This is a genomic window from Bacteroides togonis, assembly GCF_900130135.1.
Classification (GTDB): Bacteria; Bacteroidota; Bacteroidia; order Bacteroidales; family Bacteroidaceae; genus Bacteroides; species Bacteroides pullorum.
On the sequence record NZ_LT670820.1, the window covers coordinates 753,787 to 984,472 of the forward strand.

General features: G+C 48.1%; 181 protein-coding genes, 11 tRNA genes and 5 pseudogenes (1 of these 197 cut by a window edge). 116 read left to right on the forward strand and 81 right to left on the reverse strand.

Annotation, left to right across the window (positions count from 1 at the left end):
* The 6 genes from dapF to BQ8005_RS03345 all read left to right on the forward strand — a co-directional run.
* Positions 1-307, forward strand: a 307-nt coding sequence (gene dapF / locus BQ8005_RS03320; protein WP_075317041.1) for a diaminopimelate epimerase, incomplete at its 5' end; no start/stop codon positions are given.
* Positions 308-352: 45 nt separating this feature from the next.
* Complete coding sequence (locus tag BQ8005_RS03325) at positions 353-1,585, forward strand: LL-diaminopimelate aminotransferase (RefSeq protein ID WP_075317042.1); 1,233 nt, start codon at positions 353-355, stop codon at positions 1,583-1,585.
* Between the two features lie 129 nt (positions 1,586-1,714).
* Complete coding sequence (locus BQ8005_RS03330) at positions 1,715-2,428, forward strand: TorF family putative porin (RefSeq protein ID WP_075317043.1); 714 nt, start codon at positions 1,715-1,717, stop codon at positions 2,426-2,428.
* Positions 2,429-2,463: 35 nt separating this feature from the next.
* Positions 2,464-2,820 (forward strand): P-II family nitrogen regulator, encoded by a 357-nt coding sequence (locus tag BQ8005_RS03335; protein WP_021848271.1) that lies wholly within the window; start codon positions 2,464-2,466, stop codon positions 2,818-2,820.
* Between the two features lie 13 nt (positions 2,821-2,833).
* The gene (locus BQ8005_RS03340) at positions 2,834-4,201 is read left to right on the forward strand and encodes an ammonium transporter (RefSeq protein ID WP_075317044.1); all 1,368 of its coding nucleotides are present in this window, start codon (positions 2,834-2,836) and stop codon (positions 4,199-4,201) included.
* 107 nt (positions 4,202-4,308) lie between these two features.
* Positions 4,309-6,498, forward strand: a complete 2,190-nt coding sequence (locus BQ8005_RS03345) for a glutamine synthetase III family protein (RefSeq protein WP_021848273.1) — start codon at positions 4,309-4,311, stop codon at positions 6,496-6,498.
* A gap of 203 nt (positions 6,499-6,701) precedes the next feature.
* Here the strand turns inward: BQ8005_RS03345 and BQ8005_RS03350 are convergent.
* The 8 genes from BQ8005_RS03350 to BQ8005_RS03385 form a co-directional block, all read right to left on the reverse strand.
* A tRNA-Gly gene (locus BQ8005_RS03350) sits at positions 6,702-6,774 on the reverse strand.
* Positions 6,775-6,797: 23 nt separating this feature from the next.
* A tRNA-Leu gene (locus BQ8005_RS03355) sits at positions 6,798-6,879 on the reverse strand.
* Between the two features lie 26 nt (positions 6,880-6,905).
* Positions 6,906-6,978 (reverse strand) — tRNA-Gly (locus tag BQ8005_RS03360).
* A 15-nt stretch (positions 6,979-6,993) separates the two neighbouring features.
* Positions 6,994-7,077, reverse strand: a tRNA-Leu gene (locus tag BQ8005_RS03365).
* Positions 7,078-7,114: 37 nt separating this feature from the next.
* Positions 7,115-7,199: transfer RNA gene (locus BQ8005_RS03370), tRNA-Leu, on the reverse strand.
* Positions 7,200-7,223: 24 nt separating this feature from the next.
* Positions 7,224-7,299: transfer RNA gene (locus BQ8005_RS03375), tRNA-Gly, on the reverse strand.
* Positions 7,300-7,398: 99 nt separating this feature from the next.
* Positions 7,399-8,538: a carboxynorspermidine decarboxylase gene (gene nspC, locus BQ8005_RS03380; protein ID WP_075317045.1), complete on the reverse strand. Its 1,140-nt coding sequence runs from the start codon at positions 8,536-8,538 to the stop codon at positions 7,399-7,401.
* A 186-nt stretch (positions 8,539-8,724) separates the two neighbouring features.
* On the reverse strand, positions 8,725-11,076 hold the full coding sequence (locus tag BQ8005_RS03385; RefSeq protein WP_075318891.1) for an ATP-dependent helicase: 2,352 nt from the start codon (positions 11,074-11,076) through the stop codon (positions 8,725-8,727).
* A 159-nt stretch (positions 11,077-11,235) separates the two neighbouring features.
* Between BQ8005_RS03385 and BQ8005_RS03390 the strand changes: the two genes are divergently transcribed.
* On the forward strand, positions 11,236-11,850 hold the full coding sequence (locus BQ8005_RS03390) for a superoxide dismutase (protein ID WP_075317046.1): 615 nt from the start codon (positions 11,236-11,238) through the stop codon (positions 11,848-11,850).
* Between the two features lie 156 nt (positions 11,851-12,006).
* On the opposite strand, the gene BQ8005_RS03395 is transcribed toward BQ8005_RS03390, so the two are convergent.
* The 4 genes from BQ8005_RS03395 to BQ8005_RS03410 form a co-directional block, all read right to left on the reverse strand.
* Positions 12,007-12,080 (reverse strand) — tRNA-Arg (locus BQ8005_RS03395).
* 82 nt (positions 12,081-12,162) lie between these two features.
* Entirely contained in the window at positions 12,163-12,957 is a 795-nt protein-coding gene (locus BQ8005_RS03400; protein WP_075317047.1) for an AbgT family transporter, read from the reverse strand.
* On the reverse strand, positions 12,947-13,666 hold the full coding sequence (locus tag BQ8005_RS03405) for a DUF5932 domain-containing protein (RefSeq protein WP_021846145.1): 720 nt from the start codon (positions 13,664-13,666) through the stop codon (positions 12,947-12,949). The genes BQ8005_RS03400 and BQ8005_RS03405 overlap by 11 nt, the downstream gene beginning before the upstream one ends.
* Positions 13,667-13,703: 37 nt before the next feature.
* Positions 13,704-18,083, reverse strand: a complete 4,380-nt coding sequence (locus BQ8005_RS03410) for a DUF5113 domain-containing protein (RefSeq protein WP_407918934.1) — start codon at positions 18,081-18,083, stop codon at positions 13,704-13,706.
* A 225-nt stretch (positions 18,084-18,308) separates the two neighbouring features.
* On the opposite strand from BQ8005_RS03410, the gene BQ8005_RS03415 reads away from it, so the two are divergent.
* Entirely contained in the window at positions 18,309-19,247 is a 939-nt protein-coding gene (locus BQ8005_RS03415) for a ribose-phosphate pyrophosphokinase (protein WP_075317049.1), read from the forward strand.
* A 93-nt stretch (positions 19,248-19,340) separates the two neighbouring features.
* Here the strand turns inward: BQ8005_RS03415 and BQ8005_RS03420 are convergent, their stop codons facing one another.
* The 4 genes from BQ8005_RS03420 to BQ8005_RS03435 all read right to left on the reverse strand — a co-directional run bounded on the left by BQ8005_RS03420 (position 19,341) and on the right by BQ8005_RS03435 (position 24,651).
* Positions 19,341-20,501: an MORN repeat-containing protein gene (locus BQ8005_RS03420; protein ID WP_111936091.1), complete on the reverse strand. Its 1,161-nt coding sequence runs from the start codon at positions 20,499-20,501 to the stop codon at positions 19,341-19,343.
* Between the two features lie 88 nt (positions 20,502-20,589).
* Positions 20,590-21,879, reverse strand: coding sequence for a M16 family metallopeptidase (locus BQ8005_RS03425; RefSeq protein ID WP_075317050.1), 1,290 nt, complete (start codon positions 21,877-21,879; stop codon positions 20,590-20,592).
* 57 nt (positions 21,880-21,936) lie between these two features.
* Positions 21,937-22,311 (reverse strand): 2-amino-4-hydroxy-6-hydroxymethyldihydropteridine diphosphokinase, encoded by a 375-nt coding sequence (locus BQ8005_RS03430; RefSeq protein WP_075317051.1) that lies wholly within the window; start codon positions 22,309-22,311, stop codon positions 21,937-21,939.
* A 9-nt stretch (positions 22,312-22,320) separates the two neighbouring features.
* Positions 22,321-24,651: a transglycosylase domain-containing protein gene (locus BQ8005_RS03435; protein WP_075317052.1), complete on the reverse strand. Its 2,331-nt coding sequence runs from the start codon at positions 24,649-24,651 to the stop codon at positions 22,321-22,323.
* A gap of 817 nt (positions 24,652-25,468) precedes the next feature.
* Here BQ8005_RS03435 and pyrB point away from each other — a divergent pair.
* The 6 genes from pyrB to glyA all read left to right on the forward strand — a co-directional run bounded on the left by pyrB (position 25,469) and on the right by glyA (position 30,180).
* Positions 25,469-26,407, forward strand: coding sequence for an aspartate carbamoyltransferase (gene pyrB, locus BQ8005_RS03440; protein WP_075318895.1), 939 nt, complete (start codon positions 25,469-25,471; stop codon positions 26,405-26,407).
* A gap of 80 nt (positions 26,408-26,487) precedes the next feature.
* Positions 26,488-26,946 carry an aspartate carbamoyltransferase regulatory subunit gene (gene pyrI / locus BQ8005_RS03445; RefSeq protein ID WP_075317053.1) on the forward strand — a complete coding sequence of 153 codons (459 nt, stop codon included), beginning with the start codon at positions 26,488-26,490 and terminating at the stop codon, positions 26,944-26,946.
* Between the two features lie 27 nt (positions 26,947-26,973).
* Complete coding sequence (locus BQ8005_RS03450; RefSeq protein ID WP_021848139.1) at positions 26,974-27,354, forward strand: four helix bundle protein; 381 nt, start codon at positions 26,974-26,976, stop codon at positions 27,352-27,354.
* Positions 27,355-27,443: 89 nt separating this feature from the next.
* Complete coding sequence (locus BQ8005_RS03455; protein WP_075317054.1) at positions 27,444-28,013, forward strand: flavin reductase family protein; 570 nt, start codon at positions 27,444-27,446, stop codon at positions 28,011-28,013.
* A 24-nt stretch (positions 28,014-28,037) separates the two neighbouring features.
* On the forward strand, positions 28,038-28,817 hold the full coding sequence (locus BQ8005_RS03460) for a porin family protein (protein WP_021848141.1): 780 nt from the start codon (positions 28,038-28,040) through the stop codon (positions 28,815-28,817).
* An 82-nt stretch (positions 28,818-28,899) separates the two neighbouring features.
* Complete coding sequence (glyA, locus tag BQ8005_RS03465; protein WP_021848142.1) at positions 28,900-30,180, forward strand: serine hydroxymethyltransferase; 1,281 nt, start codon at positions 28,900-28,902, stop codon at positions 30,178-30,180.
* A 115-nt stretch (positions 30,181-30,295) separates the two neighbouring features.
* Here glyA and BQ8005_RS03470 read toward each other — a convergent pair whose 3' ends face one another.
* The 5 genes from BQ8005_RS03470 to BQ8005_RS03490 all read right to left on the reverse strand — a co-directional run bounded on the left by BQ8005_RS03470 (position 30,296) and on the right by BQ8005_RS03490 (position 34,922).
* Positions 30,296-31,966: a formate--tetrahydrofolate ligase gene (locus BQ8005_RS03470; RefSeq protein ID WP_075317055.1), complete on the reverse strand. Its 1,671-nt coding sequence runs from the start codon at positions 31,964-31,966 to the stop codon at positions 30,296-30,298.
* A 71-nt stretch (positions 31,967-32,037) separates the two neighbouring features.
* The gene (locus tag BQ8005_RS03475) at positions 32,038-32,811 is read right to left on the reverse strand and encodes a lipocalin family protein (RefSeq protein ID WP_083610486.1); all 774 of its coding nucleotides are present in this window, start codon (positions 32,809-32,811) and stop codon (positions 32,038-32,040) included.
* 36 nt (positions 32,812-32,847) lie between these two features.
* A complete protein-coding gene (locus BQ8005_RS03480) occupies positions 32,848-33,507 on the reverse strand; it encodes an MliC family protein (protein WP_111936051.1) in 660 nt (219 codons plus the stop codon).
* Between the two features lie 189 nt (positions 33,508-33,696).
* Positions 33,697-34,557: a phosphodiester glycosidase family protein gene (locus BQ8005_RS03485; protein WP_075317058.1), complete on the reverse strand. Its 861-nt coding sequence runs from the start codon at positions 34,555-34,557 to the stop codon at positions 33,697-33,699.
* Positions 34,554-34,922, reverse strand: coding sequence for a LytTR family transcriptional regulator DNA-binding domain-containing protein (locus tag BQ8005_RS03490; protein ID WP_075317059.1), 369 nt, complete (start codon positions 34,920-34,922; stop codon positions 34,554-34,556). The genes BQ8005_RS03485 and BQ8005_RS03490 overlap by 4 nt, the downstream gene beginning before the upstream one ends.
* 95 nt (positions 34,923-35,017) lie before the next feature.
* Here BQ8005_RS03490 and BQ8005_RS03495 point away from each other — a divergent pair, with 95 nt between their 5' ends.
* The 3 genes from BQ8005_RS03495 to BQ8005_RS03505 all read left to right on the forward strand — a co-directional run bounded on the left by BQ8005_RS03495 (position 35,018) and on the right by BQ8005_RS03505 (position 37,699).
* Positions 35,018-35,608, forward strand: a complete 591-nt coding sequence (locus BQ8005_RS03495; RefSeq protein WP_075317060.1) for a sugar O-acetyltransferase — start codon at positions 35,018-35,020, stop codon at positions 35,606-35,608.
* Positions 35,609-35,718: 110 nt separating this feature from the next.
* Positions 35,719-37,080, forward strand: coding sequence for an MATE family efflux transporter (locus BQ8005_RS03500; RefSeq protein WP_075318897.1), 1,362 nt, complete (start codon positions 35,719-35,721; stop codon positions 37,078-37,080).
* Positions 37,081-37,096: 16 nt separating this feature from the next.
* A complete protein-coding gene (locus BQ8005_RS03505; protein WP_021848150.1) occupies positions 37,097-37,699 on the forward strand; it encodes a Crp/Fnr family transcriptional regulator in 603 nt (200 codons plus the stop codon).
* On the opposite strand, the gene BQ8005_RS03510 is transcribed toward BQ8005_RS03505, so the two are convergent.
* Positions 37,680-38,063 carry a hypothetical protein gene (locus BQ8005_RS03510; RefSeq protein WP_159436198.1) on the reverse strand — a complete coding sequence of 128 codons (384 nt, stop codon included), beginning with the start codon at positions 38,061-38,063 and terminating at the stop codon, positions 37,680-37,682. The genes BQ8005_RS03505 and BQ8005_RS03510 overlap by 20 nt on opposite strands.
* A gap of 149 nt (positions 38,064-38,212) precedes the next feature.
* Here BQ8005_RS03510 and BQ8005_RS03515 point away from each other — a divergent pair, with 149 nt between their 5' ends.
* A complete protein-coding gene (locus BQ8005_RS03515; protein WP_075318899.1) occupies positions 38,213-38,899 on the forward strand; it encodes a hypothetical protein in 687 nt (228 codons plus the stop codon).
* 274 nt (positions 38,900-39,173) lie between these two features.
* Here BQ8005_RS03515 and BQ8005_RS03520 read toward each other — a convergent pair whose 3' ends face one another.
* The 3 genes from BQ8005_RS03520 to BQ8005_RS03530 form a co-directional block, all read right to left on the reverse strand.
* Entirely contained in the window at positions 39,174-39,881 is a 708-nt protein-coding gene (locus BQ8005_RS03520; RefSeq protein WP_075317062.1) for an ABC transporter ATP-binding protein, read from the reverse strand.
* 78 nt (positions 39,882-39,959) lie between these two features.
* Positions 39,960-42,368 carry an ABC transporter permease gene (locus BQ8005_RS03525; RefSeq protein WP_075317063.1) on the reverse strand — a complete coding sequence of 803 codons (2,409 nt, stop codon included), beginning with the start codon at positions 42,366-42,368 and terminating at the stop codon, positions 39,960-39,962.
* 71 nt (positions 42,369-42,439) lie between these two features.
* Positions 42,440-43,834 carry a DUF4933 domain-containing protein gene (locus tag BQ8005_RS03530; RefSeq protein ID WP_075317064.1) on the reverse strand — a complete coding sequence of 465 codons (1,395 nt, stop codon included), beginning with the start codon at positions 43,832-43,834 and terminating at the stop codon, positions 42,440-42,442.
* A gap of 177 nt (positions 43,835-44,011) precedes the next feature.
* On the opposite strand from BQ8005_RS03530, the gene BQ8005_RS03535 reads away from it, so the two are divergent.
* Entirely contained in the window at positions 44,012-45,397 is a 1,386-nt protein-coding gene (locus BQ8005_RS03535) for a sigma-54-dependent transcriptional regulator (RefSeq protein WP_075317065.1), read from the forward strand.
* Positions 45,398-45,435: 38 nt separating this feature from the next.
* On the forward strand, positions 45,436-46,803 hold the full coding sequence (locus BQ8005_RS03540) for a sensor histidine kinase (protein ID WP_075318901.1): 1,368 nt from the start codon (positions 45,436-45,438) through the stop codon (positions 46,801-46,803).
* Positions 46,804-46,809: 6 nt separating this feature from the next.
* Here BQ8005_RS03540 and BQ8005_RS03545 read toward each other — a convergent pair whose 3' ends face one another.
* Positions 46,810-47,781, reverse strand: coding sequence for a flavin reductase (locus tag BQ8005_RS03545; protein WP_075317066.1), 972 nt, complete (start codon positions 47,779-47,781; stop codon positions 46,810-46,812).
* A 225-nt stretch (positions 47,782-48,006) separates the two neighbouring features.
* Between BQ8005_RS03545 and BQ8005_RS03550 the strand changes: the two genes are divergently transcribed.
* The 20 genes and pseudogenes from BQ8005_RS03550 (at position 48,007) to BQ8005_RS03645 (ending at position 71,496) form a co-directional block, all read left to right on the forward strand.
* The gene (locus BQ8005_RS03550; protein WP_075317067.1) at positions 48,007-49,323 is read left to right on the forward strand and encodes a site-specific integrase; all 1,317 of its coding nucleotides are present in this window, start codon (positions 48,007-48,009) and stop codon (positions 49,321-49,323) included.
* Between the two features lie 14 nt (positions 49,324-49,337).
* Entirely contained in the window at positions 49,338-50,669 is a 1,332-nt protein-coding gene (locus BQ8005_RS03555; protein WP_075317068.1) for a site-specific integrase, read from the forward strand.
* Between the two features lie 3 nt (positions 50,670-50,672).
* Entirely contained in the window at positions 50,673-51,764 is a 1,092-nt protein-coding gene (locus BQ8005_RS03560) for a DUF6043 family protein (protein ID WP_083610487.1), read from the forward strand.
* A gap of 134 nt (positions 51,765-51,898) precedes the next feature.
* Entirely contained in the window at positions 51,899-52,471 is a 573-nt protein-coding gene (locus BQ8005_RS03565; RefSeq protein ID WP_075317069.1) for a type IV toxin-antitoxin system AbiEi family antitoxin domain-containing protein, read from the forward strand.
* Positions 52,468-53,337, forward strand: a complete 870-nt coding sequence (locus BQ8005_RS03570; RefSeq protein WP_075317070.1) for a nucleotidyl transferase AbiEii/AbiGii toxin family protein — start codon at positions 52,468-52,470, stop codon at positions 53,335-53,337. The genes BQ8005_RS03565 and BQ8005_RS03570 overlap by 4 nt, the downstream gene beginning before the upstream one ends.
* A 498-nt stretch (positions 53,338-53,835) precedes the next feature.
* Positions 53,836-54,186, forward strand: a complete 351-nt coding sequence (locus BQ8005_RS03575; protein WP_234983990.1) for a helix-turn-helix domain-containing protein — start codon at positions 53,836-53,838, stop codon at positions 54,184-54,186.
* On the forward strand, positions 54,183-55,613 hold the full coding sequence (locus BQ8005_RS03580; protein WP_317044827.1) for a DUF3987 domain-containing protein: 1,431 nt from the start codon (positions 54,183-54,185) through the stop codon (positions 55,611-55,613). Before BQ8005_RS03575 ends, BQ8005_RS03580 begins: the two co-directional genes overlap by 4 nt.
* 136 nt (positions 55,614-55,749) lie before the next feature.
* A complete protein-coding gene (locus BQ8005_RS03585) occupies positions 55,750-56,775 on the forward strand; it encodes a DUF6371 domain-containing protein (protein ID WP_075317071.1) in 1,026 nt (341 codons plus the stop codon).
* Positions 56,776-56,973: 198 nt separating this feature from the next.
* A complete protein-coding gene (gene mobV, locus BQ8005_RS03590; protein WP_075317072.1) occupies positions 56,974-58,368 on the forward strand; it encodes a MobV family relaxase in 1,395 nt (464 codons plus the stop codon).
* A gap of 360 nt (positions 58,369-58,728) precedes the next feature.
* Positions 58,729-59,472: a potassium transporter TrkG gene (locus BQ8005_RS03595; RefSeq protein WP_394334111.1), complete on the forward strand. Its 744-nt coding sequence runs from the start codon at positions 58,729-58,731 to the stop codon at positions 59,470-59,472.
* A gap of 54 nt (positions 59,473-59,526) precedes the next feature.
* Positions 59,527-60,648: a universal stress protein gene (locus tag BQ8005_RS03600; RefSeq protein WP_075317074.1), complete on the forward strand. Its 1,122-nt coding sequence runs from the start codon at positions 59,527-59,529 to the stop codon at positions 60,646-60,648.
* 16 nt (positions 60,649-60,664) lie between these two features.
* Positions 60,665-62,098: an ATP-binding protein gene (locus BQ8005_RS03605; protein ID WP_075317075.1), complete on the forward strand. Its 1,434-nt coding sequence runs from the start codon at positions 60,665-60,667 to the stop codon at positions 62,096-62,098.
* Positions 62,099-62,121: 23 nt separating this feature from the next.
* Positions 62,122-63,459 (forward strand): sigma-54-dependent transcriptional regulator, encoded by a 1,338-nt coding sequence (locus tag BQ8005_RS03610; protein ID WP_075317076.1) that lies wholly within the window; start codon positions 62,122-62,124, stop codon positions 63,457-63,459.
* Positions 63,460-63,781: 322 nt separating this feature from the next.
* Positions 63,782-63,862 (forward strand): potassium-transporting ATPase subunit F, encoded by an 81-nt coding sequence (locus BQ8005_RS17890; protein WP_075317077.1) that lies wholly within the window; start codon positions 63,782-63,784, stop codon positions 63,860-63,862.
* Positions 63,863-63,868: 6 nt separating this feature from the next.
* On the forward strand, positions 63,869-65,575 hold the full coding sequence (gene kdpA, locus BQ8005_RS03620) for a potassium-transporting ATPase subunit KdpA (RefSeq protein WP_075317078.1): 1,707 nt from the start codon (positions 63,869-63,871) through the stop codon (positions 65,573-65,575).
* A gap of 4 nt (positions 65,576-65,579) precedes the next feature.
* A complete protein-coding gene (gene kdpB, locus BQ8005_RS03625) occupies positions 65,580-67,598 on the forward strand; it encodes a potassium-transporting ATPase subunit KdpB (RefSeq protein ID WP_075317079.1) in 2,019 nt (672 codons plus the stop codon).
* A gap of 12 nt (positions 67,599-67,610) precedes the next feature.
* The gene (locus tag BQ8005_RS03630) at positions 67,611-68,201 is read left to right on the forward strand and encodes a K(+)-transporting ATPase subunit C (RefSeq protein ID WP_075317080.1); all 591 of its coding nucleotides are present in this window, start codon (positions 67,611-67,613) and stop codon (positions 68,199-68,201) included.
* Positions 68,198-68,941, forward strand: a pseudogene (locus BQ8005_RS03635) (hypothetical protein). The gene BQ8005_RS03630 and the pseudogene BQ8005_RS03635 overlap by 4 nt, the downstream one beginning before the upstream one ends.
* Positions 68,942-69,416: 475 nt before the next feature.
* Positions 69,417-70,322 (forward strand): helix-turn-helix domain-containing protein, encoded by a 906-nt coding sequence (locus BQ8005_RS03640; RefSeq protein ID WP_075317081.1) that lies wholly within the window; start codon positions 69,417-69,419, stop codon positions 70,320-70,322.
* Between the two features lie 4 nt (positions 70,323-70,326).
* A complete protein-coding gene (locus tag BQ8005_RS03645) occupies positions 70,327-71,496 on the forward strand; it encodes a serine hydrolase domain-containing protein (RefSeq protein ID WP_075317082.1) in 1,170 nt (389 codons plus the stop codon).
* Here the strand turns inward: BQ8005_RS03645 and BQ8005_RS03650 are convergent.
* The 7 genes from BQ8005_RS03650 to BQ8005_RS03680 form a co-directional block, all read right to left on the reverse strand.
* Complete coding sequence (locus tag BQ8005_RS03650; protein ID WP_075318908.1) at positions 71,481-72,272, reverse strand: UDP-2,3-diacylglucosamine diphosphatase; 792 nt, start codon at positions 72,270-72,272, stop codon at positions 71,481-71,483. The genes BQ8005_RS03645 and BQ8005_RS03650 overlap by 16 nt on opposite strands.
* Before the next feature lie 159 nt (positions 72,273-72,431).
* Positions 72,432-72,890: a DUF4293 domain-containing protein gene (locus tag BQ8005_RS03655; protein ID WP_075317083.1), complete on the reverse strand. Its 459-nt coding sequence runs from the start codon at positions 72,888-72,890 to the stop codon at positions 72,432-72,434.
* Positions 72,890-73,225, reverse strand: a complete 336-nt coding sequence (locus tag BQ8005_RS03660; protein ID WP_021847261.1) for a DNA-directed RNA polymerase subunit omega — start codon at positions 73,223-73,225, stop codon at positions 72,890-72,892. The genes BQ8005_RS03655 and BQ8005_RS03660 overlap by 1 nt, the downstream gene beginning before the upstream one ends.
* 35 nt (positions 73,226-73,260) lie before the next feature.
* Positions 73,261-74,097, reverse strand: coding sequence for an outer membrane protein assembly factor BamD (locus tag BQ8005_RS03665; RefSeq protein WP_021847260.1), 837 nt, complete (start codon positions 74,095-74,097; stop codon positions 73,261-73,263).
* A gap of 161 nt (positions 74,098-74,258) precedes the next feature.
* Positions 74,259-74,684, reverse strand: coding sequence for an amino acid-binding protein (locus BQ8005_RS03670; RefSeq protein WP_075317084.1), 426 nt, complete (start codon positions 74,682-74,684; stop codon positions 74,259-74,261).
* An 11-nt stretch (positions 74,685-74,695) separates the two neighbouring features.
* On the reverse strand, positions 74,696-76,012 hold the full coding sequence (locus BQ8005_RS03675; RefSeq protein WP_075317085.1) for a phenylacetate--CoA ligase family protein: 1,317 nt from the start codon (positions 76,010-76,012) through the stop codon (positions 74,696-74,698).
* A 271-nt stretch (positions 76,013-76,283) separates the two neighbouring features.
* Positions 76,284-76,356, reverse strand: a tRNA-Gly gene (locus tag BQ8005_RS03680).
* 134 nt (positions 76,357-76,490) lie between these two features.
* Between BQ8005_RS03680 and cobU the strand changes: the two genes are divergently transcribed.
* Genes cobU through cobC form a run of 4 tightly spaced genes read left to right on the forward strand, consistent with a single transcriptional unit; the run spans position 76,491 to position 79,333 of the window.
* A complete protein-coding gene (gene cobU, locus BQ8005_RS03685) occupies positions 76,491-77,000 on the forward strand; it encodes a bifunctional adenosylcobinamide kinase/adenosylcobinamide-phosphate guanylyltransferase (protein ID WP_075317086.1) in 510 nt (169 codons plus the stop codon).
* An 18-nt stretch (positions 77,001-77,018) separates the two neighbouring features.
* On the forward strand, positions 77,019-78,056 hold the full coding sequence (cobT, locus tag BQ8005_RS03690; protein ID WP_075317087.1) for a nicotinate-nucleotide--dimethylbenzimidazole phosphoribosyltransferase: 1,038 nt from the start codon (positions 77,019-77,021) through the stop codon (positions 78,054-78,056).
* Between the two features lie 3 nt (positions 78,057-78,059).
* Entirely contained in the window at positions 78,060-78,806 is a 747-nt protein-coding gene (gene cobS / locus BQ8005_RS03695; protein ID WP_075317088.1) for an adenosylcobinamide-GDP ribazoletransferase, read from the forward strand.
* On the forward strand, positions 78,791-79,333 hold the full coding sequence (cobC, locus tag BQ8005_RS03700; protein ID WP_021847255.1) for an alpha-ribazole phosphatase: 543 nt from the start codon (positions 78,791-78,793) through the stop codon (positions 79,331-79,333). Before cobS ends, cobC begins: the two co-directional genes overlap by 16 nt.
* A gap of 10 nt (positions 79,334-79,343) precedes the next feature.
* Here the strand turns inward: cobC and cbiB are convergent, their stop codons facing one another.
* From cbiB to BQ8005_RS03715, 3 genes are all read right to left on the reverse strand, one after another.
* Positions 79,344-80,270, reverse strand: coding sequence for an adenosylcobinamide-phosphate synthase CbiB (gene cbiB, locus BQ8005_RS03705; RefSeq protein WP_083610596.1), 927 nt, complete (start codon positions 80,268-80,270; stop codon positions 79,344-79,346).
* Positions 80,271-80,339: 69 nt separating this feature from the next.
* A complete protein-coding gene (locus tag BQ8005_RS03710; RefSeq protein ID WP_075317090.1) occupies positions 80,340-81,392 on the reverse strand; it encodes a threonine-phosphate decarboxylase in 1,053 nt (350 codons plus the stop codon).
* On the reverse strand, positions 81,385-82,884 hold the full coding sequence (locus tag BQ8005_RS03715) for a cobyric acid synthase (protein WP_075317091.1): 1,500 nt from the start codon (positions 82,882-82,884) through the stop codon (positions 81,385-81,387). Before BQ8005_RS03715 ends, BQ8005_RS03710 begins: the two co-directional genes overlap by 8 nt.
* A gap of 346 nt (positions 82,885-83,230) precedes the next feature.
* Between BQ8005_RS03715 and pncB the strand changes: the two genes are divergently transcribed.
* Entirely contained in the window at positions 83,231-84,394 is a 1,164-nt protein-coding gene (pncB, locus tag BQ8005_RS03720) for a nicotinate phosphoribosyltransferase (protein WP_075318910.1), read from the forward strand.
* On the opposite strand, the gene BQ8005_RS03725 is transcribed toward pncB, so the two are convergent.
* Both BQ8005_RS03725 and BQ8005_RS03730 read right to left on the reverse strand, forming a co-directional pair.
* Positions 84,391-84,978, reverse strand: a complete 588-nt coding sequence (locus BQ8005_RS03725) for a cob(I)yrinic acid a,c-diamide adenosyltransferase (RefSeq protein ID WP_075317092.1) — start codon at positions 84,976-84,978, stop codon at positions 84,391-84,393. The two genes, pncB and BQ8005_RS03725, sit on opposite strands and share 4 nt — an antisense overlap.
* The gene (locus tag BQ8005_RS03730; RefSeq protein WP_075317093.1) at positions 84,975-86,303 is read right to left on the reverse strand and encodes a cobyrinic acid a,c-diamide synthase CobB; all 1,329 of its coding nucleotides are present in this window, start codon (positions 86,301-86,303) and stop codon (positions 84,975-84,977) included. The genes BQ8005_RS03725 and BQ8005_RS03730 overlap by 4 nt, the downstream gene beginning before the upstream one ends.
* A 78-nt stretch (positions 86,304-86,381) precedes the next feature.
* Here BQ8005_RS03730 and BQ8005_RS03735 point away from each other — a divergent pair, with 78 nt between their 5' ends.
* The 6 genes from BQ8005_RS03735 (at position 86,382) to BQ8005_RS03760 (ending at position 95,068) form a co-directional block, all read left to right on the forward strand.
* Positions 86,382-87,812: a RapZ C-terminal domain-containing protein gene (locus tag BQ8005_RS03735; RefSeq protein ID WP_075317094.1), complete on the forward strand. Its 1,431-nt coding sequence runs from the start codon at positions 86,382-86,384 to the stop codon at positions 87,810-87,812.
* 1 nt (position 87,813) lies between these two features.
* A complete protein-coding gene (locus BQ8005_RS03740) occupies positions 87,814-88,557 on the forward strand; it encodes a nucleotidyltransferase family protein (protein ID WP_075317095.1) in 744 nt (247 codons plus the stop codon).
* 43 nt (positions 88,558-88,600) lie between these two features.
* The gene (gene uvrB / locus BQ8005_RS03745) at positions 88,601-90,646 is read left to right on the forward strand and encodes an excinuclease ABC subunit UvrB (protein WP_075317096.1); all 2,046 of its coding nucleotides are present in this window, start codon (positions 88,601-88,603) and stop codon (positions 90,644-90,646) included.
* Positions 90,647-90,783: 137 nt separating this feature from the next.
* Entirely contained in the window at positions 90,784-91,311 is a 528-nt protein-coding gene (locus BQ8005_RS03750; protein WP_075318912.1) for a UpxY family transcription antiterminator, read from the forward strand.
* A gap of 182 nt (positions 91,312-91,493) precedes the next feature.
* Positions 91,494-93,908 carry a polysaccharide biosynthesis/export family protein gene (locus tag BQ8005_RS03755; protein ID WP_407918935.1) on the forward strand — a complete coding sequence of 805 codons (2,415 nt, stop codon included), beginning with the start codon at positions 91,494-91,496 and terminating at the stop codon, positions 93,906-93,908.
* A 50-nt stretch (positions 93,909-93,958) separates the two neighbouring features.
* Positions 93,959-95,068, forward strand: coding sequence for a Wzz/FepE/Etk N-terminal domain-containing protein (locus BQ8005_RS03760; RefSeq protein ID WP_075317098.1), 1,110 nt, complete (start codon positions 93,959-93,961; stop codon positions 95,066-95,068).
* Positions 95,069-95,156: 88 nt separating this feature from the next.
* Here BQ8005_RS03760 and BQ8005_RS03765 read toward each other — a convergent pair whose 3' ends face one another.
* Genes BQ8005_RS03765 through BQ8005_RS03780 form a run of 4 tightly spaced genes read right to left on the reverse strand, consistent with a single transcriptional unit; the run spans position 95,157 to position 103,730 of the window.
* Entirely contained in the window at positions 95,157-97,454 is a 2,298-nt protein-coding gene (locus tag BQ8005_RS03765) for a CHAT domain-containing protein (RefSeq protein WP_075317099.1), read from the reverse strand.
* An 11-nt stretch (positions 97,455-97,465) separates the two neighbouring features.
* Complete coding sequence (locus BQ8005_RS03770; RefSeq protein WP_159436200.1) at positions 97,466-98,104, reverse strand: hypothetical protein; 639 nt, start codon at positions 98,102-98,104, stop codon at positions 97,466-97,468.
* A 28-nt stretch (positions 98,105-98,132) separates the two neighbouring features.
* Positions 98,133-102,581 (reverse strand): CHAT domain-containing protein, encoded by a 4,449-nt coding sequence (locus tag BQ8005_RS03775; RefSeq protein WP_083610488.1) that lies wholly within the window; start codon positions 102,579-102,581, stop codon positions 98,133-98,135.
* Between the two features lie 21 nt (positions 102,582-102,602).
* Entirely contained in the window at positions 102,603-103,730 is a 1,128-nt protein-coding gene (locus BQ8005_RS03780; RefSeq protein WP_159436201.1) for a hypothetical protein, read from the reverse strand.
* Between the two features lie 369 nt (positions 103,731-104,099).
* Between BQ8005_RS03780 and BQ8005_RS03785 the strand changes: the two genes are divergently transcribed.
* Complete coding sequence (locus BQ8005_RS03785; RefSeq protein WP_075317103.1) at positions 104,100-105,020, forward strand: zinc ribbon domain-containing protein; 921 nt, start codon at positions 104,100-104,102, stop codon at positions 105,018-105,020.
* A 111-nt stretch (positions 105,021-105,131) separates the two neighbouring features.
* Here BQ8005_RS03785 and BQ8005_RS03790 read toward each other — a convergent pair whose 3' ends face one another.
* The 4 genes from BQ8005_RS03790 to BQ8005_RS03800 form a co-directional block, all read right to left on the reverse strand.
* Positions 105,132-105,788: a hypothetical protein gene (locus tag BQ8005_RS03790; protein WP_075317104.1), complete on the reverse strand. Its 657-nt coding sequence runs from the start codon at positions 105,786-105,788 to the stop codon at positions 105,132-105,134.
* A 6-nt stretch (positions 105,789-105,794) separates the two neighbouring features.
* Positions 105,795-106,259 carry an N-acetylmuramoyl-L-alanine amidase gene (locus BQ8005_RS03795; RefSeq protein ID WP_083610489.1) on the reverse strand — a complete coding sequence of 155 codons (465 nt, stop codon included), beginning with the start codon at positions 106,257-106,259 and terminating at the stop codon, positions 105,795-105,797.
* Positions 106,259-106,372 carry a smalltalk protein gene (locus BQ8005_RS17330; protein ID WP_159436202.1) on the reverse strand — a complete coding sequence of 38 codons (114 nt, stop codon included), beginning with the start codon at positions 106,370-106,372 and terminating at the stop codon, positions 106,259-106,261. Before BQ8005_RS17330 ends, BQ8005_RS03795 begins: the two co-directional genes overlap by 1 nt.
* A gap of 121 nt (positions 106,373-106,493) precedes the next feature.
* On the reverse strand, positions 106,494-106,976 hold the full coding sequence (locus BQ8005_RS03800; protein ID WP_021847230.1) for an HU family DNA-binding protein: 483 nt from the start codon (positions 106,974-106,976) through the stop codon (positions 106,494-106,496).
* A gap of 163 nt (positions 106,977-107,139) precedes the next feature.
* Here BQ8005_RS03800 and BQ8005_RS03805 point away from each other — a divergent pair, with 163 nt between their 5' ends.
* Together BQ8005_RS03805 and BQ8005_RS17895 are read left to right on the forward strand one after the other, a co-directional pair.
* Positions 107,140-107,358, forward strand: a complete 219-nt coding sequence (locus BQ8005_RS03805; RefSeq protein WP_021847229.1) for a DUF4248 domain-containing protein — start codon at positions 107,140-107,142, stop codon at positions 107,356-107,358.
* 2,863 nt (positions 107,359-110,221) lie between these two features.
* A complete protein-coding gene (locus BQ8005_RS17895; protein ID WP_083610490.1) occupies positions 110,222-110,482 on the forward strand; it encodes a CHAT domain-containing protein in 261 nt (86 codons plus the stop codon).
* 117 nt (positions 110,483-110,599) lie between these two features.
* Here the strand turns inward: BQ8005_RS17895 and BQ8005_RS03820 are convergent, their stop codons facing one another.
* Positions 110,600-112,948 carry a DUF3987 domain-containing protein gene (locus tag BQ8005_RS03820; protein ID WP_083610491.1) on the reverse strand — a complete coding sequence of 783 codons (2,349 nt, stop codon included), beginning with the start codon at positions 112,946-112,948 and terminating at the stop codon, positions 110,600-110,602.
* Positions 112,949-113,207: 259 nt separating this feature from the next.
* On the opposite strand from BQ8005_RS03820, the gene BQ8005_RS03825 reads away from it, so the two are divergent.
* Complete coding sequence (locus BQ8005_RS03825; RefSeq protein WP_021847225.1) at positions 113,208-113,444, forward strand: hypothetical protein; 237 nt, start codon at positions 113,208-113,210, stop codon at positions 113,442-113,444.
* Positions 113,445-113,534: 90 nt separating this feature from the next.
* On the opposite strand, the gene BQ8005_RS03830 is transcribed toward BQ8005_RS03825, so the two are convergent.
* Positions 113,535-114,095 (reverse strand): hypothetical protein, encoded by a 561-nt coding sequence (locus BQ8005_RS03830; RefSeq protein WP_075318914.1) that lies wholly within the window; start codon positions 114,093-114,095, stop codon positions 113,535-113,537.
* A 1-nt stretch (position 114,096) separates the two neighbouring features.
* A complete protein-coding gene (locus tag BQ8005_RS17335) occupies positions 114,097-114,297 on the reverse strand; it encodes a hypothetical protein (protein WP_159436203.1) in 201 nt (66 codons plus the stop codon).
* 742 nt (positions 114,298-115,039) lie between these two features.
* Between BQ8005_RS17335 and rfbA the strand changes: the two genes are divergently transcribed.
* The 30 genes and pseudogenes from rfbA to BQ8005_RS03975 all read left to right on the forward strand — a co-directional run bounded on the left by rfbA (position 115,040) and on the right by BQ8005_RS03975 (position 150,965).
* Positions 115,040-115,942 (forward strand): glucose-1-phosphate thymidylyltransferase RfbA, encoded by a 903-nt coding sequence (rfbA, locus tag BQ8005_RS03835; protein WP_075317108.1) that lies wholly within the window; start codon positions 115,040-115,042, stop codon positions 115,940-115,942.
* A 71-nt stretch (positions 115,943-116,013) separates the two neighbouring features.
* A complete protein-coding gene (gene rfbC / locus BQ8005_RS03840) occupies positions 116,014-116,571 on the forward strand; it encodes a dTDP-4-dehydrorhamnose 3,5-epimerase (protein WP_075317109.1) in 558 nt (185 codons plus the stop codon).
* Positions 116,572-116,713: 142 nt separating this feature from the next.
* Positions 116,714-117,628, forward strand: a complete 915-nt coding sequence (rfbD, locus tag BQ8005_RS03845; RefSeq protein ID WP_075317110.1) for a dTDP-4-dehydrorhamnose reductase — start codon at positions 116,714-116,716, stop codon at positions 117,626-117,628.
* Between the two features lie 32 nt (positions 117,629-117,660).
* On the forward strand, positions 117,661-118,803 hold the full coding sequence (locus tag BQ8005_RS03850; RefSeq protein WP_075317111.1) for a dTDP-glucose 4,6-dehydratase: 1,143 nt from the start codon (positions 117,661-117,663) through the stop codon (positions 118,801-118,803).
* Between the two features lie 15 nt (positions 118,804-118,818).
* Positions 118,819-120,087, forward strand: a complete 1,269-nt coding sequence (locus BQ8005_RS03855) for an oligosaccharide flippase family protein (RefSeq protein ID WP_075317112.1) — start codon at positions 118,819-118,821, stop codon at positions 120,085-120,087.
* 62 nt (positions 120,088-120,149) lie between these two features.
* The gene (locus BQ8005_RS17900) at positions 120,150-121,226 is read left to right on the forward strand and encodes an EpsG family protein (RefSeq protein ID WP_075317113.1); all 1,077 of its coding nucleotides are present in this window, start codon (positions 120,150-120,152) and stop codon (positions 121,224-121,226) included.
* A gap of 75 nt (positions 121,227-121,301) precedes the next feature.
* A pseudogene (locus BQ8005_RS17500) lies at positions 121,302-121,648 on the forward strand (hypothetical protein); the annotation flags it as partial.
* Positions 121,634-123,373: an IS66 family transposase gene (tnpC, locus tag BQ8005_RS03870; protein ID WP_075317114.1), complete on the forward strand. Its 1,740-nt coding sequence runs from the start codon at positions 121,634-121,636 to the stop codon at positions 123,371-123,373. The pseudogene BQ8005_RS17500 and the gene tnpC (BQ8005_RS03870), both read left to right, overlap by 15 nt.
* A gap of 109 nt (positions 123,374-123,482) precedes the next feature.
* On the forward strand, positions 123,483-124,400 hold the full coding sequence (locus BQ8005_RS03875; protein WP_159436204.1) for a glycosyltransferase: 918 nt from the start codon (positions 123,483-123,485) through the stop codon (positions 124,398-124,400).
* A gap of 153 nt (positions 124,401-124,553) precedes the next feature.
* Positions 124,554-124,691, forward strand: a complete 138-nt coding sequence (locus BQ8005_RS17340; RefSeq protein WP_159436205.1) for a hypothetical protein — start codon at positions 124,554-124,556, stop codon at positions 124,689-124,691.
* Positions 124,692-125,297: 606 nt separating this feature from the next.
* Positions 125,298-126,980, forward strand: coding sequence for an IS66 family transposase (tnpC, locus tag BQ8005_RS17595; protein WP_075317116.1), 1,683 nt, complete (start codon positions 125,298-125,300; stop codon positions 126,978-126,980).
* 215 nt (positions 126,981-127,195) lie between these two features.
* On the forward strand, positions 127,196-128,266 hold the full coding sequence (locus tag BQ8005_RS03885; RefSeq protein ID WP_075317117.1) for a glycosyltransferase family 4 protein: 1,071 nt from the start codon (positions 127,196-127,198) through the stop codon (positions 128,264-128,266).
* A 99-nt stretch (positions 128,267-128,365) separates the two neighbouring features.
* Positions 128,366-129,481: a glycosyltransferase family 4 protein gene (locus tag BQ8005_RS03890; protein ID WP_075317118.1), complete on the forward strand. Its 1,116-nt coding sequence runs from the start codon at positions 128,366-128,368 to the stop codon at positions 129,479-129,481.
* Positions 129,482-129,483: 2 nt separating this feature from the next.
* Positions 129,484-130,557 carry a polysaccharide biosynthesis protein gene (locus BQ8005_RS03895; RefSeq protein WP_075317119.1) on the forward strand — a complete coding sequence of 358 codons (1,074 nt, stop codon included), beginning with the start codon at positions 129,484-129,486 and terminating at the stop codon, positions 130,555-130,557.
* 107 nt (positions 130,558-130,664) lie between these two features.
* A complete protein-coding gene (locus BQ8005_RS03900; RefSeq protein WP_075317120.1) occupies positions 130,665-131,870 on the forward strand; it encodes a capsular polysaccharide biosynthesis protein CapF in 1,206 nt (401 codons plus the stop codon).
* A 7-nt stretch (positions 131,871-131,877) separates the two neighbouring features.
* Positions 131,878-133,038, forward strand: coding sequence for a non-hydrolyzing UDP-N-acetylglucosamine 2-epimerase (gene wecB / locus BQ8005_RS03905; RefSeq protein ID WP_075317121.1), 1,161 nt, complete (start codon positions 131,878-131,880; stop codon positions 133,036-133,038).
* 12 nt (positions 133,039-133,050) lie between these two features.
* A complete protein-coding gene (locus BQ8005_RS03910; protein ID WP_075317122.1) occupies positions 133,051-133,452 on the forward strand; it encodes a WbuC family cupin fold metalloprotein in 402 nt (133 codons plus the stop codon).
* Complete coding sequence (locus BQ8005_RS03915; protein WP_075317123.1) at positions 133,449-134,654, forward strand: glycosyltransferase family 4 protein; 1,206 nt, start codon at positions 133,449-133,451, stop codon at positions 134,652-134,654. The genes BQ8005_RS03910 and BQ8005_RS03915 overlap by 4 nt, the downstream gene beginning before the upstream one ends.
* A complete protein-coding gene (locus tag BQ8005_RS03920; RefSeq protein WP_394334092.1) occupies positions 134,651-135,265 on the forward strand; it encodes a sugar transferase in 615 nt (204 codons plus the stop codon). The genes BQ8005_RS03915 and BQ8005_RS03920 overlap by 4 nt, the downstream gene beginning before the upstream one ends.
* A 23-nt stretch (positions 135,266-135,288) precedes the next feature.
* Entirely contained in the window at positions 135,289-136,053 is a 765-nt protein-coding gene (locus BQ8005_RS03925) for an MBL fold metallo-hydrolase (RefSeq protein WP_075317124.1), read from the forward strand.
* A 31-nt stretch (positions 136,054-136,084) separates the two neighbouring features.
* On the forward strand, positions 136,085-137,377 hold the full coding sequence (locus BQ8005_RS03930) for an ATP-binding protein (RefSeq protein ID WP_075317125.1): 1,293 nt from the start codon (positions 136,085-136,087) through the stop codon (positions 137,375-137,377).
* Between the two features lie 5 nt (positions 137,378-137,382).
* Positions 137,383-138,156 carry an SDR family NAD(P)-dependent oxidoreductase gene (locus BQ8005_RS03935; RefSeq protein ID WP_075317126.1) on the forward strand — a complete coding sequence of 258 codons (774 nt, stop codon included), beginning with the start codon at positions 137,383-137,385 and terminating at the stop codon, positions 138,154-138,156.
* 121 nt (positions 138,157-138,277) lie between these two features.
* Positions 138,278-139,522, forward strand: a complete 1,245-nt coding sequence (locus BQ8005_RS03940) for a DegT/DnrJ/EryC1/StrS family aminotransferase (protein WP_075317127.1) — start codon at positions 138,278-138,280, stop codon at positions 139,520-139,522.
* Between the two features lie 34 nt (positions 139,523-139,556).
* Positions 139,557-141,461 carry a polysaccharide biosynthesis protein gene (locus BQ8005_RS03945; protein WP_075317128.1) on the forward strand — a complete coding sequence of 635 codons (1,905 nt, stop codon included), beginning with the start codon at positions 139,557-139,559 and terminating at the stop codon, positions 141,459-141,461.
* A 179-nt stretch (positions 141,462-141,640) separates the two neighbouring features.
* The gene (locus tag BQ8005_RS03950; protein ID WP_021846768.1) at positions 141,641-142,117 is read left to right on the forward strand and encodes a Panacea domain-containing protein; all 477 of its coding nucleotides are present in this window, start codon (positions 141,641-141,643) and stop codon (positions 142,115-142,117) included.
* Between the two features lie 5 nt (positions 142,118-142,122).
* Positions 142,123-142,977, forward strand: a complete 855-nt coding sequence (locus BQ8005_RS03955; protein WP_021846767.1) for a hypothetical protein — start codon at positions 142,123-142,125, stop codon at positions 142,975-142,977.
* 169 nt (positions 142,978-143,146) lie between these two features.
* Positions 143,147-143,338 (forward strand): annotated as a pseudogene (locus BQ8005_RS17600) (DUF2264 domain-containing protein); the annotation flags it as partial.
* 165 nt (positions 143,339-143,503) lie between these two features.
* On the forward strand, positions 143,504-144,832 hold the full coding sequence (locus BQ8005_RS03965; protein WP_021846765.1) for a UDP binding domain-containing protein: 1,329 nt from the start codon (positions 143,504-143,506) through the stop codon (positions 144,830-144,832).
* A 4-nt stretch (positions 144,833-144,836) separates the two neighbouring features.
* Positions 144,837-148,025: a UvrD-helicase domain-containing protein gene (locus BQ8005_RS03970; RefSeq protein ID WP_075317131.1), complete on the forward strand. Its 3,189-nt coding sequence runs from the start codon at positions 144,837-144,839 to the stop codon at positions 148,023-148,025.
* 45 nt (positions 148,026-148,070) lie between these two features.
* The gene (locus tag BQ8005_RS03975; protein ID WP_075317132.1) at positions 148,071-150,965 is read left to right on the forward strand and encodes a PD-(D/E)XK nuclease family protein; all 2,895 of its coding nucleotides are present in this window, start codon (positions 148,071-148,073) and stop codon (positions 150,963-150,965) included.
* A 6-nt stretch (positions 150,966-150,971) separates the two neighbouring features.
* Here the strand turns inward: BQ8005_RS03975 and BQ8005_RS03980 are convergent, their stop codons facing one another.
* From BQ8005_RS03980 to BQ8005_RS03990, 3 genes are read right to left on the reverse strand one after another with little or no spacing between them, the layout of a single operon-like run.
* Positions 150,972-151,535 carry an IbrB-like domain-containing protein gene (locus tag BQ8005_RS03980; protein WP_021846762.1) on the reverse strand — a complete coding sequence of 188 codons (564 nt, stop codon included), beginning with the start codon at positions 151,533-151,535 and terminating at the stop codon, positions 150,972-150,974.
* Positions 151,532-152,833: a DUF3440 domain-containing protein gene (locus BQ8005_RS03985; RefSeq protein ID WP_021846761.1), complete on the reverse strand. Its 1,302-nt coding sequence runs from the start codon at positions 152,831-152,833 to the stop codon at positions 151,532-151,534. The genes BQ8005_RS03980 and BQ8005_RS03985 overlap by 4 nt, the downstream gene beginning before the upstream one ends.
* Before the next feature lie 12 nt (positions 152,834-152,845).
* Positions 152,846-153,244: a GNAT family N-acetyltransferase gene (locus tag BQ8005_RS03990; RefSeq protein WP_075317133.1), complete on the reverse strand. Its 399-nt coding sequence runs from the start codon at positions 153,242-153,244 to the stop codon at positions 152,846-152,848.
* A gap of 287 nt (positions 153,245-153,531) precedes the next feature.
* Here BQ8005_RS03990 and BQ8005_RS04000 point away from each other — a divergent pair, with 287 nt between their 5' ends.
* A complete protein-coding gene (locus tag BQ8005_RS04000; protein WP_075317135.1) occupies positions 153,532-155,676 on the forward strand; it encodes a Tex family protein in 2,145 nt (714 codons plus the stop codon).
* Here the strand turns inward: BQ8005_RS04000 and BQ8005_RS04005 are convergent.
* Positions 155,673-156,542: a CPBP family intramembrane glutamic endopeptidase gene (locus BQ8005_RS04005; protein WP_075317136.1), complete on the reverse strand. Its 870-nt coding sequence runs from the start codon at positions 156,540-156,542 to the stop codon at positions 155,673-155,675. The two genes, BQ8005_RS04000 and BQ8005_RS04005, sit on opposite strands and share 4 nt — an antisense overlap.
* Before the next feature lie 437 nt (positions 156,543-156,979).
* On the opposite strand from BQ8005_RS04005, the gene BQ8005_RS04010 reads away from it, so the two are divergent.
* From BQ8005_RS04010 to BQ8005_RS04030, 5 genes are all read left to right on the forward strand, one after another.
* Complete coding sequence (locus tag BQ8005_RS04010; protein WP_159436206.1) at positions 156,980-158,497, forward strand: O-antigen ligase family protein; 1,518 nt, start codon at positions 156,980-156,982, stop codon at positions 158,495-158,497.
* A 197-nt stretch (positions 158,498-158,694) separates the two neighbouring features.
* The gene (locus tag BQ8005_RS04015) at positions 158,695-159,639 is read left to right on the forward strand and encodes a hypothetical protein (protein ID WP_075317138.1); all 945 of its coding nucleotides are present in this window, start codon (positions 158,695-158,697) and stop codon (positions 159,637-159,639) included.
* Positions 159,640-159,680: 41 nt separating this feature from the next.
* Positions 159,681-160,313 (forward strand): hypothetical protein, encoded by a 633-nt coding sequence (locus BQ8005_RS04020; RefSeq protein ID WP_075317139.1) that lies wholly within the window; start codon positions 159,681-159,683, stop codon positions 160,311-160,313.
* 18 nt (positions 160,314-160,331) lie between these two features.
* The gene (locus BQ8005_RS04025) at positions 160,332-162,398 is read left to right on the forward strand and encodes a hypothetical protein (protein WP_159436207.1); all 2,067 of its coding nucleotides are present in this window, start codon (positions 160,332-160,334) and stop codon (positions 162,396-162,398) included.
* 118 nt (positions 162,399-162,516) lie between these two features.
* Positions 162,517-163,572 (forward strand): leucine-rich repeat protein, encoded by a 1,056-nt coding sequence (locus BQ8005_RS04030; RefSeq protein ID WP_075317141.1) that lies wholly within the window; start codon positions 162,517-162,519, stop codon positions 163,570-163,572.
* A 127-nt stretch (positions 163,573-163,699) separates the two neighbouring features.
* Here the strand turns inward: BQ8005_RS04030 and BQ8005_RS04035 are convergent, their stop codons facing one another.
* On the reverse strand, positions 163,700-165,316 hold the full coding sequence (locus BQ8005_RS04035; protein WP_075317142.1) for an ABC-F family ATP-binding cassette domain-containing protein: 1,617 nt from the start codon (positions 165,314-165,316) through the stop codon (positions 163,700-163,702).
* 224 nt (positions 165,317-165,540) lie between these two features.
* Here BQ8005_RS04035 and BQ8005_RS04040 point away from each other — a divergent pair, with 224 nt between their 5' ends.
* The gene (locus BQ8005_RS04040; protein ID WP_075317143.1) at positions 165,541-166,131 is read left to right on the forward strand and encodes a nucleotide exchange factor GrpE; all 591 of its coding nucleotides are present in this window, start codon (positions 165,541-165,543) and stop codon (positions 166,129-166,131) included.
* 13 nt (positions 166,132-166,144) lie between these two features.
* Positions 166,145-167,317, forward strand: a complete 1,173-nt coding sequence (gene dnaJ, locus BQ8005_RS04045; RefSeq protein ID WP_200806339.1) for a molecular chaperone DnaJ — start codon at positions 166,145-166,147, stop codon at positions 167,315-167,317.
* Positions 167,318-167,466: 149 nt separating this feature from the next.
* Here dnaJ and BQ8005_RS04050 read toward each other — a convergent pair whose 3' ends face one another.
* The 14 genes and pseudogenes from BQ8005_RS04050 to BQ8005_RS04120 all read right to left on the reverse strand — a co-directional run bounded on the left by BQ8005_RS04050 (position 167,467) and on the right by BQ8005_RS04120 (position 189,674).
* Positions 167,467-168,987: a DUF4434 domain-containing protein gene (locus BQ8005_RS04050; RefSeq protein WP_075317145.1), complete on the reverse strand. Its 1,521-nt coding sequence runs from the start codon at positions 168,985-168,987 to the stop codon at positions 167,467-167,469.
* A gap of 48 nt (positions 168,988-169,035) precedes the next feature.
* A complete protein-coding gene (locus tag BQ8005_RS04055; RefSeq protein WP_075317146.1) occupies positions 169,036-170,436 on the reverse strand; it encodes a DUF5009 domain-containing protein in 1,401 nt (466 codons plus the stop codon).
* Entirely contained in the window at positions 170,433-171,731 is a 1,299-nt protein-coding gene (locus tag BQ8005_RS04060) for an alpha amylase family protein (protein WP_111936052.1), read from the reverse strand. Before BQ8005_RS04060 ends, BQ8005_RS04055 begins: the two co-directional genes overlap by 4 nt.
* 83 nt (positions 171,732-171,814) lie before the next feature.
* Positions 171,815-173,230, reverse strand: coding sequence for a sialate O-acetylesterase (locus BQ8005_RS04065; RefSeq protein WP_075317147.1), 1,416 nt, complete (start codon positions 173,228-173,230; stop codon positions 171,815-171,817).
* Between the two features lie 230 nt (positions 173,231-173,460).
* A complete protein-coding gene (locus tag BQ8005_RS17605) occupies positions 173,461-174,858 on the reverse strand; it encodes a calcineurin-like phosphoesterase C-terminal domain-containing protein (RefSeq protein WP_075318920.1) in 1,398 nt (465 codons plus the stop codon).
* Between the two features lie 318 nt (positions 174,859-175,176).
* Positions 175,177-176,094: pseudogene (locus BQ8005_RS17610) on the reverse strand (DUF4434 domain-containing protein); the annotation flags it as partial.
* Between the two features lie 100 nt (positions 176,095-176,194).
* On the reverse strand, positions 176,195-177,601 hold the full coding sequence (locus tag BQ8005_RS04085; RefSeq protein WP_075317148.1) for an alpha amylase family protein: 1,407 nt from the start codon (positions 177,599-177,601) through the stop codon (positions 176,195-176,197).
* A gap of 92 nt (positions 177,602-177,693) precedes the next feature.
* Positions 177,694-179,445, reverse strand: a complete 1,752-nt coding sequence (locus tag BQ8005_RS04090) for a DUF5018 domain-containing protein (protein ID WP_394334093.1) — start codon at positions 179,443-179,445, stop codon at positions 177,694-177,696.
* An 8-nt stretch (positions 179,446-179,453) separates the two neighbouring features.
* On the reverse strand, positions 179,454-181,121 hold the full coding sequence (locus BQ8005_RS04095) for a RagB/SusD family nutrient uptake outer membrane protein (protein ID WP_075317149.1): 1,668 nt from the start codon (positions 181,119-181,121) through the stop codon (positions 179,454-179,456).
* A gap of 14 nt (positions 181,122-181,135) precedes the next feature.
* Entirely contained in the window at positions 181,136-184,261 is a 3,126-nt protein-coding gene (locus tag BQ8005_RS04100) for a SusC/RagA family TonB-linked outer membrane protein (protein ID WP_394334112.1), read from the reverse strand.
* A 259-nt stretch (positions 184,262-184,520) separates the two neighbouring features.
* On the reverse strand, positions 184,521-185,807 hold the full coding sequence (locus tag BQ8005_RS04105; RefSeq protein WP_055235773.1) for an IS1380-like element IS942 family transposase: 1,287 nt from the start codon (positions 185,805-185,807) through the stop codon (positions 184,521-184,523).
* Between the two features lie 155 nt (positions 185,808-185,962).
* On the reverse strand, positions 185,963-187,138 hold the full coding sequence (locus BQ8005_RS04110; protein WP_075317151.1) for a n-acyl-d-glucosamine 2-epimerase: 1,176 nt from the start codon (positions 187,136-187,138) through the stop codon (positions 185,963-185,965).
* 23 nt (positions 187,139-187,161) lie between these two features.
* A complete protein-coding gene (locus tag BQ8005_RS04115; protein ID WP_075317152.1) occupies positions 187,162-188,562 on the reverse strand; it encodes a sugar porter family MFS transporter in 1,401 nt (466 codons plus the stop codon).
* A 17-nt stretch (positions 188,563-188,579) separates the two neighbouring features.
* Complete coding sequence (locus BQ8005_RS04120; RefSeq protein WP_075318924.1) at positions 188,580-189,674, reverse strand: DUF4434 domain-containing protein; 1,095 nt, start codon at positions 189,672-189,674, stop codon at positions 188,580-188,582.
* A 187-nt stretch (positions 189,675-189,861) separates the two neighbouring features.
* Between BQ8005_RS04120 and BQ8005_RS04125 the strand changes: the two genes are divergently transcribed.
* Together BQ8005_RS04125 and BQ8005_RS04130 are read left to right on the forward strand one after the other, a co-directional pair.
* Positions 189,862-191,070, forward strand: a complete 1,209-nt coding sequence (locus BQ8005_RS04125; protein ID WP_075317153.1) for an ROK family transcriptional regulator — start codon at positions 189,862-189,864, stop codon at positions 191,068-191,070.
* A 35-nt stretch (positions 191,071-191,105) separates the two neighbouring features.
* Positions 191,106-192,854 carry a bifunctional metallophosphatase/5'-nucleotidase gene (locus BQ8005_RS04130; protein WP_075317154.1) on the forward strand — a complete coding sequence of 583 codons (1,749 nt, stop codon included), beginning with the start codon at positions 191,106-191,108 and terminating at the stop codon, positions 192,852-192,854.
* Between the two features lie 197 nt (positions 192,855-193,051).
* On the opposite strand, the gene BQ8005_RS04135 is transcribed toward BQ8005_RS04130, so the two are convergent.
* Positions 193,052-193,636 (reverse strand): Crp/Fnr family transcriptional regulator, encoded by a 585-nt coding sequence (locus BQ8005_RS04135; RefSeq protein WP_021847715.1) that lies wholly within the window; start codon positions 193,634-193,636, stop codon positions 193,052-193,054.
* A gap of 366 nt (positions 193,637-194,002) precedes the next feature.
* Between BQ8005_RS04135 and BQ8005_RS04140 the strand changes: the two genes are divergently transcribed.
* From BQ8005_RS04140 to BQ8005_RS04175, 8 genes are all read left to right on the forward strand, one after another.
* Positions 194,003-194,089 (forward strand) — tRNA-Ser (locus BQ8005_RS04140).
* Between the two features lie 17 nt (positions 194,090-194,106).
* A tRNA-Glu gene (locus tag BQ8005_RS04145) sits at positions 194,107-194,178 on the forward strand.
* A 6-nt stretch (positions 194,179-194,184) separates the two neighbouring features.
* Positions 194,185-194,257, forward strand: a tRNA-Lys gene (locus BQ8005_RS04150).
* Between the two features lie 276 nt (positions 194,258-194,533).
* Positions 194,534-194,950 carry a methylmalonyl-CoA epimerase gene (gene mce / locus BQ8005_RS04155; RefSeq protein WP_021847717.1) on the forward strand — a complete coding sequence of 139 codons (417 nt, stop codon included), beginning with the start codon at positions 194,534-194,536 and terminating at the stop codon, positions 194,948-194,950.
* A gap of 113 nt (positions 194,951-195,063) precedes the next feature.
* Complete coding sequence (locus BQ8005_RS04160) at positions 195,064-196,617, forward strand: acyl-CoA carboxylase subunit beta (RefSeq protein WP_075317155.1); 1,554 nt, start codon at positions 195,064-195,066, stop codon at positions 196,615-196,617.
* A 42-nt stretch (positions 196,618-196,659) separates the two neighbouring features.
* On the forward strand, positions 196,660-197,592 hold the full coding sequence (locus BQ8005_RS04165) for an OadG family transporter subunit (protein ID WP_075317156.1): 933 nt from the start codon (positions 196,660-196,662) through the stop codon (positions 197,590-197,592).
* Between the two features lie 24 nt (positions 197,593-197,616).
* The gene (locus tag BQ8005_RS04170; protein WP_075317157.1) at positions 197,617-198,057 is read left to right on the forward strand and encodes an acetyl-CoA carboxylase biotin carboxyl carrier protein; all 441 of its coding nucleotides are present in this window, start codon (positions 197,617-197,619) and stop codon (positions 198,055-198,057) included.
* 1 nt (position 198,058) lies between these two features.
* Positions 198,059-199,219, forward strand: a complete 1,161-nt coding sequence (locus tag BQ8005_RS04175; RefSeq protein ID WP_075317158.1) for a sodium ion-translocating decarboxylase subunit beta — start codon at positions 198,059-198,061, stop codon at positions 199,217-199,219.
* Between the two features lie 406 nt (positions 199,220-199,625).
* On the opposite strand, the gene nqrF is transcribed toward BQ8005_RS04175, so the two are convergent.
* The 9 genes and pseudogenes from nqrF to BQ8005_RS04220 all read right to left on the reverse strand — a co-directional run bounded on the left by nqrF (position 199,626) and on the right by BQ8005_RS04220 (position 208,445).
* Positions 199,626-200,894, reverse strand: a complete 1,269-nt coding sequence (gene nqrF, locus BQ8005_RS04180; RefSeq protein WP_075317159.1) for an NADH:ubiquinone reductase (Na(+)-transporting) subunit F — start codon at positions 200,892-200,894, stop codon at positions 199,626-199,628.
* A 19-nt stretch (positions 200,895-200,913) separates the two neighbouring features.
* Positions 200,914-201,540, reverse strand: coding sequence for an NADH:ubiquinone reductase (Na(+)-transporting) subunit E (gene nqrE, locus BQ8005_RS04185; protein WP_075317160.1), 627 nt, complete (start codon positions 201,538-201,540; stop codon positions 200,914-200,916).
* Between the two features lie 80 nt (positions 201,541-201,620).
* Positions 201,621-202,256 (reverse strand): NADH:ubiquinone reductase (Na(+)-transporting) subunit D, encoded by a 636-nt coding sequence (locus tag BQ8005_RS04190; RefSeq protein ID WP_075317161.1) that lies wholly within the window; start codon positions 202,254-202,256, stop codon positions 201,621-201,623.
* Positions 202,257-202,262: 6 nt separating this feature from the next.
* Positions 202,263-202,949, reverse strand: a complete 687-nt coding sequence (locus BQ8005_RS04195) for a Na(+)-translocating NADH-quinone reductase subunit C (protein ID WP_075317162.1) — start codon at positions 202,947-202,949, stop codon at positions 202,263-202,265.
* A gap of 14 nt (positions 202,950-202,963) precedes the next feature.
* Positions 202,964-204,148: an NADH:ubiquinone reductase (Na(+)-transporting) subunit B gene (locus BQ8005_RS04200; RefSeq protein WP_075317163.1), complete on the reverse strand. Its 1,185-nt coding sequence runs from the start codon at positions 204,146-204,148 to the stop codon at positions 202,964-202,966.
* Positions 204,149-204,186: 38 nt separating this feature from the next.
* Positions 204,187-205,658: pseudogene (locus tag BQ8005_RS04205) on the reverse strand (Na(+)-translocating NADH-quinone reductase subunit A).
* 83 nt (positions 205,659-205,741) lie between these two features.
* Positions 205,742-207,139: a C1 family peptidase gene (locus BQ8005_RS04210; protein WP_075317165.1), complete on the reverse strand. Its 1,398-nt coding sequence runs from the start codon at positions 207,137-207,139 to the stop codon at positions 205,742-205,744.
* Positions 207,140-207,788: 649 nt separating this feature from the next.
* A complete protein-coding gene (locus BQ8005_RS04215; RefSeq protein WP_075317166.1) occupies positions 207,789-208,100 on the reverse strand; it encodes a helix-turn-helix domain-containing protein in 312 nt (103 codons plus the stop codon).
* A gap of 30 nt (positions 208,101-208,130) precedes the next feature.
* Positions 208,131-208,445 carry a helix-turn-helix domain-containing protein gene (locus tag BQ8005_RS04220; protein WP_075317167.1) on the reverse strand — a complete coding sequence of 105 codons (315 nt, stop codon included), beginning with the start codon at positions 208,443-208,445 and terminating at the stop codon, positions 208,131-208,133.
* Positions 208,446-209,191: 746 nt separating this feature from the next.
* On the opposite strand from BQ8005_RS04220, the gene BQ8005_RS04225 reads away from it, so the two are divergent.
* The 10 genes from BQ8005_RS04225 to BQ8005_RS04270 all read left to right on the forward strand — a co-directional run bounded on the left by BQ8005_RS04225 (position 209,192) and on the right by BQ8005_RS04270 (position 221,392).
* Positions 209,192-209,719: a DUF3408 domain-containing protein gene (locus tag BQ8005_RS04225; protein WP_075318926.1), complete on the forward strand. Its 528-nt coding sequence runs from the start codon at positions 209,192-209,194 to the stop codon at positions 209,717-209,719.
* A gap of 209 nt (positions 209,720-209,928) precedes the next feature.
* On the forward strand, positions 209,929-210,294 hold the full coding sequence (locus BQ8005_RS04230; protein ID WP_075318928.1) for a plasmid mobilization protein: 366 nt from the start codon (positions 209,929-209,931) through the stop codon (positions 210,292-210,294).
* Positions 210,291-211,223: a relaxase/mobilization nuclease domain-containing protein gene (locus BQ8005_RS04235; protein ID WP_075317168.1), complete on the forward strand. Its 933-nt coding sequence runs from the start codon at positions 210,291-210,293 to the stop codon at positions 211,221-211,223. The genes BQ8005_RS04230 and BQ8005_RS04235 overlap by 4 nt, the downstream gene beginning before the upstream one ends.
* A 27-nt stretch (positions 211,224-211,250) precedes the next feature.
* Positions 211,251-211,985: a hypothetical protein gene (locus BQ8005_RS17615; protein WP_075317169.1), complete on the forward strand. Its 735-nt coding sequence runs from the start codon at positions 211,251-211,253 to the stop codon at positions 211,983-211,985.
* Between the two features lie 7 nt (positions 211,986-211,992).
* The gene (locus tag BQ8005_RS04245; RefSeq protein ID WP_075317170.1) at positions 211,993-213,201 is read left to right on the forward strand and encodes a site-specific integrase; all 1,209 of its coding nucleotides are present in this window, start codon (positions 211,993-211,995) and stop codon (positions 213,199-213,201) included.
* A gap of 327 nt (positions 213,202-213,528) precedes the next feature.
* Complete coding sequence (locus tag BQ8005_RS04250) at positions 213,529-215,082, forward strand: hypothetical protein (protein WP_075317171.1); 1,554 nt, start codon at positions 213,529-213,531, stop codon at positions 215,080-215,082.
* A gap of 411 nt (positions 215,083-215,493) precedes the next feature.
* Positions 215,494-216,660, forward strand: coding sequence for a DUF3575 domain-containing protein (locus BQ8005_RS04255; protein WP_234983994.1), 1,167 nt, complete (start codon positions 215,494-215,496; stop codon positions 216,658-216,660).
* Positions 216,657-217,718: a DUF6562 domain-containing protein gene (locus BQ8005_RS04260; RefSeq protein WP_075317173.1), complete on the forward strand. Its 1,062-nt coding sequence runs from the start codon at positions 216,657-216,659 to the stop codon at positions 217,716-217,718. The genes BQ8005_RS04255 and BQ8005_RS04260 overlap by 4 nt, the downstream gene beginning before the upstream one ends.
* Positions 217,719-217,730: 12 nt before the next feature.
* Complete coding sequence (locus BQ8005_RS04265; protein ID WP_159436208.1) at positions 217,731-218,591, forward strand: DUF6562 domain-containing protein; 861 nt, start codon at positions 217,731-217,733, stop codon at positions 218,589-218,591.
* Between the two features lie 263 nt (positions 218,592-218,854).
* On the forward strand, positions 218,855-221,392 hold the full coding sequence (locus tag BQ8005_RS04270; protein ID WP_075317175.1) for a DUF6562 domain-containing protein: 2,538 nt from the start codon (positions 218,855-218,857) through the stop codon (positions 221,390-221,392).
* A 528-nt stretch (positions 221,393-221,920) separates the two neighbouring features.
* Here BQ8005_RS04270 and BQ8005_RS04280 read toward each other — a convergent pair.
* A complete protein-coding gene (locus BQ8005_RS04280) occupies positions 221,921-223,147 on the reverse strand; it encodes a site-specific integrase (protein ID WP_075317177.1) in 1,227 nt (408 codons plus the stop codon).
* A 310-nt stretch (positions 223,148-223,457) separates the two neighbouring features.
* On the opposite strand from BQ8005_RS04280, the gene BQ8005_RS04285 reads away from it, so the two are divergent.
* Positions 223,458-224,666, forward strand: coding sequence for a BamA/TamA family outer membrane protein (locus BQ8005_RS04285; RefSeq protein ID WP_075317178.1), 1,209 nt, complete (start codon positions 223,458-223,460; stop codon positions 224,664-224,666).
* 124 nt (positions 224,667-224,790) lie between these two features.
* On the opposite strand, the gene BQ8005_RS04290 is transcribed toward BQ8005_RS04285, so the two are convergent.
* A complete protein-coding gene (locus BQ8005_RS04290) occupies positions 224,791-226,566 on the reverse strand; it encodes an hMGL-like protein (protein WP_021847730.1) in 1,776 nt (591 codons plus the stop codon).
* Between the two features lie 284 nt (positions 226,567-226,850).
* Here BQ8005_RS04290 and BQ8005_RS04295 point away from each other — a divergent pair, with 284 nt between their 5' ends.
* Positions 226,851-229,745, forward strand: coding sequence for a M16 family metallopeptidase (locus BQ8005_RS04295; RefSeq protein ID WP_394334113.1), 2,895 nt, complete (start codon positions 226,851-226,853; stop codon positions 229,743-229,745).
* Between the two features lie 233 nt (positions 229,746-229,978).
* Here the strand turns inward: BQ8005_RS04295 and BQ8005_RS04300 are convergent, their stop codons facing one another.
* Positions 229,979-230,590: a trimeric intracellular cation channel family protein gene (locus BQ8005_RS04300; RefSeq protein WP_021847732.1), complete on the reverse strand. Its 612-nt coding sequence runs from the start codon at positions 230,588-230,590 to the stop codon at positions 229,979-229,981.
* Positions 230,591-230,671: 81 nt separating this feature from the next.
* Between BQ8005_RS04300 and BQ8005_RS04305 the strand changes: the two genes are divergently transcribed.
* Positions 230,672-230,686: the 5' end (the start) of a UDP-N-acetyl glucosamine 2-epimerase gene (locus BQ8005_RS04305; RefSeq protein WP_021847733.1), read on the forward strand. The gene runs 1,071 nt beyond the window's last position; only the first 15 of its 1,086 coding nucleotides appear in the window; its start codon is at positions 230,672-230,674; its stop codon lies beyond the right edge, outside the window.

Consider the following 230,686-nt stretch of genomic DNA (forward strand, 5'->3'; position numbering starts at 1 on the left):
CCCCCGCCTCGAACGGCATCCCCAGTTTCCCGGCGGCATCAACGTGGAGTTTGCCCAAATCCTCTCCGGCGGACGCATACGGATGCGCGTCTGGGAGCGCGGTTCGGGCATCACGCAGGCCTGCGGCACGGGAGCCTGCGCCACCGCCGTAGCCGCCTCACTCGTCCGCCTGACGGAACGCACCGCGACCGTCGTCATGGACGGCGGCGAGGTGACCATCGAATGGCGCGAGTCCGACGGCCACGTCTACATGACCGGTGGCGCCGTAAAAGTCTTCGATGGCGAAATAGAATTGACCACCGAATAAGAAACAACAGACAACCCAAGAACAACCCAATAAAAGAACAACAATATGGCATTAGTAAACGAACATTTCCTGAAGCTGCCCGGCAGCTACCTCTTCTCCGACATCGCCAAGAAGGTGAACTCGTTCAAGATCACCCATCCCAAACAGGACGTCATCCGCCTGGGCATCGGCGACGTCACCCGCCCCTTGCCACCCGCCTGCATCGAAGCCATGCACAAGGCCGTGGACGAGATGGCAGACGCGAAGACCTTCCGCGGCTACGGCCCCGAACAGGGCTACGACTTCCTCATCGAGGCCATCTTGAAGAACGACTTCGCCCCACGCGGCGTCCACCTCTCGCCCGCCGAAATCTTCATCAACGACGGCGCCAAGAGCGACACGGGAAGCATCGGCGAACTGCTGCGCTGGGACAACAGCATGGCCATCACCGACCCCGTCTATCCGGTCTACGTGGACAGCAACATCATGTGCGGACGAGCTGGCGTGCTGGAGGAAGGCGGCACGTGGAGCAATGTCACCTACCTGCCCTGTACGGAAGAGAACGGCTTTGTGCCTGAACTGCCCAAGCACCGCGTAGACCTCATCTACCTGTGCTACCCTAACAACCCCACCGGCACCACCCTGACGCACGAACAGTTGAAGAAATGGGTGGACTACGCCCTGGCCAACGATACGCTCATCGTCTTCGACGCCGCCTACGAGGCCTATATCCACGAAGACAATGTGCCCCACTCCATCTACGAGATACGTGGCGCCAAAAAAGTGGCCATCGAAATCCGCAGCTTCTCGAAGACGGCAGGCTTCACCGGTGTCCGCTGCGGCTACACCGTGGTGCCCAAGGAACTGACCGCCGCCACGCTGGAAGGCGAACGCATCCCGCTGAACCAGCTGTGGAACCGCCGCCAGTGTACCAAATTCAACGGTACAAGCTACATCACCCAACGTGCCGCCGAAGCCATCTACACGCCCGAAGGCAAGCAGCAGGTGAAAGCCAACATCGACTATTATATGCAGAACGCCGCCACCATGCGGAAGAGCCTGGAGGCCGCCGGCCTGAAAGTGTACGGAGGTGTCAACGCCCCTTACCTCTGGCTAAAGACGCCGAATGGTATCGGTTCCTGGCGCTTCTTCGAACAAATGCTCTACGAAGCCAACGTGGTGGGCACGCCCGGCGTAGGCTTCGGCCCCAGTGGCGAAGGATTTCTCCGTCTGACCGCCTTTGGCACCCACGAAGACTGTGAAGAAGCCATGCGGCGTATCCGCAAATGGCTGGCATGAAAAAGAAGACAAGAAAATAAAAAGGGAAATAAGGTAAAAAAGGAAACAGGAAAGTGCACTGACTTGAGACAATAGCCGCCGGCCTGATCACCCGGCCCATCAGTTATCATCTTTAATAGGTATAAGCAAATGAAAACAAGGATCAATGCAAAAAGAGTGCTCATCATGGCACTTGTCACGACAAGTACGTCCACGGCCCTCACGGCACAGGATAAGATGGAAGCCTCGGCAGGCGCCGACATTGTCAGCAGCTACATCTGGCGAGGTACCGATTGTGGAGGAGTCAGCATCCAGCCCAACCTTTCGGTAGGCTATAAAGGATTATCACTGGCCGCCTGGGGATCCGTCGGCATCGACCGCAAAGACACCAAGGAACTGGACTTCACTCTGGGCTACTCGCACAAGGGATTCAGCGCTGCCGTCACTGACTATTGGTTCTTCCCCTCGGACGCAGACCTTCAGAAAGGCTACTTCAAGTACGGTGCCCACAACACACAGCATGTGTTCGAAGGGACCCTTGCCTATGACTTCGGCGTGATGGGAATAGCCTGGAACACCAACTTTGCCGGCAACGATTATTGCAACGCCGACGGCAAGCGTTCCTACTCCACTTACATCGCTCTGACAGCCCCCTTCAAATTGGGAGGTCTGGACTGGACAGCCGAAGTGGGACTCACTCCATGGGAAGGACTCTATGCCGACAAGTTCAACGTGACGAACCTCACACTGGCCGCAGCCAAGGAAATTCCGATTACATCGAAGTTTTCACTTCCGCTGTTTGCCCAGGTGACGTTCAACCCCTACACACAAGGTGCCTACTTCGTATTCGGACTGAGCTTATAAACACAAACAGGTAAAAAGATAAAGATAAGAAAGGTATGAAAAAGATTGAAGCAATTATCCGCAAAACCAAGTTCAAGGATGTGAAGGAAGCCCTCCTCGAAGCGGACATCGAATGGTTCTCCTACTACGACGTAAGAGGAATCGGCAAATCCAGACAGGCCCGCATCTATCGCGGCGTGATGTACGACACCAGTTCCATCGAACGTATCCTCGTCTCCATCGTGGTACGCGACAAGAACGTAGAAAAGACCGTAAAGGCCATCCAGAATGCCGCATGGACAGGCGAAATAGGCGACGGACGTATCTTCATCGTTCCCATCGAGGACGCCATACGCATCCGCACCGCCGAACGTGGCGACATCGCATTATTTAACGCAGAACAAGAAAAATAAAACTCACAGACGTATGAAAACTCTCATTATCCGCAGCCTTCCGAGACTGCGTACAGCCCTCCTTATATCCTTACTGTTGACGGGTACAACAGCTTTTGCCGAGGAAGCGAACGCAACCGCTACGGCAGACACGCTGGCCGAAATGGCCACTGGTATAGACACTGTCTGGATGCTGCTGGCCGCCATGCTTGTATTCTTCATGCAGCCGGGTTTCGCCCTGGTCGAAGCCGGCTTCACCCGCACCAAAAACACAGGTAACATCTTGATGAAAAACTTCGTCGATTTCATGTTAGGCTCCCTACTCTTCTGGTTCATCGGCTTTGGTCTGATGTTTGGAGCCGGAGGTTTCGTGGGTGTGCCTCACTTCTTCGATATCTCGTTCCTCGACACCCAGTTGCCACGCGAAGGTTTCCTGATCTTTCAGACTGTGTTCTGTGCCACATCGGCCACCATTGTGTCGGGTGCCATGGCCGAACGCACTAAATTCTCTATGTACGTGGTCTATACCATCGCCATCAGCGTACTGATCTATCCCATCTCAGGCCACTGGACCTGGGGAGGAGGCTGGCTGACAAACGGTGAAATCGATTCTTTCATGATGGACGTTTTCGGTACCACATTCCATGACTTTGCAGGTTCTACAGTGGTTCACTCTGTAGGAGGTTGGATAGCTCTCGTAGGCGCCGCTATCCTCGGACCACGCATCGGAAAGTATGGCAAGGACGGCAATTCCAAAGCTATCCCCGGCCACAACCTCACCATAGCTGCCCTAGGTGTTTTTATCCTGTGGTTCGGATGGTTCGGCTTTAACCCCGGTTCCCAACTGGCCGCCTCTACAACCGCTGATCAGATCGCGATCTCACACGTCTTCCTGACAACCAACCTGGCTGCCTGTGCCGGAGGTTTTGCCGCCCTCGTCACCAGCTGGATCAAATATCGCAAACCATCACTCTCACTCACACTGAACGGTATCTTGGCAGGTCTTGTAGGAGTTACAGCCGGTTGTGACTGTGTATCAGCAGGAGGTGCAGCTATCATCGGACTTATTTGTGGCGTACTGATGATTTATGCTGTAGAGTTTATCGACAAAGTCCTGAAGATTGACGACCCCGTCGGTGCCAGTTCCGTACACGGCGTCTGCGGATTTACGGGCACCGTACTGACCGGTCTGTTCTCCACCAGCGAAGGAGTCTTTTATGGAGCAGGCTGGGGTTTCTTCGGAGCCCAGCTGTTCGGAGCTTTGGTCGTAGGAGCATGGGCAGCCTTGATGGGATACATCATCTTCACCGTACTCAACAAGATACACGGCCTACGCGTTCCGGCACGTGTCGAAGAAGAAGGACTCGACATCTACGAACACGGAGAATCGGCCTACAACTAAAGTCAACAAACCCCACTGACCAACAAACACTGATAATCAATGAAAGTTGTCAGCGGAACTAACAAAAGATAACTATACTCATATTCAAACCAATAAAGAAAAAGATTATGTCAAAACTGAGATTCAGAGTAGTGGAAACGGCCTTCAAGAAGAAGCCCGTTCCTGTAGAAATCCCTAAGGAACGTCCGTCGGAATACTTCGGCAAATATGTGTTCAACAAGGAAAAAATGTTCCGTTATTTACCCAGTAAAGTATATGCCAAACTGGTGGACGTCATCGACAATGGTGCGCCACTGGACCGTAGCATTGCTGACGAAGTGGCCGCAGGAATGAAGAAATGGGCCATCGAAATGGGAGCCACTCACTACACCCACTGGTTCCACCCGCTGACCGAAGGTACGGCCGAGAAGCACGATGCCTTCGTAGAACACGACGGTAAGGGCGGCATGATGGAGGAATTCACCGGTAAGCTGCTCGTACAGCAGGAGCCTGACGCCTCCAGTTTCCCCAACGGCGGTATCCGCAATACCTTCGAGGCACGCGGCTACTCGGCTTGGGACCCCTCTTCACCCGCTTTCATCGTGGACGATACCCTGTGTATCCCTACCATCTTCATTGCTTACACAGGCGAATCTCTCGACTACAAGGCACCGCTTTTGAAAGCCCTGCGTGCCGTCAATAAAGCAGCTACCGACGTCTGCCATTACTTCGACCCCGAAGTAAAGAAAGTAAATGCCTATCTAGGTTGGGAACAAGAATACTTCCTCGTAGATGAAGGTCTCTACGCCGCCCGTCCCGACCTGCTGATGACCGGACGTACGCTGACTGGCCACGACTCAGCAAAGAACCAACAGTTGGAAGATCATTACTTCGGTGCCATTCCCCCGCGTGTGGCTGCCTTCATGAAGGAACTCGAAATTGAAGCCTTAAAGCTGGGTATTCCCGTCAAGACACGTCACAACGAAGTGGCTCCCAACCAATTTGAGTTGGCCCCCATTTACGAGGAATGTAATCTGGCCGTAGACCACAATATGCTCATCATGGCTTTGATGCGTAAGATTGCGCGCAACCATGGTTTCCGCGTCCTGCTCCACGAGAAACCCTTCAAGGGCGTTAACGGTAGTGGAAAGCACAACAACTGGTCATTGGGTACCGATACGGGTGTATTGCTCATGGCTCCAGGCAAGACAGCCGAAGAGAACCTGCGCTTCATTACCTTCATCGTGAACACACTGATGGCTGTCTACCGCCACAACGGCCTGCTGAAGGCCAGCATCTCCAGTGCCACTAATGCACACCGTCTGGGCGCCAACGAGGCACCGCCCGCAATCATTTCTTCTTTCCTCGGCAAACAACTTTCACAAGTACTGGCCCACATTGAAGAAAGCGACAAGGACGAACTCATCAGCCTAAGCGGCAAACAGGGGATGAAACTGGATATTCCACAAATTCCCGAACTGCTCATTGATAACACTGACCGTAACCGTACCAGTCCTTTCGCCTTTACTGGCAACCGCTTCGAGTTCCGTGCTGTCGGTTCGGAAGCCAACTGTGCCAGTGCCATGATAGCTCTCAACGCTGCCCTGGCCGAACAGCTGACTGACTTCAAGCGCGACGTAGACGCCCTCATCGAGCAGGGTGAAGACAAAGTGTCGGCCATTCTCGACGTCATCCGCCGAGATCTCAAGATCTGCAAGCCCATCCATTTTGATGGCAATGGATACAGTGATGAATGGAAAGCCGAAGCCGCCCGCCGCGGACTGGACTGCGAAACGAGTGTGCCCGTCATTTTCGACAATTATCTGAAGGAAGACAGCATCGCCATGTTCGAAAAGACAGGCGTCATGACACGCAAGGAACTGGAAGCTCGCAACGAAGTAAAGTGGGAAATGTATACCAAGAAGATACAGATTGAAGCACGCGTCCTGGGCGACCTGGCCATGAACCACATCATTCCCGTTGCCACCCAGTACCAAACAGAACTGGTAGACAACGTCTACAAGATGAACGGACTCTTCCCTAAGGAGAAGGCAACCAAATTATCGGCCAAAAACCTGGAACTCATCGAAGAGATTGCCGATCGCACCGCCTTTATCAAGGAACACGTTGACGCCATGATTGAAGCACGCAAAGTAGCTAATAAACTAGATAATGAGCGTGCCAAAGCAGTGGCCTACCACGACTACATCGTACCAATGATGGAAGAGATACGCTACCACATCGACAAGCTCGAATTGATTGTCGACAACCAGATGTGGACATTACCCAAATACAGAGAGCTGCTGTTTATCCGATAAGAAAGAAAATAAATTTCTTTTATTGGTTGTTTTAAATAAGCAAGGGGAAGACGGCCGTGAGGCTACCTTCCCCTTTTCAGTTATTAAAATGTATTGCCAAAATAAGGTCAGTTCCAGTACTACAAACGTCAACTTCAGCATTACAAACGTCAACTTTAAGAAAACAAAAAAGAGGTCCGATAAAAATCAGACCTCTTTCTATGAGCGGAAAACGAGACTCGAACTCGCGACCCCAACCTTGGCAAGGTTGTGCTCTACCAACTGAGCTATTTCCGCAATTGCCTAACTTAAAATCTGTGTGCCCAGAACAGGACTCGAACCTGCATGCCTTTCGACACACGCACCTGAAACGTGCGCGTCTACCAATTCCGCCACCTGGGCATTTGTCTCGGCAATCTTTACTTTAGAGCGGAAAACGAGACTCGAACTCGCGACCCCAACCTTGGCAAGGTTGTGCTCTACCAACTGAGCTATTTCCGCAATTTTCAAGATGCGTGAAGAGAAGGAGACTCGAACTCCCACGACATAATTGTCACTACCCCCTCAAAGTAGCGCGTCTACCAATTCCGCCATCTCTCCAAACATTTCAAACTTTCAAAGAACCGATTACAAAACCTGGTGCCCAGAACAGGACTCGAACCTGCATGCCTCTCGACACACGCACCTGAAACGTGCGCGTCTACCAATTCCGCCACCTGGGCATTGGTTTGTTGCAATCATTTCAATGGAGCGGAAAACGAGACTCGAACTCGCGACCCCAACCTTGGCAAGGTTGTGCTCTACCAACTGAGCTATTTCCGCGTTTGCGGTTGCAAAGGTAGGTATTTTCTGCAAACCTGCAAACATTCCAGCTACTTTTTTTGCCAAATAATTTCAAGCTGAAAGGCAGCTTTTTGATTATCAGCTCATTCTGTCACGATAATCTTCGTAAGAAAATTGTTTGAAAACCTTGGCCTCCCCCTTTTGGGTCCACATTCCGATGGCCGGATGGTGGATTCCGTTGAACATATTGGTCTTGACGGTGGTGTAATGGATCATGTCCTCAAATACAATCCGCTCGCCAATCTGCAGTTCGTGGTCGAAACTCCAATCGCCCATATAGTCACCACTCAGGCAGGAATTGCCGCCCAGACGATAAACATAGAGGCCTTCCTTACCCATCTGTGCACCACGTACGGCAGGCTGGTAAGGCATCTCCAGGCAGTCGGGCATGTGGCAGGTGAAGCTCACGTTCAGAATAGCGGTGCGGATGCCACGGTTCTCCACGATGTCCACCACCTCGGACGTCAATACGCCCGTCTGCCACGTGAAGGCCGAGCCAGGTTCAAGAATGATGCGCAGGTTGGGATAACGCTTCCTAAGGCCCTGTAGCAAGCCGATGAGGTGCTCCACGTCGTAGTCCTTGCGGGTCATCAAGTGACCGCCGCCCAGATTGAGCCACTTCAGCTGGGGGAACCAGCGGGCAAACTTCTCTTCCAGGTGCACCAGCGTGCGCTCCAGCTCGTAGGACGACGATTCGCAATGGCAATGGCAGTGGAACCCCTCAATGCCCTGCGGCAGGCGGTCGGGCAGCTGCTCGGCCATCACGCCGAAGCGGGTGCCGGGAGCGCAGGGATTGTAGAGTTCGGTCTCCACCTCCGAATACTCGGGGTTCACGCGGATGCCGCACGAGATGCCGCTCCCTTCTGCCTCCACCATCGGATAGAAACGATGGAACTGCGACAGAGAGTTGAACGTGATATGGCTGCTGCAACGCATGATTTCAGGAAAGTCGGCTTCGGTATAGGCTGGCGAATAGGTATGCGCCTTGCTTCCGAACTCCTCGAGCGCCAGACGCGCCTCGTAGACGGAGCTGGCCGTGGAGTGTTCGATGTACTCGCGGAAGATAGGGAACGAACGCCACATGGCAAACGACTTGAAGGCGAGGATGATTTCCACACCCGCACGGTCGGCCACGCTCTTGATGAGCGTCAGGTTCTTGCGCAACAACTCTTCTTCCATAATGTAGCAGGGAGAAGGGAAAAGGGTAAAGTCTATCATGTATCTGTCTTTAATTAATATTCTTGTAAAACATTTCTATTATTGCTATTCAAACCATTCATTTATTCCGCCCGAAAGCGGCCCTCTGCCGTCAGAAACCAGGCAATGTTTTGCCTCAAAGAAAGCAATGTTTTCGGGTAAAGAAAACAATGTTTTCCTCCCAAAGAAGCAATGCTTTTCCACGGCTCATCCGATGACCTTGAAGCGAGCAAAGCGCAAGAGTAACTGTTTCTCGCCCGCATGTTCGAAGCGGATGGTGGCTTTGGCATTGTCGCCCGCGCCTTCCACCCGCAGCACCTCGCCGCGGCCGAAGCGTTCGTGCTCGATCAGTTGCCCTGCCTGCAGGCCTTCTCCACCCGACGGAGCCGGAGCGGCACCCGTCACGGCTTCCACCCGCTTCAGCTTGCGGGGCACGGTGGGCGCAATGAGCGGTTCGCGCGAGAACTTCCGTTCGCCTGCAGGCGATGAAGCCGATGTGCCATACTGGGAACGCGTGGCAGAATGGAACAAGTCGTCCGACGAACGGCGGAAGCGTTCGGCTCCCTCGTCCACCCGCCGGCCCAACAGGGAGTTCTGCGGCAGGCTCAGGTAGCGGGCGTCGATGTCGTGCAGGAAGCGGCTGGGACTGCCGAACTCGGTCTTGCCGTAGCGCATGCGCGTCTTGGCATACGACAGGAAGCAGTGTTCCTCGGCTCGGGTGATGGCCACATAGAACAGGCGGCGCTCCTCCTCGAGGGCACGGGGCGAGTCACCTGCCATCGCGCTGGGAAAAAGGTTCTCCTCCAGCCCCACCACGAAGACGTTGCGGAATTCCAACCCCTTGGCCGAATGGACGGTCATCAGCGTTATCTTCTCGCCGTCGTCGTCCTTGTCCGAGTCCTGGTCGGTGAGCAGCGACACTTCGGAGAGGAAGTCGCCCAGGGCGATGCGTTCGTTGCCCTCCTCCAGCCGCTCAGCGCAGAAGTCCTTCAGGCCGTTCATCAGTTCCTCGATGTTCTCCTTTCGGCTGAGGTTTTCGGGCGAATTGTCCTGACAGACGTCGTTGATAATGCCTGCCTGCCGCACGATGTCCTCGCCCAGCTCGCTGGCATTCTTCCGCCCCAAGTCTTCCATAAAGGAAGCTATCAGGTCGCGGAAGCCCTGAAGCTTGCCCGCCGTGCCCTTGTTGAAGTTCAGGCCGTAGGTCAGCGGCTCGCAGAGAACGGTCCACAGGCTGACGTTGTTCTCCGTGGCCGCGGCCACAATCTTGCCCACCGTCGTGTCGCCGATGCCGCGGGCCGGATAGTTGATGACACGCTTGAAGGCTTCCTCGTCGTTGGGATTGGCCACGAGGCGGAAGTAGGCTATCACGTCCTTGATTTCCTTGCGCTGGTAGAAGGACAGGCCGCCGTAGATGCGGTAGGGCATGTTGCGCTTGCGCAGGGCCTCCTCGAAGATGCGGCTCTGGGCATTGGTGCGGTAGAGCACGGCAAAGTCGGCATATCCATAGCCCGACTGGCGGCGCAGGGCGGCTATCTTGTTCACCACCATCTCGCCCTCCTCCACGTCGCTGTAAGCCTGGAGGACACCGATGGGCTCGCCGAGGTCTTTCTCGGAAAACACATCCTTGTGTATCTGCCGCTGGTTCTTGCTGATCAGGCTGTTGGCGGCGGACACGATGGTCTGTGTGGAGCGGTAGTTCTGCTCTAGCTTGAAGACGCGTGTACCTGGATAGGTCTTGGTGAAGTAGAGGATATTGTCGATGTCGGCTCCGCGGAAGGAATAGATGCTTTGCGCATCGTCGCCCACCACGCAGACGTGCTGGTGGTTCTTGGCCAGCTGGAGCACGATGCTATGCTGGGCCACATTCGTGTCCTGATACTCGTCCACAAGAATGTAGCGGAACTGCTCTTGGTAGCGGGCCAGCACGTCGGGATGGTCACGAAAGAGCAGAAAAGTATAGAACAGCAGGTCGTCGAAGTCCATCGCGTCGGCCTGGCGGCAACGCTCCCAGTAGCGGCGATAGACGTCGCGCAGAGCAGGTACCTTGGCCGCGCAGTCGTACTCATACGCTTCCTTGTTGCGGGCATAGTCGGCAGGCGACACGAGGTGGTTCTTCGCGTTGGAGATGCGCGACTGGATCAGCCCCGGCTTGTACACCTTTTCGTCGAGTTGCATCTCTTTGACAATGGAGCGTATCAGGCTCTTGCTGTCGGCCGTGTCGTAGATGGTGAACTGACGTGTGAAGCCCAGCACGTCGGCCTCGGCATGCAGGATGCGCAGGAAGAGGCTGTGGAACGTTCCCATCCACAACCAGCGTGCCCGTTCGGGGCCCACCTGCCGTCCGATGCGCGTTTTCATCTCGCGCGCCGCCTTGTTCGTAAAGGTCAGGGCCAGGATGTTCCACGGCTGGTAACCGTTCTCCAGCAGCCAGGCTATCTTATAGGTCAGCACGCGGGTCTTCCCCGAGCCCGCCCCCGCTATCACCAGCGAGGGGCCGTCGTTGTAGAGCACAGCGGCCCGCTGGCTCTCGTTCAGTTCGTTGATATAGTCGGACATCATCAGTCTGTTTTTTCCTTATTATATAATGCGATGCAAAGATAATGCAAAGATATGGAAAAGCCACGAACATTTTTCCTGCCGAAGTGTTGTTATTACAAAGCATTCTCCGTATCTTTGTTATCAAGGACAAAAAATCAACCTTTTAAAATACTACGTATGACACTAATCACATTAATCACAGCACTTATGATGTTCAACATGCCCACACTTCCTTATGCCCACAACGCATTGGAACCTGTAATCAGTCAGGCCACTATCGACTTCCACTACGGGAAGCATCTGCAAACCTATGTGAACAACCTGAACAACCTCGTGCCGGGTACGGCTTTCGAAGGCAAAACGCTCGAAGAAATCGTGGCTACTGCCCCCGACGGCCCCGTGTTCAACAATGCCGGACAGGTACTGAACCACACGTTCTACTTCCTCCAGTTCGCCCCCTCTCCTGCCCGTCACGAACCTGAAGGTCCCCTGGCCGACGCCATCCGCCGCGACTTCGGCAGTTTCGACAACTTCAAGAAAGAATTTACAGCAGCCGCCACCAGCCTCTTCGGCTCTGGATGGGCCTGGCTCTCGGCCGACAAGGATGGCAAACTGCACATCACGAAGGAAGCCAACGGCAGCAATCCACTCCGTGCGGGCCTCACGCCCCTGCTCACCTTCGACGTATGGGAGCATGCCTACTATCTGGATTACCAGAATCGTCGTGCCGACCATCTACAAGCACTGTGGAGTATCATCGACTGGCCAACAGTAGAAGAACGATTTAAATAATAGCTGAAAGCTGTTACACTAAACAAAAAACATTGGCTGCCTCAATCTGTTTTGAGACAGCCAATACTTTTTTTATCATCTTCCAAAGAATGTCTAGAAACAAAAAAGGAAGTCTAAAACCTGTAATTATCAGTGTTTTAATGACTTCCTTCTTTGTGATTCCGTTGCGATTCGAACGCAAGACCCACGCCTTAGAAGGGCGTTGCTCTATCCAGCTGAGCTACGGAACCAGCCTTAATTGCGGTGCAAAGGTAGTTCTTTTTGTCGAAACTGCAAAAAAATAGGAGTAAAACTTCAGAGAAAACATAAAATTCATTGTTTGTCCCTGCTGAAATAGTACCAGCAGACAACCAATAAGGGGATATATTGTATCAAAAAGGACACAATCTGCTGTCCTTGCCACCCCCAGTTGGCCAGTATCCATCCGCTGATACAAGTATCCAAACGAGAATAATCCAAGCAAGCGAACATCTGAGAGGCGAAAAAGCAGACGACCAGATAGAGAACCATGAATCGAGACAGGTACAACATCCCATTCACGACATCATAGTCACGCCGATAACGGCCGCTGATAAAGCCATAACACGTCCCCATCAATACTGCTCCCATTGCAAACAAGAACGAAAAGCCATCTACAAAGGGGGAACGAACCAATCCCCCATCAATGCCACGCAATACCGCCCACGGAGAGAAGGTTGCAAACAATACAATGATCCAATAGACAATCCCTACCAAGATGGAATTCTGTAGAGCCCTCCGCTCTTTGCGTGACAATTGGCGGCATTCGCTTGTCCGATGGCAATAAGACCATCCCCATTTCCGCATACACGCATCTGCCCAACCTGAATGCAAGCATACACTTACACCAGCCACAACCAGCAGGACAGGCCCCAATGCTCTGAACTCCACATAATTCTCTACGACATGGCGCAAAAGCCAGCGCAAACCTTCGGGACTCAGCAGACTTCGGACACGAATGACCTCTCCCGTTTCTGAGCGCACAATGTTCATGCCATAGACTTCTGAAATCCATGACAAAAACACGACCAGACATGCCAACAGAAAGAATACGGTAGCTGGGTGCCAGATGTATCGCTTACTCTTCATCCGCTTCCAAATTGTCTATATCAAGTATCCTCAACTCCAAAGCACGTACAACCAGACGGGTAGCATTCACACTCCCTCCTTCGTTGTGTGGGAAAAGGCGACCTACCAAATCGTTCTGACGCTTTTCCAACGACTTCACGCCAAACGGCATTCCCTTCAGATTGGCAATCATCTCTTTGGTGTAGCCTAGTGCCAGATGGCGCAAGAAACGTTCGTCATACTCGTCAATGTCGTAGCTGATGATGGCTTCCTGACGCTTGGCCTCGTTCAGCACCGAACGGCGGAATCGCTCTACAATCTTCTCCAGAATAGGATAATTGAAAACCAGTTTCTTACCGTCCATTACCGCCTGCACGTCTGTTTTTGTCAGCAGTTCGCCTGTCTTCAGGATGATTCCATCGGCTCCTGCATCCAGCACATCCACCCACAACTTTTCATTCAAGATTTCGCCTGTGAATATCAATACATGCACGCCCGGATACTTGCGAAAGATGTTTCGACAGATATCAACCCCGATTGTTGTGGAACCTCCCAGCCCCAAATCGAGCAATACCAGATCGGGCAGTTCCTTCTCCATCAGCGGCCAAAATTCCTGTTCTGTCATGGCGGTACCGATCACCTCCGCATCAGGAATCTCATGGCGGAAAATTTCTTCCGTTCCCTTCAACTCCAACTTTACATCTTCTACTATGATTACTTTATATTTCATCGTATCTATCGTTTTATAAATTCCTTATTTCTTTTTCCTATTTGCAAGGTACTGTAAAATAGAGCGTAAATCCCCGACCATCTCGGGCAGGCTCCGCATTGATGCGACAGCCACGCCGCCCTGCATATTCGTCATGGTCGCGGACAATCTGCTTGCACATCAGGTATTCTGTCCCTTGCAAGCGCCCGTCCCTGCCAGAAGTCATCCGCTCCAGGTTCGGATAGAACAAATGGTTCAATTCGTCCTGCGTCTTCCCACGTCGGGTATCTGTAAAGCAGAAGCGGACAAACCTTCCATCCGCACTTGCCTGAAGACGCAATTCTCCACTCGCAGGCACTGACAAGGCTTCGTCTATCAGGTTTTCGAACAAAAAATGCAACTGATGGACATCGCCCACTACCTGCCCTTCTGCCTCGCCCTCTATGGTCAGCGTGACTGACGCCCGACTATCTTTCACTGCCCTACGGAAGTATTTTTCAGCCGACTTTAGAAGTTCTGCCACAGGGATGACCATCCGTCGGAAAGTCACCTCTTCCAACTGGCGCGAAGCGCAGGAACTGAGCAACGTAAATATGCCTCGATAGTATTCGACCAATTCCTTGATATCTTTGACGGTTTCTTCTTCGCCAGCTGCATCCAAGGTCTGCGAACGGAGTCTTCCGACCAACTGTTTTATCCTATTCGGATAGTAAAGCGTCTCGTGCTTGATGGTAGACAGGCAGTTGTCCAGCACCATATTTTGCACATGCAGCTGGCTGTCTTCATAGGAAGCTCTCCGCGCCTCGTCCTCCGCCAGCTCGATATCGCGGTATTTGGTAGCCAATTTCACCACTGCATTGAAAAGCACGATGGACAGATAGCGCGCCATCAGTTCCAGCAGCAACTGGTCGCTTTCCTGTTCCATGCCCTGCCTGCGCTCCAAATGCAGAACGCCGATACAGCGCTTGGCCCCTCCTGCCTCCACCATCAGCGGCAGCATTTGTGTGTTTGAGGAAAACAGTGTTTTCTGCTCCTCAAAGCACTGTTTTATCAGTCGTATCTCTATGCTTTCGTCACCTCTTGCCCCACGAGGGCTACATGCATAATCCCAATGACGCGCATCTTCATTGTAGATCGCAATGCCCAAACGGTCGATGCCGACAAGTTCGTTGACGGCATGAAAAGTTTCATCCACAATCCGCTGGGGGATCAACTCCAAGCCCTCTTCCTCGCTTCCTGCCTCACGAGGAGTCATGCGCGAGGCTTTGAACACCAGACTGTCTATCTCGAGCACCTGCTCCAGGTTCCAACGATCGACCAACCGCTTGCGGAAGTAAAGGAAATAATATCCCAACGCCAAAACGAAGAAAAGAAAGACCGTCAGCCAAATGCCTACCATGCGGTTGCTGGCCGATCGCTCCAACTGGCGGCAATAGTCTTCCAGCGACTGGTCCTCGCCCAGCAATTTGTAGAGGGCCGTATAGGCATCGTTGTTGTACCGATAGGCATCCCAGCGCTTCAACGCCATAAAGGCCACCGCCGCCTCGTTGCGAATGTCCAATATCACATGGTAGTCCGTATCGAACCAGGCATTCCACCATTGCAACTCTGCCGCACTGCCCTCGCCCTCCAATGTCATCGGCACGTCGACACGCCCATCGCCATATCTGTCGGCATGCTCGTTCAGGCACCACATGGCGGAATCGACATACGCCAACGTCTGCTCGTATTGGCGGTCGATGTTGCTATAGTAGGCCGCATTGGCATAGTCTGACGCCCACAGTAACAGCTCGTCGTAGGCCCCATCCTCGATTTGCGACAGAGAGTCCTGCCCAACGACCGACAATGAATCAACCGCCTGCTTCGTCCCTGCCTGCGTATTTCCTCCCTCGCACGACACCAGCCCTGCTGACAACACTATCACAAGCAACGCCAGTGCTTTTCTCGCCCCTACAGGCAGGCGGAAGTAGAAACGGCTCCCCTTGCCCAGCTCGCTCTCGACACCCAACTTACACACGCTGAAAAGCGCATTCGTCTTCCGATATTTTTCGATGATTCCCTTGCAGTTCATCAATCCGAAACCACTGCCCTTGCTCTCCTTCAGCTCGTCGCGGTCGTCGGCATCGTTCATGCCAATGGCTTTCGGATCGTATATCTTTTCTTCGGTCAGACAGAGGACATCTTCCTTCGACAATCCACGCCCTGTATCCTCCACCGAGATTTCCACATAATCCCCACAACTTCCAGCATATACTTTCACGTGTCCTCCCTGCGGCGTATACTTGCGTGCGTTCTCTACCATTGTATTCAGCATAAACAAGGTCAGTGCCCGATCGGCTTTCACACAAGCGTCGGTAGGCACTACCTCGAACGTCTGCCTACGCATTTCGAACACACGTCTGCCTTTACCCAACAACGTAAAAAGGTCGTTGAGTTCGAAGTTCTCCACATGGAGGCTCAGCGCTCCCTGCTTCATCTTGATCCACAGGGCCAGGATGTCATTGTATTCATTGATGGTCGTCACCAGTTCGTCCATATACTGGTACTTCTCCGCTCGGACTTCTGCCTGACTGACAAGCCCCTTGCGCGTCAGCTTGTCCGCCTCGTTGGCCAAACGATCTATATAAGGATAAATGCCATTGACAATAGCCAGGCAGGCTTTCTTCTCCAGATTGCGCCGCTTGTTGTCGGCTATGTGCCGCTCGTAGACGTAGCGTTGTTTCTCCAGCCTACGCCGTTCGTCACCCAAGGTGATGGTAGCCATGCCGTTCTCCAATGCCCATTGCACATAGGGGTTCAGTATCTTCCATGCAGCCATCTGATCGCGCCCCATTTGCAGATGCGGAAACGCCAGCCTGCGATCTTCGATACAGAAATCTTTTGTACCAAAAAGTTTCTCTACATCGTCGGCTATGGCACGACAGATGGCATCGGCCACTTCCTCCTCTGCCTGGGCATCGGTAGGGATAGAAGCGGTTATCTTCTGGCCCACATCCAGCAAGAGCTGCAACCGTCGCAGATGCTCCTTGTTGCGTGCCTTCGAACGCCGATTGAAGAACCAGAAGAAGACAAGCACGGCTATGATACCTGCTACTACCACCAGCGACCACAAGTTCAGCTGGCGCACGCCTTTCTCCAAAGCCTCGTAGCGGCTTTCCAGCTCTTTGTCCTGACGGGTATCGTCCAAGATATCCAGATAAATATTGCGGTTATAATCCGAACATTCCTTCCTGCCCAGCCCGGCATAGGACACACTGAGCTGCTCGCGGATGCGCGAGATCCATTCGGGTACAGTCTTCAGCTTATGCTTCATCCAGCCCTGCTCTACAGGGATGGCATCACGACGGTCGAACATTTTCAGAAAATCAAGACTATCCTCCGCATGACAATAGCGCTGGTGATGCCTGTTCACATAGTCAAGCGCTACCTGCAACGTATCCAACGCCTCCTCGTAGCGTCCATGTTCGTTCAGATAGCACCCTATCGACACGTAAGTGCCTGCAAGCTGGTAAATATCACCATACTGAGCAAACTTCTGTAGAGCAAGCTGTCCCAATCGCATGGGAAGAAGCGTGTCTACAGGCAGCCCAAACCTCTCCAAGGCATGCCCACGATGGGTGCGGAAGAGTTCATAGGACTCAGGCGAAGCCATCAGCCCTGCCAGCCCCTGAATGCCTGTCGCTTCAAAATAAAGATAATCTGTATGCGACGCACCCAGCCAGGTGGCATACAATTCATCAAACTCACGCAAACTTCGCTCCTCCATCGTCTGGCTGTCCACAAGTCCTGCCATGCCACGGAGGTAATGATATTGGAGCCATTGGCTGGTATCTGCTGCCAAAGTGGTCACTTCGGGCACACGACTGATGCATTCCAACGCTTCGGAACGTTGCTGTAGATAATAGTAATAGACAGCCGACACCAGGTAAAACTCCGCACGGGCATATTCCAGCCGCTTGCGCCCACGCCCTTCGGCAAAGAGCGCATCGTCCTCGGCAATGCGGTTCAGGCGGCGCAGGGCACTGATGCGATAGTCATAAAACTCCTTGTTCATGGCCGTACGCTGATAGACCCTCATCAAGCCGATATCGGCCACCAGCAGTTCCAACTCGTTCTGCGTCTGGTCGCGGACGGACAAATACAACTCTTCTGCCTTCTCGTAATCCATCTGCATGAAGGCATGAAAAGCCAGATTGTTGCAAGCTTCGGCTTTGCCCGACCGATAGAAGCGAACACTTTGCGACGCCTGCTCTGCCGCCTCGTACAGCGAATCGAGGTTCTTGTAACGAAAGCTGTATGCAGCCCGGTTCAGCGAGTCTACCCGATGCACTTCTGCACGCGGAGCCATGCCTGTACACGAAGCCATTACCCCACACATCACTAGCAAACAGCTCCACACCGATAGTTTCCTATGTCGTCCGAACATTCTTTTCTGCATAGAAACAAAGCTACGAATAAAATCCATAATAACCTTGCAGGAAAGCAAAGAAAAAACGTTTATTATCATTACACAAAGCCTGGCAAAGGAATAGCCATCCTTCCAGACATCGGAAGGAAAAAAGGGCACATTACATTTTTGTAACAGAAGTCTTGGGGGAAATCGGCAAGAAATACCTACCTTTGCAGAAGTTTAACAAAATAGGTAACTTCTATTAATAATACAATGAGCGAAAAAGCACCTTTTTTGGTATTCTCAGGAACAAACTCGAGATACCTTGCAGAGAAAATCTGCGCAAGCCTGAATTGCCCGCTGGGACAAATGAACATCACCCACTTTGCCGATGGTGAGTTCGCCGTTTCTTACGAGGAATCCATCCGCGGAGCAAATGTTTTTCTGGTTCAGTCCACTTTCCCCAACTCGGACAACCTGATGGAACTGTTGCTGATGATTGACGCTGCCAAGCGCGCATCTGCCAAGACCATCAATGCCGTTGTGCCTTACTTCGGCTGGGCCCGTCAGGACAGAAAAGACAAGCCACGTGTTTCCATCGGCGCCAAGCTGGTAGCCGACCTGCTCTCTGTAGCCGGTATCGACCGTCTGATCACGATGGACCTGCATGCTGACCAGATCCAAGGTTTCTTCGACATTCCTGTAGACCACCTGTATGCATCGGCCGTATTCTTGCCCTACATCCAGTCGCTCAAGCTGGAAGACTTGGTTATTGCTACGCCCGACGTAGGAGGTTCGAAGCGTGCCAGCACGTTCTCCAAATACCTGGGTGTACCCCTGGTACTTTGCAACAAGTCGCGCGAGAAAGCCAACGAGGTTGCTTCCATGCAGATCATCGGTGACGTAAAAGACAAGAACGTTGTCCTGGTAGACGACATCGTGGACACGGCAGGCACCATCACCAAAGCAGCCGACATCATGCTGGCCGCAGGCGCCAAGTCCGTACGTGCTATTGCCAGCCATTGCGTAATGTCCGATCCTGCTTCGTTCCGCGTACAAGAGTCAGGTCTGACAGAGATGGTATTTACCGACAGTATCCCCTACTCCAAGAAATGTGCGAAAGTAAAACAGCTCAGCATCGCCGACATGTTTGCCGAAACCATCAGACGAGTAGTGAACAACGAATCTATCAGCTCACAATATCTGATCTAAACTGATACGAACAGTCAACAAAAATAATAAAGGGCTGCATCCTTCTTCTATCGTATGGATGCAGCCCTTTCTATTTTGTCTTATCGTTAAGAATCAGTTGTTGGGAGCAATACGTCCCATCTTGTAGGTTATCTGGCGGATCAACTTACCATTCTTGTCTTTCTCTACAAAGAGGCCGTTTTTCTTGCCTTGCTTGAAGACGCCTTCAGCCGTATTTCCATCTTTGTCCGTCTGAATGCCTTTTCCTTCCTCCAATCCGTTGACAAATCCGCCTTCGTAGCGTGTTCCGTCCGCCATCTTCAGCTTCCCTTGTCCGTCGAACTGATTGTGTTTCCATTCGCCCTCGTAAGAGTCGCCGTTGTTCCACTTGTAGACACCATAGCCGTTTCGTTCGTTGTCAGCCCAATCGCCGTCGTAGACAGCACCATTGGCCCACGTGAATGTTCCCTTGCCATGCTGACGGCCGTTCATGAAACCACCCACGTACTTGTCGCCGTTGGCATGGATGTAGATGCCTTCGCCTGTACGCTCACCCTGCACGTAGGAACCTTCGTAGCGGTCGCCCGTGTGGAAGGTATAGATACCCTTTCCGTGCTGCATGTCTTCCTTCCATTCGCCCGTATATTTATCGCCGTTGGCATATTCGAAGGTACCTTCACCACTACGGAAATCGTCCTTCCAATGGCCTTCGTAACGGCTACCGTCGTTCCATACGAGGGTTCCAGTTCCGTTCTTCTTGTCGTTCTTCCACGAACCTGTGTACTTCGAACCGTTTTTCCACGTGTAGGAACCTTGTCCTTCGCGCTTGTCGTTCTGCCAGTTTCCTTCGTAGACGTCGCCGTTGTAGTAGTACATGGTGCCCTCGCCGCTTTGGAAGTCCTGATACCACATGCCTTCATAGCGGTTGTTGTTCAGGAAATAGTAGATACCCTTTCCATGCTGCTGGTCCTGATACCATTGTCCTTCGTAGCGTTCGCCGTCAGAGAAGGTATAGACGCCATATCCCTGACGCTTGCCTTTCTCGTACTCGCCCTCGTAGGTATCGCCCGACTTGAATACGGTTTTTCCTTTTCCACTCGGCTTGCGGCCTTTCATCTCGCCGTTGTAGACAGAGCCGTCCTTGAAGGTATAGGTACCGATCTTTACTTCCGAAGAAAGCGATCCTTTCAACTTGCTGAAGAAGCCTCCTTCGCTCTGCGCCACAGCCCCTTGGGAGAGACAGGCGCATACAAGTGCTATATATAGACAGTTTATTTTCATGCTGACAATCTCTTTACTTTTATACAACTCAACTCACAAAGGTACAATTTATCCCCGACAGCGGAAAATGCCCTCTTGCTTTTTAGGACATTTTTTTACCCGATACCACTTCTTTTAAATTCTCTTTGCAAAAATATTTTTGTGCCAGATGAAGCAGTTCCTCAGCCGTCACCTGACTGATGGCTTCCTGCACTTCTCCAAAATAAGTAGCCGGCAGACGGGAGGTCTGAAGATAAATCCAGGCATCGGACAGGGAGAAGGCCGACTCGTAGTTGCGGCACAGCTCGCCCAGCATGTAGTTCTTCACCATGGAGAGTTCTTCGTCACCCACAGGCTCATGGCAGAGGCAGTCCATCTCGCGATATACTTCGTCGATGAGGGGCTCCACATACTCGTTGGCCGTCTCGGAAGAGATGAACAGCACGCTGCTGCCCGGACAGGAGACAAGTCCTGCGGAAATGCCGTAGGTGTAGCCTTTCTCCTCGCGGATGTTCGACATCAGGCGGCTGCCGAAGTATCCTCCAAAGACAGTGACCAACACACGCAGTTTCTGATAGTCGGGATGGTGGCAGGGAATGGTCAGCATGCCCATCCTGACGGCACTCTGCATGGCATCGGGGCGTTCGACGAACACACGGCGGACGTCTGCGGGAGTAGGTTCAAAATGCACGCGCTCGGTCTGACGGGCAGAAGCGCCAAAATGTCCCGTCCCAAAGCAGGTTTCCAACCGCCGCAAGCAGTCGTCCGTCACCTTGCCGGCCACGTATATCGAGCAGTTGGCCGCATGGTAGTGGCGGTTGTAGAAATCACGCAACACGTCGGACGTGATGCGGCGATAGTCGGCTTCGCCCACCATCCGACCGCTGGGATGTCCTGCGCCATAGAGGTTTTCCATCAACCCGCGATGCGCCAGGAAGTCCACCTTCTGCATATTCACCTTGAACTGCTGGACGTTGTTCTCCACCACCGTGGCCAGCTCGTCGTCGGGGAAAAGCGGCTCCTTGACCAGGCTCTCCAGCACGTCGAGCGTCTGGGGCAGGTATTTGTTGAGCGAATAGAGGGTGACAAAGGCATGCTCCGATGCGCTCGAGAGGTCGAGCCACGCACCATAGTAATCCAGCCGTTCGGCTATCTGGGCGGCAGTATAGCGGCGTGTGCCTTCGCGCAGCATGCGGTTGGTGAACAGTGCCTGCAAGGGTTGGCTCTGATGCCAACGGCCGCCTGCCATCAGGATGTCGATGCGCACCACCTCGTTATCGCCTGCATTGAGCACATTGAGGGCGACTCCGTTGGGCAGTGTCATGCGTTCGGGCGCCTGCACCTTCAGGTGTTCAGGCTTTTTTATTTCGGGTTGGAGAGTTCTGTCTATCATTTCTTGAATTGAAAATTGAGAATTGAAAATGGAAAATCATCCATAACCAATTATCCACTATCCATTATTCATTAGTTCTTTCAGCCCCTGGCAAACGTAGCCGCGCTCCATATCGGCAGGCTTCAGCACACGGCCGTCGCACGACAGGAGGTCGATGTCCAGCCGCACAATCTCGCGCGACTTGTCCTCGGGCACACGGCCTGCCTCGCGCTCGATGGCTTTCAGACAGGCACGCACCTCGTCGGCGCAGAGGTCGGAATGGAAGCAAGCCACCTGGTTGGAGAACCGGCAGGGACGATGCAGGTACAAGGGAGCGGTCTCTTCTTCGCAGGAGAAGCGGATGTCGGCAAAGAGTTCCGACAAGCGCCTGCGCGCCAGAAGCATGTTCTGACGGCGGCCTTCGTTGCTACCGATGCTCACCAGGTACTCCATCGCGGCACGTCAGTTGAACAGGTCGTCCAGCCCCATGTCGGGCGTCGGTTCGTCCACCTCCTCGTACACCTCGCCGTTGTCCTTGCAGGGATCGTAGTTCTCGGGCAGTTGGAAGGTCTCCGTCTCGTCGTAACCCAACGTCTTGTCGGCATAGACCTTGTTCATGTATTTCGTCCAGATGGGCAGGGCCATGGAGGCTCCCTGTCCGTGGAGCATGGTGTCGAAGTGGATGTCGCGGTCTTCGCCTCCCACCCAGCAGCCCGATACGAGCGAGGGGGTGAAGCCCATGAACCAGCCGTCGGCGTTGTAGTTGGTAGTACCTGTCTTGCCGCCCATGTCGGCCTTGACGCCCAGACGGCGCACACGTCCGCCTGTACCTTCGTTGATGACGGCACGCAGCATGACGAGCATCTTGTAGGCGCTGGAGGTGCTGATGACTTCGTTCATCTCGGGCGAGAAGGTGGCCAGCACGTTGCCCTCGTTGTCCTCGATGCGGGTGACGAGCAGCGGAGCCACGCGGATGCCGCGGTTGGGGAAGGCGGTGTAGGCGCTCACCATCTCGGCGACGGATATCTCACAGGGGCCGAGGCAGAGCGACACGCTGGGCACGATTTCGCGGTTGCGCACGCCGAAGGTCTGCACCAGGCGCTTCAGTTCGTAGGGGTTGAGCTTGCTCATGAGGTAGGCCGTAATCCAGTTGTCGGAGTTGGCCAGGCCCCACTTCAGGGTCACCATCTCGCCGATGCGCTTGTTGTTGGCGTTGCGGGGCGTCCAGGGGATGCCGTTCTCGTCGAGCAGGGTGTAGGACACGTGGCGTGCCTCGTCGCAGGGCGAGAAGCCGTTCTCCATGGCCAGGGCGTAGACGTAGGGCTTCATGGTCGAACCGATCTGACGGCGGCCCACCATGGCCATGTCGTACTGGAAGTAGTGGTAGTTGGGACCGCCCACATAGGCCAGCACATGTCCGTTGCGGGGATTCATCGACATGAAGCCGGCACGCAGGAAGTGCTTGTAATAGCGGATGGAGTCGAGCGGCGTCAGCACAGTGTCCACCTCGCCTGCCCAGCTGAAGACGGACATCTCCTGCGGGGTGTTGAAGGCCTTCATGATTTCCTTCTCCGAAGCTCCGCTCTTCTTCATCAGGCGGTAGCGGTCGGTCTGGCGAATGTTGCGCAGCAGGATTTCGTCGACCTGCTCCTGCGTCAGGCGGAAGCTGTAGGGAGCCTTCTTGCGGCCCTTCTTCTCCTTGAAGAAGTAGCCTTGCAGCTCTTTCAGATGCTCGGTCACGGCCTCTTCGGCATACTTCTGCATGCGCGAGTCGATGGTAGTGTATATCTTCAGTCCGTCGGTATAGAGGTTGTACTTCTTGCCGTCCTTCTTGGTATTCTTCTCGCACCAGCCGTAGAGGGGGTTGTTCTCCCAGTCGAGCGAGTCTTCGTAGTACTTCTGCATCTGCCAGCCGCGATATTCGGACTTGACGGGCTTCTTGGCCGTCAGCACCGTACGCAGGTATTCGCGGAAGTAGGGCGCAGGTCCTTCCTTGTGGTCCACGCGGTTGTACTTCAGCTTCAGGGGCAGTGCCTGCAGGGAGTCGCGCTGAGCCTCGGTCAGGTAGCCCGCCTTGCGCATCTGGTCGAGCACCACGTTGCGGCGTCCGCGGGTACGCTCAGCGCGGCGCACGGGGTTGAAGAGCGAGGGGTTCTTGCACATGCCCACCAGCGTGGCGGCTTCTTCAATCTTGAGGTCCTTGGGGTCGCATCCGAAGTAGGTGTAGGCAGCAGTCTTCACGCCCACGGCATTGTTCAGGAAGTCGAACTTGTTGAGGTACATCGTCAGGATCTCTTCCTTCGTGTAGTAGCGCTCCAGCTTGACGGCGATGACCCACTCGATGGGTTTCTGGAAGAGACGCTCCAGCGTGTTCTCCGCGCTGGGCGAATAGAGCTGCTTGGACAGCTGCTGGGTGATGGTACTACCACCGCCGGCATTCTTCTGCATCAGGATGCCGCGCTTCACAACAGCACGGAACAGGGCCTTGGCGTCGATGCCCGAATGCTCGGCAAAGCGCACGTCTTCCGTGGCGATGAGGGCGTTGATGATGTGGGGAGACAGGTCTTGATAACCCACGTAGACGCGGTTTTCCTTGCTGTACGAATAGGTGCCCAGCGTCTTTCCGTCGGCCGAAAAGACCTGTGTGGCAAACTTGTAGTTAGGGTTCTCCAGGTCTTCGACGGGCGGCATGTAGCCTATCCAGCCTTTCGAGATGGAGGTGAACACCAGCACGCATGACAGCAGCATGACGGCCAGCAGTATCCAGAGGGTTATGATGACTTTCTTGATCATGTTCCGAGTTTCGTTTTTACTTTGATTTAATAACGTGCAAAGATACAACTTCCGGCGCAATTACACAAGAGGAAGCTTCACTTTTCGGCGGCTTTTCAAGGCCGGAAACGCACGTCTGTCCGGCAGTCCTTCCGATAAACACTTTTTAACTTACACAATTACAAATTACAATTACAGTTAGACGAAAGTGAGTTTCCGCATCCATCAGATTAAATAGTATATTATAAATTTATTATATTATATATTATATATATATTATAATTATATATATAATATATAATATAATAAACATATATATAAGGGGCATGGGAGAAGCGAGCAAAAAACGATATTGACCTAACTGTAATTGTAATTTGTAATTGTGTAAGTTAACAAATGTGAATAAAATCCATTCCTTCCCTGCATTCGGCAGACACAAAAACAGCTTGTTTCCTGAGCAGCCGGACACCCCGTTTTCCCACCCATCACAACGCACCGCCCTGCCCGCCCGAAAGCATCGTTTTCCCGACTGAAAAACAATGCATTAGTTTTATTAACACAACAGGACGGTCTCGTTAACACCTTTTCAGACGCCGGCGGGACTCTATTTTTGGCGCTTCGGCGGGAGATGCCTACCTTTGTAGGGACGGGAGGAAAAATGGCGGCGGACGGAAAAAAATCGGGGCACAAGCTTCCAACTACCGCAGTTTTTGCCTACCTTTACACTCTCGAAAGGCAGTGAAAGGTGAGAGGAGAACAAATATCGAAACTTGTTTCAGATATTTTTATCCCGAACCGCCTCCTGTCTTATTCAAGAATTAACAAGAACAACAACGATATGGAAAACAGAAGTTTAGTGACCATCGCCGAACACAGCAAGGAGAAAATCCTCTATATGCTGGAAATGGCAAAGCAGTTTGAAGAACGTCCCAACCGCCACCTGTTGTACGGAAAGGTCGTGGCAACCTTATTTTTCGAACCCTCGACGCGCACACGCCTCAGCTTCGAGACGGCGGCCAACCGCCTGGGCGCACGCGTCATCGGCTTCAGCGACCCCAAGGCTACCAGCTCGTCGAAGGGCGAGACGCTGAAGGATACCATCAAGATGGTGAGCAACTATGCCGACATCATCGTGATGCGCCACTACCTGGAGGGAGCCGCCCGCTATGCCAGCGAGGTGACCGACGTGCCCATCGTGAACGCCGGCGACGGAGCCAACCAGCACCCCTCGCAGACCATGCTCGACCTCTACTCCATCTACAAGACGCAGGGCACGCTGGAGAACCTGAACATCTTCCTCGTAGGCGACCTGAAATACGGACGTACCGTACACTCGCTCCTGATGGCCATGCGCCACTTCAACCCCACCTTCCACTTCATCGCCCCCGACGAACTGAAGATGCCCGAAGAGTATAAGATATACTGCCGCGAGCACGGCATCCGCTACGTGGAGCACACGGACTTCACCGAGGAGACCATCGCCGAGGCGGACATCCTGTACATGACGCGCGTGCAGCGCGAACGCTTCACCGACCTGATGGAGTACGAGCGCGTGAAGAACGTCTACATCCTGCGGGGGAAGATGCTGGAGCACACCCGCCCCAACCTGCGCATCCTGCACCCCCTGCCCCGCGTGAACGAGATTGCCTACGACGTAGACGAAAGCCCCAAGGCCTACTACTTCCAGCAGGCTCAAAACGGCCTCTACGCCCGCGAAGCCATCCTCTGCGACGTGCTGGGCATCACTTTGGATGAATTGAAAATGGAGAATGGATAATGGAAAATTAGTGAATCATTTCCATTGTCAGTCCCCCCAAAAAATTATCAATTATCAATTTTCAATTTTCAATTAAAGAAATGAACGAAAAGAAAGAATTGCAGGTAGCCGCGCTGGAGAACGGCACCGTCATCGACCATATCCCCTCCGAAAAACTGTTTACCGTGGTGTCGCTGCTGGGCCTGGAGCACATGAGCAACAACATCACCATCGGCTTCAACCTCAACAGCAAGAAGCTGGGCAAGAAGGGCATCATCAAGATTGCCGACAAGTTCTTCTGCGACGACGAAATCAACCGCATCGCCGTCGTGGCGCCCAACGTGAAGCTGAACATCATCCGCAACTACGAGGTGGTGGAGAAGCGCGAAGTGAAGCTGCCCGACGAGCTGCATGGCATCGTGAAGTGTGCCAACCCCAAGTGCATCACCAACAACGAGCCCATGCCCACCCGCTTCCACGTCATCGACAAGGAACGCTGCATCATCAAGTGCCACTATTGCGAGAAGGAGCAGACGAGGGAGGAAATCGAAATCATTTAATTGAAAATGGAGAATTGAAAATTGAAAATGGAGAGCGAAAACCATATCTTGAAGTTCAACACCATTGAGGTAAAGAGCTATGATTTCGCCATCCGCATTGTCAATCTTCACAAATATCTGAACCGACAGAAAGAGATTCATTCCTTGTCCAATCAGATGCTTCGAAGCGGCACCGCTATCGGAGCGCTGATTCAAGAAGCCGTTCATGCACAGAGCAAGGCCGATTTTCTGAACAAGATGAATGTCTCGCTGAAAGAGGCAAACGAAACCATGTATTGGATACGCTTGTTGCACAGCACCCATTACTTGAAAGACAACGAATTCGCCTCCATTCATAAAGATTGCGAAGAAATCGTTAAACTATTGGCAAGCATCGTAAAAACGACCAAGGCCAGTCTGAACAGATAATTTTTCAATTTTCAATTCTCAATTTCCAATAAAACAATGTTCAAAACAGATAATTTTCAATTCTCAATTTTCAATTTTCAATTAAATAAATGAAAGAAGACTGGAAACCCGGCACCCTCATCTACCCCCTGCCCGCCGTCCTGGTGAGCTGCGGAAGCACGCCCGAGGAATACAACATACTCACCGTGGCGTGGACAGGCACCCTCTGCACCAACCCACCCATGTGCTACATCTCCGTCCGCCCCGAACGCCACTCCTACGACATCATCCGCCGCAACATGGAGTTCGTCATCAACCTCACCACGAAGGACATGGCACGCGCCACCGACTGGTGCGGCGTACGCTCGGGCCGCGACTACAACAAGTTCAAGGAGATGGGCCTCACGCCCGGACGTTGCACCGTGGTGCAGGCACCGCTCATCGAAGAGTCGCCCCTCTGCATCGAGTGCCGCGTCAAGGAAATCGTGTCGCTGGGCTCGCACGACATGTTCATCGCCGACGTGGTGAACGTACGCGCCGAAACCAGCCACCTGAACCCCGACACGGGCAAGCTGGAACTGGCCGAGACGAATCCGCTGGTCTACGTCCACGGCGGCTACTACGAACTGGGCCCCAAGATCGGCAAGTTCGGCTGGAGCGTCGAAAAGAAGAAAAGTTAAACAACAGACAAACGAAGGAACGACATGAAAAGAAACAGAGCTTCCCTCTTGCTTGCCCTGCTGACGGCTTCCACACTGGCGTACGGACAACCGTCGGCCAACCCCGATGCCGATGCACAGGCTGACAAGAAAAAGCGAAAGACGGAAACGTCCATCAACTTTGGTGCCAAGGGCGGATTTACCGCCTCTCTGTTCCTCGTGTCCGACCTCAGCATCAACGGAACCCATGTAGAACAGGTGCAGAACAACTACAAGATAGGCTACTTCGCCTCCCTGTTCATGCGCATCAATTTCGACCGCCACTTCCTGCAGCCCGAATTGTCCTACACCATCAACCGTTGCAACATCACCTTCGACAAGCCGCTGCCCGTAGACAATGCTCCCGAAGGCACCCTGCCCGAACAGGGAAGCATCACCTCGTCTATCCACAGTGTCGAAATCCCTGTCATCTACGGCTACAACATCATCAAGGACGGCCCCTACAGCCTGGCCGTCTTCGGAGGACCGAAGCTGCGCTACATCTGGGACAAAAAGAGTAAAGTCACCTTCGAAAACTTCAACATGGACAACATCCGCGAAGAACTTTACCCCTTCAATGCCAGCCTGACCGTGGGCGTGGCAGTCACCATTTCGCGCATCTTCTTCGACTTCCGCTACGACATCGGCCTGCACAACATCTCTAAGAAAATCACCTACGACATGCCCGACCTCCAGCCTTCGCCCGGCGAAAACATCCCTGACAAAGAGATACGCTTCACCCGCAAAGACAATGTACTCAGTTTCTCGTTTGGCGTGTTTTTTTAAACAAAATGACGCATATATTCATTTATTTGCTTACATTTGTAAACTTCTTAAAGAAAGAACTATTAATCTATTATAGAAACACATGAAAAGAGACGATTTAATTTTCGACATCATCGAAAAAGAACACCAACGTCAGCTCAAAGGCATTGAACTGATCGCATCAGAAAACTTCGTAAGTGACCAAGTCATGCAGGCCATGGGCTCCTGCCTCACCAACAAGTATGCCGAAGGCTACCCAGGCAAGCGCTACTACGGCGGTTGCGAAGTGGTGGACCAGAGCGAACAGATCGCCATCGACCGCATCAAACAGATATTCGGAGCCGAATGGGCCAACGTACAGCCCCACTCGGGCGCACAAGCCAACGCAGCTGTCTTCCTGGCCGTGCTCAACCCTGGCGACAAGTTCATGGGCCTGAACCTGGCTCATGGCGGACACCTGTCGCATGGTTCACTGGTGAACACGTCGGGCATCATCTACCACCCCTGTGAATACAACCTGAACAAGGAAACAGGCCGTGTAGACTACGACCAGATGGAAGAAGTGGCCCTGCGCGAACACCCGAAGATGATCATTGGCGGCGGTTCGGCCTACTCACGCGAATGGGACTACAAGCGCATGCGCGAAATAGCCGACAAGGTGGGCGCCATCCTGATGATCGACATGGCACACCCCGCCGGCCTTATCGCTGCAGGCCTGCTGGACAACCCTGTGAAGTATGCCCACATCGTCACCTCGACCACTCATAAGACCCTCCGCGGCCCTCGTGGCGGTATCATCCTCATGGGCAAGGACTTCCCCAACCCCTGGGGCAAGAAGACACCAAAGGGCGAAATCAAGATGATGTCACAACTGCTCGACTCGGCCGTATTCCCTGGTATTCAAGGCGGCCCGCTGGAGCACGTCATCGCTGCCAAGGCTGTTGCCTTCGGCGAAATCCTCCAACCCGAATGGAAGGAATATGCCGCACAGGTACAGAAAAACGCCGCCGTGCTGGCACAGGCGCTCATCGACCGTGGCTTCTCTATCGTGAGCGGCGGTACGGACAACCACTCCATGCTCGTCGACCTTCGCACGAAGTACCCCGACCTGACTGGTAAAGTAGCCGAGAAAGCCCTTGTATCGGCCGACATCACCGTCAACAAGAACATGGTGCCTTTCGACAGCCGTTCAGCTTTCCAGACTTCAGGTATCCGCTTGGGTACGCCTGCCATCACGACTCGTGGCGCCAAGGAAGACCTGATGCTCGAAATTGCCGAAATGATCGAAACTGTGCTCTCCAACGTAGACAACGAAGCCGTTATCGCACAAGTTCGTGCACGCGTCAATGAAACAATGAAGAACTACCCGATCTTCGCTTATTGAGTAAATTGAGAATAGAAAATTAGGACAAAAAAAGAGTGCATCCCTTAGGACGCACTCTTTTTTTCTATATAGGAATTGCTAATTGAATTCTCAATTCTCCATTTTCAATTTTCCATTAACTCAGCCCTTCTATCAACCCGTTTACGATATCGATATGTTCTGCCTGAGGCACCTTGGGAAGGCCAGGCATACGCAAGATTTCGCCCGCAATCGCCACAATCATTTCGGCACCATGGTTGATGACAATATCCTTGATGTGGAACTCAAAATTATCTACCGCCCCATAAATCTTCGGATCGGCCGAGAAGGAATATTGTGTCTTGGCAATGCAAATCGGATAATGCGTAATGCCCATCTGCTCAATGAGTTTGAGCATTTTACGTGAATGAATACTATAAGTCACCACGCTCGCTCCATAGAGGTTGCAGGCCACTTTCTCGATCTTACGCTCTACGCTGTCCGTCTCTTCGTACGTGAAGGCAAGCGGCTGGGAAGGCCGTTGTTCGATGGTATCCACCACCAGACGGGCCAGGTCGACGGCTCCTTCGCCTCCTTCTGCAAAGGCGTTGTTGATGGCAAAACCCACACCCAGCTTCTCTTCGCAATGACGGCGGATGGCTTCCACCTCCTCGTCCGTATCGCTGGCAAAGCGATTGAAGGCCACCACAACGGTCTGTCCGAAGGAACGCAGGTTGCGCACGTGTTTGTCCAAGTTGCCAAAGCCCTGCTTCAACCCTTCCATGCTCGGCTCCTTGATGCGGTCGAGGCTCACGCCACCATGCATCTTCAATCCTTGGGCCGTAGCTACAATGATGGTCAGCTTGGGTTGCAAGCCACTCTTGCGGCACTTGATATTATAGAATTTTTCCGCACCCAGATCGGCGCCGAAGCCAGCTTCCGTCACCACATAGTCGCCGAAGGTCATCGCCATCTTCGTAGCGAGGATGGAATTGCATCCGTGGGCGATGTTGGCGAAAGGACCGCCATGTACGAATGCCGCCGTGCCTTCCGTGGTTTGCACCAGGTTGGGGTTGATGGCATCCTTCAGCAGGACGGTGATGGCGCCGGCCACACCCAATTCCTTCACTGTAAAGGGGGTGCCGTCGAAGCGGAAACCGAGGATGATGTTCTCGATGCGACGGCGCAAGTCATCCTGATCCTTGGCCAGGCAGAGAATGGCCATGATTTCCGAAGCAGGCGTGATGTCGAAGCCCGACTCCTGTGTCACGCCGTTGGTGCTCGGTCCCAAGCCGGTCACGATGCTGCGCAGGGAGCGGTCGTTCACGTCGAGTACACGCCGCCAGATGATTTCCTTCAGCCCGAAGCCGTCGGCCTGATGCTGGTAAAGGTAGTTGTCGAGCAAGGCCGAAATCATGTTATGGGCAGAGGTGATGGCGTGGAAGTCGCCTGTAAAGTGCAGGTTGATTTTCTCCATGGGCAGTACCTGCGCATAGCCGCCGCCTGCTGCTCCACCCTTCATGCCGAAGCAGGGACCTAAAGAAGGTTCGCGCAAGGCCACAATGGCTTTCTTACCTATCTTATTCAATCCCAGCGCCAGGCCGATGGAAACGGTGGTCTTACCGATACCCGCCTTAGTGGCCGTGATGGCCGTCACCAGAATCAGATTGCTTTGCTTTACTTTTTCTTCATCGATGAGATGAATGGGAATTTTGGCGATGTAGCGGCCGTAGTTTTCCACTTCTTCGCGAGGTATGCCGACGCTCTCAGCCACCTGCTTGATTTTCTTGAGCTCGATGCTGCGAGCTATTTCGATGTCCGACTTCATAGAGGTATTCAAATGATTTAAAAAATGAAAGTGCAAAAGTACGAAAAAGCCCGCAGCCAGCCAACGAAAGTCTATTGCAATTGCAGAGTGTAGTTCAAATTCGAGTCAATCGGTCGCAACTCGCGGTCGAGCATGGTCAGTTTGTCACCTCCGAACAAGAAGTTCATCGTGTCCTCAGCCTTGTCGAAAGGCACAAACTGAAGGACAGTAGCGTTCTTGTCTACGGCATTGCCACGCAAGGTGTACTGGCGTCCGCAGAACTCGTAGGTCTGGTCCTTCCCGTCCTCAGCCTCCAGGTAGGTGAGGCTCGCTCTGAACACGCCGTCGCCGCTATGCTCGTAGTTGTAGAGGGTGATATCGTAGACGATGCCCGGGCATGAAGCGGCTGGCAACGTGCCACGATAGACGCGCGTCTGCAACTGACCCGTACCTTCCGCCTTCTGAAGGGAGTCGAGCAACGCCTTGTCCTTACCCAAGACAGGCACTTCCTTCACCCGATAGTAATCGATGCGATAAGCACCGTTCTTGCCCAGCTTCAGGGAGTCTGCCGTGAGGGACACCACGTCCAGCGTGTCCGAAAAGTCCAGCGTCTGCCCATTGCCGATGCTCTTGCCGTTGAGCACCAGCTTGCCATCGGCCAGGCTCCACGATTCATACTTCAACGTAGCCATGCCAATGGAAGTAGCGGTGCCGTCGGCGTTCAGCGTCACTCCCTGCGTAAATTGGGAGTTGACGGGCATCACCTCCAACCAGTTTCCTACAAATTCTCTCTCTTCTTTTTGTGTGGCCGTGTGGCACGAGGCCAACAAACCGGCAGCCACGGCCAGCATCATTGTTTTTTTCATGATTTATATCTTCTTATATAGATTGATTGTTTCGAGTTATTTTTCCTGCTCCACGAAGTTGATGGATGTACCATCCCCCGTGAGTGTGAGGGTTACCTGCTTACCTTTGCCCCTAATGTCGGCCAGCGGATTCCGATAGCCGTAGCCCGAGGCGGTGACATACTGGCGGAGCAGATAGTCGATGCCGTTGTAGCGGATTTGTGCCACCCCTGCCTGGGTGAAGAAGACGGCGGAGAGTTTTTCTCCTTTCGCACCCACGAACTCGGCCTTGAGCTGGTTTTCACAACCGGTCGAAGCATACAACACCTTTCCACCCCGGCTCACCAACCATTCGTTACCACACTTTTCCAGCATGTAGGTATCGTCGTCCTCCACATTCCATACGGCCGTACCATCAGGGCGGACACGCTTGTCCAATACGACGGTTTCCTGCGGCAGGAACACTTCTGCCTTGGACGAGTCGGACGGAAATACGACATAGCCTGCCATCGTGGCTTGCGGGTCGGTGGCCGACAGGACGCGTGCACCTTCCTCGAAGATGCGGATTTTCTTATCGAGTACTTTGGAGTAGGTGTAACCTTGGGCGGCATCGCTCGCTCCAATAGGGGCTTCTGCCTTGTCGGGGCTTTTGGCCTGCTTGCTACCACACGACATCAGTAACAACAGAGCGGCCAGACAAATAAAGTTTCTTTTCATCTCAAATAAAGTTTTAATAGTTTATACATTCAGTCCAGTTTTCCTTTTTATGAAACAGGCGTCGGACTTGCATCATCGACCTGCACGACAAAAATAGGCAAAAACACCCATGTCCGCAAGCCGACAGACGTCGCCTGTTATGAAGTATAACAAATAATGTATGAAATAGTGCGTTGAACGCACGAAATATTATTTCCCGAAGACCAGATAGTTCGTGTTAGGATAGACATGCTCCTGCGAAACTCCCAAAAAGAGGGTATCACCATCCACCTTGCAGAAGGCATAGGCATCGCCACCAGGCAGGTAGAGGGCGTCGTGCATGCCATAGTCGGCCAGGGCTTCCGAGAAGTCGTAGAGCGACTCGCGCTGGCGGCTCACCACCACATAGACGCGGGCGTCGTCGGCCTTCCGCGCCACCGCCCGCCGCAGGGATTTTCCCTTCAGGCGGTTGGGCCATATCTTTCCGTCGGCCACCAGCGCATATTGCCTGAAGAAGGAGCCTTGCCGCGAGGCGCAATAGTTCATCACCGTGTCCGAAGCCGAAACGCCCAGAAAGAGCTGCCCTTCGAGCAGGGCGCCATACCCCTCCTTCCGCTTGCCGTTGCCATAGCGGCGTCCGTCCAAGACGAAGTCGCCCACAATGCCCAAGTTGTCCTTGCGCACATCGGCGGCAGGCAGGGCCATGAGCACCGTCGTGTCTTGCGCGGCAGGGCGCCCAATGCACAGGCGCGCTTTGGCTCCCTCGATGACAAACACCTGCATCGGGACGTCGTTCACCGTATCGTCCACGACGCTGATGCGTACCTCCTTCGTCACGCCCGCCGCGGGTTGCTGCCCGTCTTCCAGAAGTGCCAGGTCGCTTTCCAAGGGGAAAGCATCGTTTTCCTGTGGAGAAACGGCCGTTTTCCTGAGGAGAAACCAGCCAGTTATCAGAAGGGCTACAACCAAGGCGGGCAACAGATACCCAAGGAAGCGCTTGCCGCCTCCCCGCTTCCGTCCGCCGCCTGCCTGACCCAATACCTGTATTTCGTCTTCTTCGTGTCTCTTCATAATCCTACCTCCTTTTCCAACAATTCCTTCAGCTGCCGCAGGGCCTCGCGCGAAGCCGAGAGCCTGAAAGCTCCGTCCAGCCTGCTGTCCGACAAAACCAGTTCCTGCTTCGTCAGATTGATTTTATAGATGTAGTTGCGATTAATGATCAGGCTCTTCCCGATGCGGATGAAGCAGGCCGCCTCTTCGGCCAGCTGGGTCTCGACCAGCTTCTGCATGCGCAGGAGGTTGAAGGCAAAGACGTGCTCCGTGCGGTCGTGAAGCACCACCGTCACATAGTTGCCGTCCGAGGAGATATAGGCTATCCGCTCCGGCTTCATCCTGACCAGCTCGTTCGAGTTCGATACTACCAAGACCCTTTCCATACGGGTGACTGAAAGATTTATCGCGGGCAAAATTATCGTTTTTCCGCATATATGCGTTAACTTTACCCCAAAATATTCCAAACAAACCTACGCAGATGAAAACAGAAAAACAGAAAGCAGCCGAAGGCCTGCTCTACGATGCCAACAACGACCCCGAACTGCAACAGGAAATGCTACAGACGCGCTGCCTGCTGCATGAGTACAACCTACTGCCGCCCGACCGCACGGACGAGCGCGACCGCCTGATACGCCGCATCGTGCACATGGGCGAAGGCGGATGCATCATCTCACCCTTCTATTGCGACTACGGCTACCACATCCGCATCGGCCGCAACTTCTTTGCCAACACCAACCTCGTCATCCTCGACGGAGCCGACGTCACCATCGGCGACAACGTCTTCATCGCCCCCAACGTGGGCATCTATACCGCCGGCCATCCGCTCGACATCGGCCGCCGCAACGCAGGCCTGGAGTATGCCTACCCCATCCGCATCGGCAACAACGTGTGGATAGGCGGCAACGTGGTCATCCTGCCGGGTGTGACCATCGGCGACGGGGCCGTCATCGGCGCAGGCAGCGTGGTGACGCGCGACATCCCCGCCCATACGCTGGCCGTGGGCAATCCCTGCCGTCCCCTGCGCAAGATTGAAGAGGAGGGATCAGAAAACTCCTGCCGCCCCCGATAGGCTCCCTGCATTAATTATCATTTGTTAATCTTCCGCGCCGAACTTTAGCTTACCTTTGCACCCGCAAAAACGAAAAAGCTATGACAACGAAAAAAGACAATCACACTCCGCTGAAAGACAGCATCGACTTCGGCAGCATGCACATCCCCACCCTGTTCAGGAAGCTGCTGATACCCACCGTGCTGGGCATGGTGTTTTCGGCCATCTTCATCATTACGGACGGCATCTTTGTGGGCAAAGGCATCGGTAGCGACGCGCTGGCGGCGGTCAACATCACCGCTCCGCTGTTCCTCATCAATACGGGCGTGGCGCTGATGTTCGGCATCGGGGCGTCGGTCGTGGCGTCCATCCACCTGTCGCACGGCAAGCCGAAGGTGGCTCGCATCAACGTGACGCAGGCCGTCATCGTCTCGTCCCTGCTGCTCATTGCCTATGCCGCGGCCATCCTGGGCAACGTGGAGCAGGTGGCCCGCCTGCTGGGCAGCAGCGATCGGCTGCTCCCGCTGGCCGTGGAGTACATGTACTGGTTCGTGCCCTTCCTGGTGTTCAGCGCGCTGCTTAGCTCAGGCATGTTCTTCGTGCGGCTCGACGGCTCGCCCAACTATGCCATGACCTGTAACATCGTGGCCGCGCTCATCAACATCTTCCTCGACTGGCTGTTCATCTACGTTCTCCAATGGGGTATGTTCGGCGCCGCACTGGCCACGAGCCTGGGCTACATCTTCGGGGCGCTGATGATCCTCTTCTACCTCCTGCAACGCCGGCACGTCATCCGACTGGAGCGCATCAAGCTGAGCCTGAAGAGCCTGCGACTGACGGTGCGCAACGTGGGCTACATGATGCGCCTGGGCCTCTCCACCTTCCTGTGCGAAGCGGCCATCGCTACCATGATGTTCGTGGGCAATTACGTCTTCATCCGCTACCTGGGCGAGGACGGCGTGGCGGCCTTCAGCATTGCCTGCTACTTCTTCCCCATCATCTTTATGGTATATAATGCCATCGCCCAGTCGGCACAGCCCATCCTGAGCTACAACTACGGAGCGGCACAACCCGAACGGGTGCGGTCGGCCTTCCGCCTGGCCCTGTGGACGGCGGTGGTGTGCGGCGTGGTGGTGTTCCTCATCACGGAGTTCTTCACCGAAGGGATTGTAGGCATGTTTGTCGACACCCATTATCCGGCCTACCGCATCGCCGTGGAGGGACTTCCGCTTTTTGCCGCCGGCTTCGTGTGCTTCGGCGTGAACATCGTGTCCATCGGCTACTTTCAGAGTGTGGAGCGCGACCGTCCCGCCATGGCCGTCACCCTGCTGCGCGGCTTCATTCTGGTGCTGCTGTGCTTCTGGCTGATGCCCGCCGTGATGGGTGTACCCGGCATCTGGCTGGCCGTACCTGCCGCCGAGACGCTGACGCTGCTCTTCGTGCTGACCATCTATTGCCGCGGCAGAAAGAGGAAAGAGAAACTCGGAGAATGAATCAAAAGGAAGAGATATGGAAAAATTCGTCGATATATTCAGCAAGAAATACAACCTGAACAGCAAGGACGCCGCTTCCCTGCTGGCACTGATGGAACCCGTGACCTACCGCCGCGGCGAGATGCTGGTGCGCGAAGGCGAGCTCAACACCTCGTTCCATCTGATAGGCCAGGGCATCTGGCGCGGCTATTACCTGCGCAACGGAGTGGACGTGAGCATCTGGTTTGCCACCACGGGCGAATCGCTTTTCTCCACCCGCGGCTATATGGGCGGAAGGCCGTCGGGTACGTCCATCGAGGCCATGAGCGACAGCCTGCTCTACCGCATCGGCAGGCAGGAGCTGGAGGCCTTCTTCCACTCGTCGGCAGCAGCTGCCAACCTGGGACGGCGGATGTTCGAACGGGAATTTCTGGTATTCGAGGAACGGCTCATCAACGAAGGGGCCACGCAGGCCAAGGAGCGCTACCTGTCACTGCTCGAACGCATGCCCGAGCTGCTGCAACACGTACCGCTGAAGCACATCGCCTCCTATCTCTACATCACCCCCCAGTCGCTGAGCCGCATCCGTGCCGAACTGGCCCGAAAGGCAGGCGGCGAACCTACTCGCCCACGCGAATAATCGCCTGTACCTCTACCACGCCATCATATTCGGCGGCAAATCCTTCGGACGAAGGCCCCATCATCTTCACCTTCAATTCGGCGGAAACAGGGGTGTAGGGTTTGGCATCAGCCGGAAGAGCTTCCTCGTAACGCTTCTTCAGCTCGCCCGAACGGTCGACTACCCAATAGGACAAGGTATCGCCGTCGGGAGTGAACGAGTAGGCTTCGTGCCCCATCACCAGACGGCCGCTACACGTAATTACAGAATCAGGGACGGCAGACGCCGCCTGCGGTACAGCGCCCTCCTGCTTCTGTGAGGCAGGACGGCAGGCAGCCATACACAGGCCCGCCGACACGACAAAAAGAACAGCTAATTTTTTCATGATTATATCGGTTTAGTTATAAAACAGAGCCTAAAATAGGCATTTATCTTTTACAACAACATTTTTAGCGAACAAAGATTTGCCGAATTCATAAAAATTAGTACATTGTGCCGCCATAAACCAAAATGTACAAATACAACCTAATAACCATGAAACGCACCGATTTCTATTTCTGCCTGATTGTAGTGGCGCTGTTCGCACCTTTCGTCCTTTCCCCCAACCTGTATGCGGGCTATCAGTCGTTCAATGCCGAACACGGCATGGTGATGAGCTTCCTGAAGTTTGCCGTCCTCTCCACGCTGGGCGAGCTGCTGGGACTGCGCATCAGCACGGGCCAGTACCTGCGCAAGGGGTTTGGCGTCCTGCCTCGTGCCGTCGTGTGGGGCGTGCTGGGCATGGGCATCAACCTGGCGTTCATCGTCTTCTCCACAGGTGTGCCTGCCGCGGCGGGCTACCTGGGCGTCGATGACCCTGCCGCCATCATGGCAGGCCCCGTCACCCTGAGCAAAGTACTGCTGGCTTTCGCCATCTCCGTCTGCCTGAACAGCATCTTCGCACCCGTCTTCATGACGTTCCACAAAATTACGGACACGCACATCCTGGCAACGGGCGGCACTCTGCGCGGCCTCTTTACCCCCATCCCGATGGGCGACATCATGCAGAACCTGAACTGGCGGGTGCAGTGGGGCTTCGTGTTCAAGAAAACTATTCCGCTCTTCTGGTTCCCTGCCCACACCATCACCTTCCTGCTGCCGGGCGAGATGCGCGTGCTGTTCGCCGCCCTGCTGGGCGTGGCGCTGGGCGTGATACTGGCCGTGGCTGCACGGAAGAAGTAAGGAGGAAGCCCGCCGAAGGCCCTCGAAAGCCTGCGGACAGCTTTCCGCGCACCTCCGTACCCCTACGGAACCCTGCCGACAGCTTTCCGCGCACTTCCGTACCCCTACGGAACCCTGCCGACAGCTTTCCGCACACTTCCGTACCCCTACGGAATCCTGCCGACAGCTTTCCGCGCACTTCCGTACCCCTACGGAACCCTGCCGACAGCTTTCCGCGCACTTCCGTACCCCTACGGAACCTTCCCGACGATCGTCCGCAGCTCCGCGAAGGGCTTCAGAAGCTTCCCGACGATCGTCGGCTGCTTTCCGTCAGGATAACGCCGTCCATCATGCGGATGATGCGGCGTGCCTCGCGGGCGTTCTCTTCGGAGTGGGTCACCATGACTACCGTGGCACCGTCGGCATTGAGTTCCTTCAGCAGGGACATCACTTCGTTGCCGTTGGCCGAGTCAAGGTTACCCGTCGGCTCGTCGGCCAGAATGATTTTCGGATTGGTGACGATGGCGCGGGCAATGGCCACACGCTGCTGCTGACCGCCGCTGAGCTGCTGCGGGTAGTGTTCCGAGCGATGGGTAATCTGCATGCGGTCGAGGGCTCGGTTCACGCGCTCCACCCGTTCGCGGACGGGCACACCGGCATAGAGCAGCGGCAGTTCGACGTTCTCGAACACCGTCAGTTCGTCTATCAGGTTAAAACTCTGGAAAACGAAACCCAGGTTGCCATTGCGCAGGTCGGTGCGGTCGTTTTCCTTCCATCGGGACACTTCCTGCCCCATGAACCACAGTTCGCCCGAGGTAGGATTGTCCAGCAGGCCCATGATGTTGAGCAGCGTGGACTTGCCACAGCCCGACGGGCCCATGATGGCTACAAACTCACCCGGATAGATTTCCAGGTTCACTTCGTTCAATGCGGTTGTCTGCACGCTTTCGGTGCGAAATATTTTGGTCAGGCCCACGGCCTTGATTACGTTGTCTGTTTTCATATTGTTATTTTAATAATTAAGGAATGAAGAATTAAACCGATACTTTAAATTCTTCATTCTTCATTTTTCATTCTTCATTTACTCGTATCTCAGCGACTCCACCGGATTCTGCGACGCCTTACGCCACGTCTGTCCTACGACCGTCAGCAGGGTGATGAGCACCGTCAGCAGACCGGCCAGCAGGAAGAACCACCAGCTGATGGGCGTCTGATAAGCAAACTCGCTGAGCCAGTTGCTCATCAGCCAGTAACCCACGGGGCAGGCCACGACGAAGGCAATACCCACCCAGACGAGATACTCGCGGCAGAACATGCGCACGATGCGGTCGGAATGTGCGCCGTTCACCTTGCGGATGCCTATCTCCTTGGTGCGCTGCTCGGTGGAGAGCGCCACCAGGCCGAACACACCCATCATGGCAATGAGGATGGCCAGCACGGTGAAGAACAGCAACATGCGGCTCTGCTGATGCTCGCGGGCGTAGTTCTGGTTCAGCTTGTCGGAGAAGAACTGGTAGCTGAATTCCTTGATGAAGGCATCGTCGCGCTTGGCAAACTCCTCGAACTTCTCCTTGATGAAGGCCAAGGTCTGCTGCCGCCGTTCGGGAGCTATCTTGATGTACAGATAGCTCAGAGCCTCGGGGTTGTACCAGATGTAGGCAGGCTTGATCTGCTCGCGCATGGACTGGAAGTTGAAGTCCTTCACCACACCCACGATGCGCAGCGGCATTCCCCACTCCGAACGGATTTCCATCCCGATGGGGTCGGCCACCTTCATGGCGCGCCAGGCCGTTTCGTTGATGACGGCGGTCTTGGTCTCACCCTGATCCCAGTAGTTGTTGAAGTCGTCATCCATCAGCTTGCCCTTCACCAACTGCATGCCGAAGGTCTTCACGAAGTCGCCGTCGGCCCACAGCTGCACCATGCGCACAGAGTCGGTGCGTCCGTCCACATCGGTCCACTCCACCTTGCTGCCGTCCTTGTAATTAGTGCCTTCGCCAAAGTTCTCGATGGGCGACGACATGGAGACGCCTTTGATATCGGGATTGCGCAGGAGTTCCTGCTTGAAGTCGCCTACGTTGTACCACAGGCTGGTATAAATGCAAACAATGTTTTCCTTGTCCAGCCCCATGTCCTTGTTCTGCATGTAGTGTAGCTGCTTGAAGACGATGCCCGTCAGCAGCATCAGCACCAGGGCAATAACAAACTGCACGCACACTAATCCGCGTATCAGTCCGCCCTTGCGCCCCGTCTTGCGCCCGCCCTTGAAGGCCAGCAACGGATTGACGGACGAGAGATAGAAAGCCGGATAGCTGCCAGCCAGGCAACCCACACCCACGATGCCGAAAAGCATGTAGAGCACCACGCTCCAACTGGCCTCCAGCCGAAGGTCGGTCTCCATCACCCGGTTGAACAAGGGCAGTGTCAGCTCGGTCAGTGCCATGGCCAACACCAAGGCGATGCATGCCTGCACCATTCCTTCGGACAGGAACTGCCCGATGAGCACACGGCGTTTGGCTCCCGTCACCTTGCGCACGCCCACCTCCTTGTAGCGCAGCGAGGCGCGGGCGGTGGACAGGGTAGTGAAGTTGAACGCCCCCATGAAGATGACAAGCACCGCTAAGGCGATGAACAGATAGACGGTGGAGAGGTTGCCGTGCTTCTCCACGTCGGGGTCGGCAAAACGGGTATGCAGGTAGATGTCGTGCAAGGGCTGGAAGCCGAGACGTACGTTCTTCTCGCCACGGTCGGCCAGCAGGCGGCTCATGGCCTGCGCCTCGCTGCGGAGCATGGTCGATCCTTGCTTCATCTTGACATAGACGTGCATGCTTTCCGTGAAGGTATCCCAATCGATGCTTACGCCTCCCCTGCCATATGCATCCATGGACATGGCCATTTCAAAGCGGATGTGACTTTTGCGGGGAATGTCCACCACGGCTACCACCGTATAGACGTCGTTGGTGAAGCTACCGAACGAATAGGTCAGCTTCTGCCCTACGGCCGAAGACGAACCGAAGAACTTGCGGGCCAGTTCGGAGGAGATAACCACGTTGTTCGGGTTGTCGTTGATGCGTTGGGGAGTACCTTCCACCACGGGAAAGGTGAAGAAACGGAAGAAGGTGCTGTCCACGTAAACTTCGGTCACCGTCATCTTCTTCCCGTCCTCAGCCTCGTAGGAGTGCCGGTCGCCGTACTTGATGGCCGTCGCGTCCTCCACCTGCGGGAATTTCTGCCGGAAGTCCATGGCCAGCGTGCGTGGCAGGCGGGGCGACTCCTTCACCTCCCCGCCCGCTTCGCGGCGAAGCTCCGTCACACGATAGATGCGGCTGCCGTCGCGGAAGCAGTCGTCGTGCGTCAGTTCGTCCACCACCCACAGGTAGATGAGGAAGGCCGCCGTCAGGCCCAGCACAAACCCCATCAGGTTGATGGAGGAGAACAGCAGGCTCCGGCGGATGAGCCGAAGCGCCACTTTGATGTAATGTCTTAGCATAATTCTGTTTTTATTCGGGTTTTACAAATATACTGTTTTCTGTCACTCCCGTCAAAGGGGAGACTTTAGCGTCATTCCATCTGTACAACGACGATTTCCTCATCTTTCCATTGCTTCGACAAGGGCAAGTCGGGCAGCATCTCCTTCAGCCGCTTTCCTTTGAAGCAGGCGGCGGCCCGGTCTCCTATCGTCAACGAAGGCAGGAAAGAGAGTTCCTTCCCTTCTACCTGGAAAGACAGGTTGGCGTAGGTGTATCGGCCATCCTTGTCGGTCCGTCCAGGCAGGCTGAAGAAGTCGCCCGTCTGTTTGTCGTACACCAGTGTATGAAGCGTCACTGTTCCCTGGGTGCGGGCATTGGGCGAATCGTAGCTGCGCGACAGTTGAACCAACAGGTATCTGTTTGTTTCTATCCAGTTATTAATCAGATAATATCCGTCGAGACTGTTATTCAGGCTACCCACCACATACTTGCCCGTGGGGCGTTTCAGGGGGCCGAAGTCCAACCGCCAGACGGCCTTGAGCGTGGAGGCATCCGTCAGCTCGTAGACGGTGTTGTCGTAGGCCATGCGCAGGCGGAGCTTCCCGTCATAATGATAGACGTCAGTATCCTCACCGCTTCGGTAGGTGGAGGTAGGCACGTAGTCCTCGGCATCGTTCACCGTAAATCGGCACAGTGTGTCGCCCTTCTGCCCGAATGTGCAGAGTCGCGAGCTGAAAGCCTCGGTCATCAGCCAGCCGCCAGCCGTAACGGCAAAGGCATTGCCCTGCGTCCTGCCGATGGGCAGCTTGCTGGGCAGGTGGTCGGGTGTCCACGGTTCGGCGGCTTCTGCAAGCACATCCCAGGGCAGGGTGGCGACTGCATATTCATAGCGGAGACGGTCGTCCGCTTCAGTCTCCTGACCGGCATAGAGTCCGCGAAGCTGGCGGGTGGAAGAGTCGTAGCCCACCTGGCTAAGACGCCGTTTGCTGCGTATGCCATATCCGATGCCGTCGCCCATCTTCATTTCGCTGATTTCCACATCATTCTTGAAGAGCACCTTACGCAGTTTCATATCCTTGTCCAGCAGGCAGATACCTTCGTAGTCCGTCAGCAGCCAGCCGTCGTCCACAGGGTTCAACTCCGCACCGAGGCCGTATCCTTCGTAACCCGTGGGATGGAAGGTAAGGGTGCCAAGCTCATTGGGCTTCAACGCCCGTACATTCTTCAGGGCAGCAGGTACGTCGAGCACCCTGCCACCCGTACGGATCATGGTCGGCTGATACTTGATACCCGCGGGTGGGCGGTAATCGGCGGCAAAGGTGTCGAGCGTAGCAGCAACCTGTTGGCGACGGGTTTCCTGTTCGGTAGCCTGTGTCTCCAGTTCCGCCACCGCCTCCTCCCGGCTCATACCCGGACGGCGTTGCCTGCACGAGATTCCTATAGCCAGCAGAAGTAAGGCCAGTAAAGGTAAAGAAAGTCTGTTCATCACGATATACAATGGATTTACAAAGAAAACAGGGCAATATCTGTGCCAAACCTTCAAACTGCTATTCACCAGCCGCTTATCATCGGATAGAGAGATAAAAAACGTCCGAATCCGTACACCAATCGCACGCTACCGTACGGCGTTTATTGAAAAAGAATACGTATCTTTGTACTCACCATGAAAAAAGGAAAGATACTCATCGTAGACGACAACGAAGATATTCTCTTCACACTGAAAATGCTGCTGCGCCCGCTGGCCGAACAGGTGACTACCCTCGACGACCCGCGCGAGATGCTGCCCCTGCTGTCACGCGTCAGGCACGACGTCATCCTGCTGGACATGAATTTCCGCCGCGACGCCGTCAGCGGGCGCGAAGGGTTTGCCTGGCTGGAGGAGATATTGAAACTCGACCCGCAGGCGGTGGTCATCTTCATCACCGCCTACAGCGACACAGAGAAGGCGGTACAGGCCATCAAGCAGGGAGCCACGGACTTCATCCCCAAGCCCTGGCAGAACGACAAACTGCTGGCTACTGTGTCCGCCGCCCTGCAACTGAGTTTCAGCCGACACGAAGTAAAGGTGCTGAAAGAACAAAAGAAGACCCTTGAACAACGTGCCGAAGCGTTGGCCACGCCAGCCGAACCGACACACATCATCGGCGAGTCGGCCGCCATGCAGGCCCTGCTGCAAACCGTGCGCAAGTGTTCGGACACCGATGCCAATCTTCTGCTCTTGGGCGAAAACGGCACGGGCAAGGACCTGCTGGCCCGCTACATCTACGAGCAGTCGCCCCGCCGCACGAGACCCTACGTAGCCATCGACTTGGGCAGCATCCCCGAACCGCTGTTCGAGAGCGAGCTGTTCGGTTACGAGAAGGGTGCCTTCACCGATGCCCGCCGCTCCAAACCGGGACGTATGGAGGCAGCCACGGGCGGCACACTCTTCCTGAACGAAATAGGCAACCTCAGCCTGCCCATGCAGGCCAAGCTGCTCTCCGTCATCGAGCAGCGGCGTGCCTCGCGCCTGGGTTCCACAACCACTTATCCTGTAGACGTGCGGCTGATCTGCGCCACCAATACCGACCTGTATGCCGCCATCGACCGACGCGAGTTCCGCCAAGACCTGCTCTATCGTATCAATACCATCGAACTGCGTCTGCCTCCCCTGCGCGAACGGGGCGACGACCTCTTCCTCCTGGCCGACTTTTTCGTGCAACGCTATGCCCGCAAATATCACAAGGAGATAAAGGGTATCGGCCGCGAAGCACGCCGTCAGCTACAGCAGTACCGCTGGCCGGGCAATGTGCGCGAGCTGGAACATGCCGTGGAACGGGCGGTCATCCTCACCTCGGGCCCGATGCTTGCCGCCCGCGACTTCCACCTGCAAAGCCGCCTGACGCACGAACCGCTAGACGAGAAGGAACGCTACAACCTGGAGCGTATCGAGCGCGAAAGCATCGACGAAGTGCTCCGCCTGTGCAACGGCAACATCACCTTGGCCGCCGAGATGCTGGGCATCACGCGGACGTCGCTGTATCGGAGAATTGAGAAGTATAAATTATAATGAATATGTCCTCTGTGGTGAACAAAAAATTCTGTCAGATGAAAACAACCTCTACCCTCTGGACCCGTATCCCCCTGCTGCTTACCGCCGCCCTACTGGCCTCGTGCCTCCTCACGGCCTGGATGGCGGTACACGGCTTCTATATCAACACGTGCCTGTCCGCCCTGCTGACGCTGGGCATTGCCTGGTCCGTCTGCCGGTATATAAAGCGTACATCACGCCTCATGGAGCAATTTATTCAGTCGGTGCGCTACTCTGAGTTTCCCGAAGCCTTCGGCAGCAACCATACAGGTGGCCATCGCGGCCTGCCGCCCGAATTGCTGGACAGCATGCAGGAGGCTCTGGAGCACTACCGTGCCAACCTGCAACGCAAGGAAGGACGCCTGCTCTACTTCCAGGCCCTGGCCAACCACATCGACACCGCTGTACTAGTCTATACGCCACAAGGTAACATCGAATGGAAGAACGAGGCCGCTACACGTCTGCTGGCCACTGCTGTAAACGAACTACAAGAAGAAACCTGGATACTGAAAGCCCCCAAGACTGTAGATGATTTACGCCTTTTCCATCCCGACCTGCCACAGCTACTACGTGACTTGCGTCCCGGCTCACTCCACGTGATACAGGTACACCAACAGGAAGAAGGAACTCAACTGGCCTTGTCGGGCATGGAATTCATCCTACAAGGACGAAAGCTGGTCATCGCCAGCCTGAAGAACATCCATTCGGCACTGGACACCCAAGAGACATTGGCTTGGCAGAAACTGATACGGGTACTGACCCATGAAATCATGAATTCCGTCACCCCTATTGTCTCCTTAGCCGAATTGTTGGGCAAGCAAGTAGACGGACTGGAAGGTAATGAACAGGAGAAGGAAGACATGCGGCAGATGCTTGCCACCATTGCCCGACGAGGGAATGCGTTGACCCGCTTCGTAGGCAGTTACCGGGAGGTGTCACACCTGCCCCCACCCCTGCTGCAATCTCTCGACGCTACAGCCCTGCTGGAAGATGTCGTCCGCTTCATGCAGACCGAAGACAACGACCTGCACCTCACACCGCCCCCTGCCCCGCTCCGACTATTGGCCGACAAAGGACAGGTGGAGCAGGTACTCATCAACCTGATCAAGAACGCCCGCGAGAACGAAGCCCGTTGTATTACCCTCTCGGCAGGTATCACCTCCACGGGCCGCATCTTCCTCCGCGTGACAGACGACGGCACCGGCATCGAGCCTGAGGTACAGGAACGCATCTTCGTCCCCTTCTTCACCACCAAACCCGGCGGTTCGGGCATCGGCCTCACACTGGCCCGCCAGATTATGCACCAGCACGGCGGCACCATCGACGTGCGTTCCTGTCCCGGCGAGGGAAGTGTATTTACGTTGCTGTTTCCGTACAATTATTAGTCGTTTCTACTGAATGAAGTTGTTGATCCGATTAGCCGGATTGAGTGGGGTCTGGTCAGACAGGACCAGTGACTTGACCATGTGTAATGTTCCCTGCTTGTATCGTTGGAAATGCTCGGATGCGATATGCTTTTCATAAGCCCCTCTGCTCGCATAAGTTTCAAGAATCGTTACCCTACAGGGATTCTCCTTTTCGCTGACCGCATACATCGTCAATACTCCGGGTTCGGTACGCAGAGAGACTTCGCCAACTTCCGCCGCATACTTCATGTACGCATCAAGGTACTGCGGATAGATTTCAATCTTCGACAACCGTACTATACCGTCGGCAGCCATCGGTTCTTTATCACACATGGCAGGTGCTTTGTCCAACTGGAGGCATTTGCCTATCACTTCTCCAGTAGCCAGATAGGAATAGGTCGGGAAATCAAACAACACGGGTTTCATCCGGGTATAGTCGGGCTTTCCATTATCACCAAGGACATCCGGCGAAACATACGTATTGACGACCGAACAGATGAAATTATCGAATCCCTCTGTTTCGTAAATGTCCACTACATTACACTCCATTGTCAGCGGTGAGATATCGATGACAGGTGTACCGTTTTCACCGATATGATACTCGAAAACCTCCGATTTATCAACGGACGCTCCACTTACACTCCCCACATAATCGGCCTTCGGAAGCATTTCGCGGCTTACGAGACTGACGGAGAGTTTTTTGGATTTTCTGATTCCCTGATTGGTATAATGGCTTTTGCTCATACTCAATAGGATTCTGTCATGACCGATGATACCTGTATGCCCTACTACAAGCCAGTTCACTTTGCCTTCTACTTCTGCCCCAACAACTGTCATCGGCTTCGGATAGAGTGCCAGCAAGTTTCCAATGTTCTGTTTCTCTGTTTCCATGATGTTTGAATGATTCGTTTCTCTTTTCTCTGTTGTGTTGCATGACAGCAACCCACAAAAAAGCATGGAACCTAAATCTATGAAATTTTAAGCCTGGTTTTGCCATAAAATGAAAACAAAAGCATAACAAGATAAAATAAAACCGCTGTAACACAGTATTTTTTGAAGTCTATTCGTTGGGAACAATATCTTAAATCATTTTAATCGCTTGCAAGTTTCTTCGGGATTATTGGGAACATTTACGGGAAATACATTATCTTTGCACCCAGAAAGCATAAAACCGACAAGAACATGAAAGCAAGCGTATATCTCAAGGAGGTTAAAGAGAGCGGAAAGACAGGCATGTCCTGCATCTGTTTCCGAGTGCGCGACAAGGAAATCGACATCAAGGTCGCTTCCGGATTGCAGGTGGTCGATAAGTATTGGGACGGCGATGCGCTAAGGTATCGCAGGAACAGCATTGTGGACAAGAATGAGCAGAAGCGCATTCCCGAACAGATTGCCGCCATCATTGAACAGATAGAGACATCCTTTGACCGGAACAAGGCAGACGGAGACTGGCTGAGACAGGTCATTGAGGATGTGCTCCTTCCGAACCTTGCGTATGAGCGTAAGCATCCCAACCTGCTGACAAGACTTTCAGAGTATATCAGTCGGCATGAGGGGACAAAACAGACCAAGGGGCAGATAGAGAACCTGTACCGTAAGCTGACAAGGTATGTGGCCTACAACCGTGAGATTATGGGAGACAAGGAGTTTAATCTTTTTGTCGAGACTATCTCGTTGGAAGACATGAATGACTTCCGTGACTATGTAGCCAATGAGCACCTGATGTATATTGAACATCCGGACTTCTACAAGGATTATATCCCTGCCCAATACAAACCGAAGGAGAAGTCAAACACTACCATCATCAACACGATGAATCTTTTCTGCGTTTTTCTGCATTGGTGCAAGAAGATGGGATATACAAGCAATGAGGCATTCCTGCAGTATGGGTGCAAAGTCCCCGTGTATGGAGATCCCTTCTACCTCTCCATTGAGGAACGCAATATCCTCTATGAGGCAGACCTATCTTCTGCCCCACAGCTGGAGGTCATCCGTGACATCTTTGTCTTCCACTGCTATATCGGTTGCCGGGTGGGCGACCTGTACCGCCTGACAAGGGAGAACGTGAAGGACGGCTTCGTGGAGTACATGCCACAGAAGACAAAGAAATGCGAGGCAAAGACGGTCAGGGTACCGTTGCACGAGAAAGCCCTCCGAATACTCTCCAAATACGAAGGTTCCGATTCAGACAGGCTGCTGCCATTCAAACCTATCTCTATATATAATAATGGTATAAGGGAACTGCTGAGGCATTGTGGGATTGACAGGATGGTGACGGTGCTTGACACCCACGGCTACAAGACCGTTCAAAAGCCCTTGTATGAGGTGGCATCCAGTCATACTGCACGAAAGACCTTTGTCGGCAACCTCTACAAGCAGGTTCCCGACCCCAATCTTATTGCATCCATGTCCGGGCATGTGGAGGGGAGCCGTGCCTTTGCCCGTTACCGCAACATTGACGATGACATGAAACGCAAACTCGTTGAAATGATTAACTAAGAAGCATACAGACTATGAAAGTGACCGCATTTATAAGGAAGACCGCATCTAAGAACAATGTCACCGACCTTGCACGGGTGTATTTCCGCCTGCGCGACAAGGGAGGCGTAGATATCAAGGCGGCAAGCGAGCTCTCCATCAGCCCCAACCACTGGAGTGCGGAGAAGCAGGGCTACAAATCCCGCGTTGCACTCGTCTCTGACGAGAAACGCATGAAGTTTGACGAAGACATACAGAACATCACACGCCTCATTGCCAAAGAGTACCACCGGGGAGTGGACGGCAAGTGGCTGCAAGCCTTGATTGAAGAATACCACCACCCCGGCATCAACTCCCATGCTGGGAGCAAGAGTGACGAGTATCGCTTGGTGACACAGATACAGCACTATGTAGACGAAACCATACTGGCATCGGACAGCCGCAAGCACCACCTTGCCAATATAGACAAGATTGGCAGGTATGAGCGATTTCAGAGGGAAGTGATGCACCGCCGCGGATTCCAGCTCAACGTTGACACGATAACCGCAGATGACCTGCGCGACCTGAAGCGATGGATGCAGGAGGAACATACCTATGGCGAGCAGTTCCCTCTTTTCTATAAAGATATCCCCGAGAGCAAGTACAAGTGGGAGCGTTCCGAGAACAGCATCACAGGCTGCTTCTACAGAATCCGCACCGTCATCAAATGGTGCATCAAGAAAGGCATGACCAAGAACAATCCCTTTGACCAGTACCAGATAGTCCAGCCCATGTACGGCGACCCTTTCTTCCTGAACCTGGAGGAGCGTGACAAGGTTTATTATGCCGACCTTAGCGTACTTGACCCGTGCTATGCCGTATATCGTGACGTGTTCATGTTCCAGTGTCTGATAGGATGCCGTGTGAGTGACCTTAACTCGCTGACCAAGGCAAACCTCGTGGATGGGTGTATAGAGTATATCCCCCAGAAGACCAAGCACGAGCACGCCAGTACGGTGCGTGTACCTCTCAACCAAAAAGCCAAGGACATACTTGCGCGTTACACCGACCTCGATGATGCCCTGCTGCCACGGTTCACGCAGACCATGTACAACAAGATGATCAAGCGCATCCTCAAACACGTTGGCATAGACCGTATGGTTCGGACTTTGAATCCAAAGACCAGGCAGGACGAGGCACGTCCGCTTTGGGAGGTCGCTACAAGCCATACCGCACGCAAGACCTTCATCGGCAACCTCTACAAGCAGGTGAAAGACCCCAACCTGATAGCATCTATGTCGGGACACTCCGAGGGAAGCCGCGCCTTTGCTCGCTACCGAAAGATAGATGATGAAATGAAGAAAGAACTTGTAGACCTACTCGACTGACATATGATGAAGGACAAAGAGAACAAGGAAAAGTTTGAGGTGTTTAAAGCCGGAATCCTCAAATGGAAGAACGAACACAGGGAAGAGTATAACGAATTTGCCCGCATCATGACAAACTGTGACGAGACCTTCTATTATCAGATATTCAAGGCTGTCAGCGGTCAGATGCGGCATATCGCAAGGGAATGGGAACTGACGTGGGGCGATGATGGGGATGAGACATTTGACTCCTTTTTCATACTGGTCTCCAAAGAGAACCTTCCACAGAAGATTGACGAAATGTTTTCCATGCCTGTTCCTGACACAGAGAGGAAAAACAGATGGAATGACATAGTCAGACGCATCATTGGCATGAAGCCGAAGATGAAAGTCCGGCTGTCCGCTCCTCTTTTGCTGAGTTGGCTATTTTACGGAAAGAGTTTCGAAAGCATGGTGGCGATGTTGGATAAACAGATGTCAAATCCCCATATAGAGCGTATCGACAGGATGAAATGCTCGCTTGCATCCAAAAGCATCATTGCCGTCAGCGTCAAGGGCGGTTATAGGACAAAGGAAGATTGGGAGCGCTATTTCTCTATGGAAAAAGCCAATAAAGACGATACAACCTGCGAATGGGCTTTACAGGATGCCATGAAAGACATTGATGCCAAAACGGGAACTGCACCTCTAACGGAAGCAGCAAAAGAGAATGTACAGCACCTGACTCCAGGAAGGAAGAAGTCCAAGGCATGTCCTCTTATAGACTATCTGCCAGCAGACAGCGGTGAGGCTATCATTTCCTACATCCGTAAATACATCACGACCCACCAATCTGGCATACAGCAGGCTCTACCATATTTTGTACTGAAGGAAATGCCACTCAGACTTCCTCTTCTCAATGGAGTGGAATATGCCACTGCCATGACAAGACAGTTCCCCGATGTCAGTGAACTCCTTAGCGAACATTCCCTCAGACAGGCTGTCGGTAAACTGGCTGGAACAGAAACACAGCTGTTGGAGAAGGACAGCAAGAAGCTAATGTGTCGGTACATCGAAAGCGATGCTAACCAGAAGTTACTCGAAGAGCTCCGGAATGACATAGGTAAGATTATCTGATACAAAGCCATTTGGAGGTGTCAAACTGTCGAATATATGTTAATTTCTCATGGCTGATGAGTACTTTTCTAAACAATCAGACTACAATTAGAAATAAATGTAGTAACTTTGTACACGAAATAAAGTATAAAGTCATGGAAGGCAAGAGATACAGCAACAGTTTCACCTCATCTGGGATGGTAAAGGAGGAAGGAAGGGCAGCATACTATAAACTGCTGGACAGCGTGCGTGATGGTGATACCATACGTATCAAGCGCGGGGTGTATGCCACAGCTGAACAGTTGGCCGACACTATGATAGATGTTCAAGCCATTGTTCCAGGTGGAGTATTGTGTCTTTTCTCCGCATGGAACGTGCATGGGCTTACTACCTCGTTGCCACAAGCTTACCACATTGCCGTGAAGAGAGGCAGGAAGGTCACGCTCCCTGTCTTCCCCAAAGTTGAACTGCATCACATCACCGATACGATGTTTGACATAGGTGTCGAAGAACAGATTGTCAGCGGCTATCGCATACTGACATATAATAAGGAGCGGTGCGTATGTGATGCCGTGAAGTACCGCAACAAAGTCGGTATGGATGTTTGTGCCGAAGTGGTAAACAACTACCTGTCACTACCCGGCAGAAACCTCTCCCTGCTTTTTGACTATGCCGACAAACTGAGAGTTAGAAGAATCCTTGAACAGTATATTGCACTAAAGCTATGAGCGAGACAAAGAACTTTGGAAAATCCATCAGAGCAAGGCTGCTTAACGTGGCCAAGCAGGAGGAAGTGTTCTATCAGACCATCCTGACCAGATACTTTCAGGAGCGTCTGCTGTACCGTATCTCCCAAACCCGTTATCGTGAGAACTTCTACTTGAAAGGCGGTGCGCTGATGTATGCCTATGAGAGGTTTGCCGCCCGTCCCACATTGGACATAGACTTTCTTGGCACTCGCATCAGCAATGATGGCAAGCGCATAGCCGAGGCGTTCCGCGAGATATGTTCGGTTGATTGCAAGGAGGATGGTGTACAGTATGATTGCGACAAGATTGTCACCCAAAACATCACCGAGTTCAAGGATTATCATGGTGTCCGTCTGAGTATTCCGGTGGCCATGGACACCATCGCACAAGTGCTTACGATGGATGTTGGTTTTGGCGATGTAGTTACACCACATCCTGTTTCATTGGACTATCCTCTGTTGTTGGAGGGACTGCCCGAAGCAAGCATCCTTGCCTACTCCACAGAAACCGTGATTGCAGAGAAGATGCATGCTATCATAGACCTGGCTGACCAAAGCAGCCGTATGAAAGACTATTACGACATCTACCACCTGCTTACATCATTCCAATACGACACTGTCATTTTGCAGGATGCCATCAACCGCACCTTTGAGAATCGTTACACACCCTATAATGCTGGCACGATGTTTTTCAGGGAAGACTTCCCCAATCATCCTCAGATGCAGGTTAGATGGTCAGCTTTCCTGAGAAAGGCTGCTATCAATAGTGCCTTGTCATTTACTGAGGTGGTGCGTTGGCTCCAAGACACATTAAGACCATATTGGACAGCATATGGTCGTATGTAACACTAACTGAATTTGGTTACTTAGACTCTTTTTCGATACAGACTTGGTTACTTTTTATCAATTCAAAGTAACTAAGTCGGTGAGCAAAGTAACCAAGTTGAAGAAGAGCGTAACCAAGTCGGAGGAAAAGTAACCAAGTCCAAGCCGACTTAGTTACCGACTATCATCTCCGGCTTGCTAACAAACACGTGGACACCCGTAGAATCCCACCGCAAGCAACCAAAGATACAGAAAGAAGCGATAAATAAATGAACATCCTTCGGCATGTCCACAATCAAAATAGGTGGATTTTGAACATTTTGCATTGTCATAAATTGTCATTTTTGTCGTGACAAATAAGACAAAACACTTTCTTTCAATCACTTACAGAATCAGCGTAATTTTGCACCGTCAAATCTTCCCCGAGGTTTGGCGGTGCCTCTTTTTTATGCGCCATCGGAAGGGAGGCATCAGGGATTTCAGGTAATGGCCATTGTAGAACTCATAAAGATTATGATTATGTCAGTAAATATAGAATCCTTGGTCGAGCAGGGCGTGAACGTCAAAATAGAAGTCACTGCTGCAGACCTCAAGATGTTCGGTGAGGGAATAGCCGAACGGGCAATCATGGCATACAGGCAAGAGATAGAGAGCAAGAAACCCCAGGAGGAGACCTACTGCAATACACGTGAGGTGAGAGAACTCCTGAATGTGTGCGACGGCACGCTCAATCTGTGGGCAAAGCGTGGCTATCTCGTACCCGTCAAGGTAGGGAACAAGAACATGTATGCCATGAGTGACGTACGCCGCATCCAGACAGGTGGCAGGAACGACACTGTAACCAACTACTGCAAAAGGAAGGAGGCATGAGCATGGGTATCGCACAGGAAATATGCAACAATATCATGTCGGAGGTACAGGGCATCAAGGATACAGACTTTCCTCTGGACGCTTTCCCTGAGAAGGTGCAGACCATCATCCTTGATATGGTAAGATACGAGAACTTCAAGGTGGAGTATCTCGCACCTGCCATGCTCTCGGCAGTCTCTTCTGCTTTGGGAGGAACCTACTATGTAAGGGTGAAAGGTCAATGGATAACCAATGCCGCACTCTACATCATCATGGTGGGCAGACCAGGGCTGGGCAAGACACCGCCTCTTGAAGCGGCATTCCGTCCCATACGAAGAAACGACAATGTGAAGATGGAGAAGTTCAAGGCCGACATGGCCACCTATCAGAATGCTGCGAAGGAGAGCAAGGGAGACTGCGGAATGGAGAAGCCGGTACTTGCACGCACTCTTGTTTCAGACTTCACCCCTGAAGCCCTGCTCCTCGCCCATTACAACTCCCCTCGCGGTATCACTATTTTGGTGGATGAGATTATGGGCATGTTCAATTCCGCCAACCGCTACAACAACGGACAGCTGATAGAACAGTTGCTGACGGCGTGGAGCGGAGGCGCACTGGATGTGGTACGTGTCAACAACCCCATACCAATCCATATCGAACGACCCTGCATTAATATGATAGGAACCACTCAAACGAAGCGTATGGGAGAACTGATGAAGAAGGGATATGAGGAGAACGGACTGCTTGACCGTATTCTGTTCACGCTTCCCAAGGTGCAGCAGCTGACACTTTGGACGAAGGAAGAGGACAACTCTACACATCATCGTTCCGCTTCAGCCATGGAGGCATGGCAGAACATCATCAGCAAGGTTCTCGCCCTTGACTATGAGACAGGTGAGGACGGAAAAGAGCCTAACTTCCATATTATAGACATGGAGAAAGAAGCGAGGGATGAGTTCATTGCAAGTCACAATGCCACCATACAGCGTACAAATGCCATTGAGGATGACAATATGATAGAGTCCCGTCCGATGAAAGCCCCTGTCCATATGGCACGCATCGCACTTAACCTACAAGCGTTGCGCTATGCCTGTGGCGAGAGCCACCTCCAGTTCGTGACTAAACAAGCTATGCATGGGGCTATAAGATTGATGGAATACTTCGAGGATTCCTATTGCAGGATAAGGGAGTATGTCGCCAACGATGCCTGTGACGAGCCTTCAAGGGAACTGCTCTCGACGCTGAACGATTCGTTCACCACCGCGGAGGCGCTTGCAGCAGGGAAGCAGCTAAGGGTGACCGACCGCACGGTGATGAACTACCTGAAAGAGCTTGCCAAGAACAGACTTATAAAGAAGATTCGGCAAGGGGAATACCAGAAGACGGTCTTTGAGACACAACAAATGACTACTTCTGAGGAATCCCGAAATGTAAACTGCAACGAATAAACCACCGTTTCACATTTCAGTTCCTTCAGTTTTTCAGTTTGCAGTAGTAAGAGGAGTGAATCAACAGGGTTCAGGTTTCTGCAAAACTGAAAGAACTGAAAACTGAAATCAGAGCAATTTCATTTCAGAAACTACTATGGAGAAATATAAGTATCATCTTGAAAAGTACCATCCGGGCAGCAAGAAGCCTTGCCCGCAATGTGGCAGGAAAGTCTGTTTCACACGCTATGTCGATGCCAGTGGGAATCATGTCTTCCCTAAGCATGTAGGGCGTTGTGACCACGAGCATAGTTGTGGCTACCATTTCTCGCCAAGTGACTACTTCCGTGAGAATCCCGAAGAGTCAATATCTCTATCAAGGAAACATGTGATTACGCCAAAGAACTTATCTGTCACTATAAAGGAGCAACTTCCATCATTCATAGACAGAAGCATCATGGAGCAGACTCTCTCACACTATGCCATCAATCCTTTGTACACATTCCTTGCCAGATGTATGGGAAAGGCAGAAGCAGACAGGCTATGTAGCCTTTACCGGATAGGCACGTCAAGAAAATGGGGAGGTTCTGCCGTATTCTGGCAGGTGGATTGCAATGGTCGTGTCCACACAGGAAAGATCATGCTTTATGATGCCATAACAGGCAAAAGGGTGAAGCATCCCCAGCCGCACGTCTGCTGGGTGCATACGGAAATGAGGCTGAAGGACTATCATCTCCGCCAGTGCTTCTTCGGCGAGCATCTCCTTTCCTTATATCCCGACTGGAAGGTCTTCGTGGTGGAGAGTGAGAAGACAGCTGTCATTGCCTCGCACTTCATGCCTGATGTGCTGTGGGTAGCCACAGGCGGAAAGAACGGTTGCTTCAACGAACGTGCCATCTCTTCCTTGGCTGGCAGGGATGTGGTGTTGATGCCCGACCTCGGAGCCACACAGGAGTGGCAGGCAAGGCTCCCCATGCTCGACAAGGTCTGCCGTTCTGTATCAGTCAATGACATTTTGGAGACGATGGCAACGGATGAGCAGCGAAGCCAAGGTCTGGACATAGCCGACTTTCTCCTGATGGAAGACACACCGCAGATGATACTCAAGAAGATGATAGACCGCAACCCTGCTTTACAGACGCTCATTGATGAGCTTAGATTAGAACTCGTTCAAGAACCGTAATGTGGACAGCTTGCTGTCATGAGTAAAGGTATTTATAAAATGCCGTAGCTTATTAGGGCATTTTCGTCTCTTCCCCTCTGCGAGTGGCAGCGCAAAAAAGCCCCATAAGCGGATGGACGGCGGCATCCGTGGTTGATAGATCGGCATTTTATTAACAAGAAGATTATCAATGTATCATAAACAAAACAATTAAGAAAGATGAAAGAACAATACGCAGTATGCCACCTTCAGCGCGGTAGTGGCAACGACAGCGGAATGTCGTGCCACATCGAGAGAAAGGATGCCCAGGACAAGACTTATGTGCCGGACAATGCCGACCGTAGCCGCACGCATCTGAACAGGGAACTGGTATCATTTCCCGAAGAGGTCAGGAACAGGACTGAAGCCATACAGTACCGCATAGACAATGCAGGACTGTCACGCAAGGTCGCTGGCAACCAGTGCAAGGCTATTCGCATCATTCTTACGGGGACACACGAGCAGATGATGAAGATACAGGAAGAAGGCAGGTTGGGGAGGTGGATAGAAGCCAACATGAGATGGCTGAATGAGACCTTCGGCAAGGAAAATGTTGTATCGTGTGTGCTGCACATGGACGAGAAGACTCCCCACCTGCATGCCACCATCGTTCCCATCGTCACTGTCGAAAGGCAACGCCGTGAACGAGAGGGAGAGAGGAAGTACAATACTAAGTCTGGTCCACGACTGTCAGCAGATGACGTGCTCAAACGTGCTAAACTACACGAGTATCAGAATACCTATGCCGCTGCCATGAGTGAGTTCGGTTTGAAGCGTGGCATTGTCGGTTCCACTGCCAGACATATTGCCACATCTACCCACTACAAGCAGCAGATGCAACAGCTTGAGGCGAACATCGCCAAGTTGCAGGAGGAAGTGGAGAAGACCAAGGAGGGCAAGAGCACATTACTCGCCATATTTGGTAAAGGTGACCTTGCCAAGGCAAGGAAAGAGTTGGCATCAAAAGACGAAGAACAGGCAAAGCTCCAGGCTCAGATTGCAAAACTGGAGGCTGAGAAAGCCACTCTAAAGCAGAAGCATGAATCTGACATAGCAAAACTGCGGAATGGCTATCAGAAGGAAATCGATGTTGCCATCAGGCGTGCGGAGATTGCAGAGCGGAAAGCTGCCGAGAAGGAGACTATCATTGAAAGGCAGAAGAACAGAATTGACGAACTTGACCGCAAAGCCAATCCTCAGCGATACCGACTTTCATCGGGAGCGGAACTCATCGGTTATCGCTTCCTTGGTAAGAACCCTTATACCGTCACCCTGAAAATCTGGACAAAGGTTAAGGAGATTGAACATACCGCTGTCACCTACCTCAGCGATAGCGACAAGCGATTGCACGCCTTCAGCAATGGGGTATTGACAGAACACGAGTTTGTCAACGCCTGTTTTAGCGCTGCCGAGCAAGTCAACGAGATACAAGCCAATTTACTCAGTGCTGCCATTGAACTGGCAACAGGCGGTACAGCCCAACCTCATGTAGGCACTGGTGGCGGAGGCTCAACATCAGAACTGCCGTGGAGGAACAAAGATAAGGATAAGTACAAAACCACGAAAAAGAGATGATAGTTTTCACCTAAAGGAAATCGAATAGTAATATTGTCATAATGGAAGACAAGCTTTTCAAAATGAAAGGGTACCTAAGGCAGCCTATTTTGTTTGAAAAAATCTTATATCTTTGATTATAAGTTGTTTGTCATATTGTTTGGATCTTTGGTACTTCATTTGCATATTGAGATGTAGGTATTATTATAGTCATATATGGTTTTAAAGCAATACGATGTAACTCCTAATATGGGAAAGGTGCATATACATGAAATAAGCTATCGGTTCATTGCCCACCTGATTGGACAGCTGTTGGCATTTGAATCTATGCTGTTGTGTGTATGCTGCTGTATGTCTATGATATATGGCGAAAGCGATTTGATGTCCTTCATCGTTTCTTTTGTTATATGTCTGACGGCAAGCGTTATTCTGTTGGTATATGGTCGGAAGAAAGAATCCGCTCCATCACGCTATGAAGCGTATATAGTGGTGGCTCTTTCTTGGATATTTTTTACGGTTTTCGGAATGTTTCCCTACCTGTTGGGTGACTTCATCCCTAATATCACGGATGCTTTTCGCAAGACCCTGTTTCAGGTGGCTACCTGCCATACTTCATGCGGTTTTACCACCGATGATTACAACCTATGGCCGTCATTCACATGGATGCTGCTGATATTTGCCATGGTGTCGGGTGGATGTACGGGTTCTACCAGTGGAGGTGTCAAGAATCTCCGACTAATCATCATTGCCCAGTGCATACGCAACCAGTTCCGTCAGATATTGCATCCACGCGCTGTGCTGCCAGTAAGAGCCGGCAGTATGTTTGACAATAATATAGTGACAATGGTTCTTGTATTCTTCGCTGCCTATATCGCAGTAGTTTTTATAGGCTGGACACTGCTGATGGCATTCGGAGTGGGTTTTACGGAAGCTATGAGCACCGTGATTTCGGCCATGGGCAATGTAGGGCCTGGATTAGGTTGTTTTGGACCAGCTTTCTCTTGGGCGGCACTGCCCGATGCAGCCAAATGGACGCTCTCCTCCCTGATGCTCATCGGCAGACTGGAGATTTTCGGTTTCCTTCTCATATTCCACCGCTCTACATGGAGGGGCAGTTGGTCATAGGCAAATATAGTTTCCATAGCACAATAAATGTATCACATTAAACGTTTTATATAGATGGAAGAAAATGCAAAGCACTTTCTCGACCTGATACGGCGGTCGCACCGTGGACGGTTCAAGATATATATCGGGATGATTGCAGGAGTGGGCAAGACCTTCCGCATGCTTCAGGACGCACGCGAGATGCTAAGGTGCGGCACTGATGTACAGATAGGCTATGTGGAAACACACGGCAGACCGGATACGGTACGAATGCTAAAAGGTCTGCCTGTGATTCCCCGAAAACGGGTATTCTACAAGGGCAAGGAGATTGAAGAGATGGACCTTGATGCTATCCTTCAGATTCATCCCGAAATCGTGATTGTGGATGAGTTGGCACACTCCAATGTGGAGGGACAGCGCAATGCCAAGCGATGGCAAGACGTGATGGAGCTGTTAGATGCTGGCATCAACGTTCTCTCTGCTGTCAACATCCAGCATATCGAGAGTCTGAACGATGAGATAAAGGCGATGGTTGGCATTGACGTTAAGGAGCGTATTCCCGACCGTGTACTTCAGGAGGCTGACGAAGTGGTGAACATCGACCTTTCGGCAGAAGAACTCGTGGAGCGTCTGAAATCCGGGAAGATATATGCCAAGGACAAGATACAGACTGCACTTGAACATTTTTTCCAGACAAAGAATATCCTGCAACTACGAGAGCTGGCACTCCGCGAGGTGGCTTTCCGGGTGGGGAAGAAAGTGGAGGAACAAGTGCCGACAAAAGATGCTAAAGCCAAGGGGATGTCGAAAATCGTGGTGTGCGTGAGCAGCAACAACGAGACACAGCAGCACATCATCCGTAAGGCTGCCCGCCTGGCTGACGGTCTTGATGCTGAGTGGATGGCACTGTATGTGCAGACAGCCCACGAAGATTCCGACCGCATTCCCTTGGACACTCAACGTCATCTGATGAGTCACCTGGAGTTAGCCATGCAACTTGGCGGACAGATACACAAGGTGGTTTCCGAAAACATCCCCCAGAGCATTGCCGACTTCTGCCGCCAGCAGCATGCCACCCTGCTCTGTATGGGACAACCCTCATTCTCCCTCCCACGCCTGCTTATGCGTGCTGGGAGTTATCGAAAATTATTGGCTGAACTGAAAGAAATGGGCGTGGATTTAGTTATCTTCGCATAAAAAAATTGATAAGCTTATGACTACAAAAGAAAAACTTACACTCTCTGTGGGCATCTTAGTGTCGCTGATTATCGGACTGGTAGTACTCTCCGTCATCAGTCTGCAGATACTGACCGCCACAGAACCCACATCACCTGTAGCAGACTACGGCCTTACGAGGGCATTGACATTGCTGTTGTTGTTTGGCGGACTGAGTATCTCCGTAGGCGTATGGATGCTGCTGAGGTTGCCGGGGTATATCACCCGACCCTTTCAGGAACTGACCAAAGGCATCAACGAGATTGCCAACCACAACTACGACACACGCCTGAACATTCGTGGAGGGGAAGCCATGGAGCAACTATCCTCCAATTTCAACCGTATGGCAAGGCGACTCGGTGATTACCACAACTCGTCGCTCTCGAAGCTTAGGGTATCAAAAAGATACATAGAGACCATCATCGACTCTATCGATGAGCCTATCATCTGTTTGGACAACGAGCGGACACTCTTCTTTATCAACAACGAGGCACTCGACATACTCAACCTCCGGCGAGAAGATACTGTGGGAAAGTCGGCACAAGATACAGCCATGCGCAACGACCTGCTGCGCCGACTGCTCATCGGACTTGGCGACAAACAGCCTGAACCGCTGAAGATATATGCCGACAACAAGGAGAGTTACTTCCAAGTGAAATATTTGCCCGTAAAGATGACTGGCAGCGATGGTGGAGTAAAAGACAGCGGCACTGTGATTATGCTGAAAAACATCACCGAGTTCCATCAGCGGGATGTGGCTAAGACCACTTTCATATCCACCATCTCCCACGAACTGAAGACCCCAATTTCAGCCATACTGATGAGCCAACAGCTGCTGGCCGACAACCGCGTGGGTTGGCTGAATCCCGAACAGAAGGAACTTTCCGACAGCATACGCGAGAATGGCGAGAGGCTGCTCAGCATCACTGGTGAACTGCTCAACATGACACAGGTAGAGAGTGGCGTGCTCCAGCTCAAACCCCATATAACAAAGCCTATCGAACTGATTGACTATGCCATCAAGGCCAATCAGGTGCAGGCAGACAAGTTTCACATCAACATTGAGGTGGATTATCCGAAGGAGAAAATCAGCAAGCTCTATGTGGATAGTGAGAAAATTGCATGGGTGCTGACCAATCTGTTGAGCAATGCCATCCGCTATTCATCGGAGAACGGACGCGTGATTATCGGAGCCTTTCAAGAGGATGAGCATCACATCGTGATGTACGTGCAAGACTTCGGACGAGGCATCGACCCACGCTACCATGAGAGCATCTTCGAACGCTACTTCCGTGTGCCTGGAACCAAGGTACAGGGCAGCGGACTGGGACTATCCATCTCGCGCGACTTTGTAGAGGCACATAACGGTACATTGACAGTTGAAAGCGAATTGGGCAAAGGCAGCAAGTTTATAGTCACACTACCTGTGTGAGAATTAAGAATTAAGAATTAGCAATGAACAAGATACTTATCATAGATGACGAGCCTACCATCCGAATGTTGCTTTCGCGCATATTGGAACTGGAAGGTTATGAAGTGTTGAAAGCAAAAGACCGTGCCACGGCACTCTATACACTCAGGAAGCAAGAGGTGCAGGTGGTGCTGTGCGACGTCTTCCTGCCCGATGGCAATGGCGTTGATATGGTGCAGGAACTGCAGCAGTTGGCTCCTGCGGCAAAAATCATTCTCCTAACCGCCCACGGCAATATCCCCGACGGGGTGCAAGCCATCAAGAACGGAGCTTTTGACTATATCGTCAAGGGTGACGACAACCGAAAAATAATACCTATTGTCAGCCGTGCTATGGATGCCATAGCTTCAGAGCAGAAGAAAAAGACCGCAAGTCAGAAAACCTCCAAAATGCATACGTTTGACACCATCGTAGGCCGTTCGGCAGCAATCGTTGATGTTATTATGCAAGCCCGCAAGGTGGCGGCAACCGATGTCAGCGTGCTCATCAACGGCGAGACAGGCACAGGCAAGGAAGTCTTCGCTCAGGCCATTCATAGTGCAAGCCGGCGTGGCGGGAGTGCCTTTCTTGCCCTCAACTGCTCGGCATTCAGCCGGGAGTTGCTCGAAAGCGAACTCTTCGGCTACAAGGCTGGGGCTTTCACGGGAGCGGTGAAGGACAAACGAGGACTATTGGAGGAAGCCAACCATGGCACTGTGTTTCTCGACGAAATAGGTGAGATGGCACTGGAGCTGCAGTCGAAACTGCTGCGTGTGCTCGAGACTGGCGAGTTTGTGAAAGTGGGCGACACCAAGACCACCCGTGTGGATGTGCGCATCCTATCTGCCACCAACCGCAATCTGAAGGAAGAGATAGCTGCTGGCCGATTCCGCGAAGACCTCTACTTCCGCTTGTCGGTGTTCCGAATAGAACTGCCTCCCCTTCGGCAGCGCAAGGAAGACATACTTCCGCTTGCCAAGCATTTTATCGATAGGTATTCTGGTCAAATAGGTCGTCTCACCCCGACACTGTCTTCCGAAGCAAGGGATTTGTTCCTGTCTTATCCATGGCCTGGCAATGTGCGCGAAATGATGAATGCCGTCGAGCATGCCCTTATCGTATGCGACGGTGAAATCACTCGTAATGATTTGCCCATCGACATGCTTTCGGGTGAGATTTCCCCAGCCAGCGATGATTCGTTTGACTTGAAGAGCGTGGAGCGTAACCACATCATCAAAGTGCTTCATCATACGCACGGCAACAAGACCGAAACCGCAAGACTGCTCAAGATAGGTCTGACCACGCTCTATCGCAAGATAGAGGAATATGGAATAACTATTTGAGTGCTTCAACCTGTCATATCTGCCCTTCCAAAGTGAATGTGATTTTTTCATTTTGGAAGGGTTTTTATTGCCTTTAATTTCAACTCTAACTTCTATAGAATACTCATACACAGTGATTTACAAATTTACGAACCTGTTTGGCACGCCCATTGCGATACATAAAGGTGACATCATTTATGTATAACTTATAAAAAAGAAAGAAAATGGATTTGTTTACAATTGGATTTGCAATTTGCCTGCTGAGCGGCTTGGGCTGCTTCTGGCTGTTTTTCAAATGTATCGATTGGTTTGAGGAAATCTAAAGAAAGAGGAGGTAGAGATTATGTACACAACATTGTTTATTATCAGCTTGGTGGCTTTTGCGTATCTGATGTACGTGCTCATCAAGCCCGAAAAATTTTAGTTACGTATGAATACGGAAATTTTGGGAGTTATCCTACAGATTGTCCTTATGGTAGGACTTGCCTTTCCGCTTGGTAAATACATTGCCAAGGTGTATAAAGGCGAAAGGACGTGTCTCGACTTTTTGAAGCCGGTGGAACGTTGGATGTACAAGTTGAGCGGTGTGAATCCCGAAGAGGAGATGGACTGGAAAAAGTTCCTACGTGCATTGCTCGTGGTTAACTTGTTTTGGTTTGTATGGGGTATGGTGCTCTTGGTCGCACAAGGTGTATTGCCGCTCAACCCTGACGGCAACATCGGACAGACATGCCATCAGGCATTCAACACCTGTATCTCGTTTATGGTGAACTGCAACCTGCAGCACTATAGCGGCGAGAGCGGTCTGACCTATTTCACGCAGCTCTTCGTCATCATGCTCTTCCAGTTTATCACTGCCGCTACAGGTATGGCTGCCATGGCAGGTATCATGAAGGCATTAGCTGCAAAGACGACACAGACTATAGGCAACTTCTGGCGCTATCTCGTGTTGAGCACCACCAGAATATTGTTGCCATTGTCGCTCGTTGTAGGCATGATACTGATTGTGGAAGGTACACCGATGGGCTTTGACGGAAAGATGGAACTGACAACCCTTGAGGGACAGACACAACAGGTGTCGCAAGGTCCTACGGCAGCCATAGTGCCCATCAAGCAACTGGGCACCAACGGTGGAGGATACTTCGGTGTCAACTCATCTCATCCATTGGAGAATCCCACCTACCTGACAAATATCGTGGAGTGCTGGAGCATTCTAATCATCCCTATGGCATTGGCATTCGCCTTCGGCTTCTATCTCAAGAGGCGCAAGTTGGGGTATAGCATCTTCGGCGTAATGCTGTTTGCCTATCTTGTGGGTGTGGGCATTAACGTATGGCATGAAACCAATGGCAATCCGCGAATAGACGCCATGGGCATAGCCCAGGACGGAGGTGCCATGGAAGGCAAGGAGGTGCGCATTGGTTCAGCGGCTGGAGCGCTGTGGAGTGTTGCCACCACAGTCACATCCAATGGTTCGGTCAACTCGATGCACGATTCCACCATGCCATTGTCGGGAATGATAGAGATGCTCAATATGCAGATAAACACATGGTTTGGCGGTGTTGGTGTAGGATGGATGAACTACTTCACCTTTATCATCATCGCAGTGTTCATCAGCGGACTGATGGTGGGACGAACGCCCGAGTTTCTTGGACATAAGGTGGAAGCACGCGAGATGAAGATAGCCTCGATAGTGGCTTTGCTCCATCCGTTCATCATCCTTGTAGGCACGGCATTGGCAGCCTGGTTGTTTGTCCATGCGCCTGAGTTTGTGGCAAGCGAGGGTGGTTGGCTCAACAATCCCGGTTATCACGGACTGAGCGAAATGCTCTACGAATATACCTCATCTGCAGCCAACAACGGTTCGGGATTCGAGGGACTGGGCGACAACACATGGTTTTGGAATTACTCCTGCGGCATCGTGCTTATCCTCGGACGTTTTGTGCCGATAGTTGGTCAGGTGGCTATCGCAGGTATCATGGCGAAGAAGAAATACATACCAGAGAGTGTGGGAACACTCAAGACCGACACCGTCACATTCGGTGTGATGACCTTTGCCGTCATCTTTATCGTGGCAGCCCTGTCGTTCTTCCCAGTGCATGCGCTTAGTACAATTGCAGAACATTTAACTTTGTAATGATATGAATAGTCTATTTGAAAAAGAACAAGTTATAGATAGTGTCAAGCAGTCGTTTGTGAAGCTTGACCCGCGGCAGATGATCAAGAACCCCATTATGTTCACGGTGGAGACATGTACTGCCATTATGCTGCCCGTGACCGTTTATTCGTTGTTCAGCAGTGAGCAAGGCTCGTTTGCTTACAACGTGTGGGTATTGTTTATCCTCTTCATCACACTGCTGTTTGCCAACTTTGCCGAGGCTATTGCCGAAGCACGTGGTAAGGCTCAGGCAGACAGTCTGCGCAAGACACGCGAGGAGACACCTGCAAAGCTCTATGTGAACGGTAATATCAAGACCGTGAGCAGTTCTTTGCTGAAGAAGGGTGACGAGTTTGTATGCGATGCCGGCGATGTGATTCCAGCCGATGGTGAGATTGTGGAAGGACTGGCGTCCATCGACGAGAGTGCCATCACGGGCGAGTCGGCTCCCGTCATCCGCGAGGCAGGTGGCGACAAGAGCAGTGTGACGGGCGGTACAAAGGTGCTGAGCGACCATATTCGTGTGGTGGTGACGACACAGCCTGGCGAGAGTTTTCTCGACAAGATGATTGCCCTCGTGGAGGGTGCATCACGTCAGAAGACACCCAACGAGATTGCGCTCACCATATTGCTGGCGGTGTTCACCCTCGTGTTCCTCATCGTGTGTATCACGTTGAAACCCTTTGCCGACTATACGGGTACGGTTATCACCATAGCCTCGTTCCTCTCGCTCTTTGTATGTCTTATCCCTACCACCATCGGCGGACTTCTCTCTGCCATTGGTATTGCCGGTATGGATCGTGCCTTGCGTGCCAACGTCATCACTAAGAGCGGTAAGGCGGTGGAGACTGCCGGCGACGTGGATACACTGTTGCTCGACAAGACCGGAACCATCACCATAGGCAACCGTAAGGCTACGGCGTTCTTTCCTGCCGAAGGTGTGGACAAGGCCGAATTCGAACAGGATTGCCTTCTTTCATCTATATCCGACGACACTCCCGAGGGAAAGTCGATTGTAGAGTTGGGACGCAACGACGGATTTAAGATGAGGGCATTGCACACCGAGGGTGCACGTATGATAAAGTTTACAGCCGAGACAAAGTCGTCGGGCATCATTCTGAAGGACGGCACTGAGATTCGTAAGGGAGCCTTCGACACCATGCGCCATATAACAGAGGAAGCCGGCTACACCTTTCCCGAGCATATCTCTTGTCTCGTGACAGCCATAACGGGCAATGGCGGTACGCCACTTGTAGTGACTGTCAACAAGAAGGTTGTGGGAGTGATTGAACTGCAGGACATCATCAAACCGGGTATTCACGAGCGTTTTGAGCGGCTGCGCAAGATGGGTGTGAAGACGGTGATGGTGACGGGCGACAACCCGCTCACTGCCAAGTATATCGCCGAGAAGGCAGGTGTGGATGACTTCATTGCCGAGGCAAAGCCAGAGGACAAGATGAACTATATCAAGGCTGAGCAGAAGAATGGTAAACTCGTAGCCATGATGGGTGACGGAACCAATGATGCACCGGCTTTGGCACAGGCAGATGTAGGTGTGGCAATGAATAGTGGTACGCAGGCTGCCAAGGAGGCAGGTAATATGGTGGATCTCGACAACGACCCGACAAAGCTCATCGAGATTGTGGAGATAGGCAAGCAGCTGCTCATGACACGTGGCACACTCACCACCTTCTCCATCGCCAACGATGTGGCGAAGTATTTTGCCATTGTGCCGGCTCTCTTTATGGTATCCATTCCACAGTTGGCTGCGCTTAACATCATGGGACTTCATTCTCCCGATAGTGCCATCCTGTCGGCGGTCATCTTCAATGCCATCATCATTCCGCTGCTTATACCCTTGGCTTTGCGCGGCGTGAAGTACAAGCCGATTGGTGCAAGTGCACTGTTGCGCCGCAATCTGCTGATATATGGCGTGGGAGGCATCATTGCTCCTTTTGTGGGTATAAAATTAATTGATTTACTTGTCGGTTTTTTCTTTTAAAATAATACGGATATGAAAAATTTCATAAAAGCCTTTAGGCTGACAATAGTAATGTGTGTGTTTCTTGGCATCGGATATGTGCTTGTGTTGTGGCTTTTTGCCAAGGTGGCAGGTCCGGGCAATGGCAATGCCGAGACAGTAGTGGTGGATGGCAAGGTGGTGGGTGCTGCCAATGTGGGGCAGCAGTTCACCAAGGACATCTATTTTTGGGGACGTCCTTCCTGTGCCGGCAATGGCTATGATGCCGCCAACTCATGCGGAAGCAACAAGGGACCTACGAATCCTGAATATCTCGCTGAAGTGAAGGCTCGTATCGACACGTTCCTCGTCCATCATCCTTACCTCAAGCGCAAGGATGTGCCGGCGGAGATGGTTACTGCCAGTGGTTCGGGTCTTGATCCCGACATTACCCCTCAGTCAGCCCGTGTGCAGGTGAAGCGGGTAGCTGGTGCCCGCCATATCGACGAACATCTCGTGGCGTCGATTGTAGAGCAATCCATCCAACGCCCGCTGCTCGGACTTTTCGGCCCCGAGAAAGTAAATGTATTGAAACTGAATGTGGCTCTTGATAAACTTAAACCAAGATTAATTTCACAAAAATGATGAAGACAAAGGTTATTATCGCATCTATTTTGGGAGCGGCTATGACGATATCGTCATCCGCTTCCGCACAAGACAAAATCACAGTGAATGGAAACATTGACCTGGTAAACAACTACGTCTGGCGAGGTATGGATCAGAACTCCGGGTTCTCGGTACAGCCTTCTCTAAGCCTTTCCTACAAGGGATTATCATTGTATGCCTGAGGCAGTCAGAGCATTACCAACAATGCCGACCGCGACGTTCAAGAATTTTACATCAACCTCAGTTACTCCAGCAGCGGATTCTCTGCTACCCTGACAGATTATTGGTGGGGCGGATCACACAATCCTTACGGTTACTACAAGCATGGACCTGCCGACAATCCCATAGATGGAGGCCATCACTTGGAGGCAACAGTGGCTTACAACTTCGGCGACAAACTGCCTCTCACTCTCGCTTGGTCAACCTGGTTCGCCGGAGCCGACGTTCGGACAAATGACTTCAAGCGTTGCTATTCGTCCTATATCAATGCGTCGTACGATATTGCATGTCCTGCGCAAGTGACACTGACCCCCTCTATCGGTTTCACGCCATGGAAAGGCTACTATCAAGACAAAGCGGCTGTCACTGACATATCGCTGAAAGCATCAAAGAGTATCAGCGTATCTGAAACACTTTCGATGCCACTCTTTGTACAAGCTATCGTCTCACCGATAAACGATCATGTGTATCTCGTGGCAGGTACAGGATTAGGATTTTGACAATACAGATTATTAGTTGACCGTGCTGTAATCATCATCGACTGCGGCACGGTTTCATTTAATATGCCTACATAACAACAAAGGTAAATATGAATGAAAGTTAATTGGGACTATTTAGAAAGCATGCCTACATTTACTCTTTCATCTTATTCTTGCAAAACCAACTATATTTATCAAATAGAATAACAGGAAATGGGACATATTAGGTATCAAAACGTCCATTATACATGTATTTACTCTTGACTAACAGTAGGTTAGACGCATGATTTAGGTTCAAGCATGGTACATAATATAAATCTTATCATATTCTCTGGTAGTTTATCTTAGATGATGCAAAAATAGAAAGCACTTACAAGACCAAAGTGACGATAAGTGGGATGTTTGTATCCATTTTACTGATATCAATAGGTTCTTGTTCCTCTTCTAATGGGAAATTTTTATCTTTGCGATTGGACATCTATTTTGGAGAAGTTTTATGAGTAAGATATTGAAAGTAAAAAATGTAAGTGATTACAGCCGCTATGTCGGAGCTACAGACTTTCATCCATGGGTCAACGTTATCGATTTTGCGGAAGTATCGCCTGTACGCCATTGTCTGAACAACTATGGAGTTTATGGCATATTCTTGCACGACGAATCAGAAATAGACTTGGCATACGGCCGCGGAAAATACGATTATCATAAAGGGACACTCATTTGTGTGGCCCCCGGTCAAATAGGAGGCAAAGAAGACAACGGAGAAGAGGTTTATCTGACAGGATGGGCATTACTATTTCATCCTGATCTGTTACACGGAACTCATTTGGAAAAGGAAATCAAAGAATATTCGTTTTTCGACTATCGCATCAACGAGGCTCTGCACATGACTGGCGAAGAGCGAAATTTATTCATTTCGCTGATGCGGCAAACCCGTAAGGAAATCGAGCGCAAGCATGATGCCGTTCAAAATGCGATTATTGTGGAATACATAGGCCTGATGCTAAATTTCTGCCAACGGTTCTATAACCGTCAGTTTATGACCCGTGAACCGGAAAACTCTGATGTACTCATGAAATTTAATAACTTATTGCGGAATTATTTCGATGAGAACCAACAACTATCACTCGGTTTGCCCACTGTCCAGTATTTCGCAGACAAGCTTTGCATGTCGTCCAACTATTTCGGTGATCTCATAAAAAAGACAACCGGAGATACAGCAAGCAATTATATCCGTCAGTACATTGTTCAAGAAGCCAAGAACCAACTCGCCAGTGGAACAGGTGTTGCCCAAGTAGCATACAGCTTGGGATTTGAATATTCCCAGCACTTGAGCCGCATGTTCAAGAAGCAAACAGGAATGACACCGTCGGAATATTGCTTGAGTATCCAAAACAAAAAGTAAGCCTATGAAAACGAAGAAAAAAAACATCTTTCGCGTGCTCATCGCTTTGGCAGTAGTGATAGTTGTTGTTTATGCCTCCCTGCCCTACTACGCCCGTCAGGCGCTCATCCACTGGATGCCTGTCATTGATGATCTGGAAACCTTCCACCGTCACACGGTACACCACAATCCCGATGATGTATGGCACTGGCCCCTCGCTGCCGACTATAACCGCTATCAACTGACAGAGAATGATGCACACTATCTGGACAGCCTGCACACCGTGTCCTTCCTCGTCATCCATCATGACAGCATCGTCTTCGAAAGTTATCGCGACGGGTGGAACGACACGCTGACCTCGAACATCTACTCTGCCACGAAAACTATCGTAGGACTACTGGCAGGCATTGCACTTGATGAAGGAAAGATACACAGCTTGGACAATCCCGTATCACGCTACATACCGTCCTATACCCAAGGAATGCAGGCCGATGTCACCTTGCGCCACCTGCTCACCATGAGCGGCGGCATGGCGTGGGATGAGGCGTATGCTTCGCTCTTCTCCGTCACCACACACGGTTATTACGGTAACGACCTTTACGATCTGGTAACCGGTTTGGATGTAGTTGACCAGCCCGGCATACAATATTCCTACCGCAGCGGCGAAACGCAACTGCTGGCTTTCGTCATCGAAGCCGCCACCGAACAGACACTAAGCGAATATGCCGAAGAGAAATTATGGAAACCCATGCAGGCCGAACGCGATGCCTACTGGCTGCTGGACAAAAAAGATGGTGATGAAAAGGCTTTCTGCTGCTTCCACACCACGGCACGCGACGTGGCCCGTTTTGCCCGCCTCCTATTGCATCACGGCAACTGGCACGGACGCCAACTGATATCCGAAGCCTATATGGACGAACTGATGCGCCCTGCCTCGTACTTGAAAGACCAATGGGGTAAAGATACGCTCAGCTATTATGGTTTCCAGACGTGGATCATGGATTATCACGGTATGCGCTGCCCTTACCTGCGCGGCATGTTGGGACAGTACATCATCGCCATCCCCGAGATGAATGCCATCGTCGTACGTCTGGGACGCAAACGCTGTGATGTTTATAACCGCGAAATAACGACCGACATCACACGGTATATGAATATCGCAATGAAGATACTTAAAAATCAAGAGGCAATCTGACGAACCGGATTCTCGGTTTGCTCTATCTGCAACTCTCCGTAGCGGATAACTGTCCAGTTACCGTCTTCATCTTCAGCCAAAGCAGACATTGTCTCCACCCAGTCACCCGAGTTGAGGTAATGGATGTCATTGTACCACGTATCGGCCGGATGATGGATATGACCACATATCACGCCGTCGCACTTGCGGGCACGGGCAAACTTCACCAATTCCTGTTCAAAGTCGGAAATATAGGAAACTGCTGTTTTTACCTTCTGCTTGATAGCCTGCGAGAGTGAATAGTAAGGCAAGCCGTGGCGCATACGGTAGTTGTTGTAGATTTTGTTGAGCCAGAGCAGGAAGGTGTAACCCCAATCGCCTAGCTGCGCCAACCACTTCATGTTCGTGGTCACTGTATCGAAGATGTCACCGTGAGTCACGTAGTAGCGCTTGCCGTGGCTCTCGTGAATAAAGTCCTTCACAATGCGGATATTGTAAAAGGTAAAGGGCACCAGACTGTCCAAAAAATCATCGTGATTGCCCCGCACGTAAATGACCTCCGTACCCTGTTTCTCCATCATCTTCATGAGAACCTTGAAGAAGTCTGTGTGACGGGCCTGCCACTTGCGGGTACCTCCCTTACGCAAAGCCCATCCATCGATAATGTCTCCGTCCAATATCAGGCGGCGGCAGTTCACCGATTTCAGGAAATTGGTCACTTCGGTTGTCTTGGAATGTGATGTCCCCAGATGGATGTCGGACAGCACAATGGTAGAATAGAATGTACGTAGACGCATCATTGTTCAGTGTGTTGTTTTTCTGTCACAAAGATGCACACTGTGTATGTCAAACGTATGTAGTTGAGGTTACAATCGTGTAAATAAACGGAAAACAAAAAAAGAGGGTAATCCATGCTGGAACACCCTCTTCTCTCTATACTAGTTTACCGGATTACTTTATCGCAATCTGTCGGCTGCTTTCACTTTCACTTCATCACTAAAGATAGCACGGAAAGCCAGATAATTCAAAATAATACAGACTGCAGGCAGACACAATGCCCATCCCAGCTGAAAGCTGTCAGCACCCAATTTGCCCTTCAGCATGTACCAGAACACAGCTGCGACAATGTAATAACCGATCAGCAGCAAACTGTTGAATATGGTCATACGTACCTGCAACATGCGATTACGGAACAGGAAAATAGTTCCCAATGCTACAATGGCACACAGCAACAAAATACCGAACATGCCCCATGTGGACTGAAAACTTCCGTCAGCCAAAGTCACTCCCAGCGGCTTGAATACCGATGCGTTCACCCCATCTGCTGCAATGAACGAACCTACCGGCTGACACATGGTAACAACCAGCAAGATGGTGACTACCAACAGATAAACAGATTGAATACGCTGTATCATTACTGCAGTTTTTCTTTTTCTTTTGCCGGATTGCGGTAGTATACCTTGCCTTCGATATATTCCTGAGTAGCAATCAACGTCGGTTTCGGCAGTTTCTCATAATAGCGTGAAATCTCTATCTGCTCACGATTTTCAAATACTTCTTCCAAGTTGTCATTATAGGATGCGAACTCGGCCAGTTTCTTGGACAAATCATTTTTGATTTCCACACTGATTTGATTGGAACGCTTTCCGATAATGGCCACTGTTTCATAAATGTTGCCGGTATCTTCACACAGTTCCATCAAGTCGCGTGTCACGGTAGTTACCGGAGCATTGGTTTTTCTGTAATCCATAATTTTTACCTTATATTATAAATTAAGTTTTTCGGTTATTCAGTTACTTCTTCTTCAGTGCTTCCTTCACCCAATTCTGCCTGAGACTTGCTAAAAATCCGTTCGGCTTCCTTCAGGTACTTGCTTTCAGGAAATTCATTCTTGAAGGCATAATATTCGTCCACAGCCTCACGATAGCGCTCTTGCTTTCTTTCTTCCACACTGTATACAGCCAGTTCGTATTTGGCTCTCAGAATCAGGATCGACAAGTCTTCACGCAAATTGGTATAAGGATAATCTTTCAGGGCATTCTGTGCGGTGATGACACATGACTGGTAGTTATTGCCCATATAATTGCCCAAGTTGTAATACAATTTGGCCGACAAGTATTCTTTCATAACCAGCTTGTCCTGCAACTCGAAAATCATTTGCTGGGCTTCCTGATGCTTGGCGCTTTGCGGATAGTATTCCATAAACATCTGAAGCTCGTCAATTGCTTTGTAAGTGCTCGACTGATCCAGACGGGGTTCCGGAGTATCCAGGAACAGGGCCTTACCTGCATGGAAACGGGAGAGTTCGGTATATGTACCTCGCGGATAAACCTGATAATACTGAATAAAGGTTTGTGCGGCAGTCTGATAATCCTGCTCATTATAATAGCACATACCCAGCATATAAAGCGATTCTTCCGCCTTATCCGTTCCCTTCAGAATGGCAATCAACTCATTCAGCAAAGTGGCGGCACGGTTATATTGTCCTTTGGCAAAATAGGACTTGGCAGCTTCATACTTGTACTCATAATCCGTACTTTTCAGCAGTTTATTATACTCACCACACGATGTCAATCCCAGCGCTGCTGCCAGCAAAGCTACAATAAAGATATTCTTTTTCATTCGGTTATTCGCAAATATTGCGCAAAGATAGAGCTTCGCACTGAATAAAACAACGATACGAAACTTAATTTTTCAAAAACATAAAGGCAGAAACGGCCAGCGGTAGGCAATCATCCCCAAGAGATGCTATCCCCCACCGCCAACCGTCAATCGCCAATGGATCAAAGTTTATACAAATCGTTTGCTGCCAGCAGCTCTACACGACGCTCTTTCAGCACACGCAGGCAGTTCTCCATGTCGCTGGGACGTATTACCACATTGGCATGATCTCCGTTGGCAAACGAATACATATATTCGATGAACACTCCTTCGTCCGACAGATACTGGAGCACTTTGGCCAATGCTCCCGGAATGTTAGGACAAGAAATACCTACCACGTCATTCACATTTACGGCAAAATGGTTTTCCTTCAACAGCTGATAAGCTTTCTCCGGCTCAGAAACCACTCCTCTCAGAATACCGAAATCGGCCGTTTCTGCGATACACAGGGCGGAGAGGTTGATACCACCTTCAGCCAATACCCGGGTTACCTCCGTAAGGCGTCCCGACTTATTCTCCAAAAAAATTGATAATTGTTTTGCAATCATAGCGATATAGTTTATCTTTCAAATTTTCTCTTGTCTACTACACGTTTTGCCTTACCCGTACTACGCTCGATACTGCGCGGTTCCACCAGCTTCACATCTACACTCAAGCCCAATACACTTTGCAGACGGGCTGTCAGACGCTTCTTCATATCCATCATCTTCTTGATTTCGTCCGAATAGAATTCAGGCCTTACCTCCACTTGCAGCTCCATCGTATCCGTATTATTTACACGGTCTACAATCAGCTGATAATGCGGTTCGAATTCCGGCATCTCCAGCATGACAGACTCGATCTGCGTCGGGAATACGTTTACACCACGGATAATCAGCATGTCGTCGCTGCGTCCCAGGATGCGGTCCATGCGCACCAGTGTACGTCCGCAAGCACATTTTTCATAATGCAGAGCTGTCAGGTCTTTCGTCCGGTAACGCAACAGAGGCATTCCTTCCTTTGTCAGGTGCGTAAACACCAGTTCGCCCGTTTCACCGGGTGCCACAGGTTCCAGTGTTTTCGGATCTACGATTTCCGGAAAATAATGGTCTTCGTTCAGGTGCGTACCATGCTGGCATTCACATTCATAGCCTACGCCCGGGCCAGCCACTTCGCTCAGCCCATAGATGTCATAAGCCTTGATACCCAGCTTGGCTTCGATATCATGACGCATCTGTTCCGTCCATGGCTCCGCACCGAAAGCGCCTGCTTTCAGTTTGAATTCCTCACGAGGTAACCCCGAATCACGGATGGCATCCGCCAGATACAGTGCATACGACGGTGTACAACACAGCATCGTAGCGCCAAAATCATGCATCAGCGTAATCTGTTTCTCCGTATTTCCACTGGACATCGGTATCACAGATGCCCCGATATTCTCGGCACCGGCATGAGCGCCCAATCCGCCCGTAAAAAGTCCATATCCGTAAGATATCTGGAAGACGTCCGAACGATCTGCGCCATAAGCCGTAAAAGCTCGCGACAGACATTCGGCCCACACCGACAAATCTTTGCGCGTGTAGCCCACCACCGTCGGTTTACCTGTAGTGCCCGACGAGGCGTGGATGCGTACAATCTGACTCATAGGCACGGCACAAAGTCCGAAAGGATAATTATCCCTCAGATCATATTTCGTGGTGAAGGGCAGCTTCACAATGTCGTCTATACTGTTGATGTCGTCGGGAGTGATGTCCAGTTCCTGCATTTTCTTGCGGTAGAAAGGCGTGTCGTGGTACACCCGCTCTACCGTTTTCTTCAACCGGATCCCCTGCAATCTCCGCATGCTCTCCCGATCCATGCATTCGATGCTTTCATTCCAAATTTTGTTGTTTTTCATAATGTCTTTCACGTTGTTTAGTGCATTTCCCGCAAAATAAATAAAATGTTTCCTATTCCACAAGTTTTCTGTCAAAAAGAAAAAGGCCCCCCTCTGTTTTCATGGATCATCCGAACTGCATAGCCCCAAACGGGAAGTCTGTGTTCATCAAGCTGACAGTTAGACTCATCAAATTAAGGTCTGGACACGTAATTGTCCATGTTAGAAAAGCAATAGTAGAAAACAAAAAAATCAGAGACTTACATCACGTAAACCTCTGATTATCAGTATGAGCGGCAAGCGGGACTCGAACCCGTGACCCTCAGCTTGGGAAGCTGATGCTCTACCAACTGAGCTACTGCCGCCTGTCGAAGTATTTTTGTCTTTACAAACAGAACTTTTCGCAAAGCGGGGACAAAGATAAATACTTTTTTGAGAAATACAACTATGAAATCAGCAAAATCTTGTATTTTTGTTTCCCGTTAGAAAAATAAAACCTATGAAACGGATTATATTAATCACAGGAGGAGCACGTTCCGGCAAAAGCAGCTATGCGGAAAAAAGAGCCTTAACCCTCTCTCCCAACCCGGTTTACATGGCGACAGCACGCATCTGGGACGAAGAGTTCAGACAACGTGTCCTGCGCCATCAGGAACGAAGAGGCCCTGAATGGACCAACATCGAAGAGGAAAAGGCACTGAGCCAACACCAACTGGACGGACGGGTAGTCCTGATAGACTGTGTGACCTTATGGTGTACCAACTTCTTTTTCGACCTGAATGCAGACGTAGACCAAACGCAGAAAGCCGTCCGTGAGGAATTCGACCGCTTTACACACCAGGATGCCACCTTTCTGTTTGTCACCAACGAAATAGGCTGTGGAGCAACCTCCGAAAACGAAATACAACGCAAGTTCACTGATCTTCAGGGGTGGGTGAACCAGTATATCGCCTCACAGGCCGACGAAGTCATCCTTATGGTGGCGGGAATACCAATGAAAGTAAAATAACAAAAAAAAGATAAAAGCATGAAAACATTTCATATCGAAAAACCGGACGAAAACCTGCGTCCGTCCATTATAGACAAGATTAACAACCTGACCAAACCGAAAGGCTCGCTGGGAAGGCTGGAAGAAATAGCCCTGCAAATTGCCCTGATTCAACAAACCTTGACTCCGGCACTGCACAAGCCGCAGAACATCATCTTTGCCGCCGACCACGGAATTGTAGACGAAGGTGTAAGTCTGTCACCGAAAGAAGTGACCTGGCAACAACTGAGCAATTTCCTTCATGGAGGGGCCGGCGTCAACTTCCTCTGCCGCCAACATGGTTTCGAACTGAAAATCGTAGACGCCGGCGTGGACTATGACCTGCCCTACGAGAAAGGCATCATCGACATGAAAGTACGCCGCGGTACCCGCAACTATCTGTACGAAGCTGCCATGACGCAGGAAGAGATGGAACTCTGCATCGAACGCGGTGCCGAAGTGGTACGCCGATGCCACGAAGAAGGAAGCAACGTGCTGAGTTTCGGAGAAATGGGAATAGGAAACACTTCGTCCTCGTCGCTGTGGATGACCTATTTCACGGGAATTCCTCTGGAACAGTGTGTAGGTGCTGGTAGCGGACTGAACCAGCAAGGCATCCGCCATAAATACGAAGTACTGAAAAGAAGCATGGAAAACTACAACGGAGACGGATCGGCCACCGACATCATCCGCTACTTCGGTGGACTGGAAATGGTGATGGCTGTAGGAGCCATGCTCCAGGCTGCCGAACTGAAAATGCTGATACTGGTAGACGGATTTATCATGACCAACTGCATGCTGGCTGCCATGCAGCTCTGTCCTGCCGTGAAAGATTATGCCATCTTCGGCCATTGCGGCGACGAAAGCGGACATAAACTGATACTGGAGTATATGCAAGCCAAACCGCTGATAAACCTAGGATTGAGGCTTGGAGAGGGAACTGGTGCCATTTGTGCCTATCCGTTGGTCGACTCAGCCGTACGAATGATTAACGAGATGGATAACTTTGCGCATGCTTCCATTACCAAATACTTTTAAGCGATGAATTTTCTGGCTGCTCTTATATTCTTTACGAGGCTTCCCTTCTGGAAAATCAGGGAAGTACCTGCCGAATGCTTCAAGCATGTGGTACCTTACTGGCCGCTTGTGGGCTGGCTGACGGGGGGCATCATGGCCGGAGTACTTTGGCTCGCCGCCCAAGTACTTCCCTTGCCTGTGGCCTGGCTGCTGGCCATCCTGTCGCGCTTGCTCGTGACGGGATGCCTGCACGAGGACGGACTGGCCGACTTCTTCGACGGCTTCGGTGGAGGAACGACCCGCGAACGCATCCTGGCCATCATGAAGGATTCGCACATCGGGACGTATGGTGTCGTGGGTCTGATCTTCTACTTCCTGCTGTTCTGGCAGCTTCCAAGCCGGTTGCCGCTTTCCGTACTGTGCGCGCTGGCACTTTGCTGCGACTGCTGGAGCAAGTTCTGTGCCTCGCAAATCATCAACTACCTGCCCTATGCCCGTCCCGAAGCTGAAAGCAAGGCCAAAGTCGTGTATAGCGGCATGAACCGGGGCGAGCTGATTACAGCCTTCGTCAGCGGCATCCTGCCTCTGCTGTTCCTGCTGCCGCTACGCTTGTGGCCGGCTACCGTCGTCCCCATGTTCGTCTGCCTGCTGCTCTGCCGCTTCTTAAAGAAAAAGCTTCAAGGCTACACGGGCGACTGCTGCGGAGCAATGTTTCTGTTATGTGAAATCTCATTTTATCTTTGCGCTGTCATCTTATGGAAATTACTTTAATACGACATACCTCGGTAGACGTACCGCCGGGAGTCTGCTACGGACAGACAGACGTCCCCCTGAAAGACAGTTTCGAACAGGAAGCTGCCATCACCCTGTCTCGCCTGAAGGCTTCCTTACCCGAAGAAGAAAACTTCGATCACGCGTTCACCAGTCCGTTGACCCGTTGCGTACGACTGGCCGACTATTGCGGTTACCCCAACGCCGAACGAGACAAACGGCTCATGGAAATCAACTTCGGAGCCTGGGAAATGAAGCCATTCGACCGGAACGACGATCCCCGCCTTCAGGAATGGTATGCCGACTACCTGAACGTAGCGGCTACAGGAGGCGAATCTTTCGCCATGCAATACGAACGTGTCAGCCGCTTCCTGGATGAGCTGAAGCAGAAACCCTACCGGCGTGTAGCCATCTTTGCCCACGGAGGTGTACTGATCTGTGCACAGATTTACGCAGGCCTCATCACCGCAGAAGAAGCTTTCAGCTCTCTGACGCCCTACGGCGGACTCATCCAAATCACGCTGTAAACCGGAAGTTTTATTGGAGCAATAACTGGATACAGAAAGAAGCAAGTACGAGCAGAATCATCAACCCTTCCGCACGACGGTTGATGCGGATAGCCGTATGCATGTCTTCCGTTGTCAGCGGACGCTCGTTATCGCCGATATAAGGTTTCCACACCTCCTCGCCAAAGTAGTTATGAGGACCTCCGAAACGACAGTTTAGGATACCGGCCAAGGCAGACTCCGGATAACCGGAATTGGGACTGGCATGCTGGCTACCGTAACGAGCCACAAACCCCAGCAACGAAAGACGACCGGACACCACAACCATCAAGAAGGCAGTCAGACGGGCAGGAATGAAATTGGCCACATCGTCCAGACGGGCAGCAAAACAGCCGAAACGGCGATAACGTTCGTTGCGATAACCTATCATCGAGTCCAGCGTGTTCACCATTTTATAGGCAAGCATGCCCGGCACGCCCAGTAGCAAATACCAGAATAAGGGGGCCACCACCCCGTCGCTCAAGTTCTCGGCAAGAGTCTCCAAAGCTGCCGTACGCACTTCCTGCGCAGACAGTTCGGACGTGTCGCGTCCCACAATACGTGCCACCTGACGCCGGCCTTCCTCCAGCGAACGGTCTACGGCAAGAAACACCATACGCACTTCGCGCACCAACGTAGTACCTGCCAGGCAATAAAAAATCAGCAGGACTTGTAGTATCATCAGCAACCCTGCCGAAAACAGGGCCGCCTGCTGCAACAGCCATGCTGTCAACCCATAGACACCCGCTACCAACAGGCAGCTGACCAGCATCCCTTTCAGGAAACGACCATTCCCGTGGTTCAACCGATGTTCGAAAAACGCAATCGCTTTCCCAAATGCCACCACCGGATGGGGCATCCACTGAGGATCGCCCAGCCAGCGATCCAGCAACCATGCCGCCAGCAGCGGCAATGCCATGTAAAAAGCCAGACTAAAGGCTATCAATGTCTGTTCCAATTGAAAATACTGTTTATCCGTTTATCCATCTTATTCCTGAAACCATTCTGCAATGGCATCTACCAGCCGGTCATTTTCTTCGGGTGTCTGGGTGGCAATACGGAAGAAACGCTCGTCCAAGCCTTCGAAATTCGAAGCGTCGCGTATCAGGATGCCATGCTTCTCTGCCAAATACTCCTTCAAGGCCGACGCCTTGCCAAAACGCAGGCACACCAACATGAAATGCGTCTGCGTCTCCCATACATCCATCCCTCCCAACGCTTCCAATCGGGTACGCAACCGTTGTGTCTCGTCCAGATAGACCGCCATGTCCAATGAATGGGGCACTCCCTTTTCGGTCAGGAAAAGTCCGGCTTCAATAGCCACGGCATTAACCGACCACGGCATCCGGTTGTTGCGGATACGGCTCAACAGCCCTGCGTTTCCGGTGATATACCCCAACCGCAAACCAGGTACAGCATAGCGTTTAGTCATGGAATGCAACAACAACACATTGGGGAAAGCTACTGCCTCAGCCGCCGAGAACAATGGCTGCAACGTAAAGTATTCATAAGACTGGTCGATAACAAAACACACCTGTGGATTACAGCGTATCAACTCCTCCATCCACGCCTTGTCCGTCACACTACCCGTCGGGTTATTAGGATTACACAACCAAAGCATACGGATGTCCTCGGGCAACCGATAACGTTCGCGTTCCGCAGGCAGGCTATAAAGCGAAACCGTGGGATGACCATGTATTAGGCAAGCATCGGCATATTCCCGAAAAGTAGGCTGCAAAATGGCTGAACAGGTACCTCGAAAAGTCTGAGCCATCAGATAGATGGCTTCGGTAGCCCCATTAGTCACGCATACCTCGTCAGGCTCCAGCTTCAGCTTACGCGCCAGAGCGGCTTCCAGCGTATAGGGCTGAGGTTCGGGATAGGAAGAAAGAGGGCTCAATTCACCATCTTTCCCCTGTATGAACCTACATAAATGGTTCTTCAGTTCTGTCAAGTCCGTCCGGCTATATACATTCGAACTGAAATTGGCCGTTATCGGCCGGGTATATTTATAAGAATCGTCTCCGTGTCCGTCAATCATGTTGTTTTAGTATTTGATAGACAAGCGGCAGATTGACATGTGCACGCACATGGTCGGCCAGCTTGTCGTATTGTTGTTCCTTGAATGCCTGATAATCGAAAGTGCTGCGTTCTCTCACCTTGCCGGCAAAAGGTTCGAGCAAGTAGTCGATGAAAGCCGCATTGTCCAGTATGCCATGGATATAAGTCCCCATACAGGTCCGATCCACCAAGCATCCCTCCTCTTGCCCGTCTTCCAGACGGTTCAGTGGCGTATATGCAGCTCCGTCTACGGGAACAGTAGTTCCCATGTGTATCTCGTAGCCACTCAAGTTGCAGTCTCCCACCGTATCTTCATTGTTCAGGGCAAATCGCACTTGTCGGGTCACTTTCTCACCTGTCATGCGGGTTGTTGTCGGAAGAAGTCCCAAACCTGGCAAACGGTCGATGTCTCCTTCCACATGGTCGGGATCGAGCACCTCCTGCCCCATCATCTGATAACCTCCACAAATACCCATCACCGTCACTCCGTCACGATGGGCACGGATAATAGCCTGTGCCACTCCATTGCGACGCAACTCATACAGATCGTCCAGCGTGCTTTTGGAACCGGGCAACAGAATGATATCCGCCTTGGCTATTTCTTCCGTATTATTGGTGTAAAAGAGGTGGACACGAGGATCGCGCTCCAGCACGTTGAAGTCCGTAAAATTACTGAGATGACGCAACATCACCACGGCAATATTCACCTTACCCTTCGTAGCCTGCATGGATTTGGTAGCAAGGGCCACGCTATCCTCTTCTTCTATATAGATATCTTTATAATAAGGTACCACTCCCAGCACCGGAATACCGCAAAGTTCTTCAAGCATTTTCACGCCCGACTCGAACAAACGCAGATCGCCTCGGAATTTATTGATAAGGATTCCCTTAATGCAAGCTCGTTCATGCGGCCTGAGCAACATAAGCGAACCGTAAACACTGGCAAACACTCCGCCACGGTCAATGTCGCCCACCAGCACAACTTTTGCTCCGGCATGCAAAGCCATGGGCAAATTCACCAGGTCGCTGTCGCGCAGATTGATTTCAGAAATACTTCCGGCTCCTTCCAGTACAATAGGATTGTAACGTGCTGCCAGACGATCGTAGGCTGAACACACTTCCTTGCGCAACTCCTCACGCCCCTCCTTACGGAAATAATCGTAAGCCGAGCGGTTGCCTACCGGACGTCCGTTCAGTACCACCTGCGACGTATGGTCGCTCTGCGGCTTCAGCAGCAGGGGATTCATATCCGTGTGACAGGGAATGCCGGCAGCCTCTGCCTGTACCGCCTGTGCACGGCCTATCTCAAGACCTTCGGGAGTGGCATACGAATTGAGCGCCATGTTCTGCGCCTTGAAGGGAGCGGGCTGATAGCCGTCTTGCCTGAAGATACGGCAGAAAGCAGCAGCCAGAATACTCTTGCCCACATCGCTCCCGGTACCTACCAGCATAAGGGGTTCCAATAATTCCATAGATTTCATTTTTTGCGAACGCAAAGATAGTACAAAGTGGTCAAAAAAAAAAGGCTATCTTCCCAGACAGCCAATCTTTTGTTAACCTTAAATCTAATACTATGAAAAACACATTGCAAAGGTAGCGCATCTTACCAAACTTCCAAAATATACAGAGAAAAAATGCCTTTTTATAACATGCTTTAAAAGCCTTATTCTCTTATTAACAAAAAAGACTATTACAAAGAAAAAAATCCTCCTTTTCTCTCTTTTCACTATCCTATGATACGACTTGGACGGCAGGAATTTGCGAAACTTAAATAAAGTATGTATCTTCACCCCCGAAAATCCTAAAAACACACATGTCATGATTTACTCTATACTCGACACCGACCTTTACAAGTTTACTACGTCATACGCTTACATCAAACTGTTTCCGTATGCATCGGGCACATTCTCTTTCACCGACCGCGACCAGACTGTCTGTTCCGACCATTTCCTGGCCGAACTGAAAGAAGCCATCGACCAAATGCGACGGATTGCCCTGACCGGTGACGAACTGGAGTACATGACACACACCTGCCGATTCCTGCCCCGTGTCTACTGGGAATGGCTCTCTTCTTTCCGCTTCCAACCCGAAAAGGTAAATGTCTGGCTGGACGAGGAACGCCATCTCCACATGGAAGTGACGGACTATATGTATAAGGTGACACTCTACGAAGTTCCACTTCTGGCGCTGGTGTCCGAAGTGAGAAACCGGGTCATGGAACATGTTCCCGATCTGGACAAGGTAGTTGCCCGACTGATGGACAAGGTATCTCTGTCCAACCGCAACCATCTTTCCTTCTCCGAGTTTGGTACACGCCGCCGCTTCTCGTTCGAAGTACACGATACGGTCATCGGCTACCTCAAACAGCACGCCCTGTATTGCACGGGAACATCCAACTGTTATTTCGCCATGAAATATAACATGAAACCGATGGGAACCCATCCGCACGAATGGTTCATGTTCCACGGTGCTCAGTTTGGCTACAAGCATGCCAACTATATGGCATTGGAAAACTGGGTAAACGTCTACGACGGCGACCTGGGTACCGCCCTCTCGGACACCTATACGTCCGATGCTTTCCTGAGCAACCTCAGCCGCAAGCAGGCCAAGTTGTTCGACGGCGTCCGCTGTGATTCGGGCGACGAATTCGAATTTACCGAAAAGCTCATTGCCCGCTACAAGGAATTCGGCATAGACCCGACAACCAAAACCATCATCTTCAGCAATGCGCTCAACTTTCCCAAGGCGCTCGACATCCAACAGTTCTGCCAGGGACGCATCCGCTGCGCGTTCGGCATCGGTACCAACCTGACCAACGACACCGGCTTCACCCCGTCCAACATTGTGATGAAACTGACCCGCTGCCGGATGAACAACAACCAGGAATGGCACGAATGCGTCAAACTGTCCGACGACGAGGGCAAACACTTGGGAAGCAGCATGGAAGTGAAAGCCTGCCTTTACGAGCTGCAGTTAGGCTAATCGGTCTGTTTTCCTGAAGTCTTTTTCCGTTTATAGGCAAATTCCTGCCACTTTTCCTCCGACCAGTTCTGGCGTTGCATCTCCATGCGTGCCATGACAAAAAACAGGTCGGACAACCGGTTGATGAAACACAGGATAGCCTCATCCAACGGGCTCTGCCGGTTCAATGTCCACAAACGCCGCTCTGCCCTGCGTGCCACCGTACGTGCAAAGTGCAGCTGGGCCGAAACGGGTGTACCTCCCGGAAGCAGGAAATAACCGTGGTCGGCCAGCTGTTCCGTCAGGCGGTCCATCTCCTGTTCGCAACGAAGGGTCAGTTCGGCCGCATGCAGCTCGTTCGGGTTTACCTTGTCCGATGGCGTGGCTACATGGCTCATCACGACCATCAGTTCTCGCTGTATCGCGTGCAACAACTGCTGCCACTCATCCTCGGCAGACAGCATGGAACGCACGATGCCTATTACGGCATTCAGTTCGTCCAGACAACCGTTGGCCTCGATGCGGATGTCGTCTTTCGGCACCCGCTCTCCTCCATGAATACCGGTCATTCCCTTGTCACCGGTCTTTGTATAAATCCGTTTCATTCTTCGTTCTCAAATAACTTGTTCAAATCAATTTCTCCCCAATACAAATGGGTATAACTGGCCAACAGGTTCTTGTAGCGGAACACCGGCGTGTTCACCTTCTCCCCGCGGGCATTGTACACCTGCGCCACCGTCGGAAGCAACCGTTCACACGATCGTTGCACATATTGGGTATAGTGGAATTCGTGCCCGTACAACGTTTGTCCATTATAATCGAAACGCCGGTAACCCAGGCTCAGCCTGCGGTCTTCCTTCCGGTTCGAAATGGAAAATGGCAGCACACCCGCCATCGGCAGGAAATCGGGCTGTCCGTCCTGACAGATTCCCTGCGACAGGTAAATCATACCCCCACACTCGGCCAACGCTTTTCCTCCACCTTCAATATAACGACGTATGGAATCCAGTGTAACGTCTGCCGTTCTCAAAGCTTCTGCATGTTTTTCGGGATAACCACCCGGCAGGTAAAGCAAATCGGTACCGTCAGGTAGCGGAGCTGACTCTTCCGGATTGAAAAAGAAAACTTCTCCGTAGCGATTCAGCAAGTCCAGATGTTCCGTATACAGGAAAGAAAAAGACTCGCTGTTGCGTGCCACCGCAATACGTCTGTTTCCCAACCTTTCATTTTCCGTCCGGTTCTCAGGCAAAGGTTGGGAGGTGATTTCCAGCAAACGATCGATACGTATATGGGCTTCCAACAATTCCAGCAAGCGACGACAGGCTTCTTCCGTTTCCTGTTCGCTGAAGTCCAGACCCAAGTAACGTGAACCCTGCTCCAACAAACCGTCTTTCGGCAGATACCCCAGACACTCCACCTGAAGGTCTTCACAAACCTCCTGCAACATTCCGAAATGGCGCGCCGACCCTACCCGATTGAAAATGACACCTGCAAAACGGATATCGGGACGGAAATGCAAAAAGCCCTGCAACAGAGGTGCCAGGGAATAGGCTGCCGACCGCGCGTCGACCACCAATACCACCGGCAAACGCAACAGCCGGGCCACTTCTGCCGACGAGCCACGATCGCGTTCATAACCGTCGAACATCCCCATCATACCTTCCACCACACAGGCATCCGCGCCGACAGCATAGCGGGCATAAAGCCTCCGCACATGCTCCTCCGAAGCCATGAACAAATCTAGATTGACCGACGGACGTCCGCAGGCACGTTCATGAAACTTTGTATCGATGTAGTCCGGCCCGCATTTGTATGGCTGCACGTTCAGCCCTCTTGCCTTCAGCAGAGCCATCAGCCCACGGCTCACCGTTGTCTTTCCACTGCCCGATGTGGGTGCGGCAATCAGAAATTGAGGAATGTTTTTTGTCATTTTTCCTGTATTTATTTGGGCAAAGATAACCATATCTGAACAGAAAACCTTATCTTAGCTGCCAAAATGACTAAATCTATGATTACAGAAGAACTGAAAAAGCTATATACAGCCTATACCGGCCACGAACCGGATAGTATCGAAGAAATGCCCGCATCGGGATCCAACCGTCGTTATTTCCGCCTGAAAGGCACTCCCAACCTCATCGGAGTAAGCGGTGAAAGTGTGGAAGAAAACCGCGCCTTCCTCTATATGGCCGAACATTTCCGCCGTCAGGGATTGCCTGTTCCGCAAGTGTTCATCAAGTCGGACGACGACATCTATTACCTTCAGGAAGACCTGGGCGATACGCTGCTCTTCAACGCCATTGAAAAAGGACGCAAGACCAGCGTCTTTGGTGAGGACGAGAAGCAACTGCTACGCAAGACGCTCCGCCTCCTGCCCGCCGTCCAGTTTGCCGGTGCCGAAGGCATGGATTTCTCCTACTGCTATCCGCAGGCTGAGTTCAACCGCCGTAGCATCCTGTGGGACCTGAACTACTTCAAATATTGTTTCCTGAAAGCCACCGGTCTTGACTTCCAGGAAGACCGCCTTGAGGACGATTTCCAGAAAATGGCCGACGTCCTGCTCCGCAGCAGTTCCGCCACTTTCATGTACCGCGACTTCCAGAGCCGCAACGTCATGATCAAGGACGGTGAGCCGTGGCTCATCGACTTCCAGGGCGGACGCAAGGGTCCTGTCTACTACGACGTGGCTTCCTTCTTGTGGCAGGCAAAAGCCAACTATCCCGACAGCCTCCGCCAGGAACTGCTCCGCGAGTACATCGACGCCCTGCGCAAATACCAGCCTGTGGACGAAGCCTACTTCATGGCCCAGCTTCGCCACTTCGTGCTGTTCCGCACCATGCAGGTACTGGGTGCCTACGGTTTCCGCGGCTACTTCGAGAAGAAACCCCACTTCATTCAGAGTGTACCCTTTGCCATCGAGAACCTTCGCCAGCTGCTCCGTGAGCCCTATCCCGAGTATCCTTATCTCTGCCAGGTGCTGACCGAACTGACCGAACTGAAGCAATTCACCGACGACCTGCAGAAGCGCCGTCTTGTGGTCAAAGTCACCAGCTTTGCCTACAAGAAAGGCATCCCCGAAGATCCGTCGGGCAACGGTGGAGGTTTTGTCTTCGACTGCCGCGCCGTAAACAACCCCGGCAAGTACGAACGCTACAAACCCTTCACGGGACTGGACGAACCTGTCATCCGCTTCCTCGAAGACGATGGTGAAATCACGACCTTCCTGGAACACGTCTACGGTCTGGTCGACGCTTCTGTCAAACGCTACATGGAACGCGGTTTCACCAACCTTTCTGTCTGCTTCGGCTGCACGGGCGGCCAGCACCGTTCCGTCTACTCGGCCCAACATCTGGCCGAGCACCTGAACCAGAAGTTTGGCGTTCAGGTCAACCTGATGCACCGCGAACAGAACATCGAACAAACCTTCAAAGCCCGCAACTGACATGAAAGCCATGATATTTGCCGCCGGACTGGGTACCCGCCTCCGTCCGCTTACCGATCACATGCCTAAAGCCCTGGTGCCTGTAGCCGGTGTGCCTATGCTCCAGCGTGTAATACTGCGCCTGAAAGAGGCCGGCTTCCACGACATCGTCATCAATATCCACCACTTCGGCGAACAGATTCTCGATTTTCTGAAAGCAAACGACAACTTTGGTGTCCGCATCCTCATCAGCGACGAACGAGGCGAACTGCTCGATACGGGTGGAGGCATCCTGAAAGCCCGTCCCCTACTGGACGACGGCGAACCATTCCTCATCCACAACGCCGATATCCTGACTCACATCGACCTGGCCGCCTTCTACCGGCACCACGTGGAAAGCGGAGCCGATGCCACCTTGCTGACCAACCACCGACAGACCGCCCGCTACCTCCTGGCTGACACAGACAATCGCCTGTGCGGATGGGTCAACAAGTCGACAAGAGAAACCCTGCCTGCGGGTACCGTCTACACCGAAGGCCGTTACAACGAACTCGCCTTCGGCTGTGTGCATGTCCTTTCGCCCTCCATTTTCAATTACATGGGCAGCGACAGGTGGAATGGAAAATTTTCCATTATTCCTTTCTACATCAACATCTGCCGCCAGGCCCGTATCCAGTGCTACCCCATCGATACCGAAGGCTGGTTCGACGTAGGCAAGCCCGAAACGCTAGCGCAGGCCGATGCCTATTACCGGAAGGTGAAATAAAAATTTTCACTACCTTTGCATCCATAACCAAAACCTGACACCATTGAACAAATTTCAGCTTACATCTGACTACCAGCCTACGGGCGACCAGCCCGAAGCCATCCGCCAGCTCACCGACGGCATCCTACAGGGACTGCCCGCCCAAACTTTGCTTGGCGTTACGGGCTCCGGAAAGACATTTACCATCGCCAACGTCATTGCCAACATCAACAAGCCTACACTCATCCTGAGCCACAACAAAACCCTGGCGGCTCAGCTCTACAGTGAGTTCAAGGGATTCTTTCCTCACAATGCCGTCGAGTATTATGTCTCTTACTACGATTACTACCAGCCCGAAGCCTATCTCCCCTCTTCGGATACCTATATCGAAAAAGACCTGGCCATCAACGACGAAATCGACAAGCTCCGTCTGGCCGCCACTTCTGCCCTGCTCAGCGGACGAAAGGACGTGATTGTCGTCTCCTCCGTGTCCTGCATCTACGGCATGGGCAATCCGGCCGATTTCTACAACAACAGTATCGACGTTGTCCGGGGCAAGATGTTCAGCCGCAACGTCTTCCTGCGCCGCCTGGTAGACAGCCTCTATCAACGTAACGACCTCGATCTCAACCGTGGCAATTTCCGTGTCAAAGGCGATACGGTAGACATCTTCCTGGCCTACAGCGACAACCTCCTGCGTGTCGTCTTCTGGGGCGACGAAGTAGACAGTATCGAGGAAGTAGATCCCGTCAGTGGCGTCACCCTCGGCACCTTCGACAGTTATAAGATCTATCCGGCCAACCTCTTCATGACCACCAAGGAGAACACGCTTCGTGCCATCCACGAAATCGAAGACGACCTCCATAAGCAGGTCGAGTTCTTCGAAAAAGAGGGCCGTATGCTGGAGGCTAAACGCATCTACGAACGGGTCACCTACGACATGGAAATGCTGCGCGAACTGGGCCATTGTTCCGGCATCGAAAACTATTCACGCTACTTCGATGGCCGTGCCGAAGGTACCCGTCCTTACTGCCTGCTCGACTTTTTCCCCGAGGACTATCTCATCGTCATCGACGAAAGCCACGTCAGTGTACCCCAGATACGGGCCATGTATGGAGGAGACCGTGCCCGTAAGGAGAACCTGGTCGAATATGGTTTCCGTCTGCCTGCCGCCCGTGACAACCGCCCCCTCACCTTCGACGAGTTCGAAACCCTCGCCCGTCAGGTCATCTATGTCAGTGCCACCCCCGCCGACTACGAGTTGGTACGCTCCGAAGGTATCGTGGTCGAACAAGTCATCCGCCCCACCGGACTGCTCGATCCCGTCATCGAAGTACGTCCCACCCACAACCAGATCGACGACCTCATGGAAGAAATCCAGCTCCGCATCGAACAGGGCGAGCGTACCCTTGTCACTACCCTCACCAAGCGCATGGCCGAAGAACTGACCGAATACCTCCTCAACCACGACATCCGCTGCAACTACATCCACAGTGATGTCGACACCCTCGAACGTGTCAAGATCATGTCCGACCTTCGCGAAGGCGTCTACGATGTCCTCATCGGCGTCAACCTCCTTCGTGAGGGACTCGACCTACCCGAAGTGTCACTGGTAGCCATCCTCGATGCCGACAAGGAAGGTTTCCTCCGCTCCCACCGTTCGCTTACGCAGACTGCCGGCCGTGCAGCCCGCAACGTCAACGGGCGTGTCATCATGTATGCCGACCACATCACCGACAGCATGCGGCAGACCATCGAAGAAACTGAACGCCGCCGCGAAAAGCAGCTTCGTTACAACCGGGAACATGGTATCACGCCCCAGCAGATTCGGAAGGCCCACAACCTCAACCCGCTGGCAGCCTCTGTTTCTCCTGCCCCCGAACCGGCTGAACGTTCCGCCGCTCCCCGTCCCTACGTCGAGCCCGAACCGTCCCACCTCGTTGCGGCCGATCCGGTCACCCTCCACATGTCGCCCGAGCAGCTCCAGAAGAGCATCGAACGCACACGTCGCCTCATGCAGGAAGCCGCCAAGAATCTCGATTTCCTTCAGGCCGCACAGTATCGCGACGAATTGCTCAAGATGGAAGACATCCTGAAAAAAGAAGTATGACAAGCGTAAAAGAAAATTCTAAACTATTTTCATTTAAATGAGCCTTATAACATATATTTTCTTTACATTTGTACGCAAATAAAATGAATCATTCCATCAGACAAGAAATGAACGCTTATCCGGATACAGAAAACACCATGATAACCCCGCCTCCCGCTCCCCAAAAACAGTGGCTGGTAGCTTATGTCAAGTCCTGCATGGAAAAGAAGACCGCCGAACGCCTGACCGCCATGGGCATCGAACACTACCTTCCTATGCAGACAGTAGAACGCCGCTGGAGCGACCGCGTCAAGCGAATGGAAAAACTGGTTCTTCCACTAATGATTTTTGTACACGTCACGCCCAAGGAACGTCCGCTTCCCCTTACCCTGTCAGCGGTCAGCCGCTACATGGTCCTGCGTGGCCAGCATACACCGGCCGTCATCCCCGACCAGCAAATGGAACGCTTCCGCTTCATGCTCGATTATAGTCCAGAAGCAGTCAGTTTTAGTGCTACCTCATTAGCTCCGGGCGACCCGATCCGAGTTATCAAAGGACCTTTAACTGGCTTGGAAGGGGAATTGATTACTTTACATGGCAAACACCAGGTCGTCATTCGTATCGACCTTTTGGGGTGTGCCCACGTAGAAATTCCGGTAGGCTATGTGGAAAAAATAGCAGATTGACCATAAACTATCTGCAGCTTTCCATCGTTTATTCCGACAATTCTTCGTATCTTTGCAGTCGCAAATATCCGTCCGACAAAAAAGGAATGAAGTGTCATACAAGCGGAAAGGTATTTTACGTAACAAAAGTCAATACCAAAAACGAACAATAACGATTGATAATTTTACTAAACTAAAAATTGATGAAACATTTCAGGAAATCCATTTTATTTGCTATTGCATGTATGCTGATTTCTCTGTCCGTTCATGCTCAAATGAGTGACGAACAGGTCATACAGTACGTCAAAGAAGCTCATGCCGCTGGAAAAAATCAGGAAGAAATGGGACGCGAACTTCTGTCTCGTGGAGTCACCCGTGCCCAAATGGAACGTATCAAACAGCGTTACGAAGCAAGCCAAAACAGTAATCAGGTTGTTACGGGCAATTCCAATACCGAACGTCGAGCACGTGCATCTTCCTCCAGTTCTTTTGAAGCACCAATTCCAGAGTTAGTAAGTGATTCTTCATCTATTTTCGGCACCAAGGCTATTCCTAAATCGGCTATCTTTGGACATAACGTTTTCACCAACCCTGCTCTGACCTTTGAGCCCAATGAAAACATGGCAACTCCAGCCAACTATCGCCTTGGTCCTGGTGACGAAGTTATCATTGATGTATGGGGAACTAATGAAACTACCATCCGTCAGGAAATTACGCCTGAAGGCAACATCATGGTCAGCCAAATCGGTCCCATCTATTTAAGTGGAATGACGATTGAAGAAGCAAGCCGGAAAATCAGCCAAACATTATCTAGCAAATATGCCGGAATTTCGGGCGACGAATCACAGATTAGTGTTACACTAGGAAAAATCCGCAGCATTCAGGTCAATGTCATGGGTGAAGTTAGTGTGCCAGGTACCTATCGGCTTTCTTCTTTCTCAAGCGTATTTCACGCCCTCTATCGAGCTGGAGGTATTACCGAAATAGGTTCGTTACGTAATATTAACGTCATCCGCAACGGAAAAAAAATAAAAGACATAGATATATATGATTATCTTCTTCATGGAAACACTTCCGACGATATCCGTTTACAAGAAGGAGATGTGATTATCGTTCCTCCTTACAGCATCTTGGTCAACATTGAAGGCAATGTCAAAAGACCTATGTATTATGAAATGAAGAAAGATGAACATCTGGATAACTTAATTAAATATGCAGGTGATTTTTCTGGTGATGCTTACAGCGATGAAGTACGTCTCATTCGTCGTACCGGAACAGAAAAGCAAATTTTCAGCATTACTAACGATCAATTCTCAACATGGAAACTGGAAGACGGCGATTTCATCAGTGTAGGTGCAATCCTTGACCGTTATGCCAACCGCGTCGAGATCCGTGGTGCTGTCTACCGCCCCGGCATGTACGAACTGGGTGGTGGTCTTACTACAGTCAAAGATCTCATCAAACGCGCCGAAGGACTTACCGGCGATGCTTTTACTGGTCGTGTTATACTGACACGTGAACTTGAAGATCTCACCCATGAAATGATAGCAATAGACTTGGCCGGTATTCTAAAAGGAAGCGTTCCTGATATTCCACTGCGCCGTGAAGACGTGTTGGTTATTCCCAGTATCCACGAATTGCAAGCTCAGGGAGCGTTTACCATCAATGGCGAGGTAACCCGCCCAGGTGTTTATCCGTATGCCGAAAATACGACACTCGAGGATCTCATCGTACAGGCAGGCGGCCTACTAGACGGTGCTTCTACAGTCCGTGTTGACATATCCCGTCGCCTCAAAGACCCTAAAAGTCTTGAAGCAACGACTCGATTAAGTGAAACTTTCACCTTTTCGCTGAAAGACGGTTTCGTAGTTGACGGTACCCCCGGCTTTGTCCTTTACCCTTATGATATGGTAGAAGTTCGCCGTAGTCCCGGCTATCAGGAACAACGACGTGTTAACATTGGTGGTGAAGTAGTCTTCGCCGGCGGTTACACTCTTCAGCAGAAGAACGAACGCCTCTCCGACCTTGTTAAGCGCGCCGGTGGTCTTACCCCCTCTGCCTATGTACGCGGTGGCCGTCTCATCCGTCAGATGAACGAAGAAGAAATAGCCCAGCGCGACGCCGCCATTGCCATGGCCCGCATGAGCGCAGGCAGCGACTCTGTTTCGCTCGCCAAACTCAATGTTTCCGACACCTATGTAGTAGGTATCGAACTCGACAAAGCATTGGCCAATCCCAGCAGCTACCACGACATCGTACTGCGCGAAGGCGACCGTCTCTACATTCCTGGTCAAATCAGCACTGTTAAGATCAGCGGTGAAGTACAGTTCCCCAATACCGTGGCTTACATCGCCGGCAAAGGAGTATCTCATTACATTGACCAGGCAGGTGGCTACAGCCGCCTTGCTAAAAAGAGCCGCGCCTACATTGTCTATATGAACGGTACTGTCAGCCGTGTCAAACGCCTGCGCAATGCCAAGATCGAACCTGGATGCCAGATCATCGTTCCCAGCAAGAAAGAACGCCGTCCGATAAGCCTTGCCGAAGTGCTCTCTATCGGTACATCTGCCGCTTCTCTGGGTACAATGGCTGCTACGCTCTACAACATATTTAAATAATGGAAAATGGAGAATTAAAATATCCATTCTCAATTCTCAATTAAAGAAATATGGAACAAGATAATAAACAACTCCCTGTTGAGGAGCAGGAAATCGACCTCCTCGAACTGGCCCGTAAAGTGTGGGCAGACCGCAAGCTTGTCCTGAAGTGGTGCGGTATAGCCGCTGTAGTCGGACTGGTCGTAGCTTTTAGCATTCCCAAGGAGTACACCACCAACGTTACCATCGCCCCCGAAAGTACCAATGGCAGCCGCTCAATGGGTGGACTGTCCGCTTTGGCAGGCATGGCAGGCATCAACTTGAATGCAGGAAGCAGCGCCGATGCACTTTCACCCGACCTTTATCCTGACATCGTCTCTTCTGTCGCCTTTACAACCGAACTGTTCGACGTACCCGTACGCGATGCCGACGGCGAACTCCAGACCACTGTCTACGATTATCTTCAGGAACATCAACGTTCTCCCTGGTGGAGCGCTGTGATATCCCTGCCGTTCAAGTGCATCGGTTGGACCGTCTCCCTCTTCTCCGGTGACGAAGAACCGGCTGACAGCACGGCGACCGTCAATCCCTTCCAGCTCACCAAAAAGGAAAACGAGATTGTCAAAGTTCTCAACGACCGCATTGCCGTAAGTGTAGACAAGAAATCGCTCACTGTATCCATTGCTGTCACCATGCAGGATCCGCTCATTTCTGCCACGCTCACCGATACAGTCATGCAGAAGCTGCAGGATTACATCACTGACTACCGTACCAACAAGGCCCGTCACGACCTCGACTTCACACAGAAGCTCTACGACGAAGCCCAGCAGAAATATTACGAAGCCCAGCAGCGCTATGCCGACTATGTAGACAAGAACCAGAACATCCTGCTCCGCAGCGTCCAGACCCGTCAGGAACGTCTGCAGAACGAGATGAACCTAGCCTACAACCTCTACAACCAGACTGCCCAGCAGCTCCAGCTCGCCAAAGCCAAGGTACAGGAGAACACGCCGGTCTACACCGTAGTCCAGGCCGCTACCGTTCCCCTCCGTGCCTCCAAGCCTTCCAAAGCCATGATCCTCATCGGCTTCGTATTCCTGGCCGGTGTCGGTTCCGTAGGCTGGATTCTTTTCGGCAGAGACCTGCTCCGACAGTTCAAAGGTTCCAAGGAACAAGCCTGATATCCAATATCTTCTATAAACATTACGCGGATTTGTACAGGAAAAAAGATACTGTACAGATCCGCGTAATGCATATAGGGGTACAGTTCTAATCGATCAGAACAAACGGCGCCCAGTAATAGGGAGAACGGTACGGATAGATCGGATCCTTACTGCAATCCACTACTACCCGCCTGAGTGTTTTCCGCTGCAACACCACCTTTTTGGTAATCTTATAATTGCGCAATGCCTCCCGCGCCTGACGGAATGCGACATACAGATCCTGTTTTTTCACTTTCCAGTTTTCATAAAGTGCCTTCATGAACAGTGCCGTTGCCTTATCGTCTACCGACCACAACGTCGCAATGACCGTCTTCACTCCGGCCCGTTTCAATCCGCGCACCAGTCCTGCCGGACCTTCATCCGACACCACTCCTTGTGCCGTCTGACAAGCCGACAATACCACCAGTTCCGTACCGGTAAGATCTATATCACACAATTCTCTCGCCGACAACAAACCATCCTCTGCCCGCTCCATTTTTCCTGCCACGTTAGCCCCTGTCAACGCGATCCCACTTGCCAGCAACGACTGATCTTCCTGTATGCTGTCGCGCATAAAATAAAGCGGCTCGTCCAAAGACACCTTCAGACTATACCCATGCGTGGCCAGATGCGCAATACGGCTTTCTCCTAATCGATGCTTCAACCATGCTTCGTCCGCTGTTACGATGCTTTCCGTCTTCAGTATAGCAGAAATGCTGTCAGCCTCCATTCCAGCTCCTTTCAGATAAGCGAAGTTCATAGGCCGACCGTAGTTTCGTATCACGTAGTCATACGCAATCCTGTTAGATACGGATACCGTATCCGGCTCCGGCAGACATTCATTATAAGCCAGTCCTCCCACAACCAGAACACCTTCCGCACCGTTTTTCTTTCCCGGCCCTACTTGCCGGGGCACAATCTGCGCCGTCGAAGACAGTCTGCGCATCTCCAATCCCTTCAAGTCCTCAGATGACAGGTATTCGATGCCCAACATCTGAAACAACCCGTCGGGAGCAAAATAAAGGGTTTGAGTCCCTGCAGGCATAAGCTTCACAATCGGCTGCCAGATTTTTTTGGCCAACACCGTATCTTCATAAATCTGATCCACATAACGGGCTCCGGCACAAACCGCCTCGTCCAGTGTCACTTTCCCTACCCGATAGCCGTGCAAATCCTTGCGGGTTCCAAGCGCCACATGCCGCACCCGATCCCGGCTGGCCACCAATGCAATATACATCGTGTCTGCCGACAACAGATCTTTATAGCAGGCAAATTCCACCGCCACTTCTTTCGGCCGCAAAGCCTTTCGTACCTGGCGGGAGTCTATCCTGCAAAACTCATCCAACGACTTTCTGTCCGCAACCGCTTTCCTGTCCAGCAAAGCAATGTGCCTTCGCAACAGCGCCACGTCATACAAGAATTCCGGACAAGCCTCTCCCAAGGAAAAAATTTCCGATAGCAGCGGTTTCTCCTTTTTCCAGAAGTCCAGCCGGTTCTGCTCGGTCATCCCGACAAAATTCCGCTTCACATAGTCCAGTTCCGCTTTATAGAACGAGCGAAACAAACGTAACGCTTCCTCCCGTTCTCCCTTCTTTAGCAAAATCTCCGCTTTCTTCCGCAGCGAGATGATATAGTCCGGATGTCCGGTACCGATAGACGGTTGTTCGCCCTGCCACGCCAGTACCGAATCAATATGGCACAAAGCCTCTTCATAAAGCCTTAGCTCCGCTTCAACAACTGCCAGATTGGCCAATGTCAGGTAATAACGTTCTCCCTGCAGCGCAAGCGACGCCTTTTTCAAGTCCTCGTAAGCCCCTCGGTAGTCATGCATTTCCCACTTGATAAACCCTTTGTTCTGCAGCAGCGTAGCCCGTGTTTCCTTCTCGCACCTGCCCTCCGGCACCTGGTCCAACAGTCGGATGCCCTGTTCCCAGTCGCCCATATAAGCATAGGCCACAGCCAAGTTGGCAAGCCGCTTCCCCTCCTGCTGTTCCTCCGCAAATTCCATACCGGCCAGCAGATCCACCACTTCTTCATAACGTCCGGTCTGCAAAAGCACCCCAGTCTTATTAAACAGGATTCTATTTTTCAGCTCCGGTGTATCCGCCAGTGCTTCCGCCTGTCCATAGTCAGCCAAAGCCTGCCTGTAATCAGCCAGTTGCTTATAACAGCCCGCACGGCTGTTCAGACAGTCCATCCGTGCCGTCGGATCGGGTGTAGCAGCTATCACACGCGAATAGAGTGCCACAGCTTCCTTGTACAAGCCATTAGCCCGTGCCTCGTCCGCCTGCCTGAAATCCGCAATCCAACTTTGTGCCTGAAGCTGCACCGAACACAACAATCCTATCCACCACCATTTACACATAGAAACCCTTCTCAATTTACTGCAACTACAAAGGAAGCTTTCCGATCTGCCCTGTTTTCAATCCGGAACAGAAAGATACCTTCTTCTTCTCCCATATTCCATTCTACCCAGGCTACCCTACCGTCCGGTTCCGCTTTTCCTGCATATTCTTTTCCGGTAGCCGTTTCCACCACCGTCAGTGTCAGTCCGGCTCCCTGAGCCGAAAGCAACATCAGCTGGCACTGCCCGCTCCCCATTGCCTTGAACTCCAGCGTTCCGTGAGCCGGCACCGCCTTGTTCATCACCAGCAAATCAGCATCCCCCACACCATCCACTTCTCTCATCAGGCTGATTTCGTCCAACGGCACAAAATCAAAGTTATGGCGCAGCAGCGAGTCGGCAAATTCTGCATCAAAGTACACTTCCGGCACCTTGTCCGCCTCTTTCACCCCTGTATCTGCAGCCACCACATCCTGCCAGGTACTCACCTTGACCCGTCCGAACCATTCCTTGGCTTCATACAGGTCATATTTATCCTTTTCCTCCATGGCCTCCAGCATTTTCAGGCAACCGTTCCGATAGTCCGCCATCGGTCCGGACATTCCGGCCTGCTGCGCCCCTGCCGAGATGGATAATCCAACCAGCAGACATACGATCCATCTTTTTTTCATGTTTATCATTGTTAGCTATCTTTATACATCAATTCGCGTCCAGCAGGACGAACGGCGCCCAGTAGAAAGGCTGTGGATATACCTTCCGCACTTCGTCTGTCGCCTTCCGCAAAGCCTCCCGTTTCGAAAGGCCTTCCAACCAGTAGCGGTAGAAAGCCGACATCAGCAACGAGGTAGAATGATCGTTGACACTCCACAGACTCACTAGCAGCGACCGAACGCCAGCTTGCTTGAACCCACGCGGCAAACCGAACACACCCTCATACGAATAGTTCCCCAGTGCCGTCTCACAGGCCGAAAGCACCACCAGCTGCGTATGTTGCAGATTCAGTCTGGAAACCTCGTCAGCAGTCAGAATCCCGTCATTTTCTCCGGTATCCGTTCCCTTTCCACACCAGGCTGTTTCCGCATTGGCCAGCGCCACTCCGGCCCGATACATCGCATAATCCGGTTCCCGGTTCTGGAAGAAAGGAATATCCAGTGCCTGCTTGCGGTTTGCCACAAAAAATCCGTGTGTAGCCAGGTGGATTACCGCCGGGCCGGTTGCTGCAAGTTCCTTCAATGCCTGTTCGCTAGCCTCCATTCCTTTCTTTACGGTGATGTCTTCCATGTTCCAGTTGTTCCGTCCCAATTCGGCCGTTATGTCTTCCACCTCCCGGTTCGTAAAGGGCAGATACTTGAAGTGATCCTTGCTCACTCCCCGCTCCTCAAAATCATCGATACCGAAATCGTCTACTGTTCCCCTCACCTGTTCTGCATTCGTCGTCCCTGCCAGCAACCGTTGTTTCTCCGAATAGAAGATATTTCCCATCAACAGTGCACTCTGCGGCCGTTCATCGCTTTGGGGTCTCAGCAGCATGGCAGTCGTCGTCAGCGGACACAAATCATACTTGTCGATCAAGTATCCCCCGTCCGGTGTGGCAAAAGCAGCAAACGACAGGTTGTTCAGGATTCCCGGCGTAGCATAGTACACCGTTCTGACTTCCTTCAGATACGGCTCCAACGGCGCCCACAGCAAGGCATACAAGTCCAATGCCCGTTCGTTATACAACTTGACAGCCATCCGTGCCGACGTCTTGGCATCCAACGCCTGCAACCCCTTCATCAGCTCTTCGTTTTTCCCCAACCGTACAGGAATCGGTTTCCGGCTGTTCTTCTTCAGGACAAGTGCCATGATGTATTCCCGCGAAAAGACAAATTCAATGGCCGCCTCGTCGTTCTTCAGTTTCTCCCTGATCTGGTGCCAGCTGGCCTCCGTTGCATATCGCCTGCGATAAGGCTCAGACCGTTCGATGAGTTGACGCTCCAATGCGTCTATCTCATAATTCAGCTGTCCCATACTCCGCATCTGTTCATTGAATGCAAGTCCCAAGACTCCGTAGTCCACCTTGAAATTCTTCCGTTCCAGCTGCAACCGGTTCATCTGCTCTACCAGCCGGATCAGTGCCGTGTCCTTCGAAGCCAGGATGGCCATACGCGTTTGCCGTTGCGAACGCAACTGCATTCCCGTCCTGTACAGCACGGCGTCATATACTTCCGCTGCCAACTCTTCCGGCATCTGCTCCAACAGACAGGTCAACCACATGGCCGGATCCCGATAAGTATCCATAAAATTGTTCTGTTCGCTCTCTGTCATCAGCTGGAAATTCCCGTCCATCATCTCCTTCACGTTGGCATAAAAAGCCCGAGCCGGTGCCACCATTTCTTTCCATTTCCGCTCTTCCACATACGTGTTACAGAGTCTCACAATTCCTTTCAATTTATCATTCACAGTTACTCTGGGCGAAGAAGTCAACTGTTCATACGCCTTTTTATAGAAAAGAGCTGCCTCCTGTTTCTTGTCCATTCCCCAATACAAATCCCCTAAGTCAAACCAGGCATCCCAATCATCCGTTTCCTGTTGCTCCACCAATTCCCGGTATGCCAACAAACAACGGTCTCTCTCCGCTTCATTGTATTCCATATGCTGATAATACAAAATCTGAGATCTCACCAGATTTCTGTAAGTAACGTTCTTACTGAAATTCTTATCCTGTTCCCTAAAAATCTGTTCCAATTGCCCGAATATCTCCTTCACATTGGGAAACATCCCTTTCAGGTACTTCATTTGTTTTTCATACACAGCTCTATCATTTTCATGCAAAGCATCCACGTCCATATTCTTTGTCCATACCATGGACTGCGTTGCTATATCAAGAAATTCAATCAACAATGGAGTGACATAATTCATCATGAACAAAGGATCCTGTCCATTCTGTGCATATAGCATCTGAGATACCTGCAAAAGAGGCATCAGGAACTCGTTTCTCTGTACCATGTCGTAAGCATTTTCTCCCTTTACCAAATAATAGCACCCCCACAAATAATCCAACAGAGGAAGCGATCCTGGCACATCTTTATTCCGAAACATTTTTTCCATCTGCTCCACCATCAACTGCTTGGCCTCGACCATTTCGTTCAAACCACTATACATCAGTTGAATTTTCAAGGTGAACATTCCCAGATACTGCATGTCATATATATTATCCCCATTCCGTTCCAAACACAAGTCGATGCCTTCATCCAGTATAGTGACCGCTTCCTGATACCGTCCCCTTTCGATCAGGTACTGCGCAGCCGTCTGATAATTCTCCATCCAGACATCCGGTTCTTCTTTTCCCCGGACCAGTAATTTCTTTCCCTCCTCAAAGAGGCGGTCACAGTCCCTGCTATCTTTGTTCATCAACTCTCGGATATAGGCCAGTCTCAACAGGAAATTGGCCCGTTGGGCACAAGGATCCTCCTCCGTAGCGTTCTCCACCAGCAGCGCATACTGTTCTTCTGCTAGCCTGTAATCCCGGATGCCAAACAGAAATTCCGCATAATTTGCCATAGCCACTTGATAATCCGCCCCCTGTTTTCTCATCCGTTCGATCAACTGCGGATAGGCAGCCCGCACCTGTTCTTCTTTCTCTACGTCATTCTGACATACGATCAACTGGAACAGTTCTTCATTCAAGCTGACAGGCGACTCCTTCCCATAATATCCCTGAGCGTCCGAACAGACATACGCCTGCATTTCTATAGCCTGTTTCATGTTACCTACTACCGAATAACAGTCCCAGACAATCAGTCTTCCCAATGCCAATGACAATCCACTGGGGTTGTGGTATTCCCTATATAGGGCGTAAGCTTGTTCCAGCTTGCCTGCCGCTTTTTCCGGCTGCCGATCTCTAACCGAAGAATACAGCCAATACAACATATAGGCTTTTTTCAAAGGCTGGCCGGAATAAATCCGTTCCATCGTCTGGTCCCATTCATCCAGCAGTCGGTCCGCTCCGAACGGATAATCATACACCGCAATCAGAACAACATTCGTCAGCATATTGAAGTAATACGAATTATCCTCTCCCAGATACCGCTTGAATCCCTCAACCATCTGCGAACAGAAAATGGCATCGTGGTTCTTCATGCCACTCTTCCACCGGGCCATCCACCAATCTAACCGCGCCAACAGGCTCTCAGACGATTCCGAAGAGTAATAAGTATCCGCATACAGTTTAGTTGTCCGACACGCCTCCTCCAGCTCCTCATTCAACAACTGACTGTTTATCTCAAAATTCAATTGACACCTGCGTATCATGACGAGCTCCGGATGCCCCTCCGAATAAAGCTGCCTGTACAGCAAGACAGCCTTTTCAAAATAGAAGCCCACATTACTTATCGTTCCGTTCGCCAGAGACTTGTAGGGAGTATTCTCTATACCTCCCACACGTTCTTGTGCCAGCTTCAGTTCGTCCACCTGCGACATGGACGATTTCACCTGAGCCAACGTAAAATAAAGAAATGCCCGCGTATGGTCCACTGTCTTGTCATCAGCCGGATACAGGGCCAGCGCTTCCTGTTCTGTACGCAGCACGTCCTCGTAATCACGCGGATCGTCCACCAGATTATTACGCATCCTATTGGTAAACTGGGACAATTTCACGATGCAGAGCAAAGCCTTCGTCTCACGGTCCGGCTTCCGCTTCACGGCCTGTTGCAACATCCCGATCAATTCGTCCGTCGGTTTCACTACGTCTTCCATATTCACCAGCTGGCTGAGATACAAATACCTGCACCAGCCGGTCACGACGTGTTCCCGCCCCAGCTGCTCTTCCGCCGCATCAGCCACCCCCTTCAACGTACCCAGTAAGATAGCATACTTTTCGTCTACCTGTCCGCTCTCCAGCCAGTCCAGGTAAGCTCCCAGTTGTGGTACCCACTTCTCTGCCACCCGCAACAAAGCCTTGGCTTCCGGTTCTCGCAGGCCGTCCAGCACGGCAAAAGCCGCTTCTTTCAGCAGCGCTTCCTTACTCAGTTCTTCCCCTTTCGGATAGTGCTCGCTCATCCACTTCCGATGGGTTTCTATCCAGTCGTAGGCCGATTGTGCCTGCACCGCCTGCCCCAGTACAAGCAGGACGGCTACCATTATCCATTGCAAGGCGGTTATTTTCATAGCTTATTTTTTTCCGATCCGTTATTCCGGTGCCAGTCCCAGCTTGTCAATCACGTCCTTGGTGATAATTCCGGCCGGTGCCTGCAGGGTAGTGATTACCCACGACTGTGCCAGTTCGTCCCAGCGTTGGTTGGAAATCGTCTGCCAGCCGTTTTCCCAGATACTTTCCTTCTCCATCAGTTTCTTGCGGCGTTTCCGGTCCTTCTTCCAGTTTTCCCGATACTGTTCGGTCACGTCGCATGTCTCCTTCAGTTCGATTTCCAGTTTGTATTCACCGGTTCCCCAGATATTCTTATAATTGTCGTCTTTGTCGCGATACCCCATGTACGAACGTGGCACAATAAAACTCTCTCCCACAATCTTGTAGGTCGGTTCCTCATTCCGATTCCGCACATACCTCAGGAAGCCCTTCTCATCCAGCTCCTCCGGATCTACCGGCACATTCAGCACAAATGCGCCCAGTTCCTGGTTCTTCTGCAGTTGTACGATTTCATTCATCCACGATGATATCAGCTTGATATTCATCGACAACGTAAAGTTATCGCGTTCGGCAAAGGAATATGGCAGATCCAGATACGTGTTGGGCAGGTTCGAATGAGTCGGACTCACGATCAGCGTATCCAGCACCAGTTCAAATTTCGAATGCTTCACAATCCGGTCAATCTTACTCCGGTCGATATGGCACGACAGGTAGAAGACCGTATCGTTATCCTCCAGCCTCAGGCAACCGATACCGTCAAAGCGCATGCCTTTCGGGTCCATCGCCCCTTCGAACGAAGCTTCTTTATAGAAATCATTGATTTCAGACACCGTGCTGATCTTTGTTTTGTATATATTTTCGGCTTTCACCGTTTCTTCCCACTCTTCCTTCAGCCGTGCGTTCCGGGTCAGCAGACTACCAATGGCATTTACGCCCAGGTCGATAAAAGATGTCACATATCCCGAAGCGATTCCTTTCAACGATTCTTTACTTGCATTGAACAAATCTCCCAGATACCCTCTGTCCTTTCTGTTCACCAATTCACTATGCCTGGCTATTTCTTCCCCCAGGTCATTGCTTGTATAAATAAATGTCTTGAACTCTACCTGCTGTGCACTTCCCTGTAAGCACGCGCATAAACTGAATAAAAGAAACAATGCGTATTTCATAATGACTGAATTATAAGATTATCCCAATTTTGCATGCAAGGTTATCCTCTTGTTCTGACTTTCACAGATTAAGCTCTGTAAAAGAGTTCCAAGAGTTTTCATACCCTACGTGTTGCAAATATAATCCGATTTTTACAGAAATTCAACGCATATCTTGATTTTTTCATCCGTAAATTACCAGATTACCATATAAAAGAGTTCCATTCATCTGTTAATCAAATACACCTCAAAATCCAATATATATTCTGAATTATTCGAAGCGAAACGAACCATTCCAAAATAAAAACAGAATATATAACTATTCCTATTTTGATATTTCATTTTTTTGACTATTTTTGCAGCATTACATCTAATACTATTATCAATATTATGAAAACAAAAACATCTTCCATCTCCATCGTTCAGGGAGTTCTCACTACTCTCATCCTGATTTCCTATCTGTTACCGTGGATCACAGTTTCTTTCTTTGACACCACCCAGTCTATATCCTATCTGGAAGCAATTGTCCAATCCGGTAAACTACTGAACAGAATCTCTGAGATGTCTTCAGACTTTACAATGCACATGAGTGCCCAAGACACAAAGATAACCGTCTTAATTATAGCAATCTATCTTACACCCATTCTAACCTTCTTCAACACCATTTTCCAGTGGGGACCTAAAGCGCCACGCGTTGCTTTCTATCTCAATCTGCCACCTCTCCTGCTTTGCATAGCTCTCCTTTCTTTTATTATCAAGCACAATATAGATGTCAACGATGTACTGGGTTTTGGATTCTATCTGTCGATGCTGGTTTCCATCCTATCAGCTTTTGCTGCATGGACCAGTATTGGCTTAAACTACTATAAGACTTATAAGAGATATCTGAAGATATTAACCTGGATTCTTTTTATACTCATAGTCTGGATGATCGTTTTCAAAATGCTTCTATTTTATATCCCAATGGGAAGTAAAGTCGCACCTTATATCATGTTATTATCCACCATTATTGAAATCCCCTTGTTTATGATTTCACTCCTCCATTTTCCTTTCATACCCTACGCATGGATCATCGTAGTCCTGACGCGTAAGCGACAGCTTGCCCAAATAGCAGCAGAAGAAGCGACTCCGCCAACCGAATCCCAAGAAATATCTTCTCCCAATCCGACACGAACCTGTCCCCAGTGTGGCAAGCCGTTAGATTCTTCCTGGAAAGTTTGTCCCTATTGTGGTCATGATCCCGAAAAAGAAAAAGAGGAGCAAACCGAAGCAGATAATCTCCGATTCGCTCCTCCTCAATACAGAGAGTAGAATTAAAATTTATATACTTTACAAATCATTTTTTCAGGTACGGATGACATTTATTTTCTCATGCAGCCGCTCCGCAATGATTCATCCGTACCTGTTTTTTACATTCTAGCATCAATAATAACTGATTACCCTCTTTTCCGTCAAATGTTCCGTTTCCACCACTGTCTTGTTCTCACCTTCCCCTCCCTCGTTGTATAATGTGTTTGTAGTCTTACGCTCTACGTCTCTTTGGATCCAATTACCTTGCTCATCCCATTCACGGTACGTATAAACATTTTCCTGTTTCTCCATTCCCGTTTCATATCCATACTCCTTGGACATAGTTACCGGTCCATTTTCTTTTCCTTCGTACGTATATACTTCTGTCACTCTCGACATATATTCCTGATAGGCATATCGTATGACCCTTCCCTGATTATCAAATTCATATTCAAAAGGAAGTTCAATACCCTGTTCGTCTTCCTCCCTGCGGAGATTGTCCTCACAGCTGATCTGAAAAGGACCGATGCCGTTTATCTTATAGCGGGTCGGACTCTCATACTCATACATGTTACTTCCACCATCCTTCCAAACCACGCTTGTCAGATTCCCGAGGGTGTCAAAATTAATGGTATAATCCTCATATTCGACGCTTCTCACGTCACCGACCAGGCCATACCCTTGAACAGCCGTAAACTTCAGTTCCTCCGGGCGCTGGAACTTACCCGATTTTGCCGTACAGCCCAGCAATAATGCAGCCACTGCACACAGACATAACACATGTTTCATAACGATTTAAGTTTTACAGGTTTTTACTTTCTGCAAAGATAAATCATTCTTATAAAAATCCAAACATTTCCTCAATTTATTCACCTCAAAACAAGGGCACTCATTCCCCGGATCCAGCTCCCGATGTCCTACGACCAGCGCCTGCGGAAACCGCTCCTTCAGCTCCCCGACCAGGGCCGACAGGCTGATCTTCTGCGCCTCCGTCCGCGTGTCCTTTGCACGGCCCTCCGCATCCAGCCCGCCTTCGTAGCAGATGCCGATGCTGTGACGGTTGTGGTTGCGGCAGTGCGCCCCTACCTGCTCCAGCGGACGCCCCCGGTGGACGGTCCCGTCGCGCGTGATGTAGTAGTGATACCCGATGTCCCGGAATCCCCGGTGACGGATGTGGTCCCTGCGACAGTCTTCAAAGCCAAAGCTCTGCCCCTCGCGGGTGGCAGAGCAATGGAGAATAATCAGCGTAATCGTCCTCATCACGACATACACGACGCTACACCAAACACACCGGCCAGGGCTGTCGCCACGGTCACAATAATCTTGAGCACAAGGCTCCACACGTTTTTCTTTTTCGTTGTTGTTTCGCTCACTTTGGTAATGGATAATTAAGAATGGATAATTGAAAATTGAGAATGGATAATTGAGAATTGAAAACTGACAATGACCTGCGGACAGGCTAATTATCCATTTTCAATTCTCCATTCTCCATGATTACAGCGGACTTCCTCCTTCCTCGTCCTCGTTGTCACTGCCTCCCGGCGTCGTACCGCCTGTTCCGGCCGTCTCGCCGTCTACCACATACTCGGACAGCTCGCGAAGCGTACCCTCCAGGTTGAGCTTCGCGTTGCTCAGCTCGCCCGTGGCACGTGCCCGCAGCTTCAGTCCCTTCACGTTTTCGCTCACTTTGAACTCGGCGGCACTCGGAGCCCCGTGGTCGCTGACGATGCCCACCGAGAAGATGGCCAGGTCGTCCAGCTTCACGTTCTTGCTGTCCAGGATCAGCTCCTTGATACAGCTCACCATATCTGCCAATACTCCCTTGATCACACCAGGCGAAAACGGCGTGTTGTGTTTCGACATGTGCTTGGACAAGGCGTCGATGTCCAGCGTTTCCTCGATCACGGGGCGTGCATACCACAACCCCTTCAGCGGACTGTTTTCTCCAGTCACTTGATACTTTTTGTAACGAATCATTTTGTTAATTGTTAATTGATAATTGATAATTGGAAATTTGTTACCACAAAGATACACCCTCTCCTTCCACCCGTTTCCCCTTCTCTCCACCTCCCTACGCTTTTGTACCGTTATTTTCGTTTAAACCTTTGGAAATCTGACAGAAAAGGTGTAATTTTGACGTATGGAAACCTTCAAGATAAAGACATACGGGCGCACCGAACTGGCCCTACTCTACTCCCCCGAACTCTCCGCCCAGGGAGCCTGGCGGAAACTGTTGCGATGGATCAATCATCATCCCACCCTGGGCGCACGCCTGGCCGCCACTGGTCTCACGTCCCATTCCCGCGTCTTCACCCCCGCCCAGGTCCGCCTCATTGTAGAAGCGCTGGGAGAGCCTTGAGACAATTGAAAATGGAGAATTGATAATGGAGAATGGGAAATAGGGAAATGGGGAAAAAGTACACTTCAATTTTCATTTTTAAAACAAAAATCTCTACATTTGTCCCAAGAGAAAAAAGGAGGGACCATGTTGAGAATCAAAACACAGTGGATCTGTTGGGCACTGTTGCTCTTCCTGTTGCTGGTAAACAATACGGAAGCGAAAGCCCAGTCGGCCGATGAACTCATCAACGAATATCGGGCCTGGATGGCGAACACTATCCCCGTCCGGAAGGTATGGACACGGAAACACTGTTCAGAACAGCCCTCTGGGCCATCTACGACGGACAGCGCGAACCGGAAGTCAAAGCCCTGCTGCGGACAGCCGCCCAAAAGGTCCCCGAGCTACAGGCTTATGCCGACTGGCTGGACAGCGGAAAAAGCGATCCGTGTTCCGAAGCAGTCACCCGGGCTCTCCAGGCACTCACCCGGGCATCCGGCGAACAGTTGGGCACCCGCCACCCGGCCACCGCATGGTGCCGCCTCCTCCTTTCCATCCAGCTGAGCACGACGCAGGACGTCACCGCCCAGGTAGACCAGCTGATCAAAGACCTGCAACAACCCACCACCGGGACCGACCGCGAAAGGCTGTCCCTCCTCTGTGCGGCCAGGCTGACCCAGTTCACCAACCGTCTGTGGGACCGGTTCGTCGAAGATCCCGAAACCTATCCCGAGCTGCTCGAGACGGAGCAGGAAGTCCTCACCCTCTACCCCGTCCAATCGAAAACCGCCGACCACACCCGGGCCTTCCTCTACTACCTGCTGGCAGAAGCCAAGTCCACCATGAGCCATCAGGTGGAAGCCAACTGGGCACAAAATCAGTTTGGCTGGCAGGACAGTACCGGATATTTCAAACTGAATAATGGAATCGTAAGCAATGCCGACTTCTATTACTACCAGGCCTACCAACTGTATCGCGTCCTGTACCCCGAAGGACATCCCGAGGTCATCCATCTGCTGCGCTCCTACAACATTTTCATATTCAACAGTTCAACCGTGGATCAATCGATATTGCAAGGTGTCCAGCTTCTGGACGACTACATGCAAGTCTATTATCCCGAAGGCTCCGTAGAACGCAGCCTGATCCGCACAGACCTATGGGCCTGCAGGCTGCTGATGGGGGAACCCAATCCCGATGCCACCGACTGTCCCGCACTACTGAAAAAACTGGAGCAATGCTGGGGCACAGACAATTACCACTACGTCAACCTCCTGGGATTTCTGGCAGCCTTTGCTGGAGCCAGCGGCCTTGCCGAAACCGAAAATATACTGGACAGCCTCGATGCCCTGCTGGACCGTCGCTACGCAGCCCAACCACTGAAGAAAGCCTACCTGCTGAACTCAGTCTATTCATCCCTGAAAGACCGTTTCCCAGAACGGGCCACCGAACGGATGACACAAGCCTATACGCTCTACCGCACCCATCACGACAGCAGCATGCTATCCATCGCGCTGGGAAGACAGCTCGTTGAGAATAGCAAAACCGGATCTTCAAACAACCAGCTGGCTGTAGAAATGCAAGGTTACGTATGCGCCGACACCAAAGCCCGTTTCGGAGTCTCCTCTCCCATCACCTTTGGCTCGGAGCAAGACCTGGCCATACTCACGGCAAATATTGACATAGAAAAAGCGGATGCACTGTTTTCCGATCTCATTGCCCGGATGCAAGCAGCAGGAGTAGACTGTACAGCGACCCGTAACGCCTACCTCGACTGCCTCTTCTCCGTAGGAAAATATCCGCAGGCTATCGAAGTATGTCGTCTGTTGATAGAAGATACAACTCATGGCACACAGAACCAAAAATGCAATCAGTTGCTGATGTACACCTACCTGTTGGGAAAAACCGGAGGCAGCGAGACGGAAAGAGCCGACAGCTATGCAAAGGCCACCCAAATGTTCACAGCCATCGAAGACTCCTTGAATTTCAGCACCTATAGCTTTGAACTGGCAGCCGATTACCTGATGGAGAAGGGACGCTACCAGGAAGCCGTGGACATGCTCGACCGTGGCATCGCCCTGAACCAATGGCAAACCTGGGGCAACGTAGCAGACCCACATTACCTGTCCATGGCAGCTCTGAAAAACGAAATCCTCTACAACAATCTGAATCAGATGGTCGAAGCCAAACGCCTCATCAGCCAACAACTACAGAACTACAATCCCGACCGCATCACCTACTATACGACAGACATTCTGGATTTCCTGTGGCGATCCTACTACCTGATAGCCAATGAAAACGGTCAGGACTTCGAACAAATATTACCCCTCATGATGCCTATCCTGCAGATTACGGTCAAGCTGTATGCCCAAAGCGGCAACGACCCGCAATTCCTGATGCGCTACGGAACAGAAATGGTCAACATGGTCGTGGACTACCTGCTGAATATGAAAATGCTGGAGAAACAGATAGACATGAGCCGACTGACAGCCGAACAGAAAAAGTCCTGGCAACAGAACCGGGAAATGCAGGACAACTATCGGCAACAGACAGAAACCATCATCAAGCAACTCGAAAAAGACTTTCCCGTCTACGACCCTACCTATCGGTCAAACCAAGGATATATCGGCCTCATCTACCGGATAGGACAATATTATCAGACCCTGGTACCCGCCCCCGAACAGGCACTCCACTACCTGAAACAATATGTAGAACTGCAAAAGAATCAGCCTCAGAAGGCTTTTTACGCCTGGATTGCCCTGGGCGACTTCTATAACGGACAGCAGCAGCCCACTCAGGCGTTGGAAGCCTATCTCGAAGCCGAGAAGCAGCTGGACCTGCTGGAACAGATTGCTCCCGCCGACCACACCACCCTGGAAAGCCGCCTGTGCGGCCTCTATTGCCAGCAGGGGCAGTTCGCAAAGGCGTCTACGGTTTGCCGCGCGGCTTCAAGCAGGCCGGTGTCGAGTCGCTGCTCGTCAGCCTGTGGAGCGTCAACGACCGCTCCACCTCCCTGCTCATGTCCGGATTCTACCGCTACTGGCTGGAAGGAAAACCCGTGCGCGAGGCGCTGGAGCAGGCCGTCCGGGAAGTGAGAAAACAGTATCCACAGCCCTATTACTGGGCGCCGTTCGTGTTGCTGGACTAGCGTCCCAGTCCTCCACTCTATCCCTCCAGACCTCCGCTTCAGCCGTCCAAACCTCAACATTTTTTAAGCTCAACGCTCACGTTTACCCCTTGGACGCCTTGTCGAGCGAAATGGCCTCTAGAGCCGTTTATAGACTTTTCCTTCGTGTTTCAGCACGCCTCGTTCCGTCATTCTTTTCAAAATCCTTCGCACGCTCGATTCCGGCAGTTCCTGCCGCTGCGCCTCCTCCATCAGCTCCCTGTAGGTGAACGTCCCGGGCAGCTTCTCCAGCACCGGCAGCAGGCGGGCGAAGGGCTGCAACGGACGCACCCGCCTCTCATAGGCAGGGATGGACGAGCTCAGCAGCAAGGCATGTTCCAGCAACACCGCCGCGATGGCCAGCGATGCGTCCAGGTCCTCGTCCGAACAGTAGCGCGTCGACATCGCCCACAGCTCGTCCTCCCCCTTGCGCAGGGCCGTCAGCACCGCCGCGATGCGTGCCGCTATCAGCCCCATGCGCATCACCGACGACGCCATGCGTTCGCCCCCTTCGGCCACCACCTCCTGCAACTTGCGGCTGAAGAAAGTCGAGTGGCGGCGCCACTGCTCCCGCGTCAGCTCCACGTCCGTGCGCCGCCCCTTCATCATCTCGTGCATCTTCAGCACCCGCTTGCCCAGTTCGCGGAAATGCGTCCGCAGGTTCTGCACCTGCCCCTCCGCACTGGCGTCGCGCCACACGTATTGCGGCTGCACCTGGTAGGCCGCCAGTCGGCTGAAGAGTCCGTCCTCCGTGTTGTGCACCAGCGACAGGAATTGCATCGGCGTACCCGTCATGCACAGCGCCAGCATCGGATAGGGCACGAACACCGGCTTGCCGTCTACCTTGAACGACGAGCTGATGGGTTCGTGGTGGAAGCAGGCGCGCAGCACGTCGTCCTGCTTGCCATAGTCCTGCCCGATGGCAGCCGACAGCGCGTCTATTTCCGACGTATGCAGCACGCCGGACACCTCGCGGTTGGCCCACAGCTGGCGGTAGAGCATGGACTTCGACGTGTTGGGCGATATCTGGAAATAGATGCGTTCCGGCTCCTTGGGCTTCGGTTCCGTCTTCTCGCCCTTGCGTCCCTTGCGCATGCGCTCGCTGAAGTCCTCGTTCCACTGTTGCAGCCGGGCCTCGTAGGCCGCCTGTTCCTCCTCGCCGCGGGCCAGGTAGTAGTCGTGCAGCGGATGCGACAGGTAGGACACCTGCGTCACGATGCCTTTTCCTGTAGCTGCCGGTGCCACGACGGCAAAATACAGGTGCGGACGCATGTCGTGGCGGTCGTAGTGGAAGTGTACGTCCGGCAGACAGGCGCTCAGGTGGGTCAGCATCGCCATCAGCACCATGTCCCTCTCCCGCCGGTCCATGGCCACCGTCAGCCCCTCCTTCAGCAGCTGCGGCAGGCCGTCGAAAATGGCGTCGTCGAAGTAAGGCAACGCCCCTCTCAGCCTTTCATTATTTTCTGACAAATCCAGTTCCGCGTCCCGATCGTCCGCTTCGACAGGGTGTCCATAGTGGCGGTCGTGAGCGTTGAGCTTATTTTTTTCGGACACGTTTCCCTCCGATTTCCTGCTCAGATAGCTGTATCCGTCCGATAAGCATTTCCGAATTTCTGACTCCGAAAGTGTCGTACTTCCCAATTTCCCCGTAACCAGCTTTTTCAGCTCTTCCAGCTCCTGTGGCGAAAGGTTTTTACATCTTGCCGTCCGTCCCAGCTTCAGCAGCAGCTCGTGTCGGTGTCCCTTCTCGAAGCCGTTCTGTTGCAGGAAGTAGTCCAGCATCCCCTGCAGCATGCCGCTTCCCTCGCCCTGCGGTTCGCCCCCTTCGGTGTCCGCCTCCTGCTGCATCCGGCGCTTCGCTTCCAGCCGGTCCTCGTCCGTCTCCAGTCCGCGCCAGGCCATCATCCGTGCCCCGTAGTTCACGTACAGCTCCTCGTCGTGCGCCGCGCTGCACAGGCGTCCCACGTTGCGGCACGCCTCGTCCACCTGGCATCCCGTCCGCTGTTCCATCCATCGCCCCACGACGCGATACGCCCTGAGGTACTCCTCCGTGCTCGTCACGTCCACGCGGATCACCGCCTTCACCCCCTCGCCGGACACCGACGTCCAGGCCAGCATCACGCAGTCCGTCATCCGCAGCCTTTCGAGCAGTTGCGTGCGTGCCGCCCCCACGTGGTCCCAGTCGAACATCATCAGCCCCGTCAGCCGCTTCAGGTCCTTCTCCTGCCTGCCCCCTTCGAACACAGCGGCCAGTGTGGCGGCAGGCAGCGCCCGTTTCACCCGTGCCGCCTCCCCTTCGCTTCCTTGGGCCGTCAGCCGGCGGTATTCCTCTGTCAGTCGTTTCACCTCCCCGTTCGTGCGTATCCAGTCCACGAAGCGGGCCACCGTCATCTCCATCGGTTCCTTGTCATACAAATTGCGGAACCCCGAAATCATTGTTGTCTCCATAGTTTAATTGATAATTGAAAATTGATAATTAATAATTCTTCATTCCTCATTCTTCATTCTTCATTTTATTCTTCATTGTTCATTAATCATTAACAAATTTCCTTCTTCTTTCTCAATCTTGCAAATCAGAAAATACGGGCATAAAATCCATTCAGACGCACTACACAGGCACTATTCCGCACATTTATCCCAACATCCCCGTTTAAAATAAATTTTCATTTTCACATATTAGCCGGACAAACTTTTAAATCCTGTACTTATGAAAAAGATTTTTCGTGTCGAAGTATGGATCGACGATAAGCACTTCCATACCCTGCAAGGCGAAGTAAGTCATGTCCGCAACCGTCGTCTGGCCCTGACGCAGATTTTCCGCAACATCCTGCGCCAGCTCTACACCCACGGCCATCTTCCAGCCACACACGAAGAGTTCCGTACCCTACGCACCTTGCGTACCCTCGTCAATCGTCTGGAGAGCCATTTCCAGGCAGAAGACTGACAACGGACAGCAATAGCGGTTAGTAACCATCCCAGTATGGAATACTAACCGCTATTTAACACCGCCAAAAATGATGAAGAATAAAAGAAACTACATACAATAAATGTCCAGAAGGTAGTCTTTCAATCGTTGGGCCTCTAAATTAATATCATCTGCTGATCCACGATTCACCAACATAAAAGAACTCGCCTCCTCAAAATAAAAATGCTCAAAAACACGATTGCCAATTTTTCTCAAAGTCAACTCCTTGTATATCCTGAATCGCTGATTATTGGAAAAATTTTCTTCGGTATGCGTACGTAAATCCCGACTGTTTGCCCCATTGACTACAAAAGAGGCCGTAGGATATTTAGACAGGATATCAGGAATTACCTCAAAACAAGTCAAAAGCAATCTCACCAGATTTTTATAGTCATGAGCATTAATAATTCTATGATATTTATTTATATTTTTCCGATCACGAGCCGCATAAAATTTAAGCGCAAAAGCATTATTATGTTTTTCAACTCTTATGATATACTTCAAACGCTGAGTTTTCTCGTTTCTTTCTGTGAAAAATTTATAGACAAATGCCATATCAAAAGCGTCACCTTGAACCGGTGACGCTTTCTGTATAAAAATCAAGTTATATGGTTTAAGACTATCTAACACATCAGAACATCTTACTACATGAAACATAAGGTTCTGACAACCCTGATACATCAAAGCTCTTCACTTCTTTCACCAGACTACGATAATCTACTTTTTTTATTTCAGACATAGATTGCCAGCCCAAACGTTCAGCCTTCGTTTTCTTCCCTAAAGAAGTCTTCCCATTTACGACTATTTCAGATGTATGTAAAAATGAACCCATATCTTTCGTTGTTATCTATCGGCAAAGGTACAAATTAAAATCAGATCATTTTTCTATCAGGCCAATAATTTATAATCCATACTACAATTTTAACATTTTCATATCACCTCAAGCCAAGCCGAAGGATCTTCCTGGAAGTAAACACAAAAAATTCTCAATTCTCAATTCTCAATTCTCAATTAATGAAGCTCCTTGGAAGTAAAAATAAAAAAAACCTTTTTTATTTTGTACTTCGCTCGGTTTGCACTATCTTTGTCCCCGCAGAAACTGAACTTGACGTCCGTCTCTCCGATCATCTACCTGTGAGAGGCGACCGCGTAGCGTACCCGGACGTTCCGTCCTCCCCTTCCGCAAACAAGCATCAGCTTCTACTCTACTCCACCCGCAACACACTGACAAACAACCTGTATCTGAGCTTTTCGCGAGTCCGGACTGTTTGTGTTGCGTCAGGAGTCTTCAGCCGCAGGCGGGCCGTCTGTGTTCCGACACAGACCGCTTTTCATCCTTCATCCCCGCCGGCGCGCTGTCATTACTACTTGTTAAAAAATATAATCTTGCAAACAAACACAGACGAATAGTGAGGCTAAAAATGCTATATCTACAGAGCATATCCACAAAGCCTAGCTATAATTTAGCATTGATCATTCATATTATCCACCTCTCTCCTTCTATCCTTTTGTCAGTAGAAAGTACACCTCAATGGAAGGAGAAACAACAAATATTCATCTAACATACAATCCCCATGAAAGGAATCGTATTAGCCGGTGGTAGCGGGACACGTTTGTACCCCATCACCAAAGGCGTGAGCAAACAGCTGCTCCCCATCTTCGACAAACCGATGATTTATTACCCCATCTCGGTGCTGATGCTGGCAGGTATCCGCGAGATATTGATTATCTCCACGCCCTACGACCTACCGGGCTTCAAACGCTTGCTGGGCGACGGTTCGGACTACGGCGTACACTTTGAGTATGCGGAACAACCCAGTCCCGACGGACTGGCACAGGCGTTCATCATCGGAGCGGATTTCATTGGCGATGATTCTGCGTGCCTGGTGCTGGGCGACAACATCTTCCACGGCAACGGACTGAGCGCGATGCTGAAAGAAGCGGTGCGCACGGCGGAAGAGGAAAAGAAAGCGACGGTGTTTGGCTACTGGGTGAGCGACCCGGAACGCTACGGCGTGGCGGAGTTTGACAACGAAGGAAATTGTCTCTCCATCGAGGAGAAGCCACAGCATCCGAAATCGAACTATGCGGTGGTAGGTCTGTACTTCTACCCGAACAAGGTGGTGGACATAGCGAAGCGCATCAAGCCGTCGGCCCGCGGGGAGCTGGAGATTACGACTGTGAATCAGGAGTTCCTGCAAGACGGAGAACTGAAGGTGCAGACGTTGGGCCGCGGTTTTGCCTGGCTGGACACGGGTACGCATGACTCGCTGAGCGAGGCGTCGACGTTTATCGAGGTGATCGAGAAGCGGCAGGGCTTGAAGGTTGCCTGCCTGGAAGGTATTGCGTTCCGTCAGGGCTGGATCACAGCCGACAAGATGCGCGAGCTGGCGAAGCCGATGCTGAAGAACCAGTACGGACAGTACCTGCTACAGGTAGTGGACGAGGTGGAACGGACGGGAAAAGCAAACCTATAAAAATGAAGAATGAAGAATGAAAAATGAAGAATTAATTTTCAATTTTCAATTCTCAATTATCAATTAATAAAGTGGACGTAATAAAGACAAGTATAGACGGCGTGGTGATTATCGAACCACGCATTTTCAGGGACGCGAGAGGATATTTCTTCGAATCGTTCTCGCAACGGGAGTTTGACGAGAAGGTAAAGCCTGTGACTTTTGTACAGGACAACGAAAGCATGTCGAGCTATGGCGTGATGCGCGGCCTGCACTTCCAGCGTCCGCCGTATGCGCAGAGCAAGCTGGTGCGTTGCGTGAAGGGTGCGGTATTGGATGTGGCGGTGGATATCCGAAAAGGAAGCCCCACGTACGGGCAGCACGTGGCCGTAGAGCTGACGGAGGACAACCACCGGCAGTTCTTCATCCCGCAGGGCTTCGCGCACGGATTTGCCGTATTGAGTGAGACGGCGGTGTTCCAGTACAAGTGTGACAACTTCTACCATCCGGAAGCGGATGGTGGCATCAGCATCCTGGACGAAAGTCTGGGCATCGACTGGCGGATACCGACGGAGAAGGTAATACTGAGCGAGAAGGACACGAAGCATCCGTTACTGAAGGATTTTGAAACGCCGTTTGTCAAATATTAAATATCAAATATTAAATATTTCTGTAATGGGGTAGGCTTGTCATGTTGAGCGGAACGGAGTGGAGTCGAAACATCTCGGGGATTCTTCGCGTTGCTCAGAATGACACTAATAAATTCTTCATTCATCATTCTTCATTTAATTTATGAATATCTTAGTAACCGGTGCCAACGGCCAGCTGGGCAATGAAATGAGGTTGGTCAGTAAGGCATCCTCACATACATTTGTGTTTACGGATGTGGTGGAGGCGGAAGGCGTGGAAACGACGCTGCTCGACATCACTGATCTGGAAGCAGTACGCAGTATCGTACGGGAACGGGGCGTGCAGTGCATCGTGAACTGCGCGGCCTATACCAACGTGGACAAGGCGGAGAGTGACGAGGCTTTCTGCCGTGTGCTGAACGCTGACGCTCCCCGTAACCTGGCGCAGGCCATGAAGGAAGCGGGCGGACTGCTGGTGCATGTCTCTACGGACTACGTGTTCGGCGGAGATCCGTACAACACGCCTTGCAAGGAAGACCAGAAGGGTACGCCGACCGGTGTGTACGGACGCACCAAGCTGGAGGGGGAACAGCACATACTGGCTACGGGCTGCGACTACGTGATCCTCCGCACGGCCTGGCTGTACAGTGAGTTCGGCAGGAACTTCGTGAAAACCATGCTGAACCTGACCGCTACCAAGCCCCAGTTGAAGGTGGTGTTCGACCAGGCAGGAACGCCGACTTATGCCTACGACCTGGCACAGGCCATCCATACTGTGCTTGAAGACTATGTACAGGAACAGCCCCAGCAGGGCTACAGCAAGAACGGTATCTACCACTTCAGCAACGAAGGGGTATGCTCGTGGTATGACTTCACGAAGGTGATTGCTGCCTTGTCGGGGCATACGGAGTGTGACATCCAGCCCTGCCACAGCCATGAATTTCCCAGTCCAGTCATTCGTCCGGCTTATTCCGTATTGGACAAGACCAAGATCAAGGAGACTTTCGGTATCCGGATTCCGTACTGGATGGATTCGCTGAAGGTGTGTCTGCAAAACATGCAGGCACTCTGCCATTAACCATTTATCATTCACCATTAACCATTATTGAAATGAATTTCAAACGTAATATCGTAATCACCGGCGGTGCCGGTTTCATCGGTTCACATGTCGTAAGACTGTTTGTGAACAAGTATCCGGAGTATCGCATCATCAACCTGGACAAGCTGACGTATGCGGGTAATCTGGCCAATCTGAAAGATATAGAAAACAAACCGAACTACAAGTTTGTGAAGATGGACATCTGTGACTTCGAGGCTTTCTACCGCCTGATGCAAGAAGAACACGTGGACGGCATCATCCACCTGGCAGCGGAGAGCCACGTGGACCGCTCGATCAAGGACCCGTTTACCTTCGCACGGACGAATGTGATGGGTACGCTGAGCCTGCTACAGGCTGCGAAGCTGTATTGGGAAAGCCTGCCGGAGAAATATGAAGGCAAACGGTTCTACCATATCTCGACGGACGAGGTGTATGGAGCGCTGGAGATGACGCATCCCGAAGGTATCGAGCCGCCGTTTACGACGAAGGCATCGTCGGGTAAGCATCATCTGGCCTACGGTAAGGACTTCTTCTATGAGACGACGAAGTATAATCCGCACAGCCCGTACAGTGCCAGCAAGGCATCGAGCGATCACTTTGTACGTGCGTATCACGACACGTACGGGATGCCGACCATCGTGACGAACTGTTCGAACAACTACGGTCCGTACCAATTTCCGGAGAAGCTGATACCGCTGTTCATCAACAACATCCGTCACCGCAAACCGTTGCCGGTATATGGTAAGGGCGAGAATGTACGCGACTGGCTGTATGTGGAGGACCACGCACGGGCCATCGACGTCATCTTCCACAACGGAAAGATTGCCGAAACGTACAACATCGGCGGATTCAACGAGTGGAAGAATATCGACATCATCAAGGTGGTGATCAACACGGTGGACCGTCTGCTGGGCCGCAAGGAGGGTGAGGATATGGACCTGATCACGTACGTGACGGACCGTCTGGGCCACGACATGCGCTACGCCATCGACTCGACGAAGCTTCAGCAGGAGCTGGGCTGGGAGCCTAGTCTTCAGTTTGAGGAGGGTATCGAGAAGACGGTGCGCTGGTATCTGGACAACCAGGAGTGGATGGACAACGTGACGAGTGGAGACTACCAGAAGTACTATGAGATGATGTATCGTGAACGATAAGATAGTTTTTTATAGATGAATATAATATCAATATTAAAAAGTAAATCAAATGAAGTTAGAAATGTAAAATATCTTTTTATTTTACAACTTGTTGATAGGATAACCCCATTAATTGTTATTCCTTACCTAATGGTTACTTTAGGTGCTGAAAAGTATGGATATATTGGATTCTCGAGTGCAGTAATTCAATATTTGGTATTATTAACAAGTTTTGGATTTGCTCTTAGTGCTACTCAGAGAATTGCTGTGGCTAATCATAATGGGAAGGAAGAGATAAGTCGAATTTTTTTTTCAACGGTAATTGCTCAGGTATCACTTCTGATAGTAGGAACTATATTGGGTATTATAGTAATATTAAGTTTTAATAAGATAAAAATATACGCAGATACAATTCTTTGCACATATCCAATGGCTGTCGGTACTGCTCTTTCAACCACATGGTTCTTTCAGGGTATTGGAAAAATTCGGATTCCTGCATTGGTATTTTGTTTTAGTCGGATGCTAATACTGCCCTTAACGTTTATATTTGTAAAAAATAGTAAAGATTACAATTATGCGGCTATAATTCAATCCTTTGTATATATTATATCATCCGTAGTTAATATTATATTGATTATTAAACTAAATATTATTACTAAGGTTAGAATTGCTATCAGTGATATTTTACATGAGCTTAAAGAAAGCTATCCTCTTTTTTTATCGACATTCGCAACTTCTGCATATACTCAATTATTTACCATTATATTAGGATTTTTCTCTAGTTCTACTGTTGTTGGGCGTTATTCCGCTGCTGAAAAAATTATGCGATCGTTATGTTTTGCAATATATTCGCCTATTAGTACTGCATATTATCCTAAGATTTCATCATTAGCATTCGAAGATAAAGATTGTGCTAAAGTTCTGTTGTTGAAGTTGAAGCATATCATTTTAATAGTGATGATATGTTTATCTTTATGTCTCCTATTTTTTGCATCGCCATTGACTTCCATTTTAGGTAATGGTTACGATGGACTGACAACACTTGTGCGAATAATTTCCCCAACTCCTATTGCTATTGCTCTTGGTGCTATATATGGTCAAATGGGATTAATAGCTATGGGAAATTATGACTCTAAAAAATATTTTAAACAAGCTTATGTTATTGCGGCGTTTTTTTCGATTGCGTTAGTTTTTATTTTGACTTATTTTTACAAAGAAATAGGTACGGCTATCTCATTAGTTCTAACGGAATATTTTGTCTTTATAATGATGTATTATTATTGTAGAATTAAAATTTTCAGTTAATAGAATATCGGATGTTGAATAATGAACTGATTGGTAATTATAGTCATTGTTATCATTAGATTATGAATACTGCTCTAATTATATCTCTTGCAATATTATGTTTATTGATATTAGGAACTAAGGGAAATAATATAACGGCAAAATTGGTATTTCTATTTCTGATAAATGAGATTATTATTATTAGTGTAGAAACGCCTGATACCGAAGCGTACCGGAATTTTTATAATGCATTAGATAATCATGGATATTCCATTTATGATTTTGAATATGGATTTACGTTATTATCGATAATGTGTAAATCAATTTTTGGTGGAAATATTGCATGGCTATATTTGTTCTCTTCTTCAATTTGTTTTGTTATTACTTTGTATGCATGCAGAAATATTGTGTCTGTATTAACGAACATCAATCGAGGTCGTTTTCTTCTGTCTAGTATTATTGTTTATATTTCTTATTATGGACTGTATTATAATGCAATAGCTATTAGAGCCTCATTTTCACTTAGTCTGTCTATGCTCATTTTTTCTATTTTGCTGAAAAAAGGTATCTCATTTAAAAATTTCATTGCTGTTTTGGCACTTATTACGGTTTCATTTGCGTTTCACAATTCATCATTTGTTATATTTATGGTGCTTTCGTGTCTGTTTTTGCCGCAATTAACTCAAAAACAATATTTGATAATATCTATATTAATAATATCTTCATTCTATTTAAAACTGTCTAATCTGTTATTTAACATATTACCATTAGATTTATTATCTCTATCTATTTCTAGTAATGATGTTGCATATGGTTATAAAGTTGCGGGATATATTAATGATGCTCTACAAACGAATGCCAAAAGTAATTTTTTTATTTTACATTCGGTACTATTAATTTATTTGTTGTTGAATTATAGAAAAGATATTCCGTATCAATTACTTAATATATATATAGTAGGATTATTAATTCACTCTTTGTTCTCTTTTCTGCCATCCATAAATAGGGTCTCAGATTATTTTATTGTTTACTCATTCGTGTTGGTAGCATGGCTAATATCAAAATGTAAATTCAATATTGTACAATATTTTGTAATTTCGGTATTGATTTCTGCAAATTTTTTAGCAGTCTGTAGAATTATGAATGTAGTATATAGATAGAATTCTAGTAAGCAGTCAAAAAATGGCTATTAATTGAAATAGATAACTTCGCTGCCAAGCAAAATTTATAGAATTATGTATAGCAGTGAAGATCTTGAAAGGTTTTACTTTCAGTACCAGACCGAGGCTTTGCCTCATGGAGAATCTCTCCAATCGTTTTGTTTAAAGAACAAAGTCCCTTATAACATTTTCCAGAAATGGTTTAAGGATACCCGCAAAAAAGTAGTTGAGGTTCAGGTTGACGGTGCTCCTGAGATTACCCATGAAGAAAAGACTAAAATTGGTGACCGGCCTAAACCTGTATCAAGAAGCGGTAATGACAATCCCGTCCGCATATGGATAGACATCCGTATCAGAACGGATTACACTTGTCCCAAAAGAATTTAAGCTACCAGAATTTGGTTCGGATGGTAGAGAAGATGAATATAAATTATAGTGAAGGTATGGCAGACGATCAAAAAGACCGGTACATACAATACCTTGCTGAGCAGAATCAGGACCTCAGGTTGACAAATGACGCCATGAAGCTTGTCTTGGAGGATTTCATGGTTCAGATGAAGGAGCTGAAGGACCAGATGTCCTCCATGCAATCGAAACAGTCTGATTTGGAAAATCAGTTATCGGAAGAGCGCAAGCTTCGCAAATCGGCAGAACGTAAGGCAAAGTCTCTTCAGGAAAAACTTGATTTTGCCAATCAGGAACGTTTTGGCGACAGACGTCAACGGATAAACTCTAAAGCTAAAAAGAGTGCTTCTGACCGACAAAAGGAGAAAGATGATTATGACGGCACGGACGATACACTCCGTACGGATTCTGTAGACAATAACGAATCCCGGAATGAGCCGGCCCTTCCCAGAAAGGAACGTGACCTGGGCAATCGTCCCGACGAGTATAAAACGATGGGAGTGTCCGGAGAAGTGGTAGAGCATCCGTCAGATCTGACAAAGGTTCCCGGACGTATCATTGAAAGAAGGATGGTACGTGTATTCAGTTTCCGTACCTTCCTTACGGAAGAATGTTTTGAGATGGTTCATTATGCAGAGCCTGGTAAAAAGCCGAAGTGGGGTTATTTCCCCTCTGAAGGCCATCCGGAGGTAATAACCAGATTCGAGGGTACTAAAGCCACTCCTGAATTCCTGCAGGCCATCGCCTATGAAGTTTATGTAAAGAATGTGACCTTCGGCCTTCTGCACCAATGGCTGACGGATATGGGAATGACCATTTCTAAAAACACCTTACGCAACTGGCTTAAGAAAGGCAAGAAATACCTTGATGAACTGGTTCGTGTATTGAAGTCCGTTACCTTGGAAAAGGACTCGGTTGTGAACTGCGATGAGACCTGGTGCAAGGTGCGCAAATATGACCGTTATAAGAAGTGTTATATCTGGGTATTGGTCAACAAGGCTCAGAAAACAGCCATTTTCTTCTATGAGGATGGCTCCCGCGGCCGTGAGGTGCTTACGGATTTTCTGGGTGATGCGGAATTGAAGAGTATCATGTCCGACGGCTACAATGCTTATGTTTTTATCGGTGATGAGTTGAAATCGGCTCAGTTTAAGGATACTATCCATCAGGTTTGTATGTCCCATGCGAATAATAAGTTCGTTAAAGCCGGTAATCAAGGAGGCGAACCGGTAGCCGAACGTTTTTCAAAGCTTTTAAAGTGGTTCTTTTCTAAAGAACATATTTATGATGAAGCCGGTCTTACTCCGGAAGAGAGGCTACGGGAAAGGCAAAGTTTGGAAACGAAAGAACACCTGATAGAATTGCGCAGCCTGTTAGAGAGTGAACTGTCGAAGAATTCAGAATTTAGAAGTCAGTATTATACAGAAGCTCTTAATTACTTGAAGAAGTTTTGGAAGGAACTATTTGCTTTTCTGGACGATGGGGATCTTCCGATAGACAACAATCTGGCAGAGCGGACCATCCGGAAGCTGACTACTCAACGCAACAATTCACTTCATTATGGCAGTGATGCGGGTGCTGAGATGGCTGCCACTTATCATAGTGTAATAGGAACGGTAAAGCTTCATGGCAGTTCTGTCTGGAACTTCATCGGAACCTTTTTCAAAAATATCTTTAACGGTTGCAGAGACTATGTTAACATGGTTCCTGGCAAAATCACTTTGGCTACCAGCCAATGTTAAATTCAAAACTAATTAATTAACAAAACTCGATTTAGGGCACTGAAAAGTACCCTCTCAAAGAGGTATGCCCTAAATTGAGTGCTTACAGAATTCTATGAATGTTTTAGTTATGATGTCTACCTATAATGGGGAGAAATATTTAGAAGAGCAAATTAATAGTATTTTAGCTCAAAAGGGAGTTTTTGTTTATTTGTTGGTTCGGGATGACGGTTCAACAGATTCAACAACGAATATTTTGAAGAGATATGTTTCTGAATATCCTAATAATATTACAGTAATATGTGGGGAAAATATAGGTTTTGGAGCAAGTTTTCATAATCTGACAATCAATGCACTAAAGTTAAAACAAACAATGCAGTTTCAGTATTATGCTTTCTCAGATCAAGATGATATTTGGAAAAATGAAAAATTGATTGTTGCGTGTAATGCATTAAATGAGTTAAATGACGAGACTACTCCTATATTGTATTGTTCTAGTAGAATATTAGTTAACAATGAATTGTTAAATATAGGTAAAACTATTTCTCCCCCAGAAATTTTACAGCAAGATGTTTTTTGGGTAAATGCAGCAGCAGGATGTACTTGTGTGTTTAATGATAATTTGCTGAATGAATTTTCGCGGACATTTGATAAAAGCATGGTATATCATGATTATTGGTTATTTATTATAGCAAAGTATATTGGTAGGGTATATTATGATGAAAATTCATATATTTTATATAGACAGCATGGCTCTAATTTTACCGGAAATCAAATACAAACATTGTTAGATAAGTTTAAAAAAATACATAAATCATTGTATAAGTCTCCATTAAATGTAGAATCTACTCTTGCTAAAAAATTTATTGAATTTTACGCTTCTTGTGTAGATGATAGAACAAGGGAAATAATAACAACTATTGCAAATTACCAAATTTCTTTTTATTGCAAGGCTAAATTATTGTTAGATTTATCAGGTTGTTTTAAGTTGAATAATTTGTTAGATTTTCTTATTCTAAAATTACGAATCGTATTTAATAGACTATGATTAAATTTATTAGTGTCTCTTTAAAATCGGAAGAAATTAGGATGATAGAGAAGTTGGAGGAGGTATGTTGAACATTAATTACAGGAATGAATAGGTGTTATTACCTAAGAAACTTCCATGATATACGTTGCAAGTATGACAGGGTGAGATAATATGAACTCTATTGAAAAATCAATGTTGCTTGACGAACTTTTTGCCTTGCGTAAGGTAGACAAGGCAAAAACGGAACAACTTCTGTCTCTGGATGAGAGTTTACAAGTACAAACTAAGATAATTGATGAATTGAAGTAGGTGTTGTTGGAGCGTAATATGTTGATAGAAAAAACAGAAAGTAAGCTACTTTGAAAAATTCACTGAAATTTTTTTTCTTGATTAACCGGTAAGCGTCCAATTTTGACGTCTTGCCCCCAAGCATAGAAAAGTCGATCTTCGCTGCTGTAATCAAAAACTTAGTAAACATGTATAGCAGCAGTGATTTTGAGCATCTGTTCATCCGTTACAAAGCGGAGGCTATGCCGGAAGGTGAGTCCATCCAGGACTTCTGTTTGAAAAACAAAGTACCCTACAATCTGTTTCACAAATAGTACAAGGATACCCGACATCGCATTGTCCCGGTACAGGTAGAAGGACAACAGGCGGCACAAGAAGCGGAAAAGGATCTTTCAGCTTCCGTCCCATTGATGGGAGGTGCCTTGTCATCCGCTCCGGTAAGATTCATGATAGACATCCGTATAACGGGTGGAATGCGCATCCAGCAACGGAACTTAAGCTACGAGGGTTTGAAGAACCTGGTAGAGAAGCTGGAGGTGCTATGTTAAACATTACAGGAATGAACAGGTTTTATTACCTGCGAAACTTCCATGATATGCGCTGCAAATATGGCAAAGGGGAGATGATATGAATTCCATGGAAAAATCAATGTTGCTTGACGAACTTTTTGCCTTACGCAAGGCTGACAAGGAACGTGAAGCAAAGCTTCTGGAAAAGCTTGACCGTATGACCGAGCAGCTGCTGGCTCTGAATGAAAATTCCCAGCGATTACTGAGACAAAATGATGAGCTGAAACGTATGCTGTCGGATCGTGATGCCTTGATAGAAAAGCTCCGGAAGGAGAATGCCGCCTTGAAGGAACAGAAGAAGCTTTCAGACAAGAACCGCTTCGACGGCAAGACCCAGAAACTTTCGTCCAAGAACCGTGGTTCCGATTCCCGCGAAGCTGACAAGGAAGATTTTGACGGCAGTTCCACTCCCAACCTTCCTTCGGAGGAGAGGGGAACGGACATTCCGTCATCTGCCGGTAGTAAACAGGAACGGCCATACCGCCAGGGAATGTCTTACAAACGTATGAAGGCAGATAAGTCCGTGTGCCATGATTTCGATTTCTGCCGTTTGCCGAAAGAAGCTGTTATTATCAAGACATTCCACAAGTATTCCTACGAGCAAGTGAGCTATATTCTGGAGCACAGGTATCAGGTTGTCCGTTACAAGCTGCCGGACGGTAGAATCTGCGAAGGCTACCTTTCCAAAGATGGAGGCCACGATTACATGGATGTAGTTCCGGGGACCCACGCATCCGCTGATTTCCTGGCCCATCTGGCTTTCAACCATTTTGTGCTGAATGTACCTTATTACCGTGAGATGTACCGTCTGAATGACCATGGCATGTTCCTGAGCCGCATGACCCTGACCAACTGGCTTGAGAAAGGTGCAGGGTTTACCAAGAGACTGGTTGAAACGCTCAAGAATATGGCCATGGAGAAAGATGCCGTCGTGAACTGCGACGAGACCTGGTGCAAGGTGAAGGTACAGGACCGTTATCGCAAAAGATATATCTGGTGTCTGGTCAACCGTGAAGAGAAGATTGTCATCTATTGTTATGAGGAAGGTTCCCGCAGCCGTGATGCCCTGAAGAACATTTTGGGCGACCGGCAGATCAGGGCGCTGCAGTCGGACGGTTACAATGTGTACATGTATCTGGAAGACAGGCTGTACGACACGGAACACCTCTGCTGCCTGGCCCATGCGCGTGCCAAGTTCGTGTATGCCTACGAGCAGGGCGGTGACCTGAATGCGAAACAGATGCTGGAATACATCGGCTGGTTGTACGGTCAGGAAGACAGTTATCGTCAGTCCGGTCTGACAGCTGAAGAGATAACCCGACAACGGAACTCCCTGCGGACAAAGGAAGTCATCGGCCGCATGCGCAGTTTTCTGAATGTGCTGACTTCGGAGGGTCATCCTCCCCGTGGAGATCTGATGGAAAAGGCGGTCAATTACCTGAAGAACTTCTGGAATCAGCTGTTCGCCTACTTGAAAGACGGCCGCTACAGTATCGACAATACCATTGCGGAGCGTTTCATCCGTCCCTTGGCGGGTGAGCGGAAGAACTCGTTGTTCTTTGGCAGTAACCGCATGGCGAATGTGTCGGCCGCCTATCATACGTTGATATCTACTTGCCGGGCCAACGGTATCTCCGCCCTGGCTTATTTGAAGAATCTTTTCCGTGAGGTGGTCAAAGGGCGCAGGGATTATGAGAACTTGCTACCGATAACCATTGGAATCAACACTAACAAACTTTAAAAATCAAGTCCGGTTTTTGAAAACTTTAAGAGGAAAGCTTCCCAAAGAGGCTTTCCCTATGGGGTACGTCAAAATTGGACGCTTACGATTAACCGTTTATCATTAATTATTAACCATTGTTTCGTCCCATTTTTTGAAACCTTTAAGAGGAAAGTTTCCCCAAGTTTCCATATAGGTTACGTTAAAATTGGACGCGTACATAATAATCACTTTATATGAAGAAGATTGCTTTTGGAGTCCATAGCCCAGCACCTTATTGGAATTCTATTTTTGATAAAATTAAGGAGTCTCAGAATTTAACAGTTTACTACGAATATTACTATGATCCAGAAAAGGGGTGGAAGGATTTTAATCTCATCCCTGGGAAATATTATAAAGATCTAGGTCTTTGGAAGTTAATGAGGGATTTGATTGCCTATGATTATGTTATATTGGGAGGATGGAGTAATAAATGGAATATTGTAATTGCATTTTATCTATATTTTAAAGGCCGAAAATTTGCTTTCTTTTCTGACTATCCAGAAAAAAAGAAACGTTCGTTCTTAAATCAAATGCTTAAGAAATGTCTTCTTACCATTTGTAGTAATTTATTTGTCGCTTGTGAAGCAGTTCGACCATACTATGTTAATAATTATAATATAAATCCTTCTAAAGTAAAATTGCTCCATTATAGTTATTCTGATATAAAGGATAAAGAGAATCTCAGGCTTTATAATTTGCAAAGAAATTCTGATTTGCAACATGGTAGCAAAATTAACCTCTATATTGCTTCACGATTTATTGAACGTAAGGGTTACCAAATCGTTTATAAGGCTTTTAGAATGTTGAAGGAAAGGGAACTTTTAGATAATTTTCGCATAGTTATTACAGGATCTGGTCCTTTGTATAATGAGTATAATGTTTTATTTAGTGATTTACGTGCTGATATTAAAATGCTTGGCTGGGTCGAAAATAGTATATATGAAGAGGAAATGAATAAGTGTGATGTTTATTTGCATCCTTCCTTGCATGAACCATTTGGTATCCCTCCTTTGGATGCAATGGCTCGTGGAAAGTTGTTAGTGGCCTCTAATGGAGTTCAATCTACAATTTCCATATTACAGGATAAAGTGAATGGACTTGTGTATAAGGCGGATTCTGCAGAACAATTGTTTAATGCATTATCTTTTTTAATAAATAATAAGTGTAATATTTATGAGATTAGTAAAAATGGTATTAAGACAGTGCAGGATAACTATTCAAAGCAGCATGCGGTATTGGATCTGAATGACGTTCTACAATCTTAAAATTCTATTTTTATTATCTTCCGTTAAAATCGGGCACTAAGGATTAGATATACAAGTTAGTTATAATTCAAATTTTACTCAAATATAGCGAATAGATAGATGAAAATTAAAATAAGGCGTTTAATAATTGATGTATTAGCGTTTGAATATGGTAAATCATTTGGCTACCAAGAGTATATATTCAATTTACTAGATTATATTTATGGGCATAGAAATAATATTTACTATGAAAATATTTTTATTGTATGTTTGGAACATCAAGAGAAATATTTTCTTAAGTATGAAGATAAGTTTCTAATAAAATCCTATAAATGCTCTTCAATCTGGAAACGGTTTCTTATTCAATCTTATGTGCCTTTTGACCTAAGAGTTACAAAACAGGATTTGATATTATATACGGCAAACTATACATCTTTATTTAAAAAAGCCTCATATATTTTAGTTATTCATGATCTTTTGTTTAAGAGAAAAAAATTATTTCCCTATACTTTAATGAGGTTACAGCGACAATTCTATTTGCCTATATCAGTTAACTTGGCAAATAAAATCATTGCTATATCAAAATTTACCGCTGACGATATTGTCTATTTTTACAGAAATTCTAGGGTGAAAATAGATGTAATTTACAATTATTTCAATTTTAAGAAATATCCAGAATTACATAATATATTGAAAGAAAATTGTTTTATATCTGTTTGTTCGGCAGCATACCATAAAAATACAATTACGGTATTGAAGGCTTTTGATAAGTATAACTTAAAAGGGGGGGAATATAAGTTAGTTCTAGTTGGAGCATTAAAACAAAAGTCGGAATCTTATTTATATTATAATCAGATGTCAGATATGGTTAAAGAAAGAATAATCATTTATGATAAGATTGATAATAATCTTCTAGCTTTGTTATATGCTCAGTCTAAAGCTTATATTTCCGCTTCTTTATTTGAGGGATTAGGCATGCCTATTGTAGAAGCGATGTATTTCAATTTACCTGTTATATTATCTGATTATCCTGTTTTTCGTGAAGTTAGTTTGAATAAAGGAATTTATTTTAATCCATTAGACGTAGATGATCTTGTGGACAAGATGTTTCTCATACAACATAATCAAGCGTTTTCTTCTAATTATAGAAATGAAATTCTTGTAATGTATTCTGAGAATAATACATCTCAGAAATATATAGATTTATTTAATGAAATTTACAATCAAACAAAATAACTATGTCAGTATTCAAAGACAAAGTTCTATTAATTACCGGCGGAACAGGTTCCTTCGGTAATGCAGTTTTACGTCGTTTCCTGGATAGCGACATCAAAGAAATCCGCATCTTTAGTCGTGACGAAAAGAAACAGGATGACATGCGTCATCGCCTGCAAAATCCGAAAGTGAAGTATTATATCGGAAATGTGCGAAATAAGACTTCCGTAGATGTGGCCATGCGTGGTGTAGATTATGTATTCTCGGCAGCAGCTCTAAAGCAGGTTCCCAGTTGTGAGTTCTTTCCGATAGAAGCAACTCAAACAAATGTGTTGGGTACGGAAAACGTGTTGCTCTCAGCCATAGAACATGGAGTAAAGAATGTGGTAGTATTGTCCACAGACAAAGCGGCTTATCCGATCAATGCGATGGGTATTTCCAAAGCATTGATGGAGAAGGTGGCTATTGCCAAAGGACGAGAACTGGGAGAAGGGGCCGCTACAACCATTTGCTGTACGCGTTATGGTAACGTGATGGCTAGCCGTGGCTCTGTGATACCTCTTTGGGTTGACCAAATTAAATCGGGGAAACCGATTACTATAACCGATCCACACATGACACGTTTCATGATGACGCTGGATGATGCGGTAGATTTGGTTATCTATGCGTTTGAACATGGACATAACGGTGACCTTTTTGTGCAGAAGGCACCGGCTGCAACCTTGGAGGTATTGGCCCAGGCCTTAAAGGAAACGTATGCGCAAATAGATCCTAAATATGGTGAGACTGAAGTAAAGGTGATTGGTACACGTCATGGAGAGAAATTGTATGAGACGTTGGTTACCCGTGAAGAGATGGCTAAGGCTATTGATATGGGTGACTATTATCGGATACCTTGTGACACACGTGACTTGAATTATGACAAGTATTTTACACAGGGGAATGAAGAGGTAGCCAAGATTGAGGATTACCATTCGCATAACACAGCGCGCCTTGATGTAGAAGGAATGAAGAAGCTGTTGTTGAAACTGCGTTTTATTCGTGAAGATTTAGGCTTGGAGGCCAAAGCTAAGAGTTCTGAAATAAGAAGCGAATAATTCAGTGATTTTATAGTTCATTCAAAATAGAAAATTCTATTTCTGTTTAGTTGGTATCCGTTAAACATATCAATGACGGAGTATCATTAATATAATCAAATTCTTTTATGAAAATCTTAGTGACCGGTGCCAATGGTTTCGTCGGTCGAAATCTTGTATCCCAACTGAAAAATATTCGGGATGGAAAGGCTCGTAATTATCCTCTTTGTGGAGAAGATATTACGGTATTTGAATATGATGTAAATAATACTTTGGATGAATTGGACCAATATTGCCAACAGGCTGATTTCGTGTTCAACCTAGCTGGGGTAAACCGTCCAAAGGACCAGGCTGAATTTATGCAGGGAAACTTTGGGTTTGCTTCTACTTTGCTGGATACATTGAAAAAGTATCGGAATGTATGTCCTGTGATGTTGGCCAGTTCTATTCAAGCTACACTGATAGGCCGTTACGGACAGTCGGATTATGGTAAGTCAAAATTAGCTGGTGAGGAATTGTTTTTCCAGTATGGGCAGGAAACTGGGGCTAAAGTTTTGGTATATCGTTTCCCGAATCTTTTCGGAAAATGGTGTCGCCCGAATTACAACAGTGCTGTGGCTACATTTTGCAATAATATTGCCCATGATCTTCCCATACAGGTTAATGACCGTTCCACACAACTGGAGTTACTTTATATCGATGACCTGGTAGAGGAAATGATTGCTGCTTTGACCGGCCATGAACACCACTGTGAGTTTGATGGGGTAGAAACTGTTTTGAAGGAAGAAGGGCGGTATTGTGCCGTACCAACCACCCATAAGGCAACTTTGGGAGAAATAGTGGATTTACTTCATGCTTTTGCTACTCAACCTGTAACATTGATGATGCCTGAGATACCGGCAGATTCGTTTGCCAAAAAATTGTATTCCACCTATTTGTCTTATCTACCGGAAGAAAAAGTGGTATTCCCTTTAAAAATGAATGTGGACGATCGTGGCAGTTTTACCGAACTGCTGCGTACGGAGAAATGTGGGCAAGTCAGTGTGAATATTTCTAAACCGGGTATAACCAAGGGGCAGCATTGGCACCATACCAAATGGGAATTCTTCATGGTAGTCAGTGGGCATGGACTGATTCAGCAACGTAAAATTGATACGGATGAAGTGATGGAGTTTGAAGTGAGCGGTGACCGGATAGAGGCTGTACATATGCTGCCGGGATATACGCATAATATCATCAATTTGAGTGAGACAGAGAATCTGGTAACAGTGATGTGGGCCAACGAGACTTTTGACCCCAATCATCCGGATACTTTTTTTGAACCTGTAAAATAATGAATTTATGGTGTCATTTAAAAATAACGGTAAACTGAAATTATTGATTATTGTAGGAACACGTCCGGAAATTATCCGTTTGGCGGCTGTTATCAATAAATGTAGAATATACTTCGATTGTATCCTGGCTCATACCGGACAGAATTATGATTATAATCTGAATGGAGTGTTTTTCAAGGACCTGAAGTTGGCCGATCCTGAAGTCTATATGGATGCAGTAGGGGATGATTTGGGAGCTACCATGGGTAACATTATTGATAAGAGTTATAAACTGATGGTGCAGATACAGCCTGATGCAGTACTGGTTTTGGGAGACACCAATTCCTGTTTGAGTGTAATCGGTGCCAAACGCTTGCACATTCCTATTTTCCATATGGAAGCCGGTAACCGTTGTTTTGACGAATGTCTGCCGGAGGAGACTAACCGCCGTATTGTTGATATTATTAGTGATGTAAATATCTGTTATAGTGAGCATGCCCGTCGTTATCTGAATGCTACGAACGTAGCGCCACAACGTACTTATGTTAGTGGCTCGCCGATGGCTGAAGTATTGCATAACAACCTGGCAGATATTGAGGCCAGCGATGTACATCAACGTTTGGGACTGGAGAAAGGTAAATATATTCTGCTCAGTGCCCACCGGGAAGAAAATATTGATACGGAAAAGAACTTTGTGTCGCTGTTTACCGCTATTAATCGAATGGCGGAAAAATACGATATGCCTATCCTATACAGTTGCCATCCTCGTAGCCGTAAACGTTTGGAACAAAGTGGATTTCAACTGGATGCTCGTGTTATGCAGCATGAACCGTTAGGCTTCCACGATTACAATTGCTTGCAGATGAATGCGTATGCAGTAGTTTCAGATAGTGGAACACTGCCAGAGGAGAGCAGCTTCTTTACCAGCATAGGTCATCCATTTCCTGCTGTATGTATCCGTACCAGTACAGAACGTCCGGAAGCCTTGGATAAAGGATGCTTCATATTGGCAGGTATTGACGAGAAGTCATTGTTGCAAGCGGTTGATACGGCTGTAGAGATGAACAAGAACCATGACGATGGTCTGCCTGTCCCTAACTATACGGACGAAAATGTTTCTACTAAGGTTGTGAAGCTGATACAAAGCTATACGGGGGTGGTGAATAAGATGGTTTGGAGGAAATTTTAATGCTGTCTTGAAATGAAAATTGTTGGTAGAGATATTCTTGAAAAGGTTCATTCAGAGGCGAAAGCATCACCTCGTCTGCGGATGAACTATAATATTCATGAGTCTTTGGATGAAGAGGTACATAAGTTGTTGAATTCTTTACAACCTGGGACAGTGATGCCTATACATCGCCATCTTCATCCAGAAAAAAAAGAAACTTTTGTGCTGCTAGAGGGTTCGCTGGAGGTTTTGAAGTACGACGATAACAAAAAGATTATAGAACGTCATCTGATGAGTCATAAAAGCGGAAACATTTTATGCGAGATTATGCCAGATGAGTGGCATTCTTTTGTTGTTCTGGAACCAGATACTTTAATTCTTGAAATAAAGAAGGGTCCTTATGTACCTTTTCAAGAGATTGATATATTGAAATGAACGTAATATTTCTAACTGTTAGTAGAATGAATGACATCCGTAGTAGGGGTATCTATACGGATTTAATGCGTAAATTTAGAGATGAAGGGCATCATGTTTATATTGTGGCACCTGTGGAACGTCGGTACAAACAGCCTACTTCGCTAAAAGAGGAGGATGGTATATCTATTTTGCAGGTCAAGACACTTAATATTCAAAAGACAAATGTTATTGAGAAGGGATTAGGCATTTTGCTTCTTGAAGAACAATTCAAGCGTACAATCAATAAGTTCTTTAAAGATATAAGCTTTGATTTGATTTTATATTCTACTCCTCCCATTACATTAAATAAAGTTATAACATTCCTAAAGCGTAAGAATCCTCTATCTGTTAGTTATCTTTTGTTGAAAGATATATTCCCACAGAATGCAGTGGATTTGGGAATGTTTTCGCAAAACAGCCTTTTCTATAAAATATTCCGAAAAAAGGAAGTACAACTATATCGGAATTCGGATTTTATTGGTTGTATGTCTCCTGCTAATGTGGATTTTGTTCTGAGACACAATTCTTTCTTGAATAGGAATAAGGTGGAAATTGCTCCTAACAGCTTGGAATTATCGGATGATTATACTGGAGTAAATCGCAATGAAATTCGTGAAAAGTATCATTTGCCTGTTGACAAACCGATTTTTATTTATGGGGGAAATTTAGGGAAACCACAGGGTATTGATTTCTTAATCAAATGTTTGGAACAAAACAAGGAAAGAACGGATTGTCATTTCTTGATTGTAGGAAATGGAACAGAATATTCGAAGTTGGCTGATTGGTATGCGTGTGCATATGCAAAGTCTATTTCATTATTGAATGGTTTACCCAAAAATGATTATGACAAATTGGTACAAAGTTGTGATGTGGGCCTCATATTCTTGGATCATCGTTTTCTGATACCGAATTATCCGTCTCGTTTATTGTCGTATTTGGAATATAAAATGCCTATCATTGCTGCAACAGATCTTCACACAGATATAGGACGTATTGCGGAAGAAAATGGATATGGATATTGGTGTGAGAGTGTAAATCCCGACAATTTTACGGCTTGTGTTAATCTTTTTGTTGGGCATTCTGATAAAATCAAGTCCATGGGAGAAAAAGGTTATCAATTTCTATTGAATAACTATTTAATAAAGCATACTTATCAAGCTATTATAAAACATTTACAATGAATATATATAAAGACGGGATAAAACGGGTACTGGATTTTTGTATAGTGTTGTCTGTATTATTGATTATTTGGCCTATTCTCCTATTGATAATAATTTGGCTTCATTTCGCCAATAAGGGTGCAGGAGCTTTCTTTACACAGGAACGTCCGGGTAAAAACGGAAAAATATTCAAGGTTATCAAATTCAAGACGATGACAGATGAACGGGATGCCAATGGAAATCTCTTGCCGGATGCAGAGCGTTTAACGAGAGTCGGAAGTTTCGTCCGTTCGACTTCGATTGATGAGTTGCCACAACTGATCAACGTGCTGAAAGGGGATATGGCCTTGATAGGTCCTCGTCCTTTGTTACCCCAATACTTGCCACTCTATAGCAAAGAACAGGCTCGCAGGCACGAGATTCGTCCTGGAATTACAGGATGGGCCCAAGTAAATGGACGTAATGCTATCAGCTGGACGAAGAAATTTGAACTGGATGTGTGGTATGTAGACCATTGTTCGTTTCTTTTAGATGTAAAAATTATTATCTTGACTATAAAAAAGGTTTTTGTGCGTGAAGGAATCAGTTCTGAAACATCAGCAACAATGGAACCATTTACAGGAAATAACTAATTTAAAAATCTAAGTTCTACAATATGGATTTTCTTGAAAAATTAAATAATGCCTCAAGAGGTGTTACTCACCTCTTCAGCATGGGACAAGCTGGCTATATAATCAAGAATGAGCAAGGAGAAACACTGGGTATTGACTTATATCTCACCGAATGCGTAGAACCTGTAGAAGGGCATGACGGATACCATCGTCTTTTACCCCAAATAGTAAATGCAAAAGATTTAAAGCTTGATATAATAATTGCCACTCATTTTCATCGTGATCATTTCGATATTGATGCCATGTTTGACTTAATGGCTAATGGGAAAACCCATCTGTTTTGTGCTTGTGATTGTAAAAAAGATGTAAAACAACTTGGAATCGATGAGAGACGGGTAACATATGTAAAGCCCAGTGATCATTATGTTGCCGGCAATTTTGATATCCATTTTATACACAGTGATCACGGAGAAGGCGCCCCCGAAGAAGTTGGCATTCTACTTACGGTCGATGGAAAAAATATTCTGGAAGTAGGAGATACCAGCTTACACTTAGATTGGAAAGAAGAGTATTTGAGTGCTGGTCCTATTGATGTTTTAATAGCCCCTATTAATGGCGCATACGGAAACCTTAATGAGCAAGAAGCTACAGAATTAGCAAAGTGTCTCCAGCCCGGGATTACCATACCTTCACACTTTGGAATGTTCCCTTCTCATGGTGGCAATAGTGGTTTATTCATTGAAAAAATGCGTAATGAAAAACTTCCATATAAGATACTGACAATGGGAGAAGACTGGAATATAGAATAAGAATAAATGATAACATAAAATCTTGATAAATATGAAAAAGGAATTTGAGGGGAAAAAATTACTGATTTTAGGTGGAAACCCCGAAACAAGTGCATTGGTTCGTGTTGCCAATGAAATGGGAGTGAAGTGTATTGTAGCAAGTGGTCGTCATACGGACGATGCCAAGAAATATGCTTGGAAAGCATCTGACATAGATGGTATGGATGTTCCGGGATTAATCGCTCTTGCACGCGAAGAACAGGTAGATGGAGTACTTGTTGGAGTGGCTGATATTCTGGTTCCTTCTTATTGTAAAGTATGCGAAGCATTGGATCTTCCATGCTATGCGACTCAACGCATTGTCGATGTATTCTCATATAAAGATGTCTTTAAAGCGACCTGCGAAAGTTATGGTATCCATGGTATTCCAGAATATTATCTTGATGCAGAGATGAAGCCATCCGACATTGCTAAGATTAAATACCCGGTAATGGTTAAGCCTGTCGATAACGGCGGGGGGGTAGGTATGACCGTTGTATATAAAGAAGAAGAACTGAAGGAGGCTGTAGATAAGGCACTTGCGGCAAGTCCCAACAAACGTTTTATTGTAGAACGATATATGGAAGGGGTCGAAGATATGGGTATGTATTACACCTTCAAAGACGGCTACTGTTCAGCATCCTGTATTTATGATCGTTACACTACGGATGAGCAGAGAGGCAAAAGCCGTGTGTGCCTTGGCGGTACTTATCCGTCAAAACACATGGATGAATATATGAAACGTATGCACTTCAATGCAGTGCGTATGTTCAAAGAAATAGGGATCAAAAATGGTATTCTTATGCTTTCAGGTTTCTATGAAAATGGTGAGTTTTATGTGTATGACACTGGTTTCCGTCTGCAAGGTGAGGCACCGCACCTCCTACTCCAAAAAATATACGGATATGATCAACGTGAGATGCTAATACGTTTTGCTCTTACAGGTAACGAAGGTGAAAGTGTCAATCTGTATAAAGAAGATCCTTACATGAAAGGGAAATGGGCTGCTACAGTATGGTTCTTACTAAGGAAAGGTAGAATAACCAAAGTCGAAGGCTTTGAAGACATAGAAAAAGATTCACGTGTTGTGGCCAACGTTGTTCGTTTAGCAGAAGGTGATGAAGTTCCACAAGAGTGGATTGGCAATGAAAAGCAGGTATTAACACGTCTCTATCTTGTATGTGATACTAAAGAAGAACTGGCCACAGCCATCCAAGAATATCAGGATAAGGTAAAAGTCTATGACGAGGCTGGTAATAACATGCTATTAAAAGGATTTGACGTTAAAAAAGCCTTAAAATTATAAATGGTATGAGCGAGAAAAAATTATTAGGTAAAGTCATCGTTATCTCCGGAGGAACTAAAGGAGTTGGTCGTGCAGCGGCCGAAGAATTTGCACGCCAAGGAGCTAAAGTTGTAATTGGCGGTCGCGACGAAGAATCTGCTCTTAAATCAATCAGATTAATGCGTACCTATGGAACAGATGGTTTATTTGTACATACTGATCTAGAAAATGTAGAAGACTGCAAAAAATTAATGGACGAAGCCTACAACAAGTTCGGGAAAATTGACGGTTTCTTCAACTATGCAGGTATAACTCCTGTATCACCTCTAGACACATGCGATGAATACACTTTTGATAAAGTAATGGACATCAACTTTAAAGCATGTTTTTTCTGCTGTCAGCAGGCTATCAAGTACATGCGCATGAATGGTGGAGGATCCATTGTTCTTACCGGTTCGGCACATGCATGGGGAGGAGAAAAGGATCGCTGTGCTTACGCATGTTCAAAAGGTGTACTTCGTATTCTGATGGAACATCTGTCACATCAATATGCTAGCGAGCATATTCGCTGTAATTACTTAACGCTAGGATGGACTCCAACCGAAGGAGAAGTAGCTCTTCGCATCTCACAAGGTGAAACCGAGGCTCACCTTCGTGAACGTGCAGGTGCCTATCTGCCAATGGGAAGAATGTGTGAAAAGACTGATTATCTGGACGGTCTTGTATATATGATGTCAGACGGTAGTTCGATGATGACAGGTAGCGTATTCAGAATTACTGCCGGTGAGTATATTGGATAGGAAAACAAACAAAATTATAAGAACGCTATATCGTTCTATTTTTTCTATTACTAGTACAATATATTAAATTATAAACTTTATTCTTAATCGGGGCTATAACTTACTACAAATTCGTATATTTATGAATAAGAAACGTATTTATCTTTGTCTGGCTCACATGAGCGGCAATGAAATGAAGTATATCCAAGAGGCTTTCGACACGAACTGGGTGGTGCCTCTGGGGCCAAACGTAAATGGATTTGAAGCGGACTTGAAGGCGTTTGCCGGAGAGAACAAGGAAGTAGTAGCATTATCAGCCGGTACGGCAGCAGTACACCTGGCCTTATTGGCCTGTGGCGTAAAGCCGGGAGACGAGGTGTTGGTACAGACGTTCACGTTCTGTGCATCATCGCACCCAGTGACGTACCTGGGTGCTACGCCGGTATTTGTGGATTCGGAAGCGGACACATGGAACATGGACCCGCAACTGCTGGAAACCGCCATCAAAGACCGTATGGAGAAGACGGGACGGAAACCGAAGGCTATTGTTCCGGTATATCTCTACGGTATGCCTGCGAAGATTGATGAAATCCTGGCGGTGGCGGAGAAATATGACATCCCCGTCATCGAAGATGCTGCGGAAGGACTGGGAAGCCGCTACGACGGAAGGGTATGCGGTACGTTCGGACGATACGGGGTGCTGTCGTTCAACGGGAACAAGATGATCACGACCTCGGGAGGCGGAGCACTGATTTGCCCGGACGAGGCAGCCAAGCAGAAAATCATGTTCTACGCCACGCAGGCTCGCGAGTCGTATCCGTACTACCAGCATGAAGAGATCGGGTACAACTACCGCATGAGCAACATCTGTGCGGGTATCGGACGCGGACAGATGACGGTACTGAACGAACACATCGCCCATCACCAGCACATCGCCAAGCTATATAAGGAACTGCTGGCTGACGTGAAGGGCATCACACTGCACGAAAATCCGTCATCTCGCTACGACAGCAACTACTGGCTGAACACAATTCTACTGGACGAGGACTTGAAGGTGAAAGGGGAAGAGCGGGCGTATGCGGCAGCCATACAGGGAGCCGTAGGAGGCGCGGCAGGCGTGACACACGAGGCAAAAACACTACATACGGACTGCGAACCGAACCGCAACGTGGAAGCCATGCGCATGGCACTGGACGAAGCAGGCATTGAAAGCCGTCCGCTATGGAAGCCGATGCACAAGCAACCAGTGTACCGGAACAATCCGTGCTACGTGAACGGAGTGAGCGAAGCGCTGTTCAAGCGGGGACTGTGCCTACCCAGCGGACCCTGTGTGACGGACGAAGACGTGCGCTACATTGTAGAGCAGATCAAGGCTTGCCTGCAATAAAAAGGAAAAAAGAACTAAACTAAGAAACTATAACATGAAAAAATTTGTCAGAAGGTATTTATCGGTCAATGTATTGCCCATCTGGATGATACTGGCCATGGACGTGGTGATGATAGGACTCTCCCTCCTATTGGCATACGCGCTGCGATATGACTTCAGCAGCCGGGTGCTGGACTCAGCCACGATGTGGAGAACCATGGGGCTAACGATGGTAGTGAGCCTGGTGATCTTCAAGATGTTCCGCACGTATTCGAGCGTATTGAGACTGTCGTCGTTCGTGGATATCGCACGAATCTTTGTGGCCTTGTTTGTGTCGTACACGGCAGTGGCTCTGGCATGTATGGTGGCTCCGCTGGTAACAGATATCAGATTGGCTCCGGTGAACGTGATACTGATGGCGTTCATCATCAACTTTGCCCTGATGGCCAGCTCGAGGGTGATCGTGAAAATGATGTTTGAAACAATAAAGGCGGGAGGCTCGTCGCAGACAAACATCTTCATCTACGGCGCCAAGGAAGCCGGTGTGAACATAGCGAAATCGCTGAGGGTGTCGATGAGAGAACGATACCGGCTGAGAGGCTTCATCGCTGACGAACCGGACCTGTATGACAAGTTGATCATGGGGGTACGGGTATTCCCGAACGACGAAAACCTGTTTGACATCCTGGCACAGAAGGGAGTGAAGACGATTATCGTTTCGCCCGCCAAACGGAACGAACTGAAAAAGGAGGAGAACCTGGATCGCTTCCTGAAACATAACATCAAGCTGCTGACAGCCCCACCCCTGAACGAATGGAACCAGCGGGGACTGGAAAGCGGGGACATCAAGGAAATACAGATAGAGGATCTGCTGCAAAGGGACCCGATACAGATAGACATACGGAAGGTGGCTTCGCACCTGGAAGGGAAACGGGTGATGATAACGGGAGCGGCAGGATCGATAGGCAGCGAAATCATGCGACAGGTGGCTACGTTCAACCCGTACAAGCTGATACTGGTGGACCAGGCAGAAACGCCGCTGCACGACATCCGGCTGGAACTGATGGACAAATGGCGTAACCTGGACGCGGAAACCATCGTGGCAGACATCGCCAACCAGACACGTATGGAGGCTATCTTCGAGGAATTCAGACCGCAATACATCTTCCACGCAGCGGCGTACAAGCACGTGCCGATGATGGAGGACAACGTATCGGAATCAATCCAGACGAACGTGGCAGGAACGCGCATCCTGGCGGATCTGGCAGTGAAATATAAGGCGGAGAAGTTTGTGATGATCTCGACGGACAAGGCGGTGAACCCGACAAACGTGATGGGATGTTCGAAACGTATCTGCGAAATCTACGTGCAGAGTCTGGCGAAGAAACTGCAGAAGGAAGGGGGACACGTGACACAGTTTATCACGACACGCTTCGGAAACGTGCTGGGATCGAACGGATCGGTGATTCCACGATTCAAGGAGCAGATCAGACGCGGGGGGCCGGTGACAGTGACACATCCGGAGATAATCCGCTACTTCATGACCATCCCCGAAGCCTGCCGACTGGTACTGGAAGCGGGAAGCATGGGCAATGGCGGAGAAATCTACATCTTCGACATGGGCAAACCGGTGAAGATTGTGGACCTGGCCAAACGCATGATCAGCCTTTCGGGACGTACGGACGTGAAAATTGAGTTCACGGGCCTGCGCCACGGAGAAAAGCTGTACGAGGAACTGCTGAACGTGAAGGAGCTGACAAAGCCTACCTATCACGAGAAAATCATGATAGCGACGGTGAGAGAATATGACTACGACGAGGTGAAAGACCGCATACAGCACCTGATAGACGTGAGCTACTCGTACGACCAGATGAAAATCGTAGCAGCCATGAAAGACCTGGTACCGGAATTTATCAGCAAGAATTCTTGCTTCGAGGCACTGGACAAGAAAGAAGAATAAAATTCAAGTTATGAAAACAGGGAACTCCCGGCAGACTGTAAAAGGTTTGTTGGGAGTTTCTATTTTCGGGAGAAGCCGAAAAGGTCATGAAGGGTAAAACGCAGAAAAGCAAGATTTCACTTTTATATTTCTCCCATTCTTCGTATATTTGTTCTCAGAATAACCAGTCGGAGAAAATTATGGAGAAAGTGACAACAATAGCATCGTATATTTATCAGCGATACCAACAGGACTACGGCAAACGCATGGATGAGATGAAGTTGCACAAACTTCTGTATTTTGTCCAGCGGGAAGCGATTATACAAACGGATGAACCGATGTTCAAGGAACAGTTTGAGGCGTGGAAATATGGACCTGTAATGGTAGAGATAAGACGTATGTATAAAGATGGTTGCCTTACAGAGAAATTACCCCAAACATACATTGAAAAATACAAAAGCGTCTTTGACATGGTATTCTCTACTTATGCACAAAAGGATTCATGGAGTCTGAGCAGCATCACGCATGGAGAATACAGCTGGGGACAGGCGCGAAAAGGTATCCACGAAGACGAGAACTGCGACAAACTGATTGACACTGATGATATCAGAAAGGATGCGGAAAGAGTAAAAATCCGTAGGTTCCTCTACAAAAAGCTCAATTGTCCAACTGTATAACGGATATGAAAATAACCGAGCAACAAAAAGAAGCCATCTTCTCGCTCACGTGTGAACGCTTGTCCACTAACGAGGATAATTTACGTTGCGTAGTAGATTTTTCCAATCGGAATGAAAATCTGGTACGCACACTTCAAAACGAAGCATTCGAAGAAGATGAGAAAGGGAATATTGCATATTATGTAATCAAGCATCCAAACGGGAATATACTCTTCTACTTTTCACTAAAATGCGGTTCGCTTTATGAAAGTATCAGAGGAATGGACTCGCTGCAAAAAGCTCGCGAACTTTACAATTCAGTGATCGAACTAAAAGATGATCCAGAGCTAAGCGACAGTGACAAAATTCTGTTCGACTCAATCATTGAACGGATCAGGACAGGCAAAGGATTGATAAAAAACGAACTAGCACAAATATCCTACACGAAGAAAAACCAAATCATAAAAGAACTGGAACATCAGTCTGAAGATGACTTGAAAAGAGTAGGTAAAACATTTGCAGGAGTAGAAATCGTACACTTCTGTGCCAACGAAAATCATCGAAATGATTGGAGTAGCCTCAAGACTGATCAAAAAATGGGAGTCGTAATATTTTGGAGTTTTATTGTACCCAAAATACAAGAAGTGATAAAACACATCGGATGTGAATATATATACCTTTTTGCCGCGGATACGACTCCTGACGAAAATCTAGTCAACTACTACAAAGCTTTTCTGGGATTCGAGAATACGAATGATTATGGAACTACTATATCATTATATGACTATGGATGCAAATTCATGTATCAAAAGACTGAATTCCTAACGAAAAAACAAATGGATTTCTTCGATAATTTCAACCGTGACGAAGATGCTGTGTAAAACAAGCTCTATCAGAAAAACCTCACAGTCAACTTAAAAACGGTTTTCCTTATGTATTTACTTTAAATCGTAATTTGGCATGAATCTGAAAAAAATGATTGCCGTATGTGCGGCACTGGCAGTGACGGTGGTGACGGCATCGGCACGAGACAAGAAACAACCAACGGGAATGGAAGACAGACAGATGTGGGTGAACACACTGGTGAAAATAGCGGATCCGGTACTGAGCAACCTGGCGAACAATACGCTGCGGGAAAACATGCCGCAGGAGTCGCTGGACACGAAGAGGGTACACCGATTTTCGCACCTGGAAGTGGTGGGACGCACGCTGTGTGGCATAGCGCCCTGGCTGGAGCTGGGACTGCCGGCAACGGATCCGTTCTGGACGGAGCCTTTCACTCCCTGGACGGGCCTGAAGGCATGGAACGGCGAGGACGTGATGGCAGACAATGCGATCGGTGACTGACAGAGGTTCGGCAAAAATGTGTATCTTTGTATTCAAGAAGGAAAAACAACAATGAAAGATATGAAAGACTATAGAATAGCCGTGGCCGGAACGGGCTACGTGGGACTGTCGATCGCAACGCTGCTGGCACAGCATCACCAGGTGAAGGCGGTGGACGTGATTCCGGAAAAGGTGGAGAAGATAAACAAACGGATCAGCCCGATACAGGACGAGTATATCGAGAAGTATCTGGCGGAAAAGGAACTGAACCTGACGGCTACGCTGGACGGACGTGAGGCTTACCGGGACGCGGACTTCGTGGTGATAGCGGCTCCGACGAACTATGACCCGGTGAAGAACTACTTCGACACAAGCCACGTGGAAGAGGTGATAGACCTGGTGCTGGAGGTGAACCCGGACGCGACGATGGTGATCAAGAGTACGATTCCGGTGGGATACTGCCGGAGCCTGTACGTGAAGTATGCACGGGTGTTCAAGAACTCCCCTGCCCTACAGGGAAAGACGTTCAACCTGTTGTTCTCGCCGGAATTCCTCAGGGAGAGCAAGGCGCTGTATGACAACCTGTATCCGAGCCGGATCATCGTGGGCTATCCGAAGCTGATCGAGGGACTGGACGAGGAGAACGAGGCCATCCGCACCATTGCCGGCAAGAACCTGGAGGAGAAGGCACGGGAGTTTGCAGCCCTGCTGCAGGAAGGTGCCATCAAGGAGAACGTGGACACGCTGTTCATGGGCCTGAAGGAGGCGGAGGCGGTGAAGCTGTTCGCCAACACGTACCTGGCCCTGCGCGTGAGCTACTTCAACGAGCTGGACACGTATGCGGAGGTGAAGGGACTGGACACGAAGGCCATCATCGACGGCATCTGCCTGGACCCGCGCATCGGGACGCACTACAACAACCCAAGCTTCGGCTACGGGGGATACTGCCTGCCGAAAGACACGAAGCAACTGCTGGCCAACTATCGGGACGTGCCGGAGAACCTGATACACGCCATCGTGGAGAGCAACCGGACACGCAAGGACTTCATCGCGGACCAGGTGCTGCACAAGGCGGGGTATTACGACTACTACAACCGGGGGGACTATAACCCGGCGGAGGAACGGACGTGTACGATCGGGGTGTACCGACTGACCATGAAATCGAACAGCGACAACTTCCGGCAAAGCTCGATCCAGGGAGTGATGAAGCGCATCAAGGCGAAGGGAGCGACGGTGATCATCTACGAACCGACGCTGGAGAACGGGACGACGTTCTTCGGATCGGTGGTGGTGAACGATCTGGAAGCCTTCAAACGGCAATCGAACGCCATCATTGCGAACCGCTACGACGCATGTCTGGACGACGTGAGAGGAAAGGTATATACGAGGGACCTGTTTAATAGGGACTGAGTATATGGAGCTACTGGTCTACAAAGCATCGGCAGGGTCGGGAAAGACGTTTACACTGGCCGTAGAATATATCAAGCACCTGATTGAGAATCCCAGGGCGTACCGGCAGATTCTGGCGGTGACCTTCACGAACAAGGCTACGGCGGAGATGAAGGAACGCATCGTGCAGCAGCTGTACGGCATCTGGAAGGGAGACCGGGACTCGGAAGCGTACCTGAATCGCATCCGGGAGGACCTGAAGGAAGACATGGACACGGAGGAGCTGAGGAAAAGGGCCGGCATGGCCCTGCAGTACATGCTGCATGACTACAGCCGCTTCCGGGTGGAGACGATCGACTCGTTCTTCCAGTCGGTGATGAGAAACCTGGCAAGGGAACTGGAACTGACTCCCAACCTGAACATCGAACTGAACAACACGGAGGTGCTGGACGAAGCGGTAGACAGTCTGATAGAGAAACTGACGCCGGACGCTCCGGTCATGGGTTGGCTGCTGGACTACATCAACGAACGCATCGCGGACGACAAGCGATGGAACGTATCGGACGAAATAAAGAGCTTCGGACGGAACATCTTCGACGAAAGCTACCTGGAGAAAGGCGGACTGCTGAGAGAATGCCTGAAGGAGCCGCAGCTGATGAAGCTGTACAAAGAGGCGCTGAAGGAGCTGGAAACGGAAGCGCTGGAGCAGATGAAGGCCTTCAACGACCAGTTTGAAGGAGAGCTGGAGGGATACGGACTGGCTCCGGAAGACCTGAAGAACGGCTCGAGAGGCATCGGGAGCTACTTCCGCAAACTGAGGGACGGACGACTGAGCGACAAGGACGTGGTGAACGCAACGCTACAGGGATGTCTGGCCAACGCGGACAACTGGAGCACGAAGTCGTCGAAGCAACGGAAAGAAATCACGGCACTGGCGGAACGCAGCCTGATGCCGCTGCTGCAGGAAGCGGAACGCATGAGGCCGCAACGGTGCCGGACGGTGAACAGCTGCCGCCTGACACGCCAGCACCTGAACAAACTGCAACTGCTGAACCACATAGACGAGGAGGTGAAGACGCTGAACAGGGAGCAGAACCGCTTCCTGCTGTCGGACACGAACGCCCTGCTGCACCGGCTGGTGAGGGAGGGAGACTCGTCGTTCGTCTTTGAAAAGATAGGAGCCAGCATCCGGAACGTGATGATCGACGAATTCCAGGACACGAGCCGGATGCAATGGGACAACTTCCGCCTGCTGTTGCTGGAAGGACTGGCCCAAGGGGAAGACAGCCTCATCGTGGGCGACGTGAAACAGTCGATCTACCGCTGGCGAAACGGTGACTGGAGAATCCTGAACGGACTGAAGAAAAGCCTGGGACACTTCCCCATACGACTGGAGACACTGAAGGTGAACCGACGAAGCGAGGCAAACGTGACGGACTTCAACAACCGGGTATTCAGAGAGGTGGTGGACTACCTGAACAGCCTGCACCTGGCTGAACTGAAAACGGAATGCAGGGAGCTGAAGGAAGCGTACGAGGACGTGGAACAGGAGTCGGCCAAGGAGAAGGCACGGGGATACGTGCGGGTGGAATTTCTGGAACCGGACGAGGAAAGGGACTACACGGAAGCTACCTTGCAGGCGCTGGGCGAAGCGGTGGAGGAACTGCTGGCCGAAGGTGTGAAACTGAACGACATGGCTATTCTGGTGCGCAAGAACAAGAATATCGCACCGATTGCAGACTACTTCGACCGGGAGCTGAAGGTGCCGGTCGTATCGGACGAGGCATTCCGGCTGGACGCCTCGCAAGCGGTGTGCATGCTGGTGGACGCCCTGCGCTACCTGTCGGACGCGACGGACGGGGTAGCACTGGCTTCGCTGGTGATGAACTACCGCACGGGGGTGAAGGAGCAGGAAGGAAATACGGACAATCTGCTGGCCGGAGACATGGAAAAACTGCTGCCGGAAGGACTGACTACACGGCGGGAGGAACTGAGGCTGATGCCTCTGTACGAACTGCTGGAGGAGTTGTTCGGCCTGCTGGAAGTGAAACAGCTGGAGAAGCAGGACGCTTATCTCTTTGCCTTCTTCGACGCGGTGACGGACTACCTGCAGAACCACTCGTCGGACCTGGACGGATTTCTGCACTACTGGGACGAGAATCTGTGCATGAAGACCATCCCGAGCGGAGAGCTGGAAGGCATCCGCATCTTGTCTATCCACAAGTCGAAAGGACTGGAATTCCACACGGTGCTGATCCCCTTCTGCGACTGGAAAACGGAAAACGAAACGAACAACCAACTGGTGTGGTGCTCGCCGAAAGAGAAGCCCTACAACGGACTGGGACTGGTACCGGTGAACTATTCGCCCCTGATGGCAGAATCGGTGTATCGGGAAGATTACCTGGAAGAGCGGCTGCAGTTGTGGGTGGACAACCTGAACCTGCTGTACGTGGCCTTTACGCGTGCGGGAAAGAACCTGCTGGTGTGGAGCCGGAAGGGGCAGCGGGGAACCATGGCGGAACTGCTGGGCTATGCCCTACCCCGCCTGGCCGAAGGAGGACACGGCACATGGGACGAAGAGGACGGACGGTATGAACGGGGAGCCTTGTGTGCCTCGGAAGAAAAAGAAGAAAAACAGACTGCTAACCGGCTGGCACAAAAAGCTACGAAAAGGCCGGTAGCCATGGAAAGCCTGAAACACGAAATAGAGTTCAGGCAGTCCAACCGTTCGGCAGACTTCATAGCGGGCGTGGACGAAGAGGAGTCGGAACAGCGCTTCATCAACCGCGGACGACTGCTGCATACCCTGTTCTCGGCCATACGGACGGAAGCGGACATCGAGGATGCCATCAGCAGGCTGGTGTTCGAAGGCGTAATAGGACGGCAGGAAACGGAAGACGAAATCAGGGAACTGACGAAACAGGCTTTCGAACTGCCACAGGTGAAGGAATGGTACGACGGGACATGGAGGCTGTTCAACGAATGTGACATCATCTGGAAGGAAAACGGGGAGCTGAGGACCCGACGTCCGGACCGCGTGATGATGAAAGACGGACGGCTGGTGGTGGTAGACTTCAAATTCGGAAAGCCCAGCAAGAAATACAACCGTCAGGTGAAAGACTACATGCAGCTGCTGACGCGCATGGGATATGACCCGAAACAGATGGAAGGCTATCTGTGGTATGTGACGGAAGGAAGGACAGAGAAGGTGTGAGGTATTAATTCTCAATTTTCCATTTTCAATTATCAATTCATAATTATGGAAACATTTCTGCAACTGGTTGCACAGGACCTATATAAGAAAACAGGAAACGACTTGAGCCGGACGGTGGTCGTCTTCCCGAACAAAAGAGCAAGCCTGTTCTTCAACGAACAGCTGGCCGCACAAAGCGACCGTCCGCTGTGGTCGCCAACCTACGTAAGCATCAGCGACCTGTTCCGCCAACTGTCACCCTGGAAAGCGGGAGATCCCATCCGGCTGGTGTGTGAACTCTACCGGGTGTTCCGCGAAGAAACGAAAAGCGAAGAGACACTGGACGACTTCTACTTCTGGGGGGAACTGCTGATCAGTGACTTTGACGACGTAGACAAGAACCTGGTGGACGCAGACCGACTCTTCGGCAACCTGCAGGATCTGAAGAACATCATGGACATCCCCGACTACCTGAGCCAGGAACAGGAGGAGGCAATACAGGAATTCTTCCGAAACTTCTCCATCGAGAAGCGGACGGAACTGAAGGAAAAATTCATCAGCTTGTGGGACAAGCTGGGAGACATCTACCGGCATTACCGCAAACGGCTGGCGGAGCTGGGCATTGCCTACGAGGGCATGATGTACCGTCAGGTGATGGAGGAATTGGACACACAACGGCTGGACTACGACCGCTATGTGTTCGTAGGCTTCAACGTACTGAACCGGGTGGAACAGGCGTTCTTCCTGCGCCTGCAAGAGGCTGGAAAGGCCTGGTTCTACTGGGACTACGACGTGTTCTACACCCGACGTCCGTCCGAAGCCAATCCGCCCTACAAGCACGAAGCCGGCGAGTTTATCCTGCGCAACCTGAAACTGTTTCCGAACCAGCTGCCGGAAAGCTGTCTGGACGTAATGAGCCGGCCCAAGCAGATCCGTTTCCTCTCGGCACCTACGGAAAACGCGCAGGCACGCTTCCTGCCCCAATGGATGAAGGGACTGGAACTGCCGGAGGGAGCACAACAGAAGGAGAATGCCGTGGTGTTGTGCAACGAGGCTATGCTTGTGCCCGTGCTTCACACCCTGCCCGAAGAGGTGAAGGACGTGAACATCACCATGGGTTTCCCCCTGGCACAGACACCAGTGTACAGCTACATCAACGCCCTGACAGAACTCCAGACCGACGGTTACCGGGCAGACAGCGGACGCTACGTCTACGAAGCGGTGATGGCGGTACTGAAGCATCCGTACGTCAGACAGTTGTCGGCCGAAGCTGAAAAGCTGGAACGGAGACTGACAAAAGACAACCGCTTCTATCCCCTGCCCTCGGAACTGAAGGCAGACGCGTTCCTGGAACAGGTGTTCACTCCGCAGAACGGACAGAAAGCCCTCTGTACCTGGCTGACGGAACGGATCAAAGACGTATCGGTCCTGTATCGGAACGAGCCGGAAGAGGAAGGAAAAGACATCTTCGGACAACTGTACCGGGAATCACTCTTCAAAAGCTATACCCTCGTGAACCGCCTGCTGAATCTGCTGGAGACGGGTGAGCTGGAAGGAGTGCGGACAGGTACCCTGAAACGGCTGATGAACCGCCTGCTGACGGCAGCCAACATTCCCTTCCACGGCGAACCGGCTATCGGCATGCAGGTAATGGGCGTACTGGAAACGAGAAACCTGGACTTTAAAAACCTGATTGTGCTGTCGCTCAACGAAGGACAACTGCCCAAGGCGGGAGGCGAATCGTCGTTCATCCCCTACAACCTGCGCAAGGCATTTGGCATGACAACCATCGAACACAAGAATGCCGTGTATGCCTATTACTTCTACCGCCTGATGCAACGGGCGGAGAACGTGACGCTGATGTACAACACATCGACCGACGGACTGAACCGGGGAGAGATGTCGCGCTTCATGCTACAGTTTCTGGTGGAATGGCCGCATGAAATCCGACGGGAGTATCTGGAAGCAGGGCAATCGCCCCAGGCAGAACGGACGATCCGTGTGGAAAAGACCGAAGAAATGGTGGAACGGATGTGTCAACGATACAACGTGGAAAAGCATCCGAAGGCTTTCTTCTCGCCCTCGGCACTGAATACATACCTGGACTGCCGGCTGCGCTTCTACTACCGTTATGTAGCAGGGCTGAAACTGCCCGAAGAGGTAACGGCGGAGATAGACTCGGCCCTGTTCGGCACCATCTTCCACCGTTCGGCAGAACTGGTGTACACCGAACTGACAGAACACGGAAAGGAAATCCGCAAAGAAGACCTGGAACGGCTGCTGAAGAATGAAGTAAAACTACAGGGATACGTGGACCGGGCATTCAAGGAAGAATTCTTCCACGTACCGGAAGAAGAACAACCGGAATACAACGGTACGCAACTGATACACGCACGGGTGATTGCCTCGTACCTGCGGCAGTTGCTGCGCAACGACCTGAACTATGCCCCCTTCAGCATGGAAGGTATGGAACAGGAGGTGAAAGAGGTAATGGAAATAGACACACCAGCCGGAAAACTGAAGATACAGATCGGTGGAACCATCGACCGCATGGACAGCAAGGACGACACCCTGCGCATCGTGGACTACAAGACGGGAGGAGCGCCCAAGACACCGGAAAACATAGCCCAACTGTTCACTCCGGCAGAGGGAAGACCCAACTACATTTTCCAGACATTCCTGTATGCAGCCATCCTTTGCCGCAAACAGGCGAAGAAAGTGGCCCCTGCCCTGCTCTACATCCACCGGGCTGCGCAGGACACTTACTCACCGGTCATCGAAATGGGAGCGGCACGCCAACCGAAACAGCCCGTGAACAACTTCAGCTTCTACGAAGATGAATTCCGCGAAAGGCTTCAGCAACTACTGGAAGAAATATTCAGCCTGCATACGCCATTCGATCAGACAGAACAGACACGGCAGTGTGAATACTGTGACTTCAGGCGTCTGTGCAGGCGATAAAGAACGTCAATCTTCCGAGAAATTGTAGTCGGCCATGCTGGCCTGTTCCTCGGTTTCGATCTTACCGGGAATGCTGAAATCCTTGTCGGCAAAGAGAGCTGCAAGACCGGAAATCTGCTTCAGGCGGAGCACTTCGTCGCGGTCCATACCGATGTTCTTCATAATCCATTCATCCGTCATGCCGATACGGTCGAGCTCGGCCACAATATCGGACATCAGTTCGATGTTGTGGGTACCACGGGCACGATTGTGGCGGATGGTGGAAGCCATTCGGTTGGACATATCCTTGTCGATGACTACCACGGGAAGCAAGCCCTTCTCGCGCTCATAAATGCGCTTGGACGTCTTCAGTACCTGATAGCGGTGGAAACCGTCCACAATGATGTAAACGTCCCGTTCGGAGTCATAATAGCACACACAGGGCATGGTAAATCCGTCTTCCCAGATAGAAAGTTCGAGCAGCTTCATCTCAGGCGGAGCCACGACGTTGGGATTGTAATTGTTGGCCTCCACTTTCTCTACCGGAACGGCCTTGACGGCATAGACAGGACTCATATATTCGTCACTCATAGCATCATATTTTTAAATTCTTCCATTATTTTGTCTCTCTTGTAAGCATCTTCCTTGTTGATGGAAAAACCCATGTATTTGCAGATATGATCATTCTTGAGTATGCAGATACATACCCGCTTGTAGGTAGGAATCTCACGGAACTCACGGATGTTGATATCGTCCAGATACTCCATGCGAACCGGCTTTTTCCGAGTCTTGTAATTGGACTTTCCTCCCACCTCGATGGGGATATTCAGATCGCGGAGTTTCTGGATGGTTTCATCGCTCAGGCAACCTCCTTTCTTCCTCCAGAACTCGATGCTGACCGTCAGCTTGTTCAGGTAATTGCGGCGGGTAGGCTCGGGAAGCGTGGAAAGCAGGAACTGCATGTACGACTTCCAGGTATGTCCTTTCGGAAGATTGACCTTATGACCTGTACCCATGGCCCGTGTGTTGCCGTAGATGCCTGCGAATTGCACACCGTTCACGCGACAGATCATCTTGCCCCATGTATTGGGATCGATGACCTGATAGAGCCTGAGGCTTTCCTGCGCTTCACCCAGGAAAGGACTGGCCACACGCTGGCGTTCGATGTTGATTCCGGCCTTATAATAAAGGTCGTAAAGCTTGTTGTAGTCGAAACCAAATTTTCCGTTAGCTACCCAGATATCGGTCGTCTTCCAGTCGAAAATGGGATAGGCATTGAAGATATCGATGCCGATCTTGGAAGTCCAGCGATAGGTGTGGTACATCTGATACTTGCGGGCCAGGTGAATGCAACGCCAACGGCTGAAACTTTCCTGTGTGCGAATGCCGATCATGTAACAGGAACGCGTAGCCTTTTTCCGTTCATGAAGCCATTGGGCAAAGTGCATCTGAAACTCATAGTCCCACATATTCTCATTATAGAACTCGAAATCTTCCTTGTTATAGCAGCCGGGAGGCTTCTGACGCACCCACAAATCTTTCATTTCATCGTCCCAGGGACGCCAGAAAGCCTGATACATAGACGTACAGGTGGAAACCTTGACAGGGACACAGATGCGGTAAACATCCAGAATGTCCTTGTTGGCCTCCAGCATGCGATTCACATAATCGATGGTTACCGAATACTGAATCTCGTAGTCGATATGGAATACACAGAGCTTTCGCTTCAGATTGTTCCGACGAATATAGTCGATACAAAGGTTGAGCAAGACACCACTGTCCTTTCCACCCGAAAACGACACACAGACGTTGTCAAAATCCTCAAAGACAATCTTCAAGCGTTCTTGTGCCAATTCATATACGTTCTTTCCACATGTACTACTTCCCATACTCCCTCCGTGTTATCCGTTCTTTACCATTTTCACATAGCGCTTCCACACATTCACTTCCTCGAATCCCTGTCGACGAAAGACATCCCGATCTTCCAGAAAGCTGATGGCCGTCAACGTGCACTTCTCTTCTGCCGCAACAGCCATAATCCTTTGCAACAAAGCTTCCAACACCGTTTCGTCACGTCCCTTGATATAGTAATTGTTCATGATCCAACCGCTCTTCCGACGCTCTACCGGAATAAAGCCAACCACCTCTTCCCCATTCACAGCGACAAACCAACGGTAAGCCTGAGTGGTGCGGAAAGGGAAATTATAGTTTTGCTTCAAGACAGCAGGATCCATTACCAAAGGACCAACACATGGATACAGTGCTGCATCCAGTCCTTCAAATTCCAATATCTTATCCATAAAAAACTTTTGATATACTCCTAAACGAGAAAATGCTTATCTACGAGGCTAAGGTAGGATTTTTTCATCCATTTCCCAAAAAATCATATAAAAATAAGCCAATCGAATGTTTTCACTACAAATTTTAACTTTCAGCGGTCTTCAGCCTTTCGAACAGGAAATGGCTGGTTTCGCACAGGGAAAACAGTGCAATCTGCCGCCGAAAACACTGTTTTCGTTTTGTGCTTCTCTACGTTTGAACTATCTTTGCCCACCAATCATTTTATTAAAAAAAGACATCCAATGATATGAACGACCTGTTCCCCCACCTGATAGCCACCTCGCTTGGACTGACAGACAAGCAGGTGCGCCCAACCCTCGCCCTGCTGGACGACGGAGCCACCATCCCCTTCATCAGCCGCTACCGCAAGGAAGCTACCGGCGGACTGGACGAGGTGCAGATAGAAAGCATCCGCGACCGCTACGAGAAACTAAAAGAAACAGAACGCCGAAAGGAAACCATCCTGACGACCATCGAAGCGCAAGGTAAGCTGACCGACGCATTGAAGCAACGTATCGAAAGCACCTGGGACAACACCGAGCTGGAGGACCTCTACCTGCCCTACAAGCCCAAACGAAAGACTCGTGCCGAAATGGCCCGACAGAAAGGCCTCACGCCACTGGCCACCCTACTGATGCTACAAAAGGACCCGGCTCCCGACCGACAGGCAAAGAGTTACGTCAAGGGCGACGTGAAGAGCGTAGAAGAAGCCCTGAAAGGAGCCTGCGACATCATAGCCGAACAGGTGAGCGAAGACGAACGCTCGCGACAGACCGTCCGCACAACCCTCGACCGTCGTGCCGTCATCACCGCCCGCGTGGTGAAGGGGAAAGAAGCCGAAGCAGCCAACTACCGCGACTACTTCGACGTGGCCGACCCATTGAAGCGTTGCAGTTCCCACCGCCTGCTGGCCATGCGCCGTGCCGAGGCGGAAGGCGTGCTCAAGGTGAGTATTACCCCCGACGAGGACGACACCTGCCTGGAGCGTCTCGAACGTCAGTACGTACGGGGCAACAATGCTTGCAGCCACTACGTGGCCGAAGCCGTACAAGATGCCTACAAACGCCTGCTGAAGCCTTCTATCGAAACCGAATTTGCCGCCAGCAGCAAGGAACGGGCCGACGACGAAGCCATCCGCGTCTTTGCCGCCAACCTGCGCCAGCTTCTCCTGGCCTCCCCGCTGGGGCAAAAGCGCGTCATGGGTATCGATCCCGGCTTCCGTACAGGTTGCAAAGTGGTATGTCTCGATGCTCAGGGCAACCTGCTTCACAACGAGAACATCTACCCTCACCCGCCCGTCAGCAAGCCTAAAGAAGCGGCACAGAAGATCCAGAAGATGGTGGAAGCTTACCGCATCGAAGCCATGGCCATCGGCAACGGTACGGCCAGCCGTGAGACGGAAGACTTCCTGAAGCACTTGCGTTTCGATCGCGACATGCAGATATTCGTTGTCAGCGAGCAGGGGGCTTCCATCTATTCGGCCTCCAAGCTGGCCCGTGAAGAATTTCCCGACTACGACGTCACCGTTCGCGGTGCGGTCTCTATCGCCCGCCGCCTCATGGATCCACTGGCCGAACTGGTAAAGATAGACCCGAAGTCCATCGGCGTGGGCCAGTATCAGCACGATGTAGACCAGACGAAACTGAAGAAATCGCTCGACCAGACAGTAGAAAGTTGTGTGAATCTGGTGGGGGTTAATCTGAATACAGCCAGCAGCCACCTGCTGACCTACATATCGGGCCTCGGACCACAGCTGGCGCAAAACATCGTCAGCTATCGTGCCGAGCATGGGCCCTTTGCTTCGCGTCGCGACCTGCTGAAGGTGCCCCGCATGGGCGCCAAAGCTTTCGAACAGTGTGCCGGCTTCCTACGCATTCCCGATGCCAAGAACCCGCTGGACAACACAGCCGTCCATCCTGAAAGCTACGGCATCGTGGAGCAAATGGCCAAAGACCTGGGCTGCACCGTCAGCGAACTGATAGCCGACAAGCAGCTGCGCCTACGCATCCAGCCCGAACGCTACCTGACGGACACTGTCGGCATGCCCACCCTCAAAGATATCCTTCAGGAACTGGACAAGCCCGGACGCGACCCACGAGGCCCTATCAAGGTGTTCGAATTCGATCCGAACGTCCGTACGCTGGACGATCTGCGCGAAGGCATGGAGCTGCCCGGCATCGTAGGCAACATTACCAACTTCGGGGCCTTCGTGGACATCGGCATCAAGGAAAACGGCCTGATACACCTCTCCCAGTTGGCCGACCGCTACATCAGTGATCCCAACGAAGTAGTGTCCATCCATCAGCACGTCAGGGTACGCGTACTGGGCATTGACACCGAACGTAAGCGCATTCAACTGGCCCTGCGCGGCGTATCGCAGGAAGGGCTCTAAGCCTCCTTCCTGCCGCGCCGTTCATAATAAGCGACGATGGCCAGTGTACCGACAACAAGCAGAACGGTGCAGAGCAGCGAGCCTTCGAAACCGAAGCTGCCTCCTGTCAGCAGGTCACTGCCCGTCAAACGGAGGGTCAGCAAAGTTTCGCCGCTGTCCATTCCGCTAACCTCATAACCCAGCACGGGGCCTTGCAGCCAGTTCCAGAACCAGTGCAGCACGACGGGAAAACACAAGTTACGTGTATACAGGAAGGATGCTCCCAGCAGACAACCTGCCAGCAGGATGTTGACAAACGGCAAGAGTGCGAAATTGGGATTGAACAAATGCATGGCTGAGAAAAGAGCCGACGACAAGAACAGCGCCACAAAACGATTCATACCTGCCGAAAGCATTCTTCCCAACACAAAGCCACGCAGCATCACCTCCTCCGTGACGGCTACCAGCAGGAAGAACAGCAATGTTCCCAGCAAGTCACGAGGTACCCACTGTACACTCGCTATTTCAACAGTCCCCATGAGGAGCGATGTACCAAACCCGACGGCATACAGCAACATCGCTACTCCCAATCCAGCCAACAAGTCTTTTCCCCGTCCTTTCAAAGACATTCCCAACAGCGATAAAGGTAGATTGCGCCAACGCAGCACTAATACTGCCGCACTCAGATAACCGACCAGCATCAGCAACCTTTCCAGGAAGAGAGAAGGCAAACTTCCTTCCTGCATCTCCATCCCCGATGCTTTCTGTATCAGGAAAAGAGGAACGCACAAAAACATCGTTATCAACGTCCCTATCACATAAAACAGCAGAATATCCACTACTAATCGGCCGATGTTCTTCCACAACATTTTATTTTTCATTTCCATATCTTTACTAATATTGCTTGAAGGCACACTAATATACCCGCAAAAATACTAATAAAAGAAAAAAGAATATCCATTATCGACAAATCTTCTGCAAGATTTACATCCTCGCCTATATCCCAAGCAATCAGTTCTGTCTATTTTTCTACAATGATAAAATATGATTTATGCTTCCATTTTTTTCGTTCCAACCTTCACTCTATAAATACAAAGGTCAGGACTAGCACCATAGAGTTAAGGATTATACAAAACTAATAAGAACATAATTTAAGCAACCTCTCAAGTACTGTTTTTCAGTGTTTTGAGATTTATCTCAAAAAAAAAGCAAAAACAAGGTTAGGTTTTTCTTTTCAGTTCGTCTTTATAAAGAATACTCATTTTAGTCAATCAACGAGTATGTATACATTTTTATGATACGCAAGCTAATCATAATTATTACGATGGGCGGAACTTTATTCTTTTGTTCAGTACACTTCGTAGACACACAAGTACTCCCCAAATGGATAGTGTTTGCAGTGGGTGGAATGATATGGTCGGTAGTTTCCTGTGCTCATCATCTGGTTCCATTTGATCGATGCGCTCTTCTTCCTCACAAATGTATACATTACGCGATTGTTGGTTTAATTATAATAGAAATTTGCTGGGGAATATGCCAATTACCTGCTCTAATTCAACACGGTATTCCGCTAAAAGGCTCTTTAGACAATCCGGCAGGTTTTGCCGCCAGTCTTTGCGTGGGCTTTCCGTTCTGTCTATGGATGTTGAATAAAGGAAGAGATAGACGCATAATTGGACAAGTAGTCGCATGGGCTGTCATTGCAAGTGTATTACTATCGGCTTCGCGTGCGGGTATACTAAGTTTGTTATTTGTTTATGCCATTTGGAAACGTAGAAATCTTCGTCCCACACGAACCATTCAGCGAATAGGACTTATCAGCATTTTCCTCTGTTCTGTTATAGCTCTTTATCTCGTCAAAAAAGATTCAGCAGACGGACGTATGCTTATCTGGCGTTGTTCTTTGGAAATGATGCTTGACAAGCCCTTGTTCGGTTGGGGCATGAATGGATTCGAAGCACATTATATGGATTATCAGGCTGCTTATTTTAAACGCCATCCAGATAGTAGTTATGTTCAATTGGCTGATACCGTACAATATCCATATAATGAATACCTACAGATAGGCATTTCTTTCGGTATAGTGGGGTTATTGATTGTCATTGCATGGCTGATACGTTTGTTTCGTGTAGCTAAAAAGAACTATTCCTCTGAAAAAGAGTGCGGCATGCTTGTTTGGATATCCGTTTGCGTATTGGGTTTCTTCTCCTATCCATTAATGTATCCGTTTGTTTGGACAGTATTGTTGTATGCAACTTTTTTATTATTAAAAGATACCATAAAGTTTCCATCAACTTTACGTAATGTGGGTGTGGCATGCCTATTGCCTCTAAGCTTTTGGATTGGGAGTCTGATAATACGGCGTGTGAAAGCCGAATTGGCTTGGACTGAAGCAGTGACAGCCTCCGCTGCCAAACAAACCGACCGTGCACTTGAACATTATCAACATGCATATATCGGACTGAAGCATGACCAATACTTTCTTTACAACTACGCGTTTGAGTTAAATCAAATTGGTTTATATGACTCTGGAATTAAAATTGCTAACCAATGCAGGGAACTATGGGCCGATTATGATCTGGAACTTTTGCTGGCCGAAATGAATGAGCAGAGAGGCGAAGACACACAAGCCGAGCTACATTATCGCCAAGCTTCCCTGATGTGTCCCAACCGATTTATCCCATTGTATTGTTTGGTACAAATACTAAATCGAAACGAACGGCAAAATGAAGCAATCTCCTTGGCCCGACAAATTGTAGACAAGCCGGTGAAAATACCTTCTTTTCAAGTGGAATGGATAAAGAAAACAATGAAAGAATATGTGAATAAAAGTGATAATTAACCCGATTGTTGAACCTTGATAATATATATTATGGAACCACCACCAACGGATTCTGTCCACACAGAAATTCTGTAGTCTCGTTAACCTCGACTTGATCTAACAATAGTCAACAAATGAATTTCCTTTAATAGCTACAGAGATAGGAGAATAAGTTACCAGTGATACTTGAATAACCTGCTTTTAAATTAAAACATAGTATGAAAACAACAACTTTATACACATTAGTGATTGTATTCTTTCTTACAGCTTGTCAATCAAGTATAATCGAACCAGAAGAAGTACTGCCTGTTAAAAAAGAGATTTTAACATCACCAATGACATGGCAGGAACAGATAGAGTTTGCCCAACAATACAAAACAAAAACCAAATCAAATATGAACGATTTAAGTTTTATTGGATATCGCAGTTTGGGTGAAATTAAAACAGGAGAACAAATTTCTGTATTTTGGAATAAACTATTTGCGGACGACACCAATGTCGTTACTTATGTAGATGAAAATATGAATAAATTTGAGATTCTTCCCATAAGTAGATTGAAACTTAATAAACCCGAATTGTATATTCAAAACATTAAAAAACTTCTTAAATCACAATTGGACACGATTGTGAAAGTTGGAACTGAATTAATAGAGTTTGAATGGAACTATAAAGGAAAACAGATATTCTCAATTGGAATTATTCATAACAATAAAATAATTTATGATCATATAGGAAGTATGATAATAATTCCTGAAACGAGACCTCAGGCTCCCCAAATAATCTCTATTCCTCCTAAAATAAAAACAAGGTCGGAAGAAGCCGCATTAACAGAAAGGTACTTTTCAATTTCAAATGATGGAGGAACAAATATTTTTGGAGGAGAAGTTTGGAGTTATAGTATTTATTGTAGTTCTATATTTGATTGGAATGGGATTTTTCATGACTGTGCTATGTATGCAAAACATTATGCAAATTTCGGCTGGTCTTGTGATGCAAAGATTCAAACTGTAGATGGAAGAATTGGGGAAACAAATTTTCATCAATTTGCTTGGGGACATGCTCATGCATATTTGTTTTCCGCATCTGTAAGTATTGCTGGTGTTGATGTATATTATTCTCCTAGTGAAAATGGTGGATCAGGAGTTTTAACCCATCGAAAATAAAACAGAAATTATTTTTTACGTATAATTATAACTGGAGTTTTATGAAAAAGTCAATTATTTATTTCATTTCTTTAGTAAGTTTCCTCTTTGGAGGATGCAACAACAGTGTCAAAGAGGACAATCCGGGCAAGTCTGACGTAACCGAAGTCAAAAAAGAGCCAACTACTTGGCAAGAACAATTAGATTATGCCAAGCAACAAAGTGATTTAATGACTCGAAACGGGATTGATGGATTAAAGTTGGTGAAATATAGTTATCGTGGAAAAGTGGAAACGCAAGAACAGCGAGAAGAATTCCTAAAACTTTTATTTGCCGATGATACAGATGTAGTATATCACTTAAACGACAACAAAGGATCGTATGATATCGTACCTTTGAAAGTAATGCGTGAAAAATTATCTCTTTCGGGAACAGAGGAACCTTTTGAAAAAATAAAAGAATGGCTAAAGCGTGCAAGCGAAAATGAGAACTTAGAACTTGTGAATGTGGAATGGTCATTTCACGGACGCTCTGTGCATTCCGTAGCAGTTATTTCACCACAGAATAACACTATCCTTTTCGATCATATTGGCGGCGCAGCTATCATACCTGGCTCAAAAAAGGAGCCGAAAGTAGAGTCAACTGTCCGGAATCTGACAAAAGAAGAGTATGATGCAGAAAAACATACCAAGTAAAGATAAAGAATAGAAGCTATGAGAAAACGAGTAGCCTTGTTCACCTTCTGGATGTTGTTTTCGTTTGGAGTAGTTTACATCAGCCTCCCCTCTCTTCCTCCAGATGCCGCTGGAAATCGCATCCAGCTTTGGTCGGTATTATTACATTACCGATGGAGCGATCCAGATCGGCAAAAGTATGAGGCGGCACGTTTTCTTATTGACAACATGCATTATCATTATTCGTACGGCAAATTAAATTATGTACCTAGAGAAGTCGAAGCGTGGCGACAGAAGACAGATAGCATCTGTCAGTCCCTTTTAGCGAATGAATCCCCAAATGAAAAAAGACTTTCTCAAATCAAAACATATAGAGAACATCAGAAGAACCAAATACTTCCTAAAATAGAAATATGCGTCGACAGTTTTCCTGACATTCAGGAATTGGATAGCAAATTCCTGATTGCACATATTGATCATGCTTTTGAAGTGTGGCATCATTCTAAATTTGCCGGACAGCTTAGTTTTAATGAATTTAAGGAATATATCCTTCCCTATCGCTCGGTAGGCGGATATGGATTTCTAAATAACGGAAAAGAATTAGATTCACTGTTTGGCAAATTCCTGAATGCGGATTCTTGCGACACTCCGCAGAAAATGATTCATCACTACAACCAAGCCATCAATACACTCAGAGATTTGAACGGGAAACAGGAAGACAGGCAAGATTATGGCATATACGGTTTATATTCACGCGGTCTTCACGACTGTGTGGATATTGCAAACTATGCATGCAATATTCTAAGATCGTGTGGCTTACCACTTTCAGTAGAATATAATATGTGCTACCGTTACTTTGGAGGACGACATTACCATTGCTCTCTTTACAAAAGTCCAAAAGATACAGGATATGCCTTCAGCCCGGAAAGTGATGTGCCCTATAAAGATTCTTATAATGCTGAAGAAGTCTATAATATCTATCGAATGACGTATGCCGCACAAAAGAAATCGCCTTATTTCTTAAAATCAGAAAATGAGCATATTCCACAAGAACTTGCCGACCCCTGTATTATTGATGTGACCTCTCATTATCGGAAAACAGTTACATTATCGCTTCCTTTCCATGAAATGATTCCAAATAGACTGGCATATCTAGCAGTGTTTCACAAAGGGCCGGGCGGACTATTGGCTGTAACATGGGGAAATATAAATGTAAAATCGAAAGCTGTTCTGTTTGAATATGCTATTCCAGGCATGTTTTACTTTCCAATTTACTATGAAAATAATCGCATGAAGGCTTTTGGAAGACCTTTTTATGTAGAAGAAATAAACGGAGTTGGAGTTCCTCATTACTTAGCTGAAAAGAATGACTCTAGTGGGAAATGGAGTAATCTGGTCCTAACTCGCAAATGCACTTACAAACCTCAAATGAACGAAATAGCCAAACAACTGGTAGGCGGTCAATTTCAGGCTGCCAACCGAGAGGATTTCAGTGATGCAGTAATACAAGGAGAAATTGAAGAAATACCCGAACCTTTCTTTCAGGAAAAGACCTTAACTAATATTGGAAATTATCGGTACTATCGTTTTAAGGCTCCTGCTTCTTATCCCCATGCTAACATTTCCATGTTAGAATGGATTACTGATAAATCATACGGATATAAAAACGTATTTCCTCCCAATCGCATACACATTCTTTCACCTAATGATAGTATATTGTCCCTTAAAGACTCCTGTTACGTCAAACTTTTGGAGGAAACCGGTTGGGAGAAAATGAGGCATAAGACTGAATACGATGGAGATATGCAAACAGCTCCACATTCTTGTGAAACTATTACTTTGCGCTTGAAAAATAGACAAAAGGCAACCCTAGTCCGTTTTGCTCCATTGAATGCAGATAACGGGATACATGCAGAAGATTTGTATACTTTATATTATTGGACAGATGAAGGTTGGAAGCGATTTGGATGCCAATATGCTCGTTATGAATATGTAGAATTTAAAGATGTTCCGAAAGGAAAATTATATTGGCTTAGCAATATGATAAGAGGAACGGAAGAATTACCTTTTACTATATCGTATGGGAAACAAACGTTCATCTACTGAATCTACACATCATCATACAACACGTTAACATAAGTTTTTTTAGAATTAACAGAACAGATAGATGACATAGGCTAAATCTTCCGTATCTTTGAAAGCAAAATCCTAAAACTGAAAGAAGATGAAACTAAGAAACATACTGCTTGTTGCGGCCAGCCTATGCATCGCCTGTGGAGGAGCCTATGCCCAAAAGAAAAAGACCTGTTATGTACCCAAAGCTGGTACACTGGTAGAACTGTTAACTCTGGATGAAGCCAACCAGATTACTCATCTCACCCTGCAAGGCAAACTCAACGCCATTGACTTCCGCCACCTGCGCGACGAATTCACCAACCTCAAAGTGCTGGACATATCGAATGCCACCATAAGCATGTACACAGGAAAGAACGGCACCTACCCTGACCGCATCTACGTCTACCCGGGTAACTGCATCCCGGCCTATGCCTTCTGCAAAAAAATGAGTGACGGAAGTTTTCAGGGAAAACAAACGCTGGAGCGCGTTATTCTATCGGACAAGACGAAGAACATAGAAGACGCTGCTTTCAAGGGGTGCACCAACCTGAAGATTTGTCAGGTCAGAAAGAAAAAGGCTCCCAACTTGTTGCCCGAAGCATTGGCCGACAGCATCACAGCCATATTTGTTCCGCTGGGAAGTACGGATTCCTATCGCAACAAGGAAAGATGGGAAAACTTCTCTTTCATCGAAGGAGAACCTACAATCGTTTCCGTAGAGATTGGCCCCATGAGCAGTCTGGCCAGTGAACTCATGCGCAAAGGCATTCAACCGCGTGACGTCAATTTCCTGACCATCGAAGGCAAAATGGACGAAGCAGACTTCAAGCTGCTCCGCGACTATATGCCCAATCTGGTTTCCGTCAATATGGAAAACTGCACTTCGACCGCTATCCCCGAGTATACGTTTACGCAAAAGAAATACATGCTGGACGTTACTCTGCCCAAAGGCTTGCAAACCATCGGCCAACGTGCGTTCAGCGGCTGTACCCGCCTGTCCGGTTCACTGATATTACCGGCCGGAGTAACGGCCATCGAATATGGTGCCTTCATCGGATGTGACAATCTGAGACACGTAGTGGCAACCGGCAATAAAATTACAACCCTCGGTGACAAACTTTTCGGGGAAAGTGAAAACAAAATAGTCTACCAGACCAAACATTAAAGGATGTAACAGAGGATCCTTCCCCTGTCCACTATACAAAGAGGCACGGACCACGCAGAAACCATACGGATTATTCCGTAGAAGTCTGTCGGTCCGTGCCTCTCTTATTATCTCAGTCTGTCAAGTATCAGTTCTGATACATGCGTGCTCTCAGTTCTTTAATGTGATCCGAAGTGATGTATTCGTCATACTCCATCATCTTATCGATGATACCGTTCGGAGTCAGCTCGATGATACGGTTGGCCACCGTCTGGATGAACTCATGGTCGTGCGACGCAAACAGGACATTTCCCTTGTAGATCTTCAGGTTGTTGTTGAAGGCCTGGATAGACTCCAGGTCGAGGTGGTTGGTCGGCGTATCCAAAATCAGACAGTTGGCATTGCGCAACTGCATACGGGCAATCATACAACGCATTTTCTCGCCTCCCGACAGCACGCTGGCTTTCTTCAATACCTCCTCGCCCGAGAAAAGCATACGTCCCAGGAAGCTCTTCATATAGACCTCATTTCCTTCGCCAAACTGGCTGAGCCAGTCGACCAGGTTCAGGTCTGTGTTGAAAAACGACGTGTTGTCCAACGGCAGATAGGCCGTCGTGATGGTCACACCCCAGTTATAGTGTCCGGCATCGGGCTTCATATTGCCGTTGATAATCTCGAACAAAGCCGTCATGGCACGCGGGTCGTGCGACAGGAATACAATTTTGTCGCCTTTCTCCACATTGAAATTCACATCGCGGAAAAGCACTGTACCGTCTTCCAAAGACTTGGTCAGGCCCGAAACCTCCAAGATCTGATTGCCCGGTTCGCGTTCCGGCGTAAAGATGATGCCAGGATATTTGCGCGACGAAGGCTTGATTTCCTCCACATTCAGTTTCTCGAGCATCTTCTTGCGGCTCGTCGTCTGCTTGCTTTTGGCCACGTTGGCACTGAAACGGCGGATAAACTCTTCCAGCTCTTTGCGCTTCTCCTCGGCTTTGGCCTTCTGGTTCTGTTGCTGACGCAAGGCTAGCTGGCTCGATTCGTACCAGAAGCTGTAGTTACCGGCAAACAGATTGATTTTTCCATAATCGATATCGATGGTATGCGTACAGACCGAGTCGAGGAAGTGACGGTCGTGGCTCACAACGAGCACCGTATGTTCGAAGTTCGAGAGGTATTCCTCCAGCCAGGTCACCGTCTCCATATCCAAGTCGTTGGTCGGCTCGTCCAGCAACAGGTTATCGGGATTTCCATACAAAGCCTGTGCCAGCATGACACGCACCTTCTCCTTGTTGTTCAGTTCGCTCATCAGCACATAGTGCTTGTCTTCCTTAATGCCCAGGCCGCTCAGCAAGGAAGCCGCGTCGCTCTCGGCATTCCAACCGTCCAGCTCGGCAAACTTCTCTTCCAGTTCGGACACCTTCATGCCGTCCTCGTCCGTAAAATCTTCTTTGGCATAGAGGGCTTCACGTTGCTTCATGATATCCCACAACACCGTGTGGCCCATCATCACCGTGTCCATCACCGTATAAGCATCCCACTTGAAGTGGTCCTGGCTAAGTACAGACAGGCGTTCGCCCGGTCCCAAAGTTATCGCCCCCGTTGTAGGCTCCAACTCTCCGGAAATCGTCTTGAGAAAAGTAGACTTGCCGGCGCCGTTGGCACCGATGACACCATAACAATTGCCGCTGGTAAACTTCAGGTTGACGTCGTTGAACAACACCCTTTTACCAAACTGTACCGAAACATTAGAAACTGTAATCATGAATTATCTTTATCTTGTTATTACTAATACCTTAAAAACGGAGGTGCAAAGATACACAATTGTCTTCTTTCCACACTGCCAATGTGACATAAAAATCGTAACTTTGCGGCGTTTTCTGAAAAAGTAGACATTTTGGCAAAGTTTTTGCTGGAAAGAAAAGTAACAAGACGCGCCGGATACGTCCGACCGTCCATCCGCAGTAATAACAAAAAAGAAAAATAGATATGGATCCGAAAAAAGAAACCATGAACGAAGAAGAGCTGAAAGCTCACACTGCCCATACGGGACAACAAGACCAGGGCGAAACAGAAAAAACGGCAGCCGAGACACAGGAACAGGCCGGGACTGAAAAAACAGAGCAAGTAGACGAGCTGACCAAGACACAGGAAGAGCTGGCCAATATGAAGGACAAGTACCTGCGCCTTTCAGCCGAATTCGACAATTACCGCAAACGCACCATGAAGGAGAAAGCAGAACTGATCCTGAACGGAGGCGAAAAAAGCATCAGCAGCATCCTGCCCATCGTGGACGATTTCGAACGCGCACTGAAGAACATGGAAACAGCCGAAGACGTAGCCGCCGTCAGAGAAGGTGTCGAACTGATCTACAACAAGTTCATGACCGTTCTCGGACAGAATGGAGTGAAAGTCATTGAGACCAAGGAACAGCCCCTCAACACCGACTTCCACGAAGCCATCGCCGTCATCCCCGCTCCGGCAGAAGAACTGAAAGGCAAAATCCTGGACTGTGTCCAGCCTGGATATACATTAAACGACAAGGTAATCCGTCATGCCAAAGTGGTAGTCGGAGAATAAGGAGACAAGTTGAATTATGGAAAAAAGAGATTACTACGAGGTACTGGGAGTAGACAAGAACGCATCGGCCGACGAGATAAAGAAAGCCTACCGCAAGAAAGCCATTCAATATCACCCCGACAAGAACCCGGGCGACAAGGAAGCGGAAGAAAAATTCAAGGAAGCAGCAGAAGCCTATGACGTGTTGAGCAATCCCGACAAACGCGCCCGCTACGACCAGTTCGGCTTTGCAGGCATGAGCGGTGCGGCAGGCAACGGAGGCCCCTTCGGCGGATTCAGTGGTGGCATGTCCATGGACGATATCTTCTCCATGTTCGGCGACATCTTCGGCGGACACGGAGGAGGCTTTGGCGGTTTCGGTGGTTTTGGCGGAGGAGGTGGCGCCCAGCAGCGTCGTTTCCGTGGTTCCGACCTCCGCGTCAAGGTGAAGCTCAACCTGAAAGAAATATCTACTGGTGTAGAAAAGAAATTCAAACTGAAAAAGTACGTCACCTGTACCCACTGCCACGGCACCGGTGCCGAAGGCAATGGAGGAAGCGAAACCTGTCCTACCTGTAAAGGTTCCGGCTCCGTCATTCGCAACCAGCAGACCATTCTGGGCACCATGCAGACACGTACCACCTGCCCCACCTGCGGCGGCGAAGGTAAAGTCATCAAGAATAAATGTAAAGAGTGTGCGGGCGAAGGTATCGTCTATGGCGAAGAAGTAGTAACGGTCAAGATACCGGCCGGTGTAGCCGAAGGCATGCAACTCTCCATGAACGGCAAAGGAAACGCAGGCAAGCACAACGGCGTGCCGGGCGATCTGCTGGTCCTCATCGAAGAAGAGCCGGACAAGGAACTGATCCGCGAGGAGAACGACCTCATCTACAACCTCCTGTTGAGCTTCCCTACCGCCGCCTTGGGAGGAGCCGTAGAAATCCCCACCATCGACGGCAAGGTGAAAGTAAAGATCGAACCGGGTACCCAGCCCGGCAAGGTTCTCCGCCTGCGCAACAAGGGACTTCCCAGCGTCAACGGCTATGGTACCGGCGACCTGCTTGTCAACGTCAGTGTCTATGTTCCCGAAACCCTGAGCAAGGACGAAAAGAAAGCGCTGGAAGAAATGGAAACCTCGGACAACTTCAAGCCCAACGCTTCCATCAAGGAAAAAATCTTCCGCAAGTTCAAGAGCCTGTTCGACTGAACCTGGCTAGCATATCATAAACATTCAGCCCATCTCTCCCCACGGAAAGATGGGCTGAACAGTTTCCTCCCCCTCCCCACTCCTTCTTCCAAAGTCAACTTTATGTTCACAAAGGTCAGGACTGGAAGGGTGGAGCTGAGGTTCTCCCCTTATTTCCCAAGGATAGGATTAACATACAATTCGTCGATGCAGACTCTATGAGAAGCTTCAAAAGCTATTTTTATATACCGCCCGTTCTCCATTATCTCATCAAACAAAATCCCATCAATCCAGATGTCATGCTTTGCATTCGGCCAACACGGAACATTCTTCATTGCGACCAAATGATATCGTATGCCGTCATCGGAAACTGACAAACTGATATTTTCCGGCAAACAGATATCTTGAGATTTATAATTCAGCACACGAAACATGAACTGCTTCAAATGTACTATTTTCCCAAAATCAAAAAATAGCTCATGATACCCGGGGGCAAATTCCACCCAACACGTATCTGCACTGCTTTCTTCGGCCAGTTTTCCATCCAGCATCTTTTGCCACAACACATTGTCTGTCTTTGCAATCTCACCGCTTATTAACGTACCTGCAAAAGAAGCAGCCAGATAGTTCCAATACTTATCACCGTTCTTCCAAGCCATATAATCTGTATATGCCTTATTCGACCAAATTGGCTGCCCCAGTTGAAACGGCGAATCAGGCTTGTCAAACAAGCCGTACATCATAAAGGATGTGATAGTTTCTACCCCTGCAACCGATGCAGCCACCTGCTGGGACAACAAGCGCGAATAAGCAGAAGGAATTAAAGCAGAAGCACGATCATTGGTTTCGTTTTCCCATGTAAAGGTCTCACAATTCGCCCACAATGCAATGCCCAATCTGTCATGGATCGCACGCAATTTTTCCCAACTTCGTTTCAAACGAAGAAGAGGAAACTGCTCGCGGACACATCCAATTTCATCTTGATAGGCAATGATATCAACCTTCAATTTGGCCAACTGCCTTTCATAAGCCGGGTCATCAAAAGCAGAATTCACAATGCCATAAGGAGATATCAAAGTTTTCTTTCCAGGAGTCAATACCCGTGCTTTCTCTACCAATGTATTGACCGACTGTACAGCATGTTCCGCAAAAATCGGACAAAGACAATCTTCTACCGGCAAATACCAACCATAGAATGCTTTATGGTTTCTATACAGAGCTGCCAGTTCCTCCATCATCTGAAGCTGACGTTGCTTGATTGCCGGATCCTGCAAATTGTCATCCTGATTTTTTGCCCAGCCCGTGCTCATAAAAACTTTCATTCCCAATTCGTCCGCCATATCCATAATAACATCCACCGGACTTTCTTTCTCGGGAGCATATGCATGAGGCATCAATTTAGAAGGATAATATGCCTTCCCTTCATTGGCCACAGCCATAAAAACAAGATATTCAATCCCCATCTCAGAAAGTTCTTTTATCTTCTGCCTCCATAAAGCTGGGGCTGTATAATCAAAATGCTGCGGATTGGTGTACTTGTTACGCACATCCTGATAGGCTAGGTTTATCCAAGTGCCAGTGATTGGTTTGACAAAATGATTTTCTACACGTTGTCCACTAACGGGAATGATAAACAACGATACGCACATTGCAAACGAAATAAGCCATCTTAATACAGTTCCTTTATCCATCAGAATACTTATTTTACATTCAAATTAAAATTAATCACATATGTCTAATCAAGTCCTCCAGAACCACTTGATACGGGTAAAGAAGATGGTAACCAACAACGACAGAGAAGTAAGCAGCAACCCCTGCAAGAATCCTAACCACGGATTGGAATGCAAATAAGACAGTAACGGGAACACACCCGTCATCTGCAATACGGGTATCACCAGCAAATCGCCAGCCACATAGGCTATCATCGGATTCTGTCCCGACATGACAAGCCACGCAGTAGACCTCTGACAACGGAAATAGTCACAGAGGATGTGAAAAACGATCAGAGCCATACAGGCCAATCCCGAAGTGACAAAGAAATAGCTGAAAGTAGCCACATCTTTCTTTATTCCTCCTTGGAACGGTTCCAGACACAAGCCAACCAATAACAGAAAAGCACCCATATTGAACAACTCTTTCCACAACGAAGCACTGCCCGCCGACTTGCGCAACAGCCACCAACCAGCCAAAAGCAGCAGGATGTTCACAACCAGATTGACATGAAGCCACCGGTTATACAGTCCTACCAGATTGCACACAATGATTGCTACCGACAAAGACAGAGCAGCATAGGCTTTGCGGTCATTTTTATCCTCTCCTTCTTCGTGCCCTCGCCTGTTCATCCATTCCAGTAGGAAGTCACCGGCCAAACTACCCGGCAGCACAATGAACAGGTACTTCAAGTAATCGAAACGATACATCCAGGAAACAGGAGTAAAGCCAAACAGAGTACTTGTCCAGGAACCTTCCACCTCACTACTCAGTATAATACCGGCCAGCACCAACAGTACTGCAATGCGTGCCCACTTGTTGTCCATCGTAAACAAATAAATGATGGAACCGAAAATGGCCATATTGGCCAGTAACAGAATAATGATGTTACTGGTATACAAGCTAAACTCACGACCATCTGCATAGTTCACCGTAAGCAGCATGACTACTGCCACCGCATAAGCTCCCAGTTTAACTGCCGTATGTCCCCATGCCGGCAAGGGAAACGGTAAACGCATGAACATGGGAAACAGAACCGCAAAACAAGCTATGGCCAGCAGCCAGGCGCGCATGTCCTGCGGGCTACTCAGCATATAAGGGTAGAAATGCTGGATGAAGATGGCAAAAAACGTAAGTTGCACGCCACGCTTCAACGCATCATACACCAGCCTCAACTCACTCTCTCCCTTTTCTTTCCGCTTACGAATGGAGAACGGGAATGCCGCCCCCATAGCAAACAGGAAAAAAGGAAAGACCAAATCCACCCACGTCAGCCCCGGCAATTCGGGATTGAAGGCATGTGTGGGTGGCGGTGTCTGAGCATGGTACATCCATGCGGGCAGAATACTGCCCGCAACGGTGGCCGAAAGCACCATCGTCAGAATAGCATATCCACGAAGGGCATCCAACGAGTAGGCACGTCCTTTCATCGGCAAGCTCCTCCTTCTCTCATGCCTTCTTCCACCTCTTTCCAAAGATTCTTACTGATGATATGTACGATGTCAAACACCATCAGACCATCTGAAAGCTTCAGGTTCATGGCTATTGTCTTCGACAGTTTGGCCGGATTGTCATAGAACTGGTCCACCAGGATTCCACCCATGAACTTATTATCTTTCAATATAGTACGCAGGTGCTGACACGAACCTTCCACACAATACCATGTACCCGACTGTGCCTGGCTGTCTGTTTCGTTCCAAACGCTATGACCATTCTTCTGATATTCTTCTATCGTAATGTCCGTGTAGTAATTGCCGGTAGCATACAGGTCAATCAGTTCGGCATAGCCATAGTTCTTATACTCAGGAGTAGCCCAATCAAAATCCTTGCTGGGGTCGTAGTTCTTGCTGGCAAAGTTTACACCCACCTCATAGTAAGAAGGATACCAGGCACCTGTATATGTACCAAACGAGATGTTGGGATTCACAGACTTCACTTCCTTACGGGCCAAAGCCATAAAATCGGTAATCGTCTTTGTACGCCACTCAAACCACTTCAAAGCCAGCTTGCCACGTTTGGGCACAAACTTTCCGTCTGCTGTCTTTTCCCAAGTCAGGATGTCCTGCGGAAAGTTCTCTACCTTAGCACCAATATACTCTTCGAACTTGCTGCGCGAAAGCGGTGAGAAGTCGGCACTGATGCCATCATAGCGTACACGGTCGAGCATCAGTCCGTCCAAATCGGGATATTTTCCAACCAACTCTTTCAGCACATTAAGAATATGCGTACGATATTCCTCGTTGAGCGGATTAATCATGGCCCCATACTTATGTTTTTCCTCCATGATAGAGATAATCCCTTTTTCAGGATTGTAAACCATGGACGCCCATTCCGGATGGCCACTGTAGACCATACCACGGTCAAAATAATTGTGACCGGCACAGAATACATTCAACGAAGCATGTACCTGTAATCCAAGCTTATGTCCCTGCTGAATGAAATAGCCCAGATAATCAAAGTCGCCACGCTTAGCACCATTCCACTCTTCCATACGTGGTGCATACTTGCTGTCATAGAGTACTTCACCGGTAATGGGACGTACGTCGACAATAGCATGTGTGAACCCGAGTGACTTTATCTTTTGCAAATAATAGTCAATGGAGTCTTTCTGATTGAAACGTCCAAAGTTGGCTTCGGCATCAAACCACATCAATGCCGGCTTGACTGGCGTTTCTGACACTTCGGCCTTTTTCTTGGTTCCACCACAAGAAGTCAACACAAGCATGCCCGAGGCAAGCAGTAAAAGAGACTTTTTCAAACTTAGTTTTTTCATTGGTATATACATGTTTTATTGATTAATACTTGTTTCTATTTTATGACTGCCCGAAAAGGAGCGGCCGGAAGTCCGGCATTGTTTTGCAATGTTCCGACCTTGTAGTTGCGAAAACAATAGCGAACTTCTACCGGACTCGGAACAGAATCGTTCCATACCTTTACCTTCGAACTTCCACCGATAATCTCTGCCTTGGCAGGATGTATATTACCAGCCTCGTCAACAAGCTCAAAGCCTTCTACCAACTGATTCTCGGGTCCAAGGCCGTCCTCACCAAATTCAAAGTCTACCTCAACTTGCCGGCCATTCATCTGACATTGCCGATAGATGGGGCCTGAATAGGTAAAACCCTCCAAACCATAAGTACGTGCCAAAGCCCAATAAGCCAGACGCTCACCTACTTTTATCTTATAAGGTGGATGGATAAACTTCTCGCTGCCGGCATCGGTGGTAATCACCATGCCTGTGCCGGGCACTTCGTACATCAGTTCAAGCTGACATTGTCTGAAGAGAGCCCAATCGAACTTATCACTACCTTCCGATTGCCAGGGAGCAATCTGGACATAATAGAACGGAAGTTCGGGTGACTGGAAAAAAGCGCGCCACTCGGCTACCATGGCAGGAAAAAGTTTCTTATAGAGAGCTGGGGCCGGGCTGTTGGCCTCACCCTGATACCAGATGACTCCCTTCACTGGAAAACCTTTCCACGGGTTGACCATGGCATTCCATAGCAGAGTCGGTGTGCCGGCCGGCCAACCGAATTCTGTAGCCTGCACATCGGGCAGCTCTACCTCAGCAAACTGCTCCAACGTCTCACGGCTCATCCAAGCTTCAATTTTCGAAGCACTCCAGGCACAATGTATCAATCCTACAGGTACATCAAGCGTACGTTGGAGTAAATCGCCGAAGAAATATGCAGTGGCACTGAAATTAGCTACTTCCTTAGGCGAAAGTTCCGTCCAATATCCGTCAATACCCTCTGTCTTCGGAGTAGTGCTCCAGGCATTCTTCACTGTGTAGAGCCTCAGAGGACGTTTGGCATTAGCCGACACAATATAGGGCTGAGAGCCATAGACAGGCTGACCACGGAAACCTTTGACAGGCATCTCCATATTGGACTGACCGGAACAGAACCAAACTTCACCTATCAGAATATTCTTTAATACCAACTTGTCACCATCGTTAAAAGTAATGGTATAAGGGCCACCATAGGCCGGAGTCTCCAGCGTCAATGTCCATTGTTGCCCTTCCTGACGGTCGGCATAGACTTTCTTGCCGTTCCACGAAGCCACGGCATACACTTTCTTACCAGTTGTTGACTGGCCTGTGAAAACAACTTTTGATTGCTGCTGCAGCACCATACCGTCACCCCAAATGGAGGGGAGTGTTACTTTGGCATAGAGAGCTGACCACAAAAGCAGCAAGCTAAACAAACTAACTAATCTTTTCATATCTTCCTTTCCTTTTTACATACTCATTTACACGGTTCTTTCATCTTAAGAGTAAAGTTTCAGATTGGTTTCATTGGATGAAACCATTAGTTTCAACGAATGAAACTAAATTGCCCTGACTGAGTTTCCTGATAAACATTCCTGCCTGTTTGTGAGAACAAACTGCTGGCAAATGCCGGATACCACAATTTAAACGAAAGGGCCGTATACTCATTAGAAATCTTTTCCTCTTATTTCAATAACTGGCTAAATACATTTCCAAAGCGGTCAGTTACCTTTATCTCTACTTTTGAAGTCTTACTTCGGGGAGTAGCTCTAAACAAATGACTGGTCTGCACCGGTGAAATCCAGTCATATTGCACTCTTTCCTTATCTGAGCAAATGGCCTCAGCATCGGGGTCATAACCGGTAAAACGGGTCATCTCGCCCATCCGTTTCCCATCTTCATACCATTCCACCTTCCATTTCTCATCCCAGTTCCATACATTGGCAATGATATCTTTGGGATACTCCCTGCTGGCACCCACAGGATAAGCCCGGAACTGATAATCCTTGGATTGGCCTGCACTCTTATAATACCACTTCACGTCCGTACCATCCACTTCATAAACGCCATATCCGGCCGGTGTGCCGTCCATACAGATGTCAGCCTTCCACCAGATGCCACACACGGCAGCCGTGTTGTGTTCCATCAGTGAATCATTAAAGCAAACGTTCAGATTGAAATGCGTATGTCCCGAAATGATATGTGCATCATATCCTTCCAACATCCGGTACAGACCGGAAGCATTGCTGGTTTCATCCTGCAATAAAGCATTCCACTGTAGTTTCGGAGTCAGACTGGTTGGGATATGTACCACAACGAACACTGGACTTCCCTTTGCTACAAAACGTAAATCCTGCTCCAGCCAGGCAAACGTGCGTTCATCGATATAACCTATGTACTGATAATCGCGATTGACATAGAAACAGTTGTCAAGCACAATGTAGTGTGCCTTACCTCTGTTAAAAGAGTAATAGATGGGACCAAAATAGTCTTCGAAAGTACGGTAAGAATACTCAAAAGTGCGACCACCATAAGTCATGTCATGGTTGCCAATAGCCCGATAAACCGGAATGTTCAAAGTCGAGGACGCTTGTATGTATGAAGGAAACAGTTGCGGTGAATCACCTACAATATCACCACAATCAATACCGAATACTTCAGACTGACCGTCCGAAGTACGCAGCAATTCCTGTACATCCTGTAAATAGGCACGATAGCCTGCTATATCCTTCTCCGAAGTGGCCTGCACATCGGCCTGCACCAAGAATGTGTGACGGTTATCGTCCTTCGGATTTTTCAGCAACTCAAAATCATAGTCTTTTTCCTTTAACGAATCCAGTGGCAAATAAAACTGAGGTATTGTCTGCTCACTCACAGGAACCAGATAACCTGCTGGCGAACTGATGTACACAAAACGCGCTCCGCGGTTACGTTTCAACTCATACCGACCCTGTCCGTCAGTAGCCACGCAGTCGAAACCATCAGTCACCACTACCCCAGCAATACCTTTTCCTTGACAAGTAACCCGCCCGCAGATTCGCTGCCCGAACAAATAGTCGGGCACGGTAACTTGTGTCTTCACCGACTCCGCTCCACACACGTTGTAAGCAGCTACTTCGTACGTGCCTGCCTCCCTGACAGTAAACATTCCGAATGGCTCAGCCTCCTCCTTTTTGCGCTGGACATCACCTACCAATTGTCCTTCTCTATATATATGGTAGCCTACAGCCTGCGGCTTGCTCTCGTCCTTCCACGACAAAAATACGCCCTGCTTTTCATTCTGCATCCAAGCCAACTGTGACACCGGTAAAGGTGTGACTAGAGATGGCAAGCAGCCCCTCTGAGCATAATAAGTATAAGCTTCATGGAAAGCCGGATGGCGCAACCAAGGACTGTAATAGTGAGAATAGGCAAAACAAATGAACCCGGAAACGTATGGAGAGAGCAAATCCATCTGACGCTGAATCCTGTCTAAAGTCGCTGTTGTCCAAAAACGTTGGTCGAACATCTCTACATTGGCCACAAAACGAATACGCGGAGTAGTCGGAATTACATCAGCCAAAGCAGAAAACCAGTCAGCCACTTCATCCAAGTTAAGGAAACCGGAACCGATACAATCTTGCGGTGCAAAAATATCACCATCCTGAAAATGTGCATTAGTCAATACATACTTCCACATTTCAGCACACTGAGCCGCAGTACCATTCTGACTGTTCATGAAAGGCGATAACAGGAATGGCATGCCTTTGGTCTGCTGATGTAGATAATCCAGATTCATATTCAAAGCCTTGACAAGAAACTCCCGATGCATCGGTGTCTTGCAATATGAATTATCTACTTCCCAAACCCAATACCAGCCATACATGGTATCTTTGTAGCGCGACTTATAGCGCCCTATCAACTCCTCAGCCACTTGATTTCCAAACTCCATCTGTTGCATAAGCCATTGCGGAGTAAAATCAGCTTTCCACCAGGCCTCATTGAAATTCAGTCCTACAAATACTTTAAATCCTGCTCGGCGAGCATTGCGCAGGCAGTTTTCAAGCAAATCGCTCTTATTGCCCGACACACCAGGCAGAGCCGAAGGATAAACCGCCGTAGTGTTTCCCTCCTGGTCTGTATGAACAGTGTGCATAAAGATAACATATTCCATACCAGCCGCCTTGAGCGACTTGAACTCCTGCTTCCAACGGCTATCGTCCCACTGCTCTACCAGATATGGTTGGATGAAGGTAGCCTTAATCAACCGTTCGGAAGCCCTTGCACTGAAGGAAACCAACAAACAAAAAAAGAATAAAGAAAATATTGAATTCTTCATAATATCATTATAAAAGAAGCTGCCCTTTCAACTAACGGAAATGCAAGAGACAGCTTATTTTGATTAAGTAGGGGATGTGTCAAGTTATAAACTAATCAATCTATTGCTGTACGGAACTCAGGTAATCGTCAAATCCCTTCTTGAAATCATTCCAATAGTCGTACATCTTAACATGTACCATATCAAAGACAAAATAGCCATCAGCCACATTGATGCAGGCATCTATGGTCTGAGGTATTTTGGCTCCTTGTCCGCCATCTGTCCAACCTGTACTATTACCTATATCCGGACCACCGGCAAACTTGACATCGTTCATCAGAAGTTTTTTAGCATTCTTACAGAAGCCTTGCATGTTCCATTCTCCGCTACCATATATCTCATCGGCCGAAGCATAGGCACCAAGCAACATAAAGTCGAGCATATCGGCATAGCCATAGTCTTTGTACCTAGCTGTTGCCCAATTAGGATACTCGGCAGAAGTGTCATACTTAGGACTGGCCCAGTTGACACCTACTTCATAGTAAGTAGAATACCAGGCACCGACATATACTCCGAAGCGCAAGTCTGGATTAACAGATTTCACCTTATCGCGCGCCTTGGCTATGAAGTCATGAATGACTTTTGCGCGAAATTCCAACCACTGCTTCATGTACTTGGGTTGCGGAGAAGGTAGCGGATAATAGCTACTTCCGGGCTTAATGATGTCATCGGGGAAATTTTCGACCGTCTCACCAATATATTCTTCAAACTTCTGCTTGGAAATAGTAGAAAAATCAGAAGCAAAGTCATTGTAACGGCAACGGTCCAGGAATATGCCATCTATATCATATTTGGCCAAGTCGCCTAACAGTTGAAGAATGAACTGCTGAACTTCGTCATTCGCCGGATTCAGGAATTTTGTGCCATACACATTATTGGGGTCGTTTGCAGCCGTCATATCCATAGCATTGGTAAGACCTCCCTCCAGATTAAGCGTAGTGGCCCATTCTTTTTTAGAAGCGTCTCTGAAAAGCAGCCCTTGTTCGCCCAAGCCATAAGGATAAAGGTTACCACCTACAAAGGTATTGATAGAAGCATTGACTTTCAGTCCCAATTTATGACCAGCATCAATAAAGGCTTGCAAATAGTCCCAAGTCTCCGTACGTTCAAAATAAACATAACCATTGTCACTCCAATAGTCCAACTTCTTCACTTGCTCTACAGCCGAGGTCTGAAACAATACATCGCCCATAGTAGGACGCACATCCACCACAATGTCAGTGAAACCGGCTTCTTTAGCTTTCGCCAAGTCACGTTCTATATTTTCTTTACTGTTGGCATAGTCGGGAAAATTGGCAGCAGCATCAATCCAAATAAAACGAGGTTTAACTTCAACCGGTTGTTCCGGTTCATCCGTATCTCCCTCCCAAGGCCAATCAGATATACCGTCATTACTGTCTTTGCAAGCTCCCAACAAGAACATACAACACAAAGCCGCAATGGCATTAGAATATCTAAAAAACTTCATCGCAAATAATTATTTTCCAAATAGTTCGTCATTCATTAAAAATCCAGGAGACCCAGCTTCCCGAGCCTCCTGGAAACTCTTAATTTACCAAATTATTTCTGGATACAATCAGCAGCAAAGCCACCGATAGTAGCACTGTTATTGTCATAGTAGTAAACGTAAATCTTGAAACCGTTAGTTGACGGAGCAATCAGTACATCGCCCGAAGCGGTCTTCGATTCACCTTGTTGATACCATTTCAAAGCATCAGCCTTGAATGTCAATGCCGGTGAAGTAAATACATCATTGCCCAAAGAGCCCTTGCTTGTGATATCATACAGATACAACTGTGGGCCAACACCCCACATCGGGAAGTGAGAAACAAGCAGCATAGCCAGATAATGAGCATTGTTGAACTTCTTAGTATCCAGACAGTTCTGGTTCTGTGCCCAGCTATTACCACTGCTGTTAGCCAATTGAGCTGCAATCTGGTTGTTACCATTCAAATAAGTCAGGATATTCTTGTCATAGTATGACAGGAAGTAACCTTCCGTTACATTGGTAGAGGCCGGAACTACAGAAGTTGAATTAACTGGTGCTGAACCCCAGGCCAAACCTGTAGAAGAGATATCAACCACTTCAGGAGTTTTAATTTCCCCATTGGTTACTACGATACGAGTAAAGACACTTGAAGTAGTAACACCGTCAATACCATCGTTGGTTAAGATTATCACAGCATCTTTTGTCACATCACCTATTACCTTCATCTTCGCACCTGTAGGCAGACCTGTATTATTAGTGAACGTATAGAAAGGCTGAGGAGCATCTTTCACAGAAGAAGTAACAAAAATATTGCATTGACCACCTGCATCGACCTTATTACAGATAAGCAGATGTCCACCCTCATCACTAGTGACGCAACCTGCTTGTGCAGAGCCCAGATTTATAGTACCACCCTTACTTCCTGTTTCTTGGTTAAAATAGAGAGGAGTCGTTCCATCACCCATACAAACAACCAGCTGTCCACCTACAACACCCAATGTAGGAGCATTGGTAGTGTTCCAAGGTATAGAAGCGCCAGCAGTTGCATCCAAGCTGAACAATTCTTCAAGCGGTGCATTGAAGCCGTAAGGTATCTTCTCTGGAATAGTCTTCTTGACTACATATTCCTGCTTGTCAACGCCGTTATGAGCTACTACTGTGAAAGTAACTTCATCATTGTAGTTCAGAGCTTCTACACGGGGATCAGGCGTAATAGTAGCATGAGGTGACAAAGTAATGTCGGCCAAGCAAGAGCTTAAATCATCTGCACTAATCAAGGAAATGACATTTGTACTCTTGTCGATAACACCAGAAACTGCAGGTTCAAGCAGGGAGAAAGAAAGCAACTCACATTTACTTGATTTTGTCCGCTCACCAGTAATACAGATTTCACGTTTCTCGCCCTGTGCATTAGTATATACAAAATAATTGTCTTGAGTCAGGTCCAATACTGTCAGACCGGGTTCAATAGTACAATTAGGAGCCAGCTCGGCCTGTACTCTGACGGCCGTCATATACGGTGTAGTCTCATCCTCACTATCTTCTGGATAGAACCATGGAATAGGAATTACATACTTGTCAGCCGTAGCATCTGTTATTGCATATTTAACAATTTCCTTGTCAGCAAAAGGACCAGAGGTAAAGATGGCTGTCAGACTCGTAATACCTTGACGATCTGCTGTAGGGAGCACATATTCAGGCTCCTGGCAGGCTGTCATTATAGACAACAAGCCTAAAAATAATAAATATATCTTCTTCATAATCATTGTTTTTATTAGATTTAATGAATATCCGTTACCATCTAAAGTGATATGTATATCCATTCTACCTGTTATTTCCACTCCGGATATTGGGAAACAGCACTATTATTATCCAACTCAGATTGTGGCAACGGGCAGCGATACATCTTTTCCGGGAAGTTACGGTCTTTATCGTCGCAAGATACATAAGTGTACTTCAGGTCACCATTAGATTGTTTCTCAATCTTCAAACCATGAACCTGATAACCATTCAAACCACCCTCTTCGTATGATTTTGCTGCTACATTCCAACGACGCAAATCCCAATACCATTGTCCTTCATAAGCCAATTCCACCTTACGTTCCTGAACAATGGCTTTCCAAAGGTTATCGCCACTCTTGTCTGAATAAGAAAGACCTACACGAGCACGCAAAGCTTTGATTGCTTCATTGGCACCAGCATTATCATTTGTTTGATAGCAAGCTTCAGCATAATTCAACAAGACTTCAGCGAAACGAATAACAGTCCAAGGTTGCGTACTAACGGCAAGTTCAGAAAGATTATGATTTTCATCAACCAACTTACGCAAATAATAACCTGTAGTACTTCTGCCTTCGGGAGTTTTGTCTTTGTTCCACTGACACCAACCGTCTACACCGTCAACAAAAGTCTCAATAGTACGGCCTTTCCACTGAGCACCATTATAAAGAATGGTAGCTTGGAAACGTGGTTCCAGTTTGTCATAAGGAGGAGTATCCGTTACACCTTCAGTGCTATGCCAAGTTGACCAATCGGGGAAACCACCTTCAGCCAACTCATAGGATTCCACCATTTCCTGAGTAGGAGTGCCATATCCACCACTATTTACTCCAATCAGCTTATAGTCACCCCCCGGAGTATAGTAGGTATCAAAATCGTGGCCGATTGTCCGGTCAAAGCAATACTGCAAAATAGCTTCTTTATTGCCTTCTTTTATTGTTTTTGAATACGAATCTGCATAATTGCTCTCCAAAGTATAACCCAGTTTCTGAACCTCTGCAGCTGCCAATTTTACCTTATCATAACGTTTTGCATAAAGCATTGCACGAGTCAGGAAAGCATAAGCGGCACCTTTATCTATACGCCCATTGGCATTTGCCTGATCGGGCAAATGAGTGGCGGCATAATTCAAATCTTCTTCTACAAAATCCCAACCGGCTTCTTCAGTACTCAACGCTTTATCACGAGTTATCTGAGTCAGGTCTTCATTATAAATAATCACTTCCTTATAACGCTTGAGCAAATCAAAATACAGGAAAGCACGAATGAAACGCATTTCTGCTTCCAAACGTTCAGAATCTGCATCACTCAATGTGCCAAACTTATGCAGGTTATAAAGATTTTCATTCGTACGACGCACATATTCATACATCGTTGCCCAATTGCCAAGGTATGTACTTACATAAGAAGGCTGTAATGTCGTGCCACCGTAAGCAATCTCACTGGGAATAAAACAAAGAGCATTATAATTATAAGAACCATACTTCAACTGGTCAGTCAAAGCCTCGGTCATACCAGCAGCACATTGTCCCAAAGTAAAGTTACTTAAATTATAAAAGTATTTATATAAATCATTGACTGCATATTCCGCATTCGTAGTGGTACTCCACATGACCTTATCCGAAATACTATTAGTCGGAGTCATATCCAAGAAATCATTGCAAGAGCTCAATCCGAATGAAGCCCCCAATATACATAAACCGATTATTCTTGTTTTCATAGACTATACGTTTTTTAGAATGTTAATGAAATACCACCCATTATAGTTCTCTGCTGCGGATAATAACCGTTGTTCACGCCCGGTGATTCAGGGTCAATACCTTCGGGCAGACCACTAATGGTGAACAAGTTAGAGCCTTCTACAAAGATGCGGAGATTCTGAATATTAATTTTCTGCATCCATTGACGTGGGAATGAATAGCCTAACTGAGCTGATTTCAGACGAATATATTTACCATCGCGCAACCAGAAAGTTGAAGCCAAGCCATTATCTCCACCGTGTCCAGGGCTACCAAGAGTTATGCGTGGGAAAGTTCCATCAGGATTATCAATGCTATAAGCATTTTCTACCAAATACAAAGGAGAATTAGCACCTTCTTTGAATGTCTGTGTCCAGATTGTATTATCATCATAACCATTGTAATATGTTCCGGTCAGAGATACATCAAACAGAGCACCACCTGTAAACTGTGCATTAAAATCAAAGCCATTCCAAGAACAGTTCAGATTCAAACCGTAAGTCAATTCAGGACGATTGCTGCGGCCTACACGAGCTTTATCATCTTCTGTAATTTTTCCATCGCCATTCAGGTCTTTATACTTGATATCGCCTACGTTAGGACGTGTACTATACCATGCGGAATTGGTAATCTCTTCTTCCGAACGGAACAGGCCTTCAGCCACCCATGCCATTGTAGCACCATAAGGAGTGCCTGTCACTTTACGCCATTCCATGATATTAGGACTATCGGGATATTGCAACCAACGAGTTTTAGCGTATGTAATATTGGCACTTACACCATAGGTAAAGGGTTTGCCACCCAACTGGAATGAATTGCGATGAGAAACCAGAATATCTACACCTTTGCTATCAATCTTATTGTAGTTAGCATAAGTCTGATAGTAGCCACCCATAGAAGGAGGATAATCACCACCCATAGCAGTCAGGATGTCATAAGTATAGTTATAGAAAGCATCAAATTCCATCCCCAGCATACCATTCCACATAGTGAAATCAAAACCTGCATTCCAAGACAATGTCTTCTCCCAAGTCAAATCGGGGTTGGCTATAACGTTGGTATAATAAGCTGGTGACAAGACACCGTTGATAAGTACATTGGTTCCAGCAACATACTGGCTCAAGAAAGAATAAGGAGTCACAGAGTCGTTACCCAGCAAACCGACAGAAGCACGAATCTTCAAGTCGTCCAGGAAATTGAGATTATCCATAAAACTTTCTTCGGACAAACGCCAACCTAAAGAAGCCGACGGGAAGAAACCCCACTGCTGACCTGCCATTCCGTAGAACTTATAAGAGCCATCGTAACGACCGGTAAACTCTGCCAAATACTTATTGCTATAGTCATATTTCAGACGGAAAACATAACCGGCAGAACGTGATGCATCACTTGAACCTGCTACGGGATCTTTGGTTGCAACACCGTAGTTCAACTCGGGGAGCTGAGAAAATGGTAAGTTCTGTGCATAAGCCGAGAAATTATTCGATTTATAATCGCGGCCTTCTACCAAGAACATTGCATCTACATTGTGTTTGCCAAATGAACGAAGATAATTGATGCTGGCCTGACCAACCAACTGTTCATAAGTAGACTGACCTTCGCCTATATTAATACCCTGGTCTGTTCCACGAGGATCGGACTTTATACTCCAACCACTTGCATTATCGTATACCATCGTAGAATAAGGAGTATTCAAATTCTTATTATGTGAAGTTCCGTAGTTATAAGAACCGCTAATCTTCAGCGACAAGCCCTTAATCCAAGGAACGTCGTAGCTCAATGAGAAATTTGTCTGCAAGTCAAGGCTACGGGTATTTTTGTATCCTGACTCATAAATGGCAGCCAATGGGCTATTGGGTAATGAAGTATTATTCTGTAGGGCAGCTGTATACATACCATTATATTGAACTGGCAAATAAGGATGCATCTGAATTGTCTGACGTGCAACAGACAACCAACCTTGTTCTCCCAAATAAGAATTACTATCCGTTCCACCAGAAGCATAACCCGGAGTATGACGACGGCCAACATTGCCGGCTACACCCAGCGTAAAGTGGAAATTCTTGGCGAAATCAGACTCAATGTTGGTACGTACATTGTAACGACGATAATTGAAGTTATCAATATTACCATCTTGTCCCAAGTAACCCAAAGAAGTGAAATAATGCATCTTTTCATTACCGCCTTGTACTGTTACACTGTGTTTCTGGGTGAAACCTGTACCAAACACTTTATCAATATAGTCTACGTTGTCCCAACCATCGGTAGGATCGCCATTGGTCATGGCTTCCACATTCTCTTTTGTGAAATGGGGCACGTACTGACTACGGTCGGTAATAGCGCCACTGGCCAACTGGTCCATCATCTCTGCCATATTATAATAGTATGCAAACTGAGGACCATTCATAAATTGCGGGAAGTTGGCATTCATAGAAGCACCAAAGGATGCATCATAAGTCACTTTCGTCTTACCAACTTCACCCTTCTTGGTTGTTACGATGATAACACCACCGGCACCTTTCAGACCATACACAGCAGCTGAAGCACCATCCTTCAAGACAGACACGCTTTCTATATCGTTCGGGTCAAGGTCATTGATATTGTCTACCGGGAAGCCATCCACAATGTAAGCTACATTATAGATAGAACCACGAATCTTCAAAGAAGCCTGGTCCAAACCCGGTTCTCCTGACTCTTGCACTGAAGAAATACCGGGCAACCGACCTCCCAACAACTGAGACACATTTGTAGACGGTGCCTTCAGCAACTCTTCACCTTTCATGGCTGAAACAGCACTAGTCAGCGAACTTTTTTTCTGCGTGCCGTAACCAACGACAACCACTTCGTCGAGCAGTTCTGTATCATCTTTCATCTCTACATTAATGACCGTACGACCAGCCACTTTATGTTCTTGCGTTTTCATGCCGACAAAAGAAAAGACAACGACATCGCTGCTTTTTACATTCAACGAATACTTTCCTTCAACATCCGTAATCGTACCATTACCGGTACCTTTCACAAACACGCTCACACCAGGCAAGCCTTCTCCGGTACCATCAGATACCACTCCCTTCAAAGTTATATCCTGTGCCTGAATACCCAAAGGATATAATAAGAGCATCAATAATGAGAACGAAAGCATTCTCATCCACCGAAAACTTCTTGTAGGATCTTTAATAAAATCTCTCATAAGTTCGATCTTTTTAATTAATCCTCAAATCCGCAACCTATAGGGTTTAGTGGGATTTTGCTTGCAAAGCGACAAAATTCATTTTATTGTACATATTTCTTGCACAACAGAAATGTCGCAGACACAAAATCCCCTTACCCCATAAAGCGACTTGAGGTAATACGCTGGTTTAACCAGAAAAGCATGGTCTTTAACCAAAGTCTGTCTTGAACAGGTTGGCATAAGCATTGTTGTCTGAGTAAATATTCAATACATGCCTACGTGATGTCTTAATCCATTTCGCAGGAACAGAGATGAACTTGAAAACAAAGGTCTTGATTCTGCTGGTGGCACGCAATCCAAATTCATGGGTTTTCAATCTCTGCATAATAGCTTTGTAGAAGTTTCTGATGAGAGCTGTCATAAGCAGGAATACAGTATTCTGTGCCATGAACGATTTTGGCAATCGATTCCAGCCAAAGCCATTGTTCATGTCATCGAAGATGCGTTCCTTGCCACCACGAAGATTGTAGAATTCCACGATGTCTCTTGCACTCGACTTGTAATCGTTAGTCAGTATACATCTGTAGGTATATTCGCCTTCCCAAATGTCAAGGTCTCCATCTATTCGCCTTTGTCTCTGTATGACAAGACGATACGGTTTTCCTTTCCATTTCTCAACAAGGATGGAATTCAGCTCAAATTCAATACCGTTGATTTCAACAGTTTTCCATCCAGTCAAGGCAAACATGGAATCGTAGAAGGAAGAGCATCTGTTGGCACGAATATAAAAATGCCTGCAATGAGCCTCTACCATATCTACGATTTCCTCCGAGCATGAGCCGCAATCCATGCGGGCACGGGATATATATACTTCTGATGCCTCCAGTCGCTTGAAGATTCTTTCCAAAGTCTCTCTTTGGTTGAAGCGCACGTTTGTGTTGCCGTCTCTATTTTCAATACCGACAATCATGTCGTTAATGACTGCCACACCTGGACTATAGCCCAGGAACTTCTTGTAGGTTGGTTTTGCATCATGCTTCTCTGTTTCAATGAACTGATGGTCAAAGTCAAAATCATACTCTTGACCGGATTTCAATTGACCAGTAGCAAGCAGGGCTTTGATCAATAAGCAGTTCATCTTGTCTGCAGTATTGAAATCATAGGAGTTGCCAGAAGCAGATTTATAGGTGATGTTCTTACAAGTCAGTTCTTCGATAGCACGCAATATGGTGTCTGCGCTGCAAGTGCGAAGAGTTGGATGAAGAGACAAATGTTTCATCAAGTGAGTTGTAACATCCTCAATACATGAGCCGCCACAAAGATATACGCACATCAGAGAGCGTAGAATTTCGCTATATTGATAACCAAACATAGTGCATCTCAATCCCAAGGTGGAATCTATGGTTTGAGCTAAAAGAGCATCAAATTGCTCCATAATAGAAAAAATTCCTCCAAAAGGAGTGAGTTTCTCAGATTTTATTTGTATCTTTGCCATGTCATATTAGAGTTTTGCTTGTCTTCTTTTCGCAACACTAAGGTAAGTGAAAATTCTGACATGGCAAAATCCTGGGCAACTTTTTGTTGCTCAGGCACTTATAAATAATGTTAAACTATAGTGTTGCGGAATTAAGGTTAATAATATTTATTAGGCTAACACTTTTCACTTAATTCCTCCAACACCTTCCAACACTGATACAGTCCGCGAGGAACATGGAAGCAACCTTTCCACTTGCCACCCTTCAAAGGTAACAGCACCTCACCGCGACGGTTCAGATAGCCATACCATTCGGGATACTCCTGGTCTTTGAAGTGAGACCATACATAATCGTGTACCTTCTCAAACCATTCCAGACATTGCCGGTCGCCCGTCAGGCGATAGCCTTTCAGCAACGAAATCAAGGTTTCGATATGAACCCACCAAAGTTTCTGGTCCCATTCCAGCTGCTGGGGAGGATTGCCCAAACGGTCCATGAAGTAGTAGATGCCACCGTACTGCTTGTCCCAACCATAGTTGAGCATGCTCAGTGTGATGTTCTTGGCCTTCTCTATCAGGTCCGGACGATTAAGGCGCTTACCCAAGTCCATAATGAACCACATGGCCTCGATGGCATGGCCTGGAGTAACCTGACGACCTTCGAAAGAGTCGGACAATGAACCGTCAGCTAGCACATTCTCTACAATAATACCACCTAACTCAGGACGATAGAATACGTCCATCACTTCGTGGATGCAGGTATCCATGGTCTTCACCAGGAAATCTTCGTCGAGCAAGTGCTCTATTTCCAATGCCAGGTTGCAAAGAATCATAGGAAGGGCAAAGCCTTTCAAGTCACGGGTCCCCGGATGGAGCTTGTTCCACTTGCCTTTCGGATTATCCACCTTAGACAAGATAATGTCGAAAGTCTTCTTGGCTATATCGGCATACTCCTGATTGCCGGTGGCAAGGCTCAACTGACCGAAAGCCATTGTGGCAAACGTATAAGAGAAAATATTGTAGGGCTCTACCAAGGGACGACCTGCGCGGTCGAGAGAAAAATACCAGTTGTAATGACCGTCATGCCCGTATTTCTTCAGGAACTCACCGCCTTGAATGGCACAGTCGAGCCACTCCTGGCGTTTCTCTACCTTGTTGTAGAGCATGGCAAACATCCAGACTTCGCGGCCTTGCAACCAGATAAACTTATCTGTATCGAACACTTCGCCATTGCGTTTCAGGCAAGTGAAATAGCCACCAAACTCCTTATCCTGGGAATGCTGCAACCAAAAAGGAAGCACATTCTCCATAAACTCTGTTTTGTACTGTTCAGCTAATTTCTTGAAATCCATAATTATATATTTTATTAGGTCGATTATTTTTTCATCCAATAACGTTCTATTTCTTCAAGCGACTTGCCGGTAGTCTCGGGTATCAGTTTCCATACAATCAGCATGTAAGGCACACACATGAGGGCAAACAGCAAGAATGTTCCGGCGGGGGTAAGATTTTGGAGCATCCAAGGAGTAAGCTGTCCTACCAGATAAGTGCCAACCCAAAGGGCGAAGCCGGCAATGGACATGGCCATACCGCGAATGCGAGTGGGATACATCTCGGACAACAGGACAAAGATGACCGCTGAAATGGATATGGCACAACAGAATACATAAAACAAGAAGAAGAACAGCAAGAAACTGTTGGGCAAGCCCAGCGAAGCCGAGAAGCGGAAATAGAAACCTATCAGCAACAACGAAAGCACCATGCCCGATACACCATAGTAAACAAGCTTCTTGCGGCCTACCTTATCAATGATGAAGACGGCTATCACCGTCGTCACGGCATTGACCAAGCCCACCAACACCTGACTGAACAAGGCATCGCCACCCGAAAGGCCGGCTTCTTCAAAGATAGAAGGGCCGTAATAGAGCACAGCATTCACACCCATAAACTGACCCAAAATGGCTATGGCAGCACCAATCAGCACAGCCTTGAAAATGCCTGGCTGCAGAAGGAATTTCCAATCGGATTTAGTCTCAGACTGAACCACCGACTTCGTTTCATCCAACTGTCCCTGAGCATCTTGAGCGGAAATATAAATCCGCTGAAAGACTCCGAGGGCACGTTCGTCGTACTTTCTGAGAACAAGCCAGCGTGGACTTTCGGGAATAAAAAGTACCACCACGAAGAACAGCAGGGAAGGAATACTAGACAATCCCAACATGCCTCGCCATACTTCAGACACGAAAATGATGTGCATCCAGCCATCGCCCAATGCCGCACCACTTTGAGAGTAATGGAGAAGCTGGTAATTGGCTAAATAGGCGCCCAAAAAACCCAGCGTCACTGCTAACTGGTAGAGGGAGACTAAACGACCGCGATAGCGGGCAATAGAAACTTCGGATATATAAAGCGGTGAAACAATGGAAACCACGCCAATGCCCACACCACCCAAGATGCGGGCAATGACGAGCTGGTCGAAGCTACCCGTGAAAGCGCAGCCAATGCCCGACACGGAAAAGAACAAGGCGGCAATCAGCATTGTCACCTTGCGCCCGCAGCGGTCGCTCAACTTACCGGCAAACAACACACCGATAATGGAGCCTACCAAGGCACAACCAACAAACCAGCCGGTCTGTATCTGGTCGAGACCAAACTGTTCAGTCACTTGGGAGATAGTGCCCGAAATGACAGCTGCGTCATATCCGAACAAGAAACCGCCCAAGGCAGCCACGACAGAAAGGAATATCAAATAAGAAAAATTTATATCAGATTTCATACCTATTAAAAAAACTATTATTCAATACCAAAATATTCTCTATATCTATCGTACAGATGCCCCGCCTGCAAATAAGCTGACTGTGGACTCATAAAATGAGAAAACTCAAAAGTTATAGCCTTATCATATCCTGCACGTTTGGCGGCTTCCAGTTTCATTCGCAGCTTATCAAATTTTATTGGGAAGAATTTAATTGGCATATCACGGTCAAATGATTCTGCATTAGTCCAACACTGCATACCATATTTATCTGCCAACTTTTTATTAACGGCAAAAAAAGCATCCAACTCATCATAATCAATATGCCCATCCTGAAAAGCACATGCATCTACAACATCGTGGATACCATCAAAAATTTCATTCCATTCTTTCTCATGTTGTTGCACAGACACTGCTTCTTCTTTTGTTAGCTTATTGCCACTGGCCATTACAGCTTTCTTCCCGTCAATCCATGGCGATATAAATGTAGGAAGACCTCCTGACACATCCTTGCATTGTTTTCCCATAGCATGAAATGCATCAATAGCTCCTTTGGTTGCACGACTTATCTCGCCACTGATATACCACCCTCCAAAACTTTTGTAACGTTTCCCATACGACTCCCAAACTTCTTCTATCACATATTTATTATCTTCTATTTCCCAACTCAAGTCACCAGTATCCCAATAGCGTCCCGAATCGTAAAGACCAAAGTAGAACTTCATGCCATACTTCTCGGCTAACTTCAGAAACATCTCCAGCAAATCAACCGAAGGCATATAGCAACCTTTCCCCAACAGATACTTGGAAGGATAAGTGATAAACTTCCGATAACCAGAACGAATCATGATGACCGTATCAATACCAATGGCTTTCATATATTGAAAATCTCGATCCCACTCTTTCAGCCCCCAATTCTGATGAGGAATATCATGAGAAATTTCATCCAAAAAAGTACCTGTTATCTTCAACCCATCAGACTTAAGCATCACCCCTCCATTCTTGTTTGTCATTTCCCAAATTTCACTATCCGACGAAGCTTTCAATAATGACGGAGACAGCAACAAGGACGCACCTGCCATGATGGACTTTTTTAGAAACTCTCTACGATCACCAGTGTTTTTCCTATCCATATTTTTCATTTTTATATTAGAACGTCACAAATATAAATACAATTTTATTAATAGCAAAATATTTAATAAAATATTATATTAGATAAACGATGAATAATGAAATAATATGATATACATAAAATTATTAAGCGATATATATAATAAAACTTTTTAGTATCTTTGTAGCGAACCTCATAATTTTGATGATATGGCACAAGCGTTACTAAAAGAAATAGAAATTGGTAGTAAAAATGCTCTCCTTAAAAAGAGAATTATTACACATTATATATATAATGGAAGTTCAACAATTACGGATCTAGCCAAAGAGCTAGATTTAAGTGTGCCTACTGTAACCAAATTTATATCGGAAATGTGTGAAGAAGGCTACATTAATGATTATGGTAAACTAGAAACCAGCGGTGGGCGTCACCCAAGTATATATGGATTAAATCCTGAATCTGGATATTTTATAGGAATAGACATTAAAAAGTTTGCTATAAATATAGCTTTAATTAACTTCAAAGGGGATATGTTAGAATTAAAATTGAATATCCCTTATAAGTTTGACAACACACCGGAAGCTTTGGAAGAGCTATGTAAGTTAATCAGAAATTTCATAAAACAGATAAAAATAACCCCTGAAAAAATTATGAATATCTGTATCAACATTTCCGGTCGGGTTAATCCAGAATCAGGGTACAGTTTTAGCATGTTTAACTTCTCAGAACGTCCATTAGCTGAAGTATTAACCGAAAAGATCGGCTTCCCAGTCTGCATCGACAACGACACACGCGCCATGACCTACGGAGAATATATGAAAGGAAGTGTTACGGGAGAAAAAAATATCATTTTCGTCAATATCAGCTGGGGACTAGGCATTGGAATAATTATCGACGGGAAAATATACACGGGGAAATCGGGCTTTTCAGGAGAATTCGGACACGTCAATGCGTTCGACAACGAAATCATCTGCCACTGTGGTAAAAAAGGATGCTTGGAAACAGAAGCTTCGGGTAGCGCTTTCCACCGAATATTCCTGGAAAGAATAAAGAACGGTGAAACCTCCATCCTGTCCAACAGGCTTAAAGAAAAAAATAAGCCGCTCACATTGGACGAACTAATCGAAGCTGCATGCAAGGAAGATCCGCTATGCATAGAAATTGTAGAAGAAATCGGCCAAAAATTAGGCAAACAAATTGCAGGACTCATCAATATCTTCAACCCGGAAATGGTAATAATCGGTGGGACCCTTTCACTGACGGGAGATTATATCACCCAACCCATTAAGACAGCCGTCCGAAAATATTCACTTAATCTGGTAAACAAGGATTCTGTCATTGTCACATCCAAGTTAAAAGATAAAGCCGGCATCATCGGTGCCTGCATGCTGGCCAGAAGTCGAATGTTTGAAGATTAAATCACTAAAAGTTAATTACATATCATCATTTTTATATGAAAAAGAGCCATCTTATTCTAAGCATATTCCTGTTGCTGGCAACCTTTACATGGGCTCAACAGCGAATCGTAAAACTAAAATTGGTACAAACCAGTGACGTGCATGGGAATTATTTCCCCTACGACTTCATTCTCCGCCAAGATGCAACAGGCAGTTTGTCGAGAGTTTGTTCCTATGTACGCCAGGAACGCAAAGAGTATAATGACCGACTAATCTTACTGGACAACGGTGACATCCTCCAAGGGCAACCCACAGCTTATTACTATAATTATATAGATACAACAGCTACACACCTATGCGCCGCAATGATGAACTTTATGGATTATGATGCGGGCAATATGGGTAACCACGACATAGAAACGGGCCGTACCGTGTTCGATCGCTGGGCATCAGACTGCCACTTCCCTATCCTCGGAGCCAATATAATAGAAACAGCTACAGAACAACCTCATTTTAAGCCCTACATTATACTGGAGCGCGATGGAATAAAGATAGCCATATTAGGAATGATAACTCCAGCTATTCCAGCTTGGCTATCGGAAAACCTATGGCGTGGCCTGCGTTTCGATGACATGGAGGAAACAGCCCGCCATTGGATGACGGTTATCCGCGAACAGGAAAAGCCAGACCTAGTAATAGGCATCTTCCACGCAGGACGCAACGCCTATGTGATGAATGGTAAGTATAACGAAAACGCTTCGGCCGACATAGCACGCCACATACCCGGTTTCGACATAGTAATGATGGGCCACGATCACGCTCTAGCCTGTGAAAAAGTAATCAATGCAGAAGGTGATTCAGTTCTGATCATCAACCCAGCCAATAATGCCTCAGTAATCTCTTCCGTAGACGTAAAGCTGACACTACAGGATGGGCACGTAACCCAAAAAGAAATTTCTGGCGAACTTGTACGGATGGACAGCTACGAGCCAGATGCGGAGTTCATCAGTCATTTCGCCTCACAACGTAAAGACGTGGAACAATTTGTATCCAAACGAATAGGCCAATTTACTGAAAGTATTTCTACACGACCTGCCTATTTCGGTCCCTCAGCTTTCATCGACCTCATACACCAGCTCCAACTTGCAATTAGCGGAGCCGACATCTCATTGGCCGCACCTTTGTCTTTTGATGCTGAAATAAAAGCGGGCAATATTTTCGTAAACGACATGTTCAGCCTTTACAAATACGAAAACATGCTATATACCATGAGTCTTTCCGGGAAAGAAATCCGTGGCGCCCTCGAGATGTCGTACGCCTTATGGACAAATCGCATGAAGTCTGCCGACGATCCACTCCTCTTGTTGCGTACCCAACCGCGTGAAGGCGCAGCGGACCGTGCTGTATTCCAGAATCCCAGCTACAACTTCGACTCAGCAGCAGGTATCCTCTATACTGTAGACGTAACCAAACCCGAAGGCGAAAAAGTGCATATCCTAAGTATGGCTGACGGCACTCCTTTCGACGAAACAAGAATGTATAAAGTGGCAGTCAACTCCTACCGCGGCAATGGTGGTGGCGAGCTGCTGACTAAAGGGGCCGGCATTCCACAAGACGAATTGGGAAAACGCATCCTCTCATCCACAGACAAGGATTTGCGTTACTATCTGATGAAGTATATCGAACAGCAGCAAACCATTTCACCTAAAGCCTTAAACCAATGGCGCTTTATTCCTGAAACGTGGACAAAAACAGCTTCACAACGTGATTACAACAAATTGTTCGGGAATGAAAAACAACCGTAACCCGCATACAACAAAAAGAAACAGGTTCCGAAATTCGGAACCTGTTTCTTTTTGTACCCTTTTAAAACCAATTCTCTCTCTTCTATAAAAACTAAATTCTCCTATTGTTTTTGCGATGCAAAAGTACTCACAACTTTCCATTGTGCCTTTGACATAAATCAAAAAGAGTTTTTTTCAAAAACAAAGAAATCTTATTCTTATAAAATACCCGAACGAACCCGGCTTAATGTCTCTGGCGTCATCAACAGATAAGAGGCAATATGTGAGAGAGGAGCCCTTTTAACCACTTCTGGCTGCGATTGTAACAATTGATTATAACGCTCACGAGCCGTTTCAAAACGCCACGAATCAGCTTTAATCTGAGAAGTAATGAGCGAAAACTCCAAAATCTTCCGATAGAACATATTAACTTCCCATGAAGTCTCTGCCAACAAATTCAACTTCTTGTGATTCAGAAGATAACCAGTGCCGTCTTCCAGGGCCTCTATCATCAAACGGGTAGGTTCCTGTTTCAACAAACTTTCGATACACATAACGATACAGCCTTCATAAGAAAAATGCTCAGTCACATCTTTTCCGTTTTTATAATAAAATTGGCGTACCATACCCTTTCCTACAATCATAATATCATGACTGACTTGTCCTTCGGAAAGAAGAATTTCTCCCTTTTCAAAATCTTTTCTCACCAGAATCTCTTCAATGAGCTTTCGACCTTCAGGATTCATGGTCGGATATCGGGAATTCACCGCTGCATTTACAGTTTCTTTTAATAAAGTATCCATTTGCAACTTCTGTTCTAGGTTTAGCAGGCACAAAGATACATAAAGGTGAGAGCAGAGACAAATGAAAAACAGAGTTTTTCTATTTGATTATACCGAAGCGTGTCTTACCATATTAAAAAAGGATGAAAATCGAAAGCAGAAAAACGAGCCTACCGGAGTATTTTTGCCAAGGCTCTTCTGATCTTTGTATTTTCCGCTTTTACAATCTTCAATCTGCTACACTTTTTTATCAGACTTATATTTTTGAGAGTTAACAGATTAGCGATTGAAATAAAAAATCCACGAAAAAAATATGTTCAAAAGGTTTGCACAGTCCAAAACTTTCTCTACCTTTGCAGCGCATTTCGAAAGAATGCTGGTCACTAAGGAAGTTTGGGTGAGTGGCTGAAACCAGCAGTTTGCTAAACTGCCGTACGGGTTACCGTACCGGGGGTTCGAATCCCCCAGCTTCCGCAACATTTTAAATAGTTGGTGGATTCGTCTAGCGGCTAGGACACATGCCTCTCACGCATGGAACACGAGTTCGATTCTCGTATCCACTACAAATTGCACTCTTAGCTCAGTTGGTAGAGCAACTGACTCTTAATCAGTGGGTCCAGGGTTCGAATCCCTGAGGGTGTACTACAAGTCCTGAAGATTGAAAAATCTCCAGGACTTATTTATTACCCCCCTCTTTTCTTAAAAATAGCCTACCCGAAAAGGCTTCAGAAACTCTATTTGCACCCTAATTTAATTGAGGAAAAATTTCTCTATTTTGCAAGAAATGACTTACTTTGTACCAAGTTTCATGGATTTTTAGAATCTGAGTTCTTCGGTCAACTTGGAACTCCTGTATTCGGAAACCGGGAACAGAGAATTCAAACCCGTATTCTATTTACGATTAAAAAGAATAAAGTTATGAAGATTTCACACATTGAGCATTTGGGCATTGCTGTAAAAAGCATCGAAGAAGCCCTTCCGTATTATGAAAATGTTTTAGGACTGAAGTGCTACAACATTGAAACTGTTGAAGATCAGAAAGTAAGAACCGCCTTCTTGAAAGTTGGCGACGTGAAGATTGAACTATTGGAACCGACTTCTCCGGAAAGCACTATCGCCAAATTTATCGAAAAGAATAACGGAAACGGCGGTATGCACCATTTGGCTTTCGCTATCGAAGACGGCGTAGCCAACGCATTGGCTTCAGCCGAAGCAGCTGGAATCCGTCTGATAGACAAAGCCCCCCGCAAAGGTGCCGAGGGACTGAACATTGCATTCTTACACCCGAAATCAACTTTAGGTGTACTGACTGAACTTTGCGAGAAACCCGAATAAAGAAGTAATGAGCTACCAGCTACAAGCGATAGATCGTTTTTATACTGAGTGGATGCTTGTAGCCGGTAGTTTGTAACTAAACCAAATCATACATTACTAAAATTCTAATAACGATGAGCAATCAATTAGAGAAAATCAAAGAGCTTATCGACCGTCGCGCTGTAGCGCGTCAGGGCGGTGGTGAAAAGGCTATTGCCAAGCAACACGAAAAAGGTAAATATACAGCCCGTGAGCGTATAGCCATGCTGCTGGACGAAGGCAGTTTCGAAGAGATGGACATGTTCGTTGAACATCGCTGCACCAACTTCGGCATGGAGAAAAAACACTACCCGGGCGATGGTGTCGTAACCGGATGTGGTACGATCGATGGCCGTCTGGTCTACATTTTTGCACAAGACTTCACCGTTTCAGCTGGTTCATTGTCTGAAACCATGTCACTGAAGATATGCCATATCATGGACAAAGCTATGCGTATGGGCGCTCCAGTTATCGGTTTGAACGATTCAGGTGGTGCACGTATTCAGGAAGGCATTAACGCTTTGGCAGGATATGCTGAAATTTTCCAGCGCAACATCCTGGCATCAGGTGTCATTCCTCAGATTTCTGGTATCTTCGGTCCCTGCGCCGGTGGTGCAGTATACTCCCCTGCCCTGACCGACTTTACACTGATGATGGAAGGTACATCTTATATGTTCCTTACCGGACCGAAAGTTGTAAAAACCGTAACCGGTGAAGACGTAAGCCAGGAAAATCTGGGTGGCGCAAGCGTACATTCCACGAAGTCTGGTGTAACTCATTTTACTGCCGCTACAGAAGAAGATGCGCTGGCTTTGATTCGCAAGCTGCTAAGCTACATTCCTCAGAATAACCTTGAAGAGGCTCCCTACGTTGACTGTACAGACCCTATCGACCGTTTGGAAGATTCGCTGAATGACATTATTCCCGACAGCCCCAACAAGCCGTATGATATGTACGAAGTAATTGGTGCCATCGTAGACAACGGCGAATTCCTGGAAATCCAGAAAGACTACGCAAAGAACATTATTATCGGTTTCGCCCGCTTCAACGGACAGTCAGTAGGTATCGTAGCCAACCAGCCCAAATATCTGGCCGGTGTATTGGATAGCAATGCCTCTCGCAAGGGTGCACGTTTCGTACGTTTCTGCGATGCCTTTAATATTCCTATCGTATCATTGGTAGACGTACCGGGCTTCCTGCCGGGTACTGGTCAGGAATACAACGGTGTCATCCTGCACGGAGCCAAACTGCTTTACGCTTACGGCGAAGCTACTGTACCTAAAGTTACAATCACATTGCGTAAATCCTACGGTGGTTCACACATCGTTATGAGTTGTAAACAACTGCGCGGCGATATGAACTACGCATGGCCGACAGCCGAAATCGCCGTAATGGGTGGTGCTGGTGCTGTAGAAGTATTGTATGCAAGAGAAGCTAAAGAACACGAAAATCCAGCTCAGTTCCTAGCCGAGAAGGAAGCAGAATACACGAAGCTGTTTGCCAACCCGTACAACGCAGCCAAGTATGGCTACATCGACGATGTTATCGAACCGCGCAATACACGTTTCCGCATCATTCGCGCCCTGCAACAGCTGCAGACTAAGAAACTCACGAATCCGGCCAAGAAGCATGGAAATATTCCTCTCTAAAGAAGAATGAACTATTAGTAAATTGATAATAAAATCGAATTTATGAAGAAACTTAATATCGGAATATTTCTTTCACTGGCGCTGGCACTGGGCTTCTTCACTTCCTGCGGGGAAGAGAAGTCGAACAGCAAGTTGCTGCTGAACGAAGTGCTCGTAAACAATGTGAGCAACTTCCAGGACGACTACGGCATTCATAGCGCATGGATCGAGATATTCAACAAATCGTATGGAAGCGCCGACCTGGCAGGATGTTACCTGAAATTCAGCAGCCAGCCGGGCGACACCGTTTCCTATTTCATCCCGAAGGGAGACGTACTGACCGTGGTTAGACCTCGCCAGCATGCCTTGTTCTGGGCAGACGGCAAACCCAACCGCGGAACATTCCACACTAATTTTACACTGGATCCTCAAAACAGCAACTGGATTGGTCTTTATGACTCGGGCCGCAAGCTGTTGGATCAGGTAGTGATTCCGGCCGGAGCATTGCAAGCCGACCAGTCTTATGCCCGTGTAAACGATGCAGCAGCCGAATGGGAAGTAAAGGGTGCCTCAGACGACAAATACGTAACGCCAAGTACCAACAACAAGACTATCGACAGTAATGCCAAGATGGAAAAGTTTGAGCAACACGATAGTGTAGGTATCGGTATGGCTATTTCAGCCATGAGCGTAGTATTCCTCGGCCTGATCCTGCTCTACATTGCTTTCCGCATCATCGGCAAGGCATCTGTCAGCCTGAGCGCACACAATGCAATGAAAGTAAAAGGTATCACCGACAAACAGGAAGCCAAGGAAAAACAGCTGGGACGCGCTCCGGGCGAAGTCTTCGCTGCCATTGCTATGGCTATGCATGAGATGCAGAACGATGTACACGATGTAGAAGACACCGTACTGACCATCACCCGCGTAAAGCGCAGCTATTCACCATGGAGTTCCAAGATTTATACGCTGCGTGAGACGCCGCACAAAAAGTAAAGTCACCTCTAAAAAAGTCAAACGATGAAAGAATATAAGTATAAGATTAACGGTAATGTATACAACGTTACCATTGGAGACATTGAAGACAACATCGCCCACGTAGAAGTGAACGGTACTCCCTACAACGTGGAAATGGAAAAGGCCCCCAAGAAGGCTGTAGCCGTGAAACCTGTAGTACGCCCTGTACACACAGACGCACCTACTGCTCCCACTACTCCTATCGCTAAACCTGCAGCTGTATCGGGTGGCAAGTCTGGCGTAAAATCTCCGCTGCCAGGTGTTATTCTCGACATCAAAGTAAATGTTGGCGATGCCGTTAAGAAAGGCCAAACCATCATTATCCTGGAAGCCATGAAGATGGAAAACAACATCAACGCCGACAAAGACGGTAAGATTGCAGCCATCAACGTTAACAAAGGAGACTCTGTTCTCGAAGGTACTGACCTCGTAATTATCGAATAATATGGGAGAATTTATCACATTCATAGGAAACAACCTGGCCGATTTCTGGGGCTATACGGGCTTTGCTAACGCAACGGCAGGCCACATCATCATGCTCCTGGTAGGTTTGTTTTTCATTTACCTGGCAGTAGCCAAGGAATTCGAGCCGATGCTGCTGATTCCTATCGGATTCGGTATCCTCATCGGCAACATTCCCTTCAACATGGAGGCTGGCCTCAAGGTGGGCATCTATGAAGAGGGTTCTGTACTCAACATTTTGTACCAGGGAGTAACCTCCGGTTGGTACCCGCCGCTCATTTTCTTGGGTATCGGTGCCATGACGGACTTCTCGGCTTTGATATCCAATCCGAAGCTGATGCTCATCGGTGCAGCTGCCCAGTTTGGTATTTTCGGCGCCTATATGATTGCCCTTGCTATCGGTTTCGACCCGATGCAGGCTGGTGCCATCGGTATCATCGGCGGTGCCGACGGTCCGACAGCTATCTTCCTGTCGTCTAAACTGGCTCCAAACCTGATGGGTGCAATTGCCGTATCGGCCTATTCCTATATGGCTCTGGTACCGGTTATCCAACCGCCTATCATGCGTCTGCTCACTACGAAGCACGAACGCCTGATCCGTATGAAACCTCCACGCGTTGTTTCTCACACGGAGAAAGTCATGTTCCCCATCGTAGGCCTGTTACTGACTACGTTCTTGGTACCGTCCGGTCTTCCTTTGCTGGGTATGCTGTTCTTCGGTAACCTGTTGAAGGAAAGTGGTGTAACCCGTCGTCTGGCTAACACAGCCAGCGGTCCGCTGATCGATACAATCACGATCTTGCTGGGTCTTACGGTAGGTGCTTCTACCCAAGCTTCCGAATTCCTCACATTCGACTCTGTGAAGATCTTCGCACTGGGTGCCCTTTCGTTCGTCATCGCTACCGCATCAGGTGTCATCTTCGTGAAGATATTCAACCTCTTCCTGAAGAAAGGCAACAAGATCAATCCTCTTATCGGTAATGCCGGTGTATCCGCTGTGCCCGACTCAGCACGTATCTCTCAAGTGGTAGGTCTGGAATACGATCCGACCAACTACCTGTTGATGCATGCCATGGGTCCGAACGTAGCTGGTGTAATCGGTTCGGCTGTAGCTGCCGGTATCCTGCTGGGCTTCCTGATGTAAGCCTGTATATAAAGAACAAAACATATGAAAAGAGGGGCATTCAAAAATGTACCCTCTTTTCTTTTTCATCATAATATAAATTTGCCATAACTAGCAAAGACTTCCACAAACACTCTATAGTCTCACAGCTCCATTAAAAACATCTATCCCTCCTAAATTATAAGATGTTCAAAGGGCAAAAAAAGAATCATATCTCACCTTCAAGCATCAAACAGATAGACTCTAATCTATCTACAATGCCTCACCAATATCCAGAATCAAATCTAGATGAGAATTCTTTAATATAAAGAATTCATATATACAACTTACTCACACCAATAAGCGAACGTGCATATCTTACGACATAAAAAAGCGCGGATGGCAGAAGCCATTCGCGCTTTTCTTATTATTAACCGGGATAAACAAATTATCCGCCGAAGTTATCGTACATAATGCTAGCAGATTCGACACCCAGACTATCAAGCATGTTGACTACAGCCTTAGACATCGGACCAGGACCGCACATGTAATATTCAATATCTTCAGGAGCTTCATGATCCTTCAGATAAGTGTCGTACATAACGGTGTGAACAAAACCCGGAGTGTACTTCACGCCTGCTGCATCGGCTGCAGGATCGGGACGGTCGAGTGCCAAGTGGAAATGGAAGTTGGGGAACTCCTTCTCAAGTCCGAGGAAGTCATCCAGATAGAACACTTCGTTCAAGGCACGAGCTCCGTAGAAATAGTGCATTTCGCGATCGCGTGTATTCAATGTCTTGGTCATGTGCATGATCTGTGCACGGAGCGGAGCCATACCGGCACCACCACCAACCCAAATCATTTCTTTCTTGGAATCAAAATGCGGATGGAAGTCACCGTAAGGACCACTCATGATAACCTTGTCACCCGGCTTCAGGGTAAAGATGTAAGAAGAAGCAATACCCGGATTTACATCCATAAAGCCGCTACGATCGGGCTTGAACGGAGGAGTAGCAATACGCACAGTCAGCATGAATACATCGCCCTCGGCGGGATAGTTAGCCATAGAATAAGCACGTACAGTAGGCTCAGGGTTGACGCACTTCAACGGGAAGAGACCGAACTTCTGCCATGCAGGTAAATATTCATCGCCAATCAGACTCTTGTCGATATCCTTATCATAGTCCATCGTGAATGCGGGAATCTTGATCTGTGCATAAGAACCCGGCAAGAAGTCCATGTGGGCACCAGCGGGAAGCTGCACCTTGAATTCCTTGATGAAGGTAGCCACGTTCTTGTTGGAGATAACCGTACATTCGTATTCCTTTACACCCAGTACGCTTTCGGGCACCTTAATAGACATATCACCCTTCACTTTCACCTGGCAGCCCAAACGCCAATGGTCTTTCTGCTGCTTGCGGCTGAAGTGAGGAACTTCGGAAGGCAGGATTTCACCACCGCCTTCTACAACCTGACATTTGCACTGGCCGCAAGATCCCTTACCACCGCAAGCGGAAGAAAGATAGACGCCATTGACAGCCAATGTGTTCAGCAACGTGCCACCGGAAGCAACATCCAGCACCTTGTCGCCGTTCATGGTGAGTTTTACATTACCTGAAGGCACCAAGAATTTCTTGGCTACCAACAGAATTACAACAAGCAGAAGAACCACCACGAGGAATACTCCAATGCTTGCCAATATCATATTCATATCCATTGTCTTATTCCTTTCTTTTTTAGATGTTCAAACCGGAGAAACACATAAACGCGATGGCCATCAAACCTACCGTAATGAATGTGATGCCCAAGCCCTTCAACGGAGCAGGAACATCGGAATAGGCCATTTTCTCGCGGATAGCAGCCAGACCGACGATAGCCAGCATCCAGCCAATACCCGAACCCAAAGCATAAGAGATGGCATCACCCACCCCACCGATATACTTAGGATCACTCATGCCAAGATTGATACGCTGCTGCATGAAGAGTGATGCACCCATGATGGCACAGTTCACAGCGATCAGCGGCAGGAAGATACCCAGCGAAGCGTAAAGCGATGGGCTGAAACGCTCGACAATCATCTCCACCAACTGAACGATGGCGGCAATGACGGCAATGAAAAGAATAAAGCTCAGGAAGCTGAGGTCAACACCCTCAATGATGGCATTGGGACCCAGCACCTTGGTCTGCAACAAATAGTTGACCGGGAGGGTAACTACCAACACAAAGGTTACGGCAATACCCAAGCCAACGGAAGTCTTCACAGTCTTCGACACGGCCAGGTAAGAACACATGCCGAGGAAGAATGCGAATATCATGTTATCCACAAAAATGGAGCGGACTAACAAAGTAAAAAAATGTTCCATAATCGTTATTTAATTGATCATTGATAATTGACAATTGATAATTTCATTATCATTATCCTCTATCCATTCTCCATTAATACTTATTTATCTTGCAACTCTTTGTGGCGGGCACGCTGATACCAGATGATACAAGCCACGATGATCAATGCCATAGGCGGCATCAGCATCAAGCCGTTGTTCTGATAGCCCAACTGCTTCAAAGGTTCGTAGTTGAGGATGTTGAAGCCCAGCAACGTACCAGAACCCAACAGTTCACGGAAGAAGGCCACGATAATCAAAATCTTGGCATAACCCAAACCGTTGCCTACACCATCCAGGAAAGATTCCCAAGGACCGGCCTGCATGGCAAAAGCCTCCAGACGTCCCATCAGGATACAGTTGGTAATGATCAGGCCGACGTATACGGAGAGCTGAACACTCACGTCGTAGGCAAACGCTTTCAAAATTTCACTCACAACGGTAACCAACGCAGCCACAACAACCAACTGTACGATGATACGGATACGGTTGGGGATGGTCTTACGCAACAACGAAATTACTACATTGGAGAATGCCGTAATAACCGTTACGGAAAGTCCCATCACAATGGCCGGCTCCAACTTGGCCGTTACGGCCAATGCCGAACAGATACCCAACACCTGTACGGTGACAGGGTTGTTCATTCCCAATGGAGTAGAGAATATTTCTTTATTCTGCTTTGAAAATAATTGTCCCATATTCTTTTATTCCTCCACATTATTGGTTAAAAAACTCTTGTAATTGCCCAGACAGCCTTTAATCATGGCATCCACAGCCAAAGATGTAATTGTACCGCCGGAAATTCCGTCTACCTGGTAATCGGGATTCTCCACCTTACCGTTCTTTACTACACCGAGAGCAATTTCACCGTTCTCCAGTGTCTTCTTGTTCAAGAATTCACTCTGGAAATGGTCAGTAGCGATTTCAGCACCCAGACCCGGAGTTTCACTAGCGTGTGAGAAGTAAGTTCCATACACGGTATTCTTGTCCTCGTTCAGAGCGATATATCCCCAAATGGCACCCCAAAGACCGGTACCGTAAACAGGGAATACATACTTTTTAGCGCCGTCTACTTCGCAAACAAATACATGCAGACGATTGTTTTCCTTCACTTCTTTCTCGTAACCGGTAGCAAATGCACCCGTGTTCTCGGTCAACGTACCGTCAGCATTCATCAGCATATCGGCCTTTACATATTTATTATATTCCGCATCGGCATCTTTCACGTCACGAACATTAAGTGCAGCCAGAATTTGCTTCTTGGTGTCCAACTCCACGTTCTTGTTCTGCGTCTCTTTCAAAGAAGAGCTTACGAATGCCAGCAAGAATGCCACGATAACAACCATTACCGAAGCATAAATGATAGTATAACTGTTACTATTGGTATTCATTTCTATTCGGTATTTTAATTGTTAGACTTGATTGCACGTTTTTCGCGACGGCTGATGTTGTTCTGTACCACACAGTAGTCGATAAGCGGAGCAAAGATATTCATCAGCAGGATGGCGAGCATCATACCTTCAGGATAACCGGGGTTGAGCACACGGATGATGATAGCCATCACACCGATCAGAAAACCGAAGATGTACTTACCTGTTTCGGTACGGGCCGATGTAACAGGGTCTGTAGCCATGAACACGGCACCGAAGCAGAAACCACCCAGCACGAGGTGTTCGTACCAAGGCATCTTGGCCATAGCCGTATCAGGGCCAAACTCGTTGAAAATCCATGCCATGAAGGCACCACCTACGAATACGGAGAACATGGTCTTCCAGCTGGCAATGCCGGTCCACAACAGGATGACCGCACCAATGGCGATAGCAATAACACTGGTTTCACCAATAGAACCCGGAATCAGACCTGTTACCATATCCCAGGAGAAAGGCAGGTAACCGTCAGCTGTAGGAGCTACAGAAGCTACACCCAGAGCAGTAGCACCCGAGAATCCATCTACAAACTTGTCACCACCCAGACCAAAGATGCTGTCGCCGGATACCCATACAGAATCACCGGACATCTTGGTAGGATAAGCGAAGAACAGGAAAGCACGAGTGATAAGGGCTACGTTGAACACGTTCATACCCGTACCGCCAAATACTTCCTTGGCAAAAATAACAGAAAATGCAGTAGCAATGGCCAGCATCCACAACGGACAATCAACCGGCACAATCATCGGGATCAGAATACCAGATACCAGGAAACCTTCCTGAATTTCCTCATTCTTCCACTGGGCAACCACAAATTCGATACCCAGACCCACTACATAAGATACAATGATTTTGGGCAATACAGCCAGGAAACCATAGCCGAACAATTCGATGAAGCTTCCTTCGATGCCCGTAGCACGGAAGTGCTGATAACCCACGTTGTACATACCGAACAGCAAAGCCGGTATCAACGCAATGACAACCATCGACATGATACGCTTGCTGTCAATGGCATCATGAATATGCGTTCCCGATTTCGAGGTGGTATTAGGCACGAACAGGAATGTTTCGAAACCGTCGAACACCGAGCGAAATGCGTGGAATTTGCCGCCCTCTTCAAAGTTCGGCTTTATCTTGTCGAGATAATTTCTTAACGCTTTCATTTAATTTATTTTCGATTTAGCAATTTACAACTTACAATTTATGCCATTTCAGCACGAAGCATGTCGAGTCCGGCACGTACGATGCGCTGAACTTCCACCTTGGACGAACATACAAACTCGCACAGGGCAAAGTCTTCGGGAGCCACTTCGTAGATACCCAAAGCTTCCATACGGTCGATATCACCTGCAATGATGGCTTTCACCAGATATTCGGGATAGATATCCATTGGGAATACACGGTCGTACTCATTGGACATGATCATGTGGCGTTCACCACCCTTCACACGGGCATCAAACACATATTCCTTCTTACCCATCAGCCAGCTGAAATAAGAATGGTTCACACTGAACTGATTGAAACGAGGCATGATCCAACCCAACATTTCGTGTACGTCGTCACCTTCGGGAATCACGGTCAGCTGGTTGTGGAAAGCACCCAGAAAACCGTTGGGAGAAACTTTCTTACCCGTCAGTACATTACCGCTGATATAACGCAGTTCTTTGCCAGTCGTTACATTACCCTTGAATACGTTGGTAAGCAGAGCACCGACTTTCAGCTTGCAGTAAGCGGGTTTCTTCACTTCACTTCCCGTTACAGCTACCGTACGGGTCATGTCTACACGACCGATGTTCATCAGACGGCCAATGAAGATAACGGCTTCGGCACCGATAGTCCACACCGTCTCGCCCTTTGCAATGGGCGAAATATGATTGATCTGCACACCGACATTGCCGGCCGGATGCGGACCGTCGAAAGCTGTGATGGTCACATTCTTGGCCTGCGTCAGAGCAGCAGCCTTCTGCTTCACACTGATACTCAGATAAGTTTTGGCCATCTTAGCCAAAGCGTCAAGACCTGTCTGGAAGTTAGCTTCCTCACCCTTCAGCGCAAACTCGAAATCGGGCGCCAACGGATTGCTGTCGAAAGCAGAAACAAAAATTGCTTTCGGTTCCACAGTCGGATCCGCAATTACATCATACGGACGCTGACGGATGAAAGCAAACATTCCGGCATTGAGCAGCAGTTCTTTGACCTGCGCGGCATCCATCTTCGACGGATCCTTCTTGCCGAATTCCTCATAGTCTTGTTCTGTGGCAGCCTCAACGACAATGTTCATCACCTTACGGCGTGCACCTCGTTCTACGCTCGTCACTACACCACTTACGGGTGAAACAAATTTTAATTCAGGATGGTTCTTGTCGATAAACAAGGGTCCCCCGGCCATCACATATTCCTGCTCTTTGACCACCACCTTGGGAGTAATTCCGGTAAAATCATCGGGAACAAGTGAATAGAATCCCGGTTCTTTCACAGAGAAGAACTCTTCGGCAGCTTTGCCCTTCAGGTTAATGTCAAGGCCTTTACGTAACTTAATTACATTTGCCATGTGTTGATTTAAAATAATGGTTTCATTAATTTGCTGCAAAATTAGCAAAAAGAATGTGATTTAAGAGGAAATAAGAGAGGAAATACGGAGAAATTTCCGTAATGGGCTCCGTTAACGAACACGAAGAAAATAAAGTGCCACTTTAGACTCGTAAAGAAGAGCTTTACGGCGCTAAAGTGGCACTCTGGAAAACGGTAACAGAGGTTTAATTTTCTTCTGCAAACATGGGGTCCCAAGCCGGTAGACGGATGGGCTTCTGCTTGAAAAGCTTCATTACTTTTTCAGGAACATATTTGGTCTCCACCACCAGGCGGAACATGTATTCGTCGAACCATCGGTCTGTCATAATCAGATGCCCCTGGTAACCGGATGCGGCTCCCCAGCTATTTTCCACCATCCATTTCACAGGCTTTCCATCTTTGTCCAGATCTACAGCCATCAGCGTCATGGCGTGGGCCGACATGCTGGCAAACGTCTGGATACGCTGTTTCTTGTCCATACCAAACGTCACACCGAACAGCGAACCATAGTCATAATTGTCGACATCCAGATAACCACGCCTGGCATCCAGCTGGGTAACGTCGCTCGAAAAGTACATCCGCGTGCTATCCTTCAGCGAAGCAATGGCCATCTCCTTGATTTCCTCGACAGGGAGATTGACATAAGTCCAATTGCGGCCGTCGTAACGATGACGGTCATACTCAATCTCATAACATTTGTAATACTCCCGGCTAGGATCGTTCATAACCATCACGTAGTTGGTGAGCAAACCGGTATCACCGTATTTCTCGAGGAAGGACATCGGAGTGTGATGCTCCACTTCCACACGTCTGCCCTGCGCATCCCTTCGCACATAGTCGAAAGATGTAGGAGGTACTCCCAAATTCAAAGCCAACATGCGGTAAACGGTACCCAGCATTTCGGTCTTTGCCTTCTCCAAATCGGAAGCACTGGCCCCTTTCTGCACCATCTCGCGCAAAGACAAACCGTATTCCTTCAATTTGAGCCCGATGAGCGACGACATAAGACTCGTATGCTCACTACTGTAAGTTTCAGGCATGGCTTCTTTGGGAACAAGTCCGTATTTCCCTACAATATCGGCCACGCCGGTAAACGTACCTCCATCGCTCAAAGGATGTTTGAAGAGCCACTCTACCGTTTGGTCGTTCATCGGCTCTTCAGCCGTATCAATAATACCCTGTAAGAACAGATTGGACTTCTCCAGCTGATCCCAGAAAAACGAATACGTTTGCGAGAATTCCAATCCCGGCAGGCCGAAACGTGCAATGGCCTTGGCGCGCATCACGTTCAGCCCCGTGAAAAGCCAGCAGCGTCCTGACGACTGCTGGTCGGTAATCCCCTTGGACTCCACTTTAACAGAGAAATCTGTATCAATCCCTACCTGCTTCTCCTGATTCAGAGTTAAAGACTTGATGCTGTTACTGCCGATGGCATTACGCAAGGCTTTGTCAGAAGCCGCATCTTGATAGCTCTGGCGTATCTGTCCCAGCATTTCCGGACTGATACCCCCATTCTTGTCCTGAGCCTGTACACTTAACAGGCCTGCACACAGAACAATCACAGAAATCATTTGTTTTTTCATCTGTAGCAATACAATTTAAATTACAATGTTAACAATGACAAAGATATTGCGTATTTTTGGAATAATCTCATAATCCGCTAAGAATAAAAAGTTTATGCGGAAAGTTCAAGAACGAGGTAATGAGTTGGCAACTGTTCTGATTTCTACATACTTGCGTGATTTGCATTGATGTACAACTCATCTTGGAACAAAGGTACAACTTTTTTATGAACGAGCAAAAGGACGGTGCATTTTTCATTATTGCAGGATAAAATTTGATTTGGTCTATCATCAATCTGCGATATTATGAGTTTACCGATTCCGTCATTCGCCCCTTTCCTTTGCTCGTCTGCGAAGGTAGTACATCAGCCCTTGAAAGTTGAAAGGTCAGGCGGCAAGCCGTTTCGGACTGAATCTTCCTCCTACGGAGAGTATTCAGCCCGAAAACCTTTCCCCTTTCAATGTCTGTACTCAGAAATGCAGACGGCAACGGAAATGAGCGACTGACGAAAATGTAGAAGAAGATAAACAGACAGCATACAAAAGGGTTCTTACATTGATAACCCATTTGTATGCTGTTCTTGTCTCTATCCATAAGGGCACTATTATTTTGCAACAGATGAATATATGGCAAGCGGTAAATTTCACTCCCTCCAAAAATATAGATGTGTTATCCGCTACCATTCATCAAGTGCTTGCCGTTGTACTCCCGTTTCAATGCTTGCTCAATCTCACTTCGCTTATACAGAACTTTACCACCAAGTACATAGTAAGGCAATGTGCCATTGCTTCGGTATTCGCTCAATGTCCTTCGGCTCACTTTAAGCATATACGCTACCTCCTTGTCGCATAGATACTCATCATCGTTTTGTAAGGTTGTCCCATCTTTGGGCATACTATCGAGAATCTCCGATAGTTGGTCGATACTCTCGTGAATGGACTGCATCCACGCATCGTCTTTAGTTCGCATCTCCTGATACATAGTTCAAATGATTTTATTGTTATACATTGATTAGATTTCTCGCCCTTTCCATTTGGCTTCTTTTCGCCTGTCCTCTACCTTCGTAATAATGCTATCCACATCTTCGGGCAGATAGTAAGTCCGGTTGCCGATTTTGGTATAGGCAAGTGTACCATTATCACGCAAGGTCTGCAATGTACGCTTGCTTATCTTCAATCGCTGACAAACATCCTGATGGTCAAGCCAATTGTTTGTCTTTTTCTTTCCGTTCTTGACAACGGGTGAGTTTGATACTCGCAGAATGAACTGCTCAATCTTCGTGGCAAATTCCTCGAATGCCTTTCGCTCAAAAATGATTAATTCCATACGCTTTATTTTAATTTATTACACTTGTTTTCTTGTTTCGCACTGCTAAATAAGGAAGAGATTTTTATACTTCAATGGCACTAACAATAGGTGTCATTCCTTGTCATATCGTTTCATCATTGATACGATAATCAGCCATTGAGATAGCCTCTGTTCTCATACGCAGTTTCGTTTTCTGAGGGCAAAGAAAGAGATAAGTAATCACACCTCAATCATATGGTGAGGCTGTTGCAGTATGTGGCACAGTTCGTGGCACTTTTAGATGTATATGATGATACATTTTTAAGCACACATCACATTGTAACCAATATTGTATAAGAATATCCTCAAGCGGCTCCATGTCTCGAATCTTGTCCGTAGCATTGTCGTTTGGCAGACCGATGCTTATCCGTCTGTAAAACTTTTGCCCCGAACAGCCGAAACAGATAGTCACTGATTCTATAATTGCAGTATAGCGGATAGACCAACTTCCGATGTTTCTGTAGTCCGTCTATCCGCTATCATATTTAAGTCCTTAATTTCCTCAATTAAGCATTTTACCCCAATCCATCATAACCCGTTCAACTTGGGAAGAATTATGCAGTCTGCACTGCCTACGAATCACCCCGAAATGCAATGCAATTCATAATTGCCTACATAGACCTAATTAGTTGTGGTAGAATTGTATACATATTTTCTTTGCAGCAGATAATCGGTCAAGATTGTGCACAAAGACCATATTGTTGAACATTCAAAAAGTGATAAGTATGAAGAAAAAACAAGTTGAGTTGACACAAGAACAGTGTCAAGAAATTATCGACCAAATGACTACAAGGTCTTTTTACAGGAGTGATAAGGGTAATAGCTCAGATATGGAGAATTTGCAAACAATGGAATCCGTAGGATCATCCATTGACGACATTCTGCCAGAGCCTCTACCGTCAGTAGCAAAACAAGCCCAAACGGAAGCAGCGTCTTCCGTTGCAGAGGTGGCTACAGAGATTTCACCTATTGTTAATGCCGAGGAACAGCCACCGACATCACCCATCCAACGCAGAGTGAGCAGTAAGCAACGCAAACTCTCGTTGGAGGAGTATCGTAACACCTTTATGCGTCCTTACAAGATTGAAGACCGTAAGCCGGTATTCATCAGCGGTAAGTTGCGAAAAATGCTCGATAAGTTCGCCTGCAAAATCGGTGAGGATAGAATGAGCATGTCGGGACTATTGGAGAACATCGTTCGCCATCACATTGAACTCTATTCAGAAGATTTCGAGCATTGGAAAGGAATGTAACCTCTTAATCCATTCTATTTAAGAACTATTCCAACGGTATTTCATTTTGAGGCACTCAAAACTGATTGACCTTCGGTTAGTGGGGAAGCAAGTTTATGTTTTGGGCAGACCAAAACCACTTGTTTCCACTCCCGAAGGTCGCAGAAGAGCGCATCCCGTTGGTCTATCAAGTAAACAATGTATGTATCATTTCAAAAAAGAGTAATTGTATGAAACGAAGTATTAATAACAAAACACCCAACAAGGGAGGACGACCCACTAAAAAGTTATCCGAGAAACGCAAGTACCGCATAACGGTAAAGATGGCAACCGAGGAGTACTACGCGATGAAACTCAAAGCCAAGAATGCAGGAGTCTCGGCAAGTGAGATTGTGCGAATGGCTATCCGTGATTCTCATATCAGGGCACGACTTACCACCGAACAAGCGGACTATATCCGCAAACTATGCGGTATGGCAAACAATCTCAATCAGCTTACCAGAAAAGCACATCGTGAAGGTGTAAGGCTGCACTATGGGCAATGCCAACATCTTCTGCTCTCATTGGAAAACATTATAGACCATATCAGTTTATGATGGCGAAGATTGTAAAAGGTGCTGGAGCCAGAGGAATTGTTGATTATATCCTCGACAAGAAGAAACAAGCCACGCTCATAGATTGTCAAGGGGTACTGTTCAATGACAATAGCACGATAGCCAAAAGTTTTATTGCTCAATCAAGGCTTAATCCACGAGTGGATAAGTTCATCGGGCATATCTCACTCAGCTTCTCAAAGCAGGATTTACCACGCTTAACGGATGAACTTATGATACAGATAAGCCGAGAATATATGGAGAAAATGGGTATTCGTGATACGCAATATATCATCGGACGACACAATGACAAGGAGCATCCTCACGTACATATTGCCTTTAATCGTGTGGATAATAACGGTAGAACCATCAGCGATAGGAACGATCGTTACCGCAGTGAACGCATCTGCAAGGAACTGACACGCAAATACGGACTATACTTCGCAAATGGTAAAGAACAGGTAAAAACGCACCGATTGAAAGAGCCTGACAAAACCCGTTACGAGATATACCAAGTTCTCAAACGAGATGTTGCACGATGCTCGGATTGGACTACACTGCTGAAGCGCTTGAAAGCCGAAGGAATAGATGTCCGCTTCAAGTATAAGGGCAACACCAATGAGGTGCAAGGTATCATCTTTACCAAGAATGGCTACCACTTCAACGGCTCGAAGATAGACCGAAGTTTCAGCTATTCAAAGATTGATAAGGCTCTGAATGGTAACAATCAAGCGGAATATCAGCGACAATACGAACCGCATCATATGCAGATAAGCCATTTCGAGAACAAGGAAGCGGAGATTATCAGCGGTTCATTAGGCTTGTTGGACTTCACTTCTTCGCCCGATGTGGATAGCCAGGAAGAGGCAGATTTCCGCCGCTTAATGCAGCAGAAGTCTAAGAAAAAGAGAACAAGAGGATTCAAACTTTAATCATTAACCACTTAAAAACAGAATAGTATGCAGGAAAATAATTCAATCATTATCGCAATGTTGGAAGAGTTGCTGACCATCAGCAAGAGCCAACGAACAGAACAAACAGTAAATGCCAATGTAGATTTGACGCCCATTAAAGAGTTAATCGAGAATGGCAATCGGGAAAACAAGGAGTATTATGATGCTAAAACCAATAAACTCGCAGGTTTTGTTGTCAATGAATTTAGCAAGATAAACAAGCGAATGGATGGCATCAGTGAGCAGGAGCATCCCGACTTTGAGGGTGTAAAACAACAGCTTGCAGAGGCTATCGACAAGATGGATGAAATAAAGGTAAAGCACAACATTGACGAGAAACGACACTCGTTTGCTCTTTACACAAAGGAATCTTGGATTCTTTTGTCAATGATTGTCATGCTATTGGCATCAGGAGCATCAGCAATATACCACTTGTCAAGACCAAATGTTCAAAGGGATGATGATGCACTCAAATATCGCTACATCAAGATGAAAGGCGATGCTTCGGCTGAGCAGATAGCCACATTGGAGGACATCTTTGAACTCAACCGAGATAACCAAAAGATTGAGCAGATGCGCGAGGATGTGGAGACCTACGAAGAGGCTGTACGCAAACAAGCAGCTCTCGCTGAGCAAGCACGCCTGAAGGAGCAGGCTGCAAGGGAACAGGAGAGCAAAGCCAAATCCATTAAGAACAAGCAGGATAATAGTAAGGTTAAACAAAATAAATCAAAACCCTGATTGTAATATGGCAACAGTAAAGATTAAGTTCCGACCATCAACGGTTGATGGCGGACAAGGCTCAATTTTCTATCAAGTAATCCATAATCGTGTAGCCCGTCAGCAAAAGACGGGCTACCGTCTCTACGGCTATGAGTGGAACAACCACTCTTCGGAGGTGGTGTTACCAAAGTTCAACGAGAGCAGAAAACGCTATCTATCGGAGATTGGTGACAAAATCCGAATGGATGTCAAGCATTTCCAGAAGGTCATCGCTGATTTTGAGCACAGCGGTTGTGATTATACCGCAGATGATGTGATAGCGGAATTTGCATCGGATAACCCCGACAATTTTCTCTTCCCATTTATGGAGGGCGTTATTGCCAATCTGAAAACATTGGGTAAGATACGCACATCGGAAACATATGCTGCGACCCTTTGCAGTTTCAGACGCTTCCGAGAGGACAAAGATGTGCCCTTGGATGATATGGATTCAGATATGATGATGGCATACGAAGCATATTTGAAGAATAACGGAGTGAGCCCCAACTCTTCATCATTCTATATGCGTAATCTCAGAGCAGTATATAATCGTGCCGTAGAGAAGGGACTTACCCCACAACGCTTCCCATTCAAGCACGTTTATACGGGAGTGGATAAGACCGTCAAGCGAGCCGTACCTCTGAAAGTCATCAAGCGAATTAAGGAGATGAACTTCTCTATGAATCCGTCCTTTGACTTCGCCAGAGATATGTTCCTTATGAGCTTCTATACCCGAGGTATGTCATTCGTGGATATGGCATACCTGCGAAAAAAGGATTTGCAGAATGGGGTACTATCCTATCGCAGACGCAAGACGGGACAACAACTCTTCATCAAGTGGGAGAAATGTATGCAAGAGATTGTGAATAAGTACGACACTTCACAATCCAATTACCTGTTGCCTATCATCAAACCTTTCGGTGATATAGATGAACGCAAGCAATATATCTATGCAGCCCATAATATCAACCGTTGCCTGAAAATCATCGGTAAAGAGTTGGGATTATCCGTTTCACTAACCTTGTATGTTGCTCGTCACGCTTGGGCGAGCATCGCCAAAAGCAAAAATGTACCACTCTCGGTAATCAGTGAGGGTATGGGACACGACTCGGAAGCCACCACACGCATATACCTTGCATCGTTAGATACCGTAGCCATCGACAAGGCGAACAGTATGATATTGAAATCTCTATAAGTAATGGATTGTTGAGCGAATGAGAAAATCTCTTGATAAGAGAAATGATTACCGTTGCAAATTTACGAAGAATAATATAATCGGAACCAAAAAAAGGAATTAAAAAAGCAGGTTGATTTTCATTTTGTTTTGCTCCACAGGTCTATTGTTGAGCAAATTCCAATGTATCAACCTGCTAATAGACTCATTCATAGAATAGACCTACAATATGAATTGCTCTTATCAAGAGAGGTTTACTCTTTAGCTTCTTTATATAGAATTAAGAACTTGTAAACCTGACGATTGCCTACCCCAATTAAGTAATCCATAAAAAATGGCAACCAACAGTTGAAAGAGCAACGAGGAATTAGAAACGAAACCAGAGAAAAGTATAGCGATGCAATTACCCTCTATGTAGAGACCGGTCTTTCCATAAAACAAATATGTGAGCAGACTGGGGTCGGCTTTTACGCGTTCAGTTCTTACCTCTCCACTCATCACCGTGACCTAATCCTCAAACGACATAATCTTACAGAATTTAAGAATGTCAAACTTAGAGGAAAGAAAGGTCAAACTACTGCCGCCCATTACAAATATAAGGATGCCATTGCCGCTTGCGACAGTATGGAGTATATTGAATACAATATATCCCAGATAGCACGTATCTTCAACGTAGATTGTTCCTCTTTGGCAAGCCAACTTCGCAGACATTACCCCGATATCGTACCACGCAGAGAACAGGAACGCAGACGGATAGGAATAACCGTCAATCTGCAATATGGAGCACGCAAGTGGAGCAAGAAAGAGTATGCTACTGCCATTGAGATGTTGCAATCATCCGATAAAACCATTGAAGAGGTTGCAGAGGCTTGTAATGTATCCTACACGGGTTTGCGAGAACACATCTTAGCCTATTACCCACAAATTACCCGTTATAGGGAGGAGAAACGTATCCGTGCAACAGGTCAAAAGGTCAGAGGTCTGCGTAACGGAAATTGGACTGTCTGTGAGCCAGACCGTGAAACTCTTGAAAAATATGAGAAAGCTATAGACCTGCATCGTACAACATCGAAGGATGTAAAGGATATAGTACGTATTGTTGGGGTAACTCTCGGTGGCTTCCGCTACCACTTGAGAACTTGGCATCCCGAACTGATGGTTCTTAGACGTGGCTTTGACGAAGGTATGGCATTGGAGCAAACCAAACGTTATAAAAAATCTTCTGCTGAGAAATATGCCAATGCAATCGAAAGATTACAGAATACCGATTTGCCAACAGCAAAGGTCGCAGCGGAATTTGGACTGAATCCCGAAACATTCAGGATGTATCTCAGGGAGCATCATCCCGAATTGGTTACAGCCCGTGGAATGATAAGGACATCTGACGGTAAGGTCGTTTCCAATCGTAGTGCAGAAAAGTATGCGGAGGCGCTACGCATCTATGCAACCACTTCCGAGTCCTTGAAATCCATTGCCAAACGGTTGGGACTTACCTATAATAGTGTAGGCGGTTTTATACGCCGTAACTATCCCGAAGCCATCGAAAAGCATAATTCGTTGCTTGTATCCAGTGAACAGATGTTTGCTGAAGGGGTAGAAATGTTGAAATCAGGGAACGCCACTATCCATGCCGTGATGGACGAGTGTGGCTACAATGAATATTTCAGAACTTACATAAAGAGCAAGTATCCCGAACTGCTTCATCGTAAGACGGAACGCAAGCAGATACTTAGGAAACAAAAGACGGCAGATAAATATGCGGCTGCTATCGAATGCCTGAACAACAACACAGATACGATGAAGGATGTTGCTGAACGATTTGGACTTAACATCCATTCTTTCCGCAAATATCTCTATAAATATACTCCTGAAATTATAAAGTCAAGACACAATAAGCCATAAGAGCCAAAAGAATAGGGCTGATGTTGAAGGTGCGAGCAGAATAGATTGTTGAGCGAATGAAAGGTCTCTTTGGAAGAGAGAACTTATCTCTTTGGAAGAGAAATGATTACCGATACAAAATTACACATTTTTCGGCAAATAGCACCAATTTACACTAAAAAATGTTATGCTCGATTCAGATTTTGTTTAGTGGCAATGTGGATTGTTGAGCAAATTATGTCGTGACTGTTCAAATAACCTACTCGTAATCAATAGCAGTATGTCGCATAAATCACTCTTCCAAAGAGAAGTGACCTATTATTCTGATTTATGCGCATTAAAAAATATTGTATAACACTGATTCTCTTGCTGTTTAGTGTAGGTACTGCGCATTCGCAAGAGAGACACACGGAAATCTGTATTGACTTCCGTGTGAACAGTACTGTCATAGACTCCGCCTATTCGGACAATGCCGCCCGTATGCAGGAGATGGTGGAGTTCCTACGAACTATACGCCAAGACAGTACAATCAATATCATTGAAGTATCCTTCTGCGGAGCAGCTTCTCCCGAAGGCAGTTATCAACTCAACCGTAAGTTGGCACAAGGCCGTCTATCGGCACTTGAAAAGTTCATTCGCAGTGAGGTGGACATTCCCGACAGCCTTATTACCTATAATGACAGCTATATCCCGTGGGATTATCTCAAATCGCAGATTGAGGATTCGGGACTTATCCGCAAGGATGAAGTAATTGCCATCTTGGAGGAAGAAGCCCGATTGGTGGACTATCATCACCCGAATACGCATATCGATAACCGTGTCGTAAAATTGAGAGCATTGGACGGTGGCAAGGTATGGCAGCAGATGAACAAGCTTTTCTTCGAACAGATGCGAAATGCCTGTGCGGTATTCGTAACCTACAAGAAAGAGTTGCCACCCGTACAAGAGCCTATAATCGTACCTGATACCATTACGATAGAGCCAATAGTTGAAGTTGTGGAAATTGTACCCGACACAACGGCTATTGTAGAAACGGTTATTCCCGAAGTGGAGGGATGGAGCCGCAAACTCCATTTGAAGACCAATGCAATAGGCTTGGGGATGGCTATCGCCAATGTTGCCGCAGAAGTAGATTTGGCAAAGCATTGGTCGTTTACGCTCCCTGTCTATTACTCTGCTTGGGACTACTTCAAATCAACCATCAAGTTCCGCACCTTCGCCGTACAGCCTGAGTTCCGCTATTGGCTGTCGGAAGAGAATGACGGATTCTTCGCAGGAGCACACTTCGGCTTGGCATACTACAATTTTGCTTTTGATGGAGATTACCGCTACCAAGACCATAACCGTGAGACACCTGCCATCGGTGGCGGTGTGAGCATCGGTTATCGTCTGCCCATCAGCAAGAACAACCGTTGGAGGGTGGAGTTCTCACTCGGAGCAGGAGTATATTCAAATCACTACGACAAGTTCCACAATACTCCACGCACAAAAGACGGTCTGATGATAGAGAGCATCAAGAAGACCTATTGGGGTATCGACCAAGCAGCGGTATCGTTCTCCTATTCGTTTGACTTAAAGAAGAAAGGAGGCAAGCGATGAGAAAGATTCTATACCTTATTATGTGCCTGCCGATATTGTTTCTTTCGGCTTGTGATGTTCACGAATGGCCTGAAACGCCGGAGTTTGTAAAAATGCATCTTCGCCTCAATTATGAAACAGATATGACCGAATGGGAACATCTGTACGATGGTGCAGAGGTCATTGAACAGGGATATGGCGAGACATACGACAATCATCGTGATTATGGCAAGATACGCTACATTGTCCGTACCTATCCCGTATCGGAGAAAATGCGTACCACATCGGACTACACACAGGAGTTCGTATTCACGAAAGATATATCAGAGGGTTATGACCACGAAGTGACGCTCGACCTCTTGCCCGGCAACTACAATGTGATGGTATGGTCGGACTTGGTGCAGACAAGCGGTGACAGCCATTTCCACAATGCCGACAACTTTGCGGAAATCAGACTGCAAGGCGACCACAAGGGTAATAATGACTATCGGGATGCCTTCCGAGGCTCAAACAACATTTCCCTTGTAGCGGATATTATGGAGCATTTGCCCGATACATTGGATATTGCAATGCAGCGTCCTCTTGCCAAATTTGAGTTCGTAACAAACGATGTGGTGGAGTTTATAGACAAGGAATCTGTACGTGTCGCTTCGAAAGCCAACGGAAACAAGGCTGCATCAACAGATGATACCCCGACAAGAGCCGTAAACATCGAGGATTACAAGGTGGTGTTCTACTACGTAGGATTTATGCCCGACGCTTACAGTATGAATACCGACAAGCCTGTAGATTCCTCTACGGGTGTGATGTTCGAGTCCACCTTGTCGAGCCTCTCCGATTCGGAAGCCTCAATGGGATTTGACTATGTGTTTGTGAACGGCAAGAAGTCGGCTGTAACCGTGCAGATAGGTATCTATGACAATGAGGGTACACAACTCTCCTTGACCGAGCCGATAGAAGTTCCGTTGAAGCGTAGCCATCATACCATAATGACAGGTATGTTCCTGATGTCGGAGGCTTCGGGAGGTGTTACCATCAATCCCGACTTTGACGGAGACCATAACCTTATTTTCCCATAACAGATAGACATAATGAAGAATCTACTACATAACATACAGATATTGGCGATGCTTGCCTTAACTATGATAGGCATACAATCCTGTTCGGATGAATTGCACGATGTGGGCGATGTTCAAGTGAGTTTCACTGCTATGCTTCCAACGGACACCCGTACCCGTTCATTCGGCAAGGCTGAACAAGTGAATACCCTTGTGGTGGGCATATTCAAAAAGGGTGTTGCCGATATGCATACCAACAGCGGTGGCAGCTGGAACTATTATGAAATAGACCGCCAATCGTTCCCGATAAATGGCACTTCGGTAGATGTGCAGCTTACATTGGCGCAGGAACAGACATATAGTTTTGTCTTTTGGGCGTATGATAACAATCAGAACATCTACAATATAGATGATCTGACCGCCATTGAAATGAATACTCTGCCCAATCCGATTACATTCTCTGAGGCAGAAGCCGCAGACGCTTTTTTTGCCACGATGGAAGATATTACCATTACAGGAGATTGCAGTTACCCTGTTGAACTTGTCCGCCCGTTGGCTCAAATCAATGTGGGTACTACAGGAACACCGATGCAAGCTACATTTACTGCAAAGGCAGTCCCAAACACATTCTATCCATTCACGAACACAGTAAGCGGAAATGCCGAATTTACTTGGAATTTCAATGATACCACAACCGAGACATTCTCGGCTGACGGCACAGAATATAACTACCTCGCTATGGGATATGTGTTTGCTCCGACCACAGCCACAAATATTTCTGCCAAATTGACTTTGACTGATGGCAATAACAGCAAAATGGTAGAATTTCCACAGGTGGAGATAGAGGCAAACCAAAGAAGCAACATCGCAGGAAATTTCACACCAACAGAATAAGAGATTTTCAATATAAGTATAACCCTAATAACGAGTTAAAAGCCGAACAAAAAAGAATAAACAAACTAACACCGCAAAGGTGAGGAATAGTTCCGAGACCTTTACCCTGCATCAGCAGGCAACGACAGATTGATGATAATACTCGGTTCTGCATAGACAGAACAGCCCTCGACAATGGGTGCGACATTTACAAGGGATGTGGCAAACATTAAGAAACAAGAAAATCAAAATAACTATTTGTATAACAATTAAATTTTTCAAAGATGAACAAGAAATTATTCTTAGGTATGTTCGCAGCAGCAGGTATGTTGCTCGCAACATCGTGTTCGAATGACGAACTGGATGTAGTTCAGTCAGGAAATGAGGCTCAGGTGACGTTCTCACTTGCTGCCGAAGGTGGTATCGCTACCCGTGCTATCAGTGATGGTACAGGTGCAGATTTGCTTTATTATGCTATTTTTGATGCACAAGGAAAATTGATTACAACTATCAATGGTTCAACTGCTGGTCTGCTTAAAAAGGAAAATGCATTCCCTAGTGGAAGCAAGGAAGATAATGTGGAAGTTACATTGGCGAAGGGACAGGAGTACACAGCTGTATTCTGGGCACAGGATAAAGATTGTCAGGCTTATACAGTAACTGCTGAAACCGATGGACTGAAAGTAGCCGTAGATTATGAAGGCGACAATAACGATGAGACTCGTGACGCCTTCTTTAAGGCTGAAACTTTCAAGGTAACAGGCAATACAGAAATTGATGTTGTATTGAAGCGTCCTTTTGCTCAAATCAATGTGGGTGTAACAGAAGCTGATTGGAAAGCAGCAGTAGAATCAGGTATAGAAATTACCGAGTCAAAGGTTGTTATCAAGAATGCAGCAACATCTATCAACTTACTTGATGGTACAGTTAGTGGAGAAGAAGAAGTAACTTATAATTTTGCGACCATCCCTGCAAAGTTTGCTACTGCAGAAACATTGGAAGTTGATGTTAACCGTGATGGTACTATTCAGGATGATGAAAAGTACAAATATCTTTCTATGAGCTATATCTTGACTGATAATGACGCAGAAAGAACCACTTTGGAGGCAGACGGTTTGCAGTTTACTTTCAGCCCTGAAAATGGTGAAGACATCGTTTTCGATGAAGGTTTGCACGCAGTTCCTGTACAGCGTAACTGGAGAACTAATATTCTTGGTAAAATCTTGACAGGTGATATTCAGTTCAATATCGAAATCGACCAGAGATTTGATGACAACTATAACCTGATGTATCCTGACAAGGATGATAATAGCACAGCTGTATTTAATGTTACTAATGCAACTGAATTGCAGACTGCTTTGAATAACGCGACTGATGGTGCTGTTATCTACTTTGCAAATGATATTACAGGTGATGTTACCGCAACTCAGAAACCAAATGTAAAAGTTTCTATTCTCGGTCAAGGATATAGCTTTAAGGGTGTGATTACCGTAGATGGTAAAAGTGCAACTTATACAACTGCAGGTTTGACTATTAAAGATGTAGTCTTCGATGCTCAAACTATCTCTGCTGATGCTTGTATTAATTTGGGCAAGAGCGGTGATAATAACACTCGTTACACTTGCAATGTAACCGTTGAGAACTGTACTTTTGATGTTGTTGATGCTGTCGGTATCAAGTCTTACACAGGTGGTGATAAGAATTTGACTATTACAGGTTGTACTGCTACTGCAAATGCTCACTCATTGGTTCAGGTTGCAGGTATTGATGGTATCCTCATTGAGAATAGTACAATTAAATCTGTAAGAGGTATGAACTTTAATAGTAGTACCAATGTGACGGTTGATAATTGCTCAGTTGATGTACAAAAATATGCCGTTCGTTTCGGTGCAAGTTCGGGTGGCTCAGGAGAAACTGAGGTATATACTATTAAGAATAGCTCATTGAAGTCCGTAAATGTTGATGACGATGCAGTAATCGTTCTCCGTGGTACTGCCGACAATTCTACATTGACTATTGAGAATACAACAATCGAGGGTACTAAGCAGATTGAGAACACTGCAACTAACGCAACGGTTATTATTGATGGTGTGCCTACTGTCAACTCTACTACGGGTTTGGCCACAGTTGTTGCGAAAGGATATACCAACATTAACTTGGTTGATGGTACTTATGATATGACTAAACTCTCAGCCATAGCTGGTAAAACACTTACATTTGTTGGAGCTGGTGAAAACACTATTTTTGATTATAGTTCTCAAACATATAATAAATATGTTAGCGGAGGTAATGGTACTTTCGTATTCAAAAATATGACTATCCAAAGAAGTACAGCAACTTTTGCAGGTATGGCACACACAGCAAGTACCTCTTATGAGAATTGTATAATCACTGGTACTTATTATGTATATGAAACTACAGCTAAATTCACTGATTGTAAGTTCAATGTAACAGGAGATTTTTATAATTGTTGGTTGTATGGAACGTCGTCAGCGACTTATGAGAAATGCGAATTTAATTGTTCTGGTAAGTCTATCTATGTAGATGGTAATGGAGAAACAGGTTCGGATCTTACTACTAACACTTGTGTTTTCAATGATAATGGTGGTGTAGAGAACAAGGCTGCAATTGAAACAGGTAACACTTATGGCAAACGATATTCATTGACTATCAATAATACAACAGTAAACGGATTTAGTACAACTGAAGCTAAATCGCCAGCTGTAGATGGTGCTGAACTTGGTACTAATGTATGGGGCAATAAGAATTATATGACTAAGGATAAACTTTCAGTCACTATAGACGGTACGAAAGTTTATTAAAACATAATCGGTAATTACTGAACACTTTATATTGGAGGATTCAGTTCTATAAAAGAAATTCTATCATTCCTTTGATAGATATTTACATATAAGACGATTGAGACCTGCCGTTCGTGAGAATAGCAGGTCTCATTTTTCGTTATTGTCAATTCCCTTTGGATAAAATTTGTTGTCTCATACACCTATATGTTATGAATAGGTTGATTCCATTCTCTTTTCGCTGGCAAATACTTTCCAACACCTTTTGTCTTATCTTGCTTGCCTCATAGGTGTTCAACCGAAATGTAAGTGCAACGACTACTTCAAGATTGTAGTATGTGACCCAACTTTTATGCGTTACCAAATCACATCGTTGAGTGGTCACAGGGCAAAGTGTTTCACTCTTATATATCGCTCTGATGGCGGCTCGGAGTGTTGGGGCTATCACCCCGAACAACTCCACCAATTCCATTTCGGACATCCAAACATTACCGCTTGGGATATTCACTCTGCCACTTTCTCTGATTGTTATAATTGCTCGTTCCATAGTTACATTGCTATTGAGATTTCACTAAACGATTGATTAAGTCTGTTGCCGAACATCGTCAAATCCTTGTCGATTTTTTCGGTGGTAATCTTCGCATATCGCTGTGTCGTGGTAATGTTCGTATGCCCCAACACTCGGCTTACACTTTCAATAGGAACACCCTTGCTCAGAGCCAAGGTCGCGAACCCATGGCGTGTGCAATGGAATGAAATATCCTTAGAAATTCCGCACTCTTTTATCATCTTTTTCAGCGGTTTACAGATATTCCAATAGTTGAGATTTGGGAATACGAGTTTGTCCTCTTGAAATCTCTCATATCGCTTGATGATCTGTAATGGAATATCCAATAGCTTCACTTGGAAATTGACCTTTGTTTTGTGTCGCTTGGATAGAATCCACTTCTCTCCGTTAATCTCTACAATATCATCGGTAGTCAGTTCTTTAATATCCACAAATGACAAGGCTGTGAAACTTGCGAATACGAACAAGTCTCGGATATAAGCCAACTTCTTATCTGCAAACTCGTGAGTCATTACAGCCTTGATTTCATCTTCTGTAAGATATTGTCGCTCCTTGATATTCTGATTTACTCGATACTGAGCGAATGGATTTCGTGGTGTCAGTCCATTATAATGAGCCTTAGAAACAATTGTCTTCAACCACATACAATGTGACCATACACTGCCATTATGTAGTCCTGCATCAGTAGAGAGATAAATTTCATACTCCTTGATAAAATCAGGAGTAAGTTCAAGTATAGAAATATCACTACGCTTGTAGCATTTCTTGATGAATGCAGCCAAATGATTTCGTGACCTTACACGCACCTTGTAGGAACTTGCTGCACGGTCTATACCGATACGCTTCTTGAAACTCTCGTTGTCCTTATCAAATGATCCGAGCAATGTTTCATATTCCGTTCCAATACCCTGATAAGCATTGCGTACCATTTCGGCAGTAACATAGGCTTCTCTATCCGAAATGCGCTGATAATGCTTGATTATTTGAGCCTTTATGTTATCCAACGCCAAATTGATGTCTCGTGCCTCCTTGCTCTTACCTTTTGCCCGATTGCCTTTGGCATCCCACATTGTTTTTACAATGGTCAGTTTGCAGCTGAATTGAGCCACCGAGCCATTGATTGTAACTCGTCCCATAATGGGGACAATACCGTTTTTCTCTTTGCTTCCGTTCACGTAGAACAGCACCTTAAATGTACTTCGCATAATCCAATTCTTTTGGTTACAAAATTAGTTATCAGCGAGTTGTACACTGTTATGCAGAATGTAGCAGAGAGTAGAAATAAACTCCAACGACCTATAAACTTACCTCATTATCGGGTAATGATTTGAAAACCGTCTGCCTTCATTACCTTTCATTTCCTTGCACTTTTGCATCAGCGAGGCTTTCATCGAAAGTCCTCATAAGTCATTGAACACCAGTGCTGCCATCATTATTTCTCCTCATTCATTAGATTTTTCCAGAGATATTAACTATTTCTGAGATTTTTAGTACCTTTGCATCACATTTCCAACAAGTATGAAGAATTTAATAACCATTCTGCTTCTGTTTACGCTAGTGGCGACCGGCGTACAGGCACAACAACAGAACGATACGGCAGCCGTTAACGACAGTACCCCGACTCTCAGCAAAAAAGAATTGCGAAAGCTCAAGAAAGCGAACCGTAATTTCCACTATAACATCCTCGGCGGCCCGAGCTACTCACCGGACTTTGGCCTGCTGGTAGGCGGAAGTGCCTTGATGACATTCAGCCTGAATCCTCAAGACACAACCCTGAAACGGTCGGTGGTACCAATAGCCCTGGCCTTCATGTTCGATGGAGGAATCAACATATTCTCCAAGCCACAATTATTCTTTAAGCACGACCGCTTCCGCCTTTTTGGTAAGTTCAGTTACAAAAACACGGTGGAAAATTATTACGATATCGGCTATACGACCAACAGAGACTACATTCGAAGCGACTCAACCAGCCAATACCGATACAGCGGCGTACAAATCAATCCCTGGTTCCTGTTCCGACTGGGTGAAAGCGATTTCTTCGCAGGTCCACAGATTGACATCAACTACGATCATTTCACCAAACCTGCTAAAGGCTTGGTAGAAAACCAGTCATATCAGGAAGCAGGCGGAACCGCCCACGGATACAAGAACTTTAATTCCGGTCTGGGTTTCCTGTTGACATACGATAGCCGAGACGTTCCAGCCAATGCCTATAAAGGTATCTATCTGGATTTCCGTGGAATGATGTATCACAAAATATTCGGAAGTGAACACAACTTCTATCGTCTCGAATTGGACTATCGCCAATACAAAGAGGTAGGCAAACGCAAGGTTATCGCCTGGACTGCTCAAACAAAAAATGTATTCGGTGACAACATACCCTTGACACAATACTCCCTGACAGGTACTCCTTTCGATCTCCGAGGCTATTATCAAGGACAGTATCGCGACAAATCATCGCACATCGTGATGGCTGAATACCGACAGATGCTGAATACCGATCAAGAGACCTGGTTGAAACGCGTAATCAACCATCTGGGCTTCGTAGTATGGGGTGGATGCGGATTCATGGGCCCCACTCCCACTAAAATAGAAGGTGTACTACCTAACTACGGTGTCGGCCTTCGCATCGAAGTGCAACCTCGTATGAATGTCCGCCTGGATTTGGGCAAGAATACAGTAAACAACCAGACGCTGTTCTACTTCAACATGACAGAAGCGTTCTAAAACATAAAAAGAGAGTGCATCCCATTGATGCACTCTCCCAATCTGTTGCTATCTACAAGCTTTTTACCACATGCACAACTAATACATGCCAACACCTATCGATAACCGACCATGAAACAACAGATTATGCAAAAATATCACTGCGCTGAACGTAGGCTATCACGTCGCCCTTGTTGACCACAGCTCCCTGTTGAGCGCAAACTTCTACAACACGTCCCGTAAATCCGGTATATATTTTCTCATATTCACCCCATGGAGTAGAAATGTAACAAAATACCTCATCGTGCTGGTACTTGCGTCCGACAAACGGTGCTAACGAAGGACCATCTACGGAAACTTCCCAAAGAACCTGTCCCTTAGAGGGTGCAACCACCGGATCTGCTTTAGCGCGCTTCAGTTTCTTCACTTCCTCTTCCGATACAGCTCCCTTAGACAAAGCTGCGTCTTTGGCACGCATCAGCTCTTCTTCGAAACGCTTCTTGGCAACGCCCGATTTATAGTCACGGTACTGACGGTCATGCATAGCCAGTTCAAACAATTCTTCATCGTCTTCGCCATATTCCCAACCGTTTTCATCCATTTCTTTGCGATACTGATCCAAAGCATCAGGATAGTTGGCCTGCGGATCGGTATCCACAAATTCATAACCTTTCTCTTTAGCCAGTTCCACAATCTCAGGCGCCAGTGCTCCTGGCAGACGTCCACTCTTGCCAAGAATCATGTCCCAAGTGTGGTTGTCAATCATCGTCCAGCGCTCTTCACCTTTAACAAGCTGCATCACGTTCATCAGCGCCACATTCTTGACATACTGGCTGAACGGAGTAACCAACGGAGGATAACCCAATTTAGGCCATACGTATTCCACTTCATCGAACAGCATCACCAACAGATCGTCAATGCTCATGGGCGACTGATTCTTACTCTTCAAAATCATGTTGATACCTGAATGCACTCCCTTCAAGTCGGCCATCATCGAACCCATCATACCACCCGGCAATCCACACTTCAACAAAAGTGAAGACATATGTTTATTGGTAGGATCCATAAAATAGCCCAGGAAGTCATCGATAAATTCCTGCGTCATGGCACGTGCCTTCATATAGGCTTTCATGTTAATTTCGGGCACCTGGAAACCCTTATCCTTCAACATGGCTTGCACAGAAATCACGTCAGGATGTACCTTACCCCACGACATCGGCTCCATAGCCACGTCGATAATATCAGCACCGTTTTCACATACTTCGAGGATAGAAGCCATCGACAGGCCCGGACCACTATGACCGTGATACTGAATGATAACCTCGGGATGCCGCTCCTTGATAGCTTTGGTCAGACGTCCCAACATGCCCGGGCGGCCAATACCGGCCATATCTTTCAAGCAGATTTCAGGCGCACCCGCTTCAATCAGCTTATCGGCAATTTCGGTATAATATTCTACGGTATGAACCGGCGAATAGGTGATACAGAGTGTAGCCTGTGGTATCATGCCTGCCTCCAAAGCATATTGAATGGAAGGAATGATATTGCGAGTTTCGTTCAATCCGCAGAAGATACGGGTAATGTCTACACCCTGTGCGTGCTTTACTTTATACATCAGGCGGCGCACATCAGCTGGCACAGGATACATACGTAAAGCGTTCAATCCACGGTCCAGCATGTGGGTTTGGATTCCAGCTTCATGGAAAGGCTTGGTAAAAGCACGCACGGCTTTGTTCGGATTTTCACCATAAAGCAGATTCACCTGCTCGAAAGCTCCGCCATTGGTTTCCACTCTTGCAAAACAGCCCATCTCGACAATCAATGGAGCAATGCGAACCAGTTGGTCCACTCTTGGTTGATACTTACCGGAGGATTGCCACATGTCTCTGTAGACGAGACTGAACTTAATTTCTTTTTTCATTGTAGTCAGGTATTAGTGATTCTTTTTCTTTGGGTTAACTTAACATATACAAATATAGCAGTTTTAATTGACATATCGGCATATAAATACTAAAAATATTCATATCAAAAGATATGTTATATATCATATTGTCACATTTACCCCAATTATCCGGTTCCAAACCTCTTTAGAAATACGATAATTTCGGAAGTAAAAAGACAAATAAATGTGATTTTTTTATAGTTTTGTAGACTGATTAACCAACAAAAACACATCAATCGAAAAAATGTAAAGTTATGAGAGTCATGAAACTGAAAATGCTACTATGTCTGGCCATTGCCGTCATAGCCATGCCAGCCTTTAGTCAGGGGCTGAAAGCATTCAAACTGAAAAATGGTCTTTCCGTATATATATGGGAAGACGCATCCAAGTCGGACGTGTTCGGACTGGTTGGTGTACGCGCCGGCTCCATCAACGAGCCGGAAGAATACACCGGACTTGCCCATTACCTGGAGCACGTCATGTTCAAGGGAACAGACAATATCGGTGCCCTCAACTGGACGGAAGAAGAGCCTATCTACAAGGAAATCATCGCCAAGTATGACCAGCGGGCTGCCGAGACCGATCCGGTAAAGAAAGATGCCCTGAACCAGGAAATCAACGAACTCACTCTGAAGGCTGGCAAGATCAGCCTGCCAACCGAATATTCCAGTCTGATGGAAAGTATCGGTGCCAAAGGCGTGAATGCAGCAACAAGCTACGACTATACGTTCTACCACAGCTCCTTCCCAGCCTATCAGATAAACAAGTGGCTCGAAATCTCTTCACAACGCTTCATCCATCCCGTGTTCCGTTCTTTCCAACCCGAACTGGAGAACGTGTACGAAGAGTACAACCGCGCACAGGACAATCCCAATCAGGCTGTCAGCAGCTTTTTCATGAGAAAGGCATTCGAAGGACACCCTTATTCGCGCGACATCATCGGCCTGCCCGAGCATCTGAAGAACCCGCAGCTGAGCAAGCTTATCGAATTCTATGACACCTGGTACGTACCCGAAAACATGGTGCTCGTGCTGGTAGGTAACATTAACGCCCAGCAGGTAGCCGGCCGCATCGCCGGCACCTTTGGCCGTCTGGCCAAAAAGCCGATGCCCGTACGCAAAACCTACACGGACATGAACATCCAGGGACGCAAACAATACACTGAAAAGGTGGGCTACTATCCGCAGGTAGCCATGGTGTTCAACGGTGTACCGGCCGGACATCCCGACGAAGATGCACTGGACATCGCCCTCTCTCTGCTGAGCAACGGCAGCCAAACAGGCGCATTGGATAAACTGGTATTGGACGGCGAACTAACCAGTGCCGGAGCTTACGCACAGACTTTCCGTGAACAAGGACGCTCGGTTGTAGTGAGCATACCGCTTTACGATGAAAACCAACGCCGCTTCGAATCGAACAAAAGCGCCGAGAAAAAAGCTCTGGAAGCTATCGAGAAGATAGCCAACGGTGAGTTCGAAGATTGGAAAATCAATGCCATCAAGGCGGAAATGTGCCGCCAGTTCGACCTGGCCATGGAGAAGAACGAACAGAAAGCCATGATCCTGATGAATGCTTTCTATAATGAACAGGATCTGGGCGAAATATTAAACTACAAGGACAAGATCATGGCTGTAACAAACGACGACGTAAAGCGCGTAGCCAAACAATATCTGTCCAAAAACTACCTGGCCCTCTACATCGAACAGGGTAAGGCCAAGAAGGGTGAGAAAATAGCCAAGCCCAACTACAAGCCCGTGGAACCGCCCGTAGGCCAGCAGTCGCTCTACGCCCTGCAATTCAAGAGCCTGCCCATCGGTCATGTAGCTGAAAACCTGATTGACTTTAGCGACGTACAGGTGAAACAACTGAACGACCGTTCCAAGATGTACTACACGCCAAACAAGGAAAACAACATCTTCCAGCTCGTCCTGCAGTACGGAGCCGGAACCGAAGAATTCCCCAAACTCGACGTAGCCGCCAGCCTGATGAACAACGCCGGCGTGATGGGACTCTACGAACCGCAGCAGCTGAAGGAGGAACTCAGCAAACTGAATGCTACCTGCTACGTATCGGCCAGCTCCAACTACCTGACCATCGTCATGGAAGGATTTGAAGAAACCTTGCCCCAGGCCTGCCAGCTCCTCTCCCGCCAGATTCTGATGCCCAAACTGGACGACAAACAGCTGGCACAACTGAAAGGTAACATCCTGAGTACACGTCAGCAACGCAAGGAAAACGTCAGCACGCTGAACGAGGCTTTGCGCCAGTATCTGCTCTACGGTGACAAGTCGGACTACATCGACGAACTGACGGACAAAGAAGTGCTCGAACTGCAGATCTCCGAACTGACGGGTGACATCAACCGCGCATCCAATTTCGAATCGAAAATCTTCTATACCGGTACCCTGCCCTTCGACAACGTCTACAGCATCCTGAGCCAGAACCTCCCGCTCGTAGCCAATGAGCGCCCGTCTGAATCGCCGCGCGTGAAACCGATGCAGGCTGTAAATGAAAATACCATCTACTTCCTGCCCAACAATGACGCAGAACAGGCACAGATCCACTTCTACCTGCCGATGCAAACAGCCGACAAGAAGGATGACGTGCTGCGCGATGCCTTCAACCAATACTTCGGTCTGGACTTCACCGGACTGGTATTGAACGAAATCCGCGAGAAGCGTTCCATGGCCTATACGGCTTACGCCTACGCAGCCACACAAGGCATTGCCGGCAAAGCCAGCTACCTGTACGGCAGCATCGGTACGCAGAACGACAAGGCTAACGACGCCATCGACGTGTTCATGGGCCTCATCAACGACATGCCGAAGAATGCCGACCGCATCGACAACATCAAGAGTTATCTGCGCCAGTCGGCCCTGACCAACCATCCTGACTTCCGCAGCAAGGCGATGTATCTGGTGAACCTCGGTTACCAAGGCTATACCGAAGACCCTGCCAAAGAACAGTTGCCGCAAATCGATGCACTGACCTTCGACGACATCGTGAAGTTCTACGAAACGAACATCAAAGGCAAACCCTACGCCATCGCCATCATGGGTAACCCCAAGATGATAGACCTGAAGAAGCTAGAGAAATACGGAAAAGTAGTCAAACTGAACGACAACAAACTGTTCAACACGAAAGATACGCTGTTCTAACCAAAACGACCCGTATTATGCCCCACTGAGAAAGCACTGCATGGCACCGTCACGAAGTGCTTCCTCAGGGGGTAACAAAGCACTGCATGAGAGGGTGACGAAGCACTTCGTCAGACCCTCAGAAAGCACTTCATCAGAACAGAAAGAAAAACAGATACGGACGATGTGAAAACTGAGCATCACATCGTCCGTATCTGTTTTTTCTACTTATAACCTTCTAACTAGTCCGCCTTTTAAGCGTGTCCCGACAAGGTCGGCAGGCATATCTTATACTTCACTGCCAGAATACGTGTCAGAAAGACCACCACTCCACAAGCTATCTGGCAGATGTAGTCGTCCATCTGTGCCAACGCACACACCCAGTAGACCAATCCGCCGACCACACAAGCCATCGCATAGATTTCTTTACGGAATATCAGCGGAATCTCATTAATAAACACATCGCGAATAACACCGCCGGCCGCACCCGTCATGCTACCCATGATGATAGCCACCCAAAAAGGATAGCCCAAGGACAGACTCTTCCCTACACCTACGACCGTGAACAGAGCCAGACCGATGGTATCGAAAAAGAAAAACGTATTGTTCAGGTGAATGAGATGCTTGCCAAACATGGTCACAAAAACCAACGCAAGTCCTGTACATATAAGATAAATAGGATCGGTCATCCAGCCCGGAGTCACGTCAAGCAACAAATCGCGCAACGTACCGCCACCCACGGCCGTAGCAAAACCAACCACGTATGCGCCAAACCAATCAAACCGTTTGGCCGATGCCAGACGAATGCCACTGATCGCAAAAGCAAACGTCCCCACAAAATCGAGTATCTGAACAAATGTAGGCATATAGATGAAATTTCCTGCAAAGTAACGAATAAAATTCCATTAGAAAACGTACTTTTGTGAAAGATTTAAAAGGTTCGACTCATGAAAATAACGATT

Bases quoted from the DNA above. Each gene is read 5' to 3' on its own strand.
- BQ8005_RS03325 (WP_075317042.1), top strand. From the start codon at position 353: ATGGCATTAGTAAACGAACATTTCCTGAAGCTGCCCGGCAGCTACCTC.
- BQ8005_RS03330 (WP_075317043.1), top strand. From the start codon at position 1,715: ATGAAAACAAGGATCAATGCAAAAAGAGTGCTCATCATGGCACTTGTC.
- BQ8005_RS03335 (WP_021848271.1), top strand. From the start codon at position 2,464: ATGAAAAAGATTGAAGCAATTATCCGCAAAACCAAGTTCAAGGATGTG.
- BQ8005_RS03340 (WP_075317044.1), top strand. From the start codon at position 2,834: ATGAAAACTCTCATTATCCGCAGCCTTCCGAGACTGCGTACAGCCCTC.
- BQ8005_RS03345 (WP_021848273.1), top strand. From the start codon at position 4,309: ATGTCAAAACTGAGATTCAGAGTAGTGGAAACGGCCTTCAAGAAGAAG.
- nspC (WP_075317045.1), bottom strand. From the start codon at position 8,538: ATGATAGACTTTACCCTTTTCCCTTCTCCCTGCTACATTATGGAAGAA.
- BQ8005_RS03385 (WP_075318891.1), bottom strand. From the start codon at position 11,076: ATGTCCGACTATATCAACGAACTGAACGAGAGCCAGCGGGCCGCTGTG.
- BQ8005_RS03390 (WP_075317046.1), top strand. From the start codon at position 11,236: ATGACACTAATCACATTAATCACAGCACTTATGATGTTCAACATGCCC.
- BQ8005_RS03400 (WP_075317047.1), bottom strand. From the start codon at position 12,957: ATGAAGAGTAAGCGATACATCTGGCACCCAGCTACCGTATTCTTTCTG.
- BQ8005_RS03405 (WP_021846145.1), bottom strand. From the start codon at position 13,666: ATGAAATATAAAGTAATCATAGTAGAAGATGTAAAGTTGGAGTTGAAG.
- BQ8005_RS03410 (WP_407918934.1), bottom strand. From the start codon at position 18,083: ATGCAGAAAAGAATGTTCGGACGACATAGGAAACTATCGGTGTGGAGC.
- BQ8005_RS03415 (WP_075317049.1), top strand. From the start codon at position 18,309: ATGAGCGAAAAAGCACCTTTTTTGGTATTCTCAGGAACAAACTCGAGA.
- BQ8005_RS03425 (WP_075317050.1), bottom strand. From the start codon at position 21,879: ATGATAGACAGAACTCTCCAACCCGAAATAAAAAAGCCTGAACACCTG.
- BQ8005_RS03430 (WP_075317051.1), bottom strand. From the start codon at position 22,311: ATGGAGTACCTGGTGAGCATCGGTAGCAACGAAGGCCGCCGTCAGAAC.
- BQ8005_RS03435 (WP_075317052.1), bottom strand. From the start codon at position 24,651: ATGATCAAGAAAGTCATCATAACCCTCTGGATACTGCTGGCCGTCATG.
- pyrB (WP_075318895.1), top strand. From the start codon at position 25,469: ATGGAAAACAGAAGTTTAGTGACCATCGCCGAACACAGCAAGGAGAAA.
- pyrI (WP_075317053.1), top strand. From the start codon at position 26,488: ATGAACGAAAAGAAAGAATTGCAGGTAGCCGCGCTGGAGAACGGCACC.
- BQ8005_RS03450 (WP_021848139.1), top strand. From the start codon at position 26,974: ATGGAGAGCGAAAACCATATCTTGAAGTTCAACACCATTGAGGTAAAG.
- BQ8005_RS03455 (WP_075317054.1), top strand. From the start codon at position 27,444: ATGAAAGAAGACTGGAAACCCGGCACCCTCATCTACCCCCTGCCCGCC.
- BQ8005_RS03460 (WP_021848141.1), top strand. From the start codon at position 28,038: ATGAAAAGAAACAGAGCTTCCCTCTTGCTTGCCCTGCTGACGGCTTCC.
- glyA (WP_021848142.1), top strand. From the start codon at position 28,900: ATGAAAAGAGACGATTTAATTTTCGACATCATCGAAAAAGAACACCAA.
- BQ8005_RS03470 (WP_075317055.1), bottom strand. From the start codon at position 31,966: ATGAAGTCGGACATCGAAATAGCTCGCAGCATCGAGCTCAAGAAAATC.
- BQ8005_RS03475 (WP_083610486.1), bottom strand. From the start codon at position 32,811: ATGAAAAAAACAATGATGCTGGCCGTGGCTGCCGGTTTGTTGGCCTCG.
- BQ8005_RS03480 (WP_111936051.1), bottom strand. From the start codon at position 33,507: ATGAAAAGAAACTTTATTTGTCTGGCCGCTCTGTTGTTACTGATGTCG.
- BQ8005_RS03485 (WP_075317058.1), bottom strand. From the start codon at position 34,557: ATGAAGAGACACGAAGAAGACGAAATACAGGTATTGGGTCAGGCAGGC.
- BQ8005_RS03490 (WP_075317059.1), bottom strand. From the start codon at position 34,922: ATGGAAAGGGTCTTGGTAGTATCGAACTCGAACGAGCTGGTCAGGATG.
- BQ8005_RS03495 (WP_075317060.1), top strand. From the start codon at position 35,018: ATGAAAACAGAAAAACAGAAAGCAGCCGAAGGCCTGCTCTACGATGCC.
- BQ8005_RS03505 (WP_021848150.1), top strand. From the start codon at position 37,097: ATGGAAAAATTCGTCGATATATTCAGCAAGAAATACAACCTGAACAGC.
- BQ8005_RS03510 (WP_159436198.1), bottom strand. From the start codon at position 38,063: ATGAAAAAATTAGCTGTTCTTTTTGTCGTGTCGGCGGGCCTGTGTATG.
- BQ8005_RS03515 (WP_075318899.1), top strand. From the start codon at position 38,213: ATGAAACGCACCGATTTCTATTTCTGCCTGATTGTAGTGGCGCTGTTC.
- BQ8005_RS03520 (WP_075317062.1), bottom strand. From the start codon at position 39,881: ATGAAAACAGACAACGTAATCAAGGCCGTGGGCCTGACCAAAATATTT.
- BQ8005_RS03525 (WP_075317063.1), bottom strand. From the start codon at position 42,368: ATGCTAAGACATTACATCAAAGTGGCGCTTCGGCTCATCCGCCGGAGC.
- BQ8005_RS03530 (WP_075317064.1), bottom strand. From the start codon at position 43,834: ATGAACAGACTTTCTTTACCTTTACTGGCCTTACTTCTGCTGGCTATA.
- BQ8005_RS03535 (WP_075317065.1), top strand. From the start codon at position 44,012: ATGAAAAAAGGAAAGATACTCATCGTAGACGACAACGAAGATATTCTC.
- BQ8005_RS03540 (WP_075318901.1), top strand. From the start codon at position 45,436: ATGAAAACAACCTCTACCCTCTGGACCCGTATCCCCCTGCTGCTTACC.
- BQ8005_RS03545 (WP_075317066.1), bottom strand. From the start codon at position 47,781: ATGCTTTTTTGTGGGTTGCTGTCATGCAACACAACAGAGAAAAGAGAA.
- BQ8005_RS03550 (WP_075317067.1), top strand. From the start codon at position 48,007: ATGAAAGCAAGCGTATATCTCAAGGAGGTTAAAGAGAGCGGAAAGACA.
- BQ8005_RS03555 (WP_075317068.1), top strand. From the start codon at position 49,338: ATGAAAGTGACCGCATTTATAAGGAAGACCGCATCTAAGAACAATGTC.
- BQ8005_RS03560 (WP_083610487.1), top strand. From the start codon at position 50,673: ATGATGAAGGACAAAGAGAACAAGGAAAAGTTTGAGGTGTTTAAAGCC.
- BQ8005_RS03565 (WP_075317069.1), top strand. From the start codon at position 51,899: ATGGAAGGCAAGAGATACAGCAACAGTTTCACCTCATCTGGGATGGTA.
- BQ8005_RS03570 (WP_075317070.1), top strand. From the start codon at position 52,468: ATGAGCGAGACAAAGAACTTTGGAAAATCCATCAGAGCAAGGCTGCTT.
- BQ8005_RS03575 (WP_234983990.1), top strand. From the start codon at position 53,836: ATGTCAGTAAATATAGAATCCTTGGTCGAGCAGGGCGTGAACGTCAAA.
- BQ8005_RS03580 (WP_317044827.1), top strand. From the start codon at position 54,183: ATGAGCATGGGTATCGCACAGGAAATATGCAACAATATCATGTCGGAG.
- BQ8005_RS03585 (WP_075317071.1), top strand. From the start codon at position 55,750: ATGGAGAAATATAAGTATCATCTTGAAAAGTACCATCCGGGCAGCAAG.
- mobV (WP_075317072.1), top strand. From the start codon at position 56,974: ATGAAAGAACAATACGCAGTATGCCACCTTCAGCGCGGTAGTGGCAAC.
- BQ8005_RS03595 (WP_394334111.1), top strand. From the start codon at position 58,729: ATGTCCTTCATCGTTTCTTTTGTTATATGTCTGACGGCAAGCGTTATT.
- BQ8005_RS03600 (WP_075317074.1), top strand. From the start codon at position 59,527: ATGGAAGAAAATGCAAAGCACTTTCTCGACCTGATACGGCGGTCGCAC.
- BQ8005_RS03605 (WP_075317075.1), top strand. From the start codon at position 60,665: ATGACTACAAAAGAAAAACTTACACTCTCTGTGGGCATCTTAGTGTCG.
- BQ8005_RS03610 (WP_075317076.1), top strand. From the start codon at position 62,122: ATGAACAAGATACTTATCATAGATGACGAGCCTACCATCCGAATGTTG.
- BQ8005_RS17890 (WP_075317077.1), top strand. From the start codon at position 63,782: ATGTACACAACATTGTTTATTATCAGCTTGGTGGCTTTTGCGTATCTG.
- kdpA (WP_075317078.1), top strand. From the start codon at position 63,869: ATGAATACGGAAATTTTGGGAGTTATCCTACAGATTGTCCTTATGGTA.
- kdpB (WP_075317079.1), top strand. From the start codon at position 65,580: ATGAATAGTCTATTTGAAAAAGAACAAGTTATAGATAGTGTCAAGCAG.
- BQ8005_RS03630 (WP_075317080.1), top strand. From the start codon at position 67,611: ATGAAAAATTTCATAAAAGCCTTTAGGCTGACAATAGTAATGTGTGTG.
- BQ8005_RS03640 (WP_075317081.1), top strand. From the start codon at position 69,417: ATGAGTAAGATATTGAAAGTAAAAAATGTAAGTGATTACAGCCGCTAT.
- BQ8005_RS03645 (WP_075317082.1), top strand. From the start codon at position 70,327: ATGAAAACGAAGAAAAAAAACATCTTTCGCGTGCTCATCGCTTTGGCA.
- BQ8005_RS03650 (WP_075318908.1), bottom strand. From the start codon at position 72,272: ATGCGTCTACGTACATTCTATTCTACCATTGTGCTGTCCGACATCCAT.
- BQ8005_RS03655 (WP_075317083.1), bottom strand. From the start codon at position 72,890: ATGATACAGCGTATTCAATCTGTTTATCTGTTGGTAGTCACCATCTTG.
- BQ8005_RS03660 (WP_021847261.1), bottom strand. From the start codon at position 73,225: ATGGATTACAGAAAAACCAATGCTCCGGTAACTACCGTGACACGCGAC.
- BQ8005_RS03665 (WP_021847260.1), bottom strand. From the start codon at position 74,097: ATGAAAAAGAATATCTTTATTGTAGCTTTGCTGGCAGCAGCGCTGGGA.
- BQ8005_RS03670 (WP_075317084.1), bottom strand. From the start codon at position 74,684: ATGATTGCAAAACAATTATCAATTTTTTTGGAGAATAAGTCGGGACGC.
- BQ8005_RS03675 (WP_075317085.1), bottom strand. From the start codon at position 76,012: ATGAAAAACAACAAAATTTGGAATGAAAGCATCGAATGCATGGATCGG.
- cobU (WP_075317086.1), top strand. From the start codon at position 76,491: ATGAAACGGATTATATTAATCACAGGAGGAGCACGTTCCGGCAAAAGC.
- cobT (WP_075317087.1), top strand. From the start codon at position 77,019: ATGAAAACATTTCATATCGAAAAACCGGACGAAAACCTGCGTCCGTCC.
- cobS (WP_075317088.1), top strand. From the start codon at position 78,060: ATGAATTTTCTGGCTGCTCTTATATTCTTTACGAGGCTTCCCTTCTGG.
- cobC (WP_021847255.1), top strand. From the start codon at position 78,791: ATGGAAATTACTTTAATACGACATACCTCGGTAGACGTACCGCCGGGA.
- cbiB (WP_083610596.1), bottom strand. From the start codon at position 80,270: ATGGCATTGCCGCTGCTGGCGGCATGGTTGCTGGATCGCTGGCTGGGC.
- BQ8005_RS03710 (WP_075317090.1), bottom strand. From the start codon at position 81,392: ATGATTGACGGACACGGAGACGATTCTTATAAATATACCCGGCCGATA.
- BQ8005_RS03715 (WP_075317091.1), bottom strand. From the start codon at position 82,884: ATGGAATTATTGGAACCCCTTATGCTGGTAGGTACCGGGAGCGATGTG.
- pncB (WP_075318910.1), top strand. From the start codon at position 83,231: ATGATTTACTCTATACTCGACACCGACCTTTACAAGTTTACTACGTCA.
- BQ8005_RS03725 (WP_075317092.1), bottom strand. From the start codon at position 84,978: ATGAAACGGATTTATACAAAGACCGGTGACAAGGGAATGACCGGTATT.
- BQ8005_RS03730 (WP_075317093.1), bottom strand. From the start codon at position 86,303: ATGACAAAAAACATTCCTCAATTTCTGATTGCCGCACCCACATCGGGC.
- BQ8005_RS03735 (WP_075317094.1), top strand. From the start codon at position 86,382: ATGATTACAGAAGAACTGAAAAAGCTATATACAGCCTATACCGGCCAC.
- BQ8005_RS03740 (WP_075317095.1), top strand. From the start codon at position 87,814: ATGAAAGCCATGATATTTGCCGCCGGACTGGGTACCCGCCTCCGTCCG.
- BQ8005_RS03750 (WP_075318912.1), top strand. From the start codon at position 90,784: ATGATAACCCCGCCTCCCGCTCCCCAAAAACAGTGGCTGGTAGCTTAT.
- BQ8005_RS03755 (WP_407918935.1), top strand. From the start codon at position 91,494: ATGAAACATTTCAGGAAATCCATTTTATTTGCTATTGCATGTATGCTG.
- BQ8005_RS03760 (WP_075317098.1), top strand. From the start codon at position 93,959: ATGGAACAAGATAATAAACAACTCCCTGTTGAGGAGCAGGAAATCGAC.
- BQ8005_RS03765 (WP_075317099.1), bottom strand. From the start codon at position 97,454: ATGTGTAAATGGTGGTGGATAGGATTGTTGTGTTCGGTGCAGCTTCAG.
- BQ8005_RS03770 (WP_159436200.1), bottom strand. From the start codon at position 98,104: ATGAAAAAAAGATGGATCGTATGTCTGCTGGTTGGATTATCCATCTCG.
- BQ8005_RS03775 (WP_083610488.1), bottom strand. From the start codon at position 102,581: ATGAAAATAACCGCCTTGCAATGGATAATGGTAGCCGTCCTGCTTGTA.
- BQ8005_RS03780 (WP_159436201.1), bottom strand. From the start codon at position 103,730: ATGAAATACGCATTGTTTCTTTTATTCAGTTTATGCGCGTGCTTACAG.
- BQ8005_RS03785 (WP_075317103.1), top strand. From the start codon at position 104,100: ATGAAAACAAAAACATCTTCCATCTCCATCGTTCAGGGAGTTCTCACT.
- BQ8005_RS03790 (WP_075317104.1), bottom strand. From the start codon at position 105,788: ATGAAACATGTGTTATGTCTGTGTGCAGTGGCTGCATTATTGCTGGGC.
- BQ8005_RS03795 (WP_083610489.1), bottom strand. From the start codon at position 106,259: ATGAGGACGATTACGCTGATTATTCTCCATTGCTCTGCCACCCGCGAG.
- BQ8005_RS03800 (WP_021847230.1), bottom strand. From the start codon at position 106,976: ATGATTCGTTACAAAAAGTATCAAGTGACTGGAGAAAACAGTCCGCTG.
- BQ8005_RS03805 (WP_021847229.1), top strand. From the start codon at position 107,140: ATGGAAACCTTCAAGATAAAGACATACGGGCGCACCGAACTGGCCCTA.
- BQ8005_RS03820 (WP_083610491.1), bottom strand. From the start codon at position 112,948: ATGGAGACAACAATGATTTCGGGGTTCCGCAATTTGTATGACAAGGAA.
- BQ8005_RS03825 (WP_021847225.1), top strand. From the start codon at position 113,208: ATGAAAAAGATTTTTCGTGTCGAAGTATGGATCGACGATAAGCACTTC.
- BQ8005_RS17335 (WP_159436203.1), bottom strand. From the start codon at position 114,297: ATGGGTTCATTTTTACATACATCTGAAATAGTCGTAAATGGGAAGACT.
- rfbA (WP_075317108.1), top strand. From the start codon at position 115,040: ATGAAAGGAATCGTATTAGCCGGTGGTAGCGGGACACGTTTGTACCCC.
- rfbD (WP_075317110.1), top strand. From the start codon at position 116,714: ATGAATATCTTAGTAACCGGTGCCAACGGCCAGCTGGGCAATGAAATG.
- BQ8005_RS03850 (WP_075317111.1), top strand. From the start codon at position 117,661: ATGAATTTCAAACGTAATATCGTAATCACCGGCGGTGCCGGTTTCATC.
- BQ8005_RS03855 (WP_075317112.1), top strand. From the start codon at position 118,819: ATGAATATAATATCAATATTAAAAAGTAAATCAAATGAAGTTAGAAAT.
- BQ8005_RS17900 (WP_075317113.1), top strand. From the start codon at position 120,150: ATGAATACTGCTCTAATTATATCTCTTGCAATATTATGTTTATTGATA.
- tnpC (WP_075317114.1), top strand. From the start codon at position 121,634: ATGGTAGAGAAGATGAATATAAATTATAGTGAAGGTATGGCAGACGAT.
- BQ8005_RS03875 (WP_159436204.1), top strand. From the start codon at position 123,483: ATGATGTCTACCTATAATGGGGAGAAATATTTAGAAGAGCAAATTAAT.
- BQ8005_RS17340 (WP_159436205.1), top strand. From the start codon at position 124,554: ATGAACTCTATTGAAAAATCAATGTTGCTTGACGAACTTTTTGCCTTG.
- tnpC (WP_075317116.1), top strand. From the start codon at position 125,298: ATGAATTCCATGGAAAAATCAATGTTGCTTGACGAACTTTTTGCCTTA.
- BQ8005_RS03885 (WP_075317117.1), top strand. From the start codon at position 127,196: ATGAAGAAGATTGCTTTTGGAGTCCATAGCCCAGCACCTTATTGGAAT.
- BQ8005_RS03890 (WP_075317118.1), top strand. From the start codon at position 128,366: ATGAAAATTAAAATAAGGCGTTTAATAATTGATGTATTAGCGTTTGAA.
- BQ8005_RS03895 (WP_075317119.1), top strand. From the start codon at position 129,484: ATGTCAGTATTCAAAGACAAAGTTCTATTAATTACCGGCGGAACAGGT.
- BQ8005_RS03900 (WP_075317120.1), top strand. From the start codon at position 130,665: ATGAAAATCTTAGTGACCGGTGCCAATGGTTTCGTCGGTCGAAATCTT.
- wecB (WP_075317121.1), top strand. From the start codon at position 131,878: ATGGTGTCATTTAAAAATAACGGTAAACTGAAATTATTGATTATTGTA.
- BQ8005_RS03910 (WP_075317122.1), top strand. From the start codon at position 133,051: ATGAAAATTGTTGGTAGAGATATTCTTGAAAAGGTTCATTCAGAGGCG.
- BQ8005_RS03915 (WP_075317123.1), top strand. From the start codon at position 133,449: ATGAACGTAATATTTCTAACTGTTAGTAGAATGAATGACATCCGTAGT.
- BQ8005_RS03920 (WP_394334092.1), top strand. From the start codon at position 134,651: ATGAATATATATAAAGACGGGATAAAACGGGTACTGGATTTTTGTATA.
- BQ8005_RS03925 (WP_075317124.1), top strand. From the start codon at position 135,289: ATGGATTTTCTTGAAAAATTAAATAATGCCTCAAGAGGTGTTACTCAC.
- BQ8005_RS03930 (WP_075317125.1), top strand. From the start codon at position 136,085: ATGAAAAAGGAATTTGAGGGGAAAAAATTACTGATTTTAGGTGGAAAC.
- BQ8005_RS03935 (WP_075317126.1), top strand. From the start codon at position 137,383: ATGAGCGAGAAAAAATTATTAGGTAAAGTCATCGTTATCTCCGGAGGA.
- BQ8005_RS03940 (WP_075317127.1), top strand. From the start codon at position 138,278: ATGAATAAGAAACGTATTTATCTTTGTCTGGCTCACATGAGCGGCAAT.
- BQ8005_RS03945 (WP_075317128.1), top strand. From the start codon at position 139,557: ATGAAAAAATTTGTCAGAAGGTATTTATCGGTCAATGTATTGCCCATC.
- BQ8005_RS03950 (WP_021846768.1), top strand. From the start codon at position 141,641: ATGGAGAAAGTGACAACAATAGCATCGTATATTTATCAGCGATACCAA.
- BQ8005_RS03955 (WP_021846767.1), top strand. From the start codon at position 142,123: ATGAAAATAACCGAGCAACAAAAAGAAGCCATCTTCTCGCTCACGTGT.
- BQ8005_RS03965 (WP_021846765.1), top strand. From the start codon at position 143,504: ATGAAAGACTATAGAATAGCCGTGGCCGGAACGGGCTACGTGGGACTG.
- BQ8005_RS03970 (WP_075317131.1), top strand. From the start codon at position 144,837: ATGGAGCTACTGGTCTACAAAGCATCGGCAGGGTCGGGAAAGACGTTT.
- BQ8005_RS03975 (WP_075317132.1), top strand. From the start codon at position 148,071: ATGGAAACATTTCTGCAACTGGTTGCACAGGACCTATATAAGAAAACA.
- BQ8005_RS03980 (WP_021846762.1), bottom strand. From the start codon at position 151,535: ATGAGTGACGAATATATGAGTCCTGTCTATGCCGTCAAGGCCGTTCCG.
- BQ8005_RS03985 (WP_021846761.1), bottom strand. From the start codon at position 152,833: ATGGGAAGTAGTACATGTGGAAAGAACGTATATGAATTGGCACAAGAA.
- BQ8005_RS03990 (WP_075317133.1), bottom strand. From the start codon at position 153,244: ATGGATAAGATATTGGAATTTGAAGGACTGGATGCAGCACTGTATCCA.
- BQ8005_RS04000 (WP_075317135.1), top strand. From the start codon at position 153,532: ATGAACGACCTGTTCCCCCACCTGATAGCCACCTCGCTTGGACTGACA.
- BQ8005_RS04005 (WP_075317136.1), bottom strand. From the start codon at position 156,542: ATGGAAATGAAAAATAAAATGTTGTGGAAGAACATCGGCCGATTAGTA.
- BQ8005_RS04010 (WP_159436206.1), top strand. From the start codon at position 156,980: ATGGGCGGAACTTTATTCTTTTGTTCAGTACACTTCGTAGACACACAA.
- BQ8005_RS04015 (WP_075317138.1), top strand. From the start codon at position 158,695: ATGAAAACAACAACTTTATACACATTAGTGATTGTATTCTTTCTTACA.
- BQ8005_RS04020 (WP_075317139.1), top strand. From the start codon at position 159,681: ATGAAAAAGTCAATTATTTATTTCATTTCTTTAGTAAGTTTCCTCTTT.
- BQ8005_RS04025 (WP_159436207.1), top strand. From the start codon at position 160,332: ATGAGAAAACGAGTAGCCTTGTTCACCTTCTGGATGTTGTTTTCGTTT.
- BQ8005_RS04030 (WP_075317141.1), top strand. From the start codon at position 162,517: ATGAAACTAAGAAACATACTGCTTGTTGCGGCCAGCCTATGCATCGCC.
- BQ8005_RS04035 (WP_075317142.1), bottom strand. From the start codon at position 165,316: ATGATTACAGTTTCTAATGTTTCGGTACAGTTTGGTAAAAGGGTGTTG.
- BQ8005_RS04040 (WP_075317143.1), top strand. From the start codon at position 165,541: ATGGATCCGAAAAAAGAAACCATGAACGAAGAAGAGCTGAAAGCTCAC.
- BQ8005_RS04050 (WP_075317145.1), bottom strand. From the start codon at position 168,987: ATGGATAAAGGAACTGTATTAAGATGGCTTATTTCGTTTGCAATGTGC.
- BQ8005_RS04055 (WP_075317146.1), bottom strand. From the start codon at position 170,436: ATGAAAGGACGTGCCTACTCGTTGGATGCCCTTCGTGGATATGCTATT.
- BQ8005_RS04060 (WP_111936052.1), bottom strand. From the start codon at position 171,731: ATGCTTGTGTTGACTTCTTGTGGTGGAACCAAGAAAAAGGCCGAAGTG.
- BQ8005_RS04065 (WP_075317147.1), bottom strand. From the start codon at position 173,230: ATGAAAAGATTAGTTAGTTTGTTTAGCTTGCTGCTTTTGTGGTCAGCT.
- BQ8005_RS04085 (WP_075317148.1), bottom strand. From the start codon at position 177,601: ATGAAGTTTTTTAGATATTCTAATGCCATTGCGGCTTTGTGTTGTATG.
- BQ8005_RS04090 (WP_394334093.1), bottom strand. From the start codon at position 179,445: ATGGATATACATATCACTTTAGATGGTAACGGATATTCATTAAATCTA.
- BQ8005_RS04095 (WP_075317149.1), bottom strand. From the start codon at position 181,121: ATGAAAACAAGAATAATCGGTTTATGTATATTGGGGGCTTCATTCGGA.
- BQ8005_RS04100 (WP_394334112.1), bottom strand. From the start codon at position 184,261: ATGCTCTTATTATATCCTTTGGGTATTCAGGCACAGGATATAACTTTG.
- BQ8005_RS04105 (WP_055235773.1), bottom strand. From the start codon at position 185,807: ATGGCAAAGATACAAATAAAATCTGAGAAACTCACTCCTTTTGGAGGA.
- BQ8005_RS04110 (WP_075317151.1), bottom strand. From the start codon at position 187,138: ATGGATTTCAAGAAATTAGCTGAACAGTACAAAACAGAGTTTATGGAG.
- BQ8005_RS04115 (WP_075317152.1), bottom strand. From the start codon at position 188,562: ATGAAATCTGATATAAATTTTTCTTATTTGATATTCCTTTCTGTCGTG.
- BQ8005_RS04120 (WP_075318924.1), bottom strand. From the start codon at position 189,674: ATGGATAGGAAAAACACTGGTGATCGTAGAGAGTTTCTAAAAAAGTCC.
- BQ8005_RS04125 (WP_075317153.1), top strand. From the start codon at position 189,862: ATGGCACAAGCGTTACTAAAAGAAATAGAAATTGGTAGTAAAAATGCT.
- BQ8005_RS04130 (WP_075317154.1), top strand. From the start codon at position 191,106: ATGAAAAAGAGCCATCTTATTCTAAGCATATTCCTGTTGCTGGCAACC.
- BQ8005_RS04135 (WP_021847715.1), bottom strand. From the start codon at position 193,636: ATGGATACTTTATTAAAAGAAACTGTAAATGCAGCGGTGAATTCCCGA.
- mce (WP_021847717.1), top strand. From the start codon at position 194,534: ATGAAGATTTCACACATTGAGCATTTGGGCATTGCTGTAAAAAGCATC.
- BQ8005_RS04160 (WP_075317155.1), top strand. From the start codon at position 195,064: ATGAGCAATCAATTAGAGAAAATCAAAGAGCTTATCGACCGTCGCGCT.
- BQ8005_RS04165 (WP_075317156.1), top strand. From the start codon at position 196,660: ATGAAGAAACTTAATATCGGAATATTTCTTTCACTGGCGCTGGCACTG.
- BQ8005_RS04170 (WP_075317157.1), top strand. From the start codon at position 197,617: ATGAAAGAATATAAGTATAAGATTAACGGTAATGTATACAACGTTACC.
- BQ8005_RS04175 (WP_075317158.1), top strand. From the start codon at position 198,059: ATGGGAGAATTTATCACATTCATAGGAAACAACCTGGCCGATTTCTGG.
- nqrF (WP_075317159.1), bottom strand. From the start codon at position 200,894: ATGGATATGAATATGATATTGGCAAGCATTGGAGTATTCCTCGTGGTG.
- nqrE (WP_075317160.1), bottom strand. From the start codon at position 201,540: ATGGAACATTTTTTTACTTTGTTAGTCCGCTCCATTTTTGTGGATAAC.
- BQ8005_RS04190 (WP_075317161.1), bottom strand. From the start codon at position 202,256: ATGGGACAATTATTTTCAAAGCAGAATAAAGAAATATTCTCTACTCCA.
- BQ8005_RS04195 (WP_075317162.1), bottom strand. From the start codon at position 202,949: ATGAATACCAATAGTAACAGTTATACTATCATTTATGCTTCGGTAATG.
- BQ8005_RS04200 (WP_075317163.1), bottom strand. From the start codon at position 204,148: ATGAAAGCGTTAAGAAATTATCTCGACAAGATAAAGCCGAACTTTGAA.
- BQ8005_RS04210 (WP_075317165.1), bottom strand. From the start codon at position 207,139: ATGAAAAAACAAATGATTTCTGTGATTGTTCTGTGTGCAGGCCTGTTA.
- BQ8005_RS04215 (WP_075317166.1), bottom strand. From the start codon at position 208,100: ATGTATCAGGAGATGCGAACTAAAGACGATGCGTGGATGCAGTCCATT.
- BQ8005_RS04220 (WP_075317167.1), bottom strand. From the start codon at position 208,445: ATGGAATTAATCATTTTTGAGCGAAAGGCATTCGAGGAATTTGCCACG.
- BQ8005_RS04225 (WP_075318926.1), top strand. From the start codon at position 209,192: ATGAAGAAAAAACAAGTTGAGTTGACACAAGAACAGTGTCAAGAAATT.
- BQ8005_RS04230 (WP_075318928.1), top strand. From the start codon at position 209,929: ATGAAACGAAGTATTAATAACAAAACACCCAACAAGGGAGGACGACCC.
- BQ8005_RS04235 (WP_075317168.1), top strand. From the start codon at position 210,291: ATGATGGCGAAGATTGTAAAAGGTGCTGGAGCCAGAGGAATTGTTGAT.
- BQ8005_RS17615 (WP_075317169.1), top strand. From the start codon at position 211,251: ATGCAGGAAAATAATTCAATCATTATCGCAATGTTGGAAGAGTTGCTG.
- BQ8005_RS04245 (WP_075317170.1), top strand. From the start codon at position 211,993: ATGGCAACAGTAAAGATTAAGTTCCGACCATCAACGGTTGATGGCGGA.
- BQ8005_RS04260 (WP_075317173.1), top strand. From the start codon at position 216,657: ATGAGAAAGATTCTATACCTTATTATGTGCCTGCCGATATTGTTTCTT.
- BQ8005_RS04265 (WP_159436208.1), top strand. From the start codon at position 217,731: ATGAAGAATCTACTACATAACATACAGATATTGGCGATGCTTGCCTTA.
- BQ8005_RS04270 (WP_075317175.1), top strand. From the start codon at position 218,855: ATGAACAAGAAATTATTCTTAGGTATGTTCGCAGCAGCAGGTATGTTG.
- BQ8005_RS04285 (WP_075317178.1), top strand. From the start codon at position 223,458: ATGAAGAATTTAATAACCATTCTGCTTCTGTTTACGCTAGTGGCGACC.
- BQ8005_RS04290 (WP_021847730.1), bottom strand. From the start codon at position 226,566: ATGAAAAAAGAAATTAAGTTCAGTCTCGTCTACAGAGACATGTGGCAA.
- BQ8005_RS04295 (WP_394334113.1), top strand. From the start codon at position 226,851: ATGAAACTGAAAATGCTACTATGTCTGGCCATTGCCGTCATAGCCATG.
- BQ8005_RS04300 (WP_021847732.1), bottom strand. From the start codon at position 230,590: ATGCCTACATTTGTTCAGATACTCGATTTTGTGGGGACGTTTGCTTTT.